This is a genomic window from Micrococcales bacterium (genome assembly GCA_016703125.1).
Taxonomy (GTDB): Bacteria; Actinomycetota; Actinomycetes; order S36-B12; family UBA10799; genus JADKAV01.
In genome coordinates this window covers 172472-334087 of the sequence record JADJCR010000001.1, presented here as the reverse complement: position 1 = coordinate 334087, position 161616 = coordinate 172472, and the positions used below count along the sequence as shown (strand labels likewise).

The 161616-nt window shown below is 67.9% G+C and carries 138 protein-coding genes, 3 rRNA genes, 9 pseudogenes and 1 riboswitch (1 of these 151 running past the window's edge); of the genes and pseudogenes, 41 read left to right on the top strand and 109 right to left on the bottom strand.

Going from position 1 to position 161616, the window contains the following annotated elements; translation table 11 throughout:
- The 3 genes from rrf to IPG68_01580 form a co-directional block, all read right to left on the bottom strand.
- Positions 1–93 (bottom strand): 5S ribosomal RNA (gene rrf / locus IPG68_01590); the annotation flags it as partial.
- A 97-nt stretch (positions 94–190) separates the two neighbouring features.
- A 23S ribosomal RNA gene (locus IPG68_01585) occupies positions 191–3298 on the bottom strand.
- Between the two features lie 301 nt (positions 3299–3599).
- Positions 3600–5124: ribosomal RNA gene (locus IPG68_01580) — 16S ribosomal RNA — on the bottom strand.
- 563 nt (positions 5125–5687) lie between these two features.
- Between IPG68_01580 and IPG68_01575 the strand changes: the two genes are divergently transcribed.
- Positions 5688–6701, top strand: coding sequence for a beta-lactamase family protein (locus IPG68_01575; protein MBK6762038.1), 1014 nt, complete (start codon positions 5688–5690; stop codon positions 6699–6701).
- Positions 6702–6729: 28 nt separating this feature from the next.
- On the opposite strand, the gene IPG68_01570 is transcribed toward IPG68_01575, so the two are convergent.
- Positions 6730–8007, bottom strand: a complete 1278-nt coding sequence (locus IPG68_01570; protein MBK6762037.1) for a tyrosine--tRNA ligase — start codon at positions 8005–8007, stop codon at positions 6730–6732.
- Between the two features lie 513 nt (positions 8008–8520).
- Between IPG68_01570 and IPG68_01565 the strand changes: the two genes are divergently transcribed.
- Positions 8521–9507 (top strand): phosphotransferase, encoded by a 987-nt coding sequence (locus IPG68_01565; GenBank protein MBK6762036.1) that lies wholly within the window; start codon positions 8521–8523, stop codon positions 9505–9507.
- Positions 9508–9519: 12 nt separating this feature from the next.
- On the opposite strand, the gene IPG68_01560 is transcribed toward IPG68_01565, so the two are convergent.
- The 8 genes from IPG68_01560 to IPG68_01525 form a co-directional block, all read right to left on the bottom strand.
- On the bottom strand, positions 9520–10488 hold the full coding sequence (locus IPG68_01560) for a DUF2157 domain-containing protein (GenBank protein MBK6762035.1): 969 nt from the start codon (positions 10486–10488) through the stop codon (positions 9520–9522).
- Between the two features lie 174 nt (positions 10489–10662).
- The gene (argH, locus tag IPG68_01555) at positions 10663–12159 is read right to left on the bottom strand and encodes an argininosuccinate lyase (GenBank protein ID MBK6762034.1); all 1497 of its coding nucleotides are present in this window, start codon (positions 12157–12159) and stop codon (positions 10663–10665) included.
- Positions 12152–13354, bottom strand: coding sequence for an argininosuccinate synthase (locus tag IPG68_01550; GenBank protein MBK6762033.1), 1203 nt, complete (start codon positions 13352–13354; stop codon positions 12152–12154). Before IPG68_01550 ends, argH begins: the two co-directional genes overlap by 8 nt.
- A 10-nt stretch (positions 13355–13364) precedes the next feature.
- Positions 13365–13865, bottom strand: a complete 501-nt coding sequence (gene argR, locus IPG68_01545; GenBank protein ID MBK6762032.1) for an arginine repressor — start codon at positions 13863–13865, stop codon at positions 13365–13367.
- The gene (locus tag IPG68_01540) at positions 13862–14989 is read right to left on the bottom strand and encodes an acetylornithine transaminase (GenBank protein MBK6762031.1); all 1128 of its coding nucleotides are present in this window, start codon (positions 14987–14989) and stop codon (positions 13862–13864) included. Before IPG68_01540 ends, argR begins: the two co-directional genes overlap by 4 nt.
- Positions 14986–15834, bottom strand: coding sequence for an acetylglutamate kinase (gene argB / locus IPG68_01535; protein MBK6762030.1), 849 nt, complete (start codon positions 15832–15834; stop codon positions 14986–14988). Before argB ends, IPG68_01540 begins: the two co-directional genes overlap by 4 nt.
- Positions 15831–16976 carry a bifunctional glutamate N-acetyltransferase/amino-acid acetyltransferase ArgJ gene (argJ, locus tag IPG68_01530; GenBank protein MBK6762029.1) on the bottom strand — a complete coding sequence of 382 codons (1146 nt, stop codon included), beginning with the start codon at positions 16974–16976 and terminating at the stop codon, positions 15831–15833. Before argJ ends, argB begins: the two co-directional genes overlap by 4 nt.
- Positions 16973–17974 carry an N-acetyl-gamma-glutamyl-phosphate reductase gene (locus tag IPG68_01525; protein MBK6762028.1) on the bottom strand — a complete coding sequence of 334 codons (1002 nt, stop codon included), beginning with the start codon at positions 17972–17974 and terminating at the stop codon, positions 16973–16975. Before IPG68_01525 ends, argJ begins: the two co-directional genes overlap by 4 nt.
- Positions 17975–18046: 72 nt before the next feature.
- On the opposite strand from IPG68_01525, the gene IPG68_01520 reads away from it, so the two are divergent.
- On the top strand, positions 18047–19696 hold the full coding sequence (locus IPG68_01520; GenBank protein ID MBK6762027.1) for an AMP-binding protein: 1650 nt from the start codon (positions 18047–18049) through the stop codon (positions 19694–19696).
- 149 nt (positions 19697–19845) lie between these two features.
- Here the strand turns inward: IPG68_01520 and IPG68_01515 are convergent, their stop codons facing one another.
- Positions 19846–22278, bottom strand: a complete 2433-nt coding sequence (locus IPG68_01515; GenBank protein MBK6762026.1) for a phenylalanine--tRNA ligase subunit beta — start codon at positions 22276–22278, stop codon at positions 19846–19848.
- Positions 22278–23386: pseudogene (gene pheS / locus IPG68_01510) on the bottom strand (phenylalanine--tRNA ligase subunit alpha). The gene IPG68_01515 and the pseudogene pheS overlap by 1 nt, the downstream one beginning before the upstream one ends.
- 54 nt (positions 23387–23440) lie before the next feature.
- Between pheS and IPG68_01505 the strand changes: the two are divergent.
- On the top strand, positions 23441–24373 hold the full coding sequence (locus IPG68_01505) for an MBL fold metallo-hydrolase (GenBank protein MBK6762025.1): 933 nt from the start codon (positions 23441–23443) through the stop codon (positions 24371–24373).
- A gap of 85 nt (positions 24374–24458) precedes the next feature.
- Here the strand turns inward: IPG68_01505 and IPG68_01500 are convergent, their stop codons facing one another.
- The 5 genes from IPG68_01500 to IPG68_01480 all read right to left on the bottom strand — a co-directional run bounded on the left by IPG68_01500 (position 24459) and on the right by IPG68_01480 (position 26801).
- Positions 24459–25193 (bottom strand): RNA methyltransferase, encoded by a 735-nt coding sequence (locus IPG68_01500; GenBank protein MBK6762024.1) that lies wholly within the window; start codon positions 25191–25193, stop codon positions 24459–24461.
- Position 25194: 1 nt separating this feature from the next.
- Positions 25195–25560, bottom strand: coding sequence for a 50S ribosomal protein L20 (gene rplT, locus IPG68_01495; protein ID MBK6762023.1), 366 nt, complete (start codon positions 25558–25560; stop codon positions 25195–25197).
- A 13-nt stretch (positions 25561–25573) separates the two neighbouring features.
- Positions 25574–25771 carry a 50S ribosomal protein L35 gene (rpmI, locus tag IPG68_01490; GenBank protein MBK6762022.1) on the bottom strand — a complete coding sequence of 66 codons (198 nt, stop codon included), beginning with the start codon at positions 25769–25771 and terminating at the stop codon, positions 25574–25576.
- A 16-nt stretch (positions 25772–25787) separates the two neighbouring features.
- Positions 25788–26375: a translation initiation factor IF-3 gene (locus tag IPG68_01485; GenBank protein MBK6762021.1), complete on the bottom strand. Its 588-nt coding sequence runs from the start codon at positions 26373–26375 to the stop codon at positions 25788–25790.
- Positions 26376–26477: 102 nt separating this feature from the next.
- A complete protein-coding gene (locus IPG68_01480) occupies positions 26478–26801 on the bottom strand; it encodes a hypothetical protein (protein MBK6762020.1) in 324 nt (107 codons plus the stop codon).
- 77 nt (positions 26802–26878) lie between these two features.
- On the opposite strand from IPG68_01480, the gene IPG68_01475 reads away from it, so the two are divergent.
- Positions 26879–27253 (top strand): hypothetical protein, encoded by a 375-nt coding sequence (locus tag IPG68_01475; GenBank protein MBK6762019.1) that lies wholly within the window; start codon positions 26879–26881, stop codon positions 27251–27253.
- Here IPG68_01475 and IPG68_01470 read toward each other — a convergent pair.
- Positions 27250–28326: a phosphotransferase gene (locus IPG68_01470; protein MBK6762018.1), complete on the bottom strand. Its 1077-nt coding sequence runs from the start codon at positions 28324–28326 to the stop codon at positions 27250–27252. The genes IPG68_01475 and IPG68_01470 overlap by 4 nt on opposite strands.
- Positions 28327–28424: 98 nt before the next feature.
- Here IPG68_01470 and IPG68_01465 point away from each other — a divergent pair, with 98 nt between their 5' ends.
- The gene (locus IPG68_01465; GenBank protein MBK6762017.1) at positions 28425–28763 is read left to right on the top strand and encodes a DUF1844 domain-containing protein; all 339 of its coding nucleotides are present in this window, start codon (positions 28425–28427) and stop codon (positions 28761–28763) included.
- On the opposite strand, the gene IPG68_01460 is transcribed toward IPG68_01465, so the two are convergent.
- The 15 genes and pseudogenes from IPG68_01460 to IPG68_01390 all read right to left on the bottom strand — a co-directional run bounded on the left by IPG68_01460 (position 28732) and on the right by IPG68_01390 (position 43555).
- Complete coding sequence (locus tag IPG68_01460) at positions 28732–29406, bottom strand: SseB family protein (protein MBK6762016.1); 675 nt, start codon at positions 29404–29406, stop codon at positions 28732–28734. The genes IPG68_01465 and IPG68_01460 overlap by 32 nt on opposite strands.
- Positions 29403–30758, bottom strand: coding sequence for an acetyl-CoA carboxyl transferase (locus tag IPG68_01455; protein MBK6762015.1), 1356 nt, complete (start codon positions 30756–30758; stop codon positions 29403–29405). The genes IPG68_01460 and IPG68_01455 overlap by 4 nt, the downstream gene beginning before the upstream one ends.
- Positions 30755–31591, bottom strand: coding sequence for an ATP phosphoribosyltransferase (locus IPG68_01450; protein ID MBK6762014.1), 837 nt, complete (start codon positions 31589–31591; stop codon positions 30755–30757). The genes IPG68_01455 and IPG68_01450 overlap by 4 nt, the downstream gene beginning before the upstream one ends.
- Positions 31588–31851 (bottom strand): phosphoribosyl-ATP diphosphatase, encoded by a 264-nt coding sequence (locus IPG68_01445; GenBank protein ID MBK6762013.1) that lies wholly within the window; start codon positions 31849–31851, stop codon positions 31588–31590. The genes IPG68_01450 and IPG68_01445 overlap by 4 nt, the downstream gene beginning before the upstream one ends.
- Before the next feature lie 115 nt (positions 31852–31966).
- The gene (locus IPG68_01440) at positions 31967–33163 is read right to left on the bottom strand and encodes a hypothetical protein (GenBank protein ID MBK6762012.1); all 1197 of its coding nucleotides are present in this window, start codon (positions 33161–33163) and stop codon (positions 31967–31969) included.
- A 145-nt stretch (positions 33164–33308) separates the two neighbouring features.
- Positions 33309–33782, bottom strand: coding sequence for a 6,7-dimethyl-8-ribityllumazine synthase (locus IPG68_01435; GenBank protein ID MBK6762011.1), 474 nt, complete (start codon positions 33780–33782; stop codon positions 33309–33311).
- On the bottom strand, positions 33772–34986 hold the full coding sequence (locus tag IPG68_01430; GenBank protein ID MBK6762010.1) for a bifunctional 3,4-dihydroxy-2-butanone-4-phosphate synthase/GTP cyclohydrolase II: 1215 nt from the start codon (positions 34984–34986) through the stop codon (positions 33772–33774). Before IPG68_01430 ends, IPG68_01435 begins: the two co-directional genes overlap by 11 nt.
- Positions 34983–35573, bottom strand: coding sequence for a riboflavin synthase (locus IPG68_01425; GenBank protein ID MBK6762009.1), 591 nt, complete (start codon positions 35571–35573; stop codon positions 34983–34985). The genes IPG68_01430 and IPG68_01425 overlap by 4 nt, the downstream gene beginning before the upstream one ends.
- The gene (gene ribD / locus IPG68_01420; GenBank protein ID MBK6762008.1) at positions 35573–36517 is read right to left on the bottom strand and encodes a bifunctional diaminohydroxyphosphoribosylaminopyrimidine deaminase/5-amino-6-(5-phosphoribosylamino)uracil reductase RibD; all 945 of its coding nucleotides are present in this window, start codon (positions 36515–36517) and stop codon (positions 35573–35575) included. Before ribD ends, IPG68_01425 begins: the two co-directional genes overlap by 1 nt.
- Positions 36518–36580: 63 nt before the next feature.
- Positions 36581–36701, bottom strand: a riboswitch (FMN riboswitch).
- Between the two features lie 331 nt (positions 36702–37032).
- Positions 37033–37692, bottom strand: a complete 660-nt coding sequence (gene rpe / locus IPG68_01415; protein ID MBK6762007.1) for a ribulose-phosphate 3-epimerase — start codon at positions 37690–37692, stop codon at positions 37033–37035.
- A gap of 27 nt (positions 37693–37719) precedes the next feature.
- Positions 37720–39009, bottom strand: a pseudogene (locus tag IPG68_01410) (rRNA cytosine-C5-methyltransferase).
- A 23-nt stretch (positions 39010–39032) separates the two neighbouring features.
- Positions 39033–39950, bottom strand: coding sequence for a methionyl-tRNA formyltransferase (locus IPG68_01405; protein MBK6762006.1), 918 nt, complete (start codon positions 39948–39950; stop codon positions 39033–39035).
- Positions 39947–40486: a peptide deformylase gene (gene def, locus IPG68_01400; protein MBK6762005.1), complete on the bottom strand. Its 540-nt coding sequence runs from the start codon at positions 40484–40486 to the stop codon at positions 39947–39949. Before def ends, IPG68_01405 begins: the two co-directional genes overlap by 4 nt.
- 37 nt (positions 40487–40523) lie before the next feature.
- The gene (locus IPG68_01395; GenBank protein ID MBK6762004.1) at positions 40524–42365 is read right to left on the bottom strand and encodes a primosome assembly protein PriA; all 1842 of its coding nucleotides are present in this window, start codon (positions 42363–42365) and stop codon (positions 40524–40526) included.
- On the bottom strand, positions 42365–43555 hold the full coding sequence (locus tag IPG68_01390) for a methionine adenosyltransferase (GenBank protein ID MBK6762003.1): 1191 nt from the start codon (positions 43553–43555) through the stop codon (positions 42365–42367). The genes IPG68_01395 and IPG68_01390 overlap by 1 nt, the downstream gene beginning before the upstream one ends.
- 89 nt (positions 43556–43644) lie before the next feature.
- Between IPG68_01390 and IPG68_01385 the strand changes: the two genes are divergently transcribed.
- The gene (locus IPG68_01385) at positions 43645–44259 is read left to right on the top strand and encodes a LysE family translocator (protein ID MBK6762002.1); all 615 of its coding nucleotides are present in this window, start codon (positions 43645–43647) and stop codon (positions 44257–44259) included.
- 318 nt (positions 44260–44577) lie between these two features.
- On the opposite strand, the gene coaBC is transcribed toward IPG68_01385, so the two are convergent.
- From coaBC to pyrR, 13 genes and pseudogenes are all read right to left on the bottom strand, one after another.
- Complete coding sequence (gene coaBC / locus IPG68_01380) at positions 44578–45786, bottom strand: bifunctional phosphopantothenoylcysteine decarboxylase/phosphopantothenate--cysteine ligase CoaBC (protein MBK6762001.1); 1209 nt, start codon at positions 45784–45786, stop codon at positions 44578–44580.
- The gene (locus IPG68_01375) at positions 45783–46058 is read right to left on the bottom strand and encodes a DNA-directed RNA polymerase subunit omega (GenBank protein MBK6762000.1); all 276 of its coding nucleotides are present in this window, start codon (positions 46056–46058) and stop codon (positions 45783–45785) included. Before IPG68_01375 ends, coaBC begins: the two co-directional genes overlap by 4 nt.
- Before the next feature lie 75 nt (positions 46059–46133).
- A complete protein-coding gene (gene gmk / locus IPG68_01370; GenBank protein ID MBK6761999.1) occupies positions 46134–46676 on the bottom strand; it encodes a guanylate kinase in 543 nt (180 codons plus the stop codon).
- Positions 46673–46987 carry a hypothetical protein gene (locus IPG68_01365; GenBank protein MBK6761998.1) on the bottom strand — a complete coding sequence of 105 codons (315 nt, stop codon included), beginning with the start codon at positions 46985–46987 and terminating at the stop codon, positions 46673–46675. Before IPG68_01365 ends, gmk begins: the two co-directional genes overlap by 4 nt.
- A gap of 10 nt (positions 46988–46997) precedes the next feature.
- Positions 46998–47708 carry an orotidine-5'-phosphate decarboxylase gene (gene pyrF, locus IPG68_01360; GenBank protein ID MBK6761997.1) on the bottom strand — a complete coding sequence of 237 codons (711 nt, stop codon included), beginning with the start codon at positions 47706–47708 and terminating at the stop codon, positions 46998–47000.
- Between the two features lie 253 nt (positions 47709–47961).
- Complete coding sequence (locus tag IPG68_01355) at positions 47962–48894, bottom strand: dihydroorotate dehydrogenase (GenBank protein ID MBK6761996.1); 933 nt, start codon at positions 48892–48894, stop codon at positions 47962–47964.
- Positions 48887–49726, bottom strand: coding sequence for a dihydroorotate dehydrogenase electron transfer subunit (locus IPG68_01350; protein ID MBK6761995.1), 840 nt, complete (start codon positions 49724–49726; stop codon positions 48887–48889). Before IPG68_01350 ends, IPG68_01355 begins: the two co-directional genes overlap by 8 nt.
- Positions 49723–53006 (bottom strand): annotated as a pseudogene (gene carB / locus IPG68_01345) (carbamoyl-phosphate synthase large subunit). Before carB ends, IPG68_01350 begins: the two are co-directional and overlap by 4 nt.
- Entirely contained in the window at positions 53006–54145 is a 1140-nt protein-coding gene (gene carA / locus IPG68_01340) for a glutamine-hydrolyzing carbamoyl-phosphate synthase small subunit (GenBank protein MBK6761994.1), read from the bottom strand. The pseudogene carB and the gene carA overlap by 1 nt, the downstream one beginning before the upstream one ends.
- 14 nt (positions 54146–54159) lie before the next feature.
- The gene (locus IPG68_01335) at positions 54160–54588 is read right to left on the bottom strand and encodes a hypothetical protein (protein ID MBK6761993.1); all 429 of its coding nucleotides are present in this window, start codon (positions 54586–54588) and stop codon (positions 54160–54162) included.
- Positions 54589–54688: 100 nt separating this feature from the next.
- A complete protein-coding gene (locus tag IPG68_01330) occupies positions 54689–55981 on the bottom strand; it encodes a dihydroorotase (GenBank protein MBK6761992.1) in 1293 nt (430 codons plus the stop codon).
- Positions 55978–56913 (bottom strand): aspartate carbamoyltransferase catalytic subunit, encoded by a 936-nt coding sequence (locus IPG68_01325; GenBank protein MBK6761991.1) that lies wholly within the window; start codon positions 56911–56913, stop codon positions 55978–55980. Before IPG68_01325 ends, IPG68_01330 begins: the two co-directional genes overlap by 4 nt.
- A complete protein-coding gene (gene pyrR, locus IPG68_01320) occupies positions 56910–57455 on the bottom strand; it encodes a bifunctional pyr operon transcriptional regulator/uracil phosphoribosyltransferase PyrR (GenBank protein ID MBK6761990.1) in 546 nt (181 codons plus the stop codon). Before pyrR ends, IPG68_01325 begins: the two co-directional genes overlap by 4 nt.
- 178 nt (positions 57456–57633) lie before the next feature.
- On the opposite strand from pyrR, the gene IPG68_01315 reads away from it, so the two are divergent.
- Complete coding sequence (locus IPG68_01315) at positions 57634–58122, top strand: transcriptional regulator (GenBank protein MBK6761989.1); 489 nt, start codon at positions 57634–57636, stop codon at positions 58120–58122.
- Positions 58123–58128: 6 nt separating this feature from the next.
- Here the strand turns inward: IPG68_01315 and pyk are convergent.
- The 3 genes and pseudogenes from pyk to gltB form a co-directional block, all read right to left on the bottom strand.
- A pseudogene (gene pyk / locus IPG68_01310) lies at positions 58129–59587 on the bottom strand (pyruvate kinase).
- A gap of 94 nt (positions 59588–59681) precedes the next feature.
- Complete coding sequence (locus tag IPG68_01305; GenBank protein MBK6761988.1) at positions 59682–61133, bottom strand: glutamate synthase subunit beta; 1452 nt, start codon at positions 61131–61133, stop codon at positions 59682–59684.
- Positions 61126–65633, bottom strand: a pseudogene (gltB, locus tag IPG68_01300) (glutamate synthase large subunit). Before gltB ends, IPG68_01305 begins: the two are co-directional and overlap by 8 nt.
- A 754-nt stretch (positions 65634–66387) precedes the next feature.
- Here gltB and IPG68_01295 point away from each other — a divergent pair.
- Positions 66388–67191 carry an alpha/beta hydrolase gene (locus tag IPG68_01295; GenBank protein MBK6761987.1) on the top strand — a complete coding sequence of 268 codons (804 nt, stop codon included), beginning with the start codon at positions 66388–66390 and terminating at the stop codon, positions 67189–67191.
- Here the strand turns inward: IPG68_01295 and IPG68_01290 are convergent.
- From IPG68_01290 to hisI, 13 genes are all read right to left on the bottom strand, one after another.
- Positions 67156–68040 (bottom strand): prolipoprotein diacylglyceryl transferase, encoded by an 885-nt coding sequence (locus IPG68_01290; protein MBK6761986.1) that lies wholly within the window; start codon positions 68038–68040, stop codon positions 67156–67158. The genes IPG68_01295 and IPG68_01290 overlap by 36 nt on opposite strands.
- Complete coding sequence (locus tag IPG68_01285; protein MBK6761985.1) at positions 68037–68813, bottom strand: thioredoxin domain-containing protein; 777 nt, start codon at positions 68811–68813, stop codon at positions 68037–68039. The genes IPG68_01290 and IPG68_01285 overlap by 4 nt, the downstream gene beginning before the upstream one ends.
- A gap of 4 nt (positions 68814–68817) precedes the next feature.
- Positions 68818–69333 (bottom strand): DoxX family membrane protein, encoded by a 516-nt coding sequence (locus IPG68_01280; GenBank protein MBK6761984.1) that lies wholly within the window; start codon positions 69331–69333, stop codon positions 68818–68820.
- A complete protein-coding gene (locus IPG68_01275) occupies positions 69330–70154 on the bottom strand; it encodes a tryptophan synthase subunit alpha (protein ID MBK6761983.1) in 825 nt (274 codons plus the stop codon). The genes IPG68_01280 and IPG68_01275 overlap by 4 nt, the downstream gene beginning before the upstream one ends.
- Positions 70148–71335 (bottom strand): tryptophan synthase subunit beta, encoded by a 1188-nt coding sequence (trpB, locus tag IPG68_01270; GenBank protein ID MBK6761982.1) that lies wholly within the window; start codon positions 71333–71335, stop codon positions 70148–70150. The genes IPG68_01275 and trpB overlap by 7 nt, the downstream gene beginning before the upstream one ends.
- A gap of 12 nt (positions 71336–71347) precedes the next feature.
- Complete coding sequence (gene trpC, locus IPG68_01265) at positions 71348–72154, bottom strand: indole-3-glycerol phosphate synthase TrpC (protein ID MBK6761981.1); 807 nt, start codon at positions 72152–72154, stop codon at positions 71348–71350.
- A 44-nt stretch (positions 72155–72198) separates the two neighbouring features.
- Entirely contained in the window at positions 72199–72600 is a 402-nt protein-coding gene (locus IPG68_01260; GenBank protein ID MBK6761980.1) for a DUF2752 domain-containing protein, read from the bottom strand.
- Between the two features lie 54 nt (positions 72601–72654).
- Positions 72655–74058, bottom strand: a complete 1404-nt coding sequence (locus tag IPG68_01255) for a HAMP domain-containing histidine kinase (GenBank protein MBK6761979.1) — start codon at positions 74056–74058, stop codon at positions 72655–72657.
- Positions 74048–74752 carry a response regulator transcription factor gene (locus IPG68_01250; protein MBK6761978.1) on the bottom strand — a complete coding sequence of 235 codons (705 nt, stop codon included), beginning with the start codon at positions 74750–74752 and terminating at the stop codon, positions 74048–74050. Before IPG68_01250 ends, IPG68_01255 begins: the two co-directional genes overlap by 11 nt.
- Positions 74749–74994, bottom strand: coding sequence for a hypothetical protein (locus tag IPG68_01245; GenBank protein ID MBK6761977.1), 246 nt, complete (start codon positions 74992–74994; stop codon positions 74749–74751). Before IPG68_01245 ends, IPG68_01250 begins: the two co-directional genes overlap by 4 nt.
- 96 nt (positions 74995–75090) lie before the next feature.
- Positions 75091–75477, bottom strand: coding sequence for a Trp biosynthesis-associated membrane protein (locus tag IPG68_01240; GenBank protein MBK6761976.1), 387 nt, complete (start codon positions 75475–75477; stop codon positions 75091–75093).
- A complete protein-coding gene (locus IPG68_01235; GenBank protein ID MBK6761975.1) occupies positions 75474–77012 on the bottom strand; it encodes an anthranilate synthase component I in 1539 nt (512 codons plus the stop codon). Before IPG68_01235 ends, IPG68_01240 begins: the two co-directional genes overlap by 4 nt.
- Complete coding sequence (hisI, locus tag IPG68_01230) at positions 77009–77365, bottom strand: phosphoribosyl-AMP cyclohydrolase (GenBank protein MBK6761974.1); 357 nt, start codon at positions 77363–77365, stop codon at positions 77009–77011. Before hisI ends, IPG68_01235 begins: the two co-directional genes overlap by 4 nt.
- A 41-nt stretch (positions 77366–77406) precedes the next feature.
- On the opposite strand from hisI, the gene IPG68_01225 reads away from it, so the two are divergent.
- Positions 77407–77898, top strand: a complete 492-nt coding sequence (locus tag IPG68_01225; protein MBK6761973.1) for a septum formation family protein — start codon at positions 77407–77409, stop codon at positions 77896–77898.
- Positions 77899–77934: 36 nt separating this feature from the next.
- Here the strand turns inward: IPG68_01225 and hisF are convergent, their stop codons facing one another.
- The 6 genes from hisF to IPG68_01195 form a co-directional block, all read right to left on the bottom strand.
- Complete coding sequence (hisF, locus tag IPG68_01220) at positions 77935–78702, bottom strand: imidazole glycerol phosphate synthase subunit HisF (protein MBK6761972.1); 768 nt, start codon at positions 78700–78702, stop codon at positions 77935–77937.
- A complete protein-coding gene (priA, locus tag IPG68_01215) occupies positions 78699–79412 on the bottom strand; it encodes a bifunctional 1-(5-phosphoribosyl)-5-((5-phosphoribosylamino)methylideneamino)imidazole-4-carboxamide isomerase/phosphoribosylanthranilate isomerase PriA (protein ID MBK6761971.1) in 714 nt (237 codons plus the stop codon). Before priA ends, hisF begins: the two co-directional genes overlap by 4 nt.
- Before the next feature lie 48 nt (positions 79413–79460).
- The gene (locus tag IPG68_01210; GenBank protein MBK6761970.1) at positions 79461–79811 is read right to left on the bottom strand and encodes a DUF5615 family PIN-like protein; all 351 of its coding nucleotides are present in this window, start codon (positions 79809–79811) and stop codon (positions 79461–79463) included.
- The gene (locus tag IPG68_01205; protein MBK6761969.1) at positions 79808–80248 is read right to left on the bottom strand and encodes a hypothetical protein; all 441 of its coding nucleotides are present in this window, start codon (positions 80246–80248) and stop codon (positions 79808–79810) included. The genes IPG68_01210 and IPG68_01205 overlap by 4 nt, the downstream gene beginning before the upstream one ends.
- Before the next feature lie 68 nt (positions 80249–80316).
- Positions 80317–80529: a hypothetical protein gene (locus tag IPG68_01200; protein MBK6761968.1), complete on the bottom strand. Its 213-nt coding sequence runs from the start codon at positions 80527–80529 to the stop codon at positions 80317–80319.
- A 90-nt stretch (positions 80530–80619) separates the two neighbouring features.
- Positions 80620–82209, bottom strand: a complete 1590-nt coding sequence (locus tag IPG68_01195) for an FAD-binding oxidoreductase (GenBank protein ID MBK6761967.1) — start codon at positions 82207–82209, stop codon at positions 80620–80622.
- A gap of 57 nt (positions 82210–82266) precedes the next feature.
- On the opposite strand from IPG68_01195, the gene IPG68_01190 reads away from it, so the two are divergent.
- From IPG68_01190 to IPG68_01140, 11 genes and pseudogenes are all read left to right on the top strand, one after another.
- The gene (locus IPG68_01190; protein ID MBK6761966.1) at positions 82267–82833 is read left to right on the top strand and encodes a TetR/AcrR family transcriptional regulator; all 567 of its coding nucleotides are present in this window, start codon (positions 82267–82269) and stop codon (positions 82831–82833) included.
- Positions 82830–84310: pseudogene (locus IPG68_01185) on the top strand (glycerol-3-phosphate dehydrogenase/oxidase). The gene IPG68_01190 and the pseudogene IPG68_01185 overlap by 4 nt, the downstream one beginning before the upstream one ends.
- Before the next feature lie 654 nt (positions 84311–84964).
- Positions 84965–87946 carry a VWA domain-containing protein gene (locus tag IPG68_01180; protein MBK6761965.1) on the top strand — a complete coding sequence of 994 codons (2982 nt, stop codon included), beginning with the start codon at positions 84965–84967 and terminating at the stop codon, positions 87944–87946.
- Positions 87943–88503, top strand: a complete 561-nt coding sequence (locus tag IPG68_01175; GenBank protein ID MBK6761964.1) for a hypothetical protein — start codon at positions 87943–87945, stop codon at positions 88501–88503. The genes IPG68_01180 and IPG68_01175 overlap by 4 nt, the downstream gene beginning before the upstream one ends.
- Positions 88504–88531: 28 nt before the next feature.
- Positions 88532–89464, top strand: a complete 933-nt coding sequence (locus tag IPG68_01170) for a hypothetical protein (protein MBK6761963.1) — start codon at positions 88532–88534, stop codon at positions 89462–89464.
- Complete coding sequence (locus IPG68_01165; protein MBK6761962.1) at positions 89377–90819, top strand: hypothetical protein; 1443 nt, start codon at positions 89377–89379, stop codon at positions 90817–90819. Before IPG68_01170 ends, IPG68_01165 begins: the two co-directional genes overlap by 88 nt.
- Positions 90820–90838: 19 nt before the next feature.
- Positions 90839–91387, top strand: a complete 549-nt coding sequence (locus tag IPG68_01160) for a hypothetical protein (protein MBK6761961.1) — start codon at positions 90839–90841, stop codon at positions 91385–91387.
- Positions 91384–92613: a DUF11 domain-containing protein gene (locus IPG68_01155; GenBank protein ID MBK6761960.1), complete on the top strand. Its 1230-nt coding sequence runs from the start codon at positions 91384–91386 to the stop codon at positions 92611–92613. The genes IPG68_01160 and IPG68_01155 overlap by 4 nt, the downstream gene beginning before the upstream one ends.
- A gap of 584 nt (positions 92614–93197) precedes the next feature.
- Positions 93198–98669: a VWA domain-containing protein gene (locus IPG68_01150; protein MBK6761959.1), complete on the top strand. Its 5472-nt coding sequence runs from the start codon at positions 93198–93200 to the stop codon at positions 98667–98669.
- Between the two features lie 176 nt (positions 98670–98845).
- Positions 98846–99115: a hypothetical protein gene (locus IPG68_01145; GenBank protein MBK6761958.1), complete on the top strand. Its 270-nt coding sequence runs from the start codon at positions 98846–98848 to the stop codon at positions 99113–99115.
- Positions 99116–99286 (top strand): hypothetical protein, encoded by a 171-nt coding sequence (locus tag IPG68_01140; GenBank protein MBK6761957.1) that lies wholly within the window; start codon positions 99116–99118, stop codon positions 99284–99286.
- Positions 99287–99413: 127 nt separating this feature from the next.
- Here the strand turns inward: IPG68_01140 and IPG68_01135 are convergent, their stop codons facing one another.
- Positions 99414–99557 (bottom strand): hypothetical protein, encoded by a 144-nt coding sequence (locus tag IPG68_01135; protein MBK6761956.1) that lies wholly within the window; start codon positions 99555–99557, stop codon positions 99414–99416.
- A gap of 616 nt (positions 99558–100173) precedes the next feature.
- Here IPG68_01135 and IPG68_01130 point away from each other — a divergent pair.
- The 5 genes and pseudogenes from IPG68_01130 (at position 100174) to IPG68_01110 (ending at position 104137) form a co-directional block, all read left to right on the top strand.
- Positions 100174–100797 (top strand): annotated as a pseudogene (locus tag IPG68_01130) (VWA domain-containing protein).
- Positions 100798–101914: 1117 nt separating this feature from the next.
- Complete coding sequence (locus IPG68_01125) at positions 101915–102628, top strand: hypothetical protein (GenBank protein ID MBK6761955.1); 714 nt, start codon at positions 101915–101917, stop codon at positions 102626–102628.
- Positions 102625–102978: a hypothetical protein gene (locus tag IPG68_01120; GenBank protein MBK6761954.1), complete on the top strand. Its 354-nt coding sequence runs from the start codon at positions 102625–102627 to the stop codon at positions 102976–102978. The genes IPG68_01125 and IPG68_01120 overlap by 4 nt, the downstream gene beginning before the upstream one ends.
- Complete coding sequence (locus IPG68_01115) at positions 102896–103474, top strand: hypothetical protein (GenBank protein MBK6761953.1); 579 nt, start codon at positions 102896–102898, stop codon at positions 103472–103474. The genes IPG68_01120 and IPG68_01115 overlap by 83 nt, the downstream gene beginning before the upstream one ends.
- 96 nt (positions 103475–103570) lie before the next feature.
- A complete protein-coding gene (locus tag IPG68_01110) occupies positions 103571–104137 on the top strand; it encodes a dTDP-4-dehydrorhamnose 3,5-epimerase family protein (GenBank protein ID MBK6761952.1) in 567 nt (188 codons plus the stop codon).
- Positions 104138–104155: 18 nt separating this feature from the next.
- Here the strand turns inward: IPG68_01110 and IPG68_01105 are convergent, their stop codons facing one another.
- The 11 genes from IPG68_01105 to IPG68_01055 form a co-directional block, all read right to left on the bottom strand.
- Positions 104156–104917, bottom strand: coding sequence for an SDR family NAD(P)-dependent oxidoreductase (locus IPG68_01105; protein ID MBK6761951.1), 762 nt, complete (start codon positions 104915–104917; stop codon positions 104156–104158).
- Positions 104914–106257 (bottom strand): FAD-binding oxidoreductase, encoded by a 1344-nt coding sequence (locus tag IPG68_01100; protein MBK6761950.1) that lies wholly within the window; start codon positions 106255–106257, stop codon positions 104914–104916. Before IPG68_01100 ends, IPG68_01105 begins: the two co-directional genes overlap by 4 nt.
- Positions 106258–106364: 107 nt before the next feature.
- A complete protein-coding gene (locus tag IPG68_01095) occupies positions 106365–106739 on the bottom strand; it encodes a hypothetical protein (GenBank protein ID MBK6761949.1) in 375 nt (124 codons plus the stop codon).
- On the bottom strand, positions 106736–107467 hold the full coding sequence (locus IPG68_01090) for a 4-hydroxy-tetrahydrodipicolinate reductase (protein ID MBK6761948.1): 732 nt from the start codon (positions 107465–107467) through the stop codon (positions 106736–106738). Before IPG68_01090 ends, IPG68_01095 begins: the two co-directional genes overlap by 4 nt.
- Positions 107464–108744: an insulinase family protein gene (locus tag IPG68_01085; protein MBK6761947.1), complete on the bottom strand. Its 1281-nt coding sequence runs from the start codon at positions 108742–108744 to the stop codon at positions 107464–107466. The genes IPG68_01090 and IPG68_01085 overlap by 4 nt, the downstream gene beginning before the upstream one ends.
- On the bottom strand, positions 108741–110945 hold the full coding sequence (locus IPG68_01080; GenBank protein ID MBK6761946.1) for a polyribonucleotide nucleotidyltransferase: 2205 nt from the start codon (positions 110943–110945) through the stop codon (positions 108741–108743). The genes IPG68_01085 and IPG68_01080 overlap by 4 nt, the downstream gene beginning before the upstream one ends.
- 159 nt (positions 110946–111104) lie before the next feature.
- Positions 111105–111368 carry a 30S ribosomal protein S15 gene (gene rpsO / locus IPG68_01075; GenBank protein MBK6761945.1) on the bottom strand — a complete coding sequence of 88 codons (264 nt, stop codon included), beginning with the start codon at positions 111366–111368 and terminating at the stop codon, positions 111105–111107.
- Positions 111369–111683: 315 nt separating this feature from the next.
- Positions 111684–113012, bottom strand: a complete 1329-nt coding sequence (locus IPG68_01070) for an exopolysaccharide biosynthesis polyprenyl glycosylphosphotransferase (GenBank protein ID MBK6761944.1) — start codon at positions 113010–113012, stop codon at positions 111684–111686.
- Positions 113013–113210: 198 nt separating this feature from the next.
- Complete coding sequence (locus tag IPG68_01065) at positions 113211–114236, bottom strand: glycosyltransferase (protein ID MBK6761943.1); 1026 nt, start codon at positions 114234–114236, stop codon at positions 113211–113213.
- 17 nt (positions 114237–114253) lie between these two features.
- On the bottom strand, positions 114254–115309 hold the full coding sequence (locus IPG68_01060) for a hypothetical protein (protein ID MBK6761942.1): 1056 nt from the start codon (positions 115307–115309) through the stop codon (positions 114254–114256).
- A gap of 61 nt (positions 115310–115370) precedes the next feature.
- Complete coding sequence (locus tag IPG68_01055; protein MBK6761941.1) at positions 115371–116087, bottom strand: hypothetical protein; 717 nt, start codon at positions 116085–116087, stop codon at positions 115371–115373.
- A gap of 846 nt (positions 116088–116933) precedes the next feature.
- On the opposite strand from IPG68_01055, the gene IPG68_01050 reads away from it, so the two are divergent.
- Genes IPG68_01050 through IPG68_01040 form a run of 3 tightly spaced genes read left to right on the top strand, consistent with a single transcriptional unit; the run spans position 116934 to position 120400 of the window.
- Complete coding sequence (locus IPG68_01050; GenBank protein ID MBK6761940.1) at positions 116934–118139, top strand: hypothetical protein; 1206 nt, start codon at positions 116934–116936, stop codon at positions 118137–118139.
- Positions 118139–119383: a hypothetical protein gene (locus tag IPG68_01045; protein ID MBK6761939.1), complete on the top strand. Its 1245-nt coding sequence runs from the start codon at positions 118139–118141 to the stop codon at positions 119381–119383. The genes IPG68_01050 and IPG68_01045 overlap by 1 nt, the downstream gene beginning before the upstream one ends.
- Positions 119384–119431: 48 nt before the next feature.
- Positions 119432–120400 (top strand): glycosyltransferase, encoded by a 969-nt coding sequence (locus IPG68_01040; GenBank protein ID MBK6761938.1) that lies wholly within the window; start codon positions 119432–119434, stop codon positions 120398–120400.
- Here IPG68_01040 and IPG68_01035 read toward each other — a convergent pair.
- On the bottom strand, positions 120394–121578 hold the full coding sequence (locus tag IPG68_01035; protein MBK6761937.1) for a glycosyltransferase: 1185 nt from the start codon (positions 121576–121578) through the stop codon (positions 120394–120396). The two genes, IPG68_01040 and IPG68_01035, sit on opposite strands and share 7 nt — an antisense overlap.
- Before the next feature lie 76 nt (positions 121579–121654).
- On the opposite strand from IPG68_01035, the gene IPG68_01030 reads away from it, so the two are divergent.
- Both IPG68_01030 and IPG68_01025 read left to right on the top strand, forming a co-directional pair.
- Positions 121655–122821, top strand: a complete 1167-nt coding sequence (locus tag IPG68_01030) for an alpha/beta hydrolase (GenBank protein MBK6761936.1) — start codon at positions 121655–121657, stop codon at positions 122819–122821.
- A 1-nt stretch (position 122822) separates the two neighbouring features.
- Positions 122823–123950: a hypothetical protein gene (locus IPG68_01025; GenBank protein MBK6761935.1), complete on the top strand. Its 1128-nt coding sequence runs from the start codon at positions 122823–122825 to the stop codon at positions 123948–123950.
- Here IPG68_01025 and IPG68_01020 read toward each other — a convergent pair.
- From IPG68_01020 to rimP, 13 genes are all read right to left on the bottom strand, one after another.
- A complete protein-coding gene (locus IPG68_01020; GenBank protein ID MBK6761934.1) occupies positions 123936–125192 on the bottom strand; it encodes an oligosaccharide flippase family protein in 1257 nt (418 codons plus the stop codon). The two genes, IPG68_01025 and IPG68_01020, sit on opposite strands and share 15 nt — an antisense overlap.
- Positions 125189–126127: a proline dehydrogenase family protein gene (locus tag IPG68_01015; protein MBK6761933.1), complete on the bottom strand. Its 939-nt coding sequence runs from the start codon at positions 126125–126127 to the stop codon at positions 125189–125191. The genes IPG68_01020 and IPG68_01015 overlap by 4 nt, the downstream gene beginning before the upstream one ends.
- Positions 126128–127522, bottom strand: coding sequence for an ATP-grasp domain-containing protein (locus IPG68_01010; protein MBK6761932.1), 1395 nt, complete (start codon positions 127520–127522; stop codon positions 126128–126130). It abuts the gene before it with no gap.
- Between the two features lie 62 nt (positions 127523–127584).
- Positions 127585–128457, bottom strand: coding sequence for a bifunctional riboflavin kinase/FAD synthetase (locus tag IPG68_01005; GenBank protein ID MBK6761931.1), 873 nt, complete (start codon positions 128455–128457; stop codon positions 127585–127587).
- 43 nt (positions 128458–128500) lie between these two features.
- Positions 128501–129358, bottom strand: a complete 858-nt coding sequence (gene truB / locus IPG68_01000) for a tRNA pseudouridine(55) synthase TruB (protein ID MBK6761930.1) — start codon at positions 129356–129358, stop codon at positions 128501–128503.
- Positions 129359–129367: 9 nt separating this feature from the next.
- Entirely contained in the window at positions 129368–130360 is a 993-nt protein-coding gene (locus tag IPG68_00995; protein MBK6761929.1) for a bifunctional oligoribonuclease/PAP phosphatase NrnA, read from the bottom strand.
- A 493-nt stretch (positions 130361–130853) separates the two neighbouring features.
- Positions 130854–131279, bottom strand: a complete 426-nt coding sequence (gene rbfA / locus IPG68_00990; GenBank protein ID MBK6761928.1) for a 30S ribosome-binding factor RbfA — start codon at positions 131277–131279, stop codon at positions 130854–130856.
- A complete protein-coding gene (locus IPG68_00985) occupies positions 131276–131572 on the bottom strand; it encodes a DUF503 domain-containing protein (GenBank protein MBK6761927.1) in 297 nt (98 codons plus the stop codon). The genes rbfA and IPG68_00985 overlap by 4 nt, the downstream gene beginning before the upstream one ends.
- Before the next feature lie 9 nt (positions 131573–131581).
- A complete protein-coding gene (gene infB, locus IPG68_00980; protein MBK6761926.1) occupies positions 131582–134347 on the bottom strand; it encodes a translation initiation factor IF-2 in 2766 nt (921 codons plus the stop codon).
- Positions 134348–134399: 52 nt separating this feature from the next.
- Positions 134400–134708, bottom strand: coding sequence for a YlxR family protein (locus tag IPG68_00975; protein ID MBK6761925.1), 309 nt, complete (start codon positions 134706–134708; stop codon positions 134400–134402).
- A gap of 133 nt (positions 134709–134841) precedes the next feature.
- Entirely contained in the window at positions 134842–136044 is a 1203-nt protein-coding gene (locus IPG68_00970; protein ID MBK6761924.1) for a DUF2254 domain-containing protein, read from the bottom strand.
- Between the two features lie 69 nt (positions 136045–136113).
- A complete protein-coding gene (gene nusA, locus IPG68_00965) occupies positions 136114–137079 on the bottom strand; it encodes a transcription termination/antitermination protein NusA (GenBank protein MBK6761923.1) in 966 nt (321 codons plus the stop codon).
- The gene (gene rimP, locus IPG68_00960; protein ID MBK6761922.1) at positions 137079–137543 is read right to left on the bottom strand and encodes a ribosome maturation factor RimP; all 465 of its coding nucleotides are present in this window, start codon (positions 137541–137543) and stop codon (positions 137079–137081) included. Before rimP ends, nusA begins: the two co-directional genes overlap by 1 nt.
- Before the next feature lie 50 nt (positions 137544–137593).
- Here rimP and IPG68_00955 point away from each other — a divergent pair, with 50 nt between their 5' ends.
- The 3 genes from IPG68_00955 to IPG68_00945 are packed head-to-tail and all read left to right on the top strand — an operon-like array spanning position 137594 to position 139585.
- Complete coding sequence (locus tag IPG68_00955; GenBank protein MBK6761921.1) at positions 137594–138037, top strand: hypothetical protein; 444 nt, start codon at positions 137594–137596, stop codon at positions 138035–138037.
- Positions 138034–138453: a DUF4439 domain-containing protein gene (locus tag IPG68_00950; GenBank protein ID MBK6761920.1), complete on the top strand. Its 420-nt coding sequence runs from the start codon at positions 138034–138036 to the stop codon at positions 138451–138453. Before IPG68_00955 ends, IPG68_00950 begins: the two co-directional genes overlap by 4 nt.
- 46 nt (positions 138454–138499) lie before the next feature.
- On the top strand, positions 138500–139585 hold the full coding sequence (locus IPG68_00945) for a PQQ-dependent sugar dehydrogenase (protein ID MBK6761919.1): 1086 nt from the start codon (positions 138500–138502) through the stop codon (positions 139583–139585).
- A 57-nt stretch (positions 139586–139642) separates the two neighbouring features.
- Here the strand turns inward: IPG68_00945 and IPG68_00940 are convergent, their stop codons facing one another.
- Complete coding sequence (locus IPG68_00940) at positions 139643–141382, bottom strand: proline--tRNA ligase (GenBank protein ID MBK6761918.1); 1740 nt, start codon at positions 141380–141382, stop codon at positions 139643–139645.
- A 600-nt stretch (positions 141383–141982) separates the two neighbouring features.
- On the opposite strand from IPG68_00940, the gene IPG68_00935 reads away from it, so the two are divergent.
- Complete coding sequence (locus tag IPG68_00935) at positions 141983–144610, top strand: alpha-glucosidase (GenBank protein MBK6761917.1); 2628 nt, start codon at positions 141983–141985, stop codon at positions 144608–144610.
- A gap of 6 nt (positions 144611–144616) precedes the next feature.
- Here IPG68_00935 and IPG68_00930 read toward each other — a convergent pair whose 3' ends face one another.
- From IPG68_00930 to frr, 7 genes and pseudogenes are all read right to left on the bottom strand, one after another.
- The gene (locus IPG68_00930; protein MBK6761916.1) at positions 144617–145366 is read right to left on the bottom strand and encodes a GNAT family N-acetyltransferase; all 750 of its coding nucleotides are present in this window, start codon (positions 145364–145366) and stop codon (positions 144617–144619) included.
- 80 nt (positions 145367–145446) lie between these two features.
- A pseudogene (gene ispG, locus IPG68_00925) lies at positions 145447–146600 on the bottom strand (flavodoxin-dependent (E)-4-hydroxy-3-methylbut-2-enyl-diphosphate synthase).
- A 212-nt stretch (positions 146601–146812) separates the two neighbouring features.
- A complete protein-coding gene (locus IPG68_00920) occupies positions 146813–148090 on the bottom strand; it encodes a site-2 protease family protein (GenBank protein MBK6761915.1) in 1278 nt (425 codons plus the stop codon).
- The gene (locus tag IPG68_00915) at positions 148087–149238 is read right to left on the bottom strand and encodes a 1-deoxy-D-xylulose-5-phosphate reductoisomerase (protein MBK6761914.1); all 1152 of its coding nucleotides are present in this window, start codon (positions 149236–149238) and stop codon (positions 148087–148089) included. Before IPG68_00915 ends, IPG68_00920 begins: the two co-directional genes overlap by 4 nt.
- Entirely contained in the window at positions 149239–150330 is a 1092-nt protein-coding gene (gene rlmN, locus IPG68_00910; protein ID MBK6761913.1) for a 23S rRNA (adenine(2503)-C(2))-methyltransferase RlmN, read from the bottom strand.
- Entirely contained in the window at positions 150327–151169 is an 843-nt protein-coding gene (locus IPG68_00905) for a phosphatidate cytidylyltransferase (GenBank protein ID MBK6761912.1), read from the bottom strand. The genes rlmN and IPG68_00905 overlap by 4 nt, the downstream gene beginning before the upstream one ends.
- Positions 151169–151726 carry a ribosome recycling factor gene (gene frr, locus IPG68_00900; protein ID MBK6761911.1) on the bottom strand — a complete coding sequence of 186 codons (558 nt, stop codon included), beginning with the start codon at positions 151724–151726 and terminating at the stop codon, positions 151169–151171. Before frr ends, IPG68_00905 begins: the two co-directional genes overlap by 1 nt.
- 114 nt (positions 151727–151840) lie before the next feature.
- On the opposite strand from frr, the gene IPG68_00895 reads away from it, so the two are divergent.
- The 6 genes from IPG68_00895 to IPG68_00870 all read left to right on the top strand — a co-directional run bounded on the left by IPG68_00895 (position 151841) and on the right by IPG68_00870 (position 157905).
- Complete coding sequence (locus IPG68_00895) at positions 151841–152752, top strand: cation transporter (GenBank protein MBK6761910.1); 912 nt, start codon at positions 151841–151843, stop codon at positions 152750–152752.
- Positions 152753–152928: 176 nt separating this feature from the next.
- Positions 152929–153417, top strand: a complete 489-nt coding sequence (locus IPG68_00890) for a sigma-70 family RNA polymerase sigma factor (protein ID MBK6761909.1) — start codon at positions 152929–152931, stop codon at positions 153415–153417.
- 822 nt (positions 153418–154239) lie between these two features.
- Positions 154240–155298, top strand: coding sequence for a thioesterase family protein (locus tag IPG68_00885; protein MBK6761908.1), 1059 nt, complete (start codon positions 154240–154242; stop codon positions 155296–155298).
- 21 nt (positions 155299–155319) lie between these two features.
- Positions 155320–156399: a DUF2804 domain-containing protein gene (locus IPG68_00880; protein MBK6761907.1), complete on the top strand. Its 1080-nt coding sequence runs from the start codon at positions 155320–155322 to the stop codon at positions 156397–156399.
- An 88-nt stretch (positions 156400–156487) separates the two neighbouring features.
- Positions 156488–157060, top strand: a complete 573-nt coding sequence (locus IPG68_00875; protein MBK6761906.1) for a hypothetical protein — start codon at positions 156488–156490, stop codon at positions 157058–157060.
- On the top strand, positions 157057–157905 hold the full coding sequence (locus tag IPG68_00870; GenBank protein MBK6761905.1) for a serine/threonine protein kinase: 849 nt from the start codon (positions 157057–157059) through the stop codon (positions 157903–157905). The genes IPG68_00875 and IPG68_00870 overlap by 4 nt, the downstream gene beginning before the upstream one ends.
- Positions 157906–157907: 2 nt before the next feature.
- Here IPG68_00870 and IPG68_00865 read toward each other — a convergent pair whose 3' ends face one another.
- From IPG68_00865 to IPG68_00845, 5 genes and pseudogenes are all read right to left on the bottom strand, one after another.
- The gene (locus IPG68_00865) at positions 157908–158159 is read right to left on the bottom strand and encodes a MarR family transcriptional regulator (GenBank protein MBK6761904.1); all 252 of its coding nucleotides are present in this window, start codon (positions 158157–158159) and stop codon (positions 157908–157910) included.
- A pseudogene (feoB, locus tag IPG68_00860) lies at positions 158156–160098 on the bottom strand (ferrous iron transport protein B). The gene IPG68_00865 and the pseudogene feoB overlap by 4 nt, the downstream one beginning before the upstream one ends.
- Positions 160091–160306: a ferrous iron transport protein A gene (locus IPG68_00855; protein ID MBK6761903.1), complete on the bottom strand. Its 216-nt coding sequence runs from the start codon at positions 160304–160306 to the stop codon at positions 160091–160093. The pseudogene feoB and the gene IPG68_00855 overlap by 8 nt, the downstream one beginning before the upstream one ends.
- 59 nt (positions 160307–160365) lie before the next feature.
- Entirely contained in the window at positions 160366–161103 is a 738-nt protein-coding gene (locus IPG68_00850; protein ID MBK6761902.1) for a UMP kinase, read from the bottom strand.
- A protein-coding gene (locus tag IPG68_00845; GenBank protein ID MBK6761901.1) for an elongation factor Ts crosses the window boundary here: on the bottom strand, positions 161104–161616 show its 3' portion. 324 nt of this gene lie beyond the right edge of the window; the window shows 513 of its 837 coding nt (coding positions 325–837); the start codon falls outside the window, past its right edge; its stop codon occupies positions 161104–161106.

Below are 161616 nucleotides of genomic sequence, written 5' to 3'. Positions count from 1 at the left end.
CCGTCACCGGGGCAGTACCATCGGCGCTGAAGGGCTTAGCTTCCGGGTTCGGAATGGGACCGGGCGTTTCCCCCCTTCGCTATGGCCGCCGAAACTCTATGAGAATATCAAGGGGCCCCCCGCCGCCCCCCTCCCCCTGGTTCCCGACCGTATCTCGGGAACCGCATAGTGGACGCGTACAGAAATTTGTGTGTGACAAGCCCTCGGCCTATTAGTACCGGTCGGCTGGGCATTGCTGCTGTACACCTCCGGCCTATCAACCCACTAGTCTGGTGGGGGCCTTAACCCCTTAACCAGGTGGGAACCCTCATCTTGAGACGTGCTTCCCGCTTAGATGCTTTCAGCGGTTATCACTTCCGAACGTAGCTAACCAGCCGTGCTCTTGGCAGAACAACTGGCACACCAGAGGTTCGTCCGTCCCGGTCCTCTCGTACTAGGGACAGCTTTTCTCAAGTTTCCTACGCGCGCGGCGGATAGGGACCGAACTGTCTCACGACGTTCTAAACCCAGCTCGCGTGCCGCTTTAATGGGCGAACAGCCCAACCCTTGGGACCTACTCCAGCCCCAGGATGCGACGAGCCGACATCGAGGTGCCAAACCATCCCGTCGATATGGACTCTTGGGGAAGATCAGCCTGTTATCCCCGGGGTACCTTTTATCCGTTGAGCGACGCCGCTTCCACATGCCGGTGCCGGATCACTAGTTCCGACTTTCGTCCCTGCTCGACATGTCTGTCTCACAGTCAAGCTCCCTTGTGCACTTACACTCGCCACCTGATTGCCAACCAGGCTGAGGGAACCTTTGAGCGCCTCCGTTACATTTTAGGAGGCAACCGCCCCAGTTAAACTACCCATCAGGCACTGTCCCTGATCCAGATAATGGACCTAGGTTAGACATCTAGTACGACCAGAGTGGTATTTCAACGTTGACTCCACAAGAACTGGCGTCCCTGCTTCAAAGTCTCCCACCTATCCTACACAAGCCGAACCAAACACCAATACCAAACTATAGTAAAGGTCCCGGGGTCTTTCCGTCCTGCCGCGCGTAACGAGCATCTTTACTCGTAGTGCAATTTCGCCGAGTCCACGGTTGAGACAGCGCCCAAATCGTTACTCCATTCGTGCAGGTCGGAACTTACCCGACAAGGAATTTCGCTACCTTAGGATGGTTATAGTTACCACCGCCGTTTACTGGGGCTTAAATTCACCGCTTCAACCCACAAGGGGTCTGACAGTTCCTCTTAACCTTCCAGCACCGGGCAGGAGTCAGTCCGTATACATCGTCTTACAACTTCGCACGGACCTGTGTTTTTAGTAAACAGTCGCTTGGGCCTGGTCTCTGCGGCCTTCACCGCGTCCCACCGCAAGGGTGGTAACGGATCCGGCCCCCCTTCTCCCGAAGTTACGGGGGCATTTTGCCGAGTTCCTTAACCATGGTTCTCTCGATCGCCTTGGTATTCTCTACCTGATCACCTGAGTCGGTTTGGGGTACGGGCGGCGCATAGCTCGCTAGAGGTTTTTCTCGACAGCATAGGATTACCCACTTCGCCATAATCGGCTCCGCATCACATCTCAGGCATCATGGGACGCGGATTTGCCTATGGTCTCGTCCTACATCCTTGGCCACGGACTACCATCGCCGTGGTTGGACTACCTTCCTGCGTCACCCCATCGCTTGACTACTACAGCTCAGGTCCCAGGCTCCACCGCCCCAACTCCCCGAAGGGATCGGCAGATGGTTTCGGGTGGTTAGCATCCTCGGCCTCGGCATGGGCGCTATTTCGCCGGTACGGGAATATCAACCCGTTGTCCATCGACTACGCCTGTCGGCCTCGCCTTAGGTCCCGACTTACCCAGGGCAGATTAGCTTGACCCTGGAACCCTTGGTCATTCGGCGGACGGGTTTCTCACCCGTCTTTCGCTACTCATGCCTGCATTCTCACTCGTGTCGGCTCCACACCTCGATCACTCGGGCGCTTCACTGCCGACACGACGCTCCCCTACCCATCCACACACCGGACCACAAGGCGGTGTTAAGCGTGAATGCCATAGCTTCGGCGGATGACTTGAGCCCCGCTACATTGTCGGCGCAGAATCACTTGACCAGTGAGCTATTACGCACTCTTTCAAGGGTGGCTGCTTCCAAGCCAACCTCCTGGTTGTCACTGCGACTCCACATCCTTTTCCACTTAGTCACCACTTAGGGGCCTTAGCTGATGGTCTGGGCTGTTTCCCTCTCGACTACGGAGCTTATCCCCCGCAGTCTCACTGCCGCGCTCTCACTTACTGGCATTCGGAGTTTGGTTGATTTCGGTAAGCTTGTGGGCCCCCTAGATCATCCAGTGCTCTACCTCCAGCAAGAAACACGCGACGCTGCACCTAAATGCATTTCGGGGAGAACCAGCTATCACGGAGTTTGATTGGCCTTTCACCCCCTATCCACAGGTCATCCCCCAGGTTTTCAACCTAAGTGGGTTCGGTCCTCCACGACGTCTTACCGTCGCTTCAACCTGCCCATGGATAGATCACTCCGCTTCGGGTCTAGAGCACGCGACTGAATCGCCCTATTCGGACTCGCTTTCGCTACGGCTGCCCCACACGGGTTAACCTCGCCACACACCACTAACTCGCAGGCTCATTCTTCAAAAGGCACGCCGTCACCCCACCAAAAAGGCAAGGCTCCGACGGATTGTAGGCGATCGGTTTCAGGTACTATTTCACTCCCCTCCCGGGGTACTTTTCACCTTTCCCTCACGGTACTTGTCCGCTATCGGTCATCAAGGAGTATTTAGGCTTAACGGGTGGTCCCGCCAGATTCACACGGAATTTCAGGGGTTCCGTGTTACTTGGGAACACGCCAACACAGTGCCAAACGCTTACGACTACGGGGCTTCACCCTCTCTGCCGGCCCTTTCCAAGGCCTTCGACTTCATGCTGGATTTCTTACTCGCACCATTCGGCAGACCAGGTAACGGTCCCCACAACCCCCGACTGCAACGCCCGCCGGGTATCACATGCGCATGGTTTAGCCTCATCCGATTTCGCTCGCCACTACTCTCGGAATCACTATTGTTTTCTCTTCCTACGGGTACTGAGATGTTTCACTTCCCCACGTTCCCTCCACACACCCTATATATTCAGGTGCAGGTGACTGGACATGACTCCAGCTGGGTTTCCCCATTCGGACACCCCCGGATCACAGCTCGGTTGCCAACTCCCCAGGGCTTATCGCAGGCTCCTACGTCCTTCATCGGCTCTTGATGCCAAGGCATCCACCATGTGCCCTTAGTACAAACTACAACACAACCAAACACTACTAAGATGCTCGCGTCCACTATGCAATTCTCAAACAACGCGCCCCCACCACCACCCAGGCCACGCGGCCTTTCATGGGCCACCGAACAACCAGGACCACACGCGGCTGTCCTCAGGACCCCAACAGCGTGCCACACCCCACCCCGACCTGACCCGCCACACGCCCACAACAGCAGTACTTGGCCCCACATCCGACAGCCAACTCGTCACCCCACCACATACGAGCAACCATGAGAACACCACCGCCGGCCCCGGACCAAGGGCCACCTGGCCAGTGCTCCTTAGAAAGGAGGTGATCCAGCCGCACCTTCCGGTACGGCTACCTTGTTACGACTTAGTCCCAATCACGAGCCTCACCTTAGACGGCTCCATCCCACAAGGGGTTAGGCCACCGGCTTCGGGTGCTGCCCACTTTCATGACTTGACGGGCGGTGTGTACAAGGCCCGGGAACGCATTCACCGCGACGTTGCTGATCTGCGATTACTAGCGACTCCGACTTCATGGGGTCGAGTTGCAGACCCCAATCCGAACTGAGACCGGCTTTTTGGGATTCGCTCCATCTTGCGATATCGCAGCCCTTTGTACCGGCCATTGTAGCATGCGTGAAGCCCTGGACATAAGGGGCATGATGACTTGACGTCATCCCCACCTTCCTCCGAGTTGACCCCGGCAGTCTCTCATGAGTCCCCGGCACCCCGAAGGGCGCTGGCAACATAGAACGAGGGTTGCGCTCGTTGCGGGACTTAACCCAACATCTCACGACACGAGCTGACGACAGCCATGCACCACCTGTGGACCCCACTAAAGGACCCCATCTCTGCCGGATTCCTGTCCATGTCAAACCCAGGTAAGGTTCTTCGCGTTGCATCGAATTAATCCGCATGCTCCGCCGCTTGTGCGGGCCCCCGTCAATTCCTTTGAGTTTTAGCCTTGCGGCCGTACTCCCCAGGCGGGGCGCTTAATGCGTTAGCTACGGCACGGAGAACGTGGAATGGTCCCCCACACCTAGCGCCCAACGTTTACGGCGTGGACTACCAGGGTATCTAATCCTGTTCGCTCCCCACGCTTTCGCTCCTCAGCGTCAGGTAATGCCCAGAGAACCGCCTTCGCCACCGGTGTTCCTCCTGATATCTGCGCATTTCACCGCTACACCAGGAATTCCATTCTCCCCTGCATACCTCTAGTCTGCCCGTATCGAAAGCAGGCACCGAGTTAAGCCCGGTGTTTTCACTCCCGACGCGACAAACCGCCTACGAGCCCTTTACGCCCAATAATTCCGGACAACGCTCGCACCCTACGTATTACCGCGGCTGCTGGCACGTAGTTGGCCGGTGCTTCTTCTCCAGGTACCGTCACTTGCGCTTCGTCATGGGTGAAAGAGGTTTACAACCCGAAGGCCGTCATCCCTCACGCGGCGTTGCTGGATCAGGCTTCCGCCCATTGTCCAATATTCCCCACTGCTGCCTCCCGTAGGAGTCTGGGCCGTGTCTCAGTCCCAGTGTGGCCGGTCACCCTCTCAGGCCGGCTACCCGTCGAAGCCATGGTAGGCCATTACCCCACCATCAAGCTGATAGGCCGCGAGCACATCCCAGACCGAAAAAGCTTTCCACCACCCCAGATGCCCCAGGAGGTCATATCCGGTATTAGCAACCGTTTCCGGCTGTTATCCCAGAGTCAGGGGCAGATTACTCACGTGTTACTCACCCGTTCGCCACTCGAGTACCCCCAAAGCTGGGCCTTCCGTTCGACTTGCATGTGTTAAGCACGCCGCCAGCGTTCGTCCTGAGCCAGGATCAAACTCTCCGTGAATGATTTGTGTTTCGCTCACGAATTGTAAGCCTGGCAAGAACAAATCTGACATTCATCAAATTTGGTCATGCCTCAAAGAAATCCCTTCGCCGACCGGTACGAGACCGGCCGCCGAACGGGGTTCGGCATTGACTTTTGGCACACTGTTGAGTTCTCAAGGAGCGGGCGCACACCGTCGCCGCCAGCTTCTCGCTGGAGGTTTCCGGGGCAACTTCTCCACTGTACCAGCCTGGGTAGTTGTGTCAACCACCCCCTGGTCCCCGCGCGATTCGTCGGCCTTTTCAGGCTCTCGAGTCGGTTGGGAGTTGCTCTCGCGAGCAACAAAAGTAAAGGTAGCAGGGGGTTTTCGGGCCTGTGAAGGGGGGTCGGTCAGCACCCCGGCCGGGCCGTTTCCCGCGCCGCAAACAGGACGACTGCCTGTCGCCGCAGCCGCCGGACTCTCCGCCTGCCACGGGTCGAGGTCTGACGCGCGACCCCGCGGGATTGCGGGATACGGTGCCATTCCCGTGCCCCCTCGGTCGTTCGGTCAGCCAGTGGTGGCGCGATGGTCACTGGAGGACGACATGGATGTGGACCTTCGGGCCCTCGACGACGCGGTCGCGGCGCGGGCGTTCACCGGCGTTGTGACGGTCGATGTCGCCAACCTCCGCGTCCTCGAACGCGCGGAAGGTTTCATCCATCGGGCCCTGCGGGTGCCGATGGCAACGACGGCCCGGATCGCCGTGGCCAGCGGCAGCAAGGCGTTCACCGCCCTCGCGGTGATGCGACTGGTCGAGGACGGCGCGCTGGGGCTCGACCAGCCGGCGCGCACCCTGCTCGGCGACGACCTGCCGCTCATCGACGACGGTGTCACGGTGGAGCACCTGCTCACCCACACCTCGGGGATCGGTGACTACCTCGACGAGGACGGCGACTGGGAGGTCTCGGACCACGTGCTCTCTCTCCCGGTGCACACACTGACAACCGCCGCGGCGTTCCTGCCGGTGCTCGATGGGCACCCGCCGAGCTTCCCTCCGGGCGCGCGGTTCGCGTACTGCAACGGCGGCTACATGGTCCTCGCCGTCCTCATCGAGCGGGTCACGGGCAGCACGTACCACGACGTCGTGCAGCGACTGGTGCTCGAGCCTGCCGGCCTTGAGCGCACGGGGTTCATCGCGCTCAACGAACTGCCCGCAGACGCCGCCGCCGGCTACATCTTCGACGAGGGCGACCTCGTCAACACGCTGCACCTACCCGTGCTCGGCAACGGCGACGGCGGTGCCTTCACGACGGCGGACGACCTGCGACTGTTCTGGCGCGCGCTCCTCGACGGTCGCATCGTCTCGCGGGCGACGGTGGAGGTGATGACCCGCCCGCGGCACTATGTGCCGGAGGAGAACATGCGCTATGGGATGGGTTTCTGGCTCCACCGGACTCACCCTGCGCTCATCCTGGAGGGGTACGACGCCGGCGCCTCGTTCCGGTCGACTCACGTCATCGGCACCCAGACGACGGTAAGCGTGCTCGGGAACAGTTCGCAGGGCGCGTGGCCGGTCATCTCCACCCTCTCCCGGGTGATCGACGCCGCGATGGCATGACGCCCGCGAACCCGCGTTGTGCGCTCAGTCAGACGGTCCCGAGGGCCGCCACTGCGATCGAGCGTTTGCCGCGACGCAGAAGGATCCAGCGTCCGTGCAGGGCGTGCTCGTCGGACAGCACCGACTCCGGGTCTGACACCCGCTCGTTGTTGACGTAGGCGCCGCCCTCCTTCAGGGCCCGCCGGGCAGCCGACTTGGACTCACAGAGGCCGGCAGCCACCAGTGCGTCGACAATCGGCGACCCGGTGTCCACGGGCACTGTCGGCACATCTAGCGTGGCCTGTCGCCAGATGTCCTCCGGCAGGGCGCGGAGGTCGCCACGGCCGAAGAGCGCCGCGCTGGCAGCCTCGATATGTTCGCGCGTCCGGCGACCATGGACCAAGTCGGTCAGTTCCGCGGCCAGCGCGCGCTGACCTGCTCGGGAGGCAGGACGGGCCTGCCCCTCGACGATGACCGCTTCCACCTCTACCAGTGGACGCAGACTGAAGAAGCGCAGGTAGTTGGCGACGTCCCGATCGTCGGTGTTGAGCCAGAACTGGTAGAACGCGAACGGCGTCGTCTGGTCCGGATCCAGCCACACCGCCCCCCCGGCGGTCTTGCCGAACTTGGTGCCGTCGGCCTTGGTCACCAGCGGCACGGTCAGGCCGTGGGCCCGGCTTTCGGGGCCCTCCACCTTGCGGATGAGGTCGAGACCGCCGGTGATGTTTCCCCACTGGTCAGACCCGCCCACTTGCAGCGTGCAGCCGTGGTCGCGGAACAGGTGCAGGTAGTCCATGGACTGCAGAAGCATGTAGCTGAACTCGGTGTAACTGATGCCGTCGCCGTTGAGGCGTGCGGCGATCGACTCCTTGCCGAGCATCGCGTTGACGCTGAAGTGCTTGCCGACGTCGCGCAGGAATTCAATTGCCGACATGGGCGCCGTCCAGTCGAGGTTGGAGACCAGGACGGCTGGGTTGTCGCCGTCGAAGTCGAGGAAATGGGCCAACTGGCCCTTCACCCGCTCCACCCAGTCCGCCACCGTCTGGTCGGTGTTCAGGACCCGCTCCGCGCTGCGCCCGCTGGGGTCCCCGATCAGCCCGGTCGCTCCTCCGACCAGCGCGATGACCTTGTGCCCGGCGAGCTGGAACCGGCGCAGCAGCAGCAGCGGGACCAGGTTGCCCACGTGCAGGCTTGGCGCGGTCGGGTCGAAGCCGCAGTAGAGGGTGATCGACTCGGCCATCCCCTCAGACAGGGCACCGAGGTCGGTGGAGGAAGCGATCAGGCCGCGGGCTTCGAGATCGGAGAGGAGATCGGTCACGCTGTCCATCTTGGCAGGCGTGACCGGAACCACCCGGCTGGGATCAGCGGGGGTCTCCTCTTCCTCGCACGACGGCGTGTGAGCCGGGTTGCTCCGGCCGACACCCGCGTTGTCGTCGCACTCATAACCCTTGTTCTTGTCGCCGTACGACTGACCCTTCGGGCTCTTGTCATCTGCGTTGCCCACGGATCCGGCGTCGGGGCGGCCGACGGCCAGGCCCTGTCCGTTGCCGTTCAACGATTCCGCGGCAGTCGCCGGGGCGACGAAAGCGAACCCTGAGAGCGCCAGCAGTATTGCTGCGCCACCCGCTTGCACCGTTCGACGATTCATGTTTCCTCCTCGAGGGGTCGTCCGGGCCGCGCCCGGCTCGCCGTCATATTAGGCATGGCTGCCCTAAGCAGTCCATGGCCCGTTCGGTCGCCGAAGGGATGGAACGTCCTCTGTGCGGCTCCCCCCGTTGGCCGATCGGCTCATTGCACGGCGCCGTTCCGCGTGGTGCGATGAGCGCGCGAGGTGATCGGCATGGACGTCTCGAAGGCTCCGCCTACTGTGCCCGACCGGATCCGCGACCGGCACCCCTTGAGCGACCACGACGGCGCAAGCGGTGCGCTCCTGGAACGCGCAGTCCTGGACGACGGCACGCGACTGGTCCTCAAGACCTTCGATCCCGTGCGCGACCTGACGATGCGGATCCCGCGCCGAACGGTGCCGTTGGAGGTGGAGTTGTGGCGCTCGGGTGTTCTGGATCGACTGCCGCCTCGCCTCGGCCATACGGTCGTGGGCGCGTGGCAAGAGCGAGGAAACTGGCTCCTGGCCATGCGCGATGTGACCCACACCGTGCTGTCCTACGAGAGCCAGGTGACCCGGGAGACCTGCGCGAGCATCCTGCGTGCCGCCGATGCGATGCACCAGGCCTTCCAAGGTGGCGCTCCCGCGGGTACGTGGTCGGCGGCGGATCGGATCGGCGTCTTCTCGCCCCGGGTCATGTCCGGGCTGGCCGACTCCGGAGAACCTCTGGCGGAATGGGTCATGGCGGGATGGTCGATGTTCGACTCGATCGCCCCGCCGGACGTGAGGGACCTCGTGGCACTGATGCACGAGCGGCCGCAGGTGCTCACCGACCCGTTGACGGAGATGGGCGGCCGGACGTTGCTGCACGGTGACTACTGGTTGCCTAACATCGCACTCGAGCCGTACCGGATAGTGGCGATCGATTGGGCCCTGGCAACGGCCGGTCCCCCCGCCATCGAGTTCGTGTCCTTCCTGGTTGGTTGCGCATCCCAGGTCGACGCGAGTCCGGACCTCCTGCTGGCCGACATCGACGACATGTGGGGCGAGCGCCATCCCCAGCAGTACCTGACCCTCGGGCTGCTCGGTGGCGTGGTGGAGATGGGCTGGAACCTCGCCTATCACGCCACCGAACACCCGGAACCGCAGTCGAGGGACGCATTCGAGTGGTGGGTGGAGGCAGCGCGTCGGTCCGCCGCCACCGGCCTGCTGCGTCTATGACGGCCTCGCGCCTCAGGGAGAAGCCCGCCGTTCGGCCCGGCGCAGTCCGGCAAGCACCAGCCCCGCCCCGATGAGCACCAATCCGGCAATGATCAGTGCTACACCAGCGTTGACCGCCTCTAGCGACCACAGCCCGACGAGCAACGCCGCGGCCAACCCGGCAGCGACCGCCCAGAGCAAATCACCACCGCGCGCGAACATCGACGTGCCGATCAGGATCAGCGCCAGCGCACTGACACGGCCGGCCCAGCGCAACGCGGTGTCGGGCTGGTTGTAGCCGAGTTCGGCCGTCATGAGCACGATCGTGCCGGGCAACCAGATGAGCAGACCCATCAGGCGCGTCAGCCATTCCGGCGGGAAGAACTTGTTGAACAGCAGGCTCGCCAAGGCGCCGAGCGCGACGATGGCCAGAGTCATCGCCGGGCTGTCGCCGAAGCCGAGTACAGCCATCAGGGAAAGTGCGGCGATGAACGCCAGCACGGCGGTTACGAGGGTGTTGATGAACCCTGGCACCCAGCGCCACACCACCAGGGAGATGAGCAATCCGGCACCTGAAGCGACGAGCAACCCCCATTCAGGGAGGTCACCGGTCTGCGGCGAGAAGAGAACGATCAGCGCTAGCACAGCCAGCACCGCGGAGACGCCGCCCATCGTCTGGGCCACACGCCCGCGAACGGGGTGCTCAATGATGTGGCCCACCGGGCGGATCACCAGCCTGGCGCCGACCAGCAGTGCGGCACTGGCCAGGGCCGGCAAGGCCGCGCGGATCACTTCGCTGAAGTCGGTCCACACCTGCGAGCCGATGACGATGAGCCCGATCGTGGCCAGACCGGCACCGGCGTACCCGGCCAGTTCGGCGAGCCGTTGCCGGATGTCGATCGGGTGGACGTGGAACTCGCGGCTGACGTCGGCCGCGACCTCGGGTGTGATCCGACCCTCTTCCACGAAGTGGTTCAGTGTGCGATCGAGACGGTCAAGCATGACAGCCACCCCTGCTTCAATGCTACGCCCGCGCCGGGCCGTAGAGCGGCCCCCGCGAACCACCTCCAGCCGTAGGCGGGAGAGACCCGGACACCCGGGAGACACCCAACCGCGTTGAAACGCTCCCCGCTGTCCGGAACTCTCCCGGGTGCAGCGGGAGCACCGGGCGGGGCCTCAGCGGCGGTAGGCGTCCAACTCCACGGCGGCCTGCGCGAGTTGCCTCCCCCCGGCCGGGAGACCCAACCAAACCCCGGGGCCCCTCCCCGCTCTCCCCTCCCCTCCCGGGCGGCTCCGCGCCTCCCACCCCGGGGCCCCCCCCTCGGCGACAGCGGCCGGGGCGGTACCCCCGCGGTGCGACCGCACCGTCAGGGCGGCGTCCACCGAGAGCGCCTCCCGCGCGTCGGCCAGCGCTGGATCCACAGCAGCGAGGTCCACCTCCCACAGCGCCACGCCCTCCGCGTCTGCCGCTTTGACCGCGCGGCCCGACACCTCGTGGGCCTGCCGGAAGGGCATCCCCCGGCGCACCAACCAGTCGGCCAGTTCGGTGGCCAGGGCGTGCCCGTCCGCGGTGGTGGCACTGGCGACGTCGGGCCGGAACTCAAGCGTCGCCACCGTGCCGGTCATCGCCGGCAGCACGAGCCGCAGGGTAGCCAGTGCGTCGAACACTGGCTCCTTGTCCTCCTGCAGGTCCCGGTTGTAGGCGAACGGCAGGCCCTTGAGCATCGTGAGAACCGAAACCAGGTCGCCGATGAGCCGGCCGGACTTGCCGCGGGCGAGTTCGGCGGAATCGGGGTTCTTCTTCTGGGGCATGATCGATGACCCGGTGGAGAACTCGTCGTGCAACTGCACCCAGCCGAACTCCGTGGTCGCCCACAGGCAGATCTCCTCGCCGAGGCGGGACAAGTGCACGCCGATCATGGCCGTCACGAACAGGAACTCCGCGACGAAGTCCCGGTCGGTGACCGCGTCGATCGAGTTCGCGAAGCTGCCCGCGAAGCCCAGATCGGCGGCGGTTGCCACTGGGTCCAGGCCCAGGCCGTTGCCGGCCAGCGCGCCCGCGCCCATCGGGGACACGTCGGTCCGCTCCCGCCAGTCGCGCAGCCGTGAGAGATCGCGCAGGAACGGTTGGACGTGCTTGCCGATCTCGTGCCCCAGTGTCACCGGCTGCGCATGCTGCAGGTGGGTGAAGCCCGGCGAGGGGTGCGCGTGGTGGCGCTGCGCCTGTTCCAGCAGGGCGTCGCACAGGGCAAGCAGTTCGGCGGACACACCATCAGCGGCGTCGAGCAGGAGCAGTCGCAAGTCCGTGGCCACCTGATCGTTGCGGCTGCGTCCGGCACGCAGGCGGCCGCCGACGTCCTTCCCCACGATCTCGATCAGCCGGCGCTCCAGTGCGCCATGGACGTCCTCATCCGACGGCCCCGGCAGGAACTCACCTGACGCCACTTCCGCAGCCAGGGTGTCCAGCCCTGCCGTCAGCGCCGCATGCGTGGCCTCGTCCAGGAGACCGGCGCGCAACAGAGCTGCGGCATGGGCCCGGCCCTGCTGGATGTCGTAGGGGGCGAGGACCCAGTCGAAATGCGTCGAACGGCTCAACTCGGCCATCGCCGCAGCCGGCGGTTCCCCGAACCGGCCGCCCCACAGACTGCCCTGCCCTGTCCGGCCCTCAGCCATCGATCCGGTTGTCCCGCGCGTGCGCCATGCGGCTGGGCAGTCCCCACAGCTCGATGAAGCCGTGGGCAAGTGACTGGTCGAAGGTGTCGCCCGAGTCGTAGGTGGCCAGGCCGTAGTCGTACAGGCTGGCATCGCTGCGCCGGCCGGTGACCGTCGCCTTGCCCGCGTGCATCACCATCCGGATCTCACCGCTGGCCGACGCGTTGACGTCGTCGATGACATTGTTCAGGACCTTGCGAAGCGGGCTGAACCAGAGGCCGTCGTAGACCAGCTCACCCCACCGCTGGCTCACCGTGCGGAAGTAGCGCAGCAACTCCCGCTCCACGGTGACGTGCAGGAGTTCGGAGTGCGCGGCGACCAGTGCCATCGCCCCCGGGCTCTCGTAGATCTCGCGGCTCTTGATACCGACCAGGCGGTCCTCCACCGTGTCGATCCGCCCCACGCCCTGCCCGCCGGCCCGCTGGTTCATGATCTCGATGGCCTGCAGCATGCTGACCTTCTCGCCGTCGATGGCAACCGGCACGCCCTTGTCGAACGTGATGACGACCTCGTCAGGCTCGCGGGGCGTCGCGGGGTTCTGGGTGTACGTGTACAACTCCTCCGTGGGCCCGTTCCAGATGTCCTCGAGGAATCCGGTCTCGACCGCGCGACCCCACACGTTCTGGTCGATCGAGTAGGGCGACTTCTTCGTGACGTCGATCGGCAAGCCCTCACGCTCGGCGAACTCGATCGCCTTGTCACGGGTCAGCGCCAAGTCACGGACCGGCGCGATGCAGGCCAGGTCCGGCGACAGCGCCCGGATACCCACCTCGAAGCGGACCTGGTCGTTGCCCTTGCCCGTGCAGCCGTGCGCCACGATGTTGGCCTTGTGCTTGTGCGCGGCGGCGACGAGGTGCTTGACGATCACCGGCCGCGACAGTGCTGAGACCAGCGGGTAGCGGTCCATGTAGAGCGCGTCGGCCTTGAGCGCGGGCAGGCAGTACTCATCGGCGAACTCGTCGCGGACGTCAACGACCTCGGCCTCCACGGCGCCACAGCCCAGCGCCCGCTGCCGGATGACCTCCATGTCCTCGCCGCCCTGCCCGACGTCGACCGCCAGGGCGATGACCTCGGCGCCGGTCTGCTCCTTGATCCAGCCGATGGCCACGGAGGTGTCCAAACCGCCGCTGAAGGCGAGTACCACTCTGTCTGACATTGTCGTTCTCCTATCGACGGTTCTTGATGAGCTGTTGGAGGCGCTCGGCCACGGTCTGGCCGGTGCTGGACTCGGCGACCACGAGCATGATCGTGTCGTCCCCGGCGATGGTGCCGATGACATCCTGCAGGTGGGAGTGGTCGAAGGCGCTGGCCAGATACTGCGCGGCGCCGGGCGGTGTGCGCAGGACCACCAGGTTCCCGCTGTAACGCACGGACACCATCGTGTCCTCGGCCACGCGGATGAGCCGAGCGTTGATGTCCTCGAGTTCGTCGGCCTGCAGCCGGTCCTCGCCGCCCTCGGCGGGCACGCCGTACAAGAGACGGCCGTCACCAGACACGGTCTTCACCGCGCCGATCTCGTCGAGGTCGCGCGACACCGTGGCCTGGGTGACCTCGATGCCGCGTTCACGCAGCATCTCAACCAGGTCGGACTGTGATGCGACCGCGCCGCCGCGGATGAGTTCCACGATGAGTTCGCGGCGGGCAGCGCGGGTGTTGAGCAGGCTCATGCGGACACCGCCGTGGCGATGATCTCGCAGGCCCGGTCCGCCTGCTCCTCGGTGAGGACGAGCGGTGGTGCCAGCCGGATCACGTGCTCCCCGATGGCGTTGACCAGCACCCCGTGGTCCCGGCAGGTCGCCTCCACCGCTTTCGCGTCCGGCTGGTCCAGAACGGCGGCCAGCAGCAGGCCTTCGCCGCGCACATTCACCACCCCGGGCACCGCCTCCAGGATCGAGCGGATCCGCGAGCCCAACGCGGTCACATGCGCCAGCAGCCCGTCGGACTCGATCGTGTCGAGCACCGCCAGCGCAGCCGCACATGCGATCGGGTTCCCCCCGAAAGTGGACCCATGGTGACCCGGCCGCAGCAGATCGGCGGTCTGCCCGAACGTCAGCAGTGCACCGATCGGCAGGCCACCGCCGAGGCCCTTGGCCAGGGTGAGCATGTCGGGTGCCACGCCGGCGGCTTGGTGGGCGAACCAGGCGCCGGTGCGCCCGATCCCGGTCTGCACCTCATCGACGATCAACAGCGGCTCCAGCGCAGCGAGTTCCGCGAGGTACCCCGCGGGTGCAGGCACGACGCCGGCCTCCCCCTGGATGGGCTCGATGATGATCGCCGCTGCGTCCGGCCCCGGCTCGGGCAGATCACCGAATGCGAAGTACTCCACACCCGCCACCAGCGGTTCGAACGGAGCGCGCTTGGGCGGCTGGCCTGTGAGCGTCAACGCCCCCATGGTCCGGCCGTGGAAGCTGCCCTCCGCGGCATGGACCACGTGCCGGCCGGTCAGCCGCGCGACCTTGAACGCCGCCTCATTGGCCTCCGCACCGGAATTGCAGAAGAAGACACGGCCCGGGCGCCCGGCCAGGGCGATGAGCCGCTCGGCCAGTTCCACTCCCCGCGGGTGGATCGCCAGGTTGCTGGTGTGACCGTAGGCCGCGACCTGCTGGCTCACCGCTTCGACGACCGCCGGGTGGGCGTGTCCGAGCGCGTTGACGGCGATGCCGGCCACCATGTCCAGGTACTGCTTGCCGTCGGCATCCCAAACCACGGCGCCCTCGCCGCGCACCACTGTGACGGCCGGGGTGCCGTAATTGTCCGACATCACCGACTGCCAGCGCTGCGTCAGGCTCATGGCTCGTTCACCACCATCGTGCCGATGCCGGTGTCGGTGAAGACCTCCACCAGTACGGAGTGCGGGATCCGGCCGTCGACGACGTGCGCCCGAGTGACGCCACCGTCCACGGCCTCCAAGCACGCCTCCATCTTCGGCAGCATCCCGGAATCCAGGCTGGGGAGCATCGCGCGCAACTCGTCCGGCCGCAGATAGGACACGAAGTCTTCACAAGCCGGCCAGTCGCGGTACAGACCGGCAACATCGGTCAGCACGACCAACTTCACCGCGCCCAGGGCGACCGCCAGCGCTGCAGCGGCCGAATCGGCGTTCACGTTGTAGACGCGGCCGTCGTCACTTCGGCTGATGGTCGACACCACCGGGATCAGATCGTCCTCCAGAAGGGTGTGGACGAACTCCGGCCGGACGTCGGTGATGTCCCCGACCAGGCCCAGTTCCTCGCTGCGCGGCACGGCGCTGAGAAGGTGGGCGTCCTCACCGCTCACGCCGACCGCGTACGGCCCGTGTTCGTTCAGCAGGTTCACCAACTCCCGCTGAACCTGCCCGACGAGCACCATCCGCACTATGTCCATGACCTCCGGGGTGGTCACCCGGCGGCCCCCCACGAACTGCGTCGGCACGTCCAGTCTGGCCAGCATGTTGGAGATCTGCGGACCGCCGCCGTGCACCACGACCGGTTTGATCCCTGCGAGTTTGAGGAACACGACATCCTCGGCAAAGGCCTTGCGCAGGTGCTCATCAGTCATGGCGTGGCCGCCGTACTTGATGACCACCGTCCGCCCGTGCCACCTCTTGAGCCACGGCAGGGCGCCGGCCAGGGTCGTCGCGATCTCGATGTCCTTCATGTCGAGTACGCCGAGTTCTCGTGGACGTAGTCGGTCGTGAGGTCCGTGGTGACGATGGTCGCCGTCGCATCGCCGGCATGCAGGTCGATGATGACCTCCACCTCACGTGCGGTCAGGTCCACGCCCTCGCGGGGCTCCCCCGGACCTGAGTCGCGGCACACCATCACGCCGTTGATGGACACGTCGATACGCAAGGGGTCGAACGCGGCGTCGGTGGTCCCGACCGCCGACAGCACCCTTCCCCAGTTCGGATCCTCGCCGAACATGGCGCATTTGAACAGTGCGCTGCGGGCCACTGCCCGGGCGGCCACCTCGGCATCCCGGTTGTCGGCGGCACCCACGACCCGCACGTCGATGAGTTTGGTGGCCCCCTCGGCGTCCGCAGGGAGCTGGCGCGCCAGGTCAGCACACACGTGGTGCAGGCCCTTCTCGAAGGCCTCGTCTGCGACCAGGCCACTGGCGCCGTTGGCCATGAGGATGACCGTGTCGTTGGTGGACATGCAGCCATCGGCGTCCACCCGGTCGAACGTCGTGGCGGTGCAGGCCCGGAGCATCCGGTCGAGGGTGTGGGCGTCGATCAACGCGTCGGTCGTGATCACCGACAGCATCGTGGCCATCCCGGGCGCGAGCATCCCCGCGCCCTTGGCCATGCCTCCGATCCGGTAGCCGGCCTCGAAGGTGCTCGTCTTCACAACGGTGTCGGTGGTCATGATCGCACGGGCGGCGTCCTCCCCGCCGGCGTCGTTCGCGACAACCAGCGCCTGGCGCAGTCCCGCCAGCAACCTGGGCATGTCGAGGCGTTCCCCGATGAGGCCGGTGGAGCAGACCGCCACATCAATCGGTCCGATGCCCAGTGCCTCGGCGGCCGCCTCGGCCGTGTGATGGGTGTCGGCGAAACCTTCGGGACCGGTGCAGGCATTCGCGCCGCCGGAGTTGAGAACGACTGCGCGCAGGATGCCGTCGGTCAGCACCTGCCTGGACCACAGCACCGGCGCGGCCTGCACGCGATTGCTGGTGAAGACTGCGGCTGCGTCCCAGCGCGGGCCGTCGTTGACCACCACGGCGACGTCCGGCGTGCCGGAAGCCTTCAGCCCCGCGACCACACCGGCTGCCCGGTACCCCTGCGCGAACGTCACACTCATGGCGCCACTCCGTTCACAGGAAGCCCAGTGCTCTCGGGCAGACCCAGCATCAGGTTGGCGTTCTGGATGGCCTGACCGGCCGCACCCTTGCCGAGGTTGTCGATGGCGCTGCAGACGATCACTCGGCCGGCGTGGGAGTCGACGGCCCACTGCAGGACGACGCTGTTCGAACCCAGCGTCATCTGGGTGGCCGGCCACTGCCCGTCCGGCAGGACACGCACGAAGGGCTCGTCGCCGTAGGCATCGTGCAGCGCCTTGCCGATCTGCTCGGAGCCCCCGGTCAGCGGTGCTGTGACGGTGGCCAGGATGCCGCGCGCCATCGGGGCGAGCATGGGCGTGAAACTGATGCGGGCGCCGTGGCCGAGCGTCTGCTCGATCTCCGGGGTGTGCTGGTGGACCCCGCCCACTTTGTACGGCCGCATCCCGGAAGTCACCTCGCTTGCCAGCAGCGGGACCGACGGCGACCGGCCGGCACCGCTGGTACCGCTTGCCGCGACGGCGACGATCTGGGTGGCGTCGACGAGTCCCGCCCGCACCAGCGGAGCCGCCGCCAGGGCGATGGCCGTCGCGTAGCACCCGGGATTGGCCACGTTCTTCGATGCGGCAATGAGTTCGCGCTGACCTGGTATCTCGGGCATGCCGTACGTCCAGGTCCCCGCGTGCTGGCCGCCGTAGTAGGTCTGCCAAGCGGTGGCGTCCCGCAGCCGGAAGTCCGCTCCCAGGTCGACCACCGGGGTGGACAGGAGGCCGGCGAACTGCGCGGACTGCGAATGCGGGAGGGCCATGAAGACGAAATCCACATCGACATCGGCGGGGTCGAATGCGGCGACGTGCAGGTCGGCCAGGCTGGCCACATGCGGGTGAAGGGCGCCGACCCTTTGTCCCGCCGAGGCATTGGCCCAGACCCGGGTAACCTCAAGGGCAGGATGCCCGGCCAGCAGGCGCAGCAACTCACCGCCGCCGTATCCGGACGCGCCCAGGACTCCCACCGAAACCACGGAACGACTCTATACGCATACACGCATAGACGTGGTGGTCACCCCCCGGAACCGCTGCGCCAAGATAAGGGTATGCGCCCCTTGGACCCGCTGCGCACCGTGGCCGACGCGGCTGAGATCGCGAAGGCCGGGACGTTCGGCGCGCTACGGTCCGGACTGGCGAGGCCGCGGAACCCCCTGGTCGCCACCCGCATGCTCACCGCCCTGCGCAAGTGGGGCACTACCGCCTCCCTGGGTTTCGCACTGGGAGCGGTGCGCGATCCCGAATCGGTGGCGATCGTCGACGTCGACGACCCCCAGCAGGAGGAGATCACGTACGCCGACGCCGAGTACCGGACCACGGTCCTGGCCAACTCCCTGCTGGACAGGGGGGCCCAACCAGGTACGACGGTGGGCCTACTGGGACGCAACTCGCGCAGCTACGCCGAGAGCATCGTTGCTGTGTCGCGCACCGGCGCCGATCTCATCTACCTGAACACCGGTGCCACCGCTGAGCAGGTGGCCGCGGTGTGCGCAGCGCACGACATCACGCTGATGATCCGTGACCGGGAGTTCGCCGGGGTGTGTCCGGACACGGTCCTCAGCCTGGGACTCGACGACCCCGCCGGCATCCCCCTGCTGGACTCCATGCCGTGGAGCGGGGACGTGGCCCCACCCAAGCAGGCGGGCAAACACGTGATCCTCACCAGCGGCACGACCGGCGGTCCCTTGCGAGGCGCGGCACGCACCACCGCGCCACTGGATTCCGTGGCTGCCCTGCTACACGCGTTCCCCACGCGCCTCGGTTCGGTGACGATGATCGCCGCGCCGATGTTCCACGCATGGGGCTGGATGCATCACCGCATGGCCACGGTCATGGACAACACCCAGATCCTGCTGCGGCACCCCGACCCCGAGCGGATCCTGGCCCTGGCGCAGGCCTATGAGGTGGAGACCATCATCACCGTCCCCGTCACCCTCAAGCGCATGGTGGAGTTGCCGGCAGAGACCAAGCGCAGGTACGACTTCACATCGGTGAAGTGCGTCGCGGTCTCCGGCTCGGCCATTCCCGGGGACCTGGCCACCCGCTTCATGGACGACTTCGGCGACGTGTTGTACAACCTCTACGGCACGACCGAGGCGGCCTACGCGACCATCGCCACCCCGGAGGACCTGCGCCAGGACCCCCACACCTCCGGGGCACCCATGCCCGGCGTGCGGGTCGAGGTGCTCGACCGCAAGGGCCGCTCCGTGCCCCGCGGGACCGACGGCCGAGTGTTCGTGCGCAGCCGCACCTCCATCGCCGAATTCGTCAGCGACGGCTCTCGCGGCACCGTGAAAGGCATGGTCGCGACCGGAGATATCGGCTGCATTGACGAGCATGGACGCCTGACCATCAAAGGGCGTGCCGACGACATCGTCGTCACGGGCGGCGAGAACGTTCATCCCACGGAGGTCGAGGAGGTGCTGCGGACCCACCCGGGACTGCTCGACGTCGCGGTCACCGGCCGCCCGGACCCGGTCTACGGTTCAGTGCTCGTCGCGCACGTCGTGGTCGCCGAGGACGGCCCCAGCGACGAGGAACTGCTCCAATGGGCGCGCAAGCGACTCGGCCCGCACCACCGTCCGCGCGAGGTACGTCGGGTCGAGGAGTTGCCCCGAAATGCAACGGGCAAGGTCTTGCGCCGGGTGCTGGCCGGCGAAGTGACCGTCGAGGAACTCGACGAGGAAGACCTGCTCTAGGGATCCGCACGGGCCCCGTGGCGCGCGGCGGCCACCAGGTTGGAGTTCGTGCACGAGGTGAGAGATCCCGCATGTGGGTTCTCTCACCTCGGGACTGTCTTCCATCCTCGCGGCTGGACACAGCGTGCGGCACCGTTGGGCATACCCACTCAGCCGCGCAGCACCGCACCCACTTCGGCCGCCGCCGCCAGGGCACCGTCGCGTACCGCTGCTATGTCCTCGTCGGTCAGTGTGCGGTCGTCGGCACGCATGCGCAGCGAGAACGCCAGCGACTTCTTGCCGTCCGGAACCTGCGGCCCGGAGTAGACATCGAACAGTCGGACCGCCTCGAGCAGTTCGCCTCCTCCGGCGCGCAGGGCTAGCAGCAGCGTCGCGGATGGCAACTGCTCATCGACGACCAGTGCGACATCCTCCTTCGCCACGGGGAATCCCGACACCCGCGGGGCCGCGGCCACCGGCTGTGCCGCCGCCAGGATCGCGGTCAGATCGATCTCCGCGGCACAACTTCGGGCCGGTAAACCGTAGGCCAGAACGACGTCTGGGTGCAGCTCGCCGGCATGACCGATGGCCTCGCCGCGGGCCACAAGGCGGGCGCAACGCCCCGGATGCCAGGGTGCCTCTCCGTCCTGCTCCACCGTCAGCTCCACGCCGACGCTGTGGGCCACCGAGACCGCCAGCCGGACCGCATCGGACCATTCCACCGGCCGGCCCGCACCCCACCAGCCGGGCTGCGACCACTCGCCGCACAGGACGGTCGCCAGGTGCTCAGGCTGCCGCGGTAACGCCGACAGCATGGCCTCCAGCACCTGTGCATCCGGGCGGGCGCCCGCCTCGGCGACGGGAGCGCTCACTTCGTCGACGTCGCGGAACACCTGTCCGTACTCGTAGACCAGCACTGTCTCCGCACCGCGACTGACGTTGCGCCGGGCCGCGGCCAGCAGGCCCGGTAGCAGCGTCGTGCGCATGAACGGCTGCTCGTCGCGGAGCGGGTTGGCCAGACGGACGCAGGTTCGGCGGGGGTCCTCGGTGGCCAGCCCGAGAGCATCGAGTTCGGCCATGCCCACGAACGGGTAACTGAGCACCTCGGTGAGGCCGAGTTCCGCAGGTCGCCGGCGCACCTGCCGCTGCAGGCGGTCGTGCTCGGAACGCCCCACCCCGGTGCCCATGGCGGGCCCCCGCGAGGGGATGGTGTCGTACCCGACGACGCGGGCCACTTCCTCCACCAGATCGATCGCGGCGGTGAGGTCGGGACGCCAACTGGGCGGCGTGACCGACTCACCGTCCACGCGGCACCCGATACCGGTGAGGATCGACCGCACCCGGTCCGCGGGGATTTCGACGCCCACGATCCGGCTCGGCAGATCGATCGGAAGCGCAATGGCCGGGATCGTCTCCCGCTGATCCACGTCCACCAGGCCACCGACCGTCGCGCCGCTCAACTCCGCGAAAAGTTGCGCCGCGCGGTTGGACGCCGCGCGCGCCAGATCGCTGTCGATGCCGCGCTCGAAACGCCGGGACGCCTCCGAGGAAAGCTTGTGCCGCCGGGACATTCCGGCCACCAGCGCCGACTGGAAGTGGGCGGCTTCAAGGACGACGTTGGTGCTCTCGTCGTCGATCTCGGTCGTCAGACCACCCATCACACCGGCCAGGCCCACGGCTCCGGAATCGTCGGCGATGACCACGTCGGCGGCGTCGAGGCGGCGCTGGACGTGGTCCAGCGTCTCGAGTTCCTCACCGTTGGCCGGCCGGCGCACCTGGATCGGCCCCGCGAGTTTGTCCGCATCGAATGCGTGCAGCGGCTGGCCCAGTTCCAGCATCACGTAGTTGGTGATGTCCACGGCCAGACTCACCGGCCGCATCCCGCACTGGTTGAGCCGGCGGACCATGTAGGCCGGGCTCGGGGCGTGCGGATCGACCCCGGACACCACCCGGGCGGTGAACCGGTCGGCACCGTACTGCAGGTCCACTGGGTGCTGCCGGCCCTCGGCGGGCAGGTCGGGCACCAGTGAGACGGGGTCGGTGAAGTCCGCTCCGTAGGCGAGCGCCGCCTCCCGGGCGATCCCCCGGATGCTCAGGCAGTACCCGCGATCCGGTGTCACCGCGATGTCCAGCACGGCGTCGTCGAGGCCGAGGACCGGGCGGGCGTCGGCACCCACCTCCCCCTCGGTGAGCACCAGGATCCCGTCGTACTCGTCGTTGATCCCGAGTTCTCGCCCCGAGGCAAGCATGCCGTCGCTCACGTGGCCATAGGTCTTGCGGGCAGTGATCTCGAAACCGCCCGGCAGCACGGATCCGGGCAGAGCCGCGACGACAAGGTCACCCTCGGCGAAGTTCGTGGCGCCGCAGATGATCCCGCGGGTGTGGTCACCGAGGTCAACCTGGCAGTACCGGATGGGCTTCTTGTACTCCTTCAATTCCTCGATCTGCAGGATCCGTCCGACCACCAGCGGCCCGGTCACGGTGACCTCGTCGACGGACTCGACCTCCAGGCCGATCCCGATCAACTTGTCGGCGACCTCCCGTGCCGTCACGCCGGCGGGCAGGGCGGCGTACTCCTTGATCCAACTCAGCGGAGCGCGCATCAGCTGTCCATTCCGAAGGCCGCGGTGAAGCGGACGTCCCCCTCGACGAGATCACGCATGTCCGTGATCCCGTGCCGGAACATCAGCGTGCGCTCGATGCCCATCCCGAAGGCGAAACCGGTGTATTCGTCGGGGTCGATGCCGCAGGACTGCAACACGCGGGGATTGACCATCCCGCACCCCCCCATTCGATCCAGCCCTCCGACGAGCAGGTGCGGCACGGACGATCCGGGTTGCCCACACTCTGGCCCCGGCAGGCGAAACACTCAAGGTCCACCTCAGCGCTGGGCTCGGTGAAGGGGAAGTAGCTGGGCCGCAGCCTGGTGACGATCCCTTCGCCGAACATGGAGGCGGCGAACCAGTCCAGGGTCGACTTCAGGTCGACCATGCTCAGGCCCTTGTCCACGGCCAGCCCCTCCACCTGGTGGAACACCGGGGTGTGGGTGGCGTCGAGTTCATCGGTGCGATAGACCCGGCCCGGGCAGACCACGTAAACCGGCGGTTGCTGGTTGAGCATCGTGCGGATCTGCAGTGGCGAGGTGTGTGTCCGCAGCACTGCTCCGCTGTCCGCGGCACCGACGAAGAAGGTGTCCTGCATGGTGCGAGCGGGGTGGTCTCGATCGATGTTCAGGGCGTCGAAGTTGAACCACTCCGATTCCAACTCCGGGCCCTCGACCACGCCGTAGCCGATCGACACGAATGCGTCGGCGATGTGTTCGCTGATCGTGTGGATGGGGTGACGGGCGCCGACCGGCTCGCGGTCGTTGACCATCGTCACGTCGACTCGCTCGCTGGTCAGGATCCGCTCCCGTTCGGCCAGCTTGAGCGAGGCCTCCCGGGCCTTGAGCGCCTGCGTCACTTGCCCGCGGGCGGCACCGACGGCCTTGCCCGCCTCGGCCTTGGCACTCGGAGGCAGCGCGCCGATCTCGCGGTTGGCCAGGGCCAGTGGCGAGCGATCACCGGTGTGCTCGATCCGGACCTGCTTGAGCGCGGCGAGGTCTTCGGTGGCAGTGATCGCGGTCAGCGCCGCGTCGACGTGGGCCTGCAGCGATGCTGGTTGCAGCGCGGCCGGCGTCACCGGGTCGAAGTTCTTGTTGGGTGCGGACACCCCACGATTCTATTGGGCCGCCTCAACGGACTTTCGCCGGTGCAGGATGGTTTCATGCACGCGGACACGGTGGAAGTCGGCAACGACGTCTTCCTGATGGACACGCGGATGGGCGGCTACGAGTCGATCACCTCGTCGTACCTGATCCGCGGTTCGCGGCCCTGCCTGGTGGAAACGGGCACTGCCCGGTCGGCGCCCATCGTCATGGAGCAGTTGCAGAGGCTGGGCATCGGTGCGGACGATCTGGCCACGATCGTGGTGACCCACATCCACCTCGACCACGCCGGTGGGGTCGGCGATCTCGCGCAAGCGTTCCCGCGGGCGCAGATCGTGGTGCAGGAGCGCGGTGCCCGGCACCTGGCGGATCCCGAACGCCTGGTCTCCAGCGCCCGGCGCGTATTCGGCCCGGCTATGGACCGGCTGTTCGGCGACCTGCTGCCCACGCCCGCGTCCCGGATCGTGTCCATCGCCGAGCGCGGAGTCGTGGATCTGGGCGACGGCCGGTCGCTGGCCGCATTCCACAACCCGGGGCACGCGTCCCACCACATCGGCCTGGTCGACTCGGCCACCGGGGATCTCTACACCGGCGACGCCGCCGGCGTCTACGTCCCCGAGACCGCCGACGTCCGGCCGGCGACCCCTCCCCCGGACTTCGACCTGGACCTGACATTGAGTTCCCTGGCCGCGATGCGCGACGTCCGCCCGACCCGGCTGCTGTTCAGCCACTTCGGCCCGGTCACCGACATCGACGAGACCCTGGACGCCTCCGTGGACGAGTTGCACGCATGGGTGGACGCGGTGCGGCTCGCCCGGGAGGTCACTGCCGACATGGACCACGCCGTCGCCATGGTGCGCGAGAAGGACCGAGCGCGCCATGCCGCCCTGTACGACAACGCTGAAGTGCTGGCCAAGCAGGAGGAGTTGGCGGGCACCCAGGCCAACGTGGCCGGGATCATGCGCTGGCTGGATCTGCAGGAGAAGGTGTAGGGAGCGCGAGTTGGATGGGGCTCGTGCAGTTGGGTGGGGCTCGTGCAGCGACGAACGTCAACCAACGCAAAGGGGGAAGGCCCAATTACCGCTGCGCCAGGGCGCTCGCGTACAGACACACGGCCGCAGCCGACGCCAGGTTCAGCGACTCGGCCGCCCCGAAGATCGGGATTGAGACCGTGGGCAACCCGAGATCGGGCAGACCGTGGGCCTCATTGCCGAACACCCAGGCGGTGGGCAAGCCCAGATCCACCTCGCGCAGATCCCGCTCCCCGGCACCCGAGGTGGCGAGTACCTGCAGTCCGGCCATCGGCACGTCGGACAGCGCACAGGACGTGAAGGGGATGTGGAACAGGGAGCCGGCGGTGCTGCGCACGCACTTCCCGTTGTACGGGTCGACGGAGTCACCGGTGAAGTAGACGGCATCGGCGCCAGCAGCATCGGCTGTGCGCAGGATCGTGCCGGCGTTGCCCGGGTCGCGCACCTCGTGCAGCACCACGATCAACTGCGGATCGTCCGGCGGCGCGAAAGGCAGGAATCGGCACACCGCGGCCACGCCCTGCGGGTGGACGGTTTCGGTCATGGCGAGAAGAACCGGCTCGGGAACCTCGGTGACCTTCACACCGTCGACTGCGAGCGCATGCCCCGCCACGACGAAGACCTCGTCCACGCACTCCGGTTGATGCCGCACGGCCTCCAGAACGCCCTGCGGGCCCTCGACGAGGAACCTGCCGACCTGCTCGCGGAACCTCCGGTTGGCCAGACGCCGAACGGCCCCGACCCGGTCGGACTTGACCGAGGTGGGGCCGTTCGAAGTCATGTCAGGCTGCGGAGGGCAGAGCCGCCTTGGCAGTCTCCACCAGCGCCGCGAAGGTCTTCTCGTCGTTCACCGCGAGTTCGGCGAGCATGCGACGGTCGACCTCGACGCCCGCCAGGCGCAGTCCCTGGATGAACCGGTTGTAGGTCATCCCGTTCGCGCGGGCCGCGGCGTTGATCCGCTGGATCCACAGGCGACGGAAGTCGCCCTTGCGGTCCTTGCGGTGGTCGTAGGCGTACACCCCGGAGTGGAGCAGTTGCTCCTTGGCTTTGCGGTACAGCCGGGAGCGCTGCCCACGGTAGCCACTGGCCTTCTCAAGCGTGGTGCGACGCTTCTTCTGCGCGTTGACCGCGCGCTTCACACGTGCCATCTGTCAGTCCTCCTCAGCGCTCGCCCAGAAGGCGCTTGGCGATCTTGGTGTCACCCGGGCTCAGCACCTGGTCACGGCGCAGGCGGCGCTTGCGGCGCGAACTCTTCTGCTCGTACATGTGCTGGTTGTTCGCCTGCTCCCGCATGATCTTGCCCTTACCCGTCTTACGCATGCGCTTCTTGGCGCCGCTGTGGGTCTTCATCTTCGGCATGTCTCTCCTAATGTCCTCAGGCCTGCTCGCCCTTGCCGGTCTTCTTCCGGTGCGGTGCGAGGACCATGATCATGTTGCGGCCGTCCTGCTTCGGCGACGCTTCCACGAATCCCAACGATTCAACGTCCTGCGCCAAGCGGCTCAGGAGACGGAACCCCAGCTCCGGACGGGACTGCTCCCGGCCCCGGAACATGATGGTCACCTTGACCTTGTCGCCCTGACCGAGGAAACGCTCTACGTGACCCTTCTTGGTCTCATAGTCGTGCTTGTCGATCTTCGGGCGGAGTTTCATCTCCTTGATGACCGTGTGTGCCTGGTTCTTGCGCGATTCGCGCGCCTTGAGCGCCGCCTCGTACTTGAACTTGCCGTAGTCCATCAGCTTGCACACCGGCGGCTTGGCCATCGGGGCCACTTCCACCAGGTCCAGGTCGGACTCCGCTGCCAGTCGCAGCGCGTCCTCCACTCTGACGATGCCGACCTGCTCACCGTTGGGTCCGACCAAACGGACCTCCGGGACCCGGATACGGTCGTTGACGCGTGGTTCTTCGCTGATGAGGCGCCTCCTTCGTTGCGGTTGGCAAACGGAAGGCGCGCCTGATGTGATCAGGCACCCGTAGGACCACCGGACGTCGAATCCGGGAGGTGGGAACGCCAGGTTCCGCTTGCACAGGTGTCGAGGTTTCGACTCACACAGCGTAGCAGGCAGTCACCCGACGAGGTCCGCCAGCCAACCGGCAGCGACCCGGCCCAGCGCCGACCAGTCCGGCTGGCCATCCTCGGCGAACGCCTTCAGCAGCTCGATCACGGAGTGCTCCCCCGGCGGCGGCTGCGCCAGATCGGCGAGCGTGGGATCGGCCTGCTGGCACATGGCCATCAGATAAGCCAGCGATTGCGGATAGGGCGCGCCGCGTTTGTCGACCTCGGCATCGATGTCGATGAGGACACTGAGGGCGGCGCGGGTGGTGGCCGGCAATCTGGGGTTGCCTCGCAGCACCTCGTCCACCATCGCCCGCCAAGGGGTTGAGTTCACACCCCCATCTTCGACCCCACCGGGCAACACGCGCGACGGCGCCCGCGTGCGGGGCAGACTGGGAGGCGGAGGCCACCATGAGAACGGCTATCACCGGCACCCTCGCAGTACTGGGCATCCTCACCGCAGCCCCGGCCATGGGTGCGGACCTGAAGCCCACCCTGAGCATCGCCAAGAGCACCGCCCCGGTCGGCGCGGACGTGCCCTACACGATCACCGTCACACCCGCAGCCAAGGCCAAAGGCACGCGGGTCCGCATCCAGGTGAAGGGCATCGCGGCCTGGCGTGGCATCGACTCGTTCCGGCTCGGGCCCTCCGGGCGCGTCGAGGACGACATTGAGGGCTACCAACCGGGTGTGGGCAGGTACCGGGCGCTGGTCGTGGCCAAGACGGGCAGGGTCCTGGCGAAGTCGTCGGTGGTCAGCGTGGTGTGGACGCCGCGGGAGCCCTAGCCCGCAGTCAACGCCACCAGGTGGTCCACGGTGCGGTTGATCCGTGCCAGGTAGGGCAGATCGAAGGCCGCGCCGAAGATCAGTTGCATGCCGATCCGGTCAACCGACTGGACCCGGAACTCCGCGGCCGCGGCCTGGGCGTAGAGGTCCGGATCCACAGACAGACCGTTGTCGGCCAGTGCCTGCCAATGCACCGCCAGCAGGTGCAGCACCTCCTCGGGCGGGGTGTGCGCGTCGAGGGTGAAGGTGAGCAACTCCGCCACGTCACGCTGCGGGGTGTTCACCCTGGCCAGTTCCCAGTCGAGCACCACCACCTCACCGGAGTCCCGGAAGCCGACGTTGCGCTGGTTGAAGTCGTTGTGGACCAGGCACCCCGGCATGGCGTCCTTGGCCGGGTGCCACTGCTCGATCGTGTCGATGGTGGCCGACCGCGCCGCCAGCACCTCGGGGGTGATGAGGTCGGGGGAACGCGCCGCGGCGTCCTGTAGCAACGCCGCCCACAGGGGGGCGTCCACCACAGCGGTCGACGTGCTGGGTCGGCGCACGGTCCAGGGGAAGTCCCGGCCCGCGGTCGCTGCGTGGAAGCCCGCGGCGGCCTGCAGGGCCCGTTCTATGCGTTCGGTCGGCCAGCGCTCGATCGCACCGCTGGCATCCAGCCCGGAGATCTGCCCCAGGTCCTCGAGGACGAGCGCGGTCTGCCCCTCAGCGTCGAATGAACCCAGCAACGCCGGCCGCACATCGGCACACGCGCTGAGTGCGTACACCGCGGGTTCGCGTTCCCCGGTGTGGCTCGTCTCGGCGGCGGCCGGGAAGCTGTCGTAGGGCGCGGGCAGAGCGATCCCCTGCTCGGAGATGATCCACGGGATCAAGGTTTGCCCGATGCCCCGCGGCGGATTCACCTTGACGATGACGCTGCGATCCGCCACCCGCGCGCGGACGACACCGAACACCTCGTCGGGGTCGTCGCCGTACTTGACCGTGAGCCACGGCTGACCCTTGTCGTCGGGCACCCGCACGTCGGGCTCCGCGCCGAACAGTCCAAGCAGCCCCTCCACCACACGGTCAGCGAGCACTCCCGCAGCGTAGACGACGAAGCGTTGGCCGGCAGCCGCAGCGCACTTGCTCAGCCGTGCCCACGGCACCCCGGGACCCCCATGACATCCTGAACGCCATGGACCCCGCAGCCGCAGAGCGCGACATCGCCGACGTCCCCGCCGTCGAAGTGGTCTCCACCGTGGCGGTCCACCTCATGACCGCCGCCGCGGTCAAGTGCGGACTCGGCGAGGACCCGGACGAACTCGATCTGGACGAGGCCCGCACCCTGATCGAGGCACTGGCCGGACTGGTGACCGCTGCGGCCCCTTACGTCGGCACGTTCCACGCCCGGCCCCTGCGCGACGGGCTGAAGTCGCTGCAGTTGGCCTTCCGGGAGGCGTCACTCGTCCCGGACGCCCCAGGACAGGGTCCCGGCGAGAAACTCACCGGTCCAGTCGCACCTCCAGCGAACTGACCCGGGCCTGGACCGCCGGTGTGCGGCTGAGCACGTCGGCCAGTCCCTGCACCTTCGGCATGTCGGCAGTGTCCAGCACCAGAGCGACTCCGTCGACGGTTGCCGGGTCCGGCTCGAAGTGACCCGCCAGACCGCTATTGGCAAGAGCAGCGTCCAACAGGGCCAGCACCTCGGGCTCCTCGAGCGGGTGTCGCCAGGGCCCCCCGGCAGCGAGAGCCCACAGGCCGGTACCGCTCAACGCGTACCGCGTGGGTCCGGCGATATCGATGAGCAACGCATCGCACTCCTCCTGCAAGGCGGCTTGTGCGGCCTCCACTCCCGCGACGGGAATGGGCCGGGCATCGGGCCGCCACAGCGCGACCGAATCGACCCCGGTGAAACAGACCAGCGCTTTGTGCCCCTGCGGATCGGTGATGGTCACGGTTGCCATGTGGCTGTGCTTGTCGGCCCCGTCGGCGTCCTTCTCGTCGAGGTTCGCCACCACCGGGATCAGCAGGCGCCCGGCCACGAGCCGGTCGACGAGTTCGCGCTGCGCAGCGTAGGTCTCCGGGTCGCCGAGCAACTCCCGCAGGCGGACGTCGGCTAGCCCGGTGTCCCCCTGGAAGCGGGTCACCAGCACGTCGGCACCCTCGAAGTCCGTCATCGGTCCAGGGCCCCGGCCACCACGTCCGCCACTGCAGCCGCGACATCATCACCCTCGCCGACGACGAGGTCGACGACGTCGGCGTCGAGCAGCGCCAAGGCCCCCACGCCTTGCGCCCGGGCCATGTCCGCGGCCTTGTCGGGGGTGCGATGACTGATCACCGATGCCCCCTCCGGCGGCAGGGGCGACACCCACCCGTGCTCCATGCAGATGATGAATCCAGCGGGCACCAACGCCAGGGCGGCCCCGCCGCAGCCCTGGCCCATGATGCAGGACACGCTGGGAACCCGCAGGCCGGCCATCGCCTCCAACGTGCGGGCGATCTCTCCGGCCATCGCGGACTCCTCGGCCGCCGCGGACAGTTCGCCGCCGGGGGTGTCAACCAACGTCACCACCGGCAATCCCCACCGGTCCGCCAGCGCCAGTCCGCGCTGGGCCACCCGTAGATCCTGCGGGCTGACCTGCTGGCGCGTCTGCGCGACCACCAGGACCCGGCGGCCCCGCAACCGGCCCAGGCTCACCTGCACACCGCTTCCCGCCTCGCCGCGACCAGTGCCCCGCAGATCCGTGCGGTCGGTGAGCAGATCCAGCACGGCCAACGGGCCCGGGCGGTCCGGCCGCCGCGTTCGGGTGATGGCTGTCCAGGCATCGACGGGCTTCGGCTCGGCCGCGGGTGACACCGGTTCGGGGCGATCGGCGCCCTCGGTGACCGCGAGGATGCGCGCAGCCCATTCCCGCACCTGCGCCAGCGGGACGACCTCGTCGATGACGCCGACGCGGGCGAGGTTCTCAGCGTTCTGCACCGGCGGGAACGCCCGGTCGTACAGCGCCTCGTACACCCGCGGACCCAGGAAGCCGAGCAGCGCCCCCGGTTCCGCAGCCGTGATGTCGGCGTAGGAGCCCCACGTGGCCATGACCCCACCGGTCGTCGGGTTGCGCAACCAGCCGATCCGGACCGCGCCGGTGGCCCGATGCTGCTGGGCGGCCCAGGCGATGTCGGTCATGCGGAAGAAGGCGGCGGTACCCTCCTGCATCCGGGTGCCGCCGGACGTTGGCAGGGTGACCACAGGCAGCGACTCGGCTGTCGCGGCCTGGTAGCCGGCAACCACCCGATCCGCCGCGGACTGACCGACCGAACCGGCGAGGAAGCCGAAGTCGCCCCCGATCACGACCACCCGGTGCCCGTCGATGGTGGCGAACATGACCTGCACCGCTTCGTCGGTGCCGCTGCGGTCCGCGGCGCGCTCCAGGCTGGCGGCATACTCCCCCTGCACCGGCCGCAGTGGCACGGGTAGAGGTTCGGCGGAACCTGGGTCGAGCAGCGCCGCCAGGGTCTCGGTCAGGGAGGTCATAGGCGGCACGCGTGGATGTCGGTGACGAGGATGGCTCGACCGCCGAGTTCGAACAACTCGTCCATCACCTGATGGACCGTCGCCCGCTCGACCATGGCCCGCACCGCCACCCAGCCCGATTCCTTCAGCGGCGAGACGGTGGGCGATTCCAGCCCCGGTGTGATCGCAGCCGCTGCCTCCACCAGTCGCTCCTCGATGTCGTACTCGACCATGACGTAAGCCCGGGCGACGATCACTCCCTGCATCCGTCGGACGAACGTCTCCTGGGCCGCGTTGCTGTCCTTGTGCGCCGGTCGCACGAGCAGCGCCTGGCTGCTCAACAGGGGTTCCCCGAGCACCACCAGCCCTGCCTGCCGCAACGTGTTCCCGGTGTCGACGTCGTCTGCCACCGCATCGGCGACGCCGAGACCCACGGCGTTCTCCACCGCGCCGTCGAGCTTGACCACCGTGGCCTCTGTGCCCGACCGCTCGAGCCAGTCGCGTAGCAGCCCCGGGTAGGACGTGGCGATGCGTGTGCCGGCAATCGTCGTGGTTCCGGCCGGCGCCGCCAGCCGGAAGGTCGAGTGACCGAAACCGAGCTCGATGACCTCGGCGACGGGGGCACCGGAATCGACGAGCATGTCACGTCCGGTGATCCCGAGGTCCAGCGTGCCCTTACCAACGTAGGTGGCGATGTCTTTCGGCCGCAGGAAGAAGAAGTCGACGTCGTTGTCTGGGTCGTGCACCATGAGTTCCCGCGCGCCGGCAGAGCGCAGGTAGCCGGCCTCGCGCAGCATCTGGCGGGCCGGCTCGCTGAGCTGGCCCTTGTTGGGGATGGCGACCTTGATCGTCACAGGTACCGCCCGACCTGTTCACGGGTGACACCGAGCGCAAGCATCATGGCCTGCACGTGGTAGATCACCTGGCTCAACTCCTCCGCGGCACGCTCGGCGGATTCGTGTTCGGCAGCCATCCACGCCTCTGCCGCCTCCTCGACGAGCTTCTTGCCCACCTCGTGGACACCGGACTGCACGAGACGCACGGTTCCGGATGCGGGGTCGTTCATGGCGACCTTCCGGGACAGTTCGTCCCAGAGGTCATCGAAGGATTTCACGTCTTTCAGGGTAGTCAGGGTGAGAGGCGGGCTCCGCAGGGCGGTTGCACGACCGGCAAAGCGGTGGCCGGGCTTGGCGGATCACCAGCCAAGCCCGGCCGTTTCGCGCCGGGACCTACCGCTTGACGCTGTAGATCCGCTTGTTCCCGGTGGAGGCCCAGGCCAGCGTCATCCCGTCGTAGGACACCGCCGGGCTGAAGCCGGTCGACGAGTGCTTGACGGTCGACTGCCACTTGCCGCCCTTCCAGATGACTGTGCGCAGCGCAGAGCCCTTGGATTCGTTGGACGTCCACGCCAGGGTCTTGTCCGTGAGCGTGATCGTCGGGTAGTAGCCGACCGAGCCAAGCACCTTGGGCTTGACCCACTTGGTGCCGTTGTAGCGGCTGACCAGCATCTGGCCGTCGGTGTTGCCCCACGCCATGTTCACACCGTTCGGGGACATCGCCGCGGAGTACGTCTCGTCCACGGTGACGTTCGACGCCGGCGCCCACGTGGTCCCGGTGCGCGTCGAAGTCAGGATCCCGTCGGAATCGCCGCGCACCCACATGACCCGCGTGCCGTTCGCGGACAGCTTCAGGATGCGCAGGTCGGGATCGCTGCCGTACTGCTTGAGCAAGCTGGGCGCCGACCAAGAACCGTCGTCATTGCGCGTGATCGACTTGAGGGCATACGTCTCGTCCACCCACGCGATCGTCGAGCCGTCCTTGGAGTAGGCGAGCTCGTTGTTGATGCCGTACAGCGCGTCAGGGTTGGCCTGACCGATCTGTGTGGGCGCCGGCCATGTGCCGTCGGCGTTCTGGGAGACGTAGTAGACCTTCCCGGGCGGCGACGGATAGGCGTCCGGGCCACGCTCGATGTAGACCAGGGACGTGCCGTTGCCGGACATCACGCCGTTCCCGAGGTTCGTCCCGGACACGATGCTCACCGCCGTCAGCCACGTGTTCGACGTGTCGCGGACCGCCATGAGGTAGCCGGTGGTACCCGACTCGATGAGCGCCCGGTTGCCGTTGCTGCTCAGCTGGACGTTGGTGCTCTCCGTGGTGCCGGGGATGGCAGCCGACGGTGTCCAGCCCTTCTTCGCGCTCTTGTACCACGCGGTGCGGACCGGTCCCGACGAGTACCAACTGGTCTTGTTCGTCCGGATCCAGGCGGCCACCCGGCCGCCGTCGGACACGGTCAGTGCCCGTCCGAACTTGGAACTCACTTCTTGCGGGCTGCCCCATGTGGATCCCGCCTGTGCCGGTGCGCCGACCAGCACTGCCGCGGACATTCCGACGACGCCGACTGCCGCGACCATGCGTTTGGTTGTCATGACCAATCCTCCCTTTCACCGGGTGGTCACCGGCGTGTCCTCAGATACGCCAGCACGACCGGTGGCCAACCGACCCGGTGGCCTGTAAAACCAGCGTATACCCGCGGATTCCGGGCAAGGGCGGTCGAAAGGGGGAGATCGGCGCCTACCCCTGCGGGATCCCCTGCAACACCTGCCAGGTCTGGATCGCAGCCGCCGCTGCCTCCCTGCCCTTGTCCTCGCTGGCACCCGGACCCCCCGAGCGGTCGAGTGCCTGTTCGGCGGTGTCGCAGGTGAGGATGCCGAAGCCGACCGGTGTCCCGCTGTCGAGGGCGACCCGGCCCAGGCCGTCGGTCACGGCGGAGCAGACGTACTCGAAATGCGGCGTCCCCCCGCGGATGATGACGCCCAGGGCGACCACCACATCGTGGGTACCGGCCAAACGGGCCGCCACCACCGGGATCTCGAAGGAGCCCGGTACGCGGTGCTCGTCGACCTGCGCACCCACCTCGGCCAGGTACTTGCGTGCCCCCGTCAGCAGTCCGTCCATGACCTGCTCGTGCCAACTCGCGGCGACCACCGCCACCCGCACGCCATCTGCGCGCACCTGGTGCTCTCCAGCCCGCCCATCACCGCTCATGGCTCTCCTCGTACTCATGGCCCATCAGCGTGGCCTTCGTCGACAGGTACCGCTCGTTCCACGGGTTCGATTCGATCGCCAGCGGCACGCGCTCCGTGATGACGATCCCGAAGCCGTCGAGGCCCGCGCGCTTGGCCGGGTTGTTCGTCAGCAGGCGCATGGACTGCACCCCGAGATCGGCCAGGATCTGCGCCCCCGTGCCGTAGTCGCGGGCATCGGCAGGCAGTCCCAGGGCGAGATTGGCCTCCACCGTGTCTGCACCGCTGTCCTGCAGTTGGTAGGCCTGCAGCTTGTTCAGCAGGCCGATGCCGCGCCCCTCATGACCCTTGACGTACAAGACGATGCCGCGGCCCTCGGCTGCGACGGCCCGCAGCGCGGCGTCCAGTTGCGGACCGCAGTCACACCGCAGGGATCCGAAGACATCGCCGGTGAGGCACTCGGAATGCACTCGCACCAGGATGTCCTCCCCGTCGCCGATGTCGCCGAGCACCAGGGCCAGGTGCTCGGTCGGCTCGATGAGGCTGCGGTACCCGATCGCCCGGAACTCGGCGATCTCAGTGGGGATGACCGTCTCCGCGACCCGCTCGATCTGCTTGCGTGCACGCCGGATGTGGGCGATCAGATCGGCGATAGAGACCATGAGCAGGTCATGCTCGTCGGCGAACTCGCGGCACTGCGGCGCACGCATCATGGAGCCGTCGTCGTTGACCAGTTCGCAGATCGCCCCGGCCGGCGACAGGCCCGCGAGACTGGCCAGGTCGACAGCAGCCTCGGTGTGACCGGCCCGCTGCAGGACCCCGCCGGGGACCGCCCGTAGCGGGAAGACGTGGCCGGGCCGAGTGATCTCCCACGGTTCGGTGGCGGAGTCCACGAGGGTGCGAATGGTGCGGGCACGGTCCGCGGCCGAGATGCCGGTGCTGATGCCGTCCCGGGCGTCCACGCTGACCGAGTACGCAGTTCCCTTGCGGTCCTCGTTGACCATCGTCATCGGTGGCAGGTGCAGTCGGTCGAGGTCCTCACCGCGCATGGGCACGCAGACGACCCCGCTGGTGTGCCGGATCATGAAGCCGACCAGTTCGGGGGTCGCCTTGGAGGCGGCGAACACCAGGTCCCCCTCGTTCTCGCGGTCCTCATCATCGACGACCACGACTGCCCGGCCGTCGCGGATCGCTTCCACGGCGTCCGGGATGGAATCGAATCTCATCGGTAGCCTCCCAGCAGGGACTCGACGTACTTGGCGATCACGTCCACCTCCACATTCAGCCGGGATCCTGGCCGGACGTCGTTCAGCGTCGTCGACCGCAGGGTCTCGGGGATCAAGCTCACTTCCGCACCCTCCGGGCTCTTCGCGGAGACGGTCAGGGACACCCCGTCCAGGCAGATCGACCCCTGCGCCACCACGTACTGCCGCAGGTGCTCGGGTAGCTCGAAACCGACGACGTCCCACTCAGGCTCGTTGCGGCGGTGGGTCACGACCGCAACGCCGTCGACGTGCCCCTGCACCAGGTGCCCACCGAGCCGGTCACCAAGGCGCATTGCTCGCTCCAGGTTCACCCTGCGCCCTGCCGCGACATCGGACAAACTGGTCAGCGCCAGGGTCTGCGCCATGACGTCGACGGCGAACCACCCAGGTCCGCTGGCCACCACCGTCAGGCAGACCCCACTCGTGGCGATGCTTTCCCCGTGGGCGTAGTCCTCCCATGCGCCGTCGGGGGCGATGGTCAGTCGCGTGCTGTCCCCGCCGACCACGTCGCGCACGGTGCCCATCTGCTGCACGAGTCCGGTGAACATCAGCGCCTCCCGCTGCGGATCATCACGTCGCCGCCGACGTTCTGCACATCGGTCACCGCCAGGTGCTGGGCATCCCCGATGGTGCCGATGCCGAGGTCGCCGACGGCCCTGGTGCCGGCGCCCAGCAGCTTGGGTGCGGTGAACCACACCAGGTCGTCCACCAGGCCGGCACGCAGGAACGCCGCGGCAACGGTGGCGCCGCCTTCGAGGAGCAGATGCCGCACACCTGCGTCGTACATCTGCGCGAGTGCCGCCGCCGGGTCCCTGCCCGGCAGGCTGGTGAAGCCGTCGGCCACCACCTCACCGAGCACGTAGCGGTGGGGCTGGCGGACGACCTCGATCCCGCGCACGGTGAGGGCAGGGGTGTCCGCGCGCAAGGTGCCCGATCCCACCGCGATCGCGTCCACTTGCGCCCGCAGCCCGTGGACCCAGCGGCGCGCCTCCGGCCCGGTGATCCAGCGACTGCTGCCGTCGGCGGCGGCGATGTACCCGTCGAGGGTGCTGGCGACTTTGAGGGTGACGAAGGGCCGGCCATTGGTCACGGCGGACAGCCACGGGGCGAGGAAGTGCGTGGCTTCATCGGTGAGTGGGCCGGGGTCGACGTCCAGCCCGGCCTCAGCGCAGGTCTGGGCGCCGCCGGATGCCGTGGTGGGATCGGGCACGGCATACCGGACCGCTGCGACACCGGCACCGATGAGCGCCTGCGCGCAGGGCGGGGTCCGGCCGTGGTGGTTGCAGGGTTCCAGCGTGACGTACGCGGTACTTCCCCGGGCGGCCTCGCCGGCGTCGGCCAGAGCGACGACCTCGGCATGAGCGGTCCCGGCCCCTTGATGCGCACCCCGGCCTACGACCTGGCCGTCGGTACTGACGAGGACGCAGCCCACACGGGGATTGGGTCCCACCGCACCGTGCACGGAGGCGGCGAGCGTCAGGGCTTCGGCCATGAAGCGCTCGCTCACACTGCCTCCCTTCGCGCACGCGGGAGGAGACGCCGAAGCACACGGCGGTGGCGTTTCCTCCCATCCGGACTCTGACCGTCGGCCCCGGAGTTGCACCGGATCCACCGTGCAAGCACGGGTCGCGGGCTTTCACCGCCGGTTCGGAATTGCACCGACCCTGGAAACGTTCACATCCATCGTGTCACATCGGGGTGTCACGACCACGGCAAGGCGACGTCAAGCGCAACCGCGGAGGGGTAGCCCCGGCCACCCCCGATTGTGACGAAGGTAGGACCCTCCCGACCCGCTATGCGATGAAGGTGCGCGATCCGCGACGCCAGACCCAGCACCACCGTCACAAACCAGCCCGAGGGCCCCGCACCTTCGTCACAACGACCCCGCACCCTGCGATTGTGACGAAGGTACGACCCTCCCCACCCGCAATGCGACGAAGGTGCGCGATCCCCGACGCCACACCCAGCACCACCGTCACAAACCAGCCCGAGGGCCCCGCACCATCGTCACAACGACGCGGCGGAGGCTGCGGCCCGCAGTGCGTCCACGGCGGCCGCCGGATCGTCCGCGCCGTAGACCGCAGAACCCGCGACGAACACATCGGCGCCCGCATCGGCGCAGACCTCGATGGTGTGCAGGTCCACCCCGCCGTCGACCTGCAGCCACACGTCGCCGTCGCCGATGATCTGCCGTGCCCGCCGGATCTTGGGTACCACCACGTCCAGGAACTTCTGCCCGCCGAAACCCGGCTCGACGGTCATGATGAGCAGCATGTCGAACTCACCGAGGAGGTCAGCGTAGGGTTCCACCGGCGTCGCGGGCCGCAGTCCGAGCCCGGCCCGGGCCCCGTGCCGGCGCAGGTCCCGGGCGAGTTTGATGGGCGCGGTGGCGGCTTCGACGTGGAACGTGACGCTGCCCGCCCCCGCTTCGGCATAGCCGGGGGCCCAGCGGTCCGGGTCCTCGATCATGAGATGGCAGTCCACCGGCGTCTCGACCGTCGTGAGCAGTGCCTCGACGACCGGCAGTCCGATGGTGAGGTTGGGGACGAAGTGGTTGTCCATCACATCCACGTGCAACCAGTCGGCATGCCCGGCGACCGCCCTGCACTGCGCCTCGAGATTGGCGAAGTCGGCGGACAGGATGCTCGGCGATATCTGGATTCCCACACCGCCGAGGCTACCGCCGGCGCAGGTTCAGTGCGCCTTGCGCAGCATCGCGAAGTACATGCCATCGGTGTCGTGCCGGTGCGGCCACAACCGGATAGCTGGGCCGTCGGTGCAGTCGGGTACCTCGGGCAGTAACCCCGCGGCATCCTCCTGGCGCACATCGTCTCGCCCGCGCAAGACGTCTTCGATCACCAGATCAGTCTCCGCCAAGTGCGGCGAACACGTGACGTAGGCGACCACCCCGCCGGGACGGCAGACGTCGACTGCGTGACCGAGTAGTCGCCGCTGCAGGTCCGCCAACTGCGCGATGTCGGAGGCCTGGCGGCGCCAGCGCGCCTCCGGTCGTCGGCGCAACACTCCGAGCCCGGCGCACGGGGCATCCAACAGGACCCGGGAGAACGAACCCTCGATCTGCGCTGCATCTCCGACAACCACCTTGACCACCCCGGGGGTCCCGCGCAGTGCGGCCCTGACGAGGTCGGCACGGTGGTCGTGCTTTTCCACCGCCACCAGTCGGCCCGCATCGGGCAACAGATCGGCCAGCAGCGCGGCCTTGCCGCCCGGCCCTGCACACATGTCCAGCCAGGCATCGTCCGTGCCCTCCACCTCCGCCCGGGAGAAAGCCAGGGCGGTCAACTGACTTCCCAGATCCTGCACTCCTGCGCGGCCGTCACGGACCTCGGGCAGGCTCCCGGGATCGGTCCGGTCCAGGTAGGTGCCCCACGGCGACCACGGCGTCGGCTCGCCGGGCAGCGCGTCGCGGGAGATCCGGCCCGGCCGGGCGGCGAGCGTGACCCGGGGTGGTCGGTTGTCCCGTTCCAGTAGCGCCTCGAGCTCACCGGGCCCGAGAACGTCGCGGAATGCGCGGATGATCCAACCCGGATGGGAGTGCCGCACGGCCAACAACTCGTCCCCGGCCAGGCCCTTGGTGGCGTGGGCGAGCAACTGCTTACCGGGCTGCTTCGTGACGGTGCGCATCACCCCGTTGACGAAGCCGCGCGCCGACGTCGCCCCGACCGACGCTGCCAGCGTGACGGCACTGTCCACCACCGCGTGAGCCGGCTTGTCGAGGTACATGTGCTCGCACGTGGCCATCCGCAGCAGGTCCAGGACCCGCGGATCCACTTCTGTCAGCGGCCGTGTGACGACGGTGGCCAGGACGGCGTCGAGCGTGCCGCGGCGCCGCAGGGTCGTGTACACCAGATCGGTGGCCAACCCGCGGTCGGCCCTGGACATCTGGGACCGCGATAGGTGCGCCGACAATGCGAGGTTGGCATAGGCACCCCGCGCACCCACTTCGTGCAGGACGTCATAGGCGGCCCGCCGAGCGGGACTCGGCCTCACTGGAACACCAGGTCGTCACCATGCAGGCCGCGCGCCCAGTCCGCGGCAGCCATGGCCTTCTTGCCGGCGGGCTGCACGGTGCCGAGTTCCACCGCGGAGGTCAGCGTGCCGACGAGCACCCGGTGCCGGTCCACCCGCATCAGGCCGGGGGCCAGGGTCTCATCGCTGATCGTGACCGGGTGGATCTTCACTTTCAGCTCACCGAGCATGGACCAAGCACCCGGCGCGGGAGTGCAGCCGCGGATGCGCCGATCGACCGCCAGCGCCGGTTCGTCCCAACGGACCCGGGCATCGTCGACCGTGAGTTTCGGGGCCAGGCTCACGTCGTCGCCGGACTGCGGCACCGGCACCAGCGCACCCTCCTCGATGCCGTCCAGCACCTTCACCAGTAACTCAGCACCGGATTCTGCGAGCCGCCCGAGCAGGTCACCGGCGGTGTCCCGCGGTCCGATGGTCTCCGTCACGACGCCGAATACCGGGCCGGTGTCCATGCCGGCTTCCAACTGGAACGCCGCCGCTCCCGTCACGTCGTCGCCGGCCATGATCGCCCGTTGCACCGGCGCCGCGCCGCGCCAGGCAGGCAGCAAGGAGAAGTGCAGGTTGACCCACCCCTTGGCTGGGATGTCCAGCACGTGCTGCGGGATGAGCGCACCGTAAGCCACCACCGGACAGCAGTCGGGGTCCAACTCCTGCAGGGTCCGCACGAAGTCGGGCTCGCTGGGCCGAATGGGGGTGAGGACCGGGATGCCGTGGTCACGCGCAGCGCGGCTGACCGGGCTCGGCGTCACCCGATGACCGCGGCCGGCCACGGCGTCAGGGCGGGTCACCACCGCGAGCACCTCATGACGCGACGCGAGCACCTTCTCCAGGCTGACGACGGCGACCTCAGGGGTGCCCGCGAAGACCAGCCTCATCGGGGGCTCCTCTGCAGATGCGGGCTGGACTTGACGATGGTGTCCGGGCCGAACCAGTCGGATTCGCGGATCTCCCGCATCGCCTGCTTGCGCGACTCCGGGTCCAAGCGATCGATGAACAACACACCGTCAAGGTGGTCGGTCTCGTGCTGGACGCACCGAGCCAGGAGATTGCTGCCTTCCACGGTGACCGGCTCGCCGTGCATGCTGAACCCTTTCGCCACCACCCGCAGCGCCCGCGGTGTCCGGAAGCGGATGTCGGGCAGGGACAGACACCCCTCTTCCTCCTCCTGAGTCTCGTCGCTGAGGTCGAGGTCAGGGTTCACGAGGTGGCCCAGAACACCGTCCACGTAGTAGGTGAAGACGCGCAGGCCCACCCCCAGTTGTGGCGCGGCCAATCCGACGCCGGGGGCGTCCATCATCGTGTCGGTCAGGTCCTTCACCAGGACACGCAACTGCTTGTCGAAGTCGACGACCGGTGCCGCCGGACTGCGCAGAACAGGGTCGCCGAACAGGCGGATATCGACTACGGACACAAAGGGCCTCCTCGTCCCCCGAGTCTACGGGCGGCCCTCAGCCCTCTCCCAGATCGACCGGGTCGACACGGACCTCGACGGGCTGCAAGCCTGCCTTCGACCGTCGCGCCTGCACCTGCTGCACGTGCCTGAGCAGGGCACCGGCCCGGGCATGGGGTGCCAGCAACAGAACCTCGCTGCCCTGCACAGTGTCCAACGGGCCGAGCAGTTCGCCGTCGTACTCGCCCAGCCATTCGGAGACGGCGTCCCGCGGACCCCGCAGCCGCACACACCGGAAGGCCGGCGGCATGTGCGCGGCCTGCCGCTCGGCCCGCTCGGCGGTGGCCAGCGCGCCGAGGTCGTTGCGTACCAGCGCCTGCACCACGTCGAGGTCCTGCGGCGCCACCAGCATGGTGGTCGCGTCAGGGCCGGTTCGGGCGACCGCGGCCATCCACCTGCGAGCCGCCTCCTCCCTGGCGCGCAACGCGCTGCGTGCCAGCAGCACCTCCGTGTCGAGGATCAGCAACGCAGCGAAACCACCGGGAACCCGCGGTTCTGCGCCGGGTGTGGCCACGACCAGCGCCGGGTCGGCGGCCACCTCGTCCATCACGCCGGATTCGGCATCGCTGCGTACGACCGGCACCTCGGGAAACGCCTTCTGCAACTCCTGGGCACTGCGACGCGATCCCGCCCCGACGGGAACGAACTGCCCGCCACCACAGGAGCCACACGTGGTCACCGGCTCGTGGCACAACCGGCAGCGAGGGGTACCGCCGCGGTCGGGCCGGGCACCTCCGGCGCACTTCGGGCACCGGATCGCATGACCGCACTCCTGGCAGATCAGCCCGGCGGCACCACCGGCCCGGGGCACCTGTACCAGGACCGGGCCGGCGGCCAATGCCGATCGCAGCAATGAAAATGCCCGGCCCGGGATGCGCCGGCGATCTGCGGCGGGCTCGGTCTGGGCCTCCACCCGGAACCTGCGGTTCCGGCCGACCTCCCGGGTCAGGCTCATGTCCTTGGCCGATCCGTCGATCAGCCATTGCGCGCACGACGCGGTCCGGGTGTAGCCGCCGACGATAAGCCGGGCTTGGGTCTGCCAGGCCCGCAGGGCAGCGACCTCCCGAGCATGCCAACCGGGTGTCTGTGGCTCTGCCAACACGTCGTCCCCGTCGTCCCACACCGCCATGAGCGCCAGGTCGGGCACCGGGGCGAACACCGCGGACCGCGTTCCGATCACGATGGGCCTGGAGCCGGCGAGGATCTCCAGGTGGGTGCGGTACCGCAACCGGTTGGACACCTCGGCGGTGACCGCGGCGACCACGGCCGCGTCCACGTAGCAGGTCAGGGCCTGGTGCAACGAGCGGACATCCCGGGCATCGGGGACGACCAGCACGACACCACCACCGTCCGCGGCCGTGGCCGCAGCCATCCGGGCGAGCATGTCAAACGGATCGTCGTGGGGGTGGCAGACCCAACTGGCGGCACCCTCGTCCGGTGGGCGGTAGGCATCCCAGGCAGCCAGGTCCGGATGGGGCGGTCGTGCAGGTGGTGCAGATGGAGGACTCTTCTCCACCGCGGCCACCCGGGGTGGCACCGCGAACCGCACAACATCGGTGAGGCTGCCGGCGTATCGATCCGCGACGCGACGGCACAATCCCGCGACCTGCGCGGTCAGGACCGGCGGTCCGGACACCCGTTGCAGGGGCTGCAGCACCCCTTCGAACTGTGAGGGCCCGCGCTCGATCAGCCAACCGGTGACCAACCTGCCGTGGAAACGCACCCGCACCCGGCAGCCTGGCCGGGCCAGCGCGTCCAGATCCTCCGGGATCGAGAAGTCGAACAGCCGGTCCAGATGCGGGAGCGGGGACTCGACCGCGACCCGGGCGACCTCGGTCACTACTTGACGGCCGCCTGTAGGGCAGCCGTCCGATCCGTCCGTTCCCAGGTGAAGTCCGGCTCCTCGCGGCCGAAGTGGCCGTAGGCAGCGGTCCGGGCATAGATCGGTCGCTTGAGGTCGAGGTCGCGGATGATCGCGGCGGGGCGCAGGTCGAAGGTGGCCAGGATGGCGTCCTCCAGCCGCTCGTCGGGTACCGCTCCGGTGCCGAAGGTCTCGACGAACAGACCCACGGGGTGCGCTGCACCGATGGCGTACGACACCTGCACCTCGCAGCGGGTGGCCAGGCCGGCGGCTACCACGTTCTTCGCCACCCACCGCATGGCGTAGGACGCTGAACGGTCGACCTTCGAGGGGTCCTTGCCGGAGAAGGCACCACCACCGTGGCGGGCCATGCCCCCGTACGTGTCGACGATGATCTTGCGCCCCGTCACCCCCGCATCGGCTGCCGGACCCCCGGCCACGAAACGTCCGGTCGGGTTCACCAGCAGCCGGACATCCGAGGTGTCGAGGTCCAGTTCCTCGAGTTCCGTGGCGATCACGAACTCCTCGATGTCGGGGGCCAACAGGGTGTCGAGGTCGATGTCGTCGAGGTGCTGGGTCGAGACCACCACGGTGTTGACCGCGACCGCCCGGGTGCCGTCGTACTCGATCGTCACCTGCACTTTGCCGTCCGGCCGCAGGTACGGCACCACAGCCTGTTTGCGCACCGCGGCCAGCCGGCGGCTGAGGCGGTGGGCCAGTGCGATGGGCAAGGGCATCAGCTCCGGAGTGTCGGTGCACGCGAAGCCGAACATGAGCCCCTGGTCACCGGCCCCCTGCAGGTCCAAGGGATCGGAACTGTGCTCGTGGCGCTCCTCCCATGAGTCGTCGACCCCCTGGCGGATGTCGGCGGACTGCTGGTCGAGGGCTACAGAGATCCCACAGGAGGCGCCGTCGAACCCCTTTTCAGATGAGTCGTACCCGATCTCCAGGATCCGGTTGCGGACGACCCGGGGGATGTCGACGTACGTCTGCGTGTCGACCTCGCCGGCCAGCACCACCAGCCCGGTGGTCACCAGCGTCTCCACCGCGACGTGGGAGTCCGGATCGTCGGCCAGCATGGCGTCGAGGATGCTGTCGCTGATCTGGTCGGCGATCTTGTCCGGGTGTCCCTCGGTGACGGACTCCGACGAAAACAGGCGCTTTGCCACATGGCCTCCTTGGTTCTCGCCCGAGTCTACGAGCGGGGGTGACATCCGATGACGCTGCGCCCACAGGCCCGCGTGGCACACTGGCCGCTGTGAGCCTGGCCTCTTATCTGGCCTTCGTCACGATCGCCATGGCGGTGGTGTTGATCCCCGGTGCCGACTTCGCGGTGACGATGCGCAACACGCTCATCGGCGGGCGGGTGCAGGGCTGGGCCACCGCACTGGGGATCTCCGCTGCGTGTGCGGCGCAGGGCATCGCCGCAGTGGCCGGGCTCGGTGCGATCATCGTGGCCAGTCAACCGTTGTTCGAGGCAATCACCTGGGCGGGAGTGGCGTACCTGCTCTTCCTGGCCTTGCAGGCGGCCCGGTCAGCCTGGCGCGGGGAATACCCACCAGCCAGCCAGTTGCAGGGCAGCCCGGGTACTGGCTTCCGGCAGGGGTTCCTGTCCAACATCACCAATCCGAAAGTGCTGGTCTTCTACCTCGCTGTGCTGCCGCAGTTCCTCGGCCAGGGGATCAGCTGGAGCGCCATCCCCTTGGCCCTGACCCACGCAGTGCTCGCCCTGCTCTACCTGTCCGCACTGGCGGCCGTGGTCGCCCGCGCCGCCGCATGGCTGCAGCGCCGGGCTGTCCGCAGGGCGCTCGACGCGCTCGCGGCGACGGTGATCGGGGCGTTCAGCGTGTCCATCGCCAGAGCGCAGATCTGAGCCGCTGGCCAGGAGGCCACCCCGGGTTCTGTGGAAGCGTGCTGGACTACCTCCCCAACGCATGAACCAGTGCCCAACATGGCACTCGAGGCCAAGACACTCTGGGAAGCGACCACCAGCGACCTGGATGCACACCGGCCTGCTCCCCACACCGGTCGCCTCGATCAGCGCACGTTCATGGTCATGCTCGGGATGCCGCGGATCTCGCGGAGGTACACGATCAACAGGGGGATGGCCAGGCCGCTTCAGGGTCGCGGGCACGCGAAGAGGGTGCGCCGTTGCTCACATGAGGGGTGGCGGGTTTCTTGCCGGCCGTGGTCAGGCCAGTCGGTCGACCACAGCATCGAGGACCCGGTGGGACAACTCCACCTTCCCGGTGCCTGCGACTTCCTCGGTGATGCCGCCGCCGAGCAGCAGCACGGCCTCGTTGGTCTCAGTCCCGAACGCGCGGTCGTGCCCCACCGGGTTGGCCACCATGATGTCGCAGCCCTTCCTGGCGAACTTGCTTTCCGCGTGCTCGAGCCATGTGCCGTCGTCGTCCCCGGTCTCTGCAGCGAAGCCGACCAGCAGCGGCGAGCGGCCCTCCCGCTCGGCCACCAGGGTGGCAAGAACGTCGGGGTTGTGCACCAGGTCGAGGGTCATCGTGGAGTCGGCCGACTTCTTGATCTTGGCGTCCGGCAGACTCTCAGCACGGAAGTCGGCGATCGCCGCGGCCATGATGATCACGTCCGCGTCCTGGGCGAGGGAACGCGCCGCCGCGAGCATGTCGTCGGCGGTCAGCGCGTCGACCTCGTCGACCCCGGCAGGGGTCGGGACATCGACGTCACCGCGGATGAGGGTCACGCGCGCACCCCGGGAGACCGCCGCCGCCGCCAGAGACATCGCCTGCTTGCCGCTCGAGCGGTTGCCGATGTGGCGTACCGGGTCGAGGCGCTCGCGGGTACCGCCGCCGCTCACCACGACGTGACGGCCCCGCAGGTCATGGACCAGGTCCGGTTTGGCCAGCGCGGCCCGCACGATCCAGGCGATGGCCTCTGGTTCGGGCAGACGGCCAGGGCCGGAGTCCGCGCCGGTCAACCGGCCTGAATCCGGATCCACGACCAGCACGCCCCGGTCACGCAGCGTCTCGACATTCGCGCGGGTCGCAGCGTGGTCCCACATCTCCGTGTGCATCGCAGGGAACATCAGGACCTGGCAGTGGGCCGTCAGCAGGGTGTTCGTCAGCAAGTCGTCGGCCAGTCCGTAGGAGGCCTTCGCCAGGAGATTTGCTGTGGTCGGGGCCACCACGACGAGGTCGGCCTGCTGGCCGATGCGCACGTGCGGCACCTCGTGGACGTTGTCGAAGAAATCGCTGGTGACCGGACGCCCGGACAGTGCCGACCACGTGGCGGTCCCGACGAACTCCAAAGCGGTCTTGGTGGGGACCACCGTCACGTCGGCGCCCAACGCCTGAATCCGGCGCAGAACCTCCGCGGCTTTGTAGGCGGCGATCCCGCCACCCACCCCGAGAACTACCTCGGGGCTCAGGCTTCGTCCTCCTCGACCGTGACGTTGCTGGTCTCCAGCAGACCGTCATTGATCTCACGCAACGCGATGGACAGCGGCTTCTCGTGCTGGTAGGTCTCCACCAACGGACCGACGTTCTCCAGTGCGCCCTCGGCCAACTGGCTGTAGTACGCGTTGATCTGGCGGGCACGACGGGCCGCCTCGATCACCAAGGAGTACTTCGAATCGGTCTTCTCGAGCAACTCGTCCAGCGGGGGGTACGTGATGCCCTCAGCACGACTTTCAACAGCCACAGGGGAACCTTTCGTCAGATACGACTTCCCCCAGGGTAGCGGATGAGCACCGGCACGCCATGGGCGCACGGGCCGCTACTCGATCAGGGCGGCCAATTCCGCCGCTGCCTGGTCCACATCCACGTTACGGACGACGTGGTCGAACTCCTCTTGAGCGGCCAATTCCGCCTCTGCGTGCTGCAGGCGGGCCCGCATGGAGTCGCCGTCCTCGGTACCCCTGCCGGCGAGCCGACGGGCCAGTTCTTCGGCACTGGGTGGGGCCAGGAACACCAGGACGCAGTCCGGCATGGCCGCCCGCACCTGGCGGGCGCCCTGCAGTTCGATCTCGAGCAGGACCGGCTGGCCGGCCGCCAGGTGTTCAGCCACCGGGGCCCGGGGGGTGCCATAGGAATTGCCCGCGAAATGCGCCCATTCCAGCATCTCCCCGGCTTGTGCCCGCGCCGCGAAATCCTCCGCTGCGAGGAAGTAGTACTCCCGGCCGTCCTGCTCGCCGGGTCTCGGTGCTCGTGTCGTCGCCGACACCGACAACCACACGTCGGGGCGCCTCTGCCGGACGCGCGCGACCACCGTCGACTTGCCGACCCCACTCGGGCCGGACACCACGTAAAGGCGGCTCACCGCACCAGGACTTCGGCGAGGCTGGCGATCTGGTGGGGGCCGAGCCCGCGCAACCGGCGGGAGGGCGCGATGTTGGCATGTTTCATGAAGCGGTGCAATCGCTGCGGGCCGACTCCCGGCAGGCACAGCAGCGCCTCCTGCACACGCAGAGCGGCAACCACTTCATCGACATGTGCCAGAGCCAGGAGGTCATGCCACGACAGGTGACCCTGCCGCAACTGTTCCTTGACCTCCGCGCGGCGACGCCGGTTGGCCACCGCTTTCGCACTCGCGGCCGACCGCTGCTCGCTGGTCAAGGAGGGGGGTTGCACGGCGATGAATCTACCGAACCCGTGCACGCGCCTCCACGGCTTCCCCCGCAATCGCGTGGGCGGCGGCGCGGGGATCATCCGCATGGGTGACTGGTCGCCCCACGACCAGCAGCCCCGCCCCGGCGGTGATCGCGTCCGCGGGCGTCACCACCCGTTGCTGATCCGCACGTGCGGCACCCGTCGGCCGGATGCCGGGAGTGATCAGCAGAGGTTCCGGGCCCAGCAGTGCCCGCAGGGTGGCGACCTCCTGCGCGGAACTCACGACGGCGCGGGCACCGGCGCCCACCGCCAGCCGCGCCCACCGCATGACGACCTGGTCGGGCGTGCCACTGATCCCGAGTTCCGTGAGGTCCAGCCCACTGAGACTGGTCAGGACAGTGACCGCCGCCACCCTCGTGGTCGGTAGAGCGGTGGCGACGGCATCGATGCCCGTTGGCCCGGCTGCGGCGTGCACAGTCAGGATGTCGGGCTCAAGGACGGCGACCGAACGAGCGGCACCCGCCATGGTGTTGGGGATGTCGTGGAACTTCAGGTCCAGGAAGAGGGCACAATCAGGCGCGGCCGCCCGGATCTCCGCCACCCCGACCGCGCCGTCGCGCAAGTACGTCTCCAGGCCCACCTTGATGTGCGAGAAGACACCATTGACGGCGTTGGCCCAGGCGCAGGCCGTGTCCAGGTCCGGCGCGTCGAGAGCCAGTGCGATGGGGGCGGTGTCAGTCACGGGGACTCCGGTCGGGTTCGGTGAAGGGCGGGAGAGATACGTAAGACCGTTAGCGAAACACACCAGTGGTATCGCTCCCCGCCATACGCATCACTAACGGCTGCCTTTGGGACCGTCGCCCTGGGTCCACCCGGCGGAAGGGCGGGGCCACCCTGAAAGGCGGGAGCGATACGGATATCCGTTAGCGAAACACACCGGTGGTATCGCTCCCCGCCATCCGCATCACTAACGGCTGGCGGTGAGACCCGGGAGTTCACCCCAACCCCCCGCGGTGCGCGATCCCCACGGCCGCACCAACGGTCGCGAACCCCCGCTCCCCCAGCAGGGCCAGCAGTTCGCGCTGGACCCGCACTGGCGCGGACGGATCGTGGAAGGTCATCGTCCCCACACTGACCGCCGAGGCCCCCGCGGCCAGGAACTGCAGCGCATCGGCGCCCGTGGCGATCCCGCCCATGCCCAGAATCGGCACATCGGGCAGCAGCTGGTGGACCTGCCACACGCACCGCAGCGCCATCGGCCGGATCGCCGGTCCGCTCAGGCCCCCGGTCACCCCGCCGAGGATAGGCCGCAGGGTGTCGGTGTCGATGGCCATCCCAAGCGTGGTGTTGATCATCGAGAAACCGTCGGCGCCGGCGTTGTGGCAGGACACGGCGATCTCGGCGATGCTCGTGACGTCCGGGGACAACTTGGCCAGGATCGGGGTGCTGGAACCGCTGTTGCGGCGCACCTGGTGGATGACCGACGACGCGGACATCACGTCACAGGCGAAGACCTGCCCGCGACTCTCTACGTTGGGGCAGGAGATGTTCACCTCGATGGCCTTCACCGCCGGCTCGTTGCGCAGGATGCGGGCCAGCTGGGCGTACTCCTCCACGCTCTCCCCCGCGATCGAGACCACGGCGGACACGTCGCGCTCGGCCAGCCAGGGCAAGTCGTTGGCCAGGAAGGACTCGATGCCGGGTCCCTGCAGACCGATGGAGTTGAGCATGCCGGACGGCGTCTCCACCATGCGCGGCGTGGGCCGGCCCGAGCGCGGGCGCATCATGATGCTCTTGGTGACCACCCCGCCGATCTCGGTGAGGTCGAAGAAGCCGGAGAGTTCCTTGCCGGCGGCCGCGCATCCGGACGCGGTGAAGGCCGGCCCAGCGAACTCCACACCGGCCAGCGACACCCGGGGATCAGTCATCGCGCGGCTCCGGTGCGCCGAGGGTGCCCGCAGGCACCGTACCGACGTCGGCCCAGCGCACTCGGTCACCGAAGAACACCGGGCCGTCTGTGCACGAGCGCACCATCCGGGTCACGCCGTCGTCGCCGACCACCGGCAGCACGCAGGTCATGCACACGCCGACCCCGCAGGCCATGGACTCCTCCACAGCACACTGGGCCACCGCCGCGAACTCCGAGCTCACCTGCGACACCGCCTGCAGCATCGCCATGGGCCCGCAGGCGTACACCGCGGGGTGACGGCCTTCGGCCAGGATGCGTCGCAGCGGATCCGTGACCCGTCCCTGCTCACCAGCGGATCCGTCGTCAGTGGTGACGTGCACTGCATCACTGACCCGCCGGGCCTCCACCACACCGTGCAGCCGCTGCGCATCCCCGGCCCCGACGATGATCTCCACCGGGCACCCCCGCGCCCGCAGTTGGGACGCCAACTCGAACAAAGGCGCCACGCCATAGCCGCCGCCGACCAGCACACAGGGCACCGCCTCGGTGGGCAGCCGGAAGGGCTGTCCCAGCGGGGCGATGACGTTGATGATGTCGCCGGGCCGGCGGGCCACCAGCCACTGGGTGCCCGGACCCTTCGGCGAGACGATGATCTGCAGGGCACCCCCGGCCTTGGTCGAAGCCGACCGGATGGAGAAGGCGCGGCGCAGAATGTGTGCGTCATCGACGGCGATCGCCACGAAATGTCCCGGGCGGAAGCCGTCGGCGATGCCAGGTGCCGCGAAGGACAGGTGGTAGTACGCGCCGTCACGGCGCACACTCAAGACCTCCGCGTCCGACTGCACGGTCATGGCACCGCCCTCAGGATCGCCAGGTCGGCCTGGTGCTCCTGGATACTGCGGACTCCGATCCGCCCGGTCTTGAGCGCCTCGATGCCCTGCACCGCGGCGCCGAGCCCCTGCACGGTCGTGATGCACGGGATGCCCTTGACCACCGCAGCCGTGCGGATGTCGTAGCCATCGGCGCGCGCGCCGGTGCCGACCGGGGTGTTCACCACCAGGTCCACCTCCCCGGCCAGGATGCTGCCCACTGTGGTCGGCTCCCCGTTGGGACCCACCCCTTCGGCGTGTTTGCGCAGGACCGTCGCCTTCAGCCCGTTGCGGCGCAGCACGTCGGCCGTGCCCTGCGTGGCGAGGATCTCGAAACCGAGGTCCGCGAGCCGCTTCACCGGGAAGATCATGGAGCGTTTGTCGCGATTGGCCACCGTGATGATCGCGCGGCCGGACACCGGCAGGCCCGATGAGTAAGCACCCGACTGCGACTTCGCGAATGCGGTGCCGAAGTCGGCGTCGATCCCCATCACCTCGCCGGTCGAGCGCATCTCCGGGCCGAGCACGCTGTCGACCCCGTGGAAGCGCCCGAAGGGCATGACCGCCTCCTTCACCGCCATCGCGGAGCCCACCGGCAGGTCGGCAGCATCCCCGCCGGCCGGGAGCAGGCCGTCGGCGCGCAGCCCGGCGATCGACTCGCCGACCGCGATCCGCGCCGCGGCCTTGGCCAGCGGCACCCCGGTGGCCTTGGACACGAAGGGCACCGTCCGGGAGGCACGCGGATTGGCCTCCAGCACGTACAACCGGTCACCGGTGAGCGCGAACTGGATGTTCAACAACCCCGCACCCCGACGCCCTCGGCGATCGCCAGCGTGCTGGCCCGGATCTGCTCCAGCTCCTGACGCCCGAGGGTCATCGGGGGCAGCGCGCACGCGGAATCCCCGGAGTGGATGCCGGCTTCCTCAATGTGCTCCATGACGCCGCCGAGGTAGAGCTCCACCCCGTCGTAGAGCGCATCGACGTCGATCTCGATCGCCTCGTCGAGGAACTCGTCGACGAGGACCGGATGCTCCGGGCTGGCCTCCGTGGCCCGCTGGATGTACTCGGCCAGCACCGCCTTGTCGTAGACGATCTCCATGCCGCGCCCGCCGAGCACATAGGACGGGCGGACCAGCACCGGGTACCCGATCTCGGCAGCGATGACCTCGGCCTCCTGCACACTGCGGGCCATGCCGTGCCGCGGCGCAGGCAGCCCGGCGTCGTGCAGTACCTGACCGAAGGCGCCGCGCTCCTCGGCCAGATGGATCGCCTCCGGGGTGGTCCCCAGCAAGGGCACCCCCTCCGCCTTCAGCCGGGCCGCCAGGCCCAGGGGGGTCTGCCCGCCCAACTGGCAGATGACCCCGGCCAGAGGCCCCACGGCCTGCTCGGCGGCGATCACCTCGAGCACGTCCTCGAGGGTCAGCGGCTCGAAGTACAGCCGGTCGCTGGTGTCGTAGTCGGTCGACACCGTCTCCGGGTTGCAGTTGAGCATGATCGCCTCGTACCCGGCCTCGCGCAGGGTGAGCGTGGCGTGGACGCAGCTGTAGTCGAACTCGATCCCCTGGCCGATGCGGTTCGGCCCGGAGCCCAGGATGATCACCGCCTGCTTCTCCCGCGGCTCGACCTCGGTCTCGGCGTCGTAACTGGAGTAGTGGTATGGCGTATGGGCGGGGAACTCCGCGGCGCAGGTGTCGACGGTCTTGAACACCGGCCGGATCCCCAGCGCGTGCCGCACACCGCGGATGACGTCCTCCCGGCTGTCACGCAGTGCGGCGATCTGAACGTCGGAGAATCCGTGTTGCTTGGCCCGGCGCAGCAGACCCGGCGACAGCCGCTCAGCCAGCCGGACTTGATCGGCGAGGGAATTGATGGTGACGATCTGCTCGAGGAACCACGGGTCGATGGCCGTGATCTCGTACAACTGCGCGGGCGTGGCGCCCAGCCACAGCGCCTGTTGGACCTTCTGCAACCGGCCGTCGTGCGGACGGCCGACCTCCGAGAGCAGGTCGTCGAGCGGTCGCGGGTCGGCAGGCCAGGAGAACTCCGAGCCCTTCTGCTCGACACTGCGCAGAGCCTTCTGCAGGGCCTGCGCGAAGTTGCGGCCGAGGGCCATGGCCTCCCCGACGCTCTTCATCGTCGTCGTCAGCGTGTCGTCGGCACCGGGGAACTTCTCGAAGGCGAAACGCGGCACCTTCACCACGATGTAGTCCAGCGTGGGCTCGAAAGATGCCGGCGTCTGCCGCGTGATGTCGTTGGGGATCTCGTCGAGGGTGTAGCCGATCGCCAGTTTCGCAGCGATCTTCGCGATCGGGAAGCCGGTGGCCTTCGACGCCAGCGCGGAACTGCGTGACACCCGCGGGTTCATCTCGATGACGATGATGCGGCCGTTCTCCGGGTGGGTGGCGAACTGGATGTTGCAGCCGCCGGTGTCCACTCCGACTTCGCGGATGACAGCGATCCCGACATCACGCATACGCTGGTACTCCCGGTCGGTGAGTGTCAGCGCCGGGGCGACGGTGATGGAGTCGCCGGTGTGAACACCGAGCGGGTCGAGGTTCTCGATCGAGCAGACCACGACCACGTTGTCATTGCGGTCGCGCATGAGCTCGAGCTCGTACTCCTTCCACCCCAGGATCGACTCCTCGAGCAGCACCTCGGTGGTCGGGCTGGCGGACAGACCGGAACCGCCGATGCGGCGCAGGTCGGCCTCGTCGTAGGCGATCCCAGAGCCCGCGCCACCCATCGTGAACGACGGCCGCACGACCACCGGGTACCCGAGGTCCTCGACAGCGACCAAGCACTCCTCGAGGCTGTGGCAGATCACCGACCGGGCCGATTCCGCACCCACCTTGGCGACGATCTGCTTGAATAGTTCCCGGTTCTCGCCGCGCTGGATCGCGTCGATGTCAGCGCCGATCAGTTCCACGCCGTACCGCTCGAGCACGCCGTTCTCGGCCAGGGCCACGGCCGCGTTCAGCGCGGTCTGCCCGCCCAAGGTCGGAAGCAGTGCATCTGGGCGCTCTTTGGCGATGACCTTCTCGACGAACTCCGGGGTGATCGGCTCGATGTACGTGGCGTCGGCGAATTCCGGGTCGGTCATGATCGTGGCCGGGTTGCTGTTGACCAGGATCACGCGCAGGCCCTCGGCCTTCAGTACGCGACAGGCCTGGGTACCCGAGTAGTCGAACTCGCACGCCTGCCCGATGACGATCGGGCCGGAGCCGATGACCAGGACACTGGAGATGTCCGTGCGCCTGGGCATCACAGGCTCCCTTGCATCGTCGCGGCGAATCTGTCGAACAGGTACGCCGAGTCGTGCGGACCGGCGGCGGCCTCCGGGTGGTATTGCACGCTGAAGGCCGGGACATCCAGACAGCGCAGGCCCTCGACCACGTCGTCGTTGAGACACACGTGACTCACCTCGACCCGGCCGAATTCGCTTTCGACCTGCTGGTCCAGTGGAGCCTTCACCGCGAACCCGTGGTTGTGCGCGGTGACCTCCACCTTGCCGGTCGTGCGGTCCTGGACCGGCTGGTTGATCCCACGATGCCCGTACGCGAGCTTGTACGTGCCGAAGCCCAGGGCGCGGCCCAGGATCTGGTTGCCGAAGCAGATGCCGAACGTGGGCAACTGGTCGGACAACGCTGCACGGGCCAGCCCTACCGCGTGCTCCGCGGTGGCCGGGTCGCCGGGGCCGTTGGAGAAGAACAGCCCGTCGGGATTCAGCGCCCGCACCTGCTCGTAGGTGGACGATGCGGGCACCACGTGCACTGTCATGCCGCGCTCCGCCATGCGGGCCGGAGTCATGCGCTTGATCCCCAGATCCACGGCGACGACCGTGAATCGACTGTCCCCCACCGCGGGAACCACATACGGCTCGGCGGTGCTGACCTGCGCAGTGAGGTCCGCACCGAGCATCTGCGGGGAGGCCTTGACCTGCTCGAGCATGGTGGCAGCGTCGGTGAGCGCATCGCCGCTGAACAGTCCCACGCGCATCACACCTCGCTCGCGCAGGTGCCGGGTCAGCGCACGGGTGTCGACGCCGCGCACACCCACCACACCAGCGGCCTCCAGCCTGGCCGACAACGTGTCGGTGGCTCGCCAGTTGCTGGCGACCGGGCTGAGGTCGCGCACGACGTAGCCCGCCGCCCAGATCCGCGCCGACTCGGGATCCTCCTCGTTCATGCCGGTGTTGCCCACGTGCGGGGCGGTCATGATGACCACCTGCCGGTGGTACGAGGGGTCCGTGAGGGTCTCCTGGTAGCCGGTCATCCCGGTGGCGAACACCGCCTCCCCGAACACGGCACCGCGAGCGCCGAACGCCTCGCCGCGATGCGTCGTGCCATCCTCCAGGACCAGCAGCCCCGGTTCGTCGGCGTGGGCGTCCGCATCAGCGAGCATGGGGATGGTGAAACTCATCGGTTCTCCTCGGCTACGAACAGCGCACGGCTCTTCTCGTACAGCGACACGACGTCGTCGGGATGGTCGGGCCGGAAGCCGGTCTGCAGGTCGGTGTCCCCGGCCGACCAGTACCAGAGCACCAGGCCGTCCTTCTCAGCAACCTGTCCAGCGACCCCGCGGCCCAGACTCACGTCGGTGATCTGGTCGGCTGCGATGAACACCGACGGCTCCCCGATCCGTTCCAGCCGGACACCTTGCTCGGCGACATCCGCCGTGGCATTGCCCGGTGCCCCGAGCCCCGAAGCGACGACGCGCTGCATCCAGTCGGCAGCCGGTGCCGTGCCGACGTACCGGCCACCGGCCTCCAGTGCCGGGACGTAACCGGCCGGAACGGGCCGCAAGGGCAAGTCGACGGCGGCCCGGCGCCGCCAACTGCGCCACATCCCCACACCGCCAGGGCGGTGACCGCCAGGACCACCGCAGTGAGTCCCAGCCGCTGCGGCCACTCGGTGACCTGTTGCGACTCGGCAGCCAGCAGGGAGTTCATCGGGCTGCTTCGTGCTCCACGACGGAGCCGTCACGCACAGTGGGTCGGCCACGTAACCAGGTGCCCAGCACCTTGCCGTGCAGCACCATCCCGGCGTACGGCGTGTTGCGGCTGCGGCTCACCATGTCGGAAGCGGACACGACCCATTCAGCATCCGGATCGAACACAGTGAGGTTCGCCGGTTCGCCGACCTCGATGGGACGGCCGTGGCCAGCGACCCGCCCGATCCGCGCCGGGACCGACGACATCCGATCAGCCACCTCGGCCCAGTCCAGCAGTCCGGTGCGGACCATCGTCTCGTTGACGACCGGCAGCGCGGTCTGCAGTCCCAGCATCCCGAAGGAGGCTGCGGCCCATTCGCACTCCTTGTCCTCCATCGCGTGGGGCGCGTGATCCGTCGCGACGATGTCGATGATGCCCTCGGCGAGCGCCTGGCGCACCGCCTCGACATCGGTGCGCGACCGCAACGGTGGGTTGACCTTGTAGATCGGGTCGTAGGTGGTGGCCAGGTCGTCGGTGAGCAGCAGGTGGTGCGGTGTGACTTCCGCGGTCACCGTGATCCCCCGGCTCTTGGCCCACCGCAGGATCTCCACCGATCCCGAGGTGCTGACGTGACAGATGTGCAGACGCGACCCGACGTGCTCGGCCAGCAGCACGTCACGGGCGATGATCGCCTCCTCCGCGACTGCCGGCCAGCCGCGCAACCCGAGTTCGCCGGACAGGGGACCCTCGTGCATCTGGGCGCCCTCCGTGAGCCGAGGCTCCTGGGCGTGCTGGGCGATGACCCCGTCGAAGGCCTTGACATACTCCAGCGCCCGCCGCATCAGCAGAGCGTCGGACACGCAGTGCCCGTCATCGCTGAAGACGCGGACACCGGCCGCGGAGTCGGCCATCGCGCCGAGTTCGGCCAGGCGCTGCCCTGCCAGGCCCACGGTGACCGCACCCACCGCCCGCACGTCGGCGTAGCCGGCCTGCATGCCCAGGCGCCACACCTGTTCCACGACCCCGGCGGTGTCGGCGACGGGATCGGTGTTGGCCATGGCGTGGACAGCGGTGAACCCCCCGGCGGCAGCAGCCCGGGTGCCGGTGGCAACCGTCTCGGCGTCCTCCCGGCCCGGCTCGCGCAGGTGGGTGTGCAGATCCACCAGACCCGGCAGCAGCACAGCGCCCGCGCCGTCGACCACATCCCCGTCATCCAACCCGCCGCCGATCTCGGCGATCACGCCGTCGGCGATCCGGACATCCACGGCGTCCCCACCCAGCGGCCGGACGTTGCGAAGAACCGTCATGCGTCTTGCCCTCCCAACAGCAGGTACAGCACGGCCATCCGGACGTGTACACCATTGGTGACCTGGTCGAGGATCACCGACCGCTCGGCGTCCGCCACATCGGCGGCGATCTCCATCCCGCGGTTCATCGGCCCCGGGTGCATCACCAGTGCGTGATCGGGCAGCAGCGACATCCGCGGTACGTCGAGCCCGTAGCGCCGTGAGTACTCGCGCGCACTGGGGAAGAACGCGGCGTTCATCCGCTCCATCTGGACCCGCAGCATCATCACGACGTCGGCCTCACCCAGCGATGCGTCGAGGTCGTAACTCACCCGGCACGGCCAGCCCTCGACCCCGACCGGTAGCAGGGTCGGTGGCGCAACGAGCGTCACGTTCGCCCCCAGGGTGTCGAGCAGCCACACGTTGGACCGGGCCACCCGCGAGTGCAGGACATCGCCGACGATCACCACGTTGAGGCCGTCGAGGGAGCCGGTGTTGTCGCGCAGGTGGTCACGCATCGTGTAGGCGTCGAGCAGGGCCTGCGTGGGGTGCTCGTGCGTGCCGTCACCGGCGTTGATCACCGCGCCCCGGATCCAGCCACTCGTGGCCAGCCGGTGGGCCGCACCGCTCGCGCCGTGTCGGATGACCACCGCATCGGCGCCCATCGCCTGCAGCGTCAGAGCGGTGTCCTTCAGCGATTCGCCTTTGGACAGGCTCGATCCCTTCGCCGAGAAGTTGATGACGTCGGCCGACAGTCGCTTGGCGGCGGCCTCGAACGAGATCCGCGTGCGCGTGGAGTCCTCGAAGAAGAGATTGACCACCGTGCGTCCGCGCAGGGTGGGGAGCTTCTTGACCGGGCGGTCCGCCACTTGCGCCAGTTCCCGGGCGGTGTCGAGGATGGCCAAACCCTCGTCCAGGCTCAGATCTGCTGTGGACAGCAGGTGGCGCATCACTTCACCCCCGCCCGGACGAGCCGGACAGCATCCGCGCCGTCGGTCTCCGTCAACGTCACCTGCACGTCGTCCTCGCGCGCCGTCGGGATGTTCTTGCCCACGTAGTCCGCGCGGATGGGCAGGTCGCGGTGGCCGCGGTCGACGAGGACCGCGAGTTGCACGGCCCGGGGCCGGCCCACGTCGTTGAGGGCATCCATGGCGGCTCGCACGGTGCGCCCGCTGAACAGCACATCGTCGACGAGGATCACCGTCTCGCCCGTGACATCGCCGCCCGGGATCACGGTCGGATGCAGTGCCACCGTGGGCCGTAGCCGCAGGTCGTCGCGGTACATGCCCACGTCCAGAGCGCCGGCGGGAACGTCGTAGCCCTCGATCCCGGACATGGTCTGCGCGATCCGCTGGGCCAGATGGACACCGCGGGTGGGGATCCCCAAGAGGATCAAACCCTCCGCGCCACGGTTGCGTTCGAGAATCTCGTGAGCGATGCGGATCACCGCTCGGTGGATGTCGGAGTCGGTGAGGAAATCCTGGTCAGGCGTCATCGCGTCCAACCCCCCTTCTCCGCCTCGCTGGACGGTGGTTAAAGGAAAGGCTCTTCGTCTGCGACGCTATCACCCGCACCGGCCGCTGCCTTGCATGTGGTTCCTGTCGAGTTGCCTCCCGGTTGTCACGCTCCGTAGCCTCAGGGTCGTCGGGTTGAGGGAACGGAGCGGGGCTGCCATGGCAACGGAATATGCGCGGGCCCTGGGCGCGAAACTGCGGTCCATCCGCCAGCAGCAGGGGATGTCCCTGCATGGCGTCGAGGAGAAGTCCGACGGCAAGTGGAAGGCCGTCGTTGTCGGTTCCTACGAGCGCGGTGACCGTGCGGTCACCGTGCAGAAGTTGGCCGAACTGGCCGAGTTCTACGGCGTCCCCGTCGCCGAACTGCTTCCGGACAGTTCTCCCGGTGCAGCGGCCGAACCACCATCACGGCTCATCCTCGACCTCGAACGTCTCGGGCAGGTACCGGCGGACAAGGTGGGTCCGCTCGCGCGGTACGCAGCGGCGATCCAGGCGCAGCGCGGTGACTACAACGGGCGGATCCTGAGCATCCGGCAGGATGATCTGCGCACCTTGGCCGTGATCTACGACGAGCCGCCCGGCGTGCTGGCCGACCAGTTGGTGGCGTGGGGCGTCCTGAAGTCCGAGGCCCGCGGCAAGGATGACTGAGGCGGATCAGGCTTCCGCCTCGGAAACAGCCTGTTCGGCGCGTCCGGACGACCCCGATCCCACCGTGTGCACGCGCATGCCGTTGGTCGTGCCCGGGATGCCCGGTGGCACGCCTGCGATCGTGATGACCTTGTCGCCGGGGCGCGCCAGATGCATCTGGGAGATCCGCAGGTCCACGTGCTCGACGAGTTCGTCGGTGTGGGTCACCTTCTTACCGAGGTACGGGGTGACTCCCCAGACCAGTGCGAGGTAGTTGCGTACGGATGCGGAAGGGGTGAAGCACAGGGCCGGGATGCGTGAGCGGTGACGGGCAACCAGGCGCGCTGTGAGACCGGTCTCCGTGAACGAGATGACGAACTTCGCGTTGACCTCCTCGGCGACCTCGCAGGCCGCCCGGGTGATTGCCCGCGCCGTCGACCCGGTGCGGTTGTCCAGCGACTGGGAGACCGTGCCGAGGGCCTCATCCTCGACGTACTTCGATGATCCGCGCCATCGTGGCCACGACGAACGCCGGATGGTCACCGACGCTGGTCTCCTGGCTCAGCATCAACGCATCGGCGCCGTCGAGCACCGCGTTGGCCACGTCGGAGGCCTCGGCACGCGACGGCCGGCTCGACGTGACCATGCTGTCGAGCATCTGCGTGGCGACGATGACGGGTTTGGCCGCCGCCCGGGACAGTTCGATGGCCCGCTTCTGCACCAGCGGCACCTGCTCCAGCGGCAGTTCCACGCCCAGATCACCGCGGGCCACCATGATCCCGTCGAACGTCTCGATGATGGCTGCCAGGTGGTCGACGGCTTGTGGCTTCTCGATCTTGGCCAGGATGGGCCGGTGCACCTCCACCTCGTCCATGACCGCGTGAACGTCGTCGATGTCCTCGGGATGCTGCACGAACGACAGCGCCACGATGTCCACGCCGGCCCGCAGTGCCCACCGCAGATCGTCGACGTCCTTGCCCGACAGTGCGGGCACGCTGACCACCACGCCTGGCAGGTTGATCCCCTTGTTGTTGCTGATCCGCCCGCCGATGATGACCTCGCACACCACGTCGGTGGGGGTGGACATGAGGACCTTGAGCGTGATGTGCCCGTCGTCGATGAGCACCTCGTCGCCTTCGTGGACGTCGTCGGGCAGGCCCAGGTAGGTGGTGGAGCACATCTGTCGGTCGCCGGGGACCGGGCGGGTGGTGATGGTGAACCGCTGGCCCTGAACGAGATCCACGGCACCCTCGGCGAACGTGCCCAACCGGATCTTCGGACCCTGCAGGTCCGCCAGTACCGCGACCGCGACCCCGGCAGCATCGGATGCCCGGCGGACCATGTCCAGCCGGGCCTGGTGCTCCGCATGGGAGCCATGGCTGAGGTTCAGGCGCGCAACGGACATGCCCTGGCCGATGAGATCGGTGATGATCGCATCGGAGTCGGTGGCCGGACCGAGCGTGCACACGATTTTGGCGCGACGCACGTTCCGAGGGTAGTGAGTGAAGGGCGGGACCGCACACCAGGCCGTTCACCGAGCAACATCTGCGGGCCCGGTGACGGACTACTCACCACGTCGGTCAGGCGGTCACCGGTCGCGCCGAGGCCGGCAGCGGCTTCGGCAGATTCGTCGATCCCACCAGGTGCTCGTCGATCGCCGCAGCTGCCGCCCGGCCCTCCGCGATCGCCCACACGATCAGCGACTGGCCACGCCCCGCGTCACCGGCGACGAACACCCCCGGGACCCCGGTGGCGTAGTCGTCGTCGCGCACGAAGTTGCCGCGGGCGTCGCGGTCGAGCCCGATCTGCGAACTGATGGCGTCGGCCTCCGGCCCCACAAAACCCATCGCGAGAGTCACCAGGTCGGCGGGGATGACGCGCTCGGACCCCTCGATCTCCACGGGCCGCCCATCGCGCCACTCCACCTCGACAAGTTCCAGCCCGGTGACCCGGCCGTCGCGTCCCACGAAACGCCTCGTGGACACCGAGAACACCCGGTCGCCGCCTTCCTCATGAGCCGACGACACCCGGAATACCGCCGGGTACGTGGGCCAGGGCTGGCCGGCCGGACGGGTCTGCGGAGGCGTGGGCAGGATCTCCAACTGCGTGATGCTGGCTGCGCCCTGCCGGATCGCGGTCCCCAGGCAGTCGGCACCCGTGTCTCCGCCGCCGATGATGACCACATGCTTGCGGCGGGCGTGGATGGGCGACTTGTCGAGGTCTCCCTCCTGCACCCGGTTGGCCAGCGGCAGGTACTCCATTGCTTGGTGGATGCCCGCCAGGTCCCGACCGGGCACCGGCAGGTCCCGCCCGATCGTCGATCCGACCGCGAACAGCACCGCGTCGTAGCGCCGGCGCAGATCGTCGGCGCTGACGTCCTTGCCGATCTCGATCCCGGTGCGGAACTTGACCCCCTCGGCCTCCATCTGGGCGACGCGGCGGTCCACGTGACGCTTCTCCATCTTGAACTCGGGGATGCCGTAGCGCAGCAGTCCTCCGATGCGGTCAGCCCGCTCGTACACGGCGACCGTGTGCCCGGCCCGCGCCAGTTGCTGGGCGGCAGCCAGCCCCGCCGGACCGGAGCCCACCACGGCAACGGTCCTGCCCGACAGGCGCTCCGGGGGTTGTGGCTGCACCCAGCCGGCCTCCCACGCGCGGTCGATGATGGACACCTCGACCTGCTTGATGGTGACCGGATCCTGGTTGATGCCCAGTACGCACGCGCTCTCACACGGCGCCGGGCACAACCGTCCGGTGAACTCCGGGAAGTTGTTCGTTGCGTGCAACCGCTCGATCGACGCCTGCCAGTCGCCGCGGCGGGTCAGGTCGTTCCACTCCGGAATCAGGTTGCCCAATGGGCAGCCGTTGTGGCAGAACGGGATGCCGCAGTCCATACACCGCGAGGCCTGCGTGCGCAGTTTCGACTCCGCGAACGGTTCGTACACCTCTCGCCAGTCCTGGATGCGAACGTCCACCGGGCGCCGGGTCGGCAGTTGCCGTCCAGCTTTCAGGAATCCTCTGGGGTCAGCCACGGCTCGCCTCCATGATCGCGTCGTCGATGTTCCGGCCTTCGCTCTCAGCAAGCGCGATCGCATCGAGCACCTTGCGGTAGTCGCGTGGCATCACCTTGCAGAACCGCCGCAGTGCCGCCTGCCAGTCGGCCAACAACTCCGCGGCCACCACCGATCCGGTCTGGTCGGCATGCTCGCTGACCACCGTGTGCAGCCAACTGGCGTCCTCGGCGTCGAGGTCCTCGAGTGCCACCATGTCCTGGTTGATGTGGTCGAGGTACGCATCGAGCAGGAACGCCGTCCCGCCAGACATGCCGGCCGCGAAGTTGCGGCCGACCGGCCCGAGCACGACGGCGTGCCCGCCCGTCATGTACTCGCAGCCGTGGTCACCGGTGCCCTCCACGACCACGGTCGCGCCGCTGTTGCGCACGCAGCACCGCTCGCCGACCTTGCCGCTAGCGAAGATGCGCCCGTCGGTGGCGCCGTAGGCGATCACGTTGCCGGCGATGATCTGCTCGTGAGCGGCGAACGGCGAGCGCTCGTCGGGACGCACGACCAGCGTGCCTCCGGACAAGCCCTTGCCCAGGTAGTCGTTGGCGTCCCCGACGAGTCGCAGTGTCATACCGCGCGGCACGAAGGCACCGAAACTCTGGCCCGCCGATCCGGTCAACGTGATGTCGATGGTGTCCGCCGGCAGGCCCGCGGCGCCGTGAACCCGGGTCACCTCGCTGCCGAGCATCGTGCCGACGGTCCGGTTGACGTTGCGGATCGGCAGCGCCACCCGGACCGGCTCGCCGGACTCCAGCGCCGGGCGGCAGATCTCGATGAGCCGCATGTCCAGCGCCTTGTCCAGGCCGTGGTCCTGAGTGGTCACACAGCGCACCGGCGAGTCGCCCTTCGGCTGCGCCAGGATCGGGCTCAGGTCCAGCCCATGGGCCTTCCAGTGGTCCACTGCCTGGCGCACGTCGAGCACATCGACCCGGCCGATCGCCTCGTCCAGGCTGCGGAAGCCCAACTCGGCCAACTGCTCTCGCACCTGCTCGGCGATGAACTCGAAGAAGTTCACCACGAATTCGGGGCGGCCGGTGAACCGCGAGCGCAGCACCGGGTTCTGCGTGGCCACACCCACCGGGCACGTGTCCAGGTGGCACACCCGCATCATCACGCAGCCCATCACCACCAGGGGCGCGGTCGCGAAGCCGAACTCCTCAGCGCCGAGCAGCGCGGCGATCACCACGTCCCGGCCGGTCTTCAGCTGCCCGTCGGTCTGGACCACGACCCGGTCCCGCAGGCCGTTGGCGATCAGCGTCTGCTGGGTCTCGGCCACACCGAGTTCCCACGGACCGCCGGCATGCTTGAGCGAGGTCAGCGGGGAGGCCCCCGTGCCACCGTCGTGGCCGGAGATGAGGATGACGTCCGCGTGGGCCTTGCTCACGCCGGCTGCCACCGTTCCGACACCGACTTCCGAGACCAACTTCACGTGCACGCGCGCTCGCGGGTTGGCGTTCTTCAGGTCGTGGATCAGTTGTGCCAGGTCCTCGATGGAGTAGATGTCGTGGTGCGGTGGCGGGGAGATCAGCCCCACCCCCGGCGTGGAGTGACGCGTCTTCGCCACCCACGGGTACACCTTGTGACCGGGCAGCTGTCCGCCCTCTCCGGGCTTGGCGCCCTGGGCCATCTTGATCTGGATGTCATCGGCGTTGACCAGGTATTCGCTGGTGACCCCGAAGCGGCCCGACGCGACCTGCTTGATCGCCGAGCGCTTCGAGTCGCCGTTGGCCATCGGCACGAAGCGCTGCGGGTCTTCCCCGCCCTCCCCCGTGTTGGACTTCGCCCCGAGGCGGTTCATCGCGATCGCAAGGGCCTCGTGGGCCTCCTGTGAGATCGACCCGTACGACATCGCCCCGGTGGAGAAGCGCTTGACGATCTCGCTGGCCGGCTCGACCTCGTCGAGGGCACCGGCGGGCGTTCCCCGGCCTTCAGTTCAAACAATCCCCGCAGCGTCATCAAGTGCTTGCTCTGGTCGTCCACGCGGTCGGTGTACTCGCGAAACACGTCGTAGCGTCCCTCCCGCGTGGCGTGCTGCAGGCGGAAGACGGTCTCCGGGTCGAACAGGTGGGGCTCGCCTTCGCGGCGCCACTGGTACTCCCCTCCCACCTCCAGTTGCCGGTGGGCCGGCGAGATCCCGGTGATCGGATAGGCGACGTCGTGCCGCCGCTGGACCTCCTGGTGGATGACGTCGATGCCGATGCCGCCGAGCTTGCTGGTCGTGCCGGTGAAGTGGCGGTCCACCAGTTCCTGGCTCAGTCCGAGCGCTTCGAAGACCTGGGCGCCGCGGTACGACGCGACGGTGGAGATGCCCATCTTCGACATCACTTTCAGCACGCCCTTGCCGAGCGCCTTCACCAGATTGCGGACCGCCTGCTCCGGCGTGATGTCGGCGAGGGCGCCGGAGCGGACCATCGACTCCACAGTCTCCATGGCCAGGTAGGGGTTGACCGCCGCCGCACCGTAACCGACGAGCAGCGCCACGTGGTGCACCTCGCGCACGTCACCGGCCTCCACCGCCATCGAGACCAGCGTGCGGGTCTTGCGGCGCACCAGGTGGTGGTGGACCGCGGAGGTGAGCAGCAGCGACGGGATCGGGGCGTGATCGAAGTCCGAGTCACGGTCGCTGAGCACCAGGAACCGGGTGCCGTTCTCGATGGCCTCGTCGATCTCGCCGAAGATCTCCTCGAGCCGGTCCTCCAAGGCCTGGGCACGCCCGTTGATGTCGTACAGCCCCGAGATCCGCGTAGCGGCGAAGCCGGGCAGGTCCCCGTCCTGGTTGATGTGCAGGAGTTTCGCCAGTTCGTCGTTGTCGATGACCGGGAACGGCAGCAGGATCTGACGGCAGTGGGCCGGAGTCGCTTCCAGCAGGTTGCCCTCCGGACCGATCGGGCTGCTGAGCGAGGTGATGATCTCCTCGCGGATCGCGTCCAGCGGAGGGTTCGTGACCTGGGCGAACAACTGCGCGAAGTAATCGAACAGCAGGCGCGGGCGGTCCGACAGCACCGCGACCGGGGTGTCGGTACCCATGGACCCGAGCGGTTCGGCGGCGTTCTGTGCCATCGGTGCCAGAAGGACCCGCAATTCCTCCTCGGTGTATCCGAAGGTCTGCTGCCGACGGGCGATCGACAGGGGCGTGTGCACGATGTGCTCGCGCTCGGGGAGTGCGTCGAGGTGGATCACTCCGGCGTGCAGCCATTCGCCGTACGGGCGTTCGGCGGCCAGTTGTGCCTTGACCTCGTCGTCCTCCACGATCCGGCCCTGCACGGTGTCCACGAGGAACATCCGCCCCGGCTGCAGACGACCCTTGCGCACCACGGTGGCCGGGTCGAGGTCCAGCACGCCGGCCTCGGAGGCCAGGACGACCAGGCCGTCGTCGGTGACCCAGAACCGGCCCGGACGCAACCCGTTGCGGTCCAGGACTGCGCCGATGATCCGGCCGTCGGTGAAGGACACACTCGCCGGGCCATCCCACGGCTCGGTCAGCGAGGAGTGGTACTGGTAGAACGCCCGTCGCCCGGGATCCATCTCCGGGTTGTTCTCCCAGGCCTCCGGGATCATCATCAGCACCGCGTGCGGCAGTGACCGGCCACCCAAATACAGCAGTTCCAGCACTTCGTCGAAACTGGCCGAGTCGCTGGCCGTCGGCGTGCAGATGGGGAACAGTCGCTCGAGGTCGCCGGGGATCAGGTCGCTGCGCAGCAGGGCTTCGCGGGCACGCATCCAGTTCCGGTTGCCCTTGACTGTATTGATCTCGCCGTTGTGCGCGATGAGCCGGAAGGGATGGGCCAGTGGCCAGCTCGGGAACGTGTTGGTGGAGAAGCGGGAGTGCACCATTCCCAGCGCCGACGCCGTGCGCGGGTCGGACAGGTCGGGGAAGAACGGCTCGAGCTGGGCGGTGGTGAGCATGCCCTTGTAGACGATGGTGCGGGTGCTCAGGCTCGGGAAGTACACACCCGCTTCGCGCTCGGCCCGCTTGCGCAGGATGAAGGCCAGCCGTTCCAGATGCAGGTCGTCGTCACCTGCCGGTCCGGTGATGAAGATCTGGCGGAAGGCCGGCATCGCACCCAGCGCGGTCTTGCCGACCAGAGAGTGGTCGGTGGGCAGTTCGCGCCAGCCCAGGACAGTGAGGCCCTCCTCGACGGCGATCGCCTCGATGGTCTTGACGGCCACCTCGGCCTCCCCGCCGTCCACCGGCAGGAAGGCGGTGCCCACGCCGTAGCGGCCTGCGGGCGGGAGTTCGAAGCCGACCACCTCGCGATACAGCGCGTCGGGGATCTGGATGAGGATGCCCGCCCCGTCGCCGGAATCCGGCTCGCTGCCGGACGCACCGCGGTGCTCGAGGTTGGTCAGTGCGGTGAGCGCCTTCTGCACGATCTCGTGGGACGGTTGCCCCGACATGGTCGCCACGAAGGCGACGCCGCAGGCGTCATGCTCGAACGCCGGGTCGTACAAGCCGGGGTTGCGGGTCATGCTCACTCCAGGGTCTCAAGGGTCTTGCTGGTCCGGGACGCGCGCTCAGACGCGCCCGCGGGACGCCGTTGGCCCGAAGCGGGTTCAGCATAACCCACCGGCGCTTGTCCCCCGCGACCTCACCCGCAGGGGGAGGGAACGGCTAGTCCCTTTCGCTCCCCCGATGTACCGATCTCCCCCGCCTGCAGCTGGAGCGCACAAGGCACCGCCGCTTTCTACACCCGGGAGCGATCCGTACACCCGGGAGCGATCCGGCACGGTTGCAACGCTCCCGCCCAGAGGTACTCCCCTGCACCTGCGGGGGCCCCCCCCCCCCCCCCCCCCCCCCCCCGGGACCCCCCCCCCCCGGGGCCCCCCCCCCCCGGTTACACCCCCCCCCCCGGGTAACTCTCCCGCCTGCACCTGGCGGACCCCAGGCCCCCGCTTTCTACACCCGGGAGGGATCCGTACACCCGGGAGCGATCCGGCACGGTGGCGCGCGCTCCCCCGACGTACCGAACTCTCCCGCCTGCAGCTGGCGGACACAAGGCACGCAGGCCATCCCCACCCGGGAGGGAAGCCTCAGGGCGGGAGCGATCCAACCGTGCAGAACCACTCCCCGATGTACCGAACTCTCCCGGGTAGCGCCAGCGCGCACCCCGCGCCGAGCCGGTGCCCGTCGCCAAACACCACCCGGCCCCCGGCACACTGGACCATGTGACCGAGTACCGCGTTCGCAGCGACGATGGCACGCTGCTCGCGGCCTGGCACAACGATGCCGACGGCATCCCGCTGCTCATCTGCAACGGATTGGCTTCCAGCCCGGCTGCGTGGCCCACTTTGCGCGACCCGGGCTGCGGTTTCGACGCCCGGACCTGGTGGCATCGAGGCATCCCACCGTCCGAGGCGCCGCGGGGGCGGCATCGAGATGGCCGATCAACTCGCCGACGCGATGGCCGTCGTAGAGAACGCCGGATGGGATCGCTACCTCGTCGTCGGCTGGTCGCTCGGGGTGAACATCGCACTGGAACTCGCCGCCGCCGACGAGCGGGTGGCCGGTGTGCTGGCGCTGGCCGGGGTGCCGGGCGGGACCTTCGACGCGATGCTGCCCCTGCCGTCCATCCCGCGGGACGTGGCGGTGTCCCTGGTGGGATTCGCCACGGCTCTCTTGCAGGCCACTGGTTCCCGGATCGGAGCCTTGGTCCACCGCCTCGGCGAGAGTCCGACAACTGCCGAGTGGCTGAAGTCAACCGGGGCGATCGGCGCCAGTGCCGACATCGCGCAGGTGCGCGAACTCGTCCGGGACTTCCTGGGCATGGACGTCCACTGGTACGGACGGCTGGCCGGCGCCCTGCGTCGCCACCGGGAGATGGACGTCTCGGGCATCGGCTGCCCCGTGGTCTATGTCAGCGCCGGGCAGGACTACGTGACCGATCCCGCAGCGGTGGAGGCCGCCGCCGAACGCACCCCACAGGGCCGCGCCGAGCGCTGGGACGCGACCCACTTCTTGGTGCTGGAGTACCCGGACCGGGTACGCGAGGCGCTACTCGACCTCGCCGCGGAGGTCGGGCTCGGCTGAGCGGACCGCCACCGGCTCGCGTCCCGGTCGGTACACGGTCGTCTCCCGGCCCGGTGCGTGTCGCCGCGACACGAGGATGTAGATGATGGCCCCGAGGAACACCAGGACGGATGTGAAGACATTCACTCGTACTCCGAGGATCTGGGTCGCGTCGTCGATGCGCAGCAGTTCCCAGAAGAACCGGCCCAGGGTGTACAGCGCCACGTACGCCGCGAACACGCGCCCGTGACCCATCCGGAAGCGACGGTCGAGCCACCACACGGCGACCGCGACGAGCAGGCACCACAGTGACTCGTAGAGGAACGTCGGGTGGAAGGTGGCGTACTGCTCATACCCCGCCGGCCGGTTGGCCACGTCGATCTCCAGGCCCCACGGCAGCGTGGTGGGGCTTCCGAACAACTCCTGGTTGAACCAGTTGCCCCACCGGCCGATCGCCTGCGCCACAGCCAGGCCAGGAGCCAGCGCATCCCCCAGTGGCGGGAGTAGCAAGCCGTAGCGCCGGCAGGCGTACCAGGCTCCGAGCGCACCCCCGGCGACAGCACCCCAGATCCCCAGGCCGCCCTGCCATATCTTCAAGGAGGCGACGAATCCGAGCCCGCCGTCACCGAAGTACGTCGACCAGTCGGTCATCACGTGGTACAGCCGGGCACCGATGATGCCCGCCGGGACGGCCCACAGCGCCACATCGGCGATCTGTCCACCCTGGCCGCCGCGCGCGATCCAGCGTTTGTCGGTGATGTACACCGCCACGAAGATCCCGATCAGGATGCACAACGCGTAGGCGCGCACCGGGATCGGTCCGAGGTCCCAGACCCCGTTCGCCGGGGAGGGGATGAAGGCCTGAGTCACTGCTGCGGGTTGGTCAGCGCCTCTTTGAGCGCCTGCTCGCTCTGCAGGGCGGAGGACGGCAGTTCCTTGCCGTTGACGAAGATCGTCGGGGTGCCGCTGATCCCCTCGCTGAACGCCGCGTCGTTGGACAACTGCGCCCAGCCCTTGTAGGTCCCCTCGTCGACGCACTTGTCGAACTGGGTCTTCGCGTCCCCGCTCAACCCGGCGTCGGCACCGAACTGCTTGAGCTGGTCGTCGGTCCAGCCGTCACCCTCCTGCTCAGGCTGGTTGGCGTAGACGAGGTTGTGGAACGGCTCACCCACTCCGCCGGTGATGGCGCAGCCGAGGCCGTTGGCCGCGCGAAGGGAGGCGTCGTTGTTGAGGTTGTTGTCCAGGAAGGTCATGATCCGGTAGGACAACGCGATGTTGCCGTCCGCGGCCTCCTGCTGGATCATCGGCCCGTAGGTCTGCTCAAGGTTGGCGCAGGCCGGGCACTGGAAGTCCTCGAAGATCTCCACCTGCGGGGCGTCCGGCGCCGTGTTCGCCTGGAATGCGTAACCGGTCTCTGCTGTGACGCCGGTGGGCAGGGCCGAGTTCGCGTCGGCGGCTGGCGTGTCGCTCTGGTTCGACTGCCACACCCCGAAGCCGATGATGCCCACCACGACGACCAGGACCGCCAGACCCCCGACGATGCGGATCATGCGTTCGCGGCGGCGTTCGGCGGCCTGGGCCGCGGCGCGCGCCTCGGCCGCCTTCTCGCGGGTGCTCTTCGCCGACTCGTTCTTCTGCGCCATAGGGTCAGACCTGCCTTTCGGAGTCTTCAGAATAGACGTCATCGATCGCTGGCTGGTTCACCGGCACGCGGTCCAATGACCACATCGTGCGCGGACGCACGACCAGCCAGACCGCCATGCCCGCCAGCGCGAGGTCACGCACGATGTCGATCGTGTAGCGCAGGTGGCGGCCTTCGGCGCTGATGTCACCACCACCGCCGAAGCACCCGCAGTCGATGGAGTACCCCCGGATCCAGACGCTGGCGATGCCGAACACGAACGCGGTCATGAGCACAGCGGCCAACAGTGCCGCCCACCGCGTGAACAGTCCTGCGAGCAGAAGTGCTGCGGCAAGTATCTCCGCGGCGGGCAGCGCCCACCCGAGGAACGACGTCCATTCGACCGGGAAGAGCCGGAACGCCATGACCGCGAGCCGGGCACCGTCCTCCTCGAAGATCTTGATGAGCCCGGCGTAACCCAGCACCCCGGCCAGCACAAGCCGGAAGACGAGGCCGATGACGTCCTTGACCCGCGTGCTCATGCGGGCTGCCCCCCGCCCCGACGGGCACCGCGCAGCGCGCCGGCCATTGATGCCGCCAGCCCCGCCACGGCGGTCGCAGCCTCCGCGGGCGACGGCGATTCCAGAACCAACCGCACGAATGCTGATCCGACGATGACGCCGTCGGCGTACCCACCGACTTCAGCGGCCTGCTCAGGGGTGCTGACGCCGAGTCCGACGCAGACCGGCTGAGTCGTGACGGCCCGGGTGCGGGCGACCAGGTCGCGGGCGTCGGCCGACACCGAACTGCGGGTGCCGGTGACCCCCATCGTCGAAGCCGCGTAGACGAACCCGGAACTGATCCGTGCCACCTGTTCGATGCGGGCGGGGGGCGACGACGGCGCGACGAGGAAAACCCGGTCGACCATGGCCTCGTCCGTGGCCCGCACCCAGTCGTCGGCCTCTTCGGGAATGATGTCCGGGGTGATGACGCCGGTCCCGCCGACGGCCGCGAGATCCTTGGCGAACCGCTCCAGACCGTAGTGCTCGATCGGGTTCCAGTAGCTCATCACCAGCGTCGGGGCACCCGTCGCGGCGATGGCCTCGACCGTGCGCAGGACGTCCGGCACTGTTGTCCCCTGAGCCAGCGCCCGGTCGGCGGCGGCCTGGATCACAGGGCCGTCCATAAGGGGGTCGCTGTACGGCAACCCGATCTCCACGACGTCCACGCCGTTCTCGACCATCGCGGAAACCACGGCCACCGCGTCGACCCAACTCGGGAAACCGGCCGGCATGTAGCCGATCAGCAGGGCGCGGTCCTCCGCTCGGGCGGCCGCAAACGCCTCCTGCAACCTGCTCACGATGCCCCCAGTCCGAAGTACTCCGCGGCGGTCGCCACGTCCTTGTCACCGCGGCCGGACAGGTTGATCAGTATCGTGGCGTCGGGACCCAGCCGCTGCCCGAGCCGCCGGGCACCCGCGATGGCGTGTGCGCTTTCGATTGCCGGGATGATGCCCTCTTCGCGGCACAGCAGCTGGAATGCGGCCATCGCCTCGGAGTCTGTGACGCCCTCGTACACCACCCGGCCCTTGTCGCGCAGCCATGCGTGTTCGGGGCCGACCCCCGGGTAGTCCAGGCCCGCGGAGATCGAGTGGCTGGCCATGGTCTGGCCATTGTCGTCCTGCAGCAGGTAGGACCGGGTCCCATGCAGGACCCCGACCGACCCGGCCGACAGAGTTGCCGCGTGCCGCCCGGTCTCGATGCCGTCACCGGCGGCTTCGAAACCGTATAGGCCGACCTCGTCGTCCAGGAAATCGTAGAAGATCCCGATCGCGTTCGACCCGCCACCAATACAGGCGACGACCGCATCAGGCAGGCCGCCACGTTGCAGGCACTGCTCCCGGGCCTCCTTGCCGATGACCCGGTGGAACTCCCGGACCATCTCGGGGAACGGCGCAGGTCCGGCAACAGTTCCCAGCAGGTAGTGGGTGGTGGCCACATTGGTCACCCAGTCGCGCATGGCCTCGTTGATCGCATCCTTGAGGGTCCGGCTTCCCGTTCGCACGGGCACCACCTCGGCGCCCAGCAGTTGCATTCGGGCGACGTTCAGCGCCTGGCGTTCGGTGTCCTCCTCCCCCATGTAGACCACGCACTCGAGGTCCAGCAGCGCGGCTGCGGTGGCGGTCGCCACACCGTGCTGCCCGGCACCCGTCTCGGCGATGACCCGGGGCTTGCCCATGCGTTTGGTGAGCAGGGCCTGGCCCAGCACGTTGTTGATCTTGTGGCTGCCGGTGTGATTGAGGTCTTCGCGCTTGAGCAGCACCTGCCTCACCCCGAAGGCCCGTGCCAGCCCGGCGGCACTGGTCAGCGGAGTGGGCCGGCCCGAGTAGTCACGCAGGAGGGCGTCGAGTTCAGCGTGGAAGGCGTCGTCGAGCCACGCCTTGCGGAATGCGTCGTCGAGTTCGTCGAGGGCGGCCACCAGCGCTTCGGGCACGAAGCGGCCTCCGTACTGTCCGAAGTGCCCTCTGGCGTCGGGCAGGTCCACGGTGCGGGCCTCCTAGTCGGCGTGGCGGACGGCTGGGTGCTCGCCGGCCGACACCAGATCCTGAACGGCTGCGGCGGGGTCGGCCTGGGTCACCAGCGCCTCACCCACCAGGACAGCATCAGCGCCGGCGGCGGCGTACGCGAGCAGGTCCTGCGGGCTCTTCACCCCGGATTCGGCGATACGCACGATGCCTTCGGGAATGCTGGGCGCGACCCGCTCGAATACCCCCAGGTCAACCTCCAGGGTCTTGAGGTCGCGGGCGTTGACACCGATCACCTTTGCGCCTGCATCGACGGCGCGCTGCACCTCTTCACGGTCGTGAACCTCGACCAATGGCAGCAGCCCGATGGACTCAGCGCGCTCGACGAGCGAGACCAGTGCCGGTTGCTCCAGGGCAGCGACGATCAGCAGGGCCAGGTCGGCGCCGTAAGAGCGGGCCTCCCACAGTTGGTAGGACGTGACGATGAAGTCCTTGCGTAGCACGGGCACGTCGACCGCAGCCCGCACTGCTGCGAGATCCTCGAGACTGCCGCCGAACCGGCGCTGCTCGGTGAGGACGCTGATGCAACGGGCACCACCACTCTCATAGGCCTGGGCCAAGAGCGCGGGGTCGTCGATGGGCGCCAGCGAACCCCGGCTCGGGGAGGATCGCTTGACCTCCGCGATGACCCCGACGCCACCTTGTCGTAGCACCGCCAGGGCGTCGATGGGATCGGGGACGATTTCCACGCGGCGCTTCAGTTCGTCGAGTGGAACCTGCTCCTCGCGCGCCGCAAGGTCTTCCCGGACGCCGGAGAGGATCTCGTCGAGCACGCTCACAGAAGTCAGACTAACCGCGCGACGAACACCGCTTCGGACACCCCCTAGGCGGCGGTGCCCAGCGGCATCCCGGGCAGGTTGCGCACCACTGTGAAGGCCACCAGCGCGACCACACTGGTCACCAGCGCCCAGCGTGGCACCCGCACAGCCGGCTCATCGCGCCATGCCGCGCGCAGCCACAGCACCCACGCGATCAGCGCTGCCGGCAGTACGAACAGCACCGTCATCGCGTTGAAGTCCAAGGCCCCGGTGAGGTTCGTGTGCATGAGGTCGTGGCTGGCGCGCAGGCTGCCGCAGAACGGGCAGTCGAGACCTGTGAGGACCTTCGTCGGGCAGGGCGGGAAATGGCCGGGTTCGGATGGGTCGAACGCATAGACGTAGGCGCTGGCCACCAGCGTGCCCGCGCCGACCATGACCGGAACCTTGACGCGGTCCCACCTGCTCATGTCCTGAGGATAGGAGGTGATTGTGGTTCCCCCCAGCCGGGACGCGCGGGCCTCTCACCCCACCGATGGGAATGACACGCGGAAACAGGCCCCGCCCTCCGGCGCGTGCCCGGCGGAGGCCCGCCCCCCGAGCCGCTCGGCCAGCCGGCCAACCAGTGCCAGCCCGACGCCGGTGCCGACCTGCCGCAGTCCCCGGTAGCGGCTGTACAACTCGGCGGGGACGAACGCGACCGCCAGGTCGCTGTCCGACAGGCCGGGCCCGCCGTCACGCACCTCCAAGTACCCGACCGGGGGGTCGTTGGCCACCTGCAGGATGATCGGCTCCCCGGCCGGGGTCACGCGCAGCGCGTTGGCCACGAGGTTGTCGATGATCTGGCGCACACGGCGTGGGTCACAACGCACCAGCACCGGTCGTTGGGGCGCGTGGCAGAACCACTTGACCCCCTCGGCGGCGCAGCGGTCCGCCCAGACCTCGTCGGCAGCAGCGGCGACGTCGCGCAGGTCCACCTCGACGATGTCCACCGGGAACTCCACGGCCCCGAGCCGCGCGAGATCCAGCAGGTCGGCGATCAGCGCATCGAGCCGGTGCGTTTCCGACAGCATCGTGCCGGCCACCCGTTCCACGTCGTCGTCGGGCACGACGCCGTCGGCCAGGGCCTCGGCGTACCCTCCGATGGCGGTCATCGGGGTGCGCAACTCGTGGCTGACCGACAGCAGGAAGTCCCGCTGTCGTTCCTCGCTGGTGGCCAGGCTGTCGCCCAACTGATTGAGCGCCACTGCGAGTTCCGCGACCTCGGCCGGGCCCTCGGGTTCCAGGCGCAGGTTGCGGTCGCCGGCCTGGAGGCGGCGGGCGGCGTTGACCAAGGTTCGCAGCGGCCGCGTCACCCTCCTGGCGAGCAATGCGCCGGCCAGCGCCGCCAGGACACCGCCGATGACGATGGCCATGCCGATCCGGCCCCACAACTCGCGAAGACCGAACCCGGACACCGACGTCGGCTGGATGAGCAGGAGACCGGTGTCCTTGGCGATCACGCGGCCCTCGAGCATGTAGGACTGCCCGTCGAGCGAGTACGTGGTGGTCAGTTTCGCCGTCGTCCAGAGCGGGACGAGCTCCGCGGCCGACAGACCCTGGGGGATGGCACCCTCGGGCGTGATCAGCGCGAGACTGACCTGTTCACGGCGCAAGGTGCTGATGAGGCGCTGCTGGATGGCGTCGGTCAATGGTCCCGTGGTCTGGGTAGAGGCCGCTGCAGCATCGGCCAACTGGGACAACTGTCTGTGCTGGTCGCGCAGTTCGGAGGCGCGCAGCAGCGGCAGCGCGGCGAGCCCGGTCATCAGTACCGCCAACAGGGCGACCAGAGTGGTCACCAGGACGGTGCGCAGGCCCAACGAGGACCGCCGGACTGTGTCAGCCGCGCTCGGTGCGGTCAGGACCCCATTGGGGGCGTCACTGGGCATCGGGGCCGGACTCGCTCGCCTCGGCGCCATAACCCACGCCGCGCACGGTCCGGATGATGTTGTTCTCGCCGAGCTTGCCGCGCAGTTGCGCCACGTGGACGTCGACGGTGCGGGTGTTGACCATGGCGGCGTAGCCCCACACCTCACTGAGCAGCTGGTCGCGGCTGAAGATCTGCCCCGGGTGCGTCATGAGGTAGAAGAGCAGGTCGAACTCGGTGGCGGTCAGTTCCACCGAGCGGCCAGCAACCGTGCAACGCCGGGTCATCGGGTCCATCTCGACCTTGCCGACACGCACCGCCTGGTTCTGCGCCTGCGGACCGCGGGCCCTGCGCACCACGGCCTTGACCCGCGCGACGACCTCTCGGGGACTGAAGGGTTTAGTGATGTAGTCGTCGGCGCCGAGTTCCAGGCCGAGCACCCGGTCGACTTCGTCATCCCGGGCGGTGCAGAACAGTACCGGTGTCCAGTCCTGCTCGGCTCGTAGCCGTCGGCAGACCTCAATGCCGTCCATGCCGGGCAGGCCCACGTCCAGCAGCACGCACGACGGCCGGTGATCCGCGATCGCCGTCAAGGCTTCCTGGCCGTCGGTCTCGACGAGCACCTGGAAGCCCTCGCGGCTCAGGTACATCCGAAGGAGGTCTGCAATGGCCGGCTCGTCCTCGACGACGAGCACCACCCCGCGTGCGGTGGTCACGCGTCAGCGGTGTCCTGCGCAGCAGCGCGGGCCGGGGCGTCCTTCTGCGGCTGACCCATGCCGGCCATGGCCATGGCCTTGCCGACGATGGCGCCGATCGGGACGAGTGCGACCCCCACCCAGAACAGCCACGGCTGAGCGATGATCAGTGCGATCGTCCCGACCAAGAACCCGATCGTCACGATCGTCGTCCCCGTCCACATCGCCGTCGTACGGCCGTGGTGGTTGTCATACATCGGCATGGGCAGAACCTCCAGATTCGATACCCGGAGTGTAACCAGTGGCGTCTGCCGGCGAGCCAGCACTGCGCCGTGTCCGCTCCCACGTTCCCCGTCGCCCTACTCGGTCGGATCCTCCCCGCGGTCCAGGCTCTCCCACATCTGCCGGGGGGTCACCTCCTCATCCTGCGCGGCGCGGCTGTATTTGCTGGACCACCCCGGCCACCGGGAGCCTCGCGCCAGTGTCAGCACTGCCCCGCCCAGACCCGCGGCCGCGGCAGCCAGGGCCGGCAGTGACCCCACCGCCAGCACCAGAGCACCCACCCACGCCACCGCACTGAGCCCCGCCAGCACGAGGCGCGCACCACCGGAGGCCAGCCAGATCGCAGCGATCGCCAGAAGTGCGGCCAGCAGTGCCGGTGCGAGCGCGGCATCGTCAGCGGCGACGAGGTAGAGCAGCCCGGCACCCAGGACGGTCAGGAGCAGCGCCACGGCCCGGGAGCTCACGTCATCTCCTCGGCGATGGCCAATGCGCGCAGGACGGCTGCGGCCTTGTTCTGGCACTCCTCGTCCTCAGCGACGGGGTCGGAGTCGGCGACGATCCCCGCGCCTGCCTGCACATGGGCCACACCGTCGCGCAGCACTGCGGTGCGGATGGCGATCGCTGTGTCCATGTCACCCGCCACGTCGAAATACCCGATGCATCCCGCGTACAAGCCCCGCCGGCTGTGTTCGAGTTCGTCGATGATCTCCATGGCGCGCGGCTTCGGGGCTCCGGATAGCGTGCCGGCGGGGAACGTAGCCGCCAGCAGGTCGTAGGCCCCCTCGCCGGGCGCAAGCCTGCCGACCACCGTGGACACGATGTGGTGGACGTGGGAGTACTGCTCGACCTGCATGAACTCCACGACATTCACGGTCCCGGGCGTGCACACCCGCCCGAGATCGTTGCGGCCCAGGTCGACGAGCATCAGGTGCTCAGCACGTTCTTTCGGGTCGGCCAGCAGATCCGCGACCAGGTCGGCGTCCTCGTCCGGGGTGCTCCCCCGCGGGCGGGTACCGGCGATGGGATGCAGCATCGCTTCGTCGCCGGTCAGTTTGACCAGCGCCTCGGGGCTGGACCCGACGACGCTGAACCCGGGGCTGTCCATCCCCTGCCCGCCCGGGATGTTCAGCAGGTACATGTAAGGGCTCGGGTTGGTCATGCGCAACGCGCGGTAGACGGTCAACGGGCTGGCGCCGCAGGGCTGGCTGAAACGCTGGGAGAGCACGATCTGGAAGGCATCGCCGGCGCGGATGTACTCCTTGGCGGTCTCCACCGAAGCCCGGAAGTCCGCATTGACCTGCGGTGGCCGGCGCGCAGCGGCCGGGATCGCGTGCACGGACGCCGGTGCCGCCGCATACAGATCGGCCTCCATGCGGTCCAGTCGTGAAACAGCGTCGTCGTAGGCGTCGTCGACACGCCCCGGGGAGTTGTCGTAGTTGACGGCGTTGGCGACCAGCCATACGGAACCGTCGACGTGGTCCATGACCGCGAGGTCGGTCACCAGCAGCATCGCCACCTCGGGCAGCTGCAGGTCGTCGGGGTTGGCGTCGGGCAGGTGTTCCCAGCGCCGCACCGCGTCGTAGCCGATGAGCCCGACCAGTCCACCGGTCAACGGCGGCAATCCCGGGGCCCGCGGGGTGCGCAGGGACGCCAGGGTGTCGCGCAGGGCATCCACCGCGAGGCCGGACGTCGGCAGGCCGACCGGGAGGTGGCCCACCCACTGCGCCTGGCCCCCGACATCGGTCAGCATCGCGGCGCTGCGGACACCGATGAAGGAGTAGCGGCTCCACGTCTGCCCGTTCTCCGCGGACTCGAGCAGGAATGTGCCCGGCCGGTCACCGGCCAGCTTCGCGAACAACCCGACCGGGGTCTGGTCGTCGACCAGGAAGCGCCGCACCACGGGGATGACCCGGCGGTCGCGCGCGAGCTCGCGGAACTGCTCTGCGGTGGGCGCAGTCACCCCGCTCGGCGTATGGCACACGCCGTACACGTCGGTCATGACCCCTCCGGCGCTACGCGTGCGGTATCGAAACACGAACGCAGCCCGGTGTGACACGCCGGGCCGGACTGCTCGACCATCAGCAGGATGGCGTCGCCGTCGCAGTCGATGCGCACCTCTTTGACTGCCTGAGTGTTGCCGGACGTCTCGCCCTTCACCCAGTACTGGCCACGGGAGCGCGACCAGTACGTTCCCCGCCCGGTCGCCAGAGTGCGCCGGACCGCCTCGGCGTCCATCCACGCCAGCATCAGGACCTCGCCGGTGTCCCACTGCTGCGCGATGGCCGGCAGCAGCCCGTCGGGGCCGAACTCGAGCCTCTGCAGCGTCTGCGCTATCCGCGAATCGTCGGCCATGGGGACATTGTGCCGCCGGTCCAACATGCAACCATTCAGGTATGGCGACGAAAGGGGCTCGGTGGGCTGCCGCGGGCACCGTACTCCTCGTGGCGGCGATGGTTGCCGCGGCGTCCGTGTGGATGATCCGCAACGCCCCGGACACCACTGAGCAGGCCGCGCAGACCATCCCTGGGGTGTACCCGATCTCCAGCCTCCGGTTCGCCGACTGCTACGCCATCCCGCGCGACGCCCGTGGCGACATCATGACCGCCGACGGTGTCTACGTGGTCAGTTGCGACGAAGAACACGACGGCCAGATCCTCGACCAGGTGGATCTGGGAAACCTCGACTGGGCCGGTTCGGTCGCCATGAAGGCCTCGGCGCAGAACCAGTGCTCGACGGCCTTCAACCGGTACCGCCCGACCTACGACGACCCCGAATCGCTGATCCCCGGCTACTTCCTGCCCAACGAGACGCAATGGGACAAGGGCAACCGCACGATCACCTGCACCCTGACGATGGAGGCGCCTTTCACCGGGCCGCGGTTGTAGGGCCGGTGGCCTGGGCCAACCGCGAGGCCCGCTGGCTCATCCTGACCGCACCGTGAGCCCCGCGACCGCCATCGCCTCTTTGACCTCACCGATCGACAACGTGCCGTAGTGGAAGACGCTGGCCGCCAGGACGGCATCGGCTCCCGCCCGGACCGCCGAGACGAAGTCCTCCGGCGCGCCCGCGCCACCACTGGCGATGACCGGCACATCCACGGCCGCCCGCACCAGTTCGATGAGTTCGGTGTCGAATCCAGAGGTGGTGCCGTCGGCGTCCATGCTGTTTAGCAGGATCTCCCCAGCCCCCATCCGCGCGCCATTGCCCGCCCACGCGATCGCGTCGATCCCGGTCCCCTTGCGGCCGCCGTGCGTGGTGATCTCGAAGCCACTGGCCATCCCCCGAGCGCGGCGGGCGTCGACGCTGAGCACGACGCACTGGTTGCCGAACCGCCGTGCGGCCCGCGTGAGCAGGTCCGGATCGGCGATCGCCGCGGTGTTCACTCCCACCTTGTCGGCCCCCGCGCGCAGCAGCACATCGAAGTCCTCCACCTTGCGGACTCCACCTCCGACCGTCAGCGGGATGAACACCGCATCGGCGGTGCGGCGGACCACGTCGATCATGGTGGCGCGGCCGCCGGAACTGGCAGTGATGTCGAGGAACACCAATTCGTCGGCACCCTCGGCGTTGTACCTCGTGGCCAGTTCGACAGGATCGCCGGCGTCGCGCAGGCCCTCGAAATTGACGCCCTTGACCACCCGTCCGGCGTCAACGTCGAGGCATGGGATGACCCGCACGGCCAGGCTCATCGAACGGCCGCCAGCGCCTCGGGCAGAGTGAAGGACCCCGCGTAGAGGGCCTTGCCCACGATGGCGCCCTCCACCCCCGGCACCGTCGCGATCGCGCGCAGGTCATCCAGCGATGACACCCCGCCGGAGGCCACCACGGGCCGGTCGGTGGCACCGCACACGTCGCGCAGCAGGTCCAGGTTGGGCCCGGTCAGGGTCCCGTCGCGCCGCACGTCGGTGACGACGTAGCGTGCGCACCCCTCGGCGTCGAGGCGGGCCAGCGTTGCGAACAACTCCCCGCCCTCCTGCGTCCATCCGCGCGCCGCCAGCGTGGTGCCGCGCACGTCCAGCCCGATCGCCACCCGGTCGCCGTGCTCGGCGATCACCTTCGCGCACCACTGCGGCTGCTCAAGCGCGGCGGTGCCGATGTTCACCCGGCGGCAGCCCGTGGCCAGAGCCGAGGCCAAGGACGCGTCGTCGCGGATCCCGCCGGACAACTCCACATCGACATCCAGTTGTGCGACGACACGCGCCAGCAGTTCGGCATTGCTGCCCCGGCCGAACGCAGCGTCGAGGTCCACCAGGTGGATCCACTGCGCCCCCTGCTCCTGCCACGTGAGGGCCGCATCCACCGGGTTGCCGTAGTCGGTCTCCGTGCCGGCCTCCCCCTGCACCAGGCGCACGGCCTGACCGTTGGCGACATCGACGGCGGGCAGCAGTTCCAGGGACATACATCGAGCGTACTGAGGCCACCCGGGCAAGCGGACGGACGTCGCCGGCTACAGAAACGCGTACTGGCCGTCCGGCGGCCAGTTCCCGTCCGCAGCGCGTGCCCGCAGCGCGTCGACAACCCGTCCGGTGCGGGCACGATCCTGCGGGAAGGACTTGGAACTGATGAACAGCATTCCCACTGGGATCCGCCCCGTGGCCAGCCAGCGCGTGCTCAGCGGGACGAAGTCCCGGATGTTGCCAGTCACCAGGATGCGACCCTGCGCGGCCGCCAGCTCGAGCACCTCCGCGTCGCTCATCCCACGCAGTGCAGGATCACCGCTGACGGCCAACACATCAAGTTCGGGCAACTGGTCGCGGATCTTCGACGGCAGCATCTCATCGAGCAGCAGCCGCTTCACCGACCCAGCAGTCCGCTGGTGCGCCGCAGGGCTCGCTCGGCAGTCGCCTGCGCGTCACGAGCATCGCGCACCTGCTGGTCGATCTCATCCGGGTAGTCCCCGTAATAGCGCACCGCGATCTGCACGGCCGGGACCGGCAACCCCGCGTTGTCCGCCACCAGGGCCAGCCCATTATCCGCACCCAGATGGAGATCCGCCTCCCGCGCCGAGATCACCGCGGTGATCACCTCCCAGACATCGGGGCCGCCGGCCAACCCGGCACGCCGGCCGGCCGGGCCGTCACGGAAGACGATCCCAGGATGTTCGTCCATGCGCAGCCCCTCCTCCACGAGTAGCGCCGCCGCCCCCGAACTGGTCATTCCGGGGTGGCGCGAGGCATACGCGGACAACTTGTTCAGCGTCGAGGTCTCGAAGCGCACGGACCGAGGACTGCTCATGACTACAGTGTAGTCTCCGGTCGCGGGAGAGCGTCTGGCGAAGCCTTGGGACGTACACCCATCCCCGATCACGCCGCGTCCAGTCGCCGCTCCAACTCCTGGCAGGCTGCGAGGTACGCGCGCAGCGCCTCCACCTCCAGCCGGTGCAGCTTTCCCTTCAGGGTCTGCGCCTGCACACGCCGGTTCAGTCGCTCCCGCAACGTCCCGCTTCGGCCCTCGGCCAACAATCCGTCGATGGCAGCCGTCACCCGCACCCACTCATGTGCCAACCCTGCTCGCATGCATCCTCCTCAGCCCTGGGATTCGGACGCTACGGCGGCGATACGACGCTGCGGCCGACGTCATCCACAGCCGGCTCGGCAGGAGGCTACCTACAGCCCGAGCACCCCGGGGTTCATGATCCCGGCGGGGTCGAGATGGTCCTTGATGGCCCGCAGCAACTCCACACCGGAGTCCCCGATCTCCGCCCCCAACCAGGGAGCGTGGTCCCGGCCCACGGCGTGATGGTGGGTGATCGTTGCCTCGGTGTCGACGAGCGCCTGGGTGGCAACCACCTTGGCAGCCCGCCACTGCGCGACCGGGTCGTCTGCCATTGGACAGATCACCGTGAAGTACAGGCTTGCGCCGGTCGGGTACACGTGCGAGAGGTGCGTTCCGATCAGCGGCGCACCCAAGGCCCCTCGCAGAGCGTCGTGCACCGCGTCGTACGTGGCGTCGAGCTGCGACCACTCATTGGCGGTCTCGAGAGTCTCCACCAGGTATCCGGCGTCGAGCAGGTCGTCACGAAGGTAGGGCGCCTCGAACCGGTTCTTCTCCCAGGACCGGCCTACCCCGCTGCCCAGCCCCACCGCGCCGAAACGGCGGAAGACCTTGTGGGCGTGGCCGCGCCGGGCCGTGACCAGATCGGCGGGACCCTCCCAGCCGACGATGGCGAGGCAGCCGCCGGCCACCTTGCGGAAGGCCGTGTAGCGGTCGAAGGCCACCTTCTTGAGCCCGCCCACGCCGCTCATCGCCAGGTTCACCGCGCTCTCGTCGGCGTCGGACAGCCGCATGACATCCGGGGTCGCGCGGTCCTGGGCGAGCAGGCGGAAGGCGCGTTTGCCGGCCGCGAAGGTGGGGAACAGCAATCCCTCGTACACCTTCTTCTCCGGCAGCGGCCGCACACGCAGTCCCACCTCGGTGATGATCCCCAACGAGCCCTCGCTGCCCATGAAGAGTTCCTGCAGGTCGGGGCCGGCGGCAGTGCCCGGAGCCCGCCCGAGGTCAAAGTCGCCACGCGGAGTTGCGACCCGCAACTTGGTGACCGTGGCATCAGCACGGCCATAACCCGTGGACGTCTGACCGGCCGAGCGCGTCGCCGCATATCCCCCGACGGTCGCCCGTTCCCACGACTGGGGCACGTGACCCCACGTGAATCCACGCGCTTCGAGCCAGCGCTCGAGTTCCGGACCGCTGATCCCCGCCTGCACGCGCACCTCGCCGGACTCCGCGTCGAGGTGCTGCACTGCGTTCATCGCCCAGAGCGCCACCCCGATGGTCAGACGATCGGTGACGTCGACCCCGTCCACCACGCTCGTACCACCGCCGAAGGGAACGACTGCCCAACCCTTCGCAAACGCCAGATCAAGTACCTGGCGCACATGGTCGTGGTCGCGGGGCAGCACTACGGCATCGACTGCCGGCACCTGCTGGGCCGGCCAGCGCCGGTGGCACAAGTCGATGAAGGAGAAGCCGCCGGAGCACCGCAGGCGCAGCAGATCATCGGTGTCGACCTCACAGTCCAGGGCGGCGAATTCCTCGGCCGGGATGCGGGCGGCCCGAACCGGCACCTGCGCCAGGTCGGCAGCGGGCCGCGGTTCCACGCCACCCATTCCGCGGTCGGCCAGGAACTCCTGCAGGGTGAGCGGGACACCGTGTCCACCGCCGCCCCACCGCTGCACCATCTCCGTGGACACGACCATGCTTCCTCCTGGATCTTGGGGCTGCATCACTCTGACGTCGATGTTACACTAAATGCTATGGTGTCACAGCCCACGCGTGACGAGGTCAGCAACCGCCTACTGGATTCCGCAGCGGCGTTGATCATCAACGGCGGTCCGGCGGCGGCCACCGTTTCGGCCATCGCCACCGAGGCCGGCGTCTCGCGGATGACCGTCTACCGCAAGTTCCCCGACAAGCACGCCATCCTCGCGGCGCTGTTCAACCGGGAACTCGGCGAGATCGTGGCACAGACCAGCCGGCTCGACGCCCCCACCCAACGTGACCGCATCGTGGAAGGGGTGGCGCTCACCGTCACGCGCATCAACGATCATCCACTGATGGCAGCGGTGTTGCGCCACGAGCCGGAAGAACTGACCGAGTGGATCACCGGCAGACTCGGCGGCACGCAGCGCCTGGCCCGCACGGTGCTGCACGACCTCATCGTCGAGGGGCAACCCGGCACCGGCGACGGCAGCATCCGCCCCGGGAACGCGGACGCCATGTCGTTGACCTTGGTCCTCGTCGCGCAGACCTTCGTCTTCGCCCACCGCATCGGCGGGAACGAGACGGAACTGCGCCTGCTTGTGAAGGGATACCTATCGTGATCCGTCCTGCTGAACCGTCGAGTCTGCTCAATGCCACCCGCCGCGAGTCCGAACTGCATCGGCTGCGTGCCCGCGGCCACGCGCAGGTCCTCGTGGTCGGCGGCGGGATCACCGGCGTCGGTGTGGCGCTGGACGCCGCGGCACGCGGCATGCAGGTCACCCTCATCGAGCGTCACGACCTCGCGCACGGCACGAGCCGCTGGAGCAGCAAGTTGATCCACGGCGGCCTGCGCTACCTGGCCTCCGGACACATCGATGTCGCACTGGAGAGCGCCAAAGAGCGCCACCTGCTGATGACGGTCATCGCCCCGCACCTGGTACGCGCGTTGCCGACACTGATCCCCAACTACGGCGGCAAGGACCCGCTGATCAGCTACGCCGGTCTCATCGCCGGCGACGTGCTTCGGGCGATCTCGGGGACGAAGCGCGCCACGCTCCCCCGCGCCCGATTCGTGGACACCCGGACCGCGCTGACGATGGCACCGGCCCTGCGCCCCGATGGGCTGAAGGGCGCGATCGTCGGGTGGGACGGCCAGGTGGAGGACGACGCCCGGCTGGTGGTTGCCGTGGCCCGCACCGCGGCCGCCTACGGCGCGGAGGTCCTGACGCACGTCGATGCAGTCGCTGTCGGAGACGGCAGGGCGACTCTGCGCGATGAGACCGGCGAGTTCACCATTGATTGCGACCAGATCATCACCTGCACCGGCGTGTGGACCGAGGAACTCAATCCGGAGATTCGTCTGAGCCCCAGCCGTGGCACACATCTTGTGATCCCGTCCGAGCGATTGGGCCACCCGACCGCCTCCATGACTGTTGCGATTCCGGAGGAGTTCGGCCGCTTCGTGTTCGCGATCCCGCAGCCTGACGGCCTCACTTACGTCGGCCTCACCGACCTCCCCACGGAATCGCTGCTGCCCGACCCCCGGAACCGACCACCGAGGAGATCGACTGGCTGTGCGAGCGCATCTCCGCCGCGCTGGCCGTACCGCTTCACTCCGAGGACGTGATCGGCACGTTCAGCGGTCTGCGGCCGCTGGTCAGCGACGCCCACGCACAGACCGCGGACATCTCTCGCAAGCACCTGGTCGCCCGCCAGCCCGACGGCACGATCGCCGTGACCGGCGGCAAACTGACGGCATACCGGAAGATGGCCGAGGACGCCGTGGACCTCATCTCGGGCCAGCCCTGCCCGACCACGCGGATCGCCCTGGTGGGGGCGCCCGGCGACAGTCGCAGCCGCGACCGCCTCACCCGCCGGTTCGGGTCTGAGGCACCACTTCTTCGCGAGGCGATCGAGCGCGACCCACAACTCGGGGAGCATGTCGGCGACACCCCCGCGCTGGCGGTCGAGGTGCAGTGGGCTCGGGAGGCCGAAGGTGCTCTGACGCCGGACGAGGCGGCGGAAACGCGTTTGCGGGTGCTGTTGATCGAGGCTGGCCGCGCCGATGCGTTGGCGGCCGTCAGATCAGCGTGGTGAAACCGGAGTCAGTGCAGGCTCCTGATCGCCTCCGCCCACCCTCGGAGGCCGGACCCGTCAACGGTCATTGTCGAAGATCAGCGCGATCGGCCTACGCCGCAGGTCCGAGCCGCAGGCGCAGAGGGCAGCGACCTTGTTCTTAGCCTGAGGCACGGGCCGTCACCTCTATTCAGTTTGCTGCGGAGCCGACTACAAAGAGTCACCGAACGGGTCTCGGAAGCGACATCCCCCCGGACCTGCCACGCCCGGTCTGGAGCGGGCGGAGGGTCCCGCGATCGCCAGAAAGAAGATAACGATTCGGACACGGCCACAAATCCAGGGCGCGTTCCCTCACAGCGTGTACGCTGCGCGGCGCCGGTTTAACTCCACTGGGGGATACCCGAGCCAGCGACGCGGAGTTACCCTGCGATCAGCCGGACAGCCGATGGGTGATACCCACATCGGACGGCGAGGAGGGTTTCATGATTACGTACCGTGACGCACACCCTCGCGCGTTTACGTCCGCTTCACATGCTCACAGCACGCTCATTACATCCAGAGTTTCCTCCGGTGCACAAAATCGGGGTTCTGACGGGAGGCACGACCATGTTTAGGAAGTTCCTTGGAGGGCTTACTTCCACAGCTGTAGTCGCCGGGATGGTGGCTGCAGGGGTCGTGGCTACCGCGACACCGGCGGCGGCGAGTTTCCAGGTGCCGGTGGCTCCCGGATCCGGCGACTCCGGTTTCTACAACACGTCGAGTGATAACCCGACCTTGCCCTCCCAGTGCGGGCTGGACTTCGGTCTGGTGCTGGACTCCTCCGGGTCGATCGGCAACACCGGCATCGCGAACCTGAAGACGGCGGCCAACGCGTTCGTCGACTCACTGGTCGACACAGGGTCGAGGGTGGCGGTGACGAGTTTCTCCACGAGCAGCCCCGGTACCGGGGGCACGAACCTGGCACCGACGGCGCTGACCAGCGCGAACCTCAACACGATCAAGAACTCGTACGCCAACCTGAGTTCCAACGGGTGGACGAACTGGCAGGACGGCCTGGTCAAGATGGACGCCTTCGGAGGCTGGACCGGCAGCAGCCCCGATCTGATGGTGTTCATCACTGACGGCAACCCGAACACCACCAACACCAGTACCCCTGGCCAGTACAACGACGGTGCAAAGGCCGCCGTGAACCCGGCCATCACCATCGCCAACGGCATGAAGGCCGACGGCACGAAGATGTTCGGCATCGCAGTGGGATCATCGATCTCGCTGAACCCGATCATGGCGATCACGAACCAGACCGCCTACAACGGCTCCAACTTCCCGATCGCCGGTTACGTGCAGACCAACGACTACGCCGCGCTGGCCCAGCAGTTGAAGGAACTGGCCGTTGACCTGTGCGCGCCGTCGCTGACCATCACCAAACTGGCCGACACCCCGGACACGCAGGGCTTCCAGCCGGCCAACGGGTGGACCTTCGACACCACCGTGACCATCCCGGGCGCTTCCGGAAAGTGGGTCACACCCACCACCGACGTGATCCCGCAGAACACGGCGATCACTCGGTCCGCTGCCACCGTCAACGGTGGTGCGGTCAACTTCCAGTGGGAGCCCAACGGCAACTTCCCGACCAACCCGGTGATCGTCAAAGAGACCCTGCAGAACGGCTACGAACGCGACCCGCTGCTGGCGTGTGTGGCGCGGAACGTCATTGCGGGCACCCAACGCAACATCAACCCGACCGTTGACGGGAACGGAAACTGGACCCTCGGACAGATCGAATCCCGCGAGATCGTCACCTGCACCGCCAAGAACACCCTCACGAAACTGAAACTGACGAAGACCGTGTCCGGCGGTTCCGCCACGCCGGCCGAGTTCACCCTCACAGCCACCTCCCCCAACGCACCGTCGTACTCCAAGCCGGGCAACCACCCGACGTTCGAACCCATCAACGGTGGTGTCGTCTACACCCTCGGCGAGACCGGACCCGCGAACTACACCGGCGGCACCTGGTCCTGCACCAACGGCGTCAACGTCAGCAACGGCAACCAGATCACCGTCCCCAAGGGCACCCAGACCGAGTGCACCATCGCGAACACTCGTGATACGGGGCGCCTGAAGTTGGTCAAGAAGACCGACCCGGCCTCGGTGAACGCGAACGGCTGGACGCTGACCGCGACCGGCCCGAACGGTGCCCCGAATGTATCCAACCTCGGTGGCCAGGGAACCCTGACCACCGTCTGGGCCGGCGTCGACTACACCCTGGCGGAGAACCCGAACCCGGGTGCCAACTACGCCTCTTCGGCGTGGACCTGTAAGGACCAGGCCAACGCCACCGTCCCAGTGGCCGACGGCAAAGTCCAGGTCGGCAAGGGCAAGGACGTGACCTGTGAGATCACCAACACCCGCGACGCGGGCACGTTGAGGCTGGTCAAGAAGACCGACCCGGCCTCAGTGAACCCGGACGGATGGACACTCTCGGCGACCGCGACGACCCCCTTCGACGGGAAGAACTTCAGCAACGCTGGCGGCTCCGGCACGCCGCAAAGCGTGTATGCCGGCACTCCGTACACCTTGGCCGAGTCCCCGAACCCGGGTGCGAACTACACCTCTTCGGTGTGGACCTGCAAGGACGGCGCGGACAACCCTGTCACCGTGACCAACAGTGCGGTCACCGTCTCGAAGAACCAGGCCGTTACTTGCGAGATCACCAACACCCGCGACACCGGGTCCCTGAAACTGGTCAAGAAGGTCTCGGGTGGCGACAAGACCCCGGCCGACTACGACCTCACGGCGACCGCGACGACCCCCTTCGACGGGAAGAACTTCACCGTCAAGGGAGACTCGGACACCTTCAAGTCCGTGTTCGCCAACGTCGACTACACCCTTTCGGAGCTCCCCAACCCGGGTGCGAACTACACCGCTTCGGTGTGGACCTGCAAGGACGGCGCGAACAACCCTGTCACCGTGACCAACAGTGCGGTCACCGTCGCCAAGAACGCGCAGGTGACCTGCGAGATCACCAACACCCGTGACCTGGCGAAGCTGGCCGTGGTGAAGAAGGTCGACGGCGGGGCCAGCGTGCCCGCCGACTGGAAGCTCTCGGCCATCGCCGCAGCCCCCAACGCCGGCAAGAACATCGTCGACCGGGCCGGCAACATCACCACCCTGGCCGAGGTCTACGCAGGCACCGAGTACACCCTGTCCGAGGACGGGCCGGGCAACTACACCGCCAGCAACTGGGTCTGCACCGGCACCGGTGTCACCCAGAACGGCAACAAGGTCACCGTCGCCAAGAACGGCGAAGTCACCTGCGAGATCACCAACACCCGTGACCTGGCGAAGCTGGCCGTGGTGAAGAAGGTCGACGGCGGGGCCAGCGTGCCCGCCGACTGGAGGCTCTCGGCCATCGCCGCAGCCCCAACGCCGGCAAGAACATCGTCGACCGGGCCTGCAACATCACCACCCTGGCCGAGGTCTACGCCGGCACCGAGTACACCCTGTCCGAGGACGGGCCGGGCAACTACACCGCCAGCAACTGGGTCTGCACCGGCACCGGTGTCACCCAGAACGGCAACAAGGTCACCGTCGCCAAGAACGGCGAAGTCACCTGCGAGATCACCAACACCCGTGACCTGGCGAAGCTGGCCGTGGTGAAGAAGGTCGACGGCGGGGCCAGCGTGCCCGCCGACTGGAAGCTCTCGGCCATCGCCGCAGCCCCCAACGCCGGCAAGAACATCGTCGACCGGGCCGGCAACATCACCACCCTGGCCGAGGTCTACGCCGGCACCGAGTACACCCTGTCCGAGGACGGGCCGGGCAACTACACCGCCAGCAACTGGGTCTGCACCGGCACCGGTGTCACCCAGAACGGCAACAAGGTCACCGTCGCCAAGAACGGCGAAGTCACCTGCGAGATCACCAACACCCGTGACCTGGCGAAGCTGGCCGTGGTGAAGAAGGTCGACGGCGGGGCCAGCGTGCCCGCCGACTGGAAGCCTCGGCCATCGCCGCAGCCCCAACGCCGGCAAGAACATCGTCGACCGGGCCGGCAACATCACCACCCTGGCCGAGGTCTACGCAGGCACCGAGTACACCCTGTCCGAGTCCGGGCCGGGCAACTACACCGCCAGCAACTGGGTCTGCACCGGCACCGGTGTCACCCAGAACGGCAACAAGGTCACCGTCGCCAAGAACGGCGAGGTCACCTGTGAGATCACCAACACCCGTACCGAAGCGGAGTTGAGACTGGTCAAGAAGGTCACCGGTGACAACAACGCCAATCCGCCGGCCGAGTGGGACCTGTCAGCTGCCGCCAGCGCTCCCAACGACGGTAAGAACTTCACCGTCCAGGGCGACGCGGATACCTTCCAGGGTGTGTTCGCGGGCACCGAGTACACGCTGTCCGAGGACGGTCCTGGCAGTTACACCGCCAGCGCCTGGGTCTGCGAGGACGAGCAGGGCGCCCCGGTGTCCTCCACCGGTGGCAAGGTGACCGTTACTACCGGCGCGAAGGTGACCTGTGAGATCACCAACGACCGGAACACCGCCGAACTCAAACTGGTGAAGAAGGTCACCGGCGATAACGACGCGAAGGGCCCGAACGACTGGACCCTCAGCGCTGACGCCACTGCGCCGTTGAACGACAAGAACTTCTCGAACCTTGGTGGTCAGGGAACGTTCAAGTCGGTCTACACCGCGATCGACTACACCCTGTCCGAGTCCGGTCCTGGTGACTACACCGCCAGTACCTGGGTGTGCAAGGACGAGCAGGGCGCCCCGGTGTCCTTCACCGGCGGCAAGCTCAACCTCGACAAGGGCGACAAGGTGACCTGTGAGATCACCAACGACCGTGACACCGCGGAACTGAAGCTGGTGAAGAAGGTCACCGGTGGCGACCAGGCGGCTGACGCGTGGACGTTGTCTGCTGCTGCCACGGCACCGTTGAATGACAAGAACTTCTCCAACCTCGGTGGTCAGGGAACGTTCAAGTCGGTCTACACCGCGATCGAGTACACCCTCGGCGAGACCGGTCCTGGGGACTACTCCCCAGCGACTGGGTGTGCACCGACGAGCAGGGCGCCCCGGTGTCCTCCACCGGCGGCAAGCTCACCCTGGACAAGGGCGACAAGGTCACCTGTGAGATCACCAACGACCGTGATCTCGGCGAGTTGAAACTGGTGAAGAAGGTCACCGGTGACAACGGCGACAAGGCCCCGGCCGATTGGGACCTGAGCGCTGCCGCGGCCGCGCCGCTGAACGGGTACAACTTCACCGTCGCCGGTGACGCGGACACGTTCAAGACCGTGTTCTCCAACACCGAGTACACCTTGAGCGAGTCCGGGCCGGGTAACTGCACGGCCAGCACCTGGACCTGCAAGAACGGCCTGGGTGACCCGGTGAGTGTGACCGACGGGAAGGTGAAGGTCGGTAAGAGCGCGAAGGTGACCTGTGAGATCACCAACGACCGGAACACCGCCGAACTCAAACTGGTGAAGAAGGTCACCGGCGACAACGACGCGAAGGGCCCGAACGACTGGACCCTCAGCGCTGACGCCACGGCGCCGTTGAACGACAAGAACTTCTCGAACCTTGGTGGTCAGGGAACGTTCAAGTCGGTCTACTCCGCGATCGACTACACCCTGTCCGAGTCCGGTCCTGGTGACTACACCGCCAGTACCTGGGTGTGCAAGACCGACACCGACGTGACCCTCCCGGTCACGGATGGCAAGGTCACGCTGGGCAAGGACAGCAAGGTGACCTGTGAGATCACCAACGACCGGAACACCGCCGAACTCAAACTGGTGAAGAAGGTCACCGGCGATAACGACGCGAAGGGCCCGAACGACTGGACCCTCAGCGCTGACGCCACGGCGCCGTTGAACGACAAGAACTTCTCGAACCTTGGTGGTCAGGGAACGTTCAAGACCATCTATAGCGGCGTCATGTACACCCTGTCCGAGTCCGGTCCTGGTGACTACACCGCCAGTACCTGGGTGTGCAAGGACGAGCAGGGCGCGATCGTGCCGTCTCCCGGCGGTCAGATCGGCCTGGGCAAGTACGGCAAGGTGACCTGTGAGATCACCAACGACCGTGACACCGCGGAACTGAAGCTGGTGAAGAAGGTCACCGGTGGCGACCAGGCGGCTGACGCGTGGACGTTGTCTGCTGCTGCCACGGCACCGTTGAACGACAAGAACTTCTCCAACCTCGGTGGTCAGGGAACGTTCAAGTCGGTCTACACCGCGATCGAGTACACCCTCGGCGAGACCGGTCCTGGGGACTACTCCCCCAGCGACTGGGTGTGCACCGACGAGCAGGGCGCCCCGGTGTCCTCCACCGGCGGCAAGCTCACCCTGGACAAGGGCGACAAGGTCACCTGTGAGATCACCAACGACCGTGATCTCGGCGAGTTGAAACTGGTGAAGAAGGTCACCGGTGACAACGGCGACAAGGCCCCGGCCGATTGGGACCTGAGGCGCTGCCGCGGCCGCGCCGCTGAACGGGTACAACTTCACCGTCGCCGGTGACGCGGACACGTTCAAGACCGTGTTCTCCAACACCGAGTACACCTTGAGCGAGTCCGGGCCGGGTAACTACACGGCCAGCACCTGGACCTGCAAGAACGGCCTGGGTGACCCGGTGAGTGTGACCGACGGGAAGGTGAAGGTCGGTAAGAGCGCGAAGGTGACCCGTGAGATCACCAACGACCGGAACACCGCCGAACTCAAACTGGTGAAGAAGGTCTCCGGTGGATCAGCGACCGCTGATGACTGGACGCTGACGGCGAAGGCCGCGGCGCCGTTGAACGACAAGAACATCTCGACCCCGGGCGGGTCGGGCGTGTTCGAGACCGTCTACAGCGGCACCGACTACACCCTGGCCGAGTCCGGTCCGGGCAACTACACCGCCGATGCGTGGCTGTGTGAGTCCGACCAGAACGGGCAGGTGGGCCCGCAGATGGTCCAGCAGGGTGACACCGTGTCCCTGACCAAGGGTGAGAAGGTCACCTGCACCATTCTGAACACCCGTGACCTGGCCCAGTTGAAGTTGGTCAAGCAGGTCGAGGGAAGAACAACCCGGATGACTGGACGTTGACCGCGAAGGCGGCTGCCCCGGATGACGGGCTGAACATCTCGACCCCGGGTGGGTCGGGGCAGTTCGAGGACGTCTACGCCGGTAGCGAGTACACCCTGGCCGAGACCGGCCCCGGCGGCTACACGCCGTCCGAGTGGGTGTGTCTGCCGGCAGGTGACGTGCCTGACCAGGTGACTGCTGCGGACCTGCAGGAGGCGCTGAACAACGGCGACACCATCACCTTGGAGAAGGGCCAGAAGGTCACGTGCACGATCATCAACACCCGTGACCTGGGCTCGTTGAAGATCACGAAGGTGTTCGACCCGAAGGCCTCCGGGTACGCCAAGGCGTTCGACATCGACTACAAGTGCGGTGACGACCCGAAGCAGACCGTGCAGGTCAAGGCCGGGGAGTCGGTCACGATCGACGGGATCCCGACCGGCACCGAGTGCACCGTCACCGAGGTCAAACCGACCGATCCGCCGGCCGGCTGGTCGTTCTCCGAACCGACCTACGACCCGGCCAACGGCAAGGTCACGGTCAGCGAGAAGGGCGGCACGGTCGCGGTCACGGTGACCAACGAGATCCTCAAACCCGGGATCAACATCGTGAAGACCGCCTCGGCCACCCAGGTCAACCCCGGAGAGACCGTCACCTACACCTACACGGTGACCAACCCCGGGGACGCCACCTTGGACCAGGTGAAGGTCAGCGACGACAAGTGCTCACCAGTGACCTACCAGTCCGGTGACACCAACGGTGACAACAAACTGCAGACCACCGAAACGTGGACATTCACCTGCAGCATGCCGATCACCGTGGCGACCACCAACGTCGCAGTCGCGTCCGGTAAGGACAAGAACGGCCTCGAGGTCACCGCGCAGGACAGCTTCACGGTGGCCGTGGTCAGCCCGGTCGTGGCCAAGAAGATCTGCCCGATCGACGTCACGCTGCACAAACCGCAGCCGAAGAAGGTCGGGAACAAGGTCTTCACCAACAAGATCAAGACCAAGAAGTCCTCTTGCGTCCTGCTCAAACCCGTCGTGCTCTGCCGCCCGCTGGGCAGCACCGCCGCCGGTGAAACCGCCTTCTGCGACACCAAGGTCACCAAGAAGGGCCGCATCACGGTCAAGACCAAAGGCTACGACGCCGTCAAGGTCAGCGTCGTCGTGCGCACCAAACCCAAGCCAGGCTTCACCGACCAGTGGAAACCCAACACCTGGCGCAAATCCTGGATCCTGAGGTAACACCAGGAACCCGATTGGAAGGGCCCGCACCCACCACGGTGCGGGCCCTTCTGCCTGCCCGGACAGCCGGCCACCGGGCCGGGCGGGCCGGCCTGAGCAGGTCCCGACCCGCACCGTGACTACGCAGGGTAGCCGAACCGGACTTCCGGTGAGTGGCAGTCGGGTGCACCGCGGGGTGCCCCCAGGCGCCGCGATCTGCCCCGTGACGAGCATCACAAAGATAACGATTTGACAACGCCTGGATGTATCCCGAAATTTACCCACACCACCCCCACCGTCCCGCGGGGGATTAACTCCGTAGGGGGATACCCGGCCCGACGACTCGGAGTTACCCTGCAATCAGCCGGACAGCCGATGGGTGATACCCACATCGGACGGCGAGGAGGGTTTCATGATTACGTACCGTGACGCACACCCTCGCGCGCTTACGTCCGCTTCACACGCAGTTACCGCACGCATTACATCCAAGTTTTCCTCCGGTGCACAAAATCGGGGTTCTGACGGGAGGCACGACCATGTTTAGGAAGTTCCTTGGAGGGCTTACTTCCACAGCTGTAGTCGCCGGGATGGTGGCTGCAGGGGTCGTGGCTACCGCGACACCGGCGGCGGCGGCGTTCACGATCTCGCCGTACAACCAGTCCACCGACAACCCGACGCTGGCGTCGCAGTGCGGCCTGGACTTCGGGCTGGTCCTGGACTCCTCCGGGTCGATCGGCAACACCGGCATCGCGAACCTGAAGACCGCGGCCAACGCGTTCGTGGACTCACTGGTCGACACCGGGTCCAAGGTGGCCGTCACCAGTTTCTCCACGACGAGCCCCGGCACCGGTGGCACCAACCTCGCGCCGACCGCTCTTACGTCGGCGAACCTCACCACGGTCAAGAACTCGTACAACAATCTCAGTTCCAACGGATTCACCAACTGGCAAGATGGCCTGACCAAGATGGACGCGTTCGGCGGCTGGACGAGCGGGGCCCCCGACCTGATGGTGTTCATCACTGACGGCAACCCGAACACGATCGGCAACGGTCCGGGGAACAACGCAAGCCCCGACGGCAGCACCACCGCGGTGAACCCGGCCATCACGATCGCCAACGGCATGAAAACCGACGGCACGAAGATGTTCGGCATCGCGGTGGGCAGCAACATCACCCTGAATCCGATCATGGCGATCACGAACCAGACCGCCTACAACGGCTCCAACTTCCCGACCGCCGGCTACGTGCAGACCAACGACTACGCGGCACTGGCCCAGCAGTTGAAGGAACTGGCTGTTGACCTGTGTGCCCCGTCGCTGACCATTACCAAACTGGCCGACACCCCGGACACCCAGGGCTTCCAGCCGGCCAACGGGTGGACCTTCGACACCACCGTGACCATCCCCGGCACCACGGGCAAGTGGGTCACACCCACCACCGACGCGATTCCGCAGAACACTGCGAGCACTCGGTCCGCTGCCACCGCCAACGGCGGAGCGGTGAACTTCCAGTGGGAGCCAAACGGCAACTTCCCGACCAACCCGGTGATCGTCAAAGAAACCCTGCAGAACGGCTACGAACGCGATCCGCTGTTGGTGTGTGTGGCGCGGAACGTCATTGCGGGCACCCAACGCAACATCAACCCGACCGTTGACGTTAACGGCAACTGGACCCTCGGATCGATCGAATCCCGCGAGATCGTCACCTGCACCGCCAAGAACACCCTCACGAAACTGAAGCTGACGAAGACCGTGTCCGGCGGCGGGACGGTTCCCGCTGACTGGACCATGACGGCGACCTCGCCGAATGCCCCGTCGTACTCCAAGCCGGGCAACCACCCGACGTTCGAACCCATCAACGGCGGTGTCGTCTACACCCTCGGTGAGACCCCGCCCGCCGGGCAGACCGGCAACTACACCCCCGGGACCTGGCAGTGCACCAACGGCGTGAACGTGAGCAACGGCAACCAGATCACCGTCCCGAAAGGCACCCAGACCGAGTGCACCATCACTAACACCCGCAAGACGGTGAACATCAAACTGGTGAAGAAGGTCGACGGAGGCGGCAGCGTGCCCGCCGACTGGACGCTCAAGGCCGACGGCCCAGCCGGATCGCTGTCCTACTCCAAGCCGGGCAACCACAACGCGTTCGAGCCGATCTGGGCCAACGCCGAGTACACCCTGTCCGAGACCGCCCCCGCGGGCCAGGCCGCCAACTACACCGCCAGCACTTGGACCTGCGACAACGGTGTGACCGTCAACGCCAGCAAGATCACGGTGCCCGCGGGTACTCCCAACGTGACCTGCGAGATCACCAACACCCGTAAGACGGTGAACGTCAAACTGGTGAAGAAGGTGGACGGTGGTGGCAGCGTGGCGGCCGACTGGACCCTCACGGCCACCGGCCCGGCGGGTTCACCGTCCTACAGCAAGCCCGGCAACCACAACGCGTTCGAGCCGATCTGGGCCAACGCCGAGTACACCCTGGGTGAGACCGCCCCCGCGGGCCAGGCCGGCAACTACACCGCCAGCACTTGGACCTGCGACAAGGGCGTGACCGTCACCGGTGGCAAGATCACCGTCCCAGCGGGCACCACCGACGTGACCTGCGAGATCACCAACACCCGCAAGACGGTGAACGTCAAACTGGTGAAGAAGGTGGACGGTGGTGGCAGCGTGGCGGCCGACTGGACCCTCACGGCCACCGGCCCGGCGGGTTCACCGTCCTACAGCAAGCCCGGCAACCACAACGCGTTCGAGCCGATCTGGGCCAACGCCGAGTACACCCTGGGTGAGACCGCCCCCGCGGGCCAGGCCGGCAACTACACTCCCGGTACCTGGTCCTGTGACAAGGGCGTGACCGTCACCGGTGGCAAGATCACCGTCCCAGCGGGCACCACCGACGTCACTTGCGAGATCACCAACACCCGCAACACTGCCAAGTTGAAGCTGGTCAAGAAGGTCGACGGGGGCACCGCGGTGCCGAACGACTGGACCCTCACGGCCACCGGTCCCAACGGTGCGCCGAACGTGTCCAACCTGGGCGGCCAGGGAACCCTGACCACAGTGTGGTCCGGCGTGGAGTACACGCTGGCCGAGAACCCGAACCCGGGTGCGAACTACACCGCCTCCGCGTGGACCTGTGACAGCGGCGTCACCGTCACTGGCGGCAAGATCACCCTTACCAAGGGTGCCGAGGTGACCTGCGAGATCACCAACACCCGCAACCTCGCGGAGTTGAAACTGGTCAAGAAGGTCACCGGTGACAACGGCGACAAGGCCCCGGGTGCCTGGGATCTGACCGCTGCCGCTGCCGCGCCTAACAACGGCAAGAACTTCACTGTCAAGGGCGACGCCGACACCTTCCAGGGTGTGTTCGCGGGCACCGAGTACACGCTGTCCGAGAACGGGCCGTTCAACTACACGCCCAGCGACTGGGTGTGCAAGGACGCCCAGGGCGCCCCGGTGTCCTCCACCGGTGGCAAGGTCACCGTCGCGACCGGCGCGAAGGTGACCTGTGAGATCACCAACGACCGTGACACGGCCGAACTGAAGCTGGTGAAGAAGGTCACCGGCGATAACGACGCGAAGGGCCCGAACGACTGGACCCTCAGCGCTGACGCCACGGCGCCGTTGAACGACAAGAACTTCTCGAACCTTGGTGGTCAGGGAACGTTCAAGTCGGTCTACTCCGCGATCGACTACACCCTGTCCGAGTCCGGTCCTGGCAACTACACCGCCAGTACCTGGGTGTGCACCGATGAGCAGGGCGCCCCGGTGTCCTCCACCGGTGGCAAGGTCAACCTGGACAAGGGCGACAAGGTGACCTGTGAGATCACCAACGACCGTGACACCGCGGAACTGAAGCTGGTGAAGAAGGTCACCGGTGGCGACCAGGCGGCTGACGCGTGGACGTTGTCTGCTGCTGCCACGGCACCGTTGAACGACAAGAACTTCTCCAACCTCGGTGGTCAGGGAACGTTCAAGTCGGTCTACACCGCGATCGAGTACACCCTCGGCGAGACCGGTCCTGGGGACTACTCCCCCAGCGACTGGGTGTGCACCGACGAGCAGGGCGCCCCGGTGTCCTCCACCGGCGGCAAGCTCACCCTGGACAAGGGCGACAAGGTCACCTGTGAGATCACCAACGACCGTGATCTCGGCGAGTTGAAACTGGTGAAGAAGGTCACCGGTGACAACGGCGACAAGGCCCCGGCCGATTGGGACCTGAGCGCTGCCGCGGCCGCGCCGCTGAACGGGTACAACTTCACCGTCGCCGGTGACGCGGACACGTTCAAGACCGTGTTCTCCAACACCGAGTACACCTTGAGCGAGTCCGGGCCGGGTAACTACACGGCCAGCACCTGGACCTGCAAGAACGGCCTGGGTGACCCGGTGAGTGTGACCGACGGGAAGGTGAAGGTCGGTAAGAGCGCGAAGGTGACCTGTGAGATCACCAACGACCGGAACACCGCCGAACTCAAACTGGTGAAGAAGGTCTCCGGTGGATCAGCGACCGCTGATGACTGGACGCTGACGGCGAAGGCCGCGGCGCCGTTGAACGACAAGAACATCTCTACCCCGGGCGGGTCGGGCGTGTTCGAGACCGTCTACAGCGGCACCGACTACACCCTGGCCGAGTCGGGTCCGGGCAACTACACCGCCGATGCGTGGCTGTGTGAGTCCGACCAGAACGGGCAGGTGGGCCCGCAGATGGTCCAGCAGGGTGACATCGTGTCCCTGACCAAGGGTGAGAAGGTCACCTGCACCATTCTGAACACCCGTGACCTGGCCCAGTTGAAGTTGGTCAAGCAGGTCGAGGGGAAGAACAACCCGGATGACTGGACGTTGACCGCGAAGGCGGCCGCCCCGGATGACGGGCTGGACATCTCGACCCCGGGTGGGTCGGGGCAGTTCGAGGACGTCTACGCCGGTAGCGAGTACACCCTGGCCGAGACCGGCCCCGGCGGCTACACGCCGTCCGAGTGGGTGTGTCTGCCGGCAGGTGACGTGCCTGACCAGGTGACTGCTGCGGACCTGCAGGAGGCGTTGAACAACGGCGACACCATCACCTTGGAGAAGGGCCAGAAGGTCACGTGCACGATCATCAACACCCGTGACCTGGGCTCGTTGAAGATCACGAAGGTGTTCGACCCGAAGGCCTCCGGGTACGCCACGGCGTTCAACATCGACTACAAGTGCGGTGACGACCCGAAGCAGACCGTGCAGGTGAAGGCCGGGGAGTCGGTCACGATCGACGGGATCCCGACCGGCACCGAGTGCACCGTCACCGAGGTCAAACCGACCGATCCGCCGGCCGGCTGGTCGTTCTCCGAACCGACCTACGACCCGGCCAACGGCAAGGTCACGGTCAGCGAGAAGGGCGGCACGGTCGCGGTCACGGTGACCAACGAGATCCTCAAACCCGGGATCAACATCGTGAAGACCGCCTCGGCCACCCAGGTCAACCCCGGAGAGACCGTCACCTACACCTACACGGTGACCAACCCCGGGGACGCCACCTTGGACCAGGTGAAGGTCAGCGACGACAAGTGCGCACCGGTGACCTACCAGTCCGGTGACACCAACGGTGACAACAAACTGCAGACCACCGAAACGTGGACATTCACCTGCAGCATGCCGATCACCGTGGCGACCACCAACGTCGCGATCGCGTCCGGTAAGGACAAGAACGGCCTCGAGGTCACCGCGCAGGACAGCTTCACGGTGGCCGTGGTCAGCCCGGTCGTGGCCAAGAAGATCTGCCCGATCGACGTCACGCTGCACAAACCGCAGCCGAAGAAGGTCGGGAACAAGGTCTTCACCAACAAGATCAAGACCAAGAAGTCCTCTTGCGTCCTGCTCAAACCCGTCGTGCTCTGCCGCCCGCTGGGCAGCACCGCCGCCGGTGAAACCGCCTTCTGCGACACCAAGGTCACCAAGAAGGGCCGCATCACGGTCAAGACCAAGGGCTACGACGCCGTCAAGGTCAGCGTCGTCGTGCGCACCAAACCCAAGCCAGGCTTCACCGACCAGTGGAAACCCAACACCTGGCGCAAATCCTGGATCCTGAGGTAACACCAGGAACCCAATTGGAAGGGCCCGCACCCACCACGGTGCGGGCCCTTCTGCCTGCCCGGGGCACCCTTGAGAGGCAACCGCGGCCCCGTCACCCCCTGGTACGTGGGTCACGCAGTTGGGCCAACGACCCGGTCATCGACGCTCTGATCCGTGCCCATGACCGAGGGGGGCCGGTGGTCCTGGACAGCGGTGACAGGCAGGTGCCGGACACCGATGCCGCGTGCGAGCGTCTGGGACGGGCGCCGGGCAAGGACACGAGCGCACCGTCGTTCGCCATGCCGTGCGCCCTGGCACGCATCTCGAAGGAGGAGGGCACCGTCAATCACAACAAGCTCGTGGTGATGTCCGCTCCCGGCGACGCCAGCGAATCCACCGGCAACCAGCGTTTCTCCGGGTCTGGGAACCGCGTGGAACGCCACCGTCGTCACAGCGGCAAGTCCTGAGTGCGGTCGCTCGTCACCCGCGGAGTTCACCCGTACTACTTCCCGCCCACCGACGGGACCGACTCGGTGTCGCAGGGCCTCATGCCCGTGGGCTGCTCGGTGCCCGCCACAGAAGTCGATGTCGTGGCCTCCTCCTTCACGCCGGAAACACCCAACGGCTCAACTACATGATCCTGGCCGGCCGCGGGGTCCGGACGATCTCGCACACCGACCACATCACGCGCGACTCCTGCGACACCCTGCTCCCGAGCGTCGCGGTACGGATAGGGACCCACCTTTCGGAGTCCAGGGTGGGCGTTCAGGGTAGGTACGTGACCATCACCGGTGGATACGCCCGCACCGCGAACCGGAAGCTCGTGTGGACGGGCAGCCACAACTTCACGCACAACGCGCTCGTGTGCCACGACGAACGTGCCTGCTCATCGACGACCGGGACGTGCACGACGCCTTCGTCGACAACTGGCTTCGAGCAAGGCTGATTCACTGTAGGAACGGTGCGATGGTGGCACCGGCGCCTTCTCGGCGGGTGTGAGACAGCGGTGCCCTACCAGCGGCCACCAACACCATCTTGGTGCCCGGGTGTCCTGGCAGTGGCCATTCTTGACTACGCAGCGTGATAGTTGGCACTCACGCCGGCCTTGCCGAATGACCACCGGCGCAGCCAATCGGTCGGCATAGGACGCGAGTGACGCGAATCACACCGATCACAATTTGGTAACGGTCAGGAGATGCGCCGAATCGCAGGCACGACGATCGGGCTTGCGCTGTCCACATCACCCCATTAGGGGGTTCCCCGACCATACGACTGAGAGTTAGGGTCCCCTCAGCCGGACAGCGGGTGGCCCCTACCCCTATCGGGCGGCGAGGAGAGAAACGTTGACTACGCATCGTGACATCCCCACTTGTGGACCAACTGCGGCTTCACCTGTCCGTTCCGCGCGCCCAACCACTACGACTTCCTCCGGTGCACACAATCGGGGTTCTGACGGGAGGCACGACCATGTTTAGGAAGTTCCTTGGAGGGCTTACTTCCACAGCTGTAGTCGCCGGGATGGTGGCTGCAGGGGTCGTGGCTACCGCGACACCGGCGGCGGCGGCGTTCACGATCTCGCCGTACAACCAGTCCACCGACAACCCGACGCTGGCGTCGCAGTGCGGCCTGGACTTCCGGGCTGGTCCTGGACTCCTCCGGGTCGATCGGCAACACCGGCATCGCGAACCTGAAGACCGCGGCCAACGCGTTCGTGGACTCACTGGTCGACACCGGGTCCAAGGTCGCCGTCACCAGTTTCTCCACGACGAGCCCCGGCACCGGTGGCACCAACCTCGCCCCGACCAACCTCACGGCCGCGAACGTCAACACCATCAAGAACAGCTACGCGAATCTGCAATCTGACGGCTGGACGAACTGGCAGGACGGCCTGACGAAGATGCAGGCGTACTTCCCCCAGTTCACCGGCGGCAGCCCCGACCTGATGGTGTTCATCACTGACGGCAACCCGAACACGATCGGCAACGGTCCGGGCAACAACGCCAGCCCGGACGGCAGCACCACTGCGGTGAACCCCGCTATCTCCATCGCGAACAGCATGAAGACGTCCGGCACGAAGATGTTCGGCATCGCGGTGGGTGGCAACATCACCCTGAACCCGATCATGGCGATCACGAACCAGACCGCCTACAACGGCTCCAACTTCCCGACCGCCGGTTACGTGCAGACCGACGACTACGCCGCACTGGCCGAGCAGTTGAAGGAATTGGCTGTTGACTTGTGTGCCCCGTCGCTGACCATTACCAAACTGGCCGACACCCCGGACACCCAGGGCTTCCAGCCGGCCAACGGGTGGACCTTCGACACCACCGTGACCATCCCTGGCACCACGGGCAAGTGGGTCATGCCCACCACCGACGCGATTCCGCAGAACACCGCGAGCACCCGGTCCGCTGCCACCGCGCAGGGCGGAGCGGTGACCTTCCAGTGGGAGCCCAACGGCAACTTCCCGACCAACCCGGTGATCGTCAAAGAGACCCTGCAGAACGGCTATGAACGCGATCCGCTGCTGGCCTGTGTAGCTCGCGATGTCATCGCCGGAACCCAACGCAACATCAACCCGACCGTTGACGGTCAGGGCAACTGGAGCCTCGGATCGATCGCATCCCGCGAGATCGTCACCTGCACCGCAAAGAACACCTTGACGAAACTGAAGCTGACGAAGACCGTGTCCGGCGGCGGGACGGTTCCCGCTGACTGGACCATGACGGCGACCTCGCCGAATGCCCCGTCGTACTCCAAGCCGGGCAACCACCCGACGTTCGAACCCATCAACGGCGGTGTCGTCTACACCCTCGGGGAAACCGGGCCAGCCAACTACACCGGCGGCACCTGGTCCTGTACCAACGGCGTGAACGTGAGCAACGGCAACCAGATCACCGTCCCGAAGGGCACCCAGACCGAGTGCACCATCACCAACACCCGTGACCTGGCGAAGCTGGCCGTGGTGAAGAAGGTCGACGGCGGGGCCAGCGTGCCCGCCGACTGGAAGCTCTCGGCCATCGCCGCAGCCCCCAACGCCGGCAAGAACATCGTCGACCGGGCCGGCAACATCACCACCCTGGCCGAGGTCTACGCCGGCACCGAGTACACCCTGTCCGAGGACGGGCCGGGCAACTACACCGCCAGCAACTGGGTCTGCACCGGCACCGGTGTCACCCAGAACGGCAACAAGGTCACCGTCGCCAAGAACGGCGAGGTCACCTGTGAGATCACCAACACCCGTGACCCTGGCGAAGCTGGCCGTGGTGAAGAAGGTCACGGCAGCGGGCCGCCGCCGACTGGAAGCTCTCGGCCATCGCCGCAGCCCCAACGCCGGCAAGAACATCGTCGACCGGGCCGGCAACATCACCACCCTGGCCGAGGTCTACGCCGGCACCGAGTACACCCTGTCCGAGGACGGGCCGGGCAACTACACCGCCAGCAACTGGGTCTGCACCGGCACCGGTGTCACCCAGAACGGCAACAAGGTCACCGTCGCCAAGAACGGCGAGGTCACCTGTGAGATCACCAACACCCGTGACCTAGCCCAGTTGAAGCTGGTCAAGCAGGTCGAGGGGAAGAACAACCCGGATGACTGGACGTTGACCGCGAAGGCGGCTGCCCCGGATGACGGGCTGAACATCTCGACCCCGGGTGGGTCGGGGCAGTTCGAGGACGTCTACGCCGGCAGCGAGTACACCCTGGCCGAGACCGGCCCGGGTGGGTACTCCCCCAGCGACTGGGTGTGCCTCAGCGACGACAGCGACGAGGTGCCGGCGCTCAACGCCGACGGCCAGTTGAACAACGGCGACACCATCACCTTGGAGAAGGGCCAGAAGGTCACGTGCACGATCATCAACACCCGTGACCTGGGCTCGTTGAAGATCACGAAGGTGTTCGACCCGAAGGCCTCGGGTACGCCACGGCGTTCAACATCGACTACAAGTGCGGTGACGACCCGAAGCAGACCGTGCAGGTGAAGGCCGGGGAGTCGGTCACGATCGACGGGATCCCGACCGGCACCGAGTGCACCGTCAGCGAGGTCAAACCGACCGATCCGCCGGCCGGCTGGTCGTTCTCCGAACCGACCTACGACCCGGCCAACGGCAAGGTCACGGTCAGCGAGAAGGGCGGCACGGTCGCGGTCACGGTGACCAACGAGATCCTCAAACCCGGGATCAACATCGTGAAGACCGCCTCAGCCACCCCAGGTCAACCCCGGAGAGACCGTCACCTACACCTACACGGTGACCAACCCCGGGGACACCACCTTGGACCAGGTGAAGGTCAGCGACGACAAGTGCGCACCGGTGACCTACCAGTCCGGTGACACCAACGGTGACAACAAACTGCAGACCACCGAAACGTGGACATTCACCTGCAGCATGCCGATCACCGTGGCGACCACCAACGTCGCCGTCGCGTCCGGTAAGGACAAGAACGGCCTCGAGGTCACCGCGCAGGACAGCTTCACGGTGGCCGTGGTCAGCCCGGTCGTGGCCAAGAAGATCTGCCCGATCGACGTCACGCTGCACAAACCGCAGCCGAAGAAGGTCGGGAACAAGGTCTTCACCAACAAGATCAAGACCAAGAAATCCTCTTGCGTCCTGCTCAAACCCGTCGTGCTCTGCCGCCCGCTGGGCAGCACCGCCGCCGGTGAGACCGCCTTCTGCGACACCAAGGTCACCAAGAAGGGCCGCATCACGGTCAAGACCAAGGGCTACGACGCCGTCAAGGTCAGCGTCGTCGTGCGCACCAAACCCAAGCCAGGCTTCACCGACCAGTGGAAACCCAACACCTGGCGCAAATCCTGGATCCTGAGGTAACACCAGGAACCCAATTGGAAGGGCCCGCACCCACCACGGTGCGGGCCCTTCCAGACGCCCGACACAACCCACCAACACCCCTGGCAGACTGAGCGAGTGGTCATCGAACCGTTGCGCATCCCCGGCGCCTACCTCGTCACTCCCGCCGCGCATGTCGACGACCGCGGCGAGTTCTACGAGTGGTACCGCCCCGACCGCCTGGCCGAGGCCACCGGCGCCGACTGGTGCGTCCAGCAGGCCAACGTTTCCCAGTCCCGCCAAGGGGCTTTGCGCGGCATCCACTTCGCGGATGTCCCGCCGGGGCAGGCGAAGTACGTCACGTGTGTGCAGGGCCGGGTGGCCGACGTGGTGGTGGACATCCGCGTCGGTTCGCCGACGTTCGGCCGCTGGATCCCCATCGAACTCGACGCGCGACGCAAGTCGGCAGTGCTGATCAGCGAGGGCCTCGGACACGGATTCCAGGCGCTCACTGAGGACGCCACGGTCATGTACCTGCTCTCACATCGCTACGACCCGGCCATCGAGCACGGCGTCAACCCTCTGTGCCCGACGCTGGCGATACGCTGGCCGATACCCGACCCGGTGCTCTCGGACAAGGATCGCCTGGCCCCGTCGTTGAAGGAGGCCGCAGCCCAAGGGTTGTTGCCGCACTACGTGGGGTGAGGGCACGAACGGCGCGACTCACCGCATAGAGGACAACCGCCGGAACACTGGTCGCGGCGTGTGGCGCAGACCGCTCATGAAGTAGCGCAACTGCGGCGGCACCCATACCGTCACCGGGCCCGACCGCAGGTTCGTGGCCACCGCCTCGGCGACATCCTCCGGATCGCAGGTGAATGGAGCCTCCTTGTGCCCGGCGCTCATCCGCGTTCGCACCATGCCCGGACGCACGACGAGGATCCGCAGCGGCTCGTCCACCAGCGCGTCGGCCAGACCGTTCGCCCACGCATCCAGTCCGACCTTGCTGGCGCCGTACAGGTAGTTGTCCGCCCGCGGCCGCTCCCCAGCGACCGACGACAGAACCACCAGTGCACCATGTCCCTGTAGGCGCAGCCGCTGCACGATCTCGGTACCGAGTTGCATCTGGCTGACGAAATTGACCATCACCACATCGCGGGCCACCTGCGGATCGGTCAGCGCCTCCGCATCGGGCGTGATGCCGGCGGCCAGGACCACGACGTCGATGTCACCGGTGTCGAAGCAGCGCCCCGTGAGCACGGGCACATCCAACTCACCGCTGAGGTCCGCCACGATGACCTGGGTCTGCATGCCCCGGTCGCGCCAGGACTGCGCCGTGCGTTCCAAAGCCATCTCGTTGCGACCCAGGAGCACGACGCGCTGCAACCGTCCGCCTTGCGCGAGTCGCTCGAGGATGGCGTGCCCGATCTCGGACGTGCCCCCGATCAACAGGACGCTCTGCACGTTGCCCAGTGAGTCGATCACAATCCCAGCCTCTCCGATAGGTCGCTGCGGAACTTGCGCTGAGGGTCCACCCGGTCGCGCACGCGCTGGAAGTCCTTTGCCTTCGGGTACATCGCCCGAAAGGTCGCCGGCGACATCCGCGAGTCCTTCGTCAGGTAGATGCGCCCACCGGCCTGCGCGACCTCGTCGTCCATGTCGTCGAGCAGCTGAGCGAGGCCGGGCACGTCCGTGGGGATGTCCAGGGCCAGCGTCCAGCCCTTCAGTGCGAAGGTGATCGGGCTCGGGCCCTCGGGACCGAACCGCTTGAGCACCGCCAGGAAGACCGGGCAGGCCGCCGCGGCGAAGCGCTCCAGCATCGAGCGCAGCAGGTCCTCATGACCGTCGGGAACGATCACCTGGTACTGCAGGAATCCGCGCGTACCGTAGATGCGGTTCCACTCGGCCACCCCATCCAGCGGATGGAAGAACGTGGGGATGCTCTGCACCTCCCCCACCCTGTGCTTGGGGGCCTTGCGGAACCACATCTCGTTGAACGCCGACACACTCCATCGGTTCAGGGCCATATTGGGCATGGTGGTGGGCGCGGTCAGAGGCTTCGCAGGGGAGTAGGCGAGCGGGCGGCTGCGCTTCTTGACCGGCAGGTCCCCGACACCGGCGAAGTCGCCCACCGTCAAGACACTGCGGCCGAGCGTGCGGCCGGTGGCCAGCGTGTCCACCCAGGCGACTGAATAGCGGTGGCTGGAGTCGGCCTCGTACATCGCCGCGATGAGGTCGTCGAGGTTCTTCGCACGGGTGGTGTCGACGAGCAACTGCGAGGTTTCGATGGGCCGCATCCGGATCCGTGCCCCGGTGATCAGCCCGGTCAGGCCCATCCCGCCGGCTGTGGCCCAGAACAACTCCGGATCCTGATCCGGGCCCACGGTGACCTTCTCTCCGTCGGCCAGCACAAGGTCGATGGAATCGGTGTGGGCCGACAGCGCCCCGTCGGCGTGGTGGTTCTTGCCCTGGATGTCGGAGGCCAGCGCCCCACCGATGGTGACGTAACGGGTACCAGGTGTGACGGGAACGAAGTACCCGGCGGGCACGGTCTCCCGCAGGAGGTCGTCGATCGAAACGCCAGCTGCGACATCCATCACCGGACCTGGCGCGGAACTGTCCTGCAACCGGTCGGTGGCGATGACCAGACCCCCGGCGTTCTGCGCGGCGTCCCCGTAGGCCCGACCGAGGCCGCGGCCCAGCACCGAGGTCGCGCCGGCCACGAGTTCGGCGGCCCGGCCAGCATCGGCGGGATGTGCGACATGCGCCTGCGACCACGTGCAGCGGCCCCAACCGGTGAGGCTTTGAAGGGTCATGTCCGGCACCCTGCAAGCCTACGGGGCCGTCATTCTGCATCCGGGAGAGACACCTGCATCCGGGAGAGACACAACGGGGTTGTATCGCTCCCCGACGAAGGCAACCCTCCCGCCTGTCAGTTCCGCACGTCCCAGGCGTGGTCCAGCGCAGCCCGCGCCTGCTTCTTGTCACCGGCCTCCAGCAGCCCGACCCCGGCCCAGTACCAGGCCAGCCAGTCGTCGGGGGCTGCCTGCGCCGCCTCGATGCGTTCCTCAAGGTTGTGCTCGTCGACCATGTCGATCCGCCCGGCGAGCTCCTGCATGCGGAAGCCGAACCGGACCTCCCGCCAGACCAGCCAGCCAGCGAGCACGGGCAGGAGCAGCACGGCCAGCCCCAGCCCCACGGCAACCGGTTCTCCCGAGGCGATGAAGTCCCAGCCACGCCAGGCGACCAGCACGGCGTAGACAGCGAAGGCCGCGGCCATACCTAGCGCCACCCGGCGCGCGGTCATGCCAGGCCCAGGAACTCGTCCAGTCCGACGGTCAGTCCCGGATGCTGGCCGACTTCGCGGACGCCCAGCAGGACCCCGGGCATGAAAGAGACCCGGTCGATGCTGTCGTGCCGGATCGTCAGCGATTCCCCCGCGGCTCCGAGCAGCACCTCCTGGTGGGCCACCAGCCCGCGCAGCCGGACCGAATGCACAGTCACATCCTCGACGCTGGCCCCCCGGGCCCCCGCCATGGAGGTGGTCGTCGCATCCGGGCTGCGCCTGCCGTCGCGGGCGGCCGCGATCATCTCGGCGGTGCGGACCGCCGTTCCCGAGGGCGCGTCCACCTTGTCCGGATGGTGCATCTCGATGACTTCCACCGACTCGAAGTAGGGCGCGGCAATGGCTGCGAAGCGCATCATCAGGACCGCACCGATGCTGAAGTTGGGTGCCACGAGCACGCCGACCTGCGGGTGCGATTCGAGGAGTTGCTCGACCTGGCTGAGCCGCGCGGCGTCGAAACCGCTGGTGCCCACCACGACGTGGACCCCGGCCGGGACGCAGTGCCGCAGCGTGTCCATGACCACATCCGGCGCGGTGAAGTCGATCACCACGTCGCAGTCGTCGACCAGTTCCAAGGGGTCGCCGACGTCGACGCGTGCCAGGACCGCCATGTCCTCGGCGGCGTCGACGGCCCCACACACGGTCCGGCCCATGCGACCGGCCGCCCCGACGACGCCTACCCGGATCATGCCGACACCTCCGAGGGACCGACGACCACTTCGACAGCGGGAAAGGACAGGATCTCCTCAGCCAGGTCGCACACATCGCGCGTGCTCACGGCATCCACGCGGGCCAGCCCGGTTGTCAATCCGATGATCGGTTCGCCGAACAGCGCCCGGGTCCCCAGTCGCATCAGCCGCATCCCCGGGTCCTCGAGGTCCAGCACCATCTGGCCCTTGACCTGGTTCTTCGCGGCTTGCACCTCAGCGGCGGACAGTCCGGCGGTGGCTGCCTCGTGCAGGACGGCCTCAATGACCTCCCGGGTCTGGTCCAACTTCTCCGGGGCGCAGCCGGCGTGCACGCCGAAGACCCCGGCGTCGCTGTATCCGGACCGGAAGGCACTGACCGAGTATGCGAGGCTGCGGTGCTCCCGGACCTCCTGGAAGAGCCGGCTGGACATGCCCCCGCCGAGGATGGTGTGCAGCACCGACATGGCGTAGCGGCGGGAGTCCGGACGCGGCAGTCCCGGGTATCCGAGCAAGACGTTGACCTGTTCGAACGCGCGACCCAGCCGCTCCTGCCCGCCACGCGGATGCTGGGGTGCTTTGGTGGATTTGGGAGCACGTACCGGTTCGGCGGCCAGCCCGAAGGCCTTGCTCACCAGGGAGACCACCCGCCGGTGCGAGGCGCTGCCCACCGCGGTGATGACGTAGTTGTCGGGGGTGTAGTACCGCCGGTAATGCCCGCGGATCGCCGCGTTGCGCATCGCGGAGACACTGGCCGTGGTGCCGGCGACGGGCGCCCCCAACGGGTGCCCATGGAACATCGCCCGCTCCAGCTCGTTGCGGGCGATGTCGAGCGGGTCGTCCTCGCTCATCGCGATCTCCTCGAGAACCACCCCGCGTTCGGCCTCGATGTCGGAGTGGCGCAGCAGCGATCCGCCGAGCATGTCGGAGAGCACGTCGATGGCGACCTCGAGGTGCTCGTCCAGCAGACGGACGTGATAGCAGGTGTACTCCTTGGTGGTGAAGGCGTTGATCTCGCCGCCCACCCCCTCGATGTCCGCCGCGATGTCCAGCGCCGAACGCCGGCGCGTGCCTTTGAACAGCAGGTGCTCGAGGAAATGCGTCGCCCCGGCGGTTGCCCGGGTCTCATGCCGCGAACCGATCGGGACCCAGACCCCCACAGACACCGACCGGACCGCCGGGATCACCTCCGTGAAGACCTGCGGCCCCGAGGGGATCAGCGTGCGGTGCACAGTGATCCCCCCAGGGTCGCGCAGGACCACCTGGGAGCGCGGACTCACTGCTCGGCGGAGTCCGCTTCGGCCTCTTCGAGCACCGGCGCCAGGCTCAACTTGCCACGGTCGTCGATGTCCTTGATCTGCACGCGGATCTTGTCGCCGACCTTCACCACGTCGTCGACGCTGTCGATGCGCTTGCCGCCGACGAGCTTCTTGACCTCGGTGATGTGCAGCAGGCCGTCCTTGCCCGGCAGCAGTGAGATGAACGCACCGAAGTTCGTCGTCTTCACCACCGTGCCCAGGTACCGCTCGCCGATCTCGGGCATCTGCGGGTTCGCGATCGCGTTGATCATCGTCCGCGCCTCTTCGGCGGCCTCACCGTTTGAGGCGCCGATATAGATCGTGCCGTCGTCCTCGATGGTGATGTCGGCACCGGTGTCGTCCTGGATCTGGTTGATGATCTGCCCCTTCGGGCCGATGACCGCACCGATCTTGTCGACCGGAACGGTCAGCGAGATCACGCGCGGGGCCAGCGGGTTCATCTCGTCCGGCCCGTCGATGGCCTCGCCCATCACGTCGAGGATCGTCATGCGGGCGTCACGCGCCTGCTCCAGCGCGCCGGCGAGCACGCTGGCGGGGATCCCGTCGAGCTTGGTGTCGAGCTGCAGCGCCGTGACGAACTCGCTGGTGCCGGCGACCTTGAAGTCCATGTCACCGTAGGCGTCCTCCGCACCGAGGATGTCGGTCAGCGCCACGTACTGCATCTGGCCGTCGACCTCGTCGGAGACCAGGCCCATGGCGATACCCGCGACCGGCGCCTTCAGCGGCACACCGGCGTTGAGCAGCGACAGGGTGGACGCGCAGACCGACCCCATGGAGGTGGAGCCGTTGGACCCGAGGGCCTCGGACACCTGCCGGATCGCGTAGGGGAAGTCCTCGCGGCTCGGCAGCACCGGGACCAGCGCCCGCTCCGCCAGTGCCCCATGGCCGATCTCGCGGCGCTTCGGGCTTCCCACCCGACCGGTCTCACCGGTGGAGAAGGGCGGGAAGTTGTAGTTGTGCATGTAGCGCTTGCGGGTCATCGGGTTCAGCGTGTCGAGCTGCTGCTCCATGCGCAGCATGTTCAGCGTGGTCACGCCCAGGATCTGGGTCTCGCCGCGCTCGAACAGTGCCGAACCGTGCGCCCGCGGGATCACGTCGACCTCCGCGGACAGTGCCCGGATGTCGGTGAGGCCGCGGCCGTCGATGCGCACCTTGTCGCGCAGGATCCGCTGCCGGACCTGCTTCTTGGTGACCGCGCGCAGAGCGGCAGAGATCTCCTTCTCGCGACCTTCGAACTGCTCGGCCAGCTGCTCGGCGATCTCGTCCTTGATCGCGTCCAGGGCGCTCTCCCGCTCCTGCTTGTCCGCGATCGTCAACGCCTGTGCCAGTTTCTCACTCACCGCGGACTCGACAGCGGCGTACGCGTCGTCCTGATAGTCGAGGAACACCGGGAACTCCCGGGTCTCCTTGCCGGCACGCCCGGTGAGGTCGGACTGCGCCTCGCACAACTGCTGAATGAACGGCTTGGCGGCCTCGAGTCCCTCGGCGACGACGGTCTCCGTGGGCGCCGGAGCGCCGCCCCGGACGAGTTCCACGACGTCCTCGGTCGCCTCGGCCTCGACCATCATGATCGCGACGTCGTCACCGACCACACGGCCGGCCACGACCATGTCGAACACGGCCTCCTCGATCTGTGCGTGGCTGGGGAACGCCACCCAGCGCTCGCCGATCAGGGCCACCCGGACCGCGCCGATCGGGCCGTTGAACGGCAGCCCGGACAGTTGCGTGGACAGCGACGCCGCGTTGATGGCCAGCACGTCGTAGGGGTTGTTCGGGTTCAGGGACTGGACCGTGATGACGACCTGGACCTCGTTGCGCAGGCCCTTCTTGAAGGTCGGGCGCAGCGGGCGGTCGATCAGCCGGCAGGTGAGGATGGCGTCCTCGCTGGGCCGGCCCTCACGGCGGAAGAACGAACCGGGGATCCGGCCGAGGGCGTACATCCGCTCCTCGACGTCCACCGTCAGGGGGAAGAAGTCGAACTGCTCTTTCGGGTGCTTGCCGGCGGTCGTCGCCGACAGCAACATGGTGTCGCCGTCGAGGTAGGCCACGGCCGAGCCAGCAGCCTGCCGGGCGAGCCGGCCGGTCTCGAAACGGATGGTGCGGGTGCCGAACGGCCCGTTGTCCAGGACGATCTCGGCGGAGTGGATGGTGGAACCCTCCACGGGTGCTCCTTCTTGTCAGGGGGCCACCCGCGCCGGTCTTCGATCGAGACGGTCCGCATCGCGGGCCGTCACCACCGAGGACCGAGGCGTACGAGGCGACCCAGGGTTTGGTGCAGTGACGCCGCCGAGCAGCGGGTGCCACCCGGCGGCGTCGCAGGGCTATCGGCGAATACCCAGCCGCGCGATCAGCGAACGGTAGCGCTCGATGTCCGTGCGGGCCAAGTAGTCGAGCAGGCGGCGACGCCGGCCCACGAGCAGCAGCAGTCCGCGGCGGCTGTGGTGGTCGTGCTTGTGCTCCTTGAGGTGCTCAGTGAGGTGGGCGATGCGGTGGCTCAGCAGAGCGACCTGCACCTCGGGGCTGCCGGTGTCGCCGTCAGCCGTGCCGTAGTCACTGATGATCTTCTGCTTGGTGGCAGTGTCCATTGGGTATGTCCCGATTCCTACGCGGACGCAACAACACAGCGGTCTACCGAGCGTCCGATCAGTAGCCGTAGGCCCCAGTGTAGCGGGTGGGTGAGTCCGCCGGGCGGCGCTGGCGGCGCTCAGCGGTTGTGGCGAGGGTGTGGCGGCCCGGCCTGCCGGTTTGCGACGTCGGCGCGCGACCGACCGCCCGGCACCCCGCACCGTGGTCACACACCGGCCCCCGGGCCCCGTACTTTCATCACAACAACCGCCGGAAGCACCCGGTCGCCGCCGTGGCGGCCTCGCGCCCGCCGCCTCTGCAGCGGGCGCGCCCCCTCAGCCGCCGGCGCCCTTGAAAACCTTGGGCACGGTCTTCAAGATGATCTTGATATCCGACCATAGGCTCCAGTGGTCCTCGTACCGGTTGTCGAAGCGCGCACGGTCGTCGATGGATGTGTCGCCCCGCAGGTCATGGATCTGCGCCAGTCCAGTCAGGCCTGCGGGCATGCGCAGCCGGTCGTCGTAGTGCGGGTATTGCTCCCGGAACTGCGCCACGAAGAACGGCCGCTCCGGTCGCGGGCCCACGAACGACATGTCGCCACGCAGGATGTTCCACAACTGCGGCAACTCATCGATCGACGACTTGCGCAGGAAGGCGCCCACCCGGCCGAGTCGTTCACTGTCGGGGGTGACGCTCCACGTGGTGTCCGACAGATTCTCGGCGACTGGCTTCATCGTCTGCAACTTCAGCAGGTCGAAGGCCTTCCCCCCCTTGCCGATGCGGGTCTGGCGGAACAGTAGGCCGCCGCCGGTCTCCCGTTTGACCAAGAACCCCGCCACGAGCAGGACCGGGCTCAGCACGACAAGGGCCAGGGCCGCGAGCACGATGTCCATCCCCCGCTTGGCCACCAGGCCGAACGTCGGTTGCTCCGCACCCAGGCGCAGGACGGGCACCCCGAAGAGTTCGTCGTCGGCACGGTCGGCCCCGATGAGGTCGAAATACCTCGGCACAGCCATGACGGTCAGGCCCGCGGCCAGGCCTCGCCGGATCTCGAACACCTCGCGGGCCTCGGACGCCCGGGAGAACGCCACCAGCACCGTGCCCGCGTCAGCCTCGGCCGCCGCGCGCGGAAGATCGACGTCGAGCAGGTCCGGCACCCGGCTGGCCAGGTCGAGACCATAGTCGGGGTTGTCCTCGGCCATCTCCGCGATGGCGTCGGCGACTAGACCACCACCGACCAGAAGCATGCGCTCCCTGGCCACATCGTTGCGACGCAGCTTTCGTAAGAGCAGATACAGCGGTGCCCGCAGCAGCCCCAGCAGCACACCGGTGAGAGCCACCCAGGCCACATCCGTCATGCTCAGGTCGAGCCAACTGACCATGCCCATGACAGCGAACAGCCCCGCCGCGGCGAGACCCGCCTCAACCGCACGCGGGAGTTCGTCCAGGCAACTCAGCGAGAAACGCGCCCGGTACAAACCGAGCCGCCAGCGGAACAGGATGACGAAGGACAGGCCAGCCGCCTCGACGACGCCCGCGCCGGCCCACAACGCCGTGATCACGACCAGCGCGAAGGCATCGACACCGATCAACGCAAGGGTCTGGCGGCGCGCGGTCAGGTGATGACGCTGCAGTTCGCGGATACCCACTGTCGCTGCGCCCATCCTGCTCACCGCCTCACGTATGCATAGTTCGGACTGGGTGGACCACCGGATTCAGGCCACGTCATGACCCTGGCATCGGCTCATCGCCGCTCCGACTTGAGTGACTGCGGACACGGCCCCCTGGATGTGCGTCCGAGGAATCAAACTCTAGTCTCATCAGTATGACGTGTCCGCTTGGTTGCGGGTTCCAGCAGCAGGTCATTGCCCCCGCCGGGACCTACCAAGCGCGGCATCCAAGAAGTCGTTGAGCCGACCGGACCGATTGGCCGAACTGCGCCGGGCAGCCACCATTGTGCGTCGCCGCGCGCGGGGAGCCAACCAGACTCCCACCACCCAGGCCAGGAGCAGCGCCTTGCGCCGCGGGCTGTCCCGCGAGGCCAGCAGATGTGCGGCGTACGTCCGCGTCGTGGCGGCCCGCGGCCGCTGGTCACCCAGTGCCTCTGCGAGGAAGTGCAACTCCCACTCGTACTCGGTGGAGTCCGTCGGCGGGGCCGAAAGCCCGGGGACGAGGCGCAGAGCCTCCGACCAGCGCCGGCGGTGACGCAGGAGGTCCCGCTGCATGATCTCTGCGGTAGGGACCGCGTACTGACTGGTGCCACCGCCGTGGACTCGGTAACAGGCCAACGGCTCGCCGACGCTGGCAACCGGCCCGAGCTCGGGCATGACCAGTGCCACGGTCCCGTCCAGCGCGTCGTACTGGTCGAGGATCGACAGGTCGAGTCCCTCCAGTACCGATCGCAGGTAGACGTTGCCCGAACTCGGCGGGCAGACGTGGAACCCGCGGCGCTGGTTGTCCTGTCGCATCTGATCGCTCGTGTAGCCGTGCGGGAAGGTCGGGAAGACCGAACGCAGTTCATGGCCGGACTCGTCGACACCACGCATCTGGAACTGGATCTTCACCGTGGCACCGTCGCATAAGCCGGCGACCACCTCGGCCATCTGCGGTTCGGGGTAGTCGTCGGCATCTAGGAAGTACACGTACGGCGCTGCCGCGTGCGCCAGTCCAGCACGCGACGCGCCGGTCTGGCCCCGGTTGTCGATGTCGAGGACCTCAATGCCGTCGAACGACCCGATGACGTCCATGGAATCGTCCGTGGAACCGTCGTTGACCACGATCACCTGCTCGAACGGCACCGACTGCTCCAGGCAGGCACGGATCGCCTCTGCGACGAATCTCGCGTAGTTGTAGTTGAGGATCACCGCCGTGATGGGCGCCGATGACATGACCGTCAGCCTAGCGCTCAGAAGAACTTGCGGTAGGCCTTCGCAGCCTTGGGCATCTGCGTCGCCGAGTACATCTGGAACACGCCGTAGGCGTCGTCGCGCACATTGAAGAGGATCTCGTACCGGACCTTCCCCGGTCCCCGCCCGGCATTGGCCGCCACCCACTTGTAGAACTGGCGCACGTACACCGGCGAATCCCCGAAGGAGGCGTTGGAACTCCATTCGGAAACGGCGAACGGCTTGCCCACGGACTTCGCGTAGCGCCGGTGCTGCTCGATACCCAATGGCGCCCCGAAGACGTCCTTGCCCATGATCTTGGCCTGGAACTCGGCCTTGGTCTTGGCGAAGGGCCACTGGTTGAAGGAGTCCACGCTCATCAGGTCGACGTGCTTCTTACCCGGGAAGGCTTTGCGCCAGTCGTACCCGTCCACCCGCACGGTACCGTCGTTGGGGCAGAAGACCAACTTGGCCGAAGGCAGGATGGATTTCTGCAGGGCGCGGTACCGGCGCCACGACCGTACGAAGTCGCGAATCTCCGAGCGATGTACCTGCCATTCGAACCAGTTCCCGTTGAACTCGTGGGCGAATCGGATGTACAGCGTGCCCGGCCGGCCCGTCCACGCGGTCTTCAGCGCCTGCAGGGAAGCTGCCCAGCGGGCGTCGTAGTCACCCTTGGCCGCGTTCGCCCAGGTCTCGCCCCGCTCCTGGTAGATGGACCCGACCGCAATGTCCAGGTCACCACGCCACGAGCCGTACTCGGCACCCGGCTGCAGGGTCCAGTACTGGTCCTGGGAGTCGAAGTCCTCGTTCCATGTGGCTGCGATGCCCACCTTGCGGCCGCGCCATTTCGCGAGCGCTCCGTCACTGACCCCTTCGCCGGCGGCCCCGGAGACCCACTTCTTCTTGCCCCCGATCCTCGCACTGTCCAAGCCCGTGGCCAGCGTCGAGGACTGGTCCAGCGAGGGACTCACAGCGGTGCCCGGCTGAGCGGAGCTGCAGGCGACCATCGCCAGTGCGCAGACCCCTGACAGCAGTCCGACCGCAAGCGCCTGACTGCGACGGGCTCGCTGCACCGGCAGCACAGAAGCCCCCCTCAGGGGCGTCTCTACGCCCGGAGGGGGGTCACCGGTGAGTTCAGAATGCTTGGACATAGGCGGCTGCTGCTGTGGGCATGTCCGTCGAGGGGTACATCTGAAAGACCCCATTGTTGAACGAGCCCACATTGAACAGGATCTCATACGGAACCTGCCCAGCACCATCGCCTGCGTTCTTCTCAACCCATTGGTGGAACTGCTGCACGAAGACCGCTGAGTCGCCCATGGTCGAGTTGGAGCTCCACTCGGAGATCGCCAGTGGCAACCCGTTGGCCTGGGCGAACTGACGGTGGCGCTCGATGCCGACCGGCGCGCCGTAGGCGTCGGTCAGCAGGATCTTGGAGTCGAACTGCGCCTGCGTGCTGGCGAACGGCCACTGGTTGTAGGTGTCGACACTCATGACATCGACGTGAGCAGCCCCGGGGAAGGCATTGCGCCAGTCCAGCTTCAGGCTGCTGGAGGTCCCGTCATTGGGGCAGAAGACCAGTTTGGCCGACGGCAGGTACGACTTCTGCAGGCCACGGAAGCGCTTCCAGGCGGCAACGAAGTTGTCAGCCTGCGACCCGGTCACCTTCCAGGGCACCCAGTCGCCGTTGAACTCGTGGGCGAAACGCAGGTACAGAGTGCCCGTGCGCCCGGTCCACAGCGTGTTCAACTTCTTCAGGGCTTGGGTCCAGCGGGCGTCGTAGGCACCAGACGCCGCTGCTGCCCACGTCTCTCCGCGATCTGCGTAGATGGCGCCCATGGCGACGTCCATGCTGCCCTTCCAGGAGCCCCACTCAAGCCCCTGCTGCAGCGTCCACTGCTCGGTCTGGGCCTCGAAGGAGTCGTTCCAGGTACCACCGATCTCGACCGCGGTGCCACGCCACGATGCGAAGGACCCGTTGGTCGCGCCATCACCTGCGGCACCGGACAGCCAATCCCCGTTCGACGGTGGCGCGGTGGGGTGGGGGGTGGGGGGGTGGGGTGGGGGGGTGTGGGTGGGGTGGGGTGGGGTGGGGGGTGGGCGTGGGGCGGCTTCGGCGCGGGCGGCTTGCGGACCTTGCTCCGCCCCATGCTCAGCATCTGGTCGGTCGCTGCGGGTGCGACGGTGACCGGGGCGGTCTTCCTCAGCACCTGGCCCCGGGCATCCCGCACCGCGAGCCGCCACTTACGGGGGGTTTGCTTGGCCGGAAGATCCACGTTGATCCGATCGCCCTTGCCCGCTTTCAGGCTCTGCTTGCCCACCCAGCCCCCGGTGGTGCGCATCTGCACGGACACCCGGGCGGCGCGAGCGGTCCGGACCTGGTAGGACATGTGGACCGCGTCACCCGTGCTGGCGGTGAGCACCTGCGGACGCCACGGCTGCGAGCCTGACCCGGCCAGCGCCGGTGCCGGCGCCAGGGCCACCCCGATCAGCAGGCCCAGGGTGGCCGCCCCGATACGAACTGCGCTACCGCCAGACGTGGTGCTCATATCCGTCACATCGGCGCGCGGGGGCCCTCAACTTGAGCCGGCTTCCATACCGCTCCCCCTTTCGGGGCGGGCCTCATCCGGCCCCTGGCCGCTGAAGCAGACGCTATGGTGATCACGCGACTGGGGAAGGCGCCACAGCGGAGATGGGATGGCCATGGCGGATCGAGGCGGGCTGAGCGCCCACACCCTGTTCGGCCTGATGCGGCGCAACCTCGTGCTGATCGCCGTCGGCACGCTCCTGGGTGCCATTGCCGGCTTCGCACTGGCGACCATCAACCCCACGTACGGGGCGACCGTGGTCGTGGAGGTCGCGACCGGATCCGACGCCTCCCAGACCTCGACCTTGGTGGAATCGGCAGCCTCCACCATCGAATCGCCGGCGATCCTGACCCAGGCGGCAACAACACTGGGGGTGCCGTACGCACAGTTGGCGGACTCGGTCTCCGCGGACGTGCAGGCCGGCACCAACCTCATCGACCTCACGGCCGTCTCGGATTCCTCGGATGCGGCGGTCAAGGCCGCGACCGAGGTGGTCAACATGGCGATCACCGACTACCGGACCCGCAGCGACGAGCGAGCCACGCAGGTCCGTACCGCGGGCGCAGATCTGTTGGCCAAGGGCACCCTCGAGGAGGCCCGGGCTGAGTCCGCGCGCCAGGCCAGCATCGGCTCAGTGGTGGGGACGGCCCAGGGTCAGGCGATCCAGGACACCGTGACGCTCTCGATCGCCTCTCCCGCGCTCAGCGCCTACCGCACCGGGGTGAGCCGGCCGGTGGGCATCATCCTTGGCGCTGCCGACGGCGCGCTGCTGACCACCCTGGTCGCGCTGTCCCAGGCCTGGAACCGGCGCCGCCCGATCAGAACCCTGGACGACCTCGAGTACGCCGCCACCATCAGCGATGCCCCTGCTGAGCCTGCCGACCGGTCAGCAGGCCTGGTGCTCACCTCGGGGCGAAAGGTGGTGCTCGTCCTCGGTGACGACGAGCCCGCCCGGGAAGCGCTGGCCCGCCGCACCGCCGCGGGGATGGTCGTCAACGGGACCAGCACCGCGCTGATCGTCGTGGTCCCGGGCGACGAGGACTTGCACAGCGTCGGCGACCAACGCTGGGAGGTGGGCGCAGGACGGGCTGCCGAGGTTCTCTCGCGGGCCCAGCGACGGCAGTTGCCGGATCGGGTCGGCACCGCCGCCGTCGTGGTCTGCGCCCCGCTCACCGATGAGGTGTCGTTGTACCTGGCGGGTCAAGACGACTATTTGGCCCTGGTCGCCATCGCCCGTGGCACGCAGATCCAGCGTGCCACGGACCAGTTGGCACAACTTGGGCACGCCGACCGGATCGCCGTGCTGCAGGCCTGATGGCCGCGCTGACGGCTGCCCCACCCATCGCTGTGGGCGCCCACCGACCGACGGTCCGCTGGATCGTGGGCCTGTTCGCCGCGAGTATCCTGCTGCAGCGGTTCTCCCTCCCGGGGGGCATCGTGCCGATCCTGGTCGTGGTCGTGTTCGCCGCCGCCGGGTACGGCCTGCACACCGGTTTGCTGGCCTTCGACCGCATGCGCCTGAACCTGTACCTGCTCGCCGCCGGGCTGACCGCCGCGGTGGCCCTGCCGCAGGCGCTGTTCGTCACCTCGCCCCTGATCAGCCTGACGTCATGGGGTTTGTTCATGACGGTCTGGGCGCCGGCGACCCTGCACCTCACCCATCGGGACCGGCCCACCCTGCAGCGCGCCTTCGAGGGCTGCCTGCGCTGGGGCATCGGCCTTGCCGTAGTAGCGATCGTGATGCGCCTGGTGCAGATGGCGGGCGTCCCCTACATGGACCCGCTCGCGGTCGTGCCGAAGACCCTGCTGGTCCAGGGCTACGTCATCACCTACCCGATCGAGTTCGGCTCGCACATCTACCGTTCCAACGCCTGGATCGGACTGGAGCCTTCGATCATCTCGCTGCAGTTGGGGATCGCGACGGTGCTGGCCGTGCTTCTGCGGGCGAATCCGCTGTACCTGGTCCTACTGGCGGTCGGCATCATCTGCACGGTCTCGGGCTCCGGGGTGTTCGTCGTGGCGGTGGCCCTGATCGTGATGCTGCTCATGCCCCTGCGCCGGCACTTGTGGCGGTACGTCGCCGCCGGGGTGATCACCTTGATCCTGGCAGTGCAGACACCCGCCGGACAGGAATTGGCCTCCCGCGCCACCGAGGCCGCCATGGCCGGCAGCTCGACCAGCCTGCGCGCCATCGAGCCGTACCGGTTCTTGTGGCCGATCTGGTCGGAGACCGTCTGGCCGGTGCTGTTCGGCAACGGCGCTGGATCGTCGCAGCAACTCATCGAGGCGACCAACCGCGCGGGGTTGATGGTGCCCTCCCCGATCAAGGTCTTCTTCGACTACGGCGTCATCGCCGGTCTGGCGCTGTGCGTCTTCCTCGCCTTCTGCTACTTCCGGGGCGCCGAGTCGCGCTCTGGCCATCACGTTGTTCACCTCGGCGTGGGTCCTGCAGCCGGGAACCACCACGTTCGTGCTCGTCATACAGACGCTGCTGTTCGTCACCTGGTGGGCACCTCGCCTGCGAAGACCCCTGGAATCCGCGCCGTTCACGCGAAGTGAGCGTTCCCCACGGGAGGTGGCACCGTGAGCCCTCTGGTATCCGTGCTCATGCCGGTACGCGACGAAGCCGGCTCCGTCGCCGGTGCTGTGGCATCGGTGCTGCAACAGACGCACCAGGACCTCGAAGTCCTGGTCATGGACGGGCGCTCCAGCGACGACACACGTGCCATCGTCGAGGCCATCGCGGATCCGCGAGTCCGACTGCTCGACAACCCCGGAATCAGCATCCCGTGCGGGCTCAACGTGGGACTGCAGGCAGCGCGCGGTGAGTACGTGGCACGCGTGGACGCCCACGCCCGGGTGAACCCCGAGTACATCGCACTGGCGCTGGGGCACCTGGTTGCCGACGCGGACCTCGCCGCCGTGGGTGGGCGCCGGCTCACGGAGGCCTCGACGCCGGTCGGCCGCACCATCGGCCTGGCCCTGTCCAGCCCCTTCGGCGTGGGTGACTCGATCAACCACTACGCCATGCAGGCGCAGCGCACCGACCACGCCTCATTCGGCGTCTACCGCACAGACGTAGCGCGTGCGGTCGGCGGCTGGGACGAGAACCTGCCGGCCAACGAGGACGTTGACTTCGATTTCCGGATCCTGGACCAGGGGTTCGAGATCCTCTACGAACCGGCCATGGAGATCCACTGGCAGGTGCGCGAGACGTTGCCCGACCTCGCACATCAGTACCGCAGGTACGGCCGCGGCAAGGGGGCCATGGTCCGCAAGAACGGCCCGTCGGCGGTCCGCCTGCGCCACCTGGCACCCCCGGCGCTGGTGGCGGACCTGGGCCTGGCGGGGGTCGCGGCACTCATCGGCCGACCTCGGGTCGCGCTGAGCCTCACCGCGCCCTATGCGGCGGTGCTGGCCTACGCCACCGTCAGGACCCGTGCAACGGCTCACCGGGCTGACGCGAGCGTCGCGGCATTCCCGGCGGCGCTGGCGACCATGCACCTGTCGTGGGGCCTGGGATTCCTTGAAGGCCTGGCAGGGCGCGAGGCTGCCCTGGGCAGCCAGCGTCAATGACCGAGTAGCGACGCCACACTGGCCAGCCCGGCCGTGGGGTCCAACTGCCGGCGGATCGACGCGGCAGCCCGCCGGGCCATCTCCGCCGCTTCGTCCGGGTGGCCCAGTAGATCCAGCACCGCATCGGCGAAGTCCGACGCATCATCCGCGACGGCCACCCCATCGATCGGGCCCAAGCCCGCCGTGGCGTGCGAGGTGGTCACCACCGGCACCCCGGCTACCAGGTACTCCACGAGTTTGATGTTGACCCCGGATCCGCTCACCGCCGGGTTCACCGCGACACCGGCGGCAGCCAGATACGGCTCGACGCTCGCCACATCGGCATGCAGTTCTGCCGCAGCTGTCTGCTCGACCCATCGGCGCACCTGCTCAGTGGGGGCACGGCCCACGATCTGCACGGTCGCGTCGGGTCTGGCTGCGTGCACGCGGGGCCACACCTGCGTCACCAGCCATCGCACGGCATCCACGTTCGTGGCGACGTCCAGCGCCCCGAGGAACAGTACGGTTGGCGGCACCGCGGGCTCGCGCCGTATCGGCGGCAGGTCCGGGCCGGCGAACGGGGGCACGTGGCGCACCGGGACCGGGCCCAGAGCCGCCCGCCAGGAGGCGTCGGCCGCGGAGATGTCCGCCACGCCAGCCAGCCAGGGGGCGCGGCTGAGACGGCGCTCATCGCGCTCGATCCGCGCGGCCTCCCAGCGCAGTGCCAGCCCCCGCGGCCCGTGGGTACCCTGCGCCAGGCTGCGGTGGTAGGCCCCTTCCCGGTTGTGCATCCGCAGGACTGCGGGCAGCCGCAGGCCCCGCGCCAGCACCGCTCCGATGGCCCATGACTTGTACGAAGTGATGATGATGCCGGTGGCCGCCGGGGCCACCGCCCGTACGCGCGCGACCAGCGCCGGACCGGGTGGGCGGGAGGCCACGGTGTAGGGGCGGCGGGGATGTAGCAACAGCAGGGGGTTCTCACGCCGGTCGACGGTGATGAGCGGGGCACCACCGAATTCGGACTGGTAGGACTCCCGGTCGATCGGCCCGGAAACGGGCAACACGACCGCCCCCAGGACCCCGGCGTCCCGCGCGGCCCGCAGCATCGCCAGATGCTCCCGCTCGCCGCCCCCGTGCGGGGGCAGGAACTCGGAATCCTCGACGAAGATCCAGCACTGGCCCCGCAGATCAGGGGGCATGATCCGTCCCCTGTTCCACAGCGCTCACACTAGTGGAACGAGGTCCTGTGCAGCCGGATCGTACGATGGGGCGGTCATGATCACTTCTCTGCGGCCACGCGTCACCCGCATCGCCATGGCCGCTGCCCTGGTGCTGACGACGGCTTCGGGCTGTGCGGCCTCTCCGGCGACCGTGGCTGACAGCAGCCCTGCAGCAGCGGCCAGCAGCCCGGCGAACGTCGCGAGCAGGACCCCAGCGGTGTCGGTGCGATCACTGGCGAAGCAGTACCGGGGACTGCCCGTCAGGGTGCGCGTCACCGGACCGGACAGCGTGGCCGTCAGGATCCGCGCCAAGGCCGGTGGCCGCCTACTCGCGCGCGGACGCACGGACCTGAACGGCACGACGACCTTGACCTGGACGTGGAACCGCACCGGGCGCAAGGCCCTCATCGCTCGGATCGGTTCCCGGCGGCTGACCACCCGCGTCCGGGTGTACCCACCGAAGCCGCCCACAACACCTGCAACGAGCACGGCCCAGGTCCTGTCGGTCCTCACCGGCGGCAACCAGCAGCAGTACCTCGACTGCGCCGGGCAGGGCGGGCCCACCGTGGTGCTGGTTCCCGGTGCCTGGGGTACGGCGCAGGACTGGGACAACGTGATAGGCGATCTGCGGCAGGCCGGCCGGGTCTGCCGCTACGACCGGCCGGGACTCGGCCAGAGTCCCGGGCGCCAGGGCGACGTAAACGTCGACTCCGGGATGCACGCCGACGAATTGCGAGACCTCCTTCGCGTCGCCGGTGAACGCGGGCCGTTCGAGGTCGTGGGGCACTCCTACGGCGGCATGATCGCTCAGTCCTTCGCCTCGCGGTACCCGCGACAGACAGCGGGGATGGTGCTGCTGGACCCGGTGCCCCTGGGCTTCCAGCAGGCGTGGCCGGAGTTCGGCGCCGCGCTCGACGAGGCCACCCCCCGCACCTACGCCGACCTCGCCCGCAGCAGCGAATCCGCCGCAGCCGGCCGACCCCTGGTCGGAATGCCTTTGATCCTCGTCAGCGCCGGTGTCGCCCCGTCCTGGCTGACGGACAGCGGGTTCCAGGTGTGGCGGGATGCACAGGCCGCACAGGTGGCCGGCTGCGCGAACTGCCTGCACTGGGTGGCCGAGGGCGCCACCCACCAACTGCCGGACACCGCCCCGCAGATGACCATCTCCGCCATCGAGGCCGTCCGGGCTTCCGTGCGCGCCCACGTGCGGGTGCAGGCCTGACATGAGCCAGCCTCGTGCCCGCATCCTGATGCTGGACCTGGACTCCTGGGACGGCTTGGTGGAATGGGGATCGGCCCTGCGCACCCATGGCCTGCCGGTCATACGCGTCGTCCGGGCACACCGCCGTGCCGCCCCTGTGCGCCGGTGGCTCGACCGCTGGCAGTTCGGGCAGGCGCCCATCGAGGTGACTGGCTCATTGGTCGACGATGCCGACGTCCTCGCTGCACTCACTGCCCCGACGGTCGACGTGCAAGGCCCGGAGACCACGTTGCGGGAACTCGACGTGCACCTGCCCGCAGGCACCCCGGCCAAGGAACTCCTGCGTCGGGTTCCGGAGGAGGTCGGTCAGCAGACCCTGTACGACAAGTGGCGAATGACCGAGTTGGCCCTCGCCGAGGGGCTCCGCGTCCCGGCCAGCTGGGAGCAACAGCGCGACGACGTCCTCCCCGTCGTCGTCAAAGGCCGGATCAGTGCCGGCGGCCAGGACGTCGAGGTCGTGCACTCCCGCGAGGAACTCCAGCGAAGTGCAGCCCGGATGGGCCAGCGGGACAACGGCGGTGTCTTCTTCCAGGAGGTCTTCACAGGTCCGGTCCTCAACGCCGCCGGCGTCGCCAAGAACGGTCGACTGCTGGTCCACGCGATCTACGAGGCGACGCCCGAGCCCGACGACCCGTTCGGCCCACCGGTCCTTCTGCGGATCCTCGACCGCCCTGACGTGGCCAGCGAACTCGCCGCGTTGATCGCGGCCCTCGGGTACACCGGCGTGTTCTGCATCGACTACGTACAGGACGAGCACGGGCGCATCGGGATGGTCGATTTCAATCCGCGGGTCTTCGGTGGCTGGCTGCAACTGCAGACCGCTGGCGTCGACTTCATCGCCGCTTATCTGCACTGCCTCGGCCTGGGCCCGCCTCCGGCCTTCCGGCCGCTGGCCACCGGCACCGTGCTCGATGTCCGAGTGTTGGCCGGGCCTGCCGACAGCCCCCGCGCGGCGGCCCTGGAGGCACGGCGATCGCTGGGCGCGATCCGCGCCGCGGCCCGGGTCACCGGGTGGCGATTCGGGGCCCTCAAGACCGGGCGGACGATCGGCCGGGCACTGGTGGATGCGGGCAGGTCATTGCGCGGCTGAGGCACCCTCGGTCTGCTCGAGGTGCACGCTGCGGTGAGCCTGCCGGAACCACAGCGGAAGCACGAGGACCTGGGACGCGCACATGCCCCACGCCAGCCCCTCGACCCCACCGAGCAGGGCCCCGGCCAGCATGAAGGCCGCAGCGCTGCTGGCGAGCACCACATTGAGCCGGAAGGTCCTGGAGGCGTGTCCGAGTCCGTAGACGATGATGGAAGGGCCGAGTTTCCCGCAGGACACCACTGACGTCAGAGCGATGGGCAGCAGCACGGCCTGGGCACCCGCCCAGGTGTCCCCCAGCAGCGCCTCGCCCCACGCGTCCGGGATGAGCATCAGTCCAATGGTGTAGACCACCGCAATCGCCACGAGGATCCCGCTGGCCACCGTGGCCAGCCACATCGGCCGCGACGGCAGCCGGCGGCGCGAGATCTCGGGGACGCCGAACGCGAAGACCGCCTGCGCGAGGATGCCCAACGGGCCCGTGAGGACCTCCGCAGCCCGCAGGGATCCGACATCGGTCACACCCAAGAAGGTCCCGAAGATCAGGATGCCGCCCTGGAACGTGCCCACTCCGAGTAGGTACTCCGCCAGCAGATAGCCGGACACTCCGACGTTGTCCCGCAACCATCTCAGCCCTCCGCGCAGATCCGGCAGGGCGCGCAGTTGCACCATTCCCAGGGCGGCGGCCACTCCTGCGGCGACCCCCCAGGCCAGAACCATCATGGCTGCCGACACGTTTCCGGACGCGATCACGGCCGCCATGAGCGCGAACTGGATGACGGTCCAGACCGCGTCGTTCAGGGTCGCCAACTGCGGCTGCCCCCAGGCGATGAACGCCATGCGGCACACGTCCTGGCCGATGAGCAACGGCATGAACATGGCCAGGACGAACCAGGTCTCGCGCGCGTTGCCCGCGGTGAGCAGCGCGGTGACGAGCAGGCCGACGGAGATCGGCAACGTCAGCCACAGCACGGCACCGAAGGAGTCCGAGGCAGCGTGCCGGCGACTCTCCCCCACAAGAGCGCTGTGGTTGATGCTCAGGGGACTGCCCACCAGGGCACGCTGGACGCCGATCACCAGAGTGAACACGAGGAAGGCCACAGAGAACTGGCCGAACTCCTCCGCCGAGACGTTGCGTGCGATGACGAACGCCATCACGAAGTTGGTCATGGCCGAGAGGGCCTGGTCGACCAGATTCCATCCGGCGCGGCCGAACAGATGGCGGTGTTCGCGTCTGTGCCTCACGCCGGCTCTTCCGGGCGGCCGTGCGCCGACAGGGCGCGACCCAGCAGGAACACGTTGGACGGTTTCGAGGCGAGTCGCCCGATGAACCACGAGTACCAGTCCTTGCCGAACGCGACATACGCCCGCACGTGATGCCCGTCAGCGACCAGTGCTGACATGAGGTCAGGACGTACCCCTGTCAGCACCTGGTACTCCCACTGGCCCACGTCGCGGTCGGCGGCCATGGCCAGGTATCCCACGATCCGAGTGAGCCGATCGTCATGTGTTGCGAACATCGGATACGCACCTGCAAACAGTTCCCGGGCACACCGGACGAAGGCCAGGTCGATCTCGTGCCGGCTCGCGTAGGTGGCACCGGGAACATGGGCGTAGCCGCCCTTGCACAACCTCACCCGGGCACCCATCGCGGCGAGCTCGCGGCAGTCCTGCTCCGAACGAGGCAGGTAGGCCTGGATCGCGATACCAAGATCCGAGACCTGCGCATGAGCGACGTGCCACGCAGCCAGGGTCACCTCCACCTCGTCGACGGCCTCCATGTCCAGGGTCATCGGTATCCCCCGAGCGGCCGCTGAAGTGGCCAGGTGGATCAGGCGAGTGGTCGCCGCCTCCCGTCCGTCGCTGTGCAGGCCGAGTTGCTCGAGTTTGACGGAGATCTCGGTGTCGGGCAGCGCCCGGCCGGCGATGACGTCGACCACCTGGAGGTACTTCTGAACCTGTTCCTCAGCGGGGTTCTGAGCGCCCACCGGAGTGTCACGCACATGCAGGGAGACGCCGACGCCGGCGTCCAGCAGTGCCTGCGCCATACCTAGCGCATCGCTCAGATCGCGTCCCACGAAGCGTCGCCGGATGGGTTCGAGGGCACCCGACCGCGTGACCAGCGCAGTCATGGGACCGGAGAAACCCACCTTCTCGATCACGGACTTCGACACGGACATCTAGGCCCTCACCTTCTGCCGGCCGTTCGCGCGCAGGCGGCCGGGTCGACCCGACGTCAATGCAGGCAGGAGTCTGGCATGCCGGACCACCCAGGCGACGAGGGCCCTGATGTCCTCGGCGAGCCGGGCGCCCAGTCCGACCTGGGGGTTCCAGGAGATCGTGCTGCGTAGCCGGCTTTCGACCCCCGAGAGGTCCGCGTCCGCCGAGCAGATCGTCGCCTGCCACGGGATGGTGTCGACGTCGATGGTCGGGCGGACGGCCTGGCCCAAGCGAGGATGGACCACCCAGTAGGCGAACTCCGGCATGGCCTCCACTTCGCGGACCCCCACCAGACGCCGGATGCGGCACGCGTGCGTCGAGATCCCGAAGACCGTCCACACCGTGTGCCCGTCATATGCCGGCCAGTCCGGTGCGGGCGGATCGCCTGGCAGGTCCGCGTAGTACTGGGCGGCCTGCGTGAACAGGCATACGGCACCGTCGTGGGCCAGTTCGGTGTCCCATGGGATGCCGGCACCTCCGAGCCGGGCCGCCACCTCGATAAGGCACGGGCCCTGCTCGTCGATCTTGATCTCCATGTGGAAGGGTGAGCGGACCAGCCCAGCGCACGTCAACACCTGCGAGGCGTAGCGCGCGGCCATCCTGAACTCGTCGGTGTCGTGGTGGATGGTCCGGATACTCGCAGCCAGGTTGTCCCTGCCGTTGCCACTTCCGTAGACGGTGCGCTGGACGCTCAGCGTGTGGACCACGCCGACGTCATCCACCTGGCCATTGACGCAGAACTCCCTGCCGCCCAGATACTCCTCGGCCACCAGCGGGGCGCCGGCATTGCGTTGCAGATACGCGGCGATGTCTGAGTCGGGAGTGTCGGCGTCGAAGAACGCGATCCGGCTGTTGCCCATCCCGTCATTGGGCTTGACCACGATCCGCGACAGGTTCTGGTCGCCTATGAACTGGCGCACATCGGTGAGGCTGGCCACGCGCTGGGAGGCATTCATGCGGGGGCCACCCGGCACCGAGCGCAGATGATCCTTCAAGGCGTACTTGTCGCGGAACCTGATGAGTACGTCCATCGGCACCCAGTCCAGATCCAGCAACTCGGCGAGCCGTCCGGAGTCCACCACGACACCCTCGAAATGCGGCACCACGGCAAGGACGTCGAACCGCCTCCGGAGGCCGGTCGCCACCGAGTCCAGATCCTCCAGATCGATCCAGAACCGCGCTGCCACCGCATCCGCGTCGACCATGGACTGCACCTGCGCGATGTGCAGCCGGGAGGTGCCCTGCGGAAAGAGCAGAACGGTCCGCACGCCCCAATTGCGGTGATAGACCTCGATCAGGCTCGTCGCGTAGTCCGGCAACTGAGTCGGATCGATCACGACGACGACGCGCTCCATTGCCTTCCCTCACCACGGCTCCGTTCGTGAGCCTAGCGAGAATGGTCGCCGGTTGACCGGGTTTAGCCCATGAGCCGGCGGGTAGCCGCCACGTCCTTGTGCATCTGGGTGACCAGCGCCTCCACCCCGTCGAAGGCCAACGTGTCCCGCAGTCTCTCCACGAACTCCACACGCACGCGGTGGCCGTACAAGTCGAGGTCCACGTCCAAGAGGTAGGCCTCCACCGTGCGGCGGTGTCCGTCGAACGTGGGATTCGTCCCGATGCTGATCGCCGCGGGGTACCGCTGACCGTCGACGACCGCCGACCCCGCGTACACCCCGTCGGCAGGGACCGCCGCCAGCCGGTGATGGTCCAGATTCGCCGTCGGGAAGCCGAGCGCCCGGCCCCGTTTCTCCCCCGGGACCACGGTCCCCACCACCTCGTGCGGACGACCGAGCATTTCGGCTGCGGCCGCGACATCACCGGTGGCCACGGTGGCGCGCACCCGGGTGGACGAGAGGGGTTGCTCGTCGCCGACCAGACCGAACTCGTCGACCGTCAGCCCCGCCGCACGCAGGGTGTCCGCGCTGCCCGCGGCCCGGTTGCCGAACCGAAAACCGTGGCCGATGACCACATGACGGGCGTCGAGCTTCTTGATGAGGACCGAGGCCACGAAATCCTGCGCCGTCATCGCGGCCAGATCCGCGTCGAACTCCAGCACCTCCACGAGTTCCACCCCCAGCCGGGCGATCAGTTCCACCCGGCGAGCCAGATCACACAGCCGCGCCGGCGCGGCATCGGGGCGCAGAATCTCCAGGGGATTGGGGTCGAACGTCACGACCACCGATTCGAGGTCCAGCCGGGCGGCGAGGTCGAGGTTGTGCCGGATCAGTGACTGATGACCACGATGCACGCCGTCGAACACCCCGATCGTCACCGCCGATGGCCTGTCCACGCGACTACCTTGCCAGAGTCGTCGGTGGGCGGGGGCGTCGGCGTCAGGCCGGTGCGTTCACCTCGATGCGGGTGCCGCCGGATTCCACCGACACCACCGACACCCACACGCCCTCGGCGGTCACCAGGTACGTGCCGTCGGGCACGCCGAGATCGATCCGTCTGCCGTTGCGCAAGAACTCAGCAACGTCGGGGGCGACTGCGAGGGCTGGCAGTATCTCCCCGATCACGGACTCCGCGGAGGCCACCGGCGGCGGCTCCTCGCCCAGTGCCGCGCACCTGTCGACTCCCATCCCCCCAATAGCGGTACGGCGCAGAGCGGTGAGGTGCGCGGCCGTCCCCAGGGCGGCACCCAGATCGCGCGCCAAGGCACGCACGTAGGTACCCGAGCTGCACTCGACCAGTACATCGACGTCCACCACCGCACCTGCCGGCCTGGGCGTACCCAGGCCCTCGAAACGGTGGATCGTCACGGGCCGGGAGGCCAATTCCACCTGCACACCTGCGCGCACGCGGGCGTACGAGCGAACCCCGTCCACCTTCACCGCCGACACCGCGCTGGGGGTCTGGGCGATATCCCCGGTCAGGCCCGCCATCGCACCTGCCAGCGCGGGCTCGTCGAGCACCCATCCCGGCGCCGAGGTGGTCTCCCCCTCAGCGTCATCGGTGAGCGTGCCCTGTCCCAGCCTGATGGTCGCTTCATAGGTCTTGGACTGCCCCTGCACGTAGCGCAGCAGTCTGGTGGCATGACCCAGCCCGACGACCAGGACGCCCGTGGCCATCGGATCCAGCGTTCCCGCGTGGCCGATGCGCCGCTGTCCATACAGCCTGCGCAGGCGCCCCACCACGTCATGGCTGGTCCACCCTGCAGGTTTGTCGATCAGCGCGAAGCCTGAGATCACCGCAGCGGCTCAGCCCTGTGCCGGTGACTGGCTGGCGACGGCCACCGCGGCCAGGAACGCATCGAGAGTCGCCTGCGCGTCAGTGCTACCGGTGAATCCCGCAGCCATCACGTGCCCACCGCCGCCCAGCGCGGAACAGACCCGGCCCACGTCCACTGCCCCCAGGGAGCGGCTCGACACCCGCCACGTCCCGTGGTCGTCCTGTTTCAAGACGACGGCGACCTGGGTGCCCTCCACAGTGCGCACGACGTCGATCAACGACTCGACCTGGGTGAACGCGATTTCGTGCCGGTCACGATCTGCCTTGCTGGCGTGGGCCACAGCCACCGTCACTGCGCCTGCGGTCACCACGTCGAGGTTGCCCATCACTTCCGCCTGGAACGTCAGGAACTCCCGGGACTTGGTGTCGAACAGTGCCTTGGCGGCCGCCGCGAAGTCGATCCCGGTCTCCATCAGGCGGGCAGCAGCACGCAGGGTTTCGGGGGTCGTGGAGGCGAAACGGAACGAGCCGGTGTCGGAGCTGATCGCCGCGTACAGACACATGGCCATGTCCTCGGTCAGCCCTACGCCCAACTCTTCGATGATGTCGAGGGCCAGGAGGCCGGTGGCCGGGCGGGAGGGATCCACGTGCACGATCGGCGCGAACGGCACGAAGCTCGCATGGTGGTCCACCGCGATGAAGGTGGGGGCGGACTGTGCCACCGGCAACAGTCGGCCGACCCGGTCTGCGGACGAGGCATCCATGCTTATGACGAGTTCCGCGGGTCTGACGTCGTCCGGGTCGACGATGAGGTCCGGGCGGGGCAGGAAGCGCAGACTGTGCGGCACCTCGAACGGATCGTCGGGGAAACTCACCTGGACCTCAGTGCCCAGTTCCTCCAGGGCTATCGCCGTGGCTAGCGTCGACCCGAGGGCGTCGGCATCAGGATGGACGTGGGCGACGAGGAGCACCCCGGACGCCGCGCGAAGTCGCTCGGCGACCTGGATGAGGCTGGCGTTCACCTGTTGATTGTAGGGTCCCCTATGCACCCGGGCGCCCGACTGCTGGTTCCAGAGGGCGGCGGTTGCTGTGGCGCGCCTGCTCCACCGGGGAGAGTCCCGGACACCGGGGAGCGAAACAACCCGGTTGGAACACTCCCGCCCTACCGATTCACCAACGCCCTCAGATCCCGCGCACGCCCACCGGGCCGCCAGCCCAAGGCGGGAGACCCGGGAGCGAATCAACCCGGTTGGAACACTCCCGCACTACCGATTCACCAACGCCCTCAGATCCCGCGCACGCCAACCGGGCCGCCAGCCCAAGGCGGGAGACACACGGACACCGGGGAGCGAAACAACCCGGTTGGAACACTCCCGCCCTACCGATTCACCAACGCCCTCAGATCCCGCGCACGCCCACCGGGCCGCCAGCCCAAGGCGGGAGACCCGGGAGCGAATCAACCCGGTTGGAACACTCCCGGCCTACCGATTCACCAACGCCCTACGCCCTGGCGACCTACTCCTCGCCCTCGTCCTTCTTGTACGGATCCGGGTCACCGGCGAAGGCTGCCCCGGAGGCCAAACCTGCCACCTCGGCGTCACGCTCCCGCGCCTCACGCAGCAGGTCCTCGAGGTGGGCGGCGGTCTCCGGGATCGCGTCGGCCACGAAGGCGAGCGTCGGGGTGAACTTGATCCCGGTCTGCTTGCCCACTTCACTGCGAAGCAGACCCGTGGCCGAGGCCAGGGCCTGAGCCGTGGCCTCCCGCTCCAACTGGTCGCCCAGGACTGTGTAGAACACCGTGGCCTCGCGCAGGTCACCGGTGACGCGAACGTCGGTGACCGTGACGAATCCCAGGCGCGGGTCCTTGATCCGTCGCTCCAGCATCTCGGCCACGATGACCTGGATCCGGTCAGCCAGTCGCCTTGCTCGCTGCTCGCTCATTGCGTCTCCTCGTCACTCACATACGTGCGTCGCGCCTCCACGATCTGCACGTGGGGTTGCGCCGACAGCCAGCGTTCGCATCGGTCGAGCACGTCGCGGCAGTGCGCCATGTCCGCGGCCACCACTGCGACGCCCACCTGGGTCCGTCCCATCAGGTCCAGGTACCCGGCCTCAGCGGAAGCCACCGCGTACTCCCGTCGCAGGTGCGCCAGCAGTGGTCGAACCACCGACCGCTTCTCCTTGCGCGTCCGCGACTCCAGCAGCAGGTCCACCGACATGGCCCCGGCGTACACCGTGAGCCGCTAGCGCGGCTTCTCCCGCATCTCGAACGTCTCGATGATGTCCTCGACCCTGATGTCGTTGAACGACCCCAGTCCGATACCACACTCGAAGCCGTCCTTGACCTCGGTCGCGTCGTCCCGGAACCGCTTGAGCGACTCGATCGTGAGGTTGTCTGCCACGACCACGCCGTCCCGGATGACCCGTGCCTTCGCGTTACGCCGGATGACCCCGGACCGCACCAGGCATCCGGCGATATTGCCGGCCTTGCTGGAGCGGAAGATCTCCCGGATCTCGGCACGGCCGAGTTCGGCCTCCTCGAAGATCGGCTTGAGCATGCCCTTGAGCGCTTGCTCGACCTCTTCGATCGCCGCGTAGATGACCGAGTGGTACCGGATGTCCACGCCCTCGCGCTCGGCAAGTTCGGCCACCCGCTCGGCGGTGCGCACGTTGAACCCGATGATGATCGCGTTGTCGACCGTCGCCAGGTTGACGTCGTTCTGCGTGATGGCACCCACTCCGCGGTGGATGACCCGCAAGTCGACCTCGTCGCCCACGTCGAGTTTGAGCAGTGCATCCTCGAGCGCCTCGACCGAACCAGAGACGTCCCCCTTGATGATGAGGTTGAGGGTGGTCGTCTCGCCCTTCTCCAAGCCCTGCAGGAGGTCCTCGAGAGTGCGCCGGCCGCGGCGGGCGGCCAGTTCGGCGTTTCGCTCGCGCGCCTGCCGGATGTTGGCGATCTGGCGGGCGATGCGGTCCTCAGAGACCACCAGGAAGGTGTCACCTGCGTCCGGCACCGATGTCAGACCCAGCACCTGGACCGGTCGCGACGGCAGCGCCTCGTCGACGGGTTCACCGTTCTCGTCGAGCATGGCACGCACACGTCCGTGCGCCTCCCCGATGACGATACTCTCGCCCGGCCGCAACGTCCCGCGCTGGACCAGGACGGTGGCAACCGGGCCACGTCCCTTGTCCAAGTGCGCCTCGATCGCCACGCCCTGCGAGTCCTGCTCGGGGTTGGCCCGCAGGTCCAGCGACGCGTCCGCGGTCAGCACCACAGCCTCGAGCAGTTCCTGGATGTTGATACCGGCCTTGGCCGATACGTCGACGAACATGGTGTCGCCGCCGAACTCCTCAGCCACCAGGCCGTACTCGGTCAGCTGCCCGCGTACCTTTTGCGGGTCGGCGCCCTCCTTGTCGATCTTGTTGACCGCCACCACGATGGGCACACCTGCGGCCTGCGCGTGGTTCAGAGCCTCGATGGTCTGCGGCTTCACACCGTCGTCGGCGGCCACCACCAGCACCGCGATGTCGGTCACCTTCGCCCCTCGGGCACGCATGGCGGTGAACGCCTCGTGGCCGGGGGTGTCGATGAACGTGATGGCGCGGCCCTTGCCGTCGATCTGGGTCTGGATCTGGTAGGCACCGATGTGCTGGGTGATGCCACCGGCCTCGCGCGCGACGAGGTTTGTGTGCCGGACGGCGTCGAGCAGCTTGGTCTTTCCGTGGTCCACGTGACCCATCACGGTCACCACCGGCGGGCGCTGTTCCAGCTCCTCCTCGCCGCCTTCGTCCTCACCGAACTCGAGGTTGAAGCTCTCGAGCAGTTCGCGGTCCTCGTCCTCGGGGGACACGACCTCGACGTTGTAGTTCAATTCGCCGCCGAGCAGCATCAACGTGTCGTCGGACAGCGACTGCGTGGCAGTGGCCATCTCACCGAGACCGATGAGAGCCTGAACCAGCGAACCGGGATTGGCGTCGATCTTGTCCGCGAAGTCGGTCAGCGTGGCACCGCGGGGAAGGCGCACCTTGCGACCGTCGCCGCGCGGGATGCGCACGCCGCCGATCGTCGGGGCCTCCATGTTGTCGAACTCCTGGCGCTTCGCGCGCTTGCTCTTGCGCGACTTCTTCGCACCCGTGCGACCGCGACCACCGGGCCCACCCGGTCGACCACCCGGGCCCCCACCGGGACGCCCACCTGGGCGGCCGAGCCCCCCGCCACCGCCGGGACCACCCGGACGGCTGCCCGGTGCACCACCGGGACGGTTGAAGCCGCCACCGCCGGGACCACCGCCGCCGGGACCACCCGGACGGCTGCCGGGAGCACCACCGGGACGGTTGAAGCCGCCACCGCCGGGACCACCAGGACGACCCGGGGCACCCGGTCGACCACGGCCACCCGGAGCGCCCGGACGCTGGCCCGGACGTGCGGGGGCCGGTCGCGGACGGGGAGGCATCATGCCCGGGTTGGGACGAGGGGCGCCAGGCACACCGCCACGGGCGGCCGGCGCTGATGTGCCGAAGGGGTTGTTGCCCGGGCGGGGAGCCGGCGTGCCGAACGGGTTGTTGCCCGGGCGGGGAGCCGGACTGCCGAACGGGTTGTTCCCGGGGCGCGGCCCTGGCTTGGGAGCGGGGCGCGGACCTGGGGTGGGACCCGGGGTGGGAGGTGGAGCGGCGGCGGGTTCCGTCGCGGGCTTGGCAGGTTCCGGCTTGGGCGCGGGCGCTGCCGGGGAGGGCGCAGCCGGCGTCGCCGCGGGCTTGTGCGCCGCAGGTGTGGGCTTCGGCGGCGCAGGTGTGGCAGCCGGCGCAGCCGCCTTCTTGGCGACGGGCTCGGCTTTCTCTTTGGACGGGGCAGCTTTCACTGTGTCCCGCAAACGGCGCACCACCGGCGCCTCGATCGTCGATGACGCGGACTTGACGAACTCTCCCATGTCGGCGAGTTGGTGGATGAGCTCCTTGCTCTCCACGCCCAACTCGCGGGCGAGTTCATAGACCCGGACCTTGGCCACTTCTCTCCTGTCTGGCCCGGGGAAATCCGGACCTAGTGTTGTGTCGGCGCTTTCATCGCAGACTGTTCATCGGGTTGTCATCCCGACGCTCCTCAACGTTCGGTGCGGTCAGAAGCTGCAGTGCGTGCATCAGATCCTGCGGATCCAGTGCACCCCCGGTGCGCAGAGCCCTGCCGAACGCCTTGCGGGCGAGGGCAGCAGAGACGCACTCCTGCGAGAGGTGTACGTAGGCACCACGACCGGTTCGTTCCCGACGCGGATCCGGTACCAACCGGCCCGACTCGGAAACGACCCTGAGCAGGTCACCCTGGTGAGCCCGCTCCCGGCAGCCGACACACGTCCGGACCGGACCGCCCGCCAGAGCCGGAACCCGACCTCGCGCCACGCGACCCGCCTAAGAGGTGTCAGACAGGGAACATCGCCACCATGGCGACCTGTTGTCAGTCTAGCGGGTGGGGTCAAGTACCCCCGATCCGCCTCGGGCCGGAACGGGGTCAGCCGATGCGCAGGTCATCCTGGAAGAGCGGCAACCGCTCGCGCAGGGCATTCCGTCGGGCGGGCGGCGCCGCCCGCAGCAAATCGTCGAGCATGTCCTGCAGGCGGCGCCGGACGCGCAGGGAGTCGCGGCCCCACAGCCGGATCTCGTCGAACACGAGACCGACATGTTCCTCCCATGTCACCCGCGGGAACACCACCCGCGATCGCCCGTCGCGGTCGTCGAAGACCTGCTGCGGGTACTGCCGCACGGACAGCTGACGCAGAAGTTCGTGGGTTCGGTCCAGACACTCCACAGCAGTAGACGGATCGTTCACCCCCGGCGAAAGGGCTCGCACCGCGATGTCGACCAATTGCTGCAGGCCGAAAGTGGCATCGTCGCTCTCATCCCGACGACCGGCGACCTGCACGACACGAAGAAGTCGTTCGCTGTGATCCCCGGGCCTCTCGCACGCGACGAGTGGCTGCCCGGCAGCCACGAAATCCCCGGGTCGTGCCAGGACATGCACGACGGTGTCCAGTTCGGTGGCCAGGTCCACCGCACCCCGGACGTCAGCAGCGACCACGGTGCCGGCACGGAGGGAGCCGAGCAGGGCGCAGCCCGCCGGAGCAGACGGCACCGGTTCGTCGTCAACACCGGTGGCTGCCAACGGGTACTCCCGCTCGATGACCGCCCGGCTCTTGGCCTCGATCCGCCTGACGATCTGCGCCACCTGGATCGACGTGGCGATGTGATGGATGTAGGCGACGAACATGCCGACACAGACCACGACGAGCACGAACGCCACGGTGATCGTGATGCTCGGCACGAAGGCGCTGGTGACCGCGTCCGCCCCCCGGATCTGGCGCAGCGCGAGCAGGGCGTACACATACGTGGCGAGGAACACACCCAGGGTCGTCTGGTTCTGGCGGTCACGGAGGAAGGTCGGCAGGGCTCGCGGCGAGAACTGACTGCCGGCCAACTGCAGAACGACCATCGTGATGGAGAAGACAAGAGCAGTGAGAGTCATCATCGACGTCGCGATGGTGCTCAACAGAGAACGCGCACTCTCCGGCCCCCCGGCGAAGGCCCACTGGGCACCTCGACGCTGCAGGCCCTCGTCCACGGCCACCAGGACCGACGACAGCAGAACCGCGGCGATCAGACACAGCGCGGGCACCAGCCAGTAACTGGTCCGCAACTTCTCGCGCAACAGATGCATGACAGGTGCATACCCTGGCCGGCAGCGGTGATCCCCCCGCAGCCAGCCGAGCCGCCGAGTCGAACGGCGCTACGCGGTGTCGGAGCGGATGTCCAGCCGCCACCCGGTGAGCCGGGCCGCCAACCGGGCGTTCTGCCCTTCCTTGCCGATCGCCAGGGACAACTGGTAGTCGGGAACGACCACCCGCGCCGCCCTGGCCCGCTCGTCGACGATCTCGACCTTCAGCACCCGCGCCGGGGACAGCGCCGCGGCGACGAAGGCCGACGGATCCTCGTCGAAGTCGACGATGTCGATCTTCTCCCCCTGCAATTCGGAGGTCACCGCCCGTACCCGCTGACCCATCGGACCAATGCATGCACCTTTGGCGTTGACCTGGGGCGATGTCGCCCGAACGGCGATCTTCGTCCGGTAGCCGGCCTCGCGCGCCAGTGCCGCGATCTGGACGACGCCGTCGGCGACCTCGGGCGACTCCATGGCGAACAGCCTGCGCACCAGTTCCGGATGGGTGCGCGAAAGCGTCACCGACGCGCCCTTCATCCCCCGCCGCACGGATACCACGTAGCAGCGCAGTCGCTCGCCGTGCTGGTAGGACTCCGTGGGGACCTGCTCAGCTGGGGGGATGACCCCCTCCACCGACCCGAGGTTCACATAGACCAGGCGGGGGTCCTTGCCCTGCTGGATCACCCCGGACACCAGATCGCCCTCCCGCGCCGAGAACTCCTCGAACGTGACGTCGTCGGTGGCTTCCCGGAGCCGCTGCATGAGGACCTGTTTGGCCACCGTGGCCGCGATCCGCCCGAAGTCCGCCGGGGTGTCGTCGTACTCCCCAACGGTGTCGCCGTTCTCGTCGATCTCAGCCGCCCAGACCGTGACGTGACCGGTCTTGAGGTCCAGCTCCACCCGTGCCTCTTGCTTGTGGCCCTCAGTGTGGTGATAGGCGGCCAGCAGCGCCTGCTCGATGCTGGTCACGACTGTCTTCAGGCTCAGTCCTTTGTCCACGACAACGGCCTTGAGCGCGGTCATGTCGATGTCCATCAGCCGGCCTCCTTCGGGAACTCGACCTGCACAACCGCTTTGCCCACCCCGTCGAACTCCACATCCCGGATCGAGCCGTTCACCTCGATGCGGACGGACGTTTCGTCACTGCCGACGATGCGCCCCTCGAATGTCTCACCGTCGCGCATCGTGACCCTCACGAATCGGGTGGCAGCGCGCCGCCAGTGCCGCGGCAGGGTCAGCGGCCGGTGCACTCCCGGCGACGTCACTTCCAGCGTGTACGACGTCTCCCCCATCACGTCGGACGCGTCAAGCGCCTCGGAGATGCCCCGGGAACAGTCCGCTATGGCATCCAGCGAGACCCCGCCATCGGTGTCGACGGCCACCTGCACCACACCACGCCGACCGGCTTGGCGTACCGACACGAACTCGAGGTCCGCGCCTTGGGCGCGCACGATCGGTTCGACGAGCTCTGCGATGCGCTGCTCGCGTTCATCCGACATGTGAGCCTCCCTGCTGCCCTCCCACAGTACGCGCGCGTAGGCTGCCGCTCATGACGGACCGGCGCCACGTGTTGCAGGTGGGCATGCTCGCCACCGTGACGCTGGTCGCACTGCCGGCCTGCACTGATGAGCCTGGGTCGCAGCCCACGGCCCCGGCCCCCACGCCGGATGAACTGCAGGCCGCCGAGATGAAGCTCATCGCCGCGTACGACGCCGCCCTGGGGTCCGCTGGGAACGCTGCCCAGGCGCAGTACCAGCGCATCCGCGACGACCACGCCGCCCACCTGCGGGCCCTCGGGTGGACCGCGGAACCCACACCCGATGCCGCAACCGAAAGACCGCCCGGACGCCGGGCACTGCGCCGGGCGGAAGTGGCGGCGTCGAAAGCACGCGCCCGTGCCGCGGTCGCCGCCACCGACGCCGAGCAGGCCCAGATCCTCGCCCTCATCGCAGCGTCCGAGGCACAGCACGTGGCAACGCTGGACGCCCTGTGAGCCAGGCACTTCAGGCGGCGCTGTCCGGGCAGTACGCCGCGATCTACGCGTACGGCCGCGCTGGCGGCCGAATCAGCACGGACGAGGACGTCGCCCTGACACTGCTGGCCGACCACCGCACCGACCGCGACCAGTTGCGGGCGTGGCTGCTGTCCGATGGCGAACAGCCCGACCCACCGGCCCCGGCCTACACGCTGCCCGGAACGGTGCGGTCCGATGCCGCAGCCCGGCGGTTGCTGGCGACGGTGGAGCTGAGACTGATCCCGGTGCTCGTGCAACTCCTCGCGGAGGAGTCCGATGAGGCGCGCCGGAGGTGGGCCGTGCGCGCGGTGCGGCGCTCTGCGCTGACGGCCCAGGACTGGGGCGCTGCGCCGCAGGCCTTCCCTTGGCCTGCGGATCTGACCCCACCGGCCTGAACGCCGTGCTTCTGACGGGGTCGGCGGCGGCACCTAGGGTGGAAAGGTGAAACGTCTCGCCCTGTGTATCGCGGCCCTGCTGGTCCTGGCCGGTTGCGGGCAGAACGACAGTCCAGCCCCAGTCACACCGGCGAGCCCGACGTCGACTCCGTCGGTCACGCCCACACCTGCGGCAGAGCCGACCCTCGACGGTGACGTCGCCACCGGCCTCCAGGCGCCGTGGAGTGTGGTTCCCCTGTCCGGCGACCGCGCCCTCATCAGCGAGCGGAACACCGCGCGAATCCTGCTGCTGGCGAACGGCACCGCCAAGGCCATCGTCAACCTGCCCGAAGTCCTGCCTGGCGGAGAGGGTGGACTGCTGGGACTGGCAGTGCAGTCCCCCGATCCGGACACCGTGTTCGCTTATTACACCTCCGCCGTCGACAACCGTGTGGTGGCGTTCGACTTCGACGGCTCGAATCTGAGCAATGAACGCCCGGTGTTCACGGGGATTCCCAAGGGCCAGATCCACAACGGCGGTCGGATCGCGTTCGGGCCGGACGGGTATCTGTATGTGACGACCGGTGAGACCGGGCAACCGGACCTGGCACAGGACCGCACCTCGCTCGGCGGCAAGATCCTGCGGATCACACCCAGGGGCAGGCCCGCACCGGGTAATCCCGAACCGGATTCGCCGGTGTGGTCGTACGGCCACCGCAACGTCCAAGGCCTGGCCTGGGACGACCAGGACCGGCTGTGGGCCACCGAGTTCGGGCAGAGCGATGTCGATGAACTCAACCTCATCGAGCCCGGCGGCAACTATGGCTGGCCACGGTGTGAAGGCAACTGCAACGTCCCCGGCATGGCCAATCCCAAGGCAACCTGGTCCCCCACCTCCACCGCGTCGCCCAGCGGGTTGGCGATCGTCGACGGTTCGGCCTGGGTGGCCGCCCTGCGCGGGGAGGCCCTGTACGAAGTGCCCCTGGACGGCACCCGCGCGGAGAACCCGAAGGCGTGGTTCGACGGGGACCTGGGACGGATCCGCGATGTGGTGGCAAGCCCGACCGGCGGCCTGTGGCTGCTGACCAACAACACCGACGGCCGCGGCCAGCCGCGCAGTGGCGACGACAGACTGGTCGCGGTCGGGCTCTGAACCGTCGGGCGTGACCCGTCTGGGCGACCTCTCAACGGACGGTGGCCCCACCGTTGTTCACGATCGGCAGATCCCCAGCAGGGCCCCGAGAGCCTCCGTCAGTGGGACCTCCTGGCGCTCACCGGTGGTGCGGTCCTTGATCTCGATCACGCCGTCGACCAACCGCTTGCCCACAACCACGATGGTGGGTACTCCCAGCAGTTCCGAGTCGTTGAACTTCACACCAGGTGAGGCCTTCCGATCGTCGTAGAGCACACGAACACCAGCGTCCTCGAGCGCTTCTGCGAGTTCCTCGGCCTTCTGGAACACCTGCGGGTCTTTTCCGGTGGCCACGATGTGCACATCCGCCGGCGCGATCTCCCGGGGCCAGATCAGGCCCTTGTCATCGTGGTGCTGCTCGGCAATGGCAGCCACCGCACGGGACACCCCGATCCCGTAGGAGCCCATCGTCACCACCCGCGACTTGCCGTTCTCGTCGAGCACGGTCAGATCCAGCGCTTCGGCGTATTTGCGACCGAGCTGGAAGATGTGCCCGATCTCGATGCCGCGCTCGGTGTGCAGCGGACCTGAGCCGTCCGGTGCCGGATCCCCGTCGCGCACCTCGGCGGCCTCGATGGTCCCGTCGGGGGTGAAGTCCCGACCGCACACCAAGTCGAACACGTGCCGCCCCGGTTGGTTGGCACCAGTGATCCACGCAGACCCCGTCACCACCCGCGGGTCGACGAGGAAGGGGATGCCGCGCTGCTCGCCGAGGGCTTGCGGACCGATGTACCCCTTGACCAACTGCGGGTACTTCGCGAAGTCGGCCTCCTCGAAGGGCGCCGGCACCGCCGGTGCGATCTGGGCCTCGAGGCGCTTCATGTCCACCTCGCGGTCTCCCGGCAGCCCGATGACCAGCGGAGAACTGCTGCCATCCGGGTACTTCAGGTGCAGCACCACGTTCTTCAGCGTGTCAGCGGCCGTCCACGGCCGGTCGCTGCGCGGGAACCGGGCGTTGGCCAGATCCACGAGCGTGTCGATGGTCGGGGTGTCGGGGGTGTCCTCGACGTGGGCCGGGGACTGATCCTCCACAGGGGTGGCCGGCGGCGGGATGGTCACGACCGCCTCGACATTCGCGGCGTACCCGGCGTCGGTACTGACGAACGTGTCCTCGCCGCTGTCACACGGGGCGAGGAACTCCTCGCTGGCAGACCCGCCCATGGCACCGGACATGGCCGAGACGATGACGTAGTCAAGTCCCAGCCGGTCGAAGGTGCGGATGTATGCCGCGCGATGACGGTCGTACGAGCGCTGCAGTCCCTCGTCGTCGATGTCGAAGGAGTAGGAGTCCTTCATCACGAACTCGCGGCCGCGCAGGATGCCGGCCCGGGGTCGTGCCTCATCGCGGTACTTCGACTGGATCTGGTAGATCACCAGCGGCAGGTCCTTGTACGAGGAGTACTCCCCCTTGACCAGCAGCGTGAACATCTCCTCATGCGTTGGACCGAGAAGGTAGTCGGCACCTTTGCGGTCCTGAAGTCGCATGAGCGTCTCGCCGTACTCGGTCCACCGACCCGTGACCTCGTAGGGCTCGCGCGGCAGCAGCGCCGGGAAGTGCACCTCCTGGAAACCCGCCGCGTCCATCTCCTCGCGGACCACACGCTCGACGTTGCGGTACACGAGGTACCCCAGTGGCAGCCACGTGAACACGCCGGGAGCAACGCGGCGCACCATGCCCGCGCGCACCAGCAGCTTGTGACTGGGGACCTCGGCGTCAGCCGGATCCTCGCGCAACGTGCGCAGGAAGAGGGTGGACATTCTCAGCACGAGGCAAGCCTATGTCCAGCCCGGTGACGACACCGCCGCCCCTCACCGCACCCGGGGGACAGGCGGACGCCCGGGAGAGATCCGATGTCCGGATCGGTCCCGCCTTGAGCACACGCGCGCGGAGCGCCCCCCACTGCCCAACGCGGGAGAGATCCGAACAGGCGGGAGCGCCCCACGCCCAAGGCAACAGAGCGAAAGGACGGGTCGGATCGCTCCCCGATGACCGGATCACCCCCGGCACCCCGCAGGGCCCACCCCCGATGACGGACACCCGGGAGCGATCCAAGCGGTCCGTATCGCTCCCGCCTTGAGCACACGCGCGCGGAGCGCCCCCCACTGCCCAACGCGGGAGAGTTCCAAACAGGCGGGAGAGAAAAGGACGGGTCGGATCGCTCCCCGATGACCGGATCACTCCCCGGTGCACCCCGCAGGGCCCACCCCCGGAGACGGACACCCGGGAGCGATCCAAGCCGTGCGGATCGGTCCCCGATGTCCGCATCACCAACGCCTTCGCCGAACCAGTCGTCCCCGGGCCACCCGACAGCCCCAGAAGCTACCGTGGGCGGCATACCCACCACGAAAGGCAATCCCGTGGCCCGACACATCGCCCCGATCCTGATGGCCGCCGTTGCTGTCGGCCTGCCCACCAGCGCAGCACCTGCACCCGCCGCGACCCCCGTGCACGTCTACCTGACGGTCGGGGCGGCAGCGAAGCAGAAGGCCTCCGTGACGCTCACCGTGGGGGTGAAGAAGACCACCGTCGCCAAGCCGATCCCGGCGACGGTCCGCGTCAGCCCGGCAGTCAAGCGGAAGGTCTCCATCCAGATCCGGTCGAAGACGAACACCTGGGAGACCGTCACCAAGGGAAAGACCTCGAAGTCCGGACGGCTGACCACCTCCTTCACCACCTACAAGGACGGTGACTACACCGTGCGCGCCCAGGTCGCGCCGACGAAGAACAGCCCCGCGGCGACCAGCCCCACCAGGAAGGTGAGGTCCACATATCCGGCGTTCGGTGACCCGCCCAAGAACAAGCTCGACCCGATGGCCCCGTGGTCGTTGTCGGTGGACAACAAGGCCGCCGGATCCGCGCGCACCGGTGAGTTCACCGTCGAGGTCTCGAGAGCTGGCAAGCCGAAGGTCACCGTCACCGACGGCCAGGGACGGGTGACGTGGGCCAGCGCGCCGGGCAAAGCTTTCGTGGCCGCCAGTCGCAGCACGCTGCGGTGGTTCCAGCGCTCGACCGCGGGCGCCTTCTGGCCCCAGGTCGCGCGCAGCGCGCGGCTGCGCGACCAGACGATCAACGCGGTGAGCACCACCAGCCAGGGGGTCCGCATCAAAGGGATGGTGCGCGGCGATGGCAAGAAGGCGTATTACACGCTGGAACTGCAAGCGGTCCCCCACACCTCCGACGTCGCCGTCCTGCAGATGTCAGTGACGTTCAACACCAACAAGTCCGATGTCACGCCCAACAGCGTCCAGATCACCTCCGGGCGCACTTCTGGGGCCGCTGTGCACGGATTCGGCAATCAGTACCAGCCGTTCGACCTCTCGGGTCAGGTGCTGCCGATCCTGGTACAGGAGCAGGGGGTGACGCGGGGGCAGATGCCGGCCGCCGGCGCCGTCGACCAGGCCACATGGGGCGCGGGCACCCTCAAGACCACCTACGGCGCCTGGCCGACCTACGTCACGGCCCAGAACCGGTCCTTCGAACTCGCCGACAAGCGCGCCAGCGGCGCTCTGGCCATCGCGGACATGACGCGTGCCAAGCAGGTCTCCCTGGAGTCGTTCGCCACGACCATGACCGCGCACGTCGTCGCCCGGGACACCCCGCAGGACCTCCTGCGGGCACGCGCAGCCGGGTCGACGCGGCCGCCACTGGCCGATTTCGTCCAGCAGGGCGCCGTACTCGGCCTGCAGGGCGGCACCGACCGGGTCCGGCAGATCGTCGCGGACATGCAGGCCGCTGGCACGAAGATCTCCGCGGTATGGCTGCAGGACTGGGTCGGCAGGCGGGTGACCGGCTTCGGCCAGCAACTGTGGTGGACGTGGCAGTTGAACTCCGTGCTCTACCCGAACTGGGACCAGATGGTCGCCGACTTCCGGTCGCAGGGCATCCAGGTGCTCACCTACGTGAACCCGTTCGTGATCGACCAGAACGCCGTCGACGGCGTGCCCATCCGCAACCTGTACAAGGAGGCTGAGCAGAAGGACTACCTGGTGAAGAACCAGGTGGGTGACACCTACGTGGTGCAGACGATCGGTTTCCCGACTGCGCTGGTGGACCTCACCAACCCGGCAGCCCGCGACTGGTTCGCCGGCGTCATCGCCGATCAGGTGCTCGCGGTGGGGGCGACAGGATTCATGGCCGACTTCGGTGAGTACACCCCTAGTGACGCGGTGCTGTTCAAGGGATCCGCGGCCAAGCAGCACAACCGCTGGCCGCAACTGTGGGCCGACACCGTGCAGTCGGGCTGCCGCCGCGGAGGCGTGCCGGACTGCGTGGCGTTCTTCCGCTCCAGCTACTTGGGGACACCGGACTCGGTGCCGCTCATGTGGGCCGGAGACCAGATGGTCAATTACGCCATCGAGGACGGGATGGCCAACGCCGTCGAGGGCATGCTCGCCGGCGGGGTTTCCGGGGCACCCCTGTGGCATAGCGACATCGGCGGATACACCAGCGTCAACGCGGCGGTGACGAACTTCATCCGCCCGCCGGACCTGAACGCCCGCTGGGCCGAGATGCAGGCGTTCGGGGTCGTGATGCGCACGCACGAGACGAATCGGCCGAGCATGAACCAGCAGGTCTACGACAGCCCTGAGACCCGGGCGCAGTTCGCGCGCGCATCGCAGATCTACGCGGCTCTGCACGAGTACCGGGCCGGTGTGATCGAGGAGGCGGTGCGCGACGGCGTGCCCGCGATGCGCCACGGGTGGCTGGTGTACCCGGGAACGAAGGCGGCGGGTGAGGACCTGCAGTTCTTCCTCGGTGACCACCTGCTGATGGCACCGGTACTCAAGGAGAACGCGACCACGGTCGAGGTGACGTTCCCACCTGGTCAGTGGCGGCACATCCTCACCGGGGAGGTGTTCGGCGGCGACACCACCTCCACCGTGGACGCACCCCTGGGGACACCGGCGGCCTTCGTCAAGGTCGGTGATCCCGTTGGCGACCAGATCGTGGCGGCGATGCAGACGGCGGGCCTGGCGCCGAGCTGACAGGAGTCAGTACAGGACCGTGGCGAACTCCCCCACCTCCTGGAACCCCACTCGCCGGTAGGACGCCAGCGCCGGCTGGTTGAAGTCGTTCACGTACAGGCTGACCGTGGGCGCGAAGTTCCTGCGGGCGTGGTTGACGACAGCGGCCACGCACGGCTCGGAGATGTGGCGGCCCCGGTGGTCGGGATCCACCCAGACCCCCTGGATCTGCGCGACATCATCAGCGACCACGCCCACCTCGGCCTTGAAGAGGACCTCTGCGTCTTCCACCACGAGGAGCGCGCGGCCCTGCCGGATCAAAGTGGCGATTCGTCGGCGGTAGGCCGCACCACCATCGACGCCGAGTGGGCTGATCCCCAGTTCCTCGGTGAACATGGCCACGCATGCCGGGAACAGCAGGTCCAGATCTTCCAGCACGGCTGCCCGGAGTCGCGGATCGGCGGACACCAACGGATCGCCATCGATGGCCAGCATCGGCTGGTGGGCACGCACGTCCCGGGCCCGGCCCCAGGAATCACCCACCGCGTCATAGAACGCGAGGACGGCCGCGGCCGGCCCGACGATGGATGAGCACCTGCGCGGGGTCATCCGGGCACGGCGGGCGAACGCGGCCACGGCCTCGGCGTCGGCGTTGATCGGCACGACGTTGGCGCCGAGGAACAACGCCGCCGTCAGTTCGCTGCCGGGATACCAGCCCCACACCTCCGCACCGAGCACCGCACCCACGCCCGTCACGGCAGTGCGCTCGGCGACCATCGCGTAGGACACCGGATCGCCGCGCAGCAACTGCCGCAATTGGGGAGCGTCCGCTCCCGCGAGCAGACGGACCGTGCCGGTCACCCGACTGAGATGCTCGGGTCGCCGGTGCCCTCCATGGACTCGGCCAGTCGCATGGCCTCCTCGATCAGGGTCTCCACGATGGCCGCTTCCGGAACGGTCTTGATGACCTCGCCCTTGACGAAGATCTGGCCCTTGCCATTGCCGCTGGCAACCCCTAGGTCGGCCTCGCGCGCCTCGCCGGGGCCGTTGACGACGCACCCCATCACTGCGACGCGCAGCGGCACCTCGAGGCCCTGCAGGCCGGCGGTCACCTGCTCGGCGAGGGTGTACACATCGACTTGCGCCCGCCCGCAACTCGGACAGGACACGATCTCCAGGCCGCGCTGCCGCAGGTTCAACGATTCCAGGATCTGCAGGCCGACCTTGACCTCCTCGACCGGCGGGGCGGACAGCGAGACGCGGATGGTGTCGCCGATGCCTTCGCTCAGGAGTGCGCCGAAGGCAACCGCCGACTTCACAGTCCCCTGGAACGCCGGACCGGCCTCCGTGACCCCGAGATGCAGCGGGTACTCGCAGGCGGCGGAAAGCTGCCGGTAGGCCTGCACCATGACGACCGGATCGTGGTGCTTGACCGAGATCTTGATGTCGCGGAAATCGTGCTCCTCGAACAACGAGGCCTCCCACAGGGCACTCTCGACCAGCGCCTCTGGGGTGGCCTTGCCGTGCTTCTCGAGCAGCCGTTTGTCCAGCGAACCCGCGTTCACGCCGATACGGATCGGCACCCCGGCTCCCCGGCAGCCCGGGCGATCTCACCCACGCGGTCGTCGAAGGCCTTGATGTTCCCGGGGTTGACCCGGACACCAGCACATCCGGCGTCGATCGCAGCGAACACGTACTTGGGCTGGAAGTGGATGTCGGCGATGACCGGGATGTCGGCCTTCTTGGCGATCACCGGTAACGCCTCGGCGTCGTCCTGACTCGGCACGGCCACGCGTACCACCTGGCAACCGGATGCGGTCAGTTCCGCGATCTGCTGCAGGGTGGCGTTGATGTCGGCGGTCACCGTGGTGGTCATCGACTGCACACTGACCGGGGCGTCGCCACCGACCTCGACGGGGTGGTGCGGGTGCCGCAGAGTGATCTTGCGGGTGGGTCTGCGAGGTGCCAGCACGGGCGGCGGCCCGGCGGGCATTCCCAACGAAACGGTCATGGTCCAAGTATCCCCCATGCCCGGCGCAGCGCGACTCACATGGACGTGCAGTTGGTTGATGCTGGTCCCGCCGGGCGCCCCCCGGGGGTGGGGGGCGCCCCCCGCCGGCTGGTGATGCCGGCGTTGGTTGACGCCCGGGTGCCGTGCAGTTGGTTGACGCCCGTCGCCGGCTGAACGTCAACCAACTGCACGAGTCCCATCCAACGCGTCTGCTACCCCAGGCGGATGGGTTTGACGATGTCCGCCCAGAGGATGATCACGCTCATCGCGATCAGGATCACCGCCACCGTGTACGCCACCGGCAGCATCCGGGCGACGTCCACCGGCCCGGGGTCGGGCCGGTGCCGCCAGCGGGCCACCTGCCGGCGCGCGCCCTCGAACAGTGCCCCGGCGACGTGACCACCGTCCAGGGGCAGGATCGGCAGCAGGTTGAACAGGAACAGGAACAGGTTCAGCGAGGCGACGATCGCCAGGAACTGGGCGATGCGCCAGCTCGGCGGGGCATCCGCCGAGGCCACCTCACCGCTGATCCGCGAAACGCCGACAACTCCCACCGGCCCCTCCGGATCGCGCGCCTGGTCGGTGAACGCGGCCTCTGTCAGGCCGACCATCTTCGCCGGGAACGAGGCGAGCGCCTGCGCGGAACGCACGGAGATGTCCCACATCTGACCGGGCACTGCCGTGAGGGGCAACGGCTGCAGTTCGATCACCGGCGAGACGCCGAGGAACCCCCGCGGCTGGGCCGAGTCACCCAGCAGAGTGCCGTCCACAGTTGTCAACGGGACCTCGACCGTCAGTTCGCGGCCATCGCGCACGACGGTGACCTCGTGGCCGCCGGTCTGAGATGAGCGGATCGCCTCGCTCAGTTGCGGCCACTCGGCGACCGGAACGCCGTCCCAGGCCACGATCCGGTCCCCGGCCTGCAGCCCGGCCTCGGCCGCGCCCGTCGGCTGGCCGGAGCCTGCCGTGCACTCGCCCTGCGGATCGGTGGCGGTGGGGACGCAGGCGGTGACTGTGGACACGGTGGTGGTCGGCGTCGGCGTCCCGAACCCGGCGAAGACGATGGTGAACAGCACGATCGCCAGCAGCAGGTTCATGACCGGCCCGCCGAGCATCACGACCAGCTTCTTGGGAGCGGACAGCCGGTAGAACGTGCGCTTGTCGTCACCTGGTTCGACGATCTCAGCCGCCGACTCCGCGCGTGCCTGCTCGATCAAGGTCCCCAACCGGCCCGTGCTGCCGGCCTTGACCTGGCCGTCGGGTCCGGGGGGGAACATGCCGATCATGCGGATGTAACCGCCCAGCGGGACACCCTTCACGCCGTACTCGGTGTCACCCTTGCGCCGCGACCAGAGGGTAGGACCGAAGCCGATCATGTACTGGGTGACCTTCACGCCGAACTTCTTCGCGGGGATCATGTGCCCGAGTTCGTGCAGCCCGATCGACACCGCCAGCGCGACCACCAGCGCCAGGATCCCGACCAGGGTCATGACTCCTCCTCCATGATCGACATGGCACGTCGCCGCGCCCAGGCATCCGTTTCCAGGACGTCTTCCAGTGTCACCCGGTTCCCCAGGAATGCGCCAGAGGTCACCTCGTCGATCACGCGGGCGACGGTTTCGCTGATAGCGATGAAGCCGATGCGGCCGGCCCGGAAGGCTGCCACCGCCTCTTCGTTGGCGGCGTTCAGGGCCGCCGGTGCCACGCCCCCGTACTGCGCAGCACGGCCCGCCAAGCGGACGGCCGGGAAGGCCTCGTCGTCCAGCGGGAAGAACTCCCAGGTGGCCGCCGCCGACCAGTCGCACGCCGGTGCCGCCTCCGGCACGCGGTCCGGCCACGACATCCCCAGCGCGATCGGCAGCCGCATGTCCGGTGGACTGGCCTGGGCGATCGTGCTGCCGTCGACGAACTCCACCATGGAGTGCACGATCGACTGCGGGTGCACCACGACGTGGATGCGCTCCAACGGCATGTCGAACAGCAGGTGGGCCTCGATCACCTCCAGTCCCTTGTTCATCAGGGTCGCGGAGTTGATCGTCACGACCGGACCCATGTCCCAGGTCGGATGGCGTAGCGCTTCCGCCACGGTGACGCCGGCCAGTTCGTCGCGGGAGCGGCCCCGGAAGGGCCCGCCGCTGGCCGTGAGGAGCAGCCGCCGGACCTCGTCGCTGCGCCCAGCCCGCAGGCACTGGGCCAGGGCCGAGTGCTCGCTGTCGACCGGCACGATCTGCCCGGGGCGGGCGGCGGAGGTGACCACCTCGCCGCCGATGATCAACGATTCCTTGTTCGCCAGGGCCAGGACGCTGCCGGCCTCCAGCGCCGCCAGGGTCGGCCGCAGCCCCACGGCGCCGGTGATCCCGTTGACCACTGTGTGTGCGCCCAGGCCGGCCACCGCGGAAGCAGCATCCGGACCGGTGTGAACCGTGGCGCCGGTAGCGGCGAGCAGGTCCGCGGCGGCTTCATCGGCGACCGCCACATGGGCGACGCCGAACCGCTGCACCTGTTCGGCCAGCAACGCCGGGTCGCCGCCACCCGCGGCCAGTCCCACAACCCGGAAGCGATCGGGATTGCGGGCCACCACGTCGAGCGCCTGGGTGCCGATCGACCCGGTGCTGCCGAGGATCACGAGGTCACGCATTCACGCCTCCGTGGCTGCCAACTGCCCGCACGCCCCATCGATCTCACGGCCGCGGGTGTCCCGCACAGTGACCGCGACCCCCCTGGCCTGTAACCGCGCCACGAAGGACTCCTCGCGCTCAGGGGTGGACGCCGTCCAGACGCTGCCGGGGGTGGGGTTCAGCGGGATCACATTGACGTGGACCAACCGCCCGCGCAGCAGATCGCCGAGCAGGTCGGCGCGCCAGTCCTGGTCGTTGATGTCCTTCATCAGGGCGTACTCGATACTGACCCGGCGCCGCGTCCGGTCCGCATACATCCAGGCAGCGTCCAGCACCTCGGCCACGTCGTAGCGGGTGTTGATCGGGACCAGGGTGTTGCGCAACTCGTCATCCGGGGCGTGCAGTGAAACGGCCAGTGTCACCGGTATTCCTTCGTCAGCCAACCGCCGGATCTGCGGCGCCAGTCCCACGGTGGACACCGTGATCCCGCGCGCGCTCATACCGAAACCTTCCGGCGGCTCGGCCACCATCCGCCGGACCGCCGCGATCACCGTGTTGTAGTTGGCCAAGGGCTCTCCCATGCCCATGAACACCACGTTCGACAGGCGCCCGGGCCGGCCCAGCACGCCGGATTCGGCGTCGCGGGCGGCCACCCGGACCTGCTCCAGGATCTCCGCGGTGCTCAGGTTGCGCTGCAGGCCACCCTGGCCCGTGGCGCAGAACGGACAGGCCATGCCACACCCGGCCTGCGACGACAGGCACAGCGTGATCCGCTTCGGGTATCGCATGAGCACCGACTCCACCAGTGCCCGGTCGTGCAGGCGCCACAGGGTCTTGCGGGTCGCGTCGTCGTCACACGTCAGGACCTTCGCCGGGTCCAGCAGCGACGGCAGCAGCGGTGCGAGGCGCTCCCGATCCGCGGGACCGAGGTCGGTGCACTGCTCCACGGAGTCCACGTGCCGCACCAGCACCTGCCGGCTCAGTTGCACCGCGCGGAAGGCGGCGCCGCCCAGGGCCGTCACGGCGTCTTTGCGCTCCTGCAGGTCGAGGTCCAGCAGGTGCCGGGGTGGCTTGCCCCTGCGTGGTGCCTGCATCACCAGCGGCAGGGTCATCCGATGAACCACCCGAGCAGAGCCCACGCCACGAAGGCATTGGGGATGAGCGAATCGAGCCGGTCCATCAGGCCCCCGTGCCCGGGGAGGATGTTGGACATGTCCTTGACGTCGAGGTCGCGCTTGATCGCCGACTCGATGAAGTCTCCGGCGGTAGCGGTGATCGGCATGATGGCCCCGAAGATCGCCGCCTGCCACCACGGTGCGCCGAAGGCCACCGCGAACAGCGGGATGGCCACCGCGACGGAGAACACGAGCGAGCCGGCGAAGCCCTCCCAGGACTTCTTGGGGCTCACCTGCGGTGCGATGGGGTGCTTGCCGAACAGCACCCCGGCGAAGTAGCCGCCGACGTCGTTGCACACCGTGATAGCGATGAACGCCACGATCCGCGCGACGCCGTCATCCTCGCGCAGCATGAGCATCACGAATCCGACCATGAACGGCAGGTAGAACCCTACGAACAGCGAACCGGTCGCATCCTTGACGAACCCGTCGGTGCCGCGCCGGATGCGCCACGCGAGCGCCACGACCACGAAGGTGCCGAAGACCACCATGTGGGCCTCGACCCCGTACAGGTAGGCCAGAGTCGGACTGACCAGCACCACGATGTACAGGGGGCTGCGCGCGAGTTTGATGCCGTTGTGCAAGAAGGCGTTGTACAACTCCCACACCGCGATGAGGATCGCGGCGGTGACGAGCAGCACGAACAGGTACTTGTAGAACGCCACCGAAGCGATGACCAGAGCGGCCAGACCGACCCCGACGGCGATCGCCACGGGGAGGTTGCGCCCAGCACGGCTGGGGGGCGGCTCGACCGGGGCCGCTTCGGCGCTGCCCATCAGACCTCGAGCAGTTCTTCCTCTTTGTGCTTCAGGATCTCGTCGACGTGCGCGACTTCCTGGTGGGTGATCTCCTCCAGGTGGGCCAGGCCCCGCTTCACATCATCCTCGCCGACGTCTCCGTCCTTCTTCATCTTCTCCAGTGCTTCCTTGGCCTGACGGCGGATGTTGCGGATGCTCACCCGGGCGTCTTCGGCCTTCTGCTTGGCCACCTTGATGTACTCCCTGCGCCGTTCCTCCGTGAGTTGCGGGAGGACGACCCGGACCACATTGCCGTCCGTGGCAGGGTTCACACCGAGGTCGGAGTCCCGGATCGCCTTCTCCACGGAATGGATGGAGTTGCGGTCGAAGGGCGTGATGAGCATCATGCGCGCGTCGGCGGCGTGGAAGGACGCCAACTGGTTCAACGGTGTCGGGGCGCCGTAGTAGTCCACGGTGATCTTGGAGAACATCGCCGGGTTGACGCGACCCGTGCGCAACGTCGCGAAGTCCTCGCGCGCCACGGCGATGGCCTTGTCCATCTTCTCTTCTGCTTCGAGCAGGATGTCGTCGATCACAGCTTCAGCCCTCCTATCGGCTATTGGCCAGCCTATTGCCTCAGGCCGCCCAGCGGCCGATCACGGTCGGCACCAGGGGTACCCGACCGAGTGGCGCTGCGCCACACTTGGCGCGTGGCACACGATCACGGCGCGCTCACCGCCGGCGGCAAGCACCGCGGTCGCCTGGCGATCGCCCTTGCGATCGCGGCCGCGGTGTTCGTGATGGAACTGGTCGGCGCGGTGGTGACCGGTTCCATCGCACTGTTGGCCGATGCCGGTCATGTGTTCACCGACATGTTCGGGGTGGCCTTCGCGCTGGTCGCGGCGACCATGGCCCAACGTCCCCCAACGTTGGGCCGCACCTTCGGATGGCAACGCCTCGAGGTCGTCGCCGCAGCCGCCAACGCCCTACTGTTGATCGGGGTGGGGCTCTACGTGGCTGTGGAAGCCGTGCGCCGACTCGTCAACCCGGAGCCGGTCGAGGCAGGGCTCATGCTCGCCGTGGCGGTGATCGGCCTGATCGCCAACCTCGTCTCGCTGCGTATCCTGACCGCCGGCAAGGACGAGTCCATCAACGTGCGGGGCGCCTACCTCGAGGTGCTCGGCGACATGCTCGGTTCCGCGGCGGTGGTGGCTGCGGCGGGCATCATCGTGCTGACCGGTTGGGACCGCGCCGACGCGGTGGCCAGCCTGGCAGTGGCGGGGCTGATCCTTCCGCGGTCGCTGCGCCTCCTGCGCGATGCCTTGCGGATCCTCATGGAAGCCGCACCGGCCGACCTCGACGTGGCCGAGGTGCGCGGTCATCTCACGGAGGTGCCCGGCGTCGTCGATGTCCACGATGTGCACGTGTGGACCATCACGTCCGGGGTCCCGGCACTGACCGCCCACGTGGTCGTGGACCGGGGCACCCTCGACGCCTGCGGGCCCGAGTCGATGTTGCACCAGTTGCAGAAATGCGCCGAGGATTGCTTCGACATCACCCACACCACGTTCCAGGTGGAGCCGACCGACCATCGCGCGCACGAGCATGGTGCTCACCAGTAGGCGAGCCGTGCTCTCCAGCCGAACCCCGGGAGAGACCCGGACGACGGGGAGCGACCCAACCCGCTGCCTTTCACTCCCGGATGTCCGCAACTCTCCGGCCTTCACGCGAGCAGCCGGATCGCAAGGTGGTCGCCCTCAGGCTGTAACGACAAGCCCTCTGCCGGGAACATGAAGGTGTGAACGACCGGCAATGGCTGACCGACCTGTACGTGCAGCACAGTGACGCCGTCTACCGCTACGCCCTGCGCCGGACCAGCAGCCCGGAGGACGCCGAGGACGTGCTCGTCGAGGCCTTCGCGGTCGCGTGGCGCCGCCGGACGGCGGTGCCGGAGCCCGCGCTCCCGTGGCTGTACCGCACGGCGGGAAACGTGATCGCCCACGTGATCCGTGGCCGGCAGCGACGCGACCGGCTCGCAGTCCGACTGAGCAATGTCAGCACCTTGCACCTCGAGGACTCAGCGCCCGATCCGGACGTCCGGGCGGCGTTGGACAGGCTGCCCGAGCCGGATGCCGAGATTCTGCGCCTCTGGGCGTGGGAAAGCCTCGAGCCGCAGGAGATCGCGGCCGTGCTTGAGATCACGCCGGGCGCCGCCCGCACCCGGTTGTCCCGCGCCAAAGCCCGCCTGCGCGAGGTCTACGGCAGTCACGAGGAGGTGGGATCATGATCACCGACGAGCAGCTGCGCGATCAGGTGGCGCAAGCAGACCCGGCGGCCGGTCAGGTGGCCCCGGACGTCCTCGGCCGGGTGGTGGCCGATCGCCGGCGGCGCCCGATGCTGCGGCCCCTGCTGCTCACCGCAGCAGCGGTCATCGCCGTGGCCCTCGCGGGCACCGTCGTCATCCCGCAACTGCTACCCGCGGGCCAGTCAGACAGCACGTTGACGGTGACCGGACAGGCCGCGCCGGAAAGCGAAGCCATGACCGAACAGGCCCCCGACAGCGCGGACCGAACAGACCCGCAGCAGCCGGCGATGATCCGTACCGCCTCGGTCCTCAGCGGGACGCCCGACCCCAACGCGTCGGCCGACCAGTTCCTCCGGGCGGTCGAGAGCCTCGGCGGCCAGGTGGTCTCCCAGACCGTCGTGACGGAGGGCTCCGGTCAGACAGCGATCCAGACCGACAGCGCAATGCCGATCCCCTATCCGACCGGTCCCGGCGTCTGGCTCACCGTGCAGGTTCCTGCCGACCGCTACGAACAGGCGCTGGCAGCCGCCCGGGAGACCGGCCAGGTCGTGCGCCTGGAGCAGAACGCACAGGACGTCACTGCCGAGGTGACCGACACCGATGCCCGCGTCCGGGCCCTGGAGACCTCGCTGGCACAACTGCGCTCACTCATGGACCGCGCGCAGAGCGTCTCCGAGGTCATCGCGGTGGAAGAGGCGATCAGCCAGCGACAGGCCGACCTGGATGCCCTGCGGGCACAACAGCGGGAACTGCGCAGTGCCACGCAGATGGCCAGCGTCAGTGTGGCGCTGATGTCCCCGGCGGATGCGGCCGCCGCAGCCGGCCAGCCCGCGACGGAGAAGGCCGCGCTGCGCTGGACACTCGGCCTGGCCCTGGTGGCGGGTCTGGCGATCGCCGGCCTGTGGGCGATGCGCCGCAAGCGCGCTGCAACCGGCGCGTAGTACGTTCCGAATCGTGACGGTTCACGATCTTGGCGATACCCCACCGGTCAACAGTGACTTCCTGGAACGGCTCACGCTCAACCGCATCGACCGGGACATCTTCATCGGCTGGTGTCACGCCGGCTCCCCGACGCGGGCCTTCGGTGGCCAGGTGGCTGCGCAGGCACTGGTGGCCGCGGGTACCACGGTGGAGCAGTCCGGCCGCGTTGTGCACTCGCTGCACGGCTATTTCCTGCGCGCGGGCAGCACGACCGATCACATCGTCTACATGGTCGATCGACCCCGCGACGGGCGGTCCTTCTCCACCCGCCGGGTGCGCGCCGTCCAGTACGGCAAGACGATCTTCACCATGTCCGCGTCCTACGCCGACCCCCAGCGCGGCCCGAGTCACACGGCGAGCCCGCTTCCGGCAGATGACTGGCTGCAGCTGGTGCCGGCTCCGGAAACGCTGGACCGCACCGACATCCTGTACCGCATCCGCAACCGGGAGTCCTACACCCGGCACGACGGCCTGCCCCAGCGCGATTTCGTGGACGTCCGCTACATCGATCGCGACACGGTTCGGGACCTGTCGATGGGTCTGTTCGATCGCATGGCTTGGGTCCGTGCCGATCAACCGCTCCCGGACGCGTCGTTGTTCCATGTCTGCGCGGTCACGTACTTCTCCGACCTGACGTTGGTCGGCACGGTCTTGGACCACCACGGCGGGTACGAGGCGACGCAGGATCTGCAGATCGCCTCCATCGACCACGGCATGTGGTTCCACGCCCCATTCCGCGCCGACGAGTGGCTGCTCTTCGCCACCAGCAGCCCCGTGTCCGCAACCGGCCGCGGGTTCGCCACCGGGCAGTTCCACCGCCCGGATGGCACCCTCATCGCCTCGGTGGCACAGGAAGTGCTGGTGCGCGACCCGGGAGACTGAGTTGCGGACTACCGTGGAGGCATGGCACAGCCGACCGCGATCCGCTACTCCGCCCCGTTCACCGTGGTGGGTCCCCGGGGACCCCGATTCGGCGACTACACCGGCCTGAGCACCACCCTGCGACCCCCGGCGCTGCAGGGCATGCCCGGTCGCCGGCACGTCGAGGAGTTCCTTCGGCACAAGCGCTGGATGTACACATTCGCGGCGAACAAGGAACTGCTGGTAACCGCCGCCATCGTCGACGCCGGGCCGACTGGCACCACGTTCCTCACCGTCGCCGACCGCCGTACCGGCCGCCTGCTGGCAGATGTCAGCCGCCCCGGCGGCACCAAGCCGATGGTGGCGGTGAACGACCACCCCGGCGAGGGGCACCGCAGCCGCTACCGGATGCCCGGCAGCGACGTGACCATGAGCACCGAGGACGGAGTCCTGTCAGTGAGTGCGAAGGTCGGCTCACCGGTCGGTCTGCCGGCCATCAGCAAGCCGGCCATCGAACTGGACCTGCAGTTCGACATCACAGCCTCGCCGGCTCTGACGGTCATCTCCGACCTCGACACCGCCCCCCCGATGGTCTCTACGACCGGCAAGAACGCAGCACTGCCGGTTTCCGGAAGGGTCGCAGTCCGCCAGGGTGGGCTGCTGCACGCCTTCGACTTCACCGATGCCATCGGCGGATTCGACTTCACCAGTGGGCACCTCCCCCGCCACACCCACTGGCGGTGGGCCTATCTGACCGGGCGACTGGCCACGGGCAAGACCGTGGGCCTGAACCTGTCAGCGGACTTCTCGGGTCTGGCGGGACGGGCCCGGGAGAACTCCGTGTGGTACGACGGCACGCTCGTCGCGATCGACCCGGACGCCACCATCGACTTCGATCCCGACGAGCCTGCGAAGCCCTGGCAGGTCCGCACGGCCGACGGCAGGGTCGACCTGATCTTCACGCCGATCGGGGTGCATCGGGAGTCCCTCGACCTGCGTCTGGTGAGAAGCCGCTTCCTGCAGCCCGTCGGCGAGTTCACCGGCACCATCCGGATCGGACGGCGCACGCTGAACATCGAACGCCTGCCCGGTGTCGTGGAGAACCAGGACGTGCTCTGGTAAGCGCGCCCTTACACCGCGTTCATCCCCAGTTCATGAACCCGACTCCTGCTGCCACGTAAAGTCGAATTCAGGAACGAGGAGGCTGGACATGGAAATCGGGAATAGCTTACGGATCAGCCTGATCGGGCTGGCTGGTGGCTTGGTGGCGGCGGGGGCCCTGTTGGTCTCCCCGGCGGCCGGCGACGGCCTGGCCAGCTGGGTTCGGCAGGACGCACCCGTGGCCCTCGACGATGACGACGACGATGACGACGACACCGGCGACGACACTGGCAACACCGACGACGACAGCAACGGCGACGACACCAGCATGGACAACAGCGCGGCGGACAGCCAGGACGCCACCAACAGCCGTGTCACCTCGGTGAGCAGGGGCAACGACCGCAGCCGCGACGGACTCACCCGTGACCTCACCGATGATGGTCCGGGCGGACCCACCCGGGACTGGTCCGACAACCGCACCAACGATGCCTCCGTCGGCGACACCCGGGCGAGCAAGCAGACCAACGACAACACCCGCAGCAACTACAGCAAGGTCTCCCGGGACCGGGACCGAAGCCGTGGTGATCTCACGCGTGATCTGACCCGCGACGGCGGCAACGGACTGACCCGCGACCTGACGAAGGACTCCACCAACGACAGGTCGCGCAACGACACCCGGTGAGCGAATCATCCTGGCGATTCCATCGCGGTGACCTGGTCGCCCAGCGGTGCGAGGTGGTGAGACTGCTCGGTGGTGGTCGCGCCTACGAGGCCTACGAAGCATTCGACGTGCAGATGCTCGCCACGGTGGTGGTGAAGGTGCTCAGGCCGGATGTGGTCGGCGACTCCGGCGCCTTGCGCGGCCTGCGCCGCGAGGTGGAGATGCTGGGGCGTCTCAACCACCCGATCGTCGTGCGCGGCTTCCACGCCGACACCGGCGGCGCTCAGCCGTACGTCGCGCTGGAGTACCTCCCCGGGCCGAGACTGTCCACGCTGTTGCGCAAGCACGGCCCCCTGGCCACCGAGCAGCTGGTCGCCCTCGCGGTCGACCTCTCCTCCGCGCTGCACTACCTGCATGCCTGTGAGGTGGTCCACCTCGACGTGAAGCCGAGCAACATCATCATGGACGCTGCGCCCCGGCTGATCGATCTCAGCGTCGCCCGTTCCACCGAGGCTGCCGCCCACCTCGACCACGTCGTAGGCACGGACCGCTACATGGCACCCGAGCAGTGCGACCCGCCCCGCAGTGGGGTGCCGGGACCAGCCAGTGATGTGTGGGGGCTCGGCGTGACGTTGTACGAAGCCGTGTGCGGGAGCCGACCGTACGGGGATCAGCCGGCGACCGAGGCTCTGCCGGCGCGGATGCCCGAGGCCGTCGATGCGGCACTGGCTGACCCGATCATGGCCTGTCTGTCCGCAGATCCTGGGGACCGGCCCACGCCGGGCGACCTGTTCATCGCCTTCGGAGCCGTGCGCGAGGCACTCCCGGCGCCCAAAGTCGGCTTCTTCCGTCCGCGGGCGCGGTGACCTCAGCGCCGCCGGCTCAATCCGATGAGCACCGGCCCGGAGCGTTCTCCGCACGTGACGGCGCAAGAGCCGCAGCCGGTCGGCGGGCAACCTGCGGGCATCGCCTCCGCCGCGAGGTGCCCGAGTCGCTGAAGCTGTTCGAGCGCGGCCTGCACAGTCTCACGGGGAAGGGCTGTGCGGTCGACGATCTCGGCGACAGTCAGCGCACCGCGGTCCACGCTGTCGAGGACGTCGCGCAAGGGTCCCCGGCTCATGTGATCAGCCGTCCGATCTGGAAGACCGCCACGGCGACGACCCAGGCGACGGACAGCTGAAGGGCAATGCCGAACAAGGTCCAGCGCCGGCCGATCTCCCGCCACTGGGTGGCCAGCGTGGCCACACACGGGGTGTAGGCCAGCAGGAACACCAGGAAGGCCCAAACCGCCGCTGTGGTGTGCCCTTGGGATGACTGCTCGAAGTCCGCGGCCACCGCGTTGCCCAGATCCCCGGGCTTCGCAGATCCCCGGGCTCTGCCACCGCATACGTCTGCGCCCACGACGAGATGACTGCCTCTTTGGCTACGAACCCGACGGTCAGCGCGCCCACAGCTTCCCAGTTCCCGAATCCCGCGGGTGAGAAGACCGGAGCGATCCCTTCGGCCGCCGCGGCGTAGGCACTGTCCTGGCCGGGCACGTCGGCGAAGGAGCCCTGCCCGCCGACCGGTATCGACTGCAGCAACCACACAGCCGCGACCGTTGCCACGATGATTCCCGAGGCCGTCCTCAGGAATCCCTTGAGCCGGCCCCATGTCACGATTCCGAGGATGCGCAGGTGTGGCAACTGATAGGCGGGCAGATCGAGCAGCAGCGGATCGCGGCCCATCGTCCGCCACAGCGTTCGCTTCAGGGCCATGCCGACCACCACGACGAACGCGATGGAGATGACGTACATGGCGAAGACCACATTGCCGGCACTGTCGGGAAAGAAGGTCGACGCCAGCATGACGTACACCGCCAGCCGGGCCGAACACGAGGTGAACGGCACGAGCAGCGCGGTGAGGATCCGGTGCCGTGCGTCGGGCAGGACGCGCGTGGCACTGATCGCCGGGACATTGCATCCGAAGCCGACGATCAGCGGGAGGAAGGCCCTGCCCGGCAGTCCGATGAACCGCATGGTCCGGTCTGTGACGACGGCTGCCCGCGCCATGTAGCCGGAATCCTCCAGCAGCGCGAGCAGTGCGAACATGATCGCCATCAGCGGGACGAACGTGAGCAGCATCCCGACACCGCCGATCAGCCCGTCGATGACGAAGCTCTCCACCCAGGAGCCGCCCAGGCCGACCGCGCTCAACAGCGCTCCCGCCGCCGAACTGACCGGCCCGGCGAAGAGGGTGTCGAGCGCCTCCTGCAACGGCGCCGCCGCCGTGGTGGTGAGTTGGAAGACGCCCCACATGACCGCCAGGAACACCACCGGGCCGATCCACGGGGCGGTGACCCAGCGATCGATCCGGTCGGACCACGTGTGACGCTCCTGGCCCGGCACCACAGTCGCTGCGTCGATCGCCGCCTGCACCCACCCGAATCGCTCGTCGGCGCGAGCCAGGTCGTCGTCCTCGCGGGCTTCCCGCGCCCGAGCGGCCGGGACCGGCGATTGCAGGACATCGGCGACCACATGAGCCAGATCGGCTCCCCCGACACCGTGGCGCGGGTCCATGCGCACCACGGGCACGCCCAGAGACTCCTGCAGTCGCGCCACATCGACCTCGATGTCACGGCGCGCGGCGACGTCCGACATCGTGAGCGCGATCACCACCCGGCGGGGGTCCTCCCGGACCTGCGACGCGAGGTACAGGCTGCGTGCCAGCCGCGAGGCATCGACCACGACCACCACCAGATCCGGGGCATCCGCTGGGTCGACCGGCTGCAGTAGAGCGGCTGTGAACTGCTCATCGGGTGAGGCGGGGTCCAGGCCGTAGGCGCCAGGCAGGTCGATCAGGGCCACCTCGTGACCGGGGACCGACCACGCGGCCCGCCCCACTTCGACGGTGGTACCGGGCCAGTTGCCGACGCTGCGGCGCGCCCCGGTGACGCTGTTGAACAGTGTGGACTTGCCCACGTTCGGCGCCCCGACCAGCGCGACGACGGGGGCGCCGGCGGACGCCAGGGGGCCGGCGGCATCGGAGTGGCACGAGACGGAACTGACGGAATCACTCATCGGTGGCGTCCAGCGTGACCGCCGCCGAGAGTTCGCGGTCGAGAGCCACCCGGGCACCGCCCACGGACACGACCCTGCCGCCTCCTGTGGTGCGGTACATCACACGCACCGTAGCCCCCGGACGGATGCCCATCTCCGCCAGTCTGCGACGCACCGCCGGATCCGCACCCACCGACTTGACGGTGGCGGAACCGGTGGTCTCAGCCAGGCTTGCGCTCACTGTCTTCCAGGGTAGCAGCCACGATTAGGTAACCCTAAGTCGCGGCCTCAGGCGATGAGGGTCCCGATCCGCTCGGCAGCGGCGGCCTTGCGGATGTGGCTGTCGGCAAGGAGGTCGAAAACCACCAGCGGCAGCCGGTTGTCCCGGCACAGGCTGATGGCTGTGGCATCGGCCACCTTGAGATCCTGCGCGAGGACGTCGGAGTGGGTCAGGGTGTCGTAGCGTGCGGCCTCCTGGGTGGTGCGCGGGTCGGCGTCGTACACGCCGTCGACGCCGTTCTTGCCCATCAGGACGGCCTCGCAGCCGATCTCCAGAGCACGCTGTGCGGCGCAGGAGTCCGTCGAGAAGTACGGCACGCCGAGTCCCGCCCCGAAGATGACCACCCGTCCCTTCTGCAGGTGCCGGATGGCCCGGCGCGGGACGTAGGGTTCGGCGACCTGCCCCATCGCGATCGCGGTCTGGACCCGGGTCTCGACCCCGACCTTCTCCAGGAAGTCCTGCAGGGCCAGGCAGTTCATGACCGTGCCGAGCATGCCCATGTAGTCGGCCCGGGCCCGGTCCATGCCGCGCTCGGACAACTCAGCACCCCGGAAGTAGTTGCCGCCGCCGATCACCACAGCGACCTGGCGGCCATCGGAGACCACTTCGGCGATCTGTGAGGCGATGGAAGCGACCACGTCGGGGTCCACACCCAACCCGGTCCCGCCGGAGAATGCCTCCCCGGACAGCTTCAGGAGAACCCGTCCCCAGCCGGATGCGGGGGCGCAATCCCAGCGGGGTGTCACTTAGCCCTGACCCACCTTGAACCGGGCGAAGCGGGTGACAGTCACTCCGCTCTCCGACAGGTAGGCCCCGATGGTCTTCTTGTTGTCCCGGACCCACGGCTGCTCGAGCAGACACACGTCCTTGAAGAAGCCGTTCACGCGACCTTCGATGATCTTCGGCAGCGCCTGCTCGGGCTTACCCTCCTCGCGGGCGGTCTCTTCGGCGATGCGGCGCTCATTGGCCACAGTGTCCTCGGGGACATCCTCCCGCGACAGGTACAGCGGGGACATCGCGGCGATGTGCTGAGCGACGTTCTTGGCCACCTCTTCAGCGGCGACGTCAGTCTCGACCAGCGCGCCCACGCTCGGCGGCAGGGCCGGGTCATGCTTGTGCAGGTACACCGTCACGAAGCCATCCGCGAATCGCTGGAAGCGGCGGATCTCGATCTTCTCGCCCATGGTGACGTTGGCCTCGTCCAACAACTGCTGGATGGTCCGGTCGGCCTGCACCTCGAGGCTGAGCAACTCCGAGAT

What these genes read in the sequence shown, in the direction of transcription:
- IPG68_01575 (MBK6762038.1), top strand. Translation starts at nt 5,688, where the DNA reads ATGGATGTGGACCTTCGGGCCCTCGACGACGCGGTCGCGGCGCGGGCG.
- IPG68_01010 (MBK6761932.1), bottom strand. Translation starts at nt 127,522, where the DNA reads ATGGAGCGCGTCGTCGTCGTGATCGATCCGACTCAGTTGCCGGACTAC.
- IPG68_01565 (MBK6762036.1), top strand. Translation starts at nt 8,521, where the DNA reads ATGGACGTCTCGAAGGCTCCGCCTACTGTGCCCGACCGGATCCGCGAC.
- IPG68_01500 (MBK6762024.1), bottom strand. Translation starts at nt 25,193, where the DNA reads ATGACTTCGAACGGCCCCACCTCGGTCAAGTCCGACCGGGTCGGGGCC.
- IPG68_00930 (MBK6761916.1), bottom strand. Translation starts at nt 145,366, where the DNA reads ATGGTCGCCGAGCGCACTGCCGTGACGGGCGTGGGTGCGGTGCTCGGT.
- rpsO (MBK6761945.1), bottom strand. Translation starts at nt 111,368, where the DNA reads ATGGACACTGCCACCAAGCAGAAGATCATCAGTGACTACGGCACGGCT.
- IPG68_01295 (MBK6761987.1), top strand. Translation starts at nt 66,388, where the DNA reads ATGCCGACGGCATCCCGCTGCTCATCTGCAACGGATTGGCTTCCAGCC.
- IPG68_01260 (MBK6761980.1), bottom strand. Translation starts at nt 72,600, where the DNA reads ATGAGCAGGTGGGACCGCGTCAAGGTTCCGGTCATGGTCGGCGCGGGC.
- rplT (MBK6762023.1), bottom strand. Translation starts at nt 25,560, where the DNA reads ATGGCACGTGTGAAGCGCGCGGTCAACGCGCAGAAGAAGCGTCGCACC.
- argB (MBK6762030.1), bottom strand. Translation starts at nt 15,834, where the DNA reads ATGAAGGACATCGAGATCGCGACGACCCTGGCCGGCGCCCTGCCGTGG.
- IPG68_01195 (MBK6761967.1), bottom strand. Translation starts at nt 82,209, where the DNA reads ATGGTCGTGTCCACGGAGATGGTGCAGCGGTGGGGCGGCGGTGGACAC.
- IPG68_01205 (MBK6761969.1), bottom strand. Translation starts at nt 80,248, where the DNA reads ATGAGCAGTCCTCGGTCCGTGCGCTTCGAGACCTCGACGCTGAACAAG.
- IPG68_01255 (MBK6761979.1), bottom strand. Translation starts at nt 74,058, where the DNA reads ATGCCCAGTGACGCCCCCAATGGGGTCCTGACCGCACCGAGCGCGGCT.
- IPG68_00915 (MBK6761914.1), bottom strand. Translation starts at nt 149,238, where the DNA reads ATGCGTGACCTCGTGATCCTCGGCAGCACCGGGTCGATCGGCACCCAG.
- IPG68_01015 (MBK6761933.1), bottom strand. Translation starts at nt 126,127, where the DNA reads ATGTCCGTGTCGAAGTCCGTGATCGAGAAGGTGGGTTTCTCCGGTCCC.
- IPG68_01355 (MBK6761996.1), bottom strand. Translation starts at nt 48,894, where the DNA reads ATGACTGATCCCCGGGTGTCGCTGGCCGGTGTGGAGTTCGCTGGGCCG.
- IPG68_00940 (MBK6761918.1), bottom strand. Translation starts at nt 141,382, where the DNA reads ATGTCCACCCTCTTCCTGCGCACGTTGCGCGAGGATCCGGCTGACGCC.
- IPG68_01425 (MBK6762009.1), bottom strand. Translation starts at nt 35,573, where the DNA reads ATGTTCACCGGACTCGTGCAGCAGATGGGCACCGTGCGCGACGTGGTC.
- hisF (MBK6761972.1), bottom strand. Translation starts at nt 78,702, where the DNA reads ATGAGCCTGGCCGTGCGGGTCATCCCATGCCTCGACGTTGACGCCGGA.
- hisI (MBK6761974.1), bottom strand. Translation starts at nt 77,365, where the DNA reads ATGGCCGACGATTCGCGGATAGCGCAGACGCTGCAGAGGCTCGAGTTC.
- IPG68_00875 (MBK6761906.1), top strand. Translation starts at nt 156,488, where the DNA reads ATGGAAATCGGGAATAGCTTACGGATCAGCCTGATCGGGCTGGCTGGT.
- IPG68_01350 (MBK6761995.1), bottom strand. Translation starts at nt 49,726, where the DNA reads ATGACCGTGCAGTCGGACGCGGAGGTCTTGAGTGTGCGCCGTGACGGC.
- IPG68_01430 (MBK6762010.1), bottom strand. Translation starts at nt 34,986, where the DNA reads ATGAGATTCGATTCCATCCCGGACGCCGTGGAAGCGATCCGCGACGGC.
- IPG68_01040 (MBK6761938.1), top strand. Translation starts at nt 119,432, where the DNA reads ATGCCGGTACGCGACGAAGCCGGCTCCGTCGCCGGTGCTGTGGCATCG.
- IPG68_01030 (MBK6761936.1), top strand. Translation starts at nt 121,655, where the DNA reads ATGATCACTTCTCTGCGGCCACGCGTCACCCGCATCGCCATGGCCGCT.
- IPG68_01065 (MBK6761943.1), bottom strand. Translation starts at nt 114,236, where the DNA reads ATGTCATCGGCGCCCATCACGGCGGTGATCCTCAACTACAACTACGCG.
- IPG68_01455 (MBK6762015.1), bottom strand. Translation starts at nt 30,758, where the DNA reads ATGACCTCCCTGACCGAGACCCTGGCGGCGCTGCTCGACCCAGGTTCC.
- IPG68_00920 (MBK6761915.1), bottom strand. Translation starts at nt 148,090, where the DNA reads ATGACCCTGGTCGGGATCCTGGCGCTGGTGGTCGCGCTGGCGGTGTCG.
- IPG68_00955 (MBK6761921.1), top strand. Translation starts at nt 137,594, where the DNA reads ATGACGGACCGGCGCCACGTGTTGCAGGTGGGCATGCTCGCCACCGTG.
- rlmN (MBK6761913.1), bottom strand. Translation starts at nt 150,330, where the DNA reads ATGACCCTGCCGCTGGTGATGCAGGCACCACGCAGGGGCAAGCCACCC.
- IPG68_01190 (MBK6761966.1), top strand. Translation starts at nt 82,267, where the DNA reads ATGGTGTCACAGCCCACGCGTGACGAGGTCAGCAACCGCCTACTGGAT.
- IPG68_00865 (MBK6761904.1), bottom strand. Translation starts at nt 158,159, where the DNA reads ATGAGCCGGGGACCCTTGCGCGACGTCCTCGACAGCGTGGACCGCGGT.
- IPG68_01225 (MBK6761973.1), top strand. Translation starts at nt 77,407, where the DNA reads ATGGCGACGAAAGGGGCTCGGTGGGCTGCCGCGGGCACCGTACTCCTC.
- IPG68_01245 (MBK6761977.1), bottom strand. Translation starts at nt 74,994, where the DNA reads ATGCCGATGTATGACAACCACCACGGCCGTACGACGGCGATGTGGACG.
- IPG68_01315 (MBK6761989.1), top strand. Translation starts at nt 57,634, where the DNA reads ATGGCAACGGAATATGCGCGGGCCCTGGGCGCGAAACTGCGGTCCATC.
- pyrR (MBK6761990.1), bottom strand. Translation starts at nt 57,455, where the DNA reads ATGACGCCTGACCAGGATTTCCTCACCGACTCCGACATCCACCGAGCG.
- IPG68_00880 (MBK6761907.1), top strand. Translation starts at nt 155,320, where the DNA reads ATGGCACAGCCGACCGCGATCCGCTACTCCGCCCCGTTCACCGTGGTG.
- IPG68_01515 (MBK6762026.1), bottom strand. Translation starts at nt 22,278, where the DNA reads ATGCGCGCTCCGCTGAGTTGGATCAAGGAGTACGCCGCCCTGCCCGCC.
- IPG68_00905 (MBK6761912.1), bottom strand. Translation starts at nt 151,169, where the DNA reads ATGGGCAGCGCCGAAGCGGCCCCGGTCGAGCCGCCCCCCAGCCGTGCT.
- IPG68_01550 (MBK6762033.1), bottom strand. Translation starts at nt 13,354, where the DNA reads ATGTCAGACAGAGTGGTACTCGCCTTCAGCGGCGGTTTGGACACCTCC.
- IPG68_01280 (MBK6761984.1), bottom strand. Translation starts at nt 69,333, where the DNA reads ATGAGCACGCGGGTCAAGGACGTCATCGGCCTCGTCTTCCGGCTTGTG.
- rpmI (MBK6762022.1), bottom strand. Translation starts at nt 25,771, where the DNA reads ATGCCGAAGATGAAGACCCACAGCGGCGCCAAGAAGCGCATGCGTAAG.
- carA (MBK6761994.1), bottom strand. Translation starts at nt 54,145, where the DNA reads ATGCTCGCTGATGCGGACGCCCACGCCGACGAACCGGGGCTGCTGGTC.
- IPG68_00885 (MBK6761908.1), top strand. Translation starts at nt 154,240, where the DNA reads ATGCGGCCGCCGCAGCCGGCCAGCCCGCGACGGAGAAGGCCGCGCTGC.
- IPG68_01570 (MBK6762037.1), bottom strand. Translation starts at nt 8,007, where the DNA reads ATGGACAGCGTGACCGATCTCCTCTCCGATCTCGAAGCCCGCGGCCTG.
- rbfA (MBK6761928.1), bottom strand. Translation starts at nt 131,279, where the DNA reads ATGAGCGAGCAGCGAGCAAGGCGACTGGCTGACCGGATCCAGGTCATC.
- IPG68_01330 (MBK6761992.1), bottom strand. Translation starts at nt 55,981, where the DNA reads ATGACGGTTCTTCGCAACGTCCGGCCGCTGGGTGGGGACGCCGTGGAT.
- IPG68_01460 (MBK6762016.1), bottom strand. Translation starts at nt 29,406, where the DNA reads ATGACGGACTTCGAGGGTGCCGACGTGCTGGTGACCCGCTTCCAGGGG.
- IPG68_01435 (MBK6762011.1), bottom strand. Translation starts at nt 33,782, where the DNA reads ATGAGCGGTGATGGGCGGGCTGGAGAGCACCAGGTGCGCGCAGATGGC.
- nusA (MBK6761923.1), bottom strand. Translation starts at nt 137,079, where the DNA reads ATGGACATCGACATGACCGCGCTCAAGGCCGTTGTCGTGGACAAAGGA.
- argR (MBK6762032.1), bottom strand. Translation starts at nt 13,865, where the DNA reads ATGAGCCTGCTCAACACCCGCGCTGCCCGCCGCGAACTCATCGTGGAA.
- IPG68_01540 (MBK6762031.1), bottom strand. Translation starts at nt 14,989, where the DNA reads ATGAGCCTGACGCAGCGCTGGCAGTCGGTGATGTCGGACAATTACGGC.
- argH (MBK6762034.1), bottom strand. Translation starts at nt 12,159, where the DNA reads ATGGCTGAGGGCCGGACAGGGCAGGGCAGTCTGTGGGGCGGCCGGTTC.
- IPG68_01025 (MBK6761935.1), top strand. Translation starts at nt 122,823, where the DNA reads ATGAGCCAGCCTCGTGCCCGCATCCTGATGCTGGACCTGGACTCCTGG.
- IPG68_01235 (MBK6761975.1), bottom strand. Translation starts at nt 77,012, where the DNA reads ATGACCGACGTGTACGGCGTGTGCCATACGCCGAGCGGGGTGACTGCG.
- IPG68_01050 (MBK6761940.1), top strand. Translation starts at nt 116,934, where the DNA reads ATGGCCATGGCGGATCGAGGCGGGCTGAGCGCCCACACCCTGTTCGGC.
- IPG68_01285 (MBK6761985.1), bottom strand. Translation starts at nt 68,813, where the DNA reads ATGGCGCAGAAGAACGAGTCGGCGAAGAGCACCCGCGAGAAGGCGGCC.
- IPG68_01070 (MBK6761944.1), bottom strand. Translation starts at nt 113,012, where the DNA reads ATGGGCGCAGCGACAGTGGGTATCCGCGAACTGCAGCGTCATCACCTG.
- IPG68_01045 (MBK6761939.1), top strand. Translation starts at nt 118,139, where the DNA reads ATGGCCGCGCTGACGGCTGCCCCACCCATCGCTGTGGGCGCCCACCGA.
- IPG68_01475 (MBK6762019.1), top strand. Translation starts at nt 26,879, where the DNA reads ATGAGAACGGCTATCACCGGCACCCTCGCAGTACTGGGCATCCTCACC.
- IPG68_01440 (MBK6762012.1), bottom strand. Translation starts at nt 33,163, where the DNA reads ATGACAACCAAACGCATGGTCGCGGCAGTCGGCGTCGTCGGAATGTCC.
- IPG68_01090 (MBK6761948.1), bottom strand. Translation starts at nt 107,467, where the DNA reads ATGATCCGGGTAGGCGTCGTCGGGGCGGCCGGTCGCATGGGCCGGACC.
- ribD (MBK6762008.1), bottom strand. Translation starts at nt 36,517, where the DNA reads ATGGCCGAAGCCCTGACGCTCGCCGCCTCCGTGCACGGTGCGGTGGGA.
- IPG68_01405 (MBK6762006.1), bottom strand. Translation starts at nt 39,950, where the DNA reads ATGAGGCTGGTCTTCGCGGGCACCCCTGAGGTCGCCGTCGTCAGCCTG.
- priA (MBK6761971.1), bottom strand. Translation starts at nt 79,412, where the DNA reads ATGTCCCTGGAACTGCTGCCCGCCGTCGATGTCGCCAACGGTCAGGCC.
- argJ (MBK6762029.1), bottom strand. Translation starts at nt 16,976, where the DNA reads ATGAGTGTGACGTTCGCGCAGGGGTACCGGGCAGCCGGTGTGGTCGCG.
- IPG68_01335 (MBK6761993.1), bottom strand. Translation starts at nt 54,588, where the DNA reads ATGTGGCGCAGTTGGCGGCGCCGGGCCGCCGTCGACTTGCCCTTGCGG.
- IPG68_01035 (MBK6761937.1), bottom strand. Translation starts at nt 121,578, where the DNA reads ATGCCCCCTGATCTGCGGGGCCAGTGCTGGATCTTCGTCGAGGATTCC.
- IPG68_01200 (MBK6761968.1), bottom strand. Translation starts at nt 80,529, where the DNA reads ATGCGAGCAGGGTTGGCACATGAGTGGGTGCGGGTGACGGCTGCCATC.
- IPG68_01095 (MBK6761949.1), bottom strand. Translation starts at nt 106,739, where the DNA reads ATGACCGCGCGCCGGGTGGCGCTAGGTATGGCCGCGGCCTTCGCTGTC.
- IPG68_01520 (MBK6762027.1), top strand. Translation starts at nt 18,047, where the DNA reads ATGCGCCCCTTGGACCCGCTGCGCACCGTGGCCGACGCGGCTGAGATC.
- IPG68_00970 (MBK6761924.1), bottom strand. Translation starts at nt 136,044, where the DNA reads ATGCATCTGTTGCGCGAGAAGTTGCGGACCAGTTACTGGCTGGTGCCC.
- IPG68_01055 (MBK6761941.1), bottom strand. Translation starts at nt 116,087, where the DNA reads ATGGACGTCGCCATGGGCGCCATCTACGCAGATCGCGGAGAGACGTGG.
- IPG68_01465 (MBK6762017.1), top strand. Translation starts at nt 28,425, where the DNA reads ATGGACCCCGCAGCCGCAGAGCGCGACATCGCCGACGTCCCCGCCGTC.
- rimP (MBK6761922.1), bottom strand. Translation starts at nt 137,543, where the DNA reads ATGTCGGATGAACGCGAGCAGCGCATCGCAGAGCTCGTCGAACCGATC.
- IPG68_01560 (MBK6762035.1), bottom strand. Translation starts at nt 10,488, where the DNA reads ATGCTTGACCGTCTCGATCGCACACTGAACCACTTCGTGGAAGAGGGT.
- IPG68_01505 (MBK6762025.1), top strand. Translation starts at nt 23,441, where the DNA reads ATGCACGCGGACACGGTGGAAGTCGGCAACGACGTCTTCCTGATGGAC.